This window comes from Duganella sp. LjRoot269, assembly GCF_964254095.1.
In the GTDB taxonomy this organism is placed as follows: domain Bacteria; phylum Pseudomonadota; class Gammaproteobacteria; order Burkholderiales; family Burkholderiaceae_D; genus Rugamonas; species Rugamonas hordei.
The window spans coordinates 3,872,351-4,099,609 of record NZ_CAXUSL020000001.1 but is presented as its reverse complement, the minus strand read 5'-3'; the positions used below and the strand labels follow the sequence as shown (position 1 = coordinate 4,099,609).

Annotated in this window: 198 protein-coding genes and 1 other RNA gene (2 of these 199 only partly in view); 81 read left to right on the top strand and 118 right to left on the bottom strand. The window is 65.0% G+C overall.

Annotation, left to right across the window (positions count from 1 at the left end; translation table 11 throughout):
* Nucleotides 1-406: the 3' portion of an asparagine synthetase B family protein gene (locus tag ACSQ3S_RS18315; protein WP_436143308.1), read on the top strand. Its footprint begins 1,436 nt before the window's first position; the window shows 406 of its 1,842 coding nt (coding positions 1,437-1,842); its start codon lies beyond the left edge, outside the window; it ends in the stop codon at nt 404-406.
* On the opposite strand, the gene ACSQ3S_RS18310 is transcribed toward ACSQ3S_RS18315, so the two are convergent.
* Entirely contained in the window at nt 377-1,267 is an 891-nt protein-coding gene (locus ACSQ3S_RS18310) for a polysaccharide deacetylase family protein (protein WP_436143307.1), read from the bottom strand. The genes ACSQ3S_RS18315 and ACSQ3S_RS18310 overlap by 30 nt on opposite strands.
* The gene (locus ACSQ3S_RS18305; protein WP_436143306.1) at nt 1,264-2,559 is read right to left on the bottom strand and encodes a putative O-glycosylation ligase, exosortase A system-associated; all 1,296 of its coding nucleotides are present in this window, start codon (nt 2,557-2,559) and stop codon (nt 1,264-1,266) included. Before ACSQ3S_RS18305 ends, ACSQ3S_RS18310 begins: the two co-directional genes overlap by 4 nt.
* 100 nt (nt 2,560-2,659) lie before the next feature.
* Between ACSQ3S_RS18305 and ACSQ3S_RS18300 the strand changes: the two genes are divergently transcribed.
* The 5 genes from ACSQ3S_RS18300 to ACSQ3S_RS18280 are packed head-to-tail and all read left to right on the top strand — an operon-like array spanning nt 2,660 to nt 9,940.
* Entirely contained in the window at nt 2,660-4,747 is a 2,088-nt protein-coding gene (locus ACSQ3S_RS18300; protein ID WP_436143305.1) for a glycosyltransferase, read from the top strand.
* Nucleotides 4,747-6,198: a lipopolysaccharide biosynthesis protein gene (locus ACSQ3S_RS18295; RefSeq protein WP_436143304.1), complete on the top strand. Its 1,452-nt coding sequence runs from the start codon at nt 4,747-4,749 to the stop codon at nt 6,196-6,198. The genes ACSQ3S_RS18300 and ACSQ3S_RS18295 overlap by 1 nt, the downstream gene beginning before the upstream one ends.
* A 10-nt stretch (nt 6,199-6,208) precedes the next feature.
* Entirely contained in the window at nt 6,209-7,267 is a 1,059-nt protein-coding gene (locus tag ACSQ3S_RS18290) for a glycosyltransferase (RefSeq protein ID WP_436143303.1), read from the top strand.
* Nucleotides 7,257-8,750: an MBOAT family O-acyltransferase gene (locus ACSQ3S_RS18285; protein ID WP_436143302.1), complete on the top strand. Its 1,494-nt coding sequence runs from the start codon at nt 7,257-7,259 to the stop codon at nt 8,748-8,750. Before ACSQ3S_RS18290 ends, ACSQ3S_RS18285 begins: the two co-directional genes overlap by 11 nt.
* A gap of 2 nt (nt 8,751-8,752) precedes the next feature.
* Nucleotides 8,753-9,940, top strand: a complete 1,188-nt coding sequence (locus ACSQ3S_RS18280) for a hypothetical protein (protein WP_436143301.1) — start codon at nt 8,753-8,755, stop codon at nt 9,938-9,940.
* Here ACSQ3S_RS18280 and ACSQ3S_RS18275 read toward each other — a convergent pair.
* From ACSQ3S_RS18275 to ACSQ3S_RS18215, 13 genes are read right to left on the bottom strand one after another with little or no spacing between them, the layout of a single operon-like run.
* Nucleotides 9,937-10,683, bottom strand: coding sequence for a class I SAM-dependent methyltransferase (locus ACSQ3S_RS18275; protein WP_176650843.1), 747 nt, complete (start codon nt 10,681-10,683; stop codon nt 9,937-9,939). The genes ACSQ3S_RS18280 and ACSQ3S_RS18275 overlap by 4 nt on opposite strands.
* 12 nt (nt 10,684-10,695) lie before the next feature.
* Nucleotides 10,696-13,161, bottom strand: coding sequence for a glycosyltransferase (locus tag ACSQ3S_RS18270; protein ID WP_436143300.1), 2,466 nt, complete (start codon nt 13,159-13,161; stop codon nt 10,696-10,698).
* Nucleotides 13,158-14,375 carry a TIGR04063 family PEP-CTERM/XrtA system glycosyltransferase gene (locus ACSQ3S_RS18265; protein WP_436143299.1) on the bottom strand — a complete coding sequence of 406 codons (1,218 nt, stop codon included), beginning with the start codon at nt 14,373-14,375 and terminating at the stop codon, nt 13,158-13,160. Before ACSQ3S_RS18265 ends, ACSQ3S_RS18270 begins: the two co-directional genes overlap by 4 nt.
* The gene (locus ACSQ3S_RS18260; RefSeq protein WP_436143298.1) at nt 14,372-16,297 is read right to left on the bottom strand and encodes an XrtA/PEP-CTERM system amidotransferase; all 1,926 of its coding nucleotides are present in this window, start codon (nt 16,295-16,297) and stop codon (nt 14,372-14,374) included. Before ACSQ3S_RS18260 ends, ACSQ3S_RS18265 begins: the two co-directional genes overlap by 4 nt.
* Before the next feature lie 10 nt (nt 16,298-16,307).
* Nucleotides 16,308-17,489, bottom strand: a complete 1,182-nt coding sequence (locus tag ACSQ3S_RS18255; RefSeq protein WP_436143297.1) for a TIGR03088 family PEP-CTERM/XrtA system glycosyltransferase — start codon at nt 17,487-17,489, stop codon at nt 16,308-16,310.
* Nucleotides 17,473-19,062 (bottom strand): exosortase A, encoded by a 1,590-nt coding sequence (gene xrtA, locus ACSQ3S_RS18250; protein WP_436143296.1) that lies wholly within the window; start codon nt 19,060-19,062, stop codon nt 17,473-17,475. Before xrtA ends, ACSQ3S_RS18255 begins: the two co-directional genes overlap by 17 nt.
* Nucleotides 19,059-20,306, bottom strand: coding sequence for a TIGR03087 family PEP-CTERM/XrtA system glycosyltransferase (locus ACSQ3S_RS18245; protein ID WP_436143295.1), 1,248 nt, complete (start codon nt 20,304-20,306; stop codon nt 19,059-19,061). Before ACSQ3S_RS18245 ends, xrtA begins: the two co-directional genes overlap by 4 nt.
* A gap of 4 nt (nt 20,307-20,310) precedes the next feature.
* Nucleotides 20,311-21,342: a FemAB family XrtA/PEP-CTERM system-associated protein gene (locus ACSQ3S_RS18240; protein ID WP_436143294.1), complete on the bottom strand. Its 1,032-nt coding sequence runs from the start codon at nt 21,340-21,342 to the stop codon at nt 20,311-20,313.
* Nucleotides 21,339-22,172 carry an XrtA system polysaccharide deacetylase gene (locus tag ACSQ3S_RS18235; RefSeq protein ID WP_436143293.1) on the bottom strand — a complete coding sequence of 278 codons (834 nt, stop codon included), beginning with the start codon at nt 22,170-22,172 and terminating at the stop codon, nt 21,339-21,341. Before ACSQ3S_RS18235 ends, ACSQ3S_RS18240 begins: the two co-directional genes overlap by 4 nt.
* The gene (wecB, locus tag ACSQ3S_RS18230) at nt 22,172-23,314 is read right to left on the bottom strand and encodes a non-hydrolyzing UDP-N-acetylglucosamine 2-epimerase (RefSeq protein WP_436143292.1); all 1,143 of its coding nucleotides are present in this window, start codon (nt 23,312-23,314) and stop codon (nt 22,172-22,174) included. The genes ACSQ3S_RS18235 and wecB overlap by 1 nt, the downstream gene beginning before the upstream one ends.
* A 12-nt stretch (nt 23,315-23,326) precedes the next feature.
* Nucleotides 23,327-24,856, bottom strand: a complete 1,530-nt coding sequence (locus ACSQ3S_RS18225) for a TIGR03016 family PEP-CTERM system-associated outer membrane protein (protein ID WP_353398811.1) — start codon at nt 24,854-24,856, stop codon at nt 23,327-23,329.
* Nucleotides 24,840-25,604 carry an XrtA-associated tyrosine autokinase gene (locus tag ACSQ3S_RS18220; RefSeq protein WP_176650853.1) on the bottom strand — a complete coding sequence of 255 codons (765 nt, stop codon included), beginning with the start codon at nt 25,602-25,604 and terminating at the stop codon, nt 24,840-24,842. Before ACSQ3S_RS18220 ends, ACSQ3S_RS18225 begins: the two co-directional genes overlap by 17 nt.
* A 9-nt stretch (nt 25,605-25,613) precedes the next feature.
* Entirely contained in the window at nt 25,614-27,140 is a 1,527-nt protein-coding gene (locus ACSQ3S_RS18215) for an XrtA system polysaccharide chain length determinant (protein ID WP_176650854.1), read from the bottom strand.
* Between the two features lie 154 nt (nt 27,141-27,294).
* Here ACSQ3S_RS18215 and ACSQ3S_RS18210 point away from each other — a divergent pair, with 154 nt between their 5' ends.
* Together ACSQ3S_RS18210 and ACSQ3S_RS18205 are read left to right on the top strand one after the other, a co-directional pair.
* Nucleotides 27,295-27,906: an XrtA/PEP-CTERM system exopolysaccharide export protein gene (locus tag ACSQ3S_RS18210; RefSeq protein WP_176650855.1), complete on the top strand. Its 612-nt coding sequence runs from the start codon at nt 27,295-27,297 to the stop codon at nt 27,904-27,906.
* Between the two features lie 245 nt (nt 27,907-28,151).
* Nucleotides 28,152-28,769, top strand: a complete 618-nt coding sequence (locus ACSQ3S_RS18205; protein ID WP_353398820.1) for an N-acyl amino acid synthase FeeM domain-containing protein — start codon at nt 28,152-28,154, stop codon at nt 28,767-28,769.
* 6 nt (nt 28,770-28,775) lie between these two features.
* Here ACSQ3S_RS18205 and ACSQ3S_RS18200 read toward each other — a convergent pair whose 3' ends face one another.
* Nucleotides 28,776-29,531 (bottom strand): S1 family peptidase, encoded by a 756-nt coding sequence (locus tag ACSQ3S_RS18200; RefSeq protein WP_436143291.1) that lies wholly within the window; start codon nt 29,529-29,531, stop codon nt 28,776-28,778.
* Nucleotides 29,528-31,915, bottom strand: a complete 2,388-nt coding sequence (locus ACSQ3S_RS18195; RefSeq protein WP_436143290.1) for a hypothetical protein — start codon at nt 31,913-31,915, stop codon at nt 29,528-29,530. Before ACSQ3S_RS18195 ends, ACSQ3S_RS18200 begins: the two co-directional genes overlap by 4 nt.
* A 234-nt stretch (nt 31,916-32,149) precedes the next feature.
* Here ACSQ3S_RS18195 and ACSQ3S_RS18190 point away from each other — a divergent pair, with 234 nt between their 5' ends.
* The gene (locus ACSQ3S_RS18190) at nt 32,150-33,430 is read left to right on the top strand and encodes a nucleotide sugar dehydrogenase (RefSeq protein ID WP_353398829.1); all 1,281 of its coding nucleotides are present in this window, start codon (nt 32,150-32,152) and stop codon (nt 33,428-33,430) included.
* The gene (locus ACSQ3S_RS18185) at nt 33,430-34,491 is read left to right on the top strand and encodes an SDR family oxidoreductase (protein ID WP_176650860.1); all 1,062 of its coding nucleotides are present in this window, start codon (nt 33,430-33,432) and stop codon (nt 34,489-34,491) included. Before ACSQ3S_RS18190 ends, ACSQ3S_RS18185 begins: the two co-directional genes overlap by 1 nt.
* On the opposite strand, the gene ACSQ3S_RS18180 is transcribed toward ACSQ3S_RS18185, so the two are convergent.
* From ACSQ3S_RS18180 to ACSQ3S_RS18160, 5 genes are all read right to left on the bottom strand, one after another.
* Nucleotides 34,448-35,842 (bottom strand): SpoVR family protein, encoded by a 1,395-nt coding sequence (locus tag ACSQ3S_RS18180; RefSeq protein ID WP_436143289.1) that lies wholly within the window; start codon nt 35,840-35,842, stop codon nt 34,448-34,450. The two genes, ACSQ3S_RS18185 and ACSQ3S_RS18180, sit on opposite strands and share 44 nt — an antisense overlap.
* Nucleotides 35,839-36,981 carry a DUF444 family protein gene (locus ACSQ3S_RS18175; protein ID WP_176650862.1) on the bottom strand — a complete coding sequence of 381 codons (1,143 nt, stop codon included), beginning with the start codon at nt 36,979-36,981 and terminating at the stop codon, nt 35,839-35,841. The genes ACSQ3S_RS18180 and ACSQ3S_RS18175 overlap by 4 nt, the downstream gene beginning before the upstream one ends.
* Nucleotides 36,982-36,990: 9 nt before the next feature.
* The gene (locus tag ACSQ3S_RS18170; protein WP_436145044.1) at nt 36,991-38,931 is read right to left on the bottom strand and encodes a serine protein kinase; all 1,941 of its coding nucleotides are present in this window, start codon (nt 38,929-38,931) and stop codon (nt 36,991-36,993) included.
* Between the two features lie 105 nt (nt 38,932-39,036).
* Complete coding sequence (locus ACSQ3S_RS18165) at nt 39,037-39,948, bottom strand: LysR family transcriptional regulator (protein WP_353398840.1); 912 nt, start codon at nt 39,946-39,948, stop codon at nt 39,037-39,039.
* A gap of 101 nt (nt 39,949-40,049) precedes the next feature.
* A complete protein-coding gene (locus tag ACSQ3S_RS18160; RefSeq protein WP_176650864.1) occupies nt 40,050-40,472 on the bottom strand; it encodes a hypothetical protein in 423 nt (140 codons plus the stop codon).
* A 534-nt stretch (nt 40,473-41,006) separates the two neighbouring features.
* On the opposite strand from ACSQ3S_RS18160, the gene ACSQ3S_RS18155 reads away from it, so the two are divergent.
* On the top strand, nt 41,007-41,756 hold the full coding sequence (locus tag ACSQ3S_RS18155) for an SDR family oxidoreductase (RefSeq protein WP_176650865.1): 750 nt from the start codon (nt 41,007-41,009) through the stop codon (nt 41,754-41,756).
* A gap of 16 nt (nt 41,757-41,772) precedes the next feature.
* Here the strand turns inward: ACSQ3S_RS18155 and ACSQ3S_RS18150 are convergent, their stop codons facing one another.
* The 10 genes from ACSQ3S_RS18150 to ACSQ3S_RS18105 all read right to left on the bottom strand — a co-directional run bounded on the left by ACSQ3S_RS18150 (nt 41,773) and on the right by ACSQ3S_RS18105 (nt 52,374).
* Nucleotides 41,773-42,183: an Hpt domain-containing protein gene (locus tag ACSQ3S_RS18150; protein ID WP_436143288.1), complete on the bottom strand. Its 411-nt coding sequence runs from the start codon at nt 42,181-42,183 to the stop codon at nt 41,773-41,775.
* 74 nt (nt 42,184-42,257) lie between these two features.
* Nucleotides 42,258-43,133: a proteasome-type protease gene (locus ACSQ3S_RS18145; protein WP_176650867.1), complete on the bottom strand. Its 876-nt coding sequence runs from the start codon at nt 43,131-43,133 to the stop codon at nt 42,258-42,260.
* A 44-nt stretch (nt 43,134-43,177) separates the two neighbouring features.
* Entirely contained in the window at nt 43,178-43,981 is an 804-nt protein-coding gene (locus ACSQ3S_RS18140) for a transglutaminase family protein (RefSeq protein ID WP_176650868.1), read from the bottom strand.
* 13 nt (nt 43,982-43,994) lie between these two features.
* Nucleotides 43,995-44,939 (bottom strand): alpha-E domain-containing protein, encoded by a 945-nt coding sequence (locus ACSQ3S_RS18135; protein ID WP_176650869.1) that lies wholly within the window; start codon nt 44,937-44,939, stop codon nt 43,995-43,997.
* Nucleotides 44,940-44,949: 10 nt separating this feature from the next.
* Nucleotides 44,950-46,380 (bottom strand): circularly permuted type 2 ATP-grasp protein, encoded by a 1,431-nt coding sequence (locus ACSQ3S_RS18130; protein WP_176650870.1) that lies wholly within the window; start codon nt 46,378-46,380, stop codon nt 44,950-44,952.
* Between the two features lie 80 nt (nt 46,381-46,460).
* Nucleotides 46,461-47,543, bottom strand: a complete 1,083-nt coding sequence (locus ACSQ3S_RS18125; RefSeq protein WP_436143287.1) for an ABC transporter substrate-binding protein — start codon at nt 47,541-47,543, stop codon at nt 46,461-46,463.
* A 107-nt stretch (nt 47,544-47,650) separates the two neighbouring features.
* Nucleotides 47,651-48,175, bottom strand: a complete 525-nt coding sequence (locus ACSQ3S_RS18120) for a PRC-barrel domain-containing protein (protein WP_413448290.1) — start codon at nt 48,173-48,175, stop codon at nt 47,651-47,653.
* A gap of 139 nt (nt 48,176-48,314) precedes the next feature.
* Entirely contained in the window at nt 48,315-49,784 is a 1,470-nt protein-coding gene (locus tag ACSQ3S_RS18115; RefSeq protein ID WP_436143286.1) for a diguanylate cyclase, read from the bottom strand.
* Nucleotides 49,785-49,840: 56 nt separating this feature from the next.
* Nucleotides 49,841-51,079 (bottom strand): D-amino acid dehydrogenase, encoded by a 1,239-nt coding sequence (locus ACSQ3S_RS18110; protein WP_436143285.1) that lies wholly within the window; start codon nt 51,077-51,079, stop codon nt 49,841-49,843.
* Between the two features lie 2 nt (nt 51,080-51,081).
* The gene (locus tag ACSQ3S_RS18105) at nt 51,082-52,374 is read right to left on the bottom strand and encodes a serine hydrolase domain-containing protein (protein WP_436143284.1); all 1,293 of its coding nucleotides are present in this window, start codon (nt 52,372-52,374) and stop codon (nt 51,082-51,084) included.
* Between the two features lie 148 nt (nt 52,375-52,522).
* On the opposite strand from ACSQ3S_RS18105, the gene ACSQ3S_RS18100 reads away from it, so the two are divergent.
* Nucleotides 52,523-53,407 carry an N-acetylmuramic acid 6-phosphate etherase gene (locus ACSQ3S_RS18100; RefSeq protein WP_436143283.1) on the top strand — a complete coding sequence of 295 codons (885 nt, stop codon included), beginning with the start codon at nt 52,523-52,525 and terminating at the stop codon, nt 53,405-53,407.
* Between the two features lie 10 nt (nt 53,408-53,417).
* On the opposite strand, the gene ACSQ3S_RS18095 is transcribed toward ACSQ3S_RS18100, so the two are convergent.
* On the bottom strand, nt 53,418-53,792 hold the full coding sequence (locus ACSQ3S_RS18095; RefSeq protein WP_436143282.1) for a GFA family protein: 375 nt from the start codon (nt 53,790-53,792) through the stop codon (nt 53,418-53,420).
* A 128-nt stretch (nt 53,793-53,920) separates the two neighbouring features.
* Here ACSQ3S_RS18095 and ACSQ3S_RS18090 point away from each other — a divergent pair, with 128 nt between their 5' ends.
* The 3 genes from ACSQ3S_RS18090 to ACSQ3S_RS18080 all read left to right on the top strand — a co-directional run bounded on the left by ACSQ3S_RS18090 (nt 53,921) and on the right by ACSQ3S_RS18080 (nt 58,895).
* Entirely contained in the window at nt 53,921-54,811 is an 891-nt protein-coding gene (locus tag ACSQ3S_RS18090) for a LysR family transcriptional regulator (RefSeq protein WP_413448295.1), read from the top strand.
* A gap of 263 nt (nt 54,812-55,074) precedes the next feature.
* The gene (locus ACSQ3S_RS18085; RefSeq protein ID WP_353398863.1) at nt 55,075-57,837 is read left to right on the top strand and encodes a TonB-dependent receptor; all 2,763 of its coding nucleotides are present in this window, start codon (nt 55,075-55,077) and stop codon (nt 57,835-57,837) included.
* Nucleotides 57,837-58,895, top strand: coding sequence for a S66 peptidase family protein (locus tag ACSQ3S_RS18080; protein WP_436143281.1), 1,059 nt, complete (start codon nt 57,837-57,839; stop codon nt 58,893-58,895). The genes ACSQ3S_RS18085 and ACSQ3S_RS18080 overlap by 1 nt, the downstream gene beginning before the upstream one ends.
* Here ACSQ3S_RS18080 and ACSQ3S_RS18075 read toward each other — a convergent pair.
* Both ACSQ3S_RS18075 and ACSQ3S_RS18070 read right to left on the bottom strand, forming a co-directional pair.
* Complete coding sequence (locus tag ACSQ3S_RS18075) at nt 58,888-59,535, bottom strand: dihydrofolate reductase family protein (RefSeq protein ID WP_436143280.1); 648 nt, start codon at nt 59,533-59,535, stop codon at nt 58,888-58,890. The genes ACSQ3S_RS18080 and ACSQ3S_RS18075 overlap by 8 nt on opposite strands.
* Nucleotides 59,536-59,548: 13 nt before the next feature.
* Nucleotides 59,549-60,187 carry a glutathione S-transferase family protein gene (locus ACSQ3S_RS18070; protein ID WP_436143279.1) on the bottom strand — a complete coding sequence of 213 codons (639 nt, stop codon included), beginning with the start codon at nt 60,185-60,187 and terminating at the stop codon, nt 59,549-59,551.
* Between the two features lie 133 nt (nt 60,188-60,320).
* Between ACSQ3S_RS18070 and ACSQ3S_RS18065 the strand changes: the two genes are divergently transcribed.
* The 4 genes from ACSQ3S_RS18065 (at nt 60,321) to paoC (ending at nt 65,016) form a co-directional block, all read left to right on the top strand.
* Complete coding sequence (locus tag ACSQ3S_RS18065; protein WP_436143278.1) at nt 60,321-61,121, top strand: ferritin-like domain-containing protein; 801 nt, start codon at nt 60,321-60,323, stop codon at nt 61,119-61,121.
* 91 nt (nt 61,122-61,212) lie between these two features.
* Complete coding sequence (gene paoA, locus ACSQ3S_RS18060) at nt 61,213-61,860, top strand: aldehyde dehydrogenase iron-sulfur subunit PaoA (RefSeq protein ID WP_436143277.1); 648 nt, start codon at nt 61,213-61,215, stop codon at nt 61,858-61,860.
* Nucleotides 61,857-62,810: an FAD binding domain-containing protein gene (locus tag ACSQ3S_RS18055; protein ID WP_436143276.1), complete on the top strand. Its 954-nt coding sequence runs from the start codon at nt 61,857-61,859 to the stop codon at nt 62,808-62,810. Before paoA ends, ACSQ3S_RS18055 begins: the two co-directional genes overlap by 4 nt.
* A 4-nt stretch (nt 62,811-62,814) precedes the next feature.
* On the top strand, nt 62,815-65,016 hold the full coding sequence (gene paoC / locus ACSQ3S_RS18050) for an aldehyde oxidoreductase molybdenum-binding subunit PaoC (RefSeq protein WP_436143275.1): 2,202 nt from the start codon (nt 62,815-62,817) through the stop codon (nt 65,014-65,016).
* A 10-nt stretch (nt 65,017-65,026) separates the two neighbouring features.
* Here paoC and ACSQ3S_RS18045 read toward each other — a convergent pair whose 3' ends face one another.
* The 4 genes from ACSQ3S_RS18045 to ACSQ3S_RS18030 are packed head-to-tail and all read right to left on the bottom strand — an operon-like array spanning nt 65,027 to nt 71,437.
* Complete coding sequence (locus ACSQ3S_RS18045; protein ID WP_436143274.1) at nt 65,027-66,163, bottom strand: ABC transporter permease; 1,137 nt, start codon at nt 66,161-66,163, stop codon at nt 65,027-65,029.
* Between the two features lie 2 nt (nt 66,164-66,165).
* On the bottom strand, nt 66,166-68,931 hold the full coding sequence (rbbA, locus tag ACSQ3S_RS18040) for a ribosome-associated ATPase/putative transporter RbbA (RefSeq protein ID WP_436143273.1): 2,766 nt from the start codon (nt 68,929-68,931) through the stop codon (nt 66,166-66,168).
* Nucleotides 68,928-70,001 carry an HlyD family secretion protein gene (locus tag ACSQ3S_RS18035; protein ID WP_353398898.1) on the bottom strand — a complete coding sequence of 358 codons (1,074 nt, stop codon included), beginning with the start codon at nt 69,999-70,001 and terminating at the stop codon, nt 68,928-68,930. Before ACSQ3S_RS18035 ends, rbbA begins: the two co-directional genes overlap by 4 nt.
* On the bottom strand, nt 69,998-71,437 hold the full coding sequence (locus ACSQ3S_RS18030; RefSeq protein WP_436143272.1) for an efflux transporter outer membrane subunit: 1,440 nt from the start codon (nt 71,435-71,437) through the stop codon (nt 69,998-70,000). Before ACSQ3S_RS18030 ends, ACSQ3S_RS18035 begins: the two co-directional genes overlap by 4 nt.
* Before the next feature lie 240 nt (nt 71,438-71,677).
* On the opposite strand from ACSQ3S_RS18030, the gene ACSQ3S_RS18025 reads away from it, so the two are divergent.
* From ACSQ3S_RS18025 to ACSQ3S_RS17995, 7 genes are all read left to right on the top strand, one after another.
* Nucleotides 71,678-73,543 carry an AMP-dependent synthetase/ligase gene (locus ACSQ3S_RS18025; protein WP_436143271.1) on the top strand — a complete coding sequence of 622 codons (1,866 nt, stop codon included), beginning with the start codon at nt 71,678-71,680 and terminating at the stop codon, nt 73,541-73,543.
* 41 nt (nt 73,544-73,584) lie between these two features.
* Entirely contained in the window at nt 73,585-74,946 is a 1,362-nt protein-coding gene (locus ACSQ3S_RS18020; RefSeq protein ID WP_436143270.1) for an MBL fold metallo-hydrolase RNA specificity domain-containing protein, read from the top strand.
* A gap of 8 nt (nt 74,947-74,954) precedes the next feature.
* Complete coding sequence (locus tag ACSQ3S_RS18015; protein ID WP_436145043.1) at nt 74,955-76,490, top strand: thymidine phosphorylase family protein; 1,536 nt, start codon at nt 74,955-74,957, stop codon at nt 76,488-76,490.
* Nucleotides 76,490-77,401, top strand: coding sequence for a ribose-phosphate pyrophosphokinase (locus ACSQ3S_RS18010; protein ID WP_436145042.1), 912 nt, complete (start codon nt 76,490-76,492; stop codon nt 77,399-77,401). Before ACSQ3S_RS18015 ends, ACSQ3S_RS18010 begins: the two co-directional genes overlap by 1 nt.
* Before the next feature lie 101 nt (nt 77,402-77,502).
* On the top strand, nt 77,503-77,913 hold the full coding sequence (locus tag ACSQ3S_RS18005; protein WP_436143269.1) for a carboxypeptidase regulatory-like domain-containing protein: 411 nt from the start codon (nt 77,503-77,505) through the stop codon (nt 77,911-77,913).
* 74 nt (nt 77,914-77,987) lie between these two features.
* Nucleotides 77,988-78,440 carry an Hsp20/alpha crystallin family protein gene (locus ACSQ3S_RS18000; protein ID WP_353398911.1) on the top strand — a complete coding sequence of 151 codons (453 nt, stop codon included), beginning with the start codon at nt 77,988-77,990 and terminating at the stop codon, nt 78,438-78,440.
* A gap of 61 nt (nt 78,441-78,501) precedes the next feature.
* Nucleotides 78,502-78,939, top strand: coding sequence for a universal stress protein (locus tag ACSQ3S_RS17995; RefSeq protein WP_353398914.1), 438 nt, complete (start codon nt 78,502-78,504; stop codon nt 78,937-78,939).
* Between the two features lie 10 nt (nt 78,940-78,949).
* Here ACSQ3S_RS17995 and ACSQ3S_RS17990 read toward each other — a convergent pair whose 3' ends face one another.
* On the bottom strand, nt 78,950-80,191 hold the full coding sequence (locus tag ACSQ3S_RS17990; protein WP_436143268.1) for an MgtC/SapB family protein: 1,242 nt from the start codon (nt 80,189-80,191) through the stop codon (nt 78,950-78,952).
* A gap of 13 nt (nt 80,192-80,204) precedes the next feature.
* Nucleotides 80,205-81,473 (bottom strand): universal stress protein, encoded by a 1,269-nt coding sequence (locus tag ACSQ3S_RS17985; protein WP_436143267.1) that lies wholly within the window; start codon nt 81,471-81,473, stop codon nt 80,205-80,207.
* Between the two features lie 206 nt (nt 81,474-81,679).
* Here ACSQ3S_RS17985 and ACSQ3S_RS17980 point away from each other — a divergent pair, with 206 nt between their 5' ends.
* The 5 genes from ACSQ3S_RS17980 (at nt 81,680) to fnr (ending at nt 86,705) form a co-directional block, all read left to right on the top strand.
* Nucleotides 81,680-83,197, top strand: coding sequence for a sensor histidine kinase (locus ACSQ3S_RS17980; RefSeq protein WP_353398923.1), 1,518 nt, complete (start codon nt 81,680-81,682; stop codon nt 83,195-83,197).
* Complete coding sequence (locus ACSQ3S_RS17975) at nt 83,184-83,597, top strand: response regulator (protein WP_176650890.1); 414 nt, start codon at nt 83,184-83,186, stop codon at nt 83,595-83,597. The genes ACSQ3S_RS17980 and ACSQ3S_RS17975 overlap by 14 nt, the downstream gene beginning before the upstream one ends.
* A complete protein-coding gene (locus tag ACSQ3S_RS17970) occupies nt 83,594-85,105 on the top strand; it encodes a response regulator (RefSeq protein WP_436143266.1) in 1,512 nt (503 codons plus the stop codon). The genes ACSQ3S_RS17975 and ACSQ3S_RS17970 overlap by 4 nt, the downstream gene beginning before the upstream one ends.
* Nucleotides 85,095-85,733, top strand: a complete 639-nt coding sequence (locus ACSQ3S_RS17965; protein ID WP_436143265.1) for a response regulator — start codon at nt 85,095-85,097, stop codon at nt 85,731-85,733. The genes ACSQ3S_RS17970 and ACSQ3S_RS17965 overlap by 11 nt, the downstream gene beginning before the upstream one ends.
* A 168-nt stretch (nt 85,734-85,901) precedes the next feature.
* Nucleotides 85,902-86,705, top strand: coding sequence for a fumarate/nitrate reduction transcriptional regulator Fnr (gene fnr, locus ACSQ3S_RS17960; RefSeq protein WP_436143264.1), 804 nt, complete (start codon nt 85,902-85,904; stop codon nt 86,703-86,705).
* A 21-nt stretch (nt 86,706-86,726) separates the two neighbouring features.
* Here the strand turns inward: fnr and ACSQ3S_RS17955 are convergent, their stop codons facing one another.
* Nucleotides 86,727-87,110, bottom strand: a complete 384-nt coding sequence (locus ACSQ3S_RS17955) for a TraR/DksA family transcriptional regulator (protein ID WP_176650893.1) — start codon at nt 87,108-87,110, stop codon at nt 86,727-86,729.
* 147 nt (nt 87,111-87,257) lie between these two features.
* On the opposite strand from ACSQ3S_RS17955, the gene yghU reads away from it, so the two are divergent.
* From yghU to ACSQ3S_RS17925, 6 genes are all read left to right on the top strand, one after another.
* Complete coding sequence (gene yghU / locus ACSQ3S_RS17950; RefSeq protein WP_436143263.1) at nt 87,258-88,100, top strand: glutathione-dependent disulfide-bond oxidoreductase; 843 nt, start codon at nt 87,258-87,260, stop codon at nt 88,098-88,100.
* Between the two features lie 134 nt (nt 88,101-88,234).
* Nucleotides 88,235-89,695, top strand: a complete 1,461-nt coding sequence (locus ACSQ3S_RS17945) for an efflux transporter outer membrane subunit (protein WP_436143262.1) — start codon at nt 88,235-88,237, stop codon at nt 89,693-89,695.
* Nucleotides 89,692-90,972, top strand: coding sequence for an efflux RND transporter periplasmic adaptor subunit (locus ACSQ3S_RS17940; protein ID WP_436143261.1), 1,281 nt, complete (start codon nt 89,692-89,694; stop codon nt 90,970-90,972). Before ACSQ3S_RS17945 ends, ACSQ3S_RS17940 begins: the two co-directional genes overlap by 4 nt.
* Nucleotides 90,969-91,724, top strand: a complete 756-nt coding sequence (locus tag ACSQ3S_RS17935; protein ID WP_436143260.1) for an ABC transporter ATP-binding protein — start codon at nt 90,969-90,971, stop codon at nt 91,722-91,724. The genes ACSQ3S_RS17940 and ACSQ3S_RS17935 overlap by 4 nt, the downstream gene beginning before the upstream one ends.
* The gene (locus ACSQ3S_RS17930; RefSeq protein WP_436143259.1) at nt 91,724-92,926 is read left to right on the top strand and encodes an ABC transporter permease; all 1,203 of its coding nucleotides are present in this window, start codon (nt 91,724-91,726) and stop codon (nt 92,924-92,926) included. The genes ACSQ3S_RS17935 and ACSQ3S_RS17930 overlap by 1 nt, the downstream gene beginning before the upstream one ends.
* A 105-nt stretch (nt 92,927-93,031) precedes the next feature.
* Nucleotides 93,032-93,412: a translational machinery protein gene (locus ACSQ3S_RS17925; protein WP_353398946.1), complete on the top strand. Its 381-nt coding sequence runs from the start codon at nt 93,032-93,034 to the stop codon at nt 93,410-93,412.
* A gap of 6 nt (nt 93,413-93,418) precedes the next feature.
* Here the strand turns inward: ACSQ3S_RS17925 and ACSQ3S_RS17920 are convergent, their stop codons facing one another.
* Nucleotides 93,419-94,396: a PEP-CTERM sorting domain-containing protein gene (locus ACSQ3S_RS17920; protein WP_436143258.1), complete on the bottom strand. Its 978-nt coding sequence runs from the start codon at nt 94,394-94,396 to the stop codon at nt 93,419-93,421.
* Between the two features lie 203 nt (nt 94,397-94,599).
* Here ACSQ3S_RS17920 and ACSQ3S_RS17915 point away from each other — a divergent pair, with 203 nt between their 5' ends.
* Complete coding sequence (locus ACSQ3S_RS17915; protein ID WP_436143257.1) at nt 94,600-94,746, top strand: hypothetical protein; 147 nt, start codon at nt 94,600-94,602, stop codon at nt 94,744-94,746.
* Nucleotides 94,747-94,806: 60 nt separating this feature from the next.
* Nucleotides 94,807-96,729: a glycoside hydrolase family 97 catalytic domain-containing protein gene (locus ACSQ3S_RS17910; protein ID WP_436143256.1), complete on the top strand. Its 1,923-nt coding sequence runs from the start codon at nt 94,807-94,809 to the stop codon at nt 96,727-96,729.
* Nucleotides 96,730-96,757: 28 nt separating this feature from the next.
* On the opposite strand, the gene ACSQ3S_RS17905 is transcribed toward ACSQ3S_RS17910, so the two are convergent.
* Both ACSQ3S_RS17905 and ACSQ3S_RS17900 read right to left on the bottom strand, forming a co-directional pair.
* Nucleotides 96,758-97,822 (bottom strand): ABC transporter substrate-binding protein, encoded by a 1,065-nt coding sequence (locus ACSQ3S_RS17905; RefSeq protein WP_436143255.1) that lies wholly within the window; start codon nt 97,820-97,822, stop codon nt 96,758-96,760.
* A gap of 123 nt (nt 97,823-97,945) precedes the next feature.
* Nucleotides 97,946-99,601: an alpha-L-fucosidase gene (locus ACSQ3S_RS17900; protein WP_436143254.1), complete on the bottom strand. Its 1,656-nt coding sequence runs from the start codon at nt 99,599-99,601 to the stop codon at nt 97,946-97,948.
* Between the two features lie 212 nt (nt 99,602-99,813).
* Between ACSQ3S_RS17900 and ACSQ3S_RS17895 the strand changes: the two genes are divergently transcribed.
* From ACSQ3S_RS17895 to ACSQ3S_RS17850, 10 genes are all read left to right on the top strand, one after another.
* The gene (locus ACSQ3S_RS17895; protein WP_436143253.1) at nt 99,814-101,160 is read left to right on the top strand and encodes an alpha-L-fucosidase; all 1,347 of its coding nucleotides are present in this window, start codon (nt 99,814-99,816) and stop codon (nt 101,158-101,160) included.
* Between the two features lie 203 nt (nt 101,161-101,363).
* On the top strand, nt 101,364-103,871 hold the full coding sequence (locus ACSQ3S_RS17890; protein WP_436143252.1) for a cellulose binding domain-containing protein: 2,508 nt from the start codon (nt 101,364-101,366) through the stop codon (nt 103,869-103,871).
* Between the two features lie 27 nt (nt 103,872-103,898).
* The gene (locus ACSQ3S_RS17885; RefSeq protein ID WP_436143251.1) at nt 103,899-104,492 is read left to right on the top strand and encodes a PEP-CTERM sorting domain-containing protein; all 594 of its coding nucleotides are present in this window, start codon (nt 103,899-103,901) and stop codon (nt 104,490-104,492) included.
* A 78-nt stretch (nt 104,493-104,570) separates the two neighbouring features.
* The gene (locus ACSQ3S_RS17880) at nt 104,571-106,832 is read left to right on the top strand and encodes a glycoside hydrolase family 3 C-terminal domain-containing protein (protein WP_436143250.1); all 2,262 of its coding nucleotides are present in this window, start codon (nt 104,571-104,573) and stop codon (nt 106,830-106,832) included.
* Between the two features lie 41 nt (nt 106,833-106,873).
* Nucleotides 106,874-108,379: a tryptophan halogenase family protein gene (locus tag ACSQ3S_RS17875; RefSeq protein ID WP_436143249.1), complete on the top strand. Its 1,506-nt coding sequence runs from the start codon at nt 106,874-106,876 to the stop codon at nt 108,377-108,379.
* A gap of 149 nt (nt 108,380-108,528) precedes the next feature.
* The gene (locus tag ACSQ3S_RS17870; protein ID WP_436143248.1) at nt 108,529-109,908 is read left to right on the top strand and encodes an ATP-binding protein; all 1,380 of its coding nucleotides are present in this window, start codon (nt 108,529-108,531) and stop codon (nt 109,906-109,908) included.
* A gap of 44 nt (nt 109,909-109,952) precedes the next feature.
* Nucleotides 109,953-111,398, top strand: a complete 1,446-nt coding sequence (locus ACSQ3S_RS17865) for a nucleoside hydrolase-like domain-containing protein (protein WP_436143247.1) — start codon at nt 109,953-109,955, stop codon at nt 111,396-111,398.
* Nucleotides 111,399-111,479: 81 nt separating this feature from the next.
* The gene (locus tag ACSQ3S_RS17860; protein ID WP_436143246.1) at nt 111,480-112,391 is read left to right on the top strand and encodes a LysR family transcriptional regulator; all 912 of its coding nucleotides are present in this window, start codon (nt 111,480-111,482) and stop codon (nt 112,389-112,391) included.
* Between the two features lie 103 nt (nt 112,392-112,494).
* Complete coding sequence (locus ACSQ3S_RS17855) at nt 112,495-113,283, top strand: substrate-binding domain-containing protein (protein ID WP_436143245.1); 789 nt, start codon at nt 112,495-112,497, stop codon at nt 113,281-113,283.
* Between the two features lie 33 nt (nt 113,284-113,316).
* Nucleotides 113,317-114,612: an MFS transporter gene (locus ACSQ3S_RS17850; protein ID WP_436143244.1), complete on the top strand. Its 1,296-nt coding sequence runs from the start codon at nt 113,317-113,319 to the stop codon at nt 114,610-114,612.
* A gap of 70 nt (nt 114,613-114,682) precedes the next feature.
* On the opposite strand, the gene ACSQ3S_RS17845 is transcribed toward ACSQ3S_RS17850, so the two are convergent.
* Together ACSQ3S_RS17845 and ACSQ3S_RS17840 are read right to left on the bottom strand one after the other, a co-directional pair.
* Nucleotides 114,683-115,885 carry a glycoside hydrolase family 27 protein gene (locus tag ACSQ3S_RS17845; protein ID WP_436143243.1) on the bottom strand — a complete coding sequence of 401 codons (1,203 nt, stop codon included), beginning with the start codon at nt 115,883-115,885 and terminating at the stop codon, nt 114,683-114,685.
* Between the two features lie 359 nt (nt 115,886-116,244).
* Nucleotides 116,245-117,444 (bottom strand): helix-turn-helix transcriptional regulator, encoded by a 1,200-nt coding sequence (locus ACSQ3S_RS17840; protein WP_436143242.1) that lies wholly within the window; start codon nt 117,442-117,444, stop codon nt 116,245-116,247.
* Between the two features lie 355 nt (nt 117,445-117,799).
* On the opposite strand from ACSQ3S_RS17840, the gene ACSQ3S_RS17835 reads away from it, so the two are divergent.
* The 5 genes from ACSQ3S_RS17835 (at nt 117,800) to ACSQ3S_RS17815 (ending at nt 125,622) form a co-directional block, all read left to right on the top strand.
* Entirely contained in the window at nt 117,800-120,163 is a 2,364-nt protein-coding gene (locus ACSQ3S_RS17835; RefSeq protein ID WP_436143241.1) for a dockerin, read from the top strand.
* Between the two features lie 348 nt (nt 120,164-120,511).
* On the top strand, nt 120,512-122,494 hold the full coding sequence (locus ACSQ3S_RS17830; RefSeq protein ID WP_436143240.1) for a hypothetical protein: 1,983 nt from the start codon (nt 120,512-120,514) through the stop codon (nt 122,492-122,494).
* 1 nt (nt 122,495) lies between these two features.
* Nucleotides 122,496-123,476 (top strand): ATP-binding protein, encoded by a 981-nt coding sequence (locus ACSQ3S_RS17825; RefSeq protein WP_436143239.1) that lies wholly within the window; start codon nt 122,496-122,498, stop codon nt 123,474-123,476.
* 2 nt (nt 123,477-123,478) lie between these two features.
* Nucleotides 123,479-124,939: a hypothetical protein gene (locus tag ACSQ3S_RS17820; RefSeq protein WP_436143238.1), complete on the top strand. Its 1,461-nt coding sequence runs from the start codon at nt 123,479-123,481 to the stop codon at nt 124,937-124,939.
* A 137-nt stretch (nt 124,940-125,076) separates the two neighbouring features.
* Nucleotides 125,077-125,622, top strand: a complete 546-nt coding sequence (locus tag ACSQ3S_RS17815) for an NUDIX hydrolase (RefSeq protein ID WP_436143237.1) — start codon at nt 125,077-125,079, stop codon at nt 125,620-125,622.
* A gap of 448 nt (nt 125,623-126,070) precedes the next feature.
* Here the strand turns inward: ACSQ3S_RS17815 and ACSQ3S_RS17810 are convergent, their stop codons facing one another.
* Nucleotides 126,071-126,703 (bottom strand): TetR/AcrR family transcriptional regulator, encoded by a 633-nt coding sequence (locus ACSQ3S_RS17810; protein WP_436143236.1) that lies wholly within the window; start codon nt 126,701-126,703, stop codon nt 126,071-126,073.
* A 313-nt stretch (nt 126,704-127,016) separates the two neighbouring features.
* Here ACSQ3S_RS17810 and ACSQ3S_RS17805 point away from each other — a divergent pair, with 313 nt between their 5' ends.
* From ACSQ3S_RS17805 to ACSQ3S_RS17795, 3 genes are all read left to right on the top strand, one after another.
* Nucleotides 127,017-127,475 carry a (2Fe-2S)-binding protein gene (locus ACSQ3S_RS17805; RefSeq protein ID WP_436143235.1) on the top strand — a complete coding sequence of 153 codons (459 nt, stop codon included), beginning with the start codon at nt 127,017-127,019 and terminating at the stop codon, nt 127,473-127,475.
* 3 nt (nt 127,476-127,478) lie between these two features.
* A complete protein-coding gene (locus ACSQ3S_RS17800) occupies nt 127,479-129,728 on the top strand; it encodes a molybdopterin cofactor-binding domain-containing protein (RefSeq protein ID WP_436143234.1) in 2,250 nt (749 codons plus the stop codon).
* Between the two features lie 202 nt (nt 129,729-129,930).
* Nucleotides 129,931-130,977: an MBL fold metallo-hydrolase gene (locus tag ACSQ3S_RS17795; RefSeq protein ID WP_436143233.1), complete on the top strand. Its 1,047-nt coding sequence runs from the start codon at nt 129,931-129,933 to the stop codon at nt 130,975-130,977.
* On the opposite strand, the gene ACSQ3S_RS17790 is transcribed toward ACSQ3S_RS17795, so the two are convergent.
* From ACSQ3S_RS17790 to ACSQ3S_RS17780, 3 genes are all read right to left on the bottom strand, one after another.
* Nucleotides 130,921-131,445: a patatin-like phospholipase family protein gene (locus tag ACSQ3S_RS17790; protein WP_436143232.1), complete on the bottom strand. Its 525-nt coding sequence runs from the start codon at nt 131,443-131,445 to the stop codon at nt 130,921-130,923. The two genes, ACSQ3S_RS17795 and ACSQ3S_RS17790, sit on opposite strands and share 57 nt — an antisense overlap.
* Before the next feature lie 131 nt (nt 131,446-131,576).
* The gene (locus tag ACSQ3S_RS17785) at nt 131,577-132,824 is read right to left on the bottom strand and encodes a tyrosine-type recombinase/integrase (RefSeq protein ID WP_436143231.1); all 1,248 of its coding nucleotides are present in this window, start codon (nt 132,822-132,824) and stop codon (nt 131,577-131,579) included.
* On the bottom strand, nt 132,821-133,618 hold the full coding sequence (locus tag ACSQ3S_RS17780) for a hypothetical protein (protein ID WP_436143230.1): 798 nt from the start codon (nt 133,616-133,618) through the stop codon (nt 132,821-132,823). The genes ACSQ3S_RS17785 and ACSQ3S_RS17780 overlap by 4 nt, the downstream gene beginning before the upstream one ends.
* 704 nt (nt 133,619-134,322) lie before the next feature.
* Here ACSQ3S_RS17780 and ACSQ3S_RS17775 point away from each other — a divergent pair.
* Nucleotides 134,323-134,862 (top strand): hypothetical protein, encoded by a 540-nt coding sequence (locus tag ACSQ3S_RS17775; RefSeq protein ID WP_436143229.1) that lies wholly within the window; start codon nt 134,323-134,325, stop codon nt 134,860-134,862.
* Between the two features lie 57 nt (nt 134,863-134,919).
* Here ACSQ3S_RS17775 and ACSQ3S_RS17770 read toward each other — a convergent pair whose 3' ends face one another.
* A complete protein-coding gene (locus tag ACSQ3S_RS17770) occupies nt 134,920-135,162 on the bottom strand; it encodes a hypothetical protein (protein WP_436143228.1) in 243 nt (80 codons plus the stop codon).
* Between the two features lie 338 nt (nt 135,163-135,500).
* Here ACSQ3S_RS17770 and ACSQ3S_RS17765 point away from each other — a divergent pair, with 338 nt between their 5' ends.
* The 3 genes from ACSQ3S_RS17765 (at nt 135,501) to ACSQ3S_RS17755 (ending at nt 140,937) form a co-directional block, all read left to right on the top strand.
* Nucleotides 135,501-137,384, top strand: a complete 1,884-nt coding sequence (locus tag ACSQ3S_RS17765) for an ATP-dependent nuclease (protein WP_436143227.1) — start codon at nt 135,501-135,503, stop codon at nt 137,382-137,384.
* An 8-nt stretch (nt 137,385-137,392) separates the two neighbouring features.
* On the top strand, nt 137,393-139,159 hold the full coding sequence (locus ACSQ3S_RS17760) for a UvrD-helicase domain-containing protein (protein ID WP_436143226.1): 1,767 nt from the start codon (nt 137,393-137,395) through the stop codon (nt 139,157-139,159).
* 422 nt (nt 139,160-139,581) lie between these two features.
* Nucleotides 139,582-140,937 (top strand): ISNCY family transposase, encoded by a 1,356-nt coding sequence (locus ACSQ3S_RS17755; RefSeq protein WP_436145041.1) that lies wholly within the window; start codon nt 139,582-139,584, stop codon nt 140,935-140,937.
* Here the strand turns inward: ACSQ3S_RS17755 and ACSQ3S_RS17750 are convergent.
* Nucleotides 140,918-141,106, bottom strand: coding sequence for a hypothetical protein (locus ACSQ3S_RS17750; RefSeq protein ID WP_436143225.1), 189 nt, complete (start codon nt 141,104-141,106; stop codon nt 140,918-140,920). The genes ACSQ3S_RS17755 and ACSQ3S_RS17750 overlap by 20 nt on opposite strands.
* A 204-nt stretch (nt 141,107-141,310) precedes the next feature.
* Between ACSQ3S_RS17750 and ACSQ3S_RS17745 the strand changes: the two genes are divergently transcribed.
* Together ACSQ3S_RS17745 and ACSQ3S_RS17740 are read left to right on the top strand one after the other, a co-directional pair.
* Nucleotides 141,311-141,838 carry a MarR family winged helix-turn-helix transcriptional regulator gene (locus ACSQ3S_RS17745; RefSeq protein WP_436143224.1) on the top strand — a complete coding sequence of 176 codons (528 nt, stop codon included), beginning with the start codon at nt 141,311-141,313 and terminating at the stop codon, nt 141,836-141,838.
* Nucleotides 141,835-143,853: a M13 family metallopeptidase gene (locus ACSQ3S_RS17740; RefSeq protein WP_436143223.1), complete on the top strand. Its 2,019-nt coding sequence runs from the start codon at nt 141,835-141,837 to the stop codon at nt 143,851-143,853. Before ACSQ3S_RS17745 ends, ACSQ3S_RS17740 begins: the two co-directional genes overlap by 4 nt.
* A 17-nt stretch (nt 143,854-143,870) precedes the next feature.
* On the opposite strand, the gene ACSQ3S_RS17735 is transcribed toward ACSQ3S_RS17740, so the two are convergent.
* Nucleotides 143,871-144,812 (bottom strand): LysR family transcriptional regulator, encoded by a 942-nt coding sequence (locus ACSQ3S_RS17735; protein WP_413449188.1) that lies wholly within the window; start codon nt 144,810-144,812, stop codon nt 143,871-143,873.
* A 117-nt stretch (nt 144,813-144,929) separates the two neighbouring features.
* On the opposite strand from ACSQ3S_RS17735, the gene ACSQ3S_RS17730 reads away from it, so the two are divergent.
* The 4 genes from ACSQ3S_RS17730 to ACSQ3S_RS17715 all read left to right on the top strand — a co-directional run bounded on the left by ACSQ3S_RS17730 (nt 144,930) and on the right by ACSQ3S_RS17715 (nt 152,295).
* Nucleotides 144,930-145,547, top strand: coding sequence for an FMN-dependent NADH-azoreductase (locus tag ACSQ3S_RS17730; RefSeq protein ID WP_436143222.1), 618 nt, complete (start codon nt 144,930-144,932; stop codon nt 145,545-145,547).
* Between the two features lie 151 nt (nt 145,548-145,698).
* Nucleotides 145,699-147,885, top strand: coding sequence for a glycoside hydrolase family 3 C-terminal domain-containing protein (locus ACSQ3S_RS17725; protein WP_436143221.1), 2,187 nt, complete (start codon nt 145,699-145,701; stop codon nt 147,883-147,885).
* A gap of 371 nt (nt 147,886-148,256) precedes the next feature.
* Nucleotides 148,257-149,873 carry a hypothetical protein gene (locus ACSQ3S_RS17720; protein ID WP_436143220.1) on the top strand — a complete coding sequence of 539 codons (1,617 nt, stop codon included), beginning with the start codon at nt 148,257-148,259 and terminating at the stop codon, nt 149,871-149,873.
* Nucleotides 149,874-150,081: 208 nt separating this feature from the next.
* A complete protein-coding gene (locus ACSQ3S_RS17715; RefSeq protein WP_436143219.1) occupies nt 150,082-152,295 on the top strand; it encodes an NEL-type E3 ubiquitin ligase domain-containing protein in 2,214 nt (737 codons plus the stop codon).
* A gap of 56 nt (nt 152,296-152,351) precedes the next feature.
* Here the strand turns inward: ACSQ3S_RS17715 and ACSQ3S_RS17710 are convergent, their stop codons facing one another.
* The 4 genes from ACSQ3S_RS17710 to ACSQ3S_RS17695 form a co-directional block, all read right to left on the bottom strand.
* A complete protein-coding gene (locus tag ACSQ3S_RS17710) occupies nt 152,352-153,710 on the bottom strand; it encodes a hypothetical protein (RefSeq protein ID WP_436143218.1) in 1,359 nt (452 codons plus the stop codon).
* A gap of 28 nt (nt 153,711-153,738) precedes the next feature.
* Nucleotides 153,739-154,146 carry a CesT family type III secretion system chaperone gene (locus tag ACSQ3S_RS17705; RefSeq protein WP_436143217.1) on the bottom strand — a complete coding sequence of 136 codons (408 nt, stop codon included), beginning with the start codon at nt 154,144-154,146 and terminating at the stop codon, nt 153,739-153,741.
* 90 nt (nt 154,147-154,236) lie between these two features.
* Entirely contained in the window at nt 154,237-155,214 is a 978-nt protein-coding gene (locus tag ACSQ3S_RS17700; protein WP_436143216.1) for a succinylglutamate desuccinylase, read from the bottom strand.
* A 95-nt stretch (nt 155,215-155,309) separates the two neighbouring features.
* Entirely contained in the window at nt 155,310-156,692 is a 1,383-nt protein-coding gene (locus tag ACSQ3S_RS17695; protein WP_436143215.1) for an MFS transporter, read from the bottom strand.
* A 366-nt stretch (nt 156,693-157,058) separates the two neighbouring features.
* On the opposite strand from ACSQ3S_RS17695, the gene ACSQ3S_RS17690 reads away from it, so the two are divergent.
* Entirely contained in the window at nt 157,059-159,617 is a 2,559-nt protein-coding gene (locus tag ACSQ3S_RS17690; RefSeq protein ID WP_436143214.1) for a hypothetical protein, read from the top strand.
* Between the two features lie 2 nt (nt 159,618-159,619).
* Nucleotides 159,620-160,156 (top strand): CesT family type III secretion system chaperone, encoded by a 537-nt coding sequence (locus ACSQ3S_RS17685; RefSeq protein ID WP_436143213.1) that lies wholly within the window; start codon nt 159,620-159,622, stop codon nt 160,154-160,156.
* A 30-nt stretch (nt 160,157-160,186) separates the two neighbouring features.
* Here ACSQ3S_RS17685 and ACSQ3S_RS17680 read toward each other — a convergent pair whose 3' ends face one another.
* From ACSQ3S_RS17680 to ACSQ3S_RS17670, 3 genes are all read right to left on the bottom strand, one after another.
* Nucleotides 160,187-161,053, bottom strand: a complete 867-nt coding sequence (locus ACSQ3S_RS17680; RefSeq protein ID WP_436143212.1) for a hypothetical protein — start codon at nt 161,051-161,053, stop codon at nt 160,187-160,189.
* 64 nt (nt 161,054-161,117) lie between these two features.
* The gene (locus ACSQ3S_RS17675) at nt 161,118-162,329 is read right to left on the bottom strand and encodes an MFS transporter (RefSeq protein ID WP_436143211.1); all 1,212 of its coding nucleotides are present in this window, start codon (nt 162,327-162,329) and stop codon (nt 161,118-161,120) included.
* 183 nt (nt 162,330-162,512) lie between these two features.
* Complete coding sequence (locus ACSQ3S_RS17670; RefSeq protein ID WP_436143210.1) at nt 162,513-164,651, bottom strand: hypothetical protein; 2,139 nt, start codon at nt 164,649-164,651, stop codon at nt 162,513-162,515.
* A gap of 375 nt (nt 164,652-165,026) precedes the next feature.
* Between ACSQ3S_RS17670 and ACSQ3S_RS17665 the strand changes: the two genes are divergently transcribed.
* Nucleotides 165,027-166,022, top strand: coding sequence for a porin (locus ACSQ3S_RS17665; protein WP_436143209.1), 996 nt, complete (start codon nt 165,027-165,029; stop codon nt 166,020-166,022).
* 200 nt (nt 166,023-166,222) lie between these two features.
* On the opposite strand, the gene ACSQ3S_RS17660 is transcribed toward ACSQ3S_RS17665, so the two are convergent.
* Nucleotides 166,223-167,311, bottom strand: a complete 1,089-nt coding sequence (locus ACSQ3S_RS17660) for a type IV pilus twitching motility protein PilT (protein WP_436143208.1) — start codon at nt 167,309-167,311, stop codon at nt 166,223-166,225.
* A 142-nt stretch (nt 167,312-167,453) separates the two neighbouring features.
* Here ACSQ3S_RS17660 and ACSQ3S_RS17655 point away from each other — a divergent pair, with 142 nt between their 5' ends.
* Complete coding sequence (locus tag ACSQ3S_RS17655) at nt 167,454-168,170, top strand: response regulator transcription factor (RefSeq protein ID WP_176650736.1); 717 nt, start codon at nt 167,454-167,456, stop codon at nt 168,168-168,170.
* On the opposite strand, the gene ACSQ3S_RS17650 is transcribed toward ACSQ3S_RS17655, so the two are convergent.
* The 13 genes from ACSQ3S_RS17650 to ACSQ3S_RS17590 all read right to left on the bottom strand — a co-directional run bounded on the left by ACSQ3S_RS17650 (nt 168,167) and on the right by ACSQ3S_RS17590 (nt 180,684).
* Nucleotides 168,167-168,634, bottom strand: coding sequence for a lytic transglycosylase domain-containing protein (locus tag ACSQ3S_RS17650; protein ID WP_353399129.1), 468 nt, complete (start codon nt 168,632-168,634; stop codon nt 168,167-168,169). The genes ACSQ3S_RS17655 and ACSQ3S_RS17650 overlap by 4 nt on opposite strands.
* Nucleotides 168,609-170,018, bottom strand: coding sequence for a shufflon system plasmid conjugative transfer pilus tip adhesin PilV (gene pilV / locus ACSQ3S_RS17645; RefSeq protein WP_436143207.1), 1,410 nt, complete (start codon nt 170,016-170,018; stop codon nt 168,609-168,611). The genes ACSQ3S_RS17650 and pilV overlap by 26 nt, the downstream gene beginning before the upstream one ends.
* On the bottom strand, nt 170,015-170,512 hold the full coding sequence (gene pilM, locus ACSQ3S_RS17640) for a type IV pilus biogenesis protein PilM (RefSeq protein WP_436143206.1): 498 nt from the start codon (nt 170,510-170,512) through the stop codon (nt 170,015-170,017). Before pilM ends, pilV begins: the two co-directional genes overlap by 4 nt.
* 30 nt (nt 170,513-170,542) lie before the next feature.
* Nucleotides 170,543-171,094 (bottom strand): type 4 pilus major pilin, encoded by a 552-nt coding sequence (locus ACSQ3S_RS17635; RefSeq protein ID WP_176650732.1) that lies wholly within the window; start codon nt 171,092-171,094, stop codon nt 170,543-170,545.
* 34 nt (nt 171,095-171,128) lie between these two features.
* Nucleotides 171,129-172,205: a type II secretion system F family protein gene (locus ACSQ3S_RS17630; RefSeq protein ID WP_353399138.1), complete on the bottom strand. Its 1,077-nt coding sequence runs from the start codon at nt 172,203-172,205 to the stop codon at nt 171,129-171,131.
* Nucleotides 172,195-173,814 (bottom strand): GspE/PulE family protein, encoded by a 1,620-nt coding sequence (locus ACSQ3S_RS17625; protein ID WP_436143205.1) that lies wholly within the window; start codon nt 173,812-173,814, stop codon nt 172,195-172,197. Before ACSQ3S_RS17625 ends, ACSQ3S_RS17630 begins: the two co-directional genes overlap by 11 nt.
* The gene (gene pilP / locus ACSQ3S_RS17620; RefSeq protein WP_436143204.1) at nt 173,811-174,314 is read right to left on the bottom strand and encodes a type IV pilus biogenesis protein PilP; all 504 of its coding nucleotides are present in this window, start codon (nt 174,312-174,314) and stop codon (nt 173,811-173,813) included. Before pilP ends, ACSQ3S_RS17625 begins: the two co-directional genes overlap by 4 nt.
* A complete protein-coding gene (gene pilO2, locus ACSQ3S_RS17615; protein WP_436143203.1) occupies nt 174,304-175,569 on the bottom strand; it encodes a type 4b pilus protein PilO2 in 1,266 nt (421 codons plus the stop codon). The genes pilP and pilO2 overlap by 11 nt, the downstream gene beginning before the upstream one ends.
* A 15-nt stretch (nt 175,570-175,584) precedes the next feature.
* Nucleotides 175,585-177,285, bottom strand: a complete 1,701-nt coding sequence (locus ACSQ3S_RS17610; protein ID WP_436143202.1) for a PilN family type IVB pilus formation outer membrane protein — start codon at nt 177,283-177,285, stop codon at nt 175,585-175,587.
* 17 nt (nt 177,286-177,302) lie between these two features.
* Nucleotides 177,303-177,902 (bottom strand): toxin co-regulated pilus biosynthesis Q family protein, encoded by a 600-nt coding sequence (locus tag ACSQ3S_RS17605; protein WP_353399152.1) that lies wholly within the window; start codon nt 177,900-177,902, stop codon nt 177,303-177,305.
* Between the two features lie 200 nt (nt 177,903-178,102).
* Nucleotides 178,103-180,040, bottom strand: a complete 1,938-nt coding sequence (gene sctC / locus ACSQ3S_RS17600; RefSeq protein ID WP_436143201.1) for a type III secretion system outer membrane ring subunit SctC — start codon at nt 180,038-180,040, stop codon at nt 178,103-178,105.
* A complete protein-coding gene (locus tag ACSQ3S_RS17595; RefSeq protein WP_436143200.1) occupies nt 180,037-180,447 on the bottom strand; it encodes a hypothetical protein in 411 nt (136 codons plus the stop codon). Before ACSQ3S_RS17595 ends, sctC begins: the two co-directional genes overlap by 4 nt.
* 3 nt (nt 180,448-180,450) lie before the next feature.
* The gene (locus tag ACSQ3S_RS17590; protein WP_176650724.1) at nt 180,451-180,684 is read right to left on the bottom strand and encodes a hypothetical protein; all 234 of its coding nucleotides are present in this window, start codon (nt 180,682-180,684) and stop codon (nt 180,451-180,453) included.
* A gap of 252 nt (nt 180,685-180,936) precedes the next feature.
* Between ACSQ3S_RS17590 and ACSQ3S_RS17585 the strand changes: the two genes are divergently transcribed.
* The gene (locus tag ACSQ3S_RS17585; protein ID WP_436143199.1) at nt 180,937-181,869 is read left to right on the top strand and encodes a LysR family transcriptional regulator; all 933 of its coding nucleotides are present in this window, start codon (nt 180,937-180,939) and stop codon (nt 181,867-181,869) included.
* Here the strand turns inward: ACSQ3S_RS17585 and ACSQ3S_RS17580 are convergent.
* From ACSQ3S_RS17580 to ACSQ3S_RS17475, 22 genes are all read right to left on the bottom strand, one after another.
* Nucleotides 181,866-182,477, bottom strand: coding sequence for an HrpE/YscL family type III secretion apparatus protein (locus ACSQ3S_RS17580; RefSeq protein ID WP_436143198.1), 612 nt, complete (start codon nt 182,475-182,477; stop codon nt 181,866-181,868). The genes ACSQ3S_RS17585 and ACSQ3S_RS17580 overlap by 4 nt on opposite strands.
* Before the next feature lie 12 nt (nt 182,478-182,489).
* Complete coding sequence (locus ACSQ3S_RS17575) at nt 182,490-183,056, bottom strand: hypothetical protein (protein WP_436143197.1); 567 nt, start codon at nt 183,054-183,056, stop codon at nt 182,490-182,492.
* Nucleotides 183,053-183,904 (bottom strand): type III secretion system inner membrane ring lipoprotein SctJ, encoded by an 852-nt coding sequence (gene sctJ / locus ACSQ3S_RS17570; protein WP_436143196.1) that lies wholly within the window; start codon nt 183,902-183,904, stop codon nt 183,053-183,055. The genes ACSQ3S_RS17575 and sctJ overlap by 4 nt, the downstream gene beginning before the upstream one ends.
* A 17-nt stretch (nt 183,905-183,921) precedes the next feature.
* Nucleotides 183,922-184,326, bottom strand: coding sequence for an EscI/YscI/HrpB family type III secretion system inner rod protein (locus ACSQ3S_RS17565; protein WP_436143195.1), 405 nt, complete (start codon nt 184,324-184,326; stop codon nt 183,922-183,924).
* A gap of 66 nt (nt 184,327-184,392) precedes the next feature.
* Nucleotides 184,393-184,908: a hypothetical protein gene (locus ACSQ3S_RS17560; protein WP_436143194.1), complete on the bottom strand. Its 516-nt coding sequence runs from the start codon at nt 184,906-184,908 to the stop codon at nt 184,393-184,395.
* Nucleotides 184,905-186,023 carry a type III secretion system export apparatus subunit SctU gene (gene sctU, locus ACSQ3S_RS17555; protein WP_436143193.1) on the bottom strand — a complete coding sequence of 373 codons (1,119 nt, stop codon included), beginning with the start codon at nt 186,021-186,023 and terminating at the stop codon, nt 184,905-184,907. The genes ACSQ3S_RS17560 and sctU overlap by 4 nt, the downstream gene beginning before the upstream one ends.
* Entirely contained in the window at nt 186,020-186,811 is a 792-nt protein-coding gene (locus ACSQ3S_RS17550; protein WP_436143192.1) for an EscT/YscT/HrcT family type III secretion system export apparatus protein, read from the bottom strand. The genes sctU and ACSQ3S_RS17550 overlap by 4 nt, the downstream gene beginning before the upstream one ends.
* A 27-nt stretch (nt 186,812-186,838) precedes the next feature.
* On the bottom strand, nt 186,839-187,102 hold the full coding sequence (sctS, locus tag ACSQ3S_RS17545; RefSeq protein ID WP_436143191.1) for a type III secretion system export apparatus subunit SctS: 264 nt from the start codon (nt 187,100-187,102) through the stop codon (nt 186,839-186,841).
* A 30-nt stretch (nt 187,103-187,132) separates the two neighbouring features.
* Complete coding sequence (gene sctR / locus ACSQ3S_RS17540) at nt 187,133-187,792, bottom strand: type III secretion system export apparatus subunit SctR (protein ID WP_176650715.1); 660 nt, start codon at nt 187,790-187,792, stop codon at nt 187,133-187,135.
* Nucleotides 187,786-188,904 carry a type III secretion system cytoplasmic ring protein SctQ gene (gene sctQ, locus ACSQ3S_RS17535; RefSeq protein WP_436143190.1) on the bottom strand — a complete coding sequence of 373 codons (1,119 nt, stop codon included), beginning with the start codon at nt 188,902-188,904 and terminating at the stop codon, nt 187,786-187,788. The genes sctR and sctQ overlap by 7 nt, the downstream gene beginning before the upstream one ends.
* Nucleotides 188,905-188,957: 53 nt before the next feature.
* Complete coding sequence (locus tag ACSQ3S_RS17530) at nt 188,958-189,563, bottom strand: hypothetical protein (protein ID WP_176650713.1); 606 nt, start codon at nt 189,561-189,563, stop codon at nt 188,958-188,960.
* A 1-nt stretch (nt 189,564) separates the two neighbouring features.
* A complete protein-coding gene (locus ACSQ3S_RS17525) occupies nt 189,565-190,065 on the bottom strand; it encodes a hypothetical protein (protein ID WP_436143189.1) in 501 nt (166 codons plus the stop codon).
* Nucleotides 190,065-191,438: a FliI/YscN family ATPase gene (locus ACSQ3S_RS17520; RefSeq protein WP_436143188.1), complete on the bottom strand. Its 1,374-nt coding sequence runs from the start codon at nt 191,436-191,438 to the stop codon at nt 190,065-190,067. The genes ACSQ3S_RS17525 and ACSQ3S_RS17520 overlap by 1 nt, the downstream gene beginning before the upstream one ends.
* Nucleotides 191,432-192,493, bottom strand: coding sequence for an FHA domain-containing protein (locus ACSQ3S_RS17515; protein ID WP_436143187.1), 1,062 nt, complete (start codon nt 192,491-192,493; stop codon nt 191,432-191,434). The genes ACSQ3S_RS17520 and ACSQ3S_RS17515 overlap by 7 nt, the downstream gene beginning before the upstream one ends.
* An 82-nt stretch (nt 192,494-192,575) precedes the next feature.
* Nucleotides 192,576-192,995 (bottom strand): hypothetical protein, encoded by a 420-nt coding sequence (locus ACSQ3S_RS17510; protein WP_436143186.1) that lies wholly within the window; start codon nt 192,993-192,995, stop codon nt 192,576-192,578.
* A 58-nt stretch (nt 192,996-193,053) separates the two neighbouring features.
* Nucleotides 193,054-193,737, bottom strand: a complete 684-nt coding sequence (locus ACSQ3S_RS17505; protein ID WP_436143185.1) for a hypothetical protein — start codon at nt 193,735-193,737, stop codon at nt 193,054-193,056.
* A 151-nt stretch (nt 193,738-193,888) separates the two neighbouring features.
* Entirely contained in the window at nt 193,889-195,979 is a 2,091-nt protein-coding gene (sctV, locus tag ACSQ3S_RS17500) for a type III secretion system export apparatus subunit SctV (protein ID WP_436143184.1), read from the bottom strand.
* Entirely contained in the window at nt 195,976-196,281 is a 306-nt protein-coding gene (locus tag ACSQ3S_RS17495) for a hypothetical protein (protein WP_353403672.1), read from the bottom strand. Before ACSQ3S_RS17495 ends, sctV begins: the two co-directional genes overlap by 4 nt.
* Entirely contained in the window at nt 196,259-196,711 is a 453-nt protein-coding gene (locus tag ACSQ3S_RS17490) for a hypothetical protein (RefSeq protein ID WP_436143183.1), read from the bottom strand. Before ACSQ3S_RS17490 ends, ACSQ3S_RS17495 begins: the two co-directional genes overlap by 23 nt.
* On the bottom strand, nt 196,708-197,034 hold the full coding sequence (locus ACSQ3S_RS17485; RefSeq protein ID WP_436143182.1) for a hypothetical protein: 327 nt from the start codon (nt 197,032-197,034) through the stop codon (nt 196,708-196,710). Before ACSQ3S_RS17485 ends, ACSQ3S_RS17490 begins: the two co-directional genes overlap by 4 nt.
* Before the next feature lie 37 nt (nt 197,035-197,071).
* On the bottom strand, nt 197,072-197,563 hold the full coding sequence (locus ACSQ3S_RS17480; RefSeq protein ID WP_436143181.1) for a hypothetical protein: 492 nt from the start codon (nt 197,561-197,563) through the stop codon (nt 197,072-197,074).
* A 34-nt stretch (nt 197,564-197,597) separates the two neighbouring features.
* A complete protein-coding gene (locus tag ACSQ3S_RS17475; protein WP_436143180.1) occupies nt 197,598-198,437 on the bottom strand; it encodes a hypothetical protein in 840 nt (279 codons plus the stop codon).
* A 244-nt stretch (nt 198,438-198,681) separates the two neighbouring features.
* Here ACSQ3S_RS17475 and ACSQ3S_RS17470 point away from each other — a divergent pair, with 244 nt between their 5' ends.
* Nucleotides 198,682-199,269, top strand: a complete 588-nt coding sequence (locus ACSQ3S_RS17470; RefSeq protein ID WP_436143179.1) for an RNA polymerase sigma factor — start codon at nt 198,682-198,684, stop codon at nt 199,267-199,269.
* 19 nt (nt 199,270-199,288) lie between these two features.
* Here ACSQ3S_RS17470 and ACSQ3S_RS17465 read toward each other — a convergent pair whose 3' ends face one another.
* From ACSQ3S_RS17465 to ACSQ3S_RS17430, 8 genes are all read right to left on the bottom strand, one after another.
* Nucleotides 199,289-199,723 (bottom strand): hypothetical protein, encoded by a 435-nt coding sequence (locus tag ACSQ3S_RS17465; RefSeq protein ID WP_436143178.1) that lies wholly within the window; start codon nt 199,721-199,723, stop codon nt 199,289-199,291.
* 147 nt (nt 199,724-199,870) lie between these two features.
* Nucleotides 199,871-201,412 carry a class I SAM-dependent methyltransferase gene (locus ACSQ3S_RS17460; protein ID WP_436143177.1) on the bottom strand — a complete coding sequence of 514 codons (1,542 nt, stop codon included), beginning with the start codon at nt 201,410-201,412 and terminating at the stop codon, nt 199,871-199,873.
* Nucleotides 201,409-203,010 carry a class I SAM-dependent methyltransferase gene (locus ACSQ3S_RS17455; RefSeq protein ID WP_436143176.1) on the bottom strand — a complete coding sequence of 534 codons (1,602 nt, stop codon included), beginning with the start codon at nt 203,008-203,010 and terminating at the stop codon, nt 201,409-201,411. The genes ACSQ3S_RS17460 and ACSQ3S_RS17455 overlap by 4 nt, the downstream gene beginning before the upstream one ends.
* Before the next feature lie 37 nt (nt 203,011-203,047).
* A complete protein-coding gene (locus ACSQ3S_RS17450; protein WP_353403661.1) occupies nt 203,048-203,176 on the bottom strand; it encodes a hypothetical protein in 129 nt (42 codons plus the stop codon).
* A 106-nt stretch (nt 203,177-203,282) separates the two neighbouring features.
* Nucleotides 203,283-205,304: a hypothetical protein gene (locus tag ACSQ3S_RS17445; RefSeq protein WP_436143175.1), complete on the bottom strand. Its 2,022-nt coding sequence runs from the start codon at nt 205,302-205,304 to the stop codon at nt 203,283-203,285.
* Between the two features lie 279 nt (nt 205,305-205,583).
* The gene (locus tag ACSQ3S_RS17440; protein ID WP_413449684.1) at nt 205,584-205,757 is read right to left on the bottom strand and encodes a hypothetical protein; all 174 of its coding nucleotides are present in this window, start codon (nt 205,755-205,757) and stop codon (nt 205,584-205,586) included.
* Between the two features lie 14 nt (nt 205,758-205,771).
* Nucleotides 205,772-205,984: a hypothetical protein gene (locus tag ACSQ3S_RS17435; RefSeq protein ID WP_436143174.1), complete on the bottom strand. Its 213-nt coding sequence runs from the start codon at nt 205,982-205,984 to the stop codon at nt 205,772-205,774.
* A 112-nt stretch (nt 205,985-206,096) separates the two neighbouring features.
* The gene (locus ACSQ3S_RS17430) at nt 206,097-206,252 is read right to left on the bottom strand and encodes a hypothetical protein (RefSeq protein WP_176650697.1); all 156 of its coding nucleotides are present in this window, start codon (nt 206,250-206,252) and stop codon (nt 206,097-206,099) included.
* Between the two features lie 287 nt (nt 206,253-206,539).
* On the opposite strand from ACSQ3S_RS17430, the gene ACSQ3S_RS17425 reads away from it, so the two are divergent.
* Complete coding sequence (locus ACSQ3S_RS17425) at nt 206,540-206,866, top strand: hypothetical protein (protein ID WP_176650696.1); 327 nt, start codon at nt 206,540-206,542, stop codon at nt 206,864-206,866.
* Nucleotides 206,867-206,967: 101 nt separating this feature from the next.
* On the opposite strand, the gene ACSQ3S_RS17420 is transcribed toward ACSQ3S_RS17425, so the two are convergent.
* A complete protein-coding gene (locus tag ACSQ3S_RS17420) occupies nt 206,968-207,399 on the bottom strand; it encodes a CesT family type III secretion system chaperone (protein WP_436143173.1) in 432 nt (143 codons plus the stop codon).
* Nucleotides 207,400-207,577: 178 nt separating this feature from the next.
* Here ACSQ3S_RS17420 and ACSQ3S_RS17415 point away from each other — a divergent pair, with 178 nt between their 5' ends.
* A complete protein-coding gene (locus tag ACSQ3S_RS17415; protein WP_436143172.1) occupies nt 207,578-208,963 on the top strand; it encodes an aminotransferase in 1,386 nt (461 codons plus the stop codon).
* Between the two features lie 35 nt (nt 208,964-208,998).
* Here the strand turns inward: ACSQ3S_RS17415 and ACSQ3S_RS17410 are convergent, their stop codons facing one another.
* Nucleotides 208,999-209,169 (bottom strand): hypothetical protein, encoded by a 171-nt coding sequence (locus ACSQ3S_RS17410; RefSeq protein WP_436143171.1) that lies wholly within the window; start codon nt 209,167-209,169, stop codon nt 208,999-209,001.
* A 21-nt stretch (nt 209,170-209,190) separates the two neighbouring features.
* Between ACSQ3S_RS17410 and ACSQ3S_RS17405 the strand changes: the two genes are divergently transcribed.
* Both ACSQ3S_RS17405 and ACSQ3S_RS17400 read left to right on the top strand, forming a co-directional pair.
* A complete protein-coding gene (locus tag ACSQ3S_RS17405; RefSeq protein ID WP_436143170.1) occupies nt 209,191-209,667 on the top strand; it encodes a hypothetical protein in 477 nt (158 codons plus the stop codon).
* 51 nt (nt 209,668-209,718) lie between these two features.
* Nucleotides 209,719-209,988, top strand: coding sequence for a XapX domain-containing protein (locus ACSQ3S_RS17400; RefSeq protein ID WP_436143169.1), 270 nt, complete (start codon nt 209,719-209,721; stop codon nt 209,986-209,988).
* Between the two features lie 225 nt (nt 209,989-210,213).
* On the opposite strand, the gene ssrA is transcribed toward ACSQ3S_RS17400, so the two are convergent.
* Nucleotides 210,214-210,541, bottom strand: a transfer-messenger RNA (tmRNA) gene (ssrA, locus tag ACSQ3S_RS17395).
* 113 nt (nt 210,542-210,654) lie between these two features.
* On the opposite strand from ssrA, the gene ACSQ3S_RS17390 reads away from it, so the two are divergent.
* Both ACSQ3S_RS17390 and ACSQ3S_RS17385 read left to right on the top strand, forming a co-directional pair.
* A complete protein-coding gene (locus tag ACSQ3S_RS17390; protein WP_436143168.1) occupies nt 210,655-211,434 on the top strand; it encodes a hypothetical protein in 780 nt (259 codons plus the stop codon).
* Between the two features lie 266 nt (nt 211,435-211,700).
* Complete coding sequence (locus ACSQ3S_RS17385) at nt 211,701-214,931, top strand: di-heme oxidoredictase family protein (RefSeq protein WP_436143167.1); 3,231 nt, start codon at nt 211,701-211,703, stop codon at nt 214,929-214,931.
* A 50-nt stretch (nt 214,932-214,981) separates the two neighbouring features.
* Here the strand turns inward: ACSQ3S_RS17385 and ACSQ3S_RS17380 are convergent, their stop codons facing one another.
* From ACSQ3S_RS17380 to ACSQ3S_RS17345, 8 genes are all read right to left on the bottom strand, one after another.
* Nucleotides 214,982-218,116 carry an efflux RND transporter permease subunit gene (locus ACSQ3S_RS17380; protein ID WP_436143166.1) on the bottom strand — a complete coding sequence of 1,045 codons (3,135 nt, stop codon included), beginning with the start codon at nt 218,114-218,116 and terminating at the stop codon, nt 214,982-214,984.
* The gene (locus ACSQ3S_RS17375) at nt 218,113-219,387 is read right to left on the bottom strand and encodes an efflux RND transporter periplasmic adaptor subunit (protein WP_436143165.1); all 1,275 of its coding nucleotides are present in this window, start codon (nt 219,385-219,387) and stop codon (nt 218,113-218,115) included. Before ACSQ3S_RS17375 ends, ACSQ3S_RS17380 begins: the two co-directional genes overlap by 4 nt.
* Nucleotides 219,384-220,670 (bottom strand): TolC family protein, encoded by a 1,287-nt coding sequence (locus tag ACSQ3S_RS17370; RefSeq protein ID WP_436143164.1) that lies wholly within the window; start codon nt 220,668-220,670, stop codon nt 219,384-219,386. Before ACSQ3S_RS17370 ends, ACSQ3S_RS17375 begins: the two co-directional genes overlap by 4 nt.
* A gap of 78 nt (nt 220,671-220,748) precedes the next feature.
* The gene (locus tag ACSQ3S_RS17365; protein WP_436143163.1) at nt 220,749-221,156 is read right to left on the bottom strand and encodes a hypothetical protein; all 408 of its coding nucleotides are present in this window, start codon (nt 221,154-221,156) and stop codon (nt 220,749-220,751) included.
* Nucleotides 221,157-221,195: 39 nt separating this feature from the next.
* On the bottom strand, nt 221,196-222,197 hold the full coding sequence (locus ACSQ3S_RS17360; protein WP_436143162.1) for a hypothetical protein: 1,002 nt from the start codon (nt 222,195-222,197) through the stop codon (nt 221,196-221,198).
* Between the two features lie 39 nt (nt 222,198-222,236).
* Complete coding sequence (locus ACSQ3S_RS17355) at nt 222,237-223,628, bottom strand: multicopper oxidase family protein (protein ID WP_353403642.1); 1,392 nt, start codon at nt 223,626-223,628, stop codon at nt 222,237-222,239.
* Complete coding sequence (locus ACSQ3S_RS17350; protein ID WP_436143161.1) at nt 223,625-224,983, bottom strand: TolC family protein; 1,359 nt, start codon at nt 224,981-224,983, stop codon at nt 223,625-223,627. The genes ACSQ3S_RS17355 and ACSQ3S_RS17350 overlap by 4 nt, the downstream gene beginning before the upstream one ends.
* A 53-nt stretch (nt 224,984-225,036) precedes the next feature.
* Nucleotides 225,037-225,405, bottom strand: coding sequence for a hypothetical protein (locus ACSQ3S_RS17345; RefSeq protein ID WP_436143160.1), 369 nt, complete (start codon nt 225,403-225,405; stop codon nt 225,037-225,039).
* A 136-nt stretch (nt 225,406-225,541) separates the two neighbouring features.
* Between ACSQ3S_RS17345 and ACSQ3S_RS17340 the strand changes: the two genes are divergently transcribed.
* Nucleotides 225,542-225,757 (top strand): hypothetical protein, encoded by a 216-nt coding sequence (locus ACSQ3S_RS17340; RefSeq protein ID WP_436143159.1) that lies wholly within the window; start codon nt 225,542-225,544, stop codon nt 225,755-225,757.
* On the opposite strand, the gene ACSQ3S_RS17335 is transcribed toward ACSQ3S_RS17340, so the two are convergent.
* Complete coding sequence (locus tag ACSQ3S_RS17335) at nt 225,735-225,914, bottom strand: hypothetical protein (protein WP_353403638.1); 180 nt, start codon at nt 225,912-225,914, stop codon at nt 225,735-225,737. The genes ACSQ3S_RS17340 and ACSQ3S_RS17335 overlap by 23 nt on opposite strands.
* Nucleotides 225,911-227,005, bottom strand: a complete 1,095-nt coding sequence (locus tag ACSQ3S_RS17330) for a PepSY-associated TM helix domain-containing protein (protein ID WP_436143158.1) — start codon at nt 227,003-227,005, stop codon at nt 225,911-225,913. The genes ACSQ3S_RS17335 and ACSQ3S_RS17330 overlap by 4 nt, the downstream gene beginning before the upstream one ends.
* Nucleotides 227,006-227,099: 94 nt before the next feature.
* On the opposite strand from ACSQ3S_RS17330, the gene ACSQ3S_RS17325 reads away from it, so the two are divergent.
* A protein-coding gene (locus ACSQ3S_RS17325) for a TonB-dependent receptor (protein ID WP_436143157.1) crosses the window boundary here: on the top strand, nt 227,100-227,259 show its 5' end (the start). The gene runs 2,012 nt beyond the window's last position; only the first 160 of its 2,172 coding nucleotides appear in the window; its start codon is at nt 227,100-227,102; the stop codon falls past the right edge of the window.

Sequence of the window (227,259 nt, the reverse complement as noted above, 5' to 3'; positions counted from 1 at the left end):
CGAGCTGGGCGGTGTCGAAGTGGCGTTTCCATTCCTTAGCGACGACATGCTGGCGTTTTCGTCGCGCCTGTCGCCGCGCGACAAGCTGAACGGCACGCGGTTGCGGTATTTCTTCAAGCGCGCGCTGCGCGGCTATCTGCCGCCGGCCATCCTGCGCAAGAAGAAACACGGCTTCGGCCTGCCGTTCGGCCACTGGCTGCAGCAGGATGCCGGCCTGCGCGGCCTGGTGTTCGACAGCCTCAACGATTTGAAGCGGCGCCGCATCGTCCGCGCGGACTTCATCGACCGCCTGATGCGGACCCTGGTCAGCGAGCATCCCGCCTATCACGGCACCATGGTGTGGGTGCTGATGATGCTTGAGCAATGGCTGGCCCGCTCAGGCCCGCCGGTTCGCCCACAGCCGTAGCAGGAAGCGCGCGCGGTCCTGTTCCCACGGCGTGTAGCGCGGCAGTTGCAGCGGATCGCTGCCGGCATGGGCGGCGCCGGGCGCCGTGGTGACGGCGGCGGTGAAGCCCAGCTTGCCGATCATGGCGACGTGGCGCCGGTCGTAGTCGGCGTCGGGCTTGCCGTTCGGATAGGCGAACAGCGTGACGGGCGACTGGGTGATGGCCTCCAGCTTGTCTTTCCCTGCGGCGATATCGGCGGCGGCCTCGGTGTCCGGCAGGCGGCACAGGATGGGGTGGGAACTGGTGTGGGCGCCGATCTCCATGCCGGCCGCCAGCAGCTGGCGGACCTGGTCGCTGCGCATCATCAACTGCCCGCCGCGCGGCGGCGCGATCTGCCTCGACAATGACAAGCGTTGCGCGTACGGCAGGTATTTCAGCGCCGCCAGCAGGCGCTCCATGGCCTGCTGCCTTTGCTGCATGGTGTGCACCGGCAGCAGGCCGCAGCCCAGGGCCGACATGTCCAGCATGCCCGGCGGCGCGTGGCGCACGCAGGCGATCACGTCGTCGTTCCACATCTGGCCGCCGTCGAGGTAGTCGCTGGCGATGAAGAAGGTGGCGCTCAGCTTGTGGCGCTGCAATACCGGCAGGGCGCATTCCGCGTTGTCGGCGTAACCGTCGTCGAAGGTGATGCAGGCCGCGCGCGGAGGCAGGTTCCCTTGCCGCAGCTGACGCACAGCCGCGCTCAGCGGCAGCACGTTGAAGCAGCGCCTGACCAGCGCCATGTGGCGGTCGAACAGCCGCACGTCGGGCAGCTCGGGCAGCAGGGGATCAGACTGCGCCAGCACACGGTGGTAGATCAGGATCGACAACCTCCGGTTCATGACGCCTCCGCCGTGGCGCTCCGCGCCGCCAGGGCCGGCATGCGCGCGGGCGCGGCGGTCGCTTGCTGCTGCGCCACCAGCAGCCGGGTGGCGACGATGGCGGCCATCAAATAGTAGGGCACATCGAAATACAGCAGGCTGAGGAAGGCGCCGCCGACGGCGAAGCCGATAAAGCTGGCCTGTATCATCGTCGCCAGCTGCTCGGCCCACTCCAGGTCGGGCTGTTGGCGGGCGTGGCGGATGATCCACGACGCCGAACGCCAGGTCGCGGCCAGCAGCAGCAGGTACAGCCCCAGTCCGATAAAGCCGTGCTCGCCCAGCGCCTGGAAATAGATGCTGTGGGCGGCGTGGATATCGGCAGGATTCGGCGCGTACAGGAAGAAGGTCAGGGGCTCGGCGATCTCGAAGCCGCCGCCGAAGAAGCGGTCCTTGGCCAGGTTCCACGCCATATGCCAGGCATTGATGCGGCCCAGCGCGGATTCGTCGGCCTGGTAGGTATTGATGCTGTCCATGCGCTCGCTCCAGCGATCCGGCATGAACAGGAAGGCCAGCGGAGTCAGCAGCGCGATCAGCAGTCCGCCCAGCATCTTGTGCCGGCCCTTCATCCACATGAACATCACCATGGCGCCGATGGCCAGCAGCGCGCCGCGCGAATACGAGCCCAGCGCGGCCAGCGCGCTGAGCAACATCATGGCGGTCATGCCGTGGCGCACCCAGCGCTGGGTGCTGCGCTGCTGCAGATAGCGCATCAGCGGTATGGTCATGATCAGCGCCAGGGCGATGGCGTTGTTGTCGGCGATGAAGGTGCTTTCCGGTCCCCACACGCGGTCGACGCCGCCGCTGCGGATGGTGAAGATGCCGCCCTTGACGCCGTAGTAGCCGAGCGACAGCGTCAGCACCCACATGAAGCGCTGGATATCCTCGCGGCTGCGGATCACCATCATGGTCACCACGCTCATCAGCATGATCTTCATCACCTTGCCCCACTGCGGGTAGGCCGACACCGGGAACATGGCGAACAGCGTGGTCACATTCATCCACAAAATCAGCCCGATCAGGGCGAAGGTGATGCCCGACACCGGCAGCGTCTTCGGCATGCGCGAGATGGCAAAACTGAACAGCGTGGCCACCGCGATGATGAAGGCGAACGGGAAGGTGGTGGCGAAACCCCAGCCTTGCGTGTGCGGATTCATCACGCTGATCCACACCCACATGAGGACGCCGTTGACGGGATTGCGCAAGATGAACGGGAGGCTGGAGAAAACAATCAGGGTAATCAGGATGTCGCGCATGGTTGAGGGCACTCGTTGATGTGGCTCAACGAACTATCTGAGCCTGTCATTACACTGGATTTTTGACCAGCTGCAATCATAGGACACAGGAGATGCGCCCTTGTTGACCGTTCTCATGGCCACCTGCAATGGCGCTTCGACATTGCCGAAAGTGTTGGATGCTTATTGTCGCCTGCAGGCACCCGCCGGCGGCTGGCGCGTGCTGGTGGTCGACAACGGCAGCAACGACGGCAGCGCCGCGCTGGTCAGCTCGTACGCGGAGTGCTTGCCGCTGCGCCTGCTGCACACGCCGATCGCCGGCAAGAATGCGGCACTGAACCTGGCGCTGGAATATCTGCTGCGCGAAGCCGGGCCGGCAGCCGACGAGCTGTTCGTGTTCAGCGACGACGACGCGACGCCGGCGTCCGATTGGCTGGTGCAGTGGCAGGGTTGCGCCAACGCCCATCCGGAGTACGCGGTGTTCGGCGGCGCCATCGAGCCGGACTGGGCGGAACCTCCGCCGGAGTGGCTGCCGCGCCTGGTGCCGACCGGCCTGACCTATGGCTTGACATCGGCCGCGTTGCCCGACGGTCCGGTATTCCCCGGCCTCGTGTGGGGTGCCAACATGGCGATCCGGCGCTCGGTGTTCGAAGCCGGCTACCGCTACGACACGTCGATCGGCCCCAACGGCGGCGCCTATGCGATGGGCAGCGAAACCGAGCTGACCCGCAGGCTGGGCCAGGCCGGCTACCGTTCGTGGTTTTGCAAGTCGGCCCGCGTTGCCCATCATATCCGCGCGCATCAGCTGAGCACCGAGTATGTGCTGGAAAAGGCGTGGCGTTTCGGCCGCGGCAAGTATCGCCAGGACAGTCCGGGCACCTTCCCCGAATGGCTGGGGGTGCCGCGCTGGATGCAGCTGCGCTACCTGAAGGAGTGCGCCGGATACCTGCGCGCCCGTGTGCTGGGCGATGCCGACCGGCTGTTCCAGCATCGCTGGGAGCTGGCCTATCTGCGCGGCTACTTTTTCGAATCGCGGCTGGGCCGGCGCCGGCCCGGCAAGCACGTCCTGATGACCAGCTATTCCGGCGAGTTGGGCGGCATGGAGCTGCGCATGGCGCAGGAAGTGCGCTATCTGCGATCGGCCGGCGTGAGCGGCAGCCTGGCGCTGCGGCGTTTTGTCGGCTTCGACGCCTGGACCGCGCAACTGGCCGGCGAGCAGATCCCGCTGGCGGAATTCGACCCGCCCGCGTTCTTCGAGCAGTGGCAATGGCGGCGCTGGAACCTGCTGCGTTCCCGGCTGTGGGCGGCGCACCGGTTGAAGGCGTTCCGGGCGGACCTGGTGCACGTGGCCCTGTGCTGGACCAATTACGGCGCGTCGGTGCTGTGGCTGGCCCGGCATTGCCGGCTGCCGGCGGTGCTCAGCGTGCACAACGCCTTCCCGCCGGCCGACATCAGCGCCTGGCACCAGCCGCTGCTGCGCCAGGCCTTTGCCGCCGTGCGCGGCGTGTACGCGGTGTCGCCGTCGGCGCTGGCGCATTTCATGGCGATCTATCGGCCCTACCTGCCGGAATCCGCGCGGCTGGCGGTGATACCGAACTCGGTCGACACCGAGCGGTTCCAGCCGTCGGCCGGGCTGCGCGACGCGGCCAGGCAGCGCCTGGGCCTGCCGCCGGACGCTCTGGTGATCGGCGCGGTCGGGCGCCTGTCGGTTCAAAAACGCCCCGCGCTGCTGCTGGAACTGTTCATCCTGCTGCGGCGCCAATATGCGCATCTATATCTGCTGATGGCCGGCAGCGGGCCGCTGGAAGCGATGTTGCGCGAGCAGGCCAGGCTGGCGGGCGTGGCGCCTTACGTGGTGTTCACCGGCTTTGTGCCGGCGGTTGAAACCTTGCTGCCGGCGCTGGACCTGCATGTCCTGATGAGCCGCAACGAGGGTTTCGGCATCGCCACCATCGAGGCCATGGCCTGCGGCGTGCCGGTGGTCGCCACGGACGTGCCCGGCAGCGCAGACATCCTGCGCGACAGCGGCGGCGGCCTGCTGGTGCCGGCGGACGACGTGCCGGTGGCGGCGGCCATCATCGCCCGGCTGCTGGCCGACCCGGAGCGCCGCGCGAGGCTGGGGCGGCAGGGCAGGTCCGAGGCGGTGGAGCGCTACAGCACCGCCGTGGTCGGCAAGCTGGTGCACGCGTTTTACGATGGTCTGATCTGATGCGCGCCCGTCTATCCTTCGCCGTCTCGTTTGCAGAGAAATACACGCTGCTGCTGCTCAATACGGTCGGCACGATGATACTGGCGCGACTGCTGACGCCGGCCGAGATCGGCGTCTATTCGGTCGGCGCCGTGCTGGCGGGCCTGGCGCAGGCGGTGCGTGATTTCGGCGTCGGCCCCTACGTGATCCAGGAGAAGAACCTGACCGAGGACAAGCTGCGCGCCGCGCTCGGCACCAGCATCTTCGTCGCCTGGCTGCTGGCCGCTGTGATCCTCGGCGGCAGCGGCGTGGCGGCGCGGTTCTACCACGACCCGCGCCTGAGCACGGTGTTGCAACTGCTGTCGATCAACTTCCTGCTGATACCGTTCAGTTCCGTGGCCTTGCCTTATCTGCGGCGGCAGATGCGCTTCTCGTCGATTTTCACGATCAACACTTGCAGCACTTTGGCCCAGCTGGCGTGCTCGGTGGGCATGGCGCTGGCCGGCTACAGCTATCTGAGCCTGGTGTGGGGCGCGGTGGCGGGAACCGCGGCGTCGCTGCTGGCCAGCATCTGCTGTCGGCCGCAGGGCTTGCCCTGGCTGCCGGCGCGGCGCGGCATGGGGCGCATCCTGTCGTTCGGCTCGATCACCACCGCCGGCAGCGTTGCCGACGAGCTGGGCGTGGCTGCGCCGGACCTGATCGTCGGCAAGATGATCGGCGTGGCGGAAGTCGGCATTTTCGGCAAGGCGCAGGGTGTGATCAATGTCTTCAACCAGCTGGTGACCAGCGCGATCTCGCCGGTGATCTTCCCGCTGTTTTCAGCGCAGGCGCGCTCCGGCCAGGACTTGCGGCAAGCCTACCTGACCACCATCAGCTACGTGACCGCGCTGGCCTGGCCGTTTTTCGGCTTCGTCGCGATCATGGCACCGGCCGTGGTGCGTGTGCTGTACGGCGACCAGTGGGATGCCTGCGTACCCTTGATACGCATCATCTGCGTATCGAGCGCCTTGTATAGCATGTTCAGCATGTCGCGCTACCTGTTCGTGGCGATGGGCGAGGTCGGCGCGCAAGCCAGGCTGGACGCCTTGTCGGTGCCGGTGCGCGTCGTGGCTGTGCTGCTGGCGGCGCCTTTCGGTTTGAAGTGGGTGGCGTTCGCGGTGGTGGTCGGTGCCGTCTTCCGCAGCGGCTGGACCTGGCTGACGCTGCATCGGCTGACCGGTCTGCAGTTCCCTGCATTGCTGAGCGCGGTGCGCCGCAGCGCGCTGGTCGCCGCCGTCAGCCTGGCGGGGCCGCTGGGCTTGATGGCCTGGCAGCCGTTTTCATTGACGCATCCGTTGCCGCAACTACTGGCCGCGGCGCTGTGCGCCTTGCTGCCGTGGCTGGCGGCGATCCTGTTCTTCCAACATGAGCTGGCCGCCGAATGCACGCTGGCCGGGCGCAAGGCGCTGGCCTTGCTCGGCAAACTACCGTAAAGGATCATTTATGCGCGTGGGCATCCTCTCCTATCCGATGCTGTTCCAGCGCGAGGGCGGCTTGCAGATACAGGTAAGTTCGACCATCGCGGCGTTGCAGCGGCTGTCGGTGCCCGGCTTGCGGGTGGAACTGGTCGATCCGAACCGGCAGCGGCTGGATCAGTTCGATCTGATCCATGTGTTCTCCGCCATCAACGGCAACCACCGACTGGTGGAGCTGGCGGCGGAGCTGGGCGTGCCGCTGGTCCTGTCGGCCGTGCTGTCTCCCGGCTGGAGCCGGCTGGACGGCATGCGCGCGCGCCTGGCCGATCGCCTGGCCGGCAGGATCACCGGCTGGAACGTGCAAACCAGCTACGCGCAGATCAAGCGCGCGCTGCAGCTGTCGCAGCTGGTGATCGCGCTGGGCGCGGCCGAGCGGGACGCCATCGTCCGCGCATTCCATACACCGAGGGAAAAAGTACGCGTGCTGCCAAATGGCATCAGCCCGCATTTCTTCGACGCCCAGCCGGACAAGTTTCGCCAGCATACCGGCCTGAGCGGCCCCTTCGTGCTGATGGTCGGGGCGATTTCCCCGTACAAGAATCAGCTGGGACTGCTGCAGGCCCTGGCCGGCACCGGCTTGCCGGTGGTGCTGATAGGGCGAGCCCAGCGCCAGCACCAGGGCTATCTGCAGCAGCTGCTGGCGACGCCGCGCGTGCGCTGGCTGGGACAGCTGGACCATGCCGATCCGCTGCTGGCCAGCGCCTATGCCGCCGCCTCGGTACTGGCGCTGCCCAGCCAGGGCGAGGTGTTTCCGCTATCGGTGCTGGAGGCGCTGGCGGCCGGCACGCCGGTCGTCATGACCGACGAAAGCGCGCTCAGCCTGCCCGACAGCGCTTTTGCACTGAAGCAGCTGCGCTGGAAGGACAGCGCCGGTATGCGGCTGGCGCTGACGCAGCTGGCCGAGCGTCCGCCCGAGCGCGCAGCCGTGCGGGCGCTGGTCGAGCGCTACAGTTGGCAACGGGTGGCCGAGCAGATCGTCGCCTGCTACACCGAGGTGCAACAGCAGGAGGCTTGCCGTGTTGTTTAATTCCTTCAGCTTCCTGTTCCTGTACCTGCCGCTGGTGCTGGCCGGGTATGCGGTGTTGGCGCGCTGGCGGCCGCGCTGGGCGACCGGCTGGCTGGCGCTGGCCTCGCTGTTCTTCTACGGCTATTGGGACGTGCGCTATCTGCCCTTGCTGATGGCGTCCATCGTCTTCAATTACCTGGCGGCGCGGCGCATCGTCGCGGCGACGCCCGCCAACCGCAAGCGCTGGCTGGTGCTTGCTCTGACGGCCAACCTGCTGCTGCTGGGCTACTACAAGTACGCCAATTTCTTCCTCGACAGCGTCAACGCGCTGGCGCACACGCATCTGCATGGCTGGGCGGTGGTGCTGCCGATCGGCATATCCTTCTTCACCTTCACGCAGATCGCATTCCTGGTCGATTGCTATCGCGGCCTGGCCGGCGAATACAGGTTTTGGCATTACACTTTGTTCGTCAGCTATTTCCCGCACCTGATCGCGGGGCCGGTGTTGCACCACAAGGAGATGATGCCACAATTCGAGCAGCGTCCCGGCCTGCATGCGGCAGACTTTGCCGTCGGCCTGTCGATTTTCGTCATGGGGCTGGCCAAGAAGGTGCTGTTGGCCGATCCGCTGTCGACGCTGGTCGCGCCGGTGTTCGCGGCGGGCGCGCATCCGCAGCTGGTGGAGGCGTGGATAGGCGCGCTGGCCTATGCGTTCCAGCTATATTTCGATTTTTCCGGCTATTCCGACATGGCGATCGGCCTGTCGCGGCTGTTCGGCGTGAAGCTGCCGCTGAACTTCAATTCGCCGTACCAGGCGGCCAACATCGCCGAGTTCTGGCGGCGCTGGCACATGACGCTGTCGCGTTTCCTGCGCGACTATTTATACGTGCCGCTGGGCGGCAACCGCCATGGCGCCGCGCGCCGCGTCCGCAACCTGATGCTGACCATGCTGCTGGGCGGCCTGTGGCACGGCGCCGGCTGGTCGTTCGTCGTCTGGGGCGGCTTGCACGGCCTGTATCTGGTCGCGCACCAGGGCTGGACCGCACTCGTCGGCCAGCGGGCGCCGCGCCTGTGGGGCAGGGCGCTGACCTTCCTGGCGGTGCTGGCCGCGTGGGTGGTGTTCCGCGCGCCCGACCTGGAAACGGCCGGCGGCGTCCTGAGCGGCATGGTGGGTGCCAACGGGCTGGCCTTGCCGCACGGCCTGACCGCCTACGCGGCGTATCTGCCGGCGCACGCCAGTTTCACCGGCATACGCTGGATCGATTTCAGCGGCGCCGGCATTCCGGTATTGCTGCTGGCGATGTTGCTGGCGTTCGTCGCGCCGAATACGCAAGAAATTTTCCGCCATTACGCGCCCTGCGTCGAACAGATCTTTCATCGCAAGGGCAGCCTGCTGTGGGCTTGGCGTCCGCGCATGGCGTGGAGCCTGGCGTTCTCGTTGCTGTTCCTGGGCTGCGTGTTCAGCATGAACCGGGTCAGCGAATTCCTATACTTTCAATTCTGATCATGAGCACACACTCGAACGCGGAATGGCGTAGCTACGTGACGATCCTGGTCGCCTGCAGCGCGGCGGTGATCGGCACGGTGGCGGCGCTCAACTATCAACTGGATCCCTATCTGATCCATCAATGGAACACGCCGGAGCTGCAGCGCATGCAGCCGGGCCGGGAGCGGCTCAGCGCCTGGGGCAAGACTTATGCGCTGGCGCGATTCAAGCCCGCGATCGTCTATGTCGGCAATTCTCGCACTGAGCTGGGCCTGCCGACCGGGATCGCCGCGTTTGCCGGACAGGAGGTGTTCAACGGCGCCCTGTCCGGCGCCTCCCTCAGCGACGCCATGGCGATGGTGCGCCATGCGGCGACCGTGGGCAACCTGAAAGCCGTGGCGTGGGGCATCGACGCACCGTCCTTCTCGATGGAGATCGGCAATACCGACTTCGACCGCGAGCTGGTGGCCAAGGGGCCGCTGTATCTGTGGCGGCGCGCCTTGCTCAACCTTAAACGGGCGGTCACGCTGGACATGACGGCCGATTCGATCCGTCTGCTGAAGGGCACGTTCAGCGGCAATTGCCGCTCCAGTCTTGCTCTGCAAGGCCAGCGCGACGACGTCTGCATGCGCGAACGTATCGATGGCTGGGGCGGGACCAAGACCGCCATCGTGCCGCGCGTGCGGGAATACATCCGCGGCACCGGCCCGACGGCCGAGGCCATGCAGGCGCTGGACGACAGCGTGGCCGGGCTATGCCGTGGAGGGACCAGCGTGCGGCTGTACGTCAACCCCACCCATGCGATGACCAGCGACGCCTTGTATTGGGCCGGCAAGTGGCCGGAACTGGAAAATTGGCAGACGCAACTGGCCGATCTCGGCGCCCGGCACCGCGCGCGCGGCTGCGACGTAAGGATTTACGATTTTTCAGGGTTCAACAGCGTGACCACGGAGTCGATACCGCAGGTTAGCAGCAGGCCGGACATGGTGTATTACTGGGAACCATCCCACTACCGCAAGAATGTCGGGCAGATGATATTGAGCCGCATGTTCGGAGACGGCGCCGGCGTGCCGGACGACTTTGGCGTGGAGCTGACGCCAGCGACCATCGCCGCCCACCTCGCGCAGGGACACATGGGACGCGACCGCTACCAGCTGCAACATCCGGAAGAAACCCGGATGGTGCGGGCGATCGTGGCGGAACACTAGGACTTGCGCAGCACCGCGCAGCCTTTCTCGCAGCTGCTGGCCGATTGCGCCAGCGCTGGGAATTCTTCTTGCCAGCGCCGCAAAATCGACTGTTCATCGCGACGTGCCGAGTCGTCCAGGTAGACGGCGGCGCCGGCGTTCAGCTTCGGGAACAGCAAGGGGCCGGCCGGATAGCGCGCCAGCGTGCGCGTGGCCAGCGGCGGGCCGTCGATGACCAGCAGGTCGATATTCAGCTGGGTAGGCAATCCGGACAGGTCATACCAGGGCCACGACTGCCCATCCAGATTGTAAGGCTGCAAGGGCGCGTCGACCACCTGCGCCCATTCCTGCAGGCCGAGCCGGCGCAACTGGGCGCGGGTTTGCGCGGCGAAATGAGCGTCGTGCTCCAGGCTGTAGACCTTGCCGGCGCCGTTCAGCTGCATGCACCGGGCCAGCACCAGCGTCGACGTGCCGCTGCTGCATTCAACCACGGTTGCGCCGGGCATGGTGCGCGCCTGGCGCGCCACTTCCAGCAGGAAGTCCGGCGACGCCGCCCAGCCGCGCGTCGGCGGCAGGCTTTTCTTCATGTCCAGCTCGATGTACAGGCCTTGCAGCGCCTCCAGTTGCCGGAACATGCCGACCTGGTCGTTGCGGCTTTGGTCGCGGAAATCGTGCAGCAGGATGTGCACGCGCCGCAGCTTGTGCAGCGTGTAGAGCGTGATCGCCAGCAACAAAGTCACGACGGCATAGGCAAGTATAGGCATGTTGGTATCTCTTTATTTGGCGGCGATTTTACTGACGACATAACGGTGTTTTCCGGACGCTTCCGCCGGAATCTCCGCTACTTCCTCGATCGATATGCTTACCGTCGCACCCAGGCGCGCGCGGAACTGGCTGACGATGCTCAGGTGCACGGCCTGCGGCAAGCCGTCCACGCTCACCAGCAGCACGCGGGTGAGTTCCAGGCTTTCCTGGATGATCTTGAAGGCGCGTACCTGCGGCAGGTCGCGCAGCACGTAGATCAGCGCCAGACCGTGCATGACGGTGCCGTCGAGCGCGACGACGAAATCGGTGACCCGGCCCTCGACCCGTTTCAGCAAGGGCAGGCCGCGTCCGCATGGGCACTGGCGGGTGTCAAGCGCGCCCACGTCGCCGGTGGCGTAGCGGATGAACGGGAAATCCGCGCTGGCCAGGTGGGTGACGACGATGGCGCCGCTGTCACCCGGCGCCACCGGCGCGCCCTGCGCATCGACGATTTCAATGATCACGTCTTCGGCCGTGATGTGCAGCCCGCCTTCCGGACACTCGTGGGCGAGAAAACCGGCGTCGCGGCCGCCGTAGCCGTTGGCGACCGGCGCGGCGAACGCATTCTCCAGCAGGCTGCGCTGCTCGTCGTACAGGCGCTCGGCGGTGACGAACACGACTTTGACGCCCAGTCCGTCCAGCTTGACGCCGCGCGTCTGCGCGTGCCGCACCAGCACGCACATGGCAGACGGATAGCCGAACAGCATCGCCGGACGCTGGCGCCGCAACTTGTCCAGATAGTCATCCAGCCGCGCGGCGGACAGATCGAACGCCGGCAACAGCAGGCTGCGCAGCAGCCGGTCGCGGCGGCTGCGCCAGCGGTCCTGCGCGTTGAGCTCGATCGGCGAGCCCCACATCAGGGCTTCGGGATCGCCGATGTCGACGCCCCACCAGCGCGTGGCACGCCACTTGGCGGCGACGTCATGGCTGACGCGCTCCTTGCCCTGGTAGAAGATCAGTGGCTCGCCGCTGGAGCCGCCCGTGTTGAAGCGCTGCAGCGGACCGGCGTTGTCGGCGATGAAGTCGTCGCGGCCGCCGTTGATGTCGGCCTTGTTCAGGATGGGCAGGCGGCGCAGCGCGCTCAAGTCCCTGACCTGGCTGGCGTCGAAATCGATGCGTGCATACAGCTGGCGGAAATACGGCACGTGCTCGGAGGCATGCAGCAGCAGGGCGCGCAGGCGCTGCAGCTGCAATTCTTGCAATTGCGCCTGCGGCCACCACTGGGTGTGCTCCATGCGCCGCCGCAGGGCGACGCTGCGGTGCCGCTTGAGCAGCTCATGCACGGGGAACAGCAGCGAGGACACCAGCGCCGTGTAGCCGAAGGCCGGCGGACGCTTCAGCACGCGGCGGTATTGCGCCATCAGCAAAGGCGCGACATTGTTCCATGTATAGCGGCGGGCTTCGTCGAGGCCGGCCGACGATAGTGCTTTGGCCAGCTCCCGGTCGCGCAGCACGGTCAGCATCGCCTGCGCCATGGCGGCATGGTCGCCGGGCGGCACCAGCAGGCCGGTGACCTGGTCGCTGATCAGATGCGGAATGCCGCCGACATTGGTGCTGACCACCGGCACGCCGCTGGCCCAGGCTTCCAGCACGGAATTGGGCATGTTGTCGGCCAGGCTGGGATTGAGCATCAGGTCGCTGCGCCGGTAGATCCCGGCCATCGCGGCGTGGCCGGTCTTGCCGGCGAAGTGCACGGCGTCGTCCAGCCGCAGTTCCCGCGACAGCTGTTTCAAGCGTTCAAGCTCGGGGCCTTCGCCGCAAATGGTCAGCCGGGATCGCGGCAGTTCGCGCCGCACCAGCGCGAAGGCGCGCAGCGCCGTGGCATGGTCGTACAGCGCTTCCAGATGACGGGCGATCAGGATTTCACCCCGCCCCGGCATATTTCGGGCCGGCCCAAAACGCTGCAGGTCGACGATGTTGGGCACGATTTGCGTGGCCATGTCGTGCCGCCCGAACACGCCGGACAGGAAGGCCGACGGCACGACGACCGCGTGCGCGCGGCGGATGCTGAAGCCGACCAGGCCGGCACTGCGGGCCAGGAAGGCCTCGGCCTCGCCGCCGCGATAGTTGACCACCACGCCTTTGCCACGCAGACGGCCGATCCAGATCGCCGGCGCCGCGTACAGATGCCACGACCAGCCGGAATTGGCCATCACGTGCAGCAGTTGCGCCTGTCCGGCGGCTTGCCAAAGCCGCCACAGGTAGGGCGGCAGGCGCAGTGCGGCGCGCAGGCCGCGGATGCCGGCAACCCAGTGCGGCGCCCACGGTGGATTGACGCGCACCAGCTCGACCTCGGCGCCGGCCGCGCGCAGCAGGGCGTGCAGCTGGACCGTCTGGTTGGCCATGCCGCCGGCCGGCGGCGGCAGCGGGCCGATCAGCGCGATGCGCAGCCCGGCCATGGCGACGGTGCTGCTGTCATTGCAAGGCGGACGGCTCATGACGCTTGCGCCGTGAGGCGCTGGTAGATCGGGCCATAGCGCGCGACGCTGGCGGCCCAGTTGCGCTCGCTCTCGACGTAGGCGCGCGCTTGCCGGCGCAGCAAGGGCCAGGTATCGGCCTGGCGCACCAGCTGTATCACTTGTTCCGCCAACGCTTCGGCGTCGCCGGCCTTGAACAGGATGCCGGTCTTGCCGTGCTGGACCAGTTCCCGGTGGCCGCCGACATCGGAGGCCACGACCAGCAACCCCTGCGCCATCGCTTCCAGCGGCTTGAGCGGCGTGACCAGTTCGGTGAGCCGCATCGGCAGGCGCGGATAGACCAGGATGTCGGTCAACCCATAATAATCGGCGACCTTGTCGTGCGCCACGCGGCCGCTGAAGATGACCTTGCCTTGCAGGCCCAGCTTGGCCACCAGCGCGCGCAGCGCCAGGTCCTGCGGGCCGCCGCCGACCAGCAGCAGTTGCAGTCCCGGCAGCACGGCCAGCATGCGCGGCATGGCGCCGATCAGCAACGCCAGGCCTTCGTAGGCGTAGAACGAGCCGAGAAAACCCAGCACCGGACCGCCGCCCAGGCCCAGCGAACGGGCCAACGCTCCGTCCGGTGGGCGGGCCTGCGGAAATAGCACGCTGTCGACAGAATTCGGAATGACGGTGACCTTGGTCGCCGCGATGCCGCGCGCGACGATGTCGGTGCGCAAGCCTTCGCAGATGGTGGTGACGGCGTCGGCGCGGCGCAGCACGTGGCTTTCCAGCGCGCGCGAGATGCGGTAGCGCAGGCCGCCAGCACGGCTGGTGCCGTGGTCGACGGCGGCGTCTTCCCAGAATGCGCGGATTTCGTAGACCACCGGGATGCCTAGTTTGCTGCCGACGCGCAACGCGGCCAGGGCGTTCAGCGCCGGCGAGTGGGCGTGCAGGATATGCGGCTTGGTCGTCGCCGCGACTTGCAGCAGGCGCCGGTACAGTCCGATGACCACGCCCAGCTGGCCCAGCACCGGCAGCGCCGTCCACCAGGCCCGCAGCGGCGGCGTGCGCAGGAAGTGCCAGCCATCGACTTCCTGCGCCGCCGCGTCGCCTTGCTTGGCGCTGGTCAGGTGAGTGGTGCGCCAGCCCAGCGCGCGCTGCTGGCGCAGGATCGCCAGCGTGCGGAAGGTGTAGCCGCTGTGCAGCGGCAGCGAGTGGTCGAGGATGTGCAGTACGTGTAGTGGCTGTTTCATGCGGCCTGCCTGATCAGGTTGCGCGGCGCCGCGGCGGGCAATTGGCGCAGGAACGATTCGAACATCAACAACGACCACAGCGCAGCGCTGTGATCGCGCCGGCCGGACAGGTGCTGCGCCACCAGCTCGCGCACGTAGCCGAGGTTGAACATGCCGCAGTCGGCCAGCACCGGGCTGCCGAGGCTGCTCTCCAGATGCGCCCGCAGCGGACCGCGGAACCATTCGGCCAGCGGCACCGAGAAGCCCATCTTGTTGCGGTACAGCAGTTCGCGCGGCAGCAATTGCTCGAGGCCGCGCTTGAACAGGTATTTGCCGACACCGCCGCGCAGCTTGAGCGTCGGCGGCAGGCTGGACATCCATTCGACCAGTTGATGATCGAGCAGCGGCACACGCACCTCCAGGCCGTGGGCCATGCTGGCGCGGTCGACCTTGGTCAGGATGTCGCCGGGCAGGTAGGTCTTCAGGTCCAGGTACTGCACGCGCGACAGCGGATGGTCGCTGGGGCAGTTGGCCGCGTGGCGGCGCAGCACCTCGACCGCCTGGTAGCCGCCCAGCTGCCGCTTCAGTTCCGGGCTGAACAGCGCGCCGCGCATGGTGTCGCTCATCAGCGAGATGCCGTGGAAATAGGCCGCCACCGAATCGCGCGCCAGCCCTTCGAAGGTGGTTTTGGCGCGCAGCGGACGCGGCGCCCAGTCGGCCTTGGGATAGAGCCGTCCCAGCGTGCCGAACAACGGCTTGCGCACGCCCAGCGGCAGCATGCTGCGCAAGCGCTCTTCGTGCACGTGGTAGCGATAGCGGCGGTAGCCGGCCAGGTTCTCGTCGCCGCCGTCGCCGGACAAGGCCACCGTCACCCGCTGGCGCGCCAGTCCGCACACGCGGTAGGTCGGCAGGGCCGAGCTGTCGGCATACGGCTCGTCGTACAGGCCGGCCAAGCGGTCGACCAGGCTGATCTCGTGCTGCTCCACGCGCTGGCTGTGGTGGCGGGTGCGGTAGCGCTCGGCCACCATGTTGGCGTACGGCGTTTCATCGTATTGCGGGTCGCCGAAGGAGATCGAGCAGGTGTTGACCGGCTCGGCCGACTCGCGCGCCATCATCGCCACGACGGCGCTGGAGTCGACGCCGCCGGAGAGGAAGGCGCCCAGCGGCACCTCGGCCACCAGCCGGATGCGCACGGCTTCGCGCAGGCGCTCCAGCATCTCGTCGGCGGCTTGCTCCTCGCTGGCCGGCTGCCGCACGGCGAAGGGAATGTCCCAGTAGCGGCGCGGCGCGGCCAGCGTGGCGCCCTTGCGCAGCAGCAGCGTGTGGCCGGGTTCCAGCTTGCGGATCTGGCGGAAGATCGTGCGCGGCTCGGGGATGTAGCCGTAGGCGAAATACTCTTCCACGGCCAGCGGGTCGAGCTCGCGGCGCAGCCCCGGATGCAGCAGCAGCGCCTTCATCTCGGAGGCGAACAGCAGTTGCCCGTCGTCCAGCAGCGCGTAGTGCAGCGGCTTGACGCCGAGCCGGTCGCGCGCGAGGAACAGCGCCTGTTGCCGGCGGTCCCACAGCGCAAAGGCAAACATGCCTCGGAAATGCTCGACGCAGCGCTCGCCCCATTGTTCCCACGCGTGCACGATGACCTCGGTGTCGCTGTGGGTGCGGAAGATGTGGCCGAACTGCTGCAGCTCGCGCGCCAGCGCCTGGAAGTTGTAGATCTCGCCGTTGTAGACCACCACCACGCTGTGGTCTTCGTTGAACAGCGGCTGCTGGCCGCCGCCCAGGTCGATGATGGACAAGCGCCGGTGGCCCAGGCCGATGCCGGCTTCGAGGTGCGTGCCGCCCTGGTCGGGGCCGCGATGGGTCTGGCTGTCGGTCATCGCCAGCAGCAGGCTGGCGTCGATATCCGGGTGGCGGAGGAGGTCATAAATTCCGGCGATGGCGCACATGGCTGTCCTTTCATCGATCAGGTGGCGGTGGAGCGGCGAGGGCGTCGTAGACGGCAAGATAAGCATCGACCATCGCCACCAGGCTGTATTCGGCCAGCACACGGCGTCGGCCGCGCTGGCCGTGGCTGGCGGCGAGGGCCGGCATATGGAAATAGTCGAGGATGGCGTCGGCCAGCAGCTCCGGCGATTGCGGCGGCACCAGCGAGCCGGTCCAGCCGCCATGGACCAGGTCGGAATTACCGCCGACCTCGGTGGCGACCACCGGCAAGCCGGTGGCCATCGCTTCCAGGATGGTGTTGGACATGCCCTCGGCCAGCGACGGCAGCACGAACACGTCCATGGCGCGCAGCATTTGCGGGATATCGTCGCGCGCGCCCGGCAGCCAGGCCAGCTCGCTCATGCCGGCCTGGCGCAGCAGATCCAGGCAGGCCTGGCGGCAGGGGCCGTCGCCGACGATCAGCAGCCGCAGCTGGTCGCGCGGCAACGCATGCTGGGCGATCAGCAGCACGAAGGCCTGCACCAGCGACAGGTGATCCTTGACCTCGACCATGCGGCCCACGCTGCCGATGACGAAGGCGTCCTCGCACAGGAAGCCCGGCGGGCCGATGGCGGCCGGCGGGCCCAGGCGCGGATGGAACTGCAGGCTGTCGACGCCGTTGCAGATATGGGTCACGCGCTGCGGCCGGGCGCCGATGGTGCCGATCAGCCATGCTTCCAGGTCCTTGCTGACGGCGATGAAGTGGCCGATCAGCGGGCGCAGCAGCTTGCGCAGCAAGCGGTATTTGCGGCTCAGGCCATGCAGGTCGTTCATGTCGCGTCCATGCTCGCCGTGCACGCGCAGCCGCACGCCGGCCGCCGCCGCCAGCAGCTGGCCTTCGATGCCGGACAGGTTGCGGGTATGTACCAGCAGTGGTCGCAAGCGCTTCAGGGTCTGGAACAGGCGCAGGTAATGGCCCCAGTCCTTGCCGTCGCGCTTGTTGATGCTGATGATTTCCACGCCCGGCCGCCGAATGCGCAGATGGTAGTCGGTGTAATCCTGCAGGCAGACGATGGCGTGGCGGTAGCGGTCGGGTGGCAGGTTGTTGATCAGGTTGATCAGGCCGTTTTCCAGGCCGCCCACGTCCAGCCTGTGGATCAGGTGGACGATCAGTGGCGCAACAGGTGGATTTTCGGTGTCAGCGGCCGGCGACATGGTCGAGTCCCTGGTCGATCGCGGGCAGCATGGCTGTCAGCAGGTTGTGCATGGCTGCGGCGGCCTGGGCCGGCTGTTCATCGTAGCTGGCTGCGAGGGCGATTTCGGCGGCGCCGTCGGCACTGCCCAGCAGCTTGCTGCGCGCCAGCAAGAGCTTGAGCAGCAAGGGGCTGTCGGTGTCGACGCCGGCCTGGCGATACCAGCGCCACACCAGCAGCTTGACAGCACCGGCCTGGACGATGGTTTGCTCCACCGTGAAGCTGCGGCTGCCGACGCGCACCGTGCGCGGTTCGCTGGCGAGTTCCTTCCATTGGGGGCCGTCGAGCGGCAGCGCGTTCCACACGCGGGCCAGCAATTCATCGCCCTTGGACTGGTGGCGATACCAGGTCAGCTGCAGCGATACCTTGCTGGCGCCATTGAGGTAGTTGGCCTGCCAGCGCTGCGGCTGGCCGCGGTGCAGCACATGCCAGTCGTTGGGCGCCATGTCGGCGGTGCGCCACGGCGGAGGCGGCGGCAGCAGCGACAAGCGGGCCTCCGGTGCATGGTCCGGTGGCGCCGCTTGCAAGGCGGTGCCGGCCAGCGGCGGCCAGACGGCGGCCACCAGCACTGCCGCCAGCGCCATCGCGGCGAAGGCGGCCGGCGTGGCCGAGGGCGCCGTCGCCGCGGGCGACTCGGCAGGCGGCGGCAGCGCGGCTTCGCGCCAGCGGGCGCCGGTCCAGAACATCAGCATCGACACCAGGCCGAAAAACACCCAGCCGTAGATCAGGTGGTCGATGCCGACCGCCAGCGTCATGTTGCTGAGGTGGCCGACCAGCACGATGGTGAAGGCGCGCACGCCGTTGGCCAGCACCGGCAACACCACGGCGACCACCATGAATGCCGCGCGCCGCACCGGGCTGCGGTAGGTCAGGTAGGCATACAGCGTGCCCAGCGCGACCGAGGCGATCAGGTAGCGCAGGCCGCTGCAGGCCTCGACCACCGACCAGTTGCCGCTGGGCAGAGCCAGATAATTGTTTTCCTGGAAAACGGGTATGCCCACCATCTGCAGCGCGCCCACCGTGAAGCGGGTGGTGAATTCGATCAGCGGCGGAATGAAGACCTCGCCGAACGGCACCGCCAGCAGCAGATAGGCTAGCGGAAAAGCGATCGCGGCGGCATAGCGCCACCCCAGCACGGCGGCGACCGTCACGGCAAGCATCGACACCAGCATATATTGCTGCAGCACCTGCACGTTGGCGACGGCGGCCAGCATCCACGTGGCGCCGAACGCGGCCAGCACCAGCAACATCGGCGGCGACGGCCGACAGGGGACGGCGGCCAGCCGGTCGCGCTGGCGCCAGACCAGCCACAGGCACACCGGCAGTATCAGAAAACCGTGGGCAAAGGTTTGCGAACGCCACCAGATCTCGGCCATGGCGGCCGCCGTCGGCAGATACATGCCCAACAGCGCACACAGCGCGACGATCAGCAGGCCGTAGCGCCAGCGCGTGGCCGAAGGTGGCGGCAGCGGCTGTTGAGCCGGCTCCGTCTGCTCCGGTTCAGCCGCCGGCAGCAATGTCGTGGCGACGCTCATGGTGCCGACTCCGCCGGGGAGGACGCCGGGGATGGCGAGGGCGATGGCATCTCCACGCCCAGCACCGCGCCCAGCCGTTGCAGATTGCGCTCCCATTGATAATCCAGCAGCACGCGCCGCCGCGCGGCCACGCCCAGCTCGTCGGGCGACAGCAGTTGCCGGCTGATGTGCCGGATGAATTCGCCTTCGCCGGAGGCGCTGATGACTTCGCTTCCCGGCGTCGCCGAAATGCCTTCCAGCGCCTGCGGCGTGGCGACCACGGTGCGTTCCATCGCCATGGCTTCCAGTATCTTGTTCTGCACGCCGCGCGCGATCTGCAGCGGCGCCACCGCCAGCGCCGCGTGCTGCAGGTAGGGCCGCACGTCCGGCACGGTGCCGCTGACGTGTATGCCGGGCCGCTTCGCCAGCGCCTGCACCGCGGCGGCCGGGCGCGAGCCGACGATATGGAATTGCAGCGCGGGAAACTGCAACCGCAGCGCGGGCATGATGCGCTCGGCCATCCAGCTGGCTGCTTCTATATTAGGCGGGTAGTCCATGGCGCCGGTGAACACCAGCGCCCGCGCGCCGCCGTACGGATCCGGCACCGACGGCTGAGGCGAGAAATACACACTGTCGACGCCATTGTTGAAGTGGCCAGTCTTGTGGGCGGACTCCGGCGCGCGCAGCCTGAACAGCGCGGCTTCGGCGCGCGACACCAGCAGCACCTGTTCCGCGCCGCGCGCCATTGCGCGTTCAAATTCCAGCAGACAGCGGCCTTCGCGCCGGTACAGCGACGACAACGGCCATTGCCGCTTGTCCGCGTAGTTCTGCCATTTTTCGGAGTCGACATCGACCAGGTCCAGCACCCGCGCCAGCGGCCCGTGCGCGGTGCGGACCGGCAGATACTGCGCCATCGGCCCGGAGAACGCCATCGCCGTGGCGATACGGTATTGCGACAGCGTCTGGCCGACCCAGCGCTGCAGGCCGGCATGGCGGTAATAAGGCAGGCTGAGCGCTTCGCCACGCCACAGCGCCGGCAGGCTGGCTAGCCGGGCCCTGCGCGGATGCAGGCGGATGAAGCAACTGCTGGCGCACTCGGCGGCCAGGCCTTCCACGTACGCGAGGTCGGCGGCGTCGTCGACGAAGCAGCCGAGGTGGACGCGGAAGTGCTGCCGCAGGTAACGCAGCGTGTGATAGGCGCGGATCTTGTCGCCCTTGTTCGGAGGAAAAGGGATGCGGTGGGCCAAAAACAGCAGGTCGCGCATGGCGCTATCCCAGCTGGCGCACGATGTGCGGACCAATGGCGTTGGCCAGCGACAAGGGCATCAAACGCCACGCCTTGATCAGCACTTGCAGGCGCGGATTGAGCGGCTGCACGTCCTTCAGCCGCTTGCCGCGGTGCAGCTGGTAGTCGTAGCGCAGGGGCTGCGGCTCGAAGCCCCAGTTCTTCTTGAAGGCGAAGGCGCCGGTGCCGTATTTGCTGCGGCCGAAGTCAAACAGCGTGCAGCCCCGTTCGGCGGCGCGGCGCATCACCTCCCAGTACATGAAGTCGTTGCCGGCCAGTACACGCGCGGCATCGCCGCCGCCGCCGTAGTAGGGCAGCACTTCTTCGCGGAAATGGAAGCTCAGCACCGAGCAGACGGGCTTGCCGGCATGGCGTACCGTCAGCACTTCGCAGTCCTGGCCGAACTGCTCTTGCAGCAGGCGGAAATAGCGGCGGCTGAAGACCGGCGTGCCCAGCCGGTGGACGCTGGTGGCGTAATTGTTGAAGAAGTCTTCGGTGCCGTTGTCGATCACGCTGGTGAGACCGGCGGCGATGCCTTTGCGCACCATCGCCCGCTGCTTGCGCGGGATGGCCAGCATGTTGCGTTCGTTGTCGGCCAGCAGCGGCTTGCGGAACGTGGCGTACAGGTCCTTGTGCAGCCAGTCGGCGTGCGTCGATTGCAGCTGGCGGTATTCGAGATGGTCCACCCGCAGCCGCGCCGCCAGCTGCTGGGCGGCCTGGTCCACCGCGGCGGCGGCGCCGTCGTCCAGCGCGGCGATTCCGCCGTAGACGCAGAACGGCAGCGAGCACAGGGTGTTGCCGAACAGGCGGCTGTTGACCTGCGCCAGCGGCAGGATCGCGCCGATCCGGCCTTCGGACTCGGCCATCAGATACCAGGTGGGATGGCCGAAGGCCTCCTCGATCACGCGCTGCCAGCCGGCGCGGTGGAAGAAGGTGGCGTTCGGGCAGCGCTGGACAAAGGCATCCCAACGCGCGCGATCCTGCGGCCCCATCGTGCCGACACTCCATTGCTTCATGCTGTCCCCAGAAAGATGTGATCGACGCGGCCCCAGTGGAAGTCGGTCAGCAGGCGGGCCACGCGTGCCTCCATTCGGTGCAGATTGAGGTAGTGGCGAAACCTGGTCTTGAGCGCGATGCCGCGCTGCCTGGGCTGTCCGGGATCGAGCTCCCACGGGTGAAAGTAAAATATGCCAGCTTGGCCGTCGGCCGAATTGATGCGCCGCAAGGCCCAGCGCGAGGCCGCGTACGGCAACAGCCGGAAGTAGCCGCCGCCGCCGGCCGGCCAGTTGCGGCCCAGCATGCGCACGGTGCTGACCGGCAGCTCCAGCACGCCCTGGTCGCCGCGCGGGCGCCAGGCGAAGCGGCTGCCGCCGGGCATGCCGTAGTGGTCGTGCTGGATCGGATAAATGCTGGAACTGTAGCGGTAGCCCGCCTCGCGCAGGCTGTCCAGCGCCCACAGGTTGTCTTCCATGATGGAGAAGCTGGGCGCGCGGTAGCCGAGCACGGCCAGGCCACACAGCTGCTCCAGCAAATGCTTGCTGCGGACGATGTCGTCGGCGAACTGGGCCGGCGTCTGCTCGCTGGCGCGCAGGTGGGCGTAGCCGTGGCTGGCCAGCTCGTGGCCGCCGGCGACGATGCGGCGCACCAGCGCCGGGTAGCGTTCGGCGATCCATCCCAGCGTGAAAAAAGTGGCGTGGGTGTGGTGCTGGTCCAGCAGGCCGAGGATGCGGTCGACGTTGCGCTCGACGCGGCACGGCAGCCGGTCCCAGTCGGCGCGGTCGATGTGGCCGGCAAAGGCGGAGACCTGGAAATAGTCTTCGACGTCGATGGACAGGGCGTTGCGCATCAGCCGCGCTCCCGCTCGTTTGCCAGCCAGCCGGCGATGTGGCCGGCGATGCGTTCGGCCGCATGGCCATCCCAGAATTGCGGAATGCGGCCGGCCTTGCCGCCGTAGCGCAGGATGTCGCGGCTCAGCGCCAGGATCACGGCCGGGTCGCGTCCGGCGATGGCGTTGCTGCCCTCGGTGACGGTGACCGGCCGTTCGGTGTTTTCGCGCAAGGTCAGGCAGGGCACGCCCAGCGCCGTGGTTTCCTCCTGCACGCCGCCGGAATCGGTGAGCACCACCCGCGCATGCTTCATCAGGCCCAGCATGTCCAGGTAGGATTGCGGCGGCAGGCAGGCGATGCGCGGCGTCTGCAGCAGGCCGGTCAGCTCGTGGCGCTTGAGCATGTCGCGCGTGCGCGGGTGCAGCGGGAACAGCACTGGCAGGTCGGCGCTGAGCCTGACCATGGTTTCCATCAGCGCGCGCAGGCGGCGCGGATCGTCGACGTTGGATGGCCGGTGCAGGGTCAGCAGCGCGTATTGTGCGTCGTCCTCCAGGAAACCGGCCAGGTGCGCCTGGCGCAGCACGTCGGCTACCGAGGTGGCGCGCGGCAGCTGTTGTTGCAGCGTGTCGATCATGACGTTGCCGACAAAATGGATGCGCGTCGGATCCACACCTTCGCGCAGCAGGTTGCTCATGCCGCTGGACTCGCTGGTGAACAGCAGCGTCGACAGCTGATCGGTCAGGATGCGGTTGATTTCCTCCGGCATCGCGCGGTCGTAGCTGCGCAGGCCGGCCTCCACGTGCAGTACCGGGATATTCATCTTGGCTGCCGTCAGCGCGCAGGCCAGCGTCGAGTTGACGTCGCCGACCACCAGCACTGCGGCCGGATCGGACTGTTCCAGCACCGGCTCGAAGCGGCGCATCACCTCGGCGGTCTGCACCGCGTGGCTGGCCGAGCCTACCTTGAGCTGGTAATCCGGCGCGGCCATGCCCAGCGCGGCAAAGAACTGGCCGTCCATGTCGCTGTCGTAGTGCTGGCCGGTGTGCACCAGCACCGCCTGCAGATGATGCTCGGGTTGCTTCAGCGCACGCAGGATGGGCGCCATCTTCATCAGGTTGGGGCGGGCGGCGACGACACAGACGATGCGGGCAGGGGCGGACATGGTGGACTCCATTTAAAACGCCATCGAGACGGAGGCGCCGATGCCGTTTTCACGGTAGTTGCCGCCGGTGTTGCTGGTATGGCGGATATGGCGCAGGTCGACGCTGGCGCTGACCTTGGACGCCAGTTGCTGGGTCAGTGCCACGGTCACGGCGGCGTTGCGGTCGGAGCGGCCGGTGCTCAGCGATTCCACGCGGCTCAGGCTGGCGCCCACGGTGACGTTGCTGCGCGGCGACATGCGCCAGTTCCAGCCGGCCTGGGCGGCGCTCTGGCGGGTGTGGTCTTCCAAGGCCAGTTCGTCCGGGCCCAGCAGAGGGCTGTCGATGGCGCTGCTGGTCTGGGCGGTGCGGCGGGTGTTCGACAACGTCAGCGCCAGCGCGCTGCGCGGCGTGCTGTAGACGGTGCCCAGCTTCAAGTCCTTCTGCAGATAGTAGCGATGGCTGAAGAAATTGACGTTGCCGTTCGGTCCCAGCATCTGCGAGACCAGCAGGAACAATTTGATGGTCTGCAGGCGCGTCTGTGGATCCGGGATGCGGGTGGCCCACAACTGGTACAGGAAATCGCTGAGCCCGGTTGGCGGGATGCTGAGGAACTCGCCGTGGGTGGTGGTGATGTCTTCGTTGTAGCTGACGGTCCAGTACATGCTGCGCATGCGGTAGTCGGCATCCAGGCTGTAGGTGTTGCCGAAGAAACGGCGGCCGACGCTGGCGGCGATCTTGGTGCGCGGCGACGGCGTCCAGTTGGCGCCGACCGACCAGTGGCGTCCCTCCGGTTGGGTGCCGTTGGTGTGGTAATCGTTTTTTTCGTAGCCGCCGGTGACGAAGCCGGACAGCCGGCTGTTGAACGGATAGCTCAGCGTCAGCGTGGTGTCGCTCATGGTGACCTTGGGCAGCGCCGCGTCGTCGATGTTCTGGCGGTCGGCCGACAGCGACCAGTTCCAGCCCTGGCCGCCGTTGTCGCCGGTCAGCTGCAGGTTGGTGCGGTCGCTGCGCACGCTGAGCAGCCTGCCGCTGGTCACGCGATCATAGTCGTAGCGCAGCCGGGCGGTGGCCAGGCCGTGAAAATAGTGCTGCAGATAAGGGCTGATATTGGTGGCGCGCACCGTGTTGCTGTTGCCGGTCACCTGCAGCGTATCGATCTGCTGCGGGCCGAAGGCCGAGATGTTCTGCTGGCTGATACTGGCGCGGGCGTCGAGATACAGCCAGTCCTGCAGCACCTGGGCGTGGCCGCCGGCATCGAGCTGCTGGGTGCGGCGGTCGGCCTCGCGCGTGTAGAACGCCTGGCGCAGCGAGTAGTCAAGCGCCAGGTTCAGCCGCGGGCCGTTGGTGCTGATCGCGATGCCGGGCGTGATTTCCGTGCTGAATTCGCTGCGCGCCTGGCCCGCTGGCGCCAGGTTCATATTGTCGCTGTAGGTTTCACGCAGGCGCAGCGATGGAATGACGGTCCACTCGGACGGAATCGCCGCTGCTGGCAAACTCAACAGTACTAATATGCTCAGCTGGTAAGGAGCGCCGCGCGGAGCCAGGTTAATCATAATAACCATAGTATTCGCCGCCCGGGAACGACTTGCTCTTGTTGTAGATCAGGCTGACGTTCGGACATTGCTCGATCTGCCGCAACGCTTCCTTGACCGCGTGCTGGGTGGTGGTCTCGGACTCGACCACCATGACGATCTGGCCCATCTGCGCGGCCAGCACGCTGGCCTCGGTGGTCATCAGCAGCGGCGGCGAATCGAAGATGACGATGCGGTCGGCGTAGCGCTCGGCGATCTCGGTCAGCAGCCGGCTCATGCTGCGGCTGGCCAGCAACTCGGTGGCGTGCTTGTTGGCGCGGCCGGCCGGCAGGATGCTCAGCGTGGCCACGTTGGTCTTCAGGATCACGTCCGACAGCTCGGTCTGCTCGCGCAGCAGGATGTCCATCAGGCCCGGCTCGGCGGGCAGGCCCAGCACCTTGAGCACCGACGGCCGGGCCACGTCGGCGTCGACCAGCAGCACGGTGATATCCATTTCCATCGCGATGCTCATCGCCAGGTTGACCGCGCAATACGTCTTGCCTTCGCCGGGCAGCGCGCTGGTGACGACGATCAGGTTGCCATGCCGCAGCGGCGCGACGTCGTGGTCGCCGCGCGCGTTGCGCAGTAGAGGCCGCTTGATGATGCGGAAGTCCTCGGCCACCGCCGTGCGGCCGCCATCGTGCGTCACCATGCCCAGCTTGTTGAGCCGCTCCAGGTTGATATCGACATAGCGCGCCGCGCCGTTGCGCAGCACTAACTGATCGTTGGCTTGATCCATCCGTTTCTCCTAGTATCGCAGCAAGGTCATCGCCAGCACGCCGCCGTAGGCCACGAACAGGCAGGACAGGGCACCGCCGAACAGGTACTGACCGCGCTTGCGCTTGATTTTCTCGGCCTCGGTCCAGTTCATCGAGACCGTGCCCAGCACCGGCAGGGCGGTGCGCTCGCGCAACTCGCTGGGGCTGAGGAAAGTCGGCCGGACCTGGCTGATCAGCAGGGCCGTGGCCACGCCGGTCAGCAGCGCGCCGCCCAGCACCAGGCTGTACAGCAGAGGCCGGTTGGGTCCGATCGGCGTCAGCGGCACGGTCGGCGGGTCGATGATCTTGAAGCTCATCATGTCGGTGGTCGAGCTGAGATCGCCCGACAGTTTGGCGGCCTCGCGCCGGCCGATCAGCTTTTCGTAGTTGTCCTTGTTGATCAGGTAGTCGCGGTTCAGCTGCGACAGCTCCGATTCGATCTCCGGCACCGCGTTGGCCTGGGCCAGCAGGCGCTGGTGGCGCGCCGCGTATTCCTGCACGCGGGCGCTGATCGCCGCCACCTTGGCGTCGGCCTCGGTCTGCGCCACCTTCAGCTGCTGCAGCATCGGGCTGTAGTTCTTGCCGGGATCGCCGGACGGCTTGAGCTTGCTCTCCTCGACCTTGCGCGCCTCCAGCTGGGCGATCAGGCGCTTGGCGGCGACGATGTCCGGATGCAGCTCGGTATATTGCATGCGCAGCGCGTCGAGGTTCTTGTTCAGCGCGGAAATGCGGCCGTCGATCTCGGGATTGTCGATGCTGGCCGGATTCAGGTCGGCGCCCAGCACCGGCTCGTCGCCGCTGATCTGGCTGCGGATGGCGTTGCGCGCCTGCTCGGCTTCCACCAGCTCCAGCCGCGCGGTGTTGAGCGTGTCCGACGACTGCATCAGCTGGTTGCTGTAGTCGACGCCCTGGCGCGGCAGCACGCCATTATTTTTAAGCTTGAATTCCTTGACCAGGTTTTCGGCGGTGATCAATTTATCCTCGTAGGCCTTGATCTGGTCGTCGATAAATTGGACGGCTTTTTTCTGCTCGCCGTTTTTTCCCTTGAAACTGCCCTCGACGAATATCGTCAGCAGCGACTGCACGACGTCGCGCACCAGCCTGGGATTACGGTTGTTATATGTGATGGTATAAATGTCGTAATTACCGGTGCCGCCGATTTTTATCTTGCTCATTAATTCGTCCAGTTGCTGTTCGTGATCGCGCGGGGTTTTGGCGTTAATATCCAGGTCCACCATGCGCATGACCCGTTCGACATTCGGCCGGCTCAGCAGCGTGCGGCTCATGATCGACACCTGCTGTTCGACGTTGGGCACACTGGTCATCCCCGACAGCAGCGGTTTTAATATGCTCTGGGTGTCGACAAATACCCGCGCCGAGGTTTGATAATCGTCGGGCAGCATCGCCACTTTGGCAAAGCCCAATATCGCCACCAGCCACATGACGGCGATCGCCTGCCAGCGATATTTCCATATCCCCTGCAAGCTGATTAACAGCTGGTTAATCATCTGTTCCATAGTCCGATTGCTCCAGTTGTAAGGCTGCGGAAGTCAAATTATATGACCGACAAAATTGGATTTTTTATTAACTGTGCAGTGCTTGAGCCAGATCAAGCAGAGGTGGGCGGGTTTTCTGAATCATGGAATCCTGCCTATTCCAGCGAGATCCCCCATGTATTCATTTAGCCGCCCATTCACTTCCTCCCTGCTGACGCTGCTGCTGTTGTGCGGCTGCGCGCACCAACCGCTACCGCCGCAAGACGAGCCGCCGCCCGTGCAGCGGGACTACCTGATCGGCGCCGGCGACGTCGTCAACATCAATGTCTGGCGCAATCCCGAGGTCTCGGTCAGCGTGCCGGTGCGGCCCGACGGCAAGATCACCACGCCGCTGGTGGAAGACCTGCAGGCTGCCGGCAAGACCTCGACCGAGCTGGCGCGCGACATCGAGAAGGCGCTGGAAAAATACATCCAGCAGCCGATGGCCACCGTCATCGTCACCAGCTTCGTCGGTCCGTACAACCAGCAGATCCGCGTCATCGGCCAGGCCGCCAAGCCGCAGGCGCTGGCCTACCGCCAGGGGATGTCGCTGATGGACGTGCTGATCGCCGTCGGCGGCATCACCGACTTCGCCGCCGGCAACAAAGCCAGCCTCATCCGTACGGTGAACGGGGCCCAGCAAAAGGTGCCGGTGCGCCTGCAGGACTTGCTGCGCGACGGCGATATTTCCGCCAACGTCAATGTGTTGCCCGGCGACGTGCTGGTGATCCCGGAGAGCTGGTTCTGACCGGCAAAAAAATATTTCAATTTTCGGGGAACTTTCTGTCTCAGCAGCAGGTCTGAAGAGCATGAGCCCAGTTTGTCCTTTGCCGACAGCTGGCCGACAGACCTGACAGGATGCCAATTGTGCAACATGACGACGCCATAGTTTCATTCGAAGCGAGTCCAGGCCTGCGCGACCTAGTGGTCGGCGAGGGCAAGAAAGAGGTGGAATTGGACCACACCATAGATCAGCAAATTTTTCATATTCGTATGGCCAACTCGCAGGGACGGCGCGAAGCCGCCAGCCTGCTACTGAAGAAAATGTACGGCTGGCGCGGCTATTCGGTCGATCCGAATGCCGTCCATGCCCTGAACAAGATCACGCTGTTTGCCGAAACCGGTGGACAGACCGTGGGCACCATGTCGTTGTGTCTGGACAACGAAGAAGTCGGCCTGCCGGCCGACGAAAATTTCCGCGACAAGCTCGACGAACTGCGAAGCCAGAACCGGCGCCTGTGCGAGCCTTCGCGGCTGGCCATCGACAAGGGCGTATCCAAGCGGGTGTTTGCCGCGCTGATACACATTTCCTACATCTACGCCCACAACATCCATGGTTATACCGATTATGTGATCGAGGTAAATCCCCGTCACGTGATGTTCTACAAGCGCATGCTTGGCTTCCGCGATTTTGGCGGCGAACGGCCTTGCACGCGGGTCGGCGCGCCGGCTGTGCTGCTGCGCCTGGAACTGGATTACATGGGTGAGCAGATCCGCAAGTTCGGCGGGCTGATGGAGCAGGACAGCACCGAGCGTTCGTTCTATCCGTATTTCTTCCCGACCTGGGACGAGCCGGGTATTACCGGCCGTCTGCTGGCGGGCAAGACTTGACATGGCTTACCGGCCCATCTCGCCGATGAACTGCGCGGGAATCGCATAGGTGATGCCGCTGGGCGCGGTGATCGCCGTCTCCTTGACACCCTTGACGAACACCATGTTGACGATGCCGATCACCTTGCCGTTGTCCGGGTCGAACAACGGGCTGCCGCTGCTGCCGGGATAAGCCGTGCCGTCGAGCTGGAAGACGGCGTAGGTCGGCTTGGCCAGCTGGCTCAGCTGTTTGACGTCCAGCTGGCGCGAGCTGAGCGCGGGCATCACCACCGGCGTAATGGCCGACACCGTCGCCCGATGGGTGACGTGGCGCAGGCCGAGTACCATGCCCAGCGGGAAGCCCATGAAGGCCAGCGATTTTCCTTCCTGCACCTTGGTGGAATCGCCCAGCTGCAGCGCGGGGATGGGCGTGCCGCGCACCTGCAGGCGCGCGAGATCGTGTTCCCTGTCGATCATGCTGACGGTGGCGGAGCGGAACTGCGCGCCATCGCCCTGGCGCAGCAGGATGCCCAGCGTATCGCCCTGGCCGGTTTGCAGCAGGTCGTTGACCACGTGGGCGGCGGTGATGACCGTCAACCCGTCGCCGATGACGAAGCCGGAGCCGACAAACGACAGCGCCGGGCTGCGGGTCTTGACGAAGCTGCCGATGCCGACCACCGAGGGCTTGACGACTTCGATGGTATGGCTGAGCTCGTCTGCATGGGCGGCAAGGGGCGCGCACAATCCCAACCACAACAACGGCAGCAAGGGCAAAAGTTTCATGATCGTACACTCCGTGGCGGCGTGGCGGGACTCAGGGCGGCGGCAAACAGCACCAGCATGAACAGCAGCGTGATGCGCGGCACGTCGAACAGGCTGTCGAACAGGCCGACCGCCTGGAACACCAGCAGCGAAGCCAGCCAGACCGCCGGCGGCACGCCGTGGCCGGCCGGCCGGCTACGGCGCAGCAGCGCGGCGCAGGCGCTGCCCAGCATGCCGGCGTAGGCCAGCAGTCCTGGCCAGCCCATTTCGAAATACAGGTTCAGGCCCAGGTTCTTGACGTGCCAGGGCAGGTGGTGGTGGTCGCTGCTGAAGAACCACCAGGTGTTCGCTTCGGAAAAGTCGCCGTTGCGGACCAGCTCACGATGGTCCACCGCGCTGCGCAAGCTGACGTTGTCGATATCCAGCGCCGCGTGCTCGCCTTCGGTGGAGATCTCCAACTGCACCGGCGCGCCATCGCGGCCGAGCTCGCTTGGCGGGATGGCGAATTGCAGGCGCTGCCAGGCCGGCGCGCCGCCGATCTGGCGCAGGGGCATGGCGACGCAGCCCTGCGGATACAGTAATTGGCGTTCGCACAGATTGACGTGCAGGAAAGCGGGCGCCCCGCCGTTGCGCACGTCCACGGCCAGCAGGTAGGGTGTGGCGGGCTGGACCTTGACGATCTGCAGCATGCGCAGCATCTCGCCGTAGCCGGCGGGATAGTCGGCGGTGGCCAGGCGCAGGTAGCGATTGCCGGCCTGATCCAGGTAGCGGTAGGCGGGCGGCACTTCGTGCACCGGATTGCGCCAGAAATACAGCGACGGAAATTTCCCCAGGCCGGCGCCCAGCAGGACGGTGGCCGGGTCGTCGTCCATGACGGCCAGCACGCTGTTCCAGTGCCGCACGCGGGTGGCCAGGTCGCCGCTGGTGGTGGCGAAGCGCTCGCCGACATAGTAGCCATTGACGATCGGCACCACCGCCGCCAGCACCAGCGCACCAGCCAGCGCGTGGGACAGCAGGCGTCGGGTCGGACGCCACAAGGGCTTGCGGCGGGCCAGATTCAAGGCCACCGGCGACACCGCCATCAGCAGCAAGCCCGCGCTCGGCATCAGCGTCGGTTCGCCGGCGTGGTGGTAGGCGATCCAGGCGGCGTTGAACAGCAGGCCGGCAAAGGCGATCGCCGCCAGCGGCAGCATGACGCGCGCGCGCAGCAGGGCGGCGGCAAACGCCAGCGCCGAGCAGATGAACAGCAGATAGGGCGGCTTCAGCAACGCCAGCGGCGGGTCGACCACGGGCAGCAGCCAGGCCAGCAAACCGGCCAGCGCCAGTCCGCAGACCAGGCCGCAGATCAGCACCGCCGGCCGCAACGCCTGTGCCGACAGCAGCAGCGTGGCGGCCAGCAGCGCCAGCGCGGCGCCGAAACCGCGGTAGCCGCTGCTACGGAACACCAGGTCCAGCATCCATCCAAGCAGCAGCACGACGAGCAGCAGCGCCAGCGCGGTCCGCCAGTAGCGGCGGGCGAAACGCACCGCGCCGACCTCGCGCAGCCTGGCGCTCAACGGCACGCCCAGCAGGATCGCGAAGGCCAGCGCGTAGGCCAGGTACAGGCCGCGCGAAAACGTGGCCAGACCCGCGTACAAGGCCAGCGGCAGCAGGACCATCGCCGCCATCTGGCGCGCGGGCGACTGCCGGCCCAGCAGCCAGGCGGCCAGCAGGGGAAAGCTGAGCGCCAGATAGCCGTCCAGCGCGGCGCCGCCCGTGTGCATGGCGGAGAAGGGCGCGGTGATGCGGTAGTCGCTGGCGAAATTGAGCAGGCCGGGGAACAGCATGCGTTCATGGATCGCGGCGCAGCTGACCAGCAGCAAGCCAGCCAGCATGCCGGGCACCAGCAGCCGCTGCAATCCTTCCAGGCCGGGGCCGGCGGCGCGCTTCAACGGCGGCAGCAATATCAGCGCCCACAGCCAGGCCTTGCCGACGCGCAGCGCATTGTAGGGACTGAGATAGTTGTTGAAGGCGTTGGCGTCGATGGCCGGCAGCGGTTGCAGCCCGCGCCACAAGCCGATGCCGCAGGCAGCCACCAGCAGCGCCAGGCTGACGGTGAACAGCGGTGGAAAGCGCGGCAGGCGCGCCGGCGCCGCGTGCCAATAGCAAAAGCCCGCCGTCAGCAACAGCAGCAGATCGATTTCCTCGAGAAAGAACCAGCCGGTATGCGGCGCCAGGTCGACCGCCGGCAACAATGCCGGCAAGGCCAGCAGCCACAGCGCAGGACGCCAGCACAGCAGCGCGCCATAAGCCAGCAATATCGCCGGCAGCCAGCTGTCCCGCAACGGGTACACGCCCGCCGCCAACACGAAGCCGGCGAAGAACACCAGCGACATCGTCCTGGTCAGTTGCAGACGCAAGGGCATAAGGCGGCTACCGCGCCGACCGCACTGCTACGAACAAGACACGCGACATGAAGCTCTCCCTGGCCTGTGGAATGCATAGAGTAGGAACTCTGACGCTCCACCTCGTTGATACGCCGCAAACGGCATCGCCTTGCCGCGCAATCGGTATGCGTTTGTGCCATCTCAACAGCCGCCTCCCGTGCGCTCCGTAGAATCGGCAAAGACTTAATTTAATGCTCACATGCGAGGTGTCAAATGGAAGTGGTTGCCGTGGTTGGATTGGGGTACGTCGGCTTGTCGCTGGCGGTGTCGTTTGGAACCCGGCGCCGCACCATCGGCGTGGACTTGTCGGCGCGCAAAGTAGCCAACTACCGGCGTGGTATCGATCCTAGCGGCGAGGTCGACGCCGCGCAGTTCGCCGCGTCGCGCTGGCTGGAAATGGGCTGCGACCCGGCCGCGCTCAGCGAGGCCGACTACATCATCGTCGCCGTGCCGACGCCGGTCGACAGCGCGCACAATCCGGATTTTTCGGCGCTGGTCAGCGCCAGCCAGTCGGTGGGACGGCATATGAAAGCAGGCGCCGTGGTCATCTACGAATCCACCGTGTATCCGGGCGCGACCGAGGAAATCTGCATCCCCGTGCTGGAGCAATGTTCCGGCCTGCAATGGCTGCGCGATTTCCACGTCGGCTTCTCGCCCGAGCGCATCAATCCCGGCGACAAGGAACACACGCTGGCGTCGATCCGCAAAATCGTTTCCGGCGACGATGCCGAGACGCTGGAGCGGGTGGCGGTGCTGTACGAGCAGGTGGTCGACGCCGGCGTGCACCGTGCCTCGAGCATCAAGGTGGCGGAGGCGGCCAAGGTCATTGAAAACACCCAGCGCGACCTGAACATCGCGCTGATGAACGAGTTGGCCATCATCTTCGACCGGCTCGACATCGACACGCTGGAAGTGCTGCAGGCGGCCGGCACCAAGTGGAACTTCCTGCCGTTCCGCCCCGGCCTGGTCGGCGGCCATTGCATCGGCGTCGATCCATATTATTTGACGCACAAGGCCGAGATGCTGGGCTACCATCCGCACGTGATCCTGGCGGGGCGCCGCATCAACGACGACATGGCCAAGTTCGTGGCGGAGAAAACCGTCAAGCAGATGGTGCGGGCGGGCTTCAAGCTCAAGGGCTGCCGCGTCAACGTGCTGGGCCTGACGTTCAAGGAAAACTGCCCGGACCTGCGCAACTCCAAGGTGGCCGACATGATACGCGAGCTGGAATCCTACGGCCTGCAGGTGCATGTGCACGATCCGGTGGCCGACGCCGACGAGGCCATGCACGAATACGGCGTCAAGCTGGAAAGCTGGGACGAGCTGCCGTGCGCCGAAGCGATGATCAGCGCCGTGGCGCACCGCGAACTGGCCGAACGGCCGCTGCAGCAGATGCAGGACAAGATCGTGGCGGCCGGCTGCTTCATCGATCTCAAATCGCAATTCGACGAGCGGGCGCTGCGCGAAAGCGGCCTCAGCGTATGGAGGCTGTGATGTCCGACTATGAAAACGGCACGCCGGCCGCCAGCAGCTACCAGACCGCGCGCGAACATCTGGAACAGGAGCAGTACCGCTGGGTGATCACCGGCGTGGCCGGCTTCATCGGCTCGAACCTGCTGCAAGCCTTGCTGGAACTGGGGCAGCGCGTGGTCGGGGTGGACAATTTCCTGACCGGCTACCGCCACAACCTGGACCAGGTCAGGGACGCCGTCGGCGTCGTCGCCTGGCGCCGCTTCGAGATGATCGAGGGCGACATCCGCGACCCGGCGGCCTGCCGCCAGGCCTGCGACGGCGCCCACTTCGTGCTGCACCAGGCCGCGCTGGGCTCGGTCGCGCGCTCGATCGACGATCCGCTGCTGAGCAACGACATCAACATCGGCGGCTACCTCAATGTGCTGGACGCGGCGCGGTTGGCCGGCGTGCGGCGCCTGGTGTACGCCGCCTCCAGCGCGGCCTACGGCGACCATCCGGCGCTGCCCAAGCAGGAGCAGCACGTCGGCAACGCGCTGTCGCCGTATGCGCTGACCAAATACGTCAACGAGCTGTACGCCGGCGTCTACGCGCGCTGCTACGGCACCGAGACGATAGGCCTGCGCTACTTCAATGTGTTCGGCCCGCGCCAGGATCCGGCCGGCGCCTATGCCGCCGTGATCCCGCAATGGATCGCGGCGATGATAGAGCGGCGTCCGCTGGTGATCAACGGCGACGGCGAAAGCAGCCGGGACTTTTGCTACGTCGCCAACGCGGTGCAGGCCAATCTGCTGGCGGCGCTGGCCGAGCACCCGGCCGCCGTCAACCAGGTCTACAACGTCGCGCTGAACGCGCGCACCAGCCTGAACGATCTGTATTTGATGCTGCAGGGTTTGCTGGTCGACGAGTATCCGCATCTGCGCGACTACCAGCCGCAGTACGGCGAGTTCCGCGCCGGCGACGTGCGCCATTCGCAGGCCGACATCTCGAAGGCCCGCGACCTGCTGGGCTACGCGCCCACCCACGACCTGCGCCGGGGCCTCAAGCAGGCTTTGCGCTGGTATGTTGAGCAGCTGGATGGGTGATCGTCAGCACCCGTCCCACGCCGCGAAAATCCACCGTGTGCAGGCTGACCGGCCTGCGCCAGATCCGCGCCACGTAGTCCAGCACCTGCTCGGCCTGCGCCAGGTCCAGGCCGCGGCCGTCGCTGGCATGGTCGTGGCGCAGGATCAGGCTGCTGTCGTCCTGCACCCGCTCGGCGGCGATGCGCGGCGCGCCGTAGTTGTACTTCGGCGCCAGGATCGCTTCCTTGACGTCATGCAGGTCGCGGCTTAGCACGCGGGTTTCGCCATCCTTGCGCACCTGGTAGGTGAACAGGTCCAGCTGCCCGGCCAGCTCGGCGTCCAGGTAGTTGCGGATGAAGCCGAAGTCGTCCTCCTCGGCGCAGATGCGGCGCGCCTCCTCCAGCCCCTGCTTTTCAACGATGCGGTCCCACATGCAAAAGCCCAGGTGATAGGGATTGACCGCCAACGCCAGCTGCTGCTCGCCGGCATACGGCCGCACCACGTCCGAATGGGCCGCCAGCGCCTGCAGGTACAGCGCGTGCGGCAGGAACTCCGCCTCGCGCAGCAGGCGCGCGTGCCAGTACGAGGCCCAGCCTTCGTTCATGATCTGGCAAGCGTGCACCGGGTAGAAGTAAAATGATTCCTCGCGCACGGCCAACAAGATGTCGCGCTCCCAGTCCTGCATCTCCGGCGCGTAGCGGGCGATGAACCACAGCAGGTCATGCTCGGGATGCGGCGGCAGGGTGGGGCGGCCGCCCGTTCTCGGCGGCGGCGGCGATTCGCCGGGCAGCGACTGATAGCGGCGCTGGAACGCGCCGGGCTCCGGCGGCGCCGGCGCCGCCGCGTCCGCATCGGGGTAGGGCGCGCGGTACAGTTCCTGGTTGATATCGATGTGCGGCTCCAGCGCCAGCGCCGCGTCCAGCACCGCCTCGACCTTGCGCTGGCCGTGCCGCGCCAGCGCCTCTTCCAGCCGGTGCGCGCGCGCCGCGCTTTGCTCCAGGATGTGTCCGCCCGCCATCTTCATGAAGCGCTCGAACAGCGCGTTTCTGCGCACGAAGTCGGCGTGGCCGATGACGTGGGCGGTGACCAGCGTATTTTCCGCCAGGCTGTTGTTGTTCATCAGGTAGGCGCGGCACGGGTCGCCGGGGAACATCACCTCGAAGATGCGCGAATGGCCCATGTTCTGGTGCAGCAGCTGGTGGATGTAGCGCAGGCCGAACGACCAGTGGTGCATGCGCACCGGCACGCCGTAGACGGCGATCTCCAGCATGAAATTCTGCGGCACCAGCTCGAAATCGACCGGGTAATATTCCAGGCCCAGCTCGCCGGCCAGCTGTTCGATCTGCGGCGCGTAGTCTTGCAGCGTGCTCATGCCTGAGCCTCGGCGCCGGCCTGCCGCGTCAGGAACTGCCGCAGCGCGGCGATCACGTCCTCGCCGCCGGTCAGCACCACGCTGGACAGCGGCAAGCCCTGGCGCTCGCGCTCCTTCCACATCCGTCCCATCTCGGTTTCCAGCATGCGCGGCATGCCGGGCAGCGTTTCGACATAGCCCATGTAGTTCATGCATTTCGCCAGCTGGCCGAGCAGCTGGCTGGCCGCCACGCGGTCCTCGGAAAAATTGTCGCCGTCGGACGCGTAGAACAGATAGCTGTTGTAGCTGGCCGTGTCATAGTGCGCCTGCAGCAGCGACTGCGCCAGCCGGAAGCCGGTCGACGCCATCGTCCCGCCCATGCCGCTGACCTCGAAGAAATCGCGCTCGTTGAATTCCCACGCGCGCGCCGCGTGCGCCAGGAAACGCAGTTCCACGTGGCGGTAGCGGCGCCGCAAGCCCTGCAGCGCGAGGAAGAAAAAGGTCTTGGCCAGCCGCCGTTCGGCCTGCGTCATGCTGGTCGACACGTCGAGCATGAAGAACACCACCGCGTTGCTCGACGGTCGCGGCAATTCCACCAGCTGGCGGAAGCGCAGGTCGTCGTTGGTGAACGGCGCCGGCGCCTGCTGTACGGCGCGCCGCTTGATCGCCTCCTTGACGGTGCGCCGCCGGTCCAGCCGCGAGCGGGCGCCGCGCTTGTCCCAGCCGCGGTGCCGCACCTCGGGCTGGTCCAGCGCCGCCGTGCTGCGCGGCTGCAGCTGCGGCAGCTGGAATTCCTCCCACAGCCAGTCCAGGATATCGTCGACGGCGAACTCCATCATCAGCGTCACCGCACCTTCGGCATTGCCGGCGCCGCCTTCGCCGAATTCGTCTTCCGGCGGCAGCAGCAGGTCGCCCGGCTGGCCCGGCCCCTGGCCGGCGGCGGTGCGGCTGTTGCCCTCGGACAGGCGGAAATGTGCGTGCTCAAGCAGACGCAGCGGTACCTGCACGCTGCGCGCGCCCGTACCGCTCATCAGGTCCGACGAGGAGACAATCTCCGGCAAGTGGCCGCGCACCGCCTCGCGCACCTTGTCGTTGTGCCGCAGCCAGTCGCGCGCGCCGCGTGAAAAGAGTTCGTACCAGTCGCCTTGGCCTTGCAGCATGGTCGGTCCTCATTCCTGCGCCAGCAGCGTGGTGACGTAGTTCAGCGCCTCGCGCGCGCAATGGCTGTCGTAACCGTATTCGTCGACCAGGCGCCGCTCCACCGCCGAGATCTTGGCCCGCACGTCGTCGTCGGGCCGCTTGGCCGAGCTGACCAGCCGCAGCACATCGCGCCGCTGCTCGAACAGGTATTGCTGCAGGGCGTCGCGCAGCTGCGCATGGCTGCCCAGGCCGAAACGCTGGCCGCGCTTGTACGCGCTCATCGCCTTGCGCACCACCTCCTGCCGGAACGACTGCTTGCCGGAATCGGAAATCCGGATTTTCTCCTCCACCGCGCGCAGGAAGCGCTCGTCCGGCCGCCGCTCCTCGCTGGTGATCGGGTCCTTGACCTGGCGGTTGTCCAGCATCGCCTCGACCTCGTCCAGGTACTTGCCCAGCAATTCCTCGACCTCCTGCTCGAACGACACGAACAAGGCCTTGTGCACGTCCTCCTTGACCCAGCGGTTGTAGAAATCCTTGCGCGTCAACACCAGATAGTCGACCCACTTGCGCTTGCGCGCCGGCTCGATGCGGGCGTCGCTTTCTATGCCGTCCTTCAAGGCCAGCAGCAGGTCCATCGTGGTCAGGCTGCTGCGCGGCGACTGGATGATGGCGTTCGACAGCGCGTTGATGACGAAGCGGGGCGAGACGCCGGACAAGCCCTCGTCGGGCGCTTTCTCCTTGCTGCGCACGCGCTGCGCCTCCGCCTGGTGCACGCCGTCCACATCCTCGCCGGCATGGATGCGCACCCGCCTGGCCAGCTCGCCGTCGCGGTCCTCTCCCTCGTGCAGCCGGCTGAGCACCGCGAACACGGCGGCCGAATGCAGCACATGCGGGTCCAGGTGCACGCTGCGGAAGGCCGGCGCCGCCGCCAGGATCAGCTTGTGATAGATGCGCGCCTCCTCGCGGTAATTCAGCGTGTAGGGCACCTGCACGATCACCATCCGGTCCAGCAGGCCCTCGTTCTCGCTTTCCTGCAAAAACTTGCGGAACTCGGCCAGGTTGGTGTGGGCCAGGATGGTCTCGTCCAGATAGATCAGCGGGAAGCGCGCGACCTTGACGTTCTTCTCCTGCGTCAAGGTCAGCAGCAGATAGAGGAACTCGCGCTTGACCTTGAGGATTTCGATCATCTCCAGCATGCCGCGGCTGGCCGCGTACACCGCGCCCGACCACGACCAGGCGCGCGGATCGCCCTCGTCGCCGTACTCGGCCACCTTGGACAGGTCGACCGAACCGACCAGGTCGGCGATGTCGGCCGTGTTCGGATCGTGCGGCGCGTAGGTGCCGATGCCGCTGCGGCCGGCCTCGGAAATGAAGATGCGCTCGACCGGCATGCGCAGGAAGTCGCCGCCGTATTCCTGCTCCAGCCGCACGCGGCAATGCGGACACAGCTCGCCCGACAGGTCGACGCCGTAGCCTTCGCGAAAGCCCGGGCGCATCGTGTGCGGCACCAGGTGCAGCGGCGACTCGTGCACCGGACAGCCGGCGATGCCGTACAAGGCGCCGGCGTCGGTGTAACTGTATTCCTCCAGCCCGCGCTTGAGCCGTATCACCAGCGTCGACTTGCCGCCCGACGGCGGCCCCAGCAGCAACAGCAGGCGCCGCCCGACCTCCGAGCCGGCCGCCGCCGCCTTGAAATAGTCGGCCACCCGCGCCAGCGCGTCGTCGATGCCGAACAGCTCGTCGGCGAACAGGCTGAAGCGCAGCTTGCCGTCCTCGCCTTGCTGGCCGCTCCAGCACAACATGTCCCACAGGTATTGGTGCGAACTGCGCGCGAACTGGCAGGGCGCCGCCGGCAGCAATTGCTCCATGAACTGGGCAAAGCTGCCGCTCCAGTGACCCGCCCGGTGCTGTCGTGTATAGGCCAGCAGTTGCTCCCTGTACTGCTCCCGGTATTGCTCGCCATCATCCATCTTCACAGTTCCTCCAGTGCGGTCAGCACTTTTGAGTATCTGCGTTACAGATGGCAGGTCGTCTGATCTGCGTCAATTGAAAAAACGGATTTATAAGTAGGGAAATCAGTCGACTCGGTCCCACGGCGGAATGCCGGAAAATTCTTCCACGAGGAAATCGATCATCACCCGCACCTTGGCGCTCAGGTGGCGGCGGCTGGGATAGACCGCCAGCACGTCGATATCGGGCATGTGGTAGTCGGGCAGGACGCGCACCAGGCGGCCGGCGCGCAGGTCGGCGCCGACCAGGAAGCTCGGCTGCCAGATCACGCCCAGCCCGCCGATCGCGGCCGCGCGCGCGGTGTCGCCGTTATTGCTGTGCATTACGCACTGCACCTTGACCGATTGCGGCTGGCCGTTCGCATCGAGGATCTGCCATTCGTCGGCCGTGGCCGAATAGCTGTAGCCGATGCAGGTGTGCTGCAGCAGGTCGGCCGGCTGCATCGGCATGCCGCAGCGCTGGACGTACTCCGGCGCCGCGCACAGGATGTTGTGCGACGTGGCCAGCTTGCGCGCCACATGGGAGGTCGAGCCGGCGCGCGAAATGCGGATCGCCATGTCGTAGCCTTCCTCGACGATGTCGACCACGCGGTCGATCAGCGCGACGTCGAGCTGCATGTCGGGATATTGCCGCATGAATTTGGCCCACAGCGGCGCCAGGTGCAGCACGCCGAAACTGAGCGGGGCGTTGATGCGCAGCAGGCCGTGCGGCTGCATGGTGGCCGAGGAAACGATGGCCTCGGCCTCGGCCACGTCGTCGAGGATGGACTTGGCGCGCTCGAACAGCGCCTCGCCGCTGGACGTCAGCGACATCTTGCGTGAGCTGCGGTTCAGCAGCCGTGTTTGCAGGTGCGCCTCCAGGTCGCTGATGTAGCGGGTAACGTTGGCCGGCGACGTGTCCAGCGCCTCCGCCGCGCGGGCGAAGCCATCCCTGCGTACCACTTCAACGAACACTTCCAGTGCACGCAACCTGTCCATTCCGGCCTCCCATTCAGTATTTGTAAATTATAAAGCAGGCGGGCAATAAAAAAGCCGCAATACCCGGAGGTATTACGGCTCTATGCTGGAGCTCGCTGAGCTTAATGCGGCGCGATGTAATTCACGTTGGCGGCTTCCTTGATCAAGCGGCTGGTGCTGATACTGCCGGCGGTGGTGTCCATGCCGGTGGCGCCACCGTGGTACATGCCGACCAGGCCGACAGCGGCCTGCGCATCGCCGGCGCTGGCGGCGCGTTCGAACAGCTGGCGCGCTTCGCTGCGCTTGGCGGGATTGGATAAGTAGCGCAGCGCCAGTTCGCGCTGGGCGACCGGCGAACCCTGGTCGGCCCATTCCTGCAAGCGGCGCTCGGCGGCCGCCTGGCCTTGCGGCCCCAGTTGCATCGCGGCGGCCTCGATCACCGTCGGCGAAGGGATCGCGTCTTCCTGTGCCTGGCAGGCGATCAACGCTCCGACCAGCACCAGGACAGACGATACCAGCACGCCAGACTTGTTGAATAATTCCATATGTTAGTTACCCTTGGTTAAATCAGTGCCACTACGGTAAGGAAAGTCTTCCTACAATTCACTCCAAGGAGACGCTTGTGGCCATCTTTCGCAGCACTTCAAGCTCGTAACGACAAAAATCCAGCGACGCATTGCAGCATTATACTTGCACACGGGCAAATTGTCTAATACGCAATACGCGAAACGTAGTAAATCGTTATTTCCATTCTACAAAATTGTCCAAAATCACGACGCACGCTTGATGCAGCCTCGCTTCCGCCTTGCTATCCAAGACCATACTGCAGAATGATGGCGATATTAACACGAACAATTTCCTACTCTTGTAGGCAGCGCGTTAATCAGGGTAACAATTGTAACCATTCGTTAGCACCCCTGGCGCAGTCTGCAGGTTGCAATGCAGCAGGCTCATCCATTCATAATTAATGAATGGAACATGCTTGTTTTGCCGATTGTTGATAGTACGACTGAATCATATAGTGGAGTCCATGGCAGCCAACCCGGCGCTGCAACTTAACCCAACTTCAGGAGTCCATCATGAATCGCTTCGCAAACAAAACTGTACTGGTGACCGGTGGTAACAGCGGTATTGGCCTGGCCACCGCCCAACAATTCGCCAGGGAAGGCGCCCGCGTGGTCATCACCGGCCGCGACCAGGCCAAGCTGGATGAAGCGCGCGAACAACTGGGCGGCGGCGCCATCGCCATCGTCAGCGATGCCGCCGACAGCCAATCCGCCGCCGCGCTGGGCGCCCGGCTCAGCGCGCTGGGCCTGACGCTGGATGCCGTGTTCATCAATGCAGGTGTGGCCAAGTTCTCGCCGCTGGGCAATGTTGACGACGCTTTCTGGGACCACATCTTCAATACCAACGTCAAGGGCGCCTATTTCACCATCCAGGCCGTCACGCCGCTGCTGAACCCGGGCGCCGCCGTGATCCTGAACGGTTCGATCAATGCCCACATCGGCATGGAAAATTCCAGCGTCTACGCCGCCAGTAAGGCGGCCCTGATTTCACTGGCCAAGACGCTGTCGGCCGAGCTGATCGGCCGTGGCGCCCGTGTCAACGTGGTCAGCCCCGGCCCGGTCGCCACGCCGCTGTACGGCAAGCTGGGCATGGAGGCGGAACAATTGAACGAAGTGGCGGCCGGCATCCAGGCCATGATCCCGCTGAAACGCTTCGGCACGCCGGATGAGGTGGCAAGTGCGGTGGTTTATCTGTCGAGCCCGGAAGCCGCGTTTATCGTCGGCACCGAGCTGATCGTTGATGGCGGCATGAGCCAGCTGTAAGCGCAACGGCCCGGGTTCAAGCCTGGGTCGTTTTTCCGTCTTGCGGGGCGTTGCGCTGCAGCCATTCGTTGGCCGATTGCAAAACCAGCACGTACTCGGCCTCGAGCGCGGCGAACAGGGGGGGGATCTGGTCGAGCTGACGCTCGGCGACCGCCTGTTCCACCTTCAGCGACGACGCCACCAGGCGCTTGGCGCCCAGCGTGCCGATCGAGCCGCGCAGGCTGTGCAGGAGCTTGCCGGCCTCGGGCAGGCGCTCTTCGCGCAGCGCGGCGCCGGCCTGCTGGATGGGCGCCAGGCCCGGCGCGCAGGCGTCGCGGACGATTTTCGACACGATGGCCAGCGCCTTGTCGTCGTTGCCCATGTATTTCAGTAAGGTATCGACCGAAAAAATCGTTTCCTCGCCCTTCGGCGGTGAGGCGTCAGACATGCGGCACTCCAAAGCAGTGAAAGTTGAATGTTGCTGCCATCATACCCTTTCCGGGCTGGAGGCCGCCTGCCGTTTTATTGTTGCCCGTCATGAAACTGTTGTGCCAGCGTCTGCAGCGGCGCGGTGGACATTGCCGGGGCGGCCACATTGGCCGGCGGCGCCACCCGCACCGGCTTGCCGCCGCTGCGCGTCGAATGCAACACATTGCTGGTGGCTTCGGGCGCGGCGTTCCAGACCGGGTTGTCCAGCCCCTCGAACACGCTCTTGAGCTGGTCGCCCCAGGTGCTGCGTATCATCTGGAAATACTGGTTGCGCTCGTCGATGGTGACGAAATGGGTCACGGCCAGCGCGCCGCTGTCGTAGACCAGCAGGTCCAGCGGCAGGCCGACCGAAACATTCGAGCGCAAGGTCGAATCCATCGAGATCAGCGCACACTTGGCGGCGTCGTCCAGGCTGGTGGCCGGCGTCACCACGCGGTCGATGATGGGCTTGCCGTACTTGGCCTCGCCGATCTGGAAATACGTGTTTTCGTCGTGCGACTCGATGAAGTTGCCGGCCGAGTATATCTGGAACAGGCGGCAGCGCTCGCCCTTGATCTGGCCGCCGAAGATGATGCTGACGTTGAACTCGATGCCGAACTCGGCCAGCGACTTGGCGTCGCGCTCGTGCACCTGGCGCACGGCGTCGCCGAGGATGCGGGCCGCCTCGTGCATGGTCGGCGCGTTCCAGATGCTGCGCCCGTCGGCGCCGACCTGCTCGGACACCAGCTGGCGTATCGACTGGGAAATCGAGAGGTTACCGGCGGTCATCATCACCATCATCCGCTCGCCGGGTATTTCAAACACGCTCATCTTGCGGAAAGTACCGACCTGGTCCACGCCCGCGTTGGTGCGCGAATCGGACAGGAACACCAGCCCTGCATTCAGGCGCATGCCTACACAATATGTCATCTTCGTAGCAAATTATTGATTTCTGGAACGATTATTGTACACCCTCACTGGGGCACGATCTGTACGTCCACGCTCATCGACTCCACGCCGCCGCCGCGCCGCACGCCGCGCACCGGCGCCGCCGCATCGTAATCGCGGCCGATGGCCAGGCGGCAATACGCGTCCGTCATCAGCCGCGCATGGGTGACGTCGATACTGACCCAGCCGCTGTAATCCTTGTCCTCGGCCCAGGCGTCGACCCAGGCGTGGCTGGCCGCATGGTCGCTGGTTTCCGGATCGATGTAGCCGGACACGTAGCGGGCCGGAATGCCGTGCGCATGGCAGCAGGCCAGGAACAGGTGCGCATGGTCCTGGCACACGCCCTGGCCCAGTTCCAGCGCGTCGCTGGCGCTGGTGGTGACGGCGGTCGCACCGCTTTGATACCGGACCGCACCAAAGATGTGCTCAGCCAGGCACATCAGATCCTTGGTCTGGGCCTTGCCGTCCGGCAGGCACGAGGCCGCCAGTTCCAGGATGCCCGGGGTCTGCTCGGTCAGCCTGGTGGAGACGGTGAAGATCAGCGGCGACACCGTGTCGCCGTTGGGAATCCGGCCGTTGACCGGGCTGGTGGTCTCCACCACGCCGGAGGCGACGATGGCCAGGCCCTGGTGCGGCACGTTCATCGTCATCATGTGCGACAGGTTGCCGTAGGCGTCCGTGTACGCGTGCACGTGGCCGGGCATGGCGATATTCCACGATAAAACGTGTTGCTGCGCCTCCGCGCGCGGCGTCAGGTGCAGCTGCTGGATGGTGTAGGCCAGCGGGGTGGTGTAGGTGTAGCGTGTCTCGTGTCGTATATTGAGTTGCATGGAATAGTCTCGGTCATGCCGCCAGCGGCACCAGGAAATCGCGGCTGACGCGGTTGCCCAACTGATAGATGTCCGCCAGGAAGCGCGTCAGCGTGTCGTGCAGGCCGTTGGCCAGGATGTCGTCGAGCTTGGCGAATCGCAGGTCGGCATGCAGCTTGCCGGCGAAGCGCTCGGTATCGGCCGACACGTCGTTGCGCACCTCGCGCAGGTTTTGCACCACCTCGTCCATGCAGGCCAGCAGCGAGCGCGGCATATCGCCGCGCAACATCAGCAGCTCGGCGATGCGGGCCGGGGTGATCACGTCGCGATACACCTTGCGGTAGATCTCGAAGCCGGAAACGGAGCGCAGCAGCGCGCCCCAGTAATAAAAGTCGCGCTGGCTCATGGTGCCGCTTTCGGCGCCGCCGCCGTGGAATTTGACGTCCAGGATGCGCGCCGTGTTGTCGGCCCGCTCGAGGAAGGTGCCCAGGCGGATGAAATGCACGGCCTCGTCGCGCAGCATGGTGCCGACCGTCACGCCGCGCGACAGGTGCGAGCGGAACTTGACCCACTCGAAAAACTTGCTCGGATCGTTTTCCAGCAAGTCGCTGTCCAGGCGTTTTTGCATGTCCAGCCAGGTCTGGTTCTGGATTTCCCACACTTCGGTGGTCAGCGTGCCGCGCACGGCGCGGGCGTTTTCGCGCGCCTCGGTCAGGCAGGCCACGATGGACGAGGGATTGTCCGGATCACGCACCATGAAATCGATGACGGCGCGCGCTTCCAGCGTATCGTACTTGAGGTCGAACGCCGATTGCAGCTCGGAAATGCCGAGCATGGCGCGCCAGCCGCGGGCGTTTTCCGCGTCGGACTGCGGCAGCATCGAGGTCTGCACATTCACATCCAGCATGCGCGCGGTGTTTTCGGCGCGCTCGGTGTAGCGGGCCATCCAGAACAGGTGATCTGCGGTGCGGCTTAACATTGTTGTCTCCTTAGCGTTCCAGTATCCAGGTATCCTTGGTGCCGCCGCCTTGCGACGAGTTCACCACCAGCGAGCCCTCCTGCAGGGCGACGCGGGTCAGGCCGCCGGGCACCATCGAAATGGTCTTGCCGGACAGCACAAACGGACGCAGATCGATGTGGCGCGGCGCGATGCCGTTTTCCACATAGGTCGGGCAGGCCGACAGGGCCAGCGTCGGCTGGGCGATGTAGCCGTCCGGCCGGGCCAGCAGGCGCTGGCGGAAATCCTCGATCTGCTGCTTGGTCGAGGCCGGACCGACCAGCATGCCGTAGCCGCCGGCGCCGTGCACTTCCTTGACCACCAGCTCCGGCAGGTTGGCCAGCGTGTACTGCAAATCCTCCTGCTTCCTGCACTGGTAGGTCGGCACGTTGTTCAGCACCGGTTCCTCCGACAGGTAGAACTTGATCATGTCGGGCACGAACGGGTAGATCGACTTGTCGTCGGCCACGCCGGTGCCGATGGCATTGGCCAGCGTCACGCGGCCGGCGCGGTAGACCGACAGCAGGCCCGGCACGCCCAGCGACGAATCCGGACGGAAGGCCAGCGGATCGAGAAAATCGTCGTCGAGCCGGCGGTAGATCACGTCCACTCGCTTCGGTCCGCGCGTGGTGCGCATGAACACGGTATTGTCGCTGACGAACAAATCCTTGCCCTCGACCAGCTCCACGCCCATCTGCTGGGCCAGGAAGGCGTGCTCGAAATAGGCCGAGTTGTACATGCCCGGCGTCATCACGACCACCGTCGGGTCGTTGACGCCCATGGGCGCGACCGAGCGCAGGTTGTCGAGCAGCAAGTCGGGATAGTGGTCGACCGGCGCGATCTTGTTGCGGGCGAACAGCTCCGGAAACAGCCGCATCATCATCTTGCGGTCTTCCAGCATGTAGGACACGCCGGACGGCACCCGCAGGTTGTCTTCCAGCACGTAGAACTCGCCCTGGCCGGCGCGCACGATGTCGACCCCGGCGATGTGGGCGTAGATGTCGGACACCACGTTGATGCCCTGCATCTCCGGCCGGTACTGCGCGTTCTTGTAGATCTGCTCGGCGGGGATGATGCCGGCCTTGATGATGTTCTGGTCGTGATAGATATCGTGTATGAACATGTTCAGCGCCTTGACGCGCTGGACCAGCCCGGTCTGCAGCTGCGTCCATTCGGCCGCCGGGATGATGCGCGGAATGGTGTCGAATGGAATCAGCCGTTCGGTGCCGGCATCGTCGCCGTAGACGGCGAAGGTAATGCCGACCCGGCGGAAGGTCAGGTCGGCCTCGGCGCGCTTGCGCTCGATGGTTTCGGCGGACTGGCGCTGCAGCCAGCCGCAGAACTCGCGGTAGTGTTCACGGACCTCGGAACTGGCGTGGTGCGCCAGGCCATCAGCGGTCATTTCGTTAAAGAATTTTGCCATATCGAACATTCCCTGGTGAGTACGTTTACCTTCTATCAAGAAGCGTGCCAGAGCAAATGCCCGGTTTTGGTGCAATTAAGTCATTTTGCCAGGTCGATCTGCCAGAAGCCGTTGCTGGCCTCGGTCTTGCGGTCCGCCAGCGCGGAGGGGAGGGTGATGTGCAGCGCCGCCATGCGCGCCGGATCGACCAGCACGGTCGGGTTTTGCTGGCGCAGGATGGGCAGCACGTCCGGCTTGGTGTGACGCTGCAGGATCTTGGCGGCCTGGTTGCCGGCCAGCCGGCCGACCTGCGTGAAGTCGGCGCCGATGTACAGCGCCGCGCCCGGCACGCGCACCATCGCCAGCGTCACCACCGGCACCTGGTTTTCCATGCCGAAATCGCCCAGGTCCATCGCCGCCTCGTAGCGATGCAGGCCGTAGTAGGTGTCCAGCGGCACGGCGAACATGTCGACGCCGCGCCCGCCGTTGTACAGTTCCTTGAGCGTGGGCGCGATGTGGTCGGTCTTGTTGACCAGCCGCGCGCTGACCTCCAGTCCCAGCGGCTTGCCGCTGCCGGTGGCGGCCGCCACGTTGGCGACGCCGTTTTCGTCGTCGGTATGGACCATGCCGATCCGATGCACATTGGGAAACACGTCCCTGACCAGCTTCAGCGAGTCGGACATGTCGGTGTACAGGGTGGAGCCGGTGGTGCCTTCGCCGCCGTCGACCAGCGACACGCAGCCGGCATCCTCGGGATTGGCCACGGCCGTGAACACCAGCGGGATGTGGGCCTCGGCCAGCATGCCGCGCGCGTACTTGGTGGCCGGCGTGCCGATGGTCAGCACCATGTCCGGCTTGGCGTTGACGATGCGGCCGGCCTCCTGGCGGATGCGCAGCAGCACGCCGAGCTTGCTCCAGAAGCCGCCTTTTTCCACGTCGAAGTCGATCGCCACGCGGTTGACGCTCAGGTTCTTGCCGGCCACCAGCCCGCTCGCCTGCAGCGACGCGATGAAGCCGTTGTAGGCTTCCTGGTAGGGTTCGATGTCGGTGACTTGCAGCACTTCCACCTTGAACACGCGGGTGTCGTCCATGGTTTCCGGCGGCAACGGTTCAAAGGCAAAGGCGGGGAGAAGGATGGCGCTCAGCGCCAGTACCAGAGGAAGGGTTGGAAGGGTTTTGCGCATGGGGCGGTCTAGTGGCTGTCGATGCAGCGATTAGACCAGAGAAGCCCGCCAGGCATGCGTGCTATCGCATGCCTTGACGAGCCAATGTGTGCGCCCTGTGGGCCAGATTACAGATCGCCGCTGCGGCTGCCAGGAGCGGTGGTGCCGCCGCTGTAGCCCGGATCGCTCTGCAGGCTGCCGCTGCTGCTGCCCATCACGCTGCCGCTGGCGGTGCGGGCGCCCGGCATATTCTGCTGGGTGCCGTAGAAATTGTGCATCTGGGTGCTGAATTCCGCGCTGGCCATGTCGGGCCAGTTGTCCTTGTCGAAGCCCGGCGCGTTTTTCAGGTGCTCCTTGGTCACGTCCAGCAGGAAGCGCTTGTTGACGGTGTCGAGCTGCAGTGCCTGCCAAGGCACGGCGAACAGCTTGTCGCCCATGCCCAGCCAGCCGCCGAAGGACAGCACGGCATAGGCCACCTGGCCCTGGCGCATGTCGAGCATGATTTCCTTGATGTCGCCCAGGTCTTCGTCCTGGCGGTTGTAGACGTCCTCGCCGATCAGCGTGTCGGCGCCCATCAGGCGTGGGCCGGGGCCGCTGTCGGTGTCGCTGTCGTTACTGTAGATGCCATATGTGTCGCGGTCTAGGTAGCTCATTTTGGTCTCCAGATGGTTGGTAAAGTCCCTGCGTCAGTGACGTGGTGACAATGCTCATCATGCTAGGACCGCGACAGTACAGGTATAGGTGCGCGTGTGGTGTCGGTGTAGGACAGGGATTAGTTCCTGGGGAACCAAGTCAGGCGGACCGCAGCACCACGCGGTTGCGGCCGTCGCGCTTGGCCTCGTACAGCGCATGGTCGCTGCGTTCGATCCACCGCTGATGGCTCTGCTCGGCCGCATCGAACAGGGCGATGCCGAGGCTGATGGTGATGTGCAGCGTGCCGCCTGCGCAGGCTACCGGCAGCTCGGCCACGCGCTGGCGCAGGCGTTCGGCAAACGCATGGGCGCCTTCGGCATCGACCTGCGGCAGGATGATCAGGAATTCCTCGCCGCCGTAGCGGCAGGCGCTGTCGATGTCGCGCGTCATGGCGCGGATTTCCGCCGCCAGCATGCGGATCGCCTCGTCGCCGACCGGATGGCCGTGGCCGTCGTTGATGCGCTTGAAATGATCGATGTCTATCATCAACAGCGCCGCGCCATGGCCCAGGCGACGCGCGCGCTGCCATTCGGCGGCGATGCGCTCGTCCGCCACGCGGCGGTTGTGCAGGCCGGTCAGGCTGTCGGTGCCGGCCAGCGTGTACAACCGCTGGTTGGCCACGCGCAGCTCGTCCAGTAGCTGGTTGGTCAGGCTCTGCCAGTGCACGAACATCTGGTAGCCGAAAAATGCGATGAAGGCGACGATCAACGCCATCACCCAGTAGAACGCCCAGGTGGTATCCCTGGCCACCGCCATCACCGCCGCCAGCCCCGGCGAGATGCCGCCCGACTGCGCCAGCAGCAGGCGGTCGGCCAGTTGCAGCGTGGCATAGCCGTACAGCAGCACGCCGCCGGACACGCAGCCCAGCAGCCGCAGCACCGAGCGGCGCGGATCGGCGCCCGGCTTGACCAGCAAGTATCGCCGCGCCGACTGCCATCGCTCGATACGCGGCCACAGCACCGCCAGCAGCGGCGCCACGATGACCACGCTTTGCAGGAAGGCGCCCAGCCACCAGCCCTGCCAGATCGGCAGCAGCGCGTTGCTGCCGATGCGGTTGGTGTAGCACCACACCAGCGCGCCGCTGGAACTGAAGATCGCGCCGACAAACGCCAGCTGCAAATAAAACAGCACCGAGCCCGGGTTGTGCAGGTGGCGGCTGATCGGGATGGCCCGGTAGCCCAGCGCGACGACGGCGAAGCCCAGCGGATTGGCGGCGCTGAACAGCAACGCCCAGCCCGGCGGCATGCCGCTGTAGAGGGCCAGCATCAGCGTCGCCAGGTAGCCGGGAACCGCGCCCCACCACCAGCCGCAGGTGAGCGTCCACAGCATGCATATCACCAGCGGCGGATAGACGGTGACGTACAGCTCGATCCCGCCCAGCCGGACCGGCAGTCCCGACCAATGCAAGATCACGGTCGCCAGGCCCAGCCCGATGCTGGCCGCCAGCGACAACAGCCACAAGCCGAACACCAGTTTGCGCTCATGCGGCGCGCCGTCGCGCAACAATCGGCGCATCGACAGGGCGCGGGCCGTATGGTGCGTTTGCGTATGCAGCAGTGAGTGTTTCATGACATTCCCAAGTTCGAATGCCAAATTGTAATGCAAAGTGACTGTCTGGCAACTGATCAGGGCGGCAAACGCAGGCCGTCGAGCGGGAATGGATCCTGTTGGCCGCGCAGCATGCCGGCCAGGATGCTGGCGGTGCCGCAGGCAAACGTGAAGCCGAGCGGACCGTGGCCGACGTTGAGCCACAGATTGTCGTGACGGGTGGCGCCGAGGATGGGCGCGCTGTTCGGCGTGGCCGGACGCAGGCCGGCCCAGGCCTGGGCGCCGGCATAGTCGGCCGCGCCCGGCATGGCTTCCCTGGCCAGCCGCACCAGGCCCTCGACGCGGCGGCGGTCGATGCGGCGGTCGGCGCCGACCAGGTCCACCATCGCTGCGATGCGCAATTGATCGCCGATGCGCGCGTACAGCACCTTGCGCTCGAAATCTGTGACGCTGATTTCCGGCGCCAGGTCCTGCGGGCGTATCGGCGCGCTCAGGCTGTAGCCCTTGAGCGGATAGATCGGCAGGTAGATGCCGGCGCCGGCCGCCAGGTCGCGGCTGTCGACGCCGGCCGCCAGCACGAAATGGTCGGCGCCCAGCCTGCCGATCGAAGTCTGCAGCCCGGCTATCCGGCCGCGCTCGGTCAACAGCGCCTGCACGTCGCAGCGCAGCACGCCGCTGAAGTTGCGGTGATTTGCCAGACGCTGGCGCAGCGCCACGCAAAACGCGTGACAGTCGGCCACCGCCTCGCCCGGATTGAAGATGCCGCCGGCCAGGTCGCCTTGCAGCGCCGCCAGCGCCGGCTCGTACGCCGCCGTGCCGGCCGGGTCCAGCACGCGGGCGTAGGCGGCCGCGTTGGCGGCGGCGCGATCGAACAAGCGCTTGCTGCGGTAGACCACCAGCTTGCCGGCGTCGCGCCAGGAAAACTCGGACAGCGGCAACTGCAGCGACAGCTCGGTCATCGCATTGCGGCTCAGCTCGCCTAATTGCAGCAAGGTGGCGGTGGTGCGGCGGTTGCTGTCGGCATTGCAGTTGCGCAGGAATTGCGCCAGCCAGCGCCATTGGCGCAGGTCGGCCTCCGGCTTGAAGCGCAGCGGGCCGTCGGGCTGGAACAGCCATTGCAGCGCCTTCAGCGGCACGCCGGCATCGGCCAGCGGCGCCACGTAGCGGTAGCTCAACTGGCCGCCGTTGCGGTAGCTGGCCATGCTGCCGACTTCGGCCTCGCGCTCCAGCAAGCTCACGCTGTAGCCGGCCTCGGCCAGCCACCAGGCCGATGTCAGCCCCACCACGCCACCGCCGATGACTATCACCTGGCTCATCATTATTGGCCGAGGATGGCGTGACGGTACAGCGCCGTCAGGATGCGCTCTTCGCTGCGCGTCATGGCCGAGTAGCGGCCGGGATTGCGCTCGGGATCGGCACCGGTGCCGCCGATCAGCGACACCATGCCGTTGCCGCGCTTGAGGTCGACGACGAAGGTGGAGATCAGCCCGTACGCATCGCCCAGGTGGCCGGCCGCGCTGAAGCCGCCGCCCTCGACCAGCCGGTTGCCGAAGGCGGGCAGGTCTTCGAAGCGCTGGCTGCCCAAGCCCCAGCTGTGGTACAGGCCGCGATAGGTGTCGCCGTTGCTGCCGTTGTCCTGCCATTGCTGGCTGAACATCAGCGTCACGGTCTCGGGCTTGAGGATCTGCCGGCCCTGATACTGTCCCTTGTTGATCAGCATTAGCATGATCTTGCCGAGGTCGTTGGCCGAGATGCGCATGCCGCCGGTGGGGCTGAACAGCGTGCCGTTGCCGCCGATGATGTAGTGGGCGATGTCCGCAGGCGCCGCCGGCGGCCGCGGGCCGTAATCGTCCACTTGCGCGATCCACGGGCCGGCGCTGTCCCACACCTCGGTATCGACGGTGCGCTTGCGGTACAGCGTGGCCACGTCCGCCAGTTCGGCTGCGGAGAATTCGGACGGATTATAGCCGCCGCGTATGCCCATCGGCTCCAGCAGCAGGCGTTTCATCAAGCGGTCGAAACGCTCGCCGGTGACTTTTTCCATGATGGTGCCGATCACGCCCCAGTTCAGGTTGGTGTACGTGAAATACGCGCCGGGCGCCGCGTTGGCGGCCGAGGCCCAGACGCCGGCAGCGCCGGTCAGCTTGTCGCGGATGGCGACGTCGGCGCCCCAGGAATAGCCGCCGTCATCGCGCAGCGACGAAGTATGCGTCAGCAACATGCGCAAGGTGATCGGCTGCCCCGGGAAATGAGGATTGCGCAGCGCGTAGCCGAGGTAGCTGCCGGCGTCGGCGTCCAGGTCCAGCAGATGCTGTTCCACCAGTTTCATCACGCCGAAGGTGGTCATCATCTTGGAGATGGAGGCGATGCGGAACATGCTGTCCGCATTGACCGGCGCGGCCGAGGCGCCGATGCGGCGCTGGCCGGTTTGATATTGATACTGCACTTTGCCGTTGCGCACCGCCAGCACCGACAGGCTGGCCAGCGGCATTGCCGGATCGGCGGCCACGGCGGCCAGCTCCTGGTCCAGCGTGGCGGCGGGGCCGGCGCTGACCGCCGTCACGCCGGACATCAACAACATGCCCATCAAGGCCTGCATTTCGCGTTTCATGTTGGCCCTTGGTTATTCGATAGGGCAAGAATACTGTGCCAATCCGACCCAGGCCAATGAAAACCGGCTCTCCTTGTATAACTTTTCGGAATGACCATCTGGCAAGCTTTCATAACCCGCAATCGGCATTCAAGCTTACACTTCTTGCATGCTAAAGACCGAACTCCCGAGTCAGGAACATACCGGCCTGGACCAGTATCCGGTAGCCGAGCTGGTTGGCACGCTGATCGCCGACCAGTTCAACGCGCTGGACGCCGTGCGTGGCGCCGCCGCCGTCATCGCCGCCGCGGTGGACGCGGCGGTGCCACGCATTGCCGCCGGTGGCAGGCTGATTTACGTCGGCGCCGGCACCTCGGGCCGGTTGGGCGTGCTGGACGGCGTCGAGCTGCATCCGACGTTTTCCTGGCCGCATGAACGGGCGCTGTCGCTGCTGGCTGGCGGCAAGGGCGCGATGTTCCAGGCGGTCGAAGGCGCCGAGGACAACCGGGAGCAGGGCGGACTCGACATGGCCGGGCTGCGGCCGCAAGCCAACGACGTCGTCCTGCTGCTGGCCGCCTCCGGCACCACGCCTTACGTGCTGGGCGCGCTGGACGTGGCGCGCGCCAGCGGTGCGCTGACCATCGGCATCGCCAACAACGGCGGCGCGCCGGTCGCCATCCGGGCCGAGTTCGGCATCACGCTCGATACGGGGCCGGAAGTCATCTCCGGCAGCACTCGGCTGAAGGCCGGCACCTCGCAGAAAATCGTCCTCAACACCATCTCCAGCGCCATCATGGTGCGGCTGAACAAGGTCTACGGCAACCTGATGGTCGACATGAAGGCCACCAACGCCAAGCTGGTGCGCCGCGCCGTCGCGCTGACCATGCATGTGACCGGCGCCGACGAGGACAGCGCCCGCGCGGTGCTGGAACAATGCGGCTTCCACGTCAAGGTCGCCATCGTCGCGCTGATGCGCAAGCGCACCGTGGCGGACGCGCAAGCCTTGCTCGAGCAAACTCATGGCAGCGTCCGGGCGGCGCTCCTGCTACAGTAGCAATTCACTTCTACCAAAGATTTTTGCCATCAATGACTTCGACGTGAGCGGCGGCCGCGTCGAAATTGTCGAAAAGACGCGCGTTGACGCCGATGCGACGGGTATGCTGATCCCAGCTGCCGTCCATCTCGAAGGCTGGACTGTCGGAGTAGGTCGCACATCCGCAGTTGGCGCAGAAATGATGCGCTACCAGGTTGGTGTTCCAGCGATAGATCGCGTCGTCGGGCGCCGCGGACGTCACGTGAAACTGGGCCGGGGTGTAATACGCCAGCAGCGCGCCTCGCTTGGCGCAGAACGAACACGTGCAGCGGGTCAGGGCATCGGGTATCCCGCCGTCGATTTGAAAAGTGGTTTTTGCGCAGTGACAGCTTCCTGTGATAGTCATGTCTCGCTCCTGTGCCGGGATTGAACTGGCTAGCGTAGCATTTTCGGAGCGAGAGGGGCGCCGTATGCGTTGCCGCTTACCGTGGCTTGTGTAGAATGCCCATTCATTGCGCTATTGAAAGAAAGACGATGCGGTTACGTCATATCGAAGTTTTCCACGCGATCATGCAGGTCGGCACCATCAGCGGCGCAGCGCAGGTGCTGCACATTTCGCAGCCGGCCGTCACCAAGGTGCTGCAGCATTGCGAGTTGCAACTGGGCATGCCGCTGTTCGAGCGCGTGCGCGGCAAGCTGTACCCGAAGCCGGAAGCGCACCGCCTGTTCGCCGAGACCGAAAAACTCAACCGCGACCTGCAGGGCATCCGCCGCCTGGCCGCCAGCCTCAAGGGCCGCACGGTGGAAACCATCCGCCTGGTGTCGACGCCGACCATCGCCGTCAGCGTGCTGCCGCAGGCGATGAGCGACTGGCGCCGCGCCTTCGCCGACACCCGCTGCGAACTGGCCACCCACCACACCAGCGAAATCGTCAACACGCTGCGCCTGGGCGAGGCCGACCTCGGCCTGTCGCTGCAGGACCCGCGCCATCCCGGCATCGTCGCCGAACCGATCGCGCAGGGCGTGATGACGGTGATCGCGCCGCTGGGCCGCTGGCCGGACCAGGAAAGCGCCACGCCGCTGACCGCGCCGCAGCTGGAAGGCGAGCTGATCGGCTACGCCGACAACGATCCGCTGGGCGAGATGGTGGTGGCCGCCTGCGAGGCGCAAGGCATCCAGCCGCGCTTCCACACCGTGGTGCAGACTTACCAGATCGCCCGTTCGCTGGTGGAGGCGGGCGGCGGCATGGCGGTGGTCGATCCGTTCACCGCCGCATCCGGCCGCGGACGCCTGCAAAGCCGGCCATGGGCGCCGGAAATTCCCATCCAGCTCTACCTGCTGACGCCGGCCCACGCGCCGCTGTCGCACGGCGCCGGCCAACTGGCCCGCAGCATCGCCGAAGCCGCCCGCGCCTTACTTAGCTGACCGCGCAGCTGCCCGTCGGCTGATGTTTATTAATAACAACGTGGCAAAAAAGATACAAATACCATTTCGCAAATCGCTCCCCACTGGCATGCTGCTGCGCAAAGCCCGGCTTCATTACTAAAAGTTATACGCACAGTAGCTATTTTCATTAGCTGGCATAGGAAGCATGGGACTAATCTGAGCGACGGCGGGATAACGTAATGCTATGACATTGCCACCGGCCGCACTCGATAGCTCGCAAAGTTCAATCAAAGGGAGAGGCCGTGAAGGTTAAGAAACTGGCGCAAATGATTGCGTTGATAGGTGTGGTGGCCCCGGTAGCGGGACCGGTGTTTGCGCAGGATGCCGGCGCCGCGATGCAGCGCGTCGAAATTACCGGCAGCAGCATCAAGCGGGTGGCCAAGGAGGGCGCCTTGCCGGTCCAGGTGATCAGCTACGACACCATCGAAAAATCCGGCATCACCAGCACCGAGCAACTGATCCGTAGCCTGTCCGCCAACGGCACCGGCGCCGACAACATGACCTCGGGTAACAACGTGTTCGGCGCCGACGCCGACCGCGTCAGCGGCGGCGCCTCGTACGCGTCGCTGCGCGGCCTCGGCCCCAACAGCACGCTGGTGCTGCTGAACGGCCGCCGCATCGCCAGTTTCGGCGCCAGCGCCAAGGCGGTCGACCTGAACGCGATCCCGCTGGGCGCGATCCAGCGCGTCGAGATCCTCAAGGACGGCGCCTCGGCCATCTACGGGACCGACGCCATCGGCGGCGTGATCAACTTCATCCTGCGCACCGACTACACCGGCCTCGAAGCCTCGCTCAGCGACAACTTCACCCAGCAGGGCGGCGGCGCCACCCGCCGGCTGTCGCTGCTGGGCGGCTTCGGCTCGCTGCAGAAGGAAGGCTACAACGTCATGGGCAGCGTGACCTATGACAACAACGAAAAGCTCAGCTCGCGCGACCGCTCGTTCGCCAACGGCTTCCAGCCGGCGCGCGGCCTGTCGCCGGACACCACCGGCACGCCGTACGCCAACCAGCTGACCGGCGCCGGCACCGCGCTGGGCACCGGTTTCAAGCGTCCGGGCGATCCGACCACCTACCTGCAAGCCAATCCGCTGAGCTTCCAGGGCAAGTGCGACAGCGTCCCCGGCATGTCGCAATACCAGACCGCGCTGTGGAAGGACGTCACCTCGCCAGCCCGCAGCACCTATTCCTGCGCCTACGACTACGGCGCCGACTACGTCATCAGCTTCCCGGTCGAGCGCCTGAACGCGGTCACCCGCGCCACGCTGCAGATCAGCCCGGACCACAAGCTGTTCGTCGAAGGCTTATTCGGCCACACCAAGGCCACGGCCGAGCTGACGCCGGTGCAGATCTCGACCTCGCTGGCGGCCGGCAATGCCTACCCGGTCGGCGGCGCCTACTACCAGGACCTGTCGGCCATCATCCCGACCTTCGACAAGACCAAGCCCATCATCTACAAGTGGCGCGCCTACCCGTGGGGCAACCGCACCCAGGAAAACGTCACCGACAATGCGCGCGTGCTGGTCGGCATGGAAGGCGTGCTCGGCAAGTGGGACTACCGCGCCGGCGTGTCGCACGCGGAAAGCACCACCAAGACCGCGCTGACCAACGGCTACGGCTACACCAGCAAGATCAACGCGGCGCTGGCTACCGGCATCATCAATCCGTGGGCCACCGACGGTCAGACCCAGACGCAGGCAGCCAAGGACCTGGTTGAATCCACCATGTTCCGCGGCGCCTTCCAGCACGGCAAGACCACGCTGACTTCGCTGGACGGCAACCTGTCCGGCGAGGTGTGGCAGCTGCCGGCCGGCGCCATGTCGATGGCGGTGGGCTTCGACCTGCGCCGCGAGGGCTATAACTTCGCGCAGGACGTCGACGCCACGCAGATCCTGCTGTCGCCGGGCAATGCCGCGCTGCCCGACGCCAGCCGCGACGTCAAGGCCGTCTACACCGAGCTGCTGGTGCCGATCACCAAGGAACTGGAAATGCAACTGGCGGTGCGCCGCGACCACTACAGCGTGTTCGGCGCCACCACCAATCCCAAGGTCTCGTTCCGCTACCAACCGACCAGTTCGTTGCTGTTCCGCGGTTCGGCCAACAAGGGCTTCCTGGCGCCGAGCTTCACGCAGCTGTATTCGGCCCAGCTGTCGCAGGAACTGCCGAACGGCATCATCGATCCCATCGGCTGCCCGGCCCACCCCGGCGACCCGGCCTATTGCGCGATTCCCCGCCTGCCTTACACCACCGGCGGCAATCCCAACCTGAAGCCGGAAACGTCGAAGCAGGGCAGCGTCGGCATGGTGATCGAGCCGGTCAAGGGCTATTCGGCCTCGCTCGACTACTGGGCGATCAACTCGATCAACCGCATCCTGAACCGCACGCCGCAAGTGGTGCTGGCCAACGCGGCCGCGCTGTCGGGGAACATCATCCGCAACGCGGACGGTACCATCGCCTACGTGACCGCCGGCTGGATCAACGCGGCCGGCGCCAAGACGCGCGGCGCCGACCTCAGCCTGCGTGGCGAAGGCAAGGTCAGCGACTACAAGTGGAACTTCAACCTGGACGGCACCTACACCCAGAGCTTCAAGTTCGCCGAGATCGAAGGCCAGCCGTACAAGGAATACGTCGGCAACTTCTACACCCGCGACCTGTACCTGCGCTGGAAGCACAACGCGACCATCAGCCTGGCCCGCGGCGACTGGAGCGCGATGCTGATCCAGAACTACAGCTCCGGCTACAAGGACCAGTTGCCGGACGGCGGCAAGGCTGCGCCGCCGCCGGGCTTCAACCCGGACGTGAAGGCCTACACCAAGTACGACCTGTCGGCCACCTACTCGGGCATCAAAAACACTACGATCACGATCGGCATACAAAATCTGCTCGATACGGATCCGCCGTTCACCGCGCACAACGTGGATGAAGTGGTTGGCGCAGGCTGGGATCCCCGGGTGGCAGATCCACGCGGACGTTCGCTGAGTATCCTGCTCAAGTACAAGTTCCTGTAATGACGGAGTCCTTCAGCCGGCGGCAGTTCGGCAATCTGCTGGCCGCCGCCGCGCTGGGGACTACCGGACTGCCGGCGGCAGCGGCCGCCCATCGAAAGAAATCCATGCACCTGATCAAGCCGCGACGCCTGCAGCCGGGCGACCTGGTCGGCATCATCGCGCCGGGCGGGCACACCAGCGACGGGGCGTTGGCCAAAGCTGTGGCCAATATCGAATCGCTGGGACTGCGAGTTCGACTGGGCGACAACATCAACTATGTCTACGGCAATTACGGCGGCACGGTGGCGCAGCGGCTGGAAGACTTGCACGGCATGTTCCTCGATCCCGAGATCAAGGCCGTGTGGGCGATACGCGGCGGCTCAGGCTGCATCTCGCTGCTGGAGCACATCGACTACCAGCTGATACGTGCCCATCCGAAGATCCTGATCGGCTATTCGGACATCACCGCGTTGCATCTGGCGCTGCTGCGGCTCTCGGGGCTGGTGACTTTCCACGGCCCGGTGGCGTCATCCACGTTCTCGGAATATTCAGTGGTGCAGCTGCAAAACGTGCTGATGACGCCGCATGACAACTACACCATTGCCATGTCGGCGGACAACGCGCAGAAGGCGCTGGAGCAGCCCAACTACGCGATCCGCACCGTGCACGAGGGCATCGCCACCGGCAGGCTCATCGGCGGCAACCTGTCGCTGGTGGCCGCGCTGGCCGGCACGCCGTACGCGGCCGATTTCCACGACGCCATCCTGTACCTGGAGGAAGTCAACGAGGAACCGTACCGCGTCGACCGCATGATGACGCAGTTGCAGCTGAGCCAGGGCTTCCGCCATGCGGCGGCCGTCATGCTGGGCATCTTCGAAAATTGCGAAGCCACCGACGGCGAAAGCGCGCTGACGCTGGACGAAACCGTCGACCAGCACCTGCTGCCGCTGACGCGTCCAGCCGTTGCCGGCTATTCCTTCGGCCATATCCGCAACCAGTTCACCATCCCGGTCGGCCTGCGCGCCAGGCTGGACAGCGGGCAACAAACCTTGACGCTGCTGGAGCCCGCTGTTATTTAAGCCGCAGGACGACGTGCGTGGCTTTCTCCGAGGCCACGGATCGCACGCATTCGTATCCCAGGGTCCGCAGGTCTATTCCCTGGAACAGCGACTCTCCCTGGCCGAGCAGGACCGGCGAGATAGCGATGTGCAATTCATCAATGAGGCGCTCACGGAGATACTGCTTGATGGTGTTCACTCCGCCGCCGATCCGTACGTCCTTTCCGGCAGCGGCCTCGCGTGCCCGGTCGAGCGCCTCGTGTATGCCTCCCGTGACGAAGTGGAACGTCGTGCCGCCCTCCATCTCGATGGAGGGACGGGCGTAGTGGGTCAGGACGAAAACCGGAACGTGATACGGCGGATTGTCTCCCCACCAGCCTTTCCAGTTCTTGTCCGGCCAGTCCCCGCGATCGGGGGAGAACATATTCCGTCCAAGAATCCAGGCCCCGACGTTCTGAAAGCTGCGGGCGGCGAAATCATCGTCAACCCCGGTCGTACCGCCGTCCTTGCCAAACAGGGCCTGCTGGAACGTGCGTGTCGGGATTAGCCACTGATGCAATTCCGTTCCGCCGACGCCCAGCGGATTGTCGATGCCCTGATTCGGACCCGCTCCATATCCGTCGAGCGAGACGGTAAAACCCTCAACGCGAACTCGTGTCATCTTTTTCCTCCGTTTATTTAGTGTTGAACGCCAATTGGGCGGCGAAAGCCCGTTTGTACGCAGGCCGCGCTTCGCCACGGGCAACATAGGCGGCAAGGCTTGCAAATTCATTCAGAATACCCGATGGCCTCAGCCTGAGCAGCACCGACACCATGATCAGGTCGCCCGCGCTGAACCCGCCGTCCAGCCATTCGGCATCGCCCAGGCGCGCCGAGAGTTGCTCCAGCCGGCTGCGGATGCGATCCGCAATCAGGGGCATGCGTTCCTTGCTCCAGGGCTTGTCGCCCTCCATAAATTTTGCGGTAACAATTTCAAGGATCGGCGGCTCCACCGTGTTGAGTGCGGCAAATATCCATGTGATCGCACGGGCCCGGGCGTTGGCATCGTCCGGCAACAAGCCCGGATAGTGCGAGGCGATATGGAAAATGATCGCGCCCGACTCGAACAACACAAGATCGCCGTCCTCGTAGGTTGGAATCTGGCCGAAGGGATGAATGGCCAAATGCGCCGGCTGCTTCATCGCGGAGAACGAAACCGGGCGCACGTCATAGGGCAGGCCGGCTTCTTCCAACGCCCAGCGTACGCGCGTATCGCGTGCCAGTCCCATGCCGCCGTCGGGCGAGCGTTCAAAGGCTGTAATAGTGATAGTCATCGGGATCTCCTAGGTGATTGGGGTGATTTCAATGACGACGAACGACCAGCCGCCAAATCGACACGCCCGCTTCGTGCAGTGCCAAATAAATTTGATACACTGCGCGCTTTCCATAGTTGCCAGAGTTTACACGATGCCCCCAAGCCCCCAGGAATTACGCGCCTACGCCTTGCATTGCCTGCTGGAAGCCGATCCGGCCGCCAAAGTCATGGCGGTGGCGGCGATGGACGCGGCCTGGTCCACCGGCGCTTGCGGACTGGCCGAGGGCGCCGCGCTGGAGCCGCAGGCCGCCATCCCTGGTCGTCCTGCGCGGCCGGAGCTGGTGCCGCCGCTGCAGGTAGGCCGCCGCTCGATGGCCACCGTCGAAGGCCGCGCCATGCTGATCCACGCGCTGGCCCACATCGAATTCAATGCCGTCAACCTGGCGCTGGACGCGCTGTGGCGCTTCCCGGACATGCCGTCCGAATACTACGTCGACTGGCTGCGCGTGTCGGCCGAGGAAGCCACGCATTTCGCCATGCTGTCCGCCCATTTGCAGACGCTAGGATATCAATACGGTGACTTCCCCGCGCACGACAGCCTGTGGGAAATGGTCGGCAAGACCACCGAGGACGTGCTGGCGCGCATGGCGTTGGTACCGCGCACGCTGGAGGCGCGCGGCCTCGACGCGATTCCACCGCTGCGCGCCAAGCTGGCCCAGGCCGGAGACCTTGAAGCGGCCGGGATCCTCGACATCATCCTGCGCGACGAGATCGGCCACGTGGAAATCGGCAACCGCTGGTACGGCCACCTGTGCCAGCAGCGCGGCCTGGAGCCGCGCGCCACCTACGCCGAGCTGGCCGTGCGCTACAAGGCGCCGACGCTGCGCGGCCCGTTCAACATCGAAGCGCGTCTCAAGGCCGGCTTCACGGAAGACGAGGTACGTGCGCTATAGCACGCTCGGTTGACAACCGTGCGTCGGCTTAACAGTTATCCGCTTACCATGTCCATCGCCAGCTGCCACTACACCAGAGGATGCGATCGACATGAACGATTTCAGCGATATTAACGTTGCCAGGCGCGAGTTGCTCATCGCCGGCGCACTTTCCGCAACGGCCGCCGCCGTGCCCGCCGTTGCAAGCGCACAAGCCACTACACCGGCAAGCAACAATCCGCCTCCCGTCCTGGCCAAGACCTCGCTGCAAGTCAACGGCCAGACCCACCAGCTCAATCTCGACACCCGCACCACGCTGCTCGACGCCCTGCGCGAACACCTGCACCTGACCGGCACCAAGAAAGGCTGCGACCACGGCCAGTGCGGCGCCTGCACGGTGATCGTCGACGGCCGTCGCATCAATTCCTGCCTGACGTTGGCGGTCATGCACGACGGCGCCAAGGTCACCACCATCGAAGGGCTGGGCAACAAGGACAAGCTGCACCCGATGCAGGCCGCCTTCATCAAGCACGACGGCTACCAGTGCGGCTACTGTACGCCGGGGCAGATCTGTTCCGCCGTGTCGGTGCTGGAGGAAATCAAGCAGGGCATACCGAGCCACGTCAGCGCCGACCTGAACGCCAAGCCGGTGCTCAGCGCGGCCGAACTGCGCGAGCGCATGAGCGGCAACATCTGCCGCTGCGGCGCCTACTCCAACATCATCGACGCCATCACCGAGGTGGCGGGGAGGGCGGCATGAAGGTGTTCACCTACCAGCGCGCGCAATCGCCGGCCGAAGCCGCCGCTGCCGCCGCGCGCACGCCCGGCGCCAAGTTCATCGCCGGCGGCACCAATCTGCTGGACCTGATGAAGCTGGAAATTGAAACGCCGCCGCACCTGATCGACGTCAACGGCCTGGGCCTGGACAAGATCGAGGCCATCTCGCAAGGCGGACTGCGGATCGGCGCGCTGGTGCGCAACACCGACCTGGCCGCCGACGAACGCGTGCGGCGCGACTACGGCGTGCTGTCGCGCGCCTTGCTGGCCGGCGCGTCGGCCCAGCTGCGCAACAAGGCCACCACCGCCGGCAACCTGCTGCAGCGCACCCGCTGTCCGTACTTCTACGACACCAACCAGGGCTGCAACAAGCGCCAGCCCGGCAGCGGCTGCTCGGCCATCGCCGGCTACAGCCGCAACCATGCGGTGGTCGGTGTCAGCGATGCGTGCATCGCCACCCATCCGAGCGACATGGCGGTGGCCATGCAGTTGCTGGACGCGAACGTCGAAACCGTGCGGCCGGACGGATCGGTGCGCACCATCCCGATCGCCGATTTTCACAAGCTGCCCGGCAGCACGCCGCAGATCGAACACGCCTTGCAACCCGGCGAGTTGATCACCGGCGTGACCCTGCCCAAGCCTTTGGGCGGCACCCACATCTACCGCAAGGTGCGCGACCGCTCGTCGTACGCGTTCGCGCTGGTGTCGGTGGCGGCCGTGGTGCAGGGCGACGGCAGCGGACGCGTGGCGCTGGGGGGCGTCGCACACAAGCCGTGGCGCTTGCCGGCGGCCGACGCCAGCCTGCCGCAAGGAGGCAAGGCGGTGGCCGAGCAACTGCTGGCCGGCGCCAAGACCACGCACGAAAATGCATACAAGATTCCCCTGGTCCAGCGCACGCTCAGTTCGGTGCTGGCGGAAGCGAAGAAAGGCTGACAGCATGAAATTCACCACGCCCGCCACCACCAATCCGATCGACCAGCTGAAGGTGGTCGGCCAGCCGGTCGACCGCATCGACGGCCCGTACAAGACCACCGGCACCGCGCCGTATGCGTATGAGCAGCACGTCGCTGCGCCCAACGCCGCCTACGGCTACGTGGTCGGATCGGCCATCGCCAAGGGCCGCATCGTCTCGATGTCGCTGGACGAGGCCAGGCGCGCCCCGGGCGTCATCGCCATCGTCACGGCGGACAGCGCCGGCAAGCTGGGCAAGGGTAAATTCAACACGGCCAAGTTGCTGGGCGGACCGGACATCCAGCATTACCACCAGGCCGTCGCGCTGGTGGTGGCGGAAACCTTCGAACAGGCGCGCGCCGCCGCGCAGCTGGTGCAGGTGAAATATGCGGCCGAAAAAGGCGCCTACGACCTGGCCAAGGCCAAGGACAAGGCGGCGCCGCATCCCGACAAGGAAAACAAGGACAGCAAGGTCGGCGATTTCGCCGGCGCCTTTGCCTCCGCCCCGGTCAAGCTGGACGCGACCTACACCACGCCCGACCAGTCCCACGCGATGATGGAACCGCACGCGTCGATCGCGGTCTGGAATGGCGACAAGCTGACGGTCTGGACCGCGAACCAGATGATAGATTGGAGCAAGGGCGACATGGCCAGGACGCTGGGCATCCCCAAGGAAAACGTGCGCCTGATCTCGCCCTACATCGGGGGCGGCTTCGGCGGCAAGCTGTTCCTGCGCGCGGAAGCCTTGCTGGCGGCGCTGGGGGCGAAGGCGGCCGGACGTCCGGTCAAGGTCGCGCTGCAGCGCCCGCTGATGTTCAACAACACCACGCACCGTCCAGCCACCATCCAGCGCATCCGCATCGGCGCCAGCCGCGAAGGCAAGATCAACGCCATCGGCCATGAAAGCTGGTCCGGCGATCTGCCCGACGGCAAGCCCGAGACGGCGGTGCAGCAAACCAAGCTGCTGTACGCCGGCGCCAACCGCATGACCAAAATGCGGCTGGCGGTGCTGGATCTGCCGGAGGGCAACGCCATGCGCGCGCCCGGCGAGGCACCGGGATTGATGGCGCTGGAAATCGCGATGGACGAGCTGGCCGAGAAGCTGAAGATGGATCCGGTCATGTTCCGCATCATCAACGACACGACCTCCGATCCGTCGAACAAGGACCGCAAGTTTTCGCAGCGCCGGCTGGTGGAATGCCTGCGCACCGGCGCGGACAAATTCGGCTGGAACCAGCGCAGCGCGCAGCCGGGCAAGACGCGCGACGGCCGCTGGCTGGTCGGCATGGGCGTGGCCGCAGCCTTCCGCAACAACCTGGTGCAGAAGTCGGCCGCGCGGGTGCGGCTGGACCGCAACGGCGTGGTCACGGTGGAAACCGACATGACCGACATCGGCACCGGCAGCTACACGGTGATCGCGCAAACGGCGGCCGAGATGATGGGTGTGCCGCTGGCCAAGGTCGTCGTCAAGCTGGGCGACTCGTCGTTCCCGGTCTCGGCCGGCTCGGGCGGGCAGTGGGGCGGCAACAGCTCGACGGCGGGCGTGTACGCGGCCTGCGTCAAGCTGCGCGAAACGGTGGCGCAAAAGCTGGGCCTCGATCCGGCCGGCGCGGCGTTTGCCGGCGGCACGGTGCAGGCGGGTGGACGCTCGATGCCGCTGGCGCAGGCGGCGGCCGATGGCGTTGTCGTGGCCGAGGACCTCATGGAATACGGCGACCTCGATAAAAAATACCAGCAGTCGACTTTTGGCGGACACTTCGCCGAGGTCGGCGTGGACATCTACACCGGCGAAATCCGCGTGCGGCGCATGCTGGCCGTGTGCGCGGCCGGCCGCATCCTCAATCCCAAGTCCGCGCGCAGCCAGGTCATCGGCGCGATGACGATGGGCGTCGGCGCGGCGCTGATGGAAGAGCTGGTCATCGACCAGCGCGGCGGCTTCTTCGTCAACCACGACCTGGCCGGCTACGAGGTGCCGGTGCACGCCGACATCCCGCACCAGGAAGTGATCTTCCTCGACGAGACCGATCCCATTTCATCGCCGATGAAAGCCAAGGGCGTGGGCGAGCTCGGCATCTGCGGCGTCGGCGCGGCGATCGCCAACGCCGTCTATAACGCCACCGGCGTGCGCGTGCGCGACTATCCGATCACGCTCGACAAGTTGATCGCCAAATTGCCTGCGACTGCGTAACGGCGCGCCGTCAAGCCATCTGCGCGATGGTGTTGCGGAAGCGGTGCAGCGAGCCGGCGAACAGCACCGCGCCGATCGCCGCGATGGCCAGCATTTGCGGCCAGATGACGTCGATGCCGGCGCCCCGGTACAGGATGGCCTGGCCGGCCGCGACGAAATGCGTGGTCGGCGCGGCCAGCATCAGGTATTGCACCAGTTCGGGCATGCTCTCGCGCGGCGTGGTGCCGCCCGACAGCATCTGCAAGGGCAGCAGCACCAGCACCATCAGCATGCCGAATTGCGGCATGCTGCGCGCCAAGGTGGCGAGGAAGATGCCCATCGAAGTCGTGGCGAACAGGTGCAGCGCGGCCACCAGCACAAACAGGGCCACCGAGCCGCGCACCGGCACCTGCAGCGCGCCCTGCACGATGAACAGCATCGCCGCCAGCGCCGCCAGCACGACCACCAGGCCCATGGCCCAGATCTTGGCCAGCATGATCTCCACCGGCGTCACCGGCATCACCAGCAAGTGCTCGATGGTGCCGTGCTCGCGCTCGCGTATCAGCGCCGCGCCGGTTAGTATCACCGACAGCATGGTGACGTTGTTGATGATTTCGGTCAGCGAGCCGAACCAGGACTGCTCAAGGTTGGGATTGAAGCGCATGCGCAGCGCGAGGTCGACCGGCGGCGCGGCGGCCTGGTGGCGGCGCGCGAAATCGCCGACCTCGGCGGCGACGATCTGCTGGATGTAGCCGTTGCCGGTGAAGGCCTGGCTCATGCGCGTGGCATCGACATTGAGCTGGATGTCCGGCGCCCGGCCGGCCAGAGTGTCGCGCTGGTAGTCCGGCGGGATCGCCAGCACAAAAGTGTAGTCGCCGTTGTCGAGGCCGGCGTCCGCCTGCGCCGCGCTGACCAGCACCGGCGAGCGGAAATGCGGCGGATAAAAGCTCGACGCGATGCGCGCCGACAGCGGCGAGCCGTCCAGGTCGACGATGGCGATGGCCGCGTTGTGCAGGCTTTCCGGCATCGCCGTGGCGGCCACGTAGATCGAGACGGTGAAGGTGTAGACAATCAGCACCAGCATGGCCGGATCGCGCAGCAGGCTCCACAGCTCCTTGACGCCGAGGCGGTAGATGTGGGCCAGCCGCGTGACCAGGGGAACGCGCATGGTCAGCCTTCCTGTTTCTTCAGCAGCAGCACCGACGCCGACAGGATCAGCGGCGCCGCCAGCAGCAGCGGCCACAGCGAACCGGCCAGGTCGCCCAGCCCCAGCGCCTTGTTGAACACGCCGCGGCTGATGGTGAGGAAATGGGTGGCCGGGTAGATGCGGCCGATCACGGCGCCGGCGCCGGTCAGCCCGGAGACCGGATTGAGCAGCCCGGCGAACTGCACGCAGGGGATGATGGTGCCTATCATGGTGACGAACAGCGCGGCGATCTGGCTGCGGGTAAACGTCGACACCAGCAGGCCCAGCCCGGTCGAGCACAGCACGTACACCAGCGCGGCCAGGGTCAGCGTGGCCAGGCTGCCCTTGACCGGCACGCCGAAGGCCGTCGCCGCCAGCAGCGTCAGCAGCGCGAAGTTGAGCATGCCCAGGCCGATGTACGGGATCTGTTTGCCGAGCAGGAACTCGACGCGCGTGACCGGCGTGACATACAGGTTCAGGATCGAGCCCAGCTCCTTTTCGCGCACCACCGACAGCGCGCTGAGCATGGCCGGTATCATCATCAGCAGCATCGGGATCACCGCCGGTATCATCGCCGGCAGGCTGCGCACGTCCGGATTGTAGCGGTAGCGCGTCTCCAGCGCGCCGGCGCCGGCCGTGGTCGAGCCCAGCCGGTGCAGCGCCAGGTCGGCCAGCCAGCCCTGATGCATGCCCTGCACGTAGCCGCGCGTGGTTTCGGCGCGCATCGGCATCGCGCCGTCGACCCAGGCGCCCACCGCCACCGGCACGCCGCGTTCGATGTCGCGGCCGAAACCGGGCGGCAGCTCGATCGCCAGCGCCAGTTCGCCGCTGCGCATGCGGCGGTCCAGGTCGTCGTAGTCGGCCAGCGGCGCATGCTCAATGAAGTAGCGCGAGCCGGACAGGTTCAGCGCATAGTTCTGGCTCAGGCCGCTCTGGTCGCGGTCCAGCACCGCGTAGGACAGGTTTTCCACGTCCATGTTGATGCCGTAGCCGATGATGAACATCAGGATCGCCGTGCCCAGCAGCGCAAGCGTGGCGCGCACCGGATCGCGCCGCAGCTCCAGCGTCTCGCGCAGCGTGTAGCTGTAGGCGCGCCCCAGGCTGCGGCGCCAGCGTGTTTGCGGGGTGGTCTCCGGCGCGGGCGGCAGGGCGGTCGTGGATGCCGGTGTGGCCGATGGCGCCGAGTCGTCCGCAGCCGCAGCCTCGCGCAGGTAGGAGATGAAGGCTTGCTCCAGCGTGGCGACGCCGCGTTCGGCCACCAGCGCGGCCGGCGCCGCGCTGACCAGCACCCGCCCCGCGTGCATTAGCGAGACGCGGTCGCAGCGCTCGGCCTCGTTCATGAAATGGGTGGAGATGAAGATCGTCACATGGTCGCGCCGCGCCAAGTCTATCATCAGGCGCCAGAACAGGTCGCGCGCGACCGGGTCGACGCCGGAGGTGGGCTCGTCCAGTATCAGCAGCTCGGGCCGGTGCACCATCGCCACCGCCAGCGACAGGCGCTGGCGCACGCCCAGCGGCAACCGCTCCGGCAGCGTGTCCATCACGCCGGCCAGGCCGAAGCGCGCCGCCATGTCGGCCACGCGCGCGGCGATGTCCGCCTCGGGCACGCTGAACAGGCGCGCGTGCAGCACCAGGTTCTGCGCCACCGTCAGTTCGCCATACAGCGAAAACGCCTGCGACATATAGCCGACCCGGCGCCGGGTCGCCATGTCGCCGGCATCGACCCGGGCACCGAACAGCAGGGCGCTGCCGGCGCTGGCCGGCAGCAGGCCGGTCAGCATTTTCATCGTGGTCGACTTGCCGCAGCCGTTGGAGCCGAGGAAGCCGAAGATCTCGCCGCGGCGGATGCGGAAGTCGACGTGGTCGACGGCGACAAAATCCCCGAAGCGCATGGTCAGCCCCTGCGCCTCGATGGCGATGCCGTCGCCGTCGGCCGGCGCCTGGAACGGCGGCACGGTGACGGCCTGGTGGCCGCCGCGCTTGTCGGCCGGCAGCAGCGCGATGAAGGCCGCCTCCAGCGTGGCCGTGCCGGTGCGCAGGCGTAGCGCCTGCGGCGCGCCGGTGGCCAGTACCTGGCCCGCATCCATCGCCACCAGCCAGTCGAAGCGCTCGGCTTCCTCCATGTAGGCGGTGGCCACCAGCACGCTCATGCCGGCGCGCTGGGCGCGGATGCCGTCGATCAGGTCCCAGAACTGGGCGCGCGACAGCGGATCGACGCCGGTGGTCGGTTCGTCGAGGATCAGCAGGTCGGGATCGTGGATCAGCGCGCAGCACAGGCCGAGCTTTTGCTTCATGCCGCCCGACAGCTTGCCGGCCGGCCGCTGCAGGAACGGCGCCAGCCCGGTGGCGGCCGTCAGCTGGTCGATGCGGCGCCGGCGCCCGGCCGCATCATGGCCGAACAGGCGGCCGAAGAACTGCAGGTTTTCCTCCACCGACAGCGTCGGATACAGGTTGCGGCCCAGTCCCTGCGGCATGTAGGCGATGCGCGGGCAGACGGCGTCGCGGTGGCGCCGGGCGCGCATGTCGCCGCCCAGCACCCGCACGTCGCCCTGCTGCACCATGCGCGCGCCGGCCAGCAGCGACAGCAGGCTGGACTTGCCGACCCCGTCCGGCCCGATCAGGCCGACCATGCAGCCGGCCGGCAGCGCCAGGTCGACGCCGGCCAGCGCCACCGCCTTGCCGTAGCGCAGCGCGACGCCGCGCAGCTCGGCCACGGGGGCGGGACTGGCGGCGGCCGCAGCACTGATCATTGCGGCACCCGCACTTCCAGCTCGGGCGGCCACGGCGTCTGGCTGTCCAGCCGCACCCAGGCGACGCCGGGCAGGCCGGTCTTGACCAGCCTGAAATGCTTGCGCAGCAGCGCCGGCTCGATCTGCGCCTTGACCCGGAACATCAGCTTCTGGCGCTCGCTGGCCGTCTCCACCGTCTTGGGCGTGAACTGCGCGGTGCTGGCGACGAACGACACCTGCGCCGGGATCACGTACTGCGGCGCGGCGTCCAGCACCACCCGCACCGGCGCGCCCAGGGCCAGCTTGCCGGCCGCCTGTTCGGGCACGAAAAAGGTCATGTAGACGTCGCTCAAGTCCACCAGGTTGAGCACCTTGCCGCCGCCGGCCAGCACTTCGCCGGCCTGGGCGATGCGGTACTGCACCCGGCCGGCGCGCGGCGCCGTCAGCGCGCTGTCGGCGATGTCGACGGCGATGCGCGCGACCGTGGCCTCGGCTGCCGTCACCGCCGAACGCGCGCCGGCGGCCTGGGTGCGGGCGGCGTCGATCGCGCCGCGGGCAGCGGCCGCCTGCGCCCGGGCCGCCCGGATCACCGCCCGCGTGGCGCGCACCCGGCTGGTGTCGTCGTCCAGTTCCTGCTCGGACGAGGCGCCCTCGAGCACCAGCGTCTCGGAACGGTTCAGGCGCCGCTGCGCCGCATCGAGTTCGCTTTCGCGCTGCACCACCAGCGCCTGCGCGGCCTGGTAGTCGCTCTGGCGCATCGCCACCAGCGCGTCGGCGCTGGCGACGCCGGCGATCGCCTGCTGGCGCATGGCCACCGCCTCGTCATGCTGGGCCTGCAGCGACAGCACCTGCATATGGCCCAGCACCTGGCCGGCGGCCACGAAGTCACCCTCGTTGACGGCGATGTCCTGCAGCCGCCCCGGCAGCTTGGCGGCGACGTCGATCTCGGTGGCCTCGATGCGGCCATTGCCGCTGATGAATTCCGGGCCGGGACCCGCGCGATGGAAGTGCAGCCAGGCATAGCTTGCGCCGCCGAGCACGGCGGCGGCGGCGACGGCGCCGGCGATTTTTCTGGTCAGGGTGATGGTCATGGGCTGGAAGGGGAAGGATGGGCGGCGGCGATCACGGGATCGCCGCCGAGCGCGGTGTACAGGGCGACGCCGGCGCTGAGCAGCGCGCGCCGCAGCTGCACCAGCTGTTGTTCGGCGCTGAGCAGGTCGCGCTGGGCGTCGAGCACGTCGAGGAAGGGCGCGGCGCCGGAGTCGTAGCGCAACTGCGACAGGCGCGCGCGTTCGCGCTGCACCCGCAGCGTGCGCCCGGCGATGGCGACCTGGTCGGTCAGCCAGGCGCGCGTGGACAGCGCGTCGCCGACGTCGCGGAACGCGCCCTGGATGGTTTTTTCGTAGTTGGCGACAGCGCTGTCGCGGCGCGCCTCGGCCAGGTCCAGGGCGGCGCGCCGGCGCCCCCCGTCGAACAGCGGCAGGGTGATGGCGGGGGCGAAGGTCCAGGCGCCGCTGCCGCCGGCGAACAGATGTTCCAGCTCGGCGCTGGCGCTGCCGAACGAGCCGGTCAGGCTCACCTGCGGAAAGAAGGCGGCGCGCGCCGCGCCGATATTGGCGTTGGCGGCCTTGAGCTGATGCTCGGCGGCGATGATGTCGGCGCGGCGTTCAAGCAGCGCCGACGGCAGGCCGGGCGCCAGCACGGGCAGGCTGTCTCCAGCGTCGTCCGGCGCCGGCCGTGCAGGGATCACTGGCGTGCCGACCAGCAGCTGCAGCGCGTGGCGCTTGAGGTCGCGCTCCTGCTGCAGCTGGGCGGACAGCGCCTGCGCCTGCAGCAGCAGGGTTTCCACCTGGGTCAGGTTCAGGCGCGAGGTGGCGCCGACGGCGGCGCGGCGGCCGAAAATGCGGTAGCTCTCCTGGCGCGTGGCCAGCGTGCGCTGGGCCAGCGCGATGCGCTGGTCCATCTCGCGGACTTCAAAATAGGCTTCGGCGACCTGGGCGATCAGCGCCACGGCGACGGCCCGGCGCGCGGCGTCGCTGGCCAGGTAGTCTTCCAGCGCGGCCTCGCGCAGGTTGGCCAGGCGCCCCCAGAAGTCGATCTCCCAGTCGCTGACGCCGACGCCGGCCTGGTACTGGCCGGCGACCATGGGCCGGCCGGTCAGGCTCAGGTCGGAGGGCAGGCGCTGGCGTTGTCCGGCCGCCTGCGCGGCCAGCAAGGGCAGCGCGGCGCCCCGCTCGATGCCGTAGGCGGCGCGCGCCTGCTCGACCCGCAGCGCGGCGATGCGCAGGTCGCGGTTATGTTCCAGCGCCTGCGCGATCAACGCCTGCAGCGCGGGGTCGGCGAAATAGGCGCGCCACTCGGGCGGCGCGGCGGCGCCGGCGGACGACGCCGGCATCGGATAGTGCGCGGCCACCGGCAGCGGCGGCCGGAAGTAGGGCGGCGCCAGCGATCCGCAGCCCGCCAGCAGCGCGCAGCCCAGTATCAGGCTGCGCCCTCCATTCAGGGAAAACGGCGTGGACGGCGACATGATGCGGCTCCTGGTAATGGGCGAATAGGCGCCGTGTCGAGCATCGGCGAACGCAGTGTAAGGGGGGCGCCGCCGCCATGTATTTGATGTAGGTCAAATATCCGCCGATGGGGCGGCGGCGGCGGCGCCGGCCGGAGAATGACTGAGCCATTTGATCTGCATCAATTTTCGGGGCTGACTTCAGCGGACGCAGCGGTTAGTGTGAAGCAAGCACTGCTTTGGTGCCGCAAGGAGAATCGAATGAATGCAAGCCCACAGATCGACCCGCCGGGCGCCGCGCTGCGCAGCATCGCCACGCTGGGCGAACTGTTTGCCTGGCGCGCCGGCCGCACGCCCCACGCCGTGGCCTACCGCCAGTACGACGCCGCCGCCGGCCAGTGGCGCAGCCATACCTGGAGCGAGGTGCAGCTGCGGGTCCAGCGCTGGCAACGGGCCATCGGCGCGCTGATGCTGGGCGCCGGCGCGCGCGTGGGGATCCTGCTGCCCAACGGCGTGGACGCGGTGTGCGCCGACCAGGCGGTGCTGTCGCTCGGCCTGGTGCCGGTGCCGATGCACGCGCTGGACAACCCCGCCAGCATCCGCTACATCCTCGACGATTGCCAGGTGGCGCTGCTGCTGACGGCGAACCAGCAGCAATGGCGCGCCATCGCCGCGGGCGGCGACGCGCCGGCGCACCTGCGGCTGGTGGTCACGCTGCAGGAGTGCGACGTGGCGCCGTTGGAAGAGCAGCCGCCGATGGTGTCGCTCAACGCCTGGCTCGACAGCCGGGGCGACCTGTGGAGCACGCCGCGCCGGGTGGCGGGCAGCGACCTGGCCGCCATCGTCTACACCTCCGGCACCACGGGCAAGCCCAAGGGCGTGATGCTCACCCATGCCAACGTGCTGGCCAACCTGCGGGCGGTGCTGGCGCGCGTGCCGGTGCGCCCCGACGACGTGTTCCTGTCGCTGCTGCCGCTGTCGCATACCTTCGAGCGCACCATCGGCTACTACCTGCCGCTGGCGGCCGGCGCCAGCGTGGCGTATGCGCGCTCGGCGGCGCAGCTGGCCGAGGACCTGCTCGCGGTGCGCCCGACCGTGCTGGTCGCGGTGCCGCGCGTCTACGAAAAATTCCACACGGCCGTCGAAGACCATCTGGCCGCCGCCGGGCGCGGCGCGCGCCTGCTCCATGGGCTGGCGCTGCGCGTGGGCTGGCGCCGCTTTTGCCGGCGCCAGGGGCTGCCCGGCGGCGCAGGGTCGGCGCTGGCCGATGCGCTGCTGTGGCCCGTGCTGGAGCGGCTGGTGGCGCGGACCGTCCGCGCCCGCTTCGGCGGCCGCCTGCGCGCGGCCATCAGCGGTGGCGCGCCGTTGCCGCCGGCCGTGGCGCAGGGGCTGCTGGCCATGCAACTGCCGCTGCTGCAAGGCTACGGCATGACCGAATGCGCGCCGGTGGTGGCCGCCAACGGCATCGACGACAACTGGCCGGCCAGCGTCGGCCGCCCGCTTGAGGGCACCGAAGTGCGCCTTGGCGAGCGTGACGAGCTGCAGGTGCGTTCGGCCAGCGTCATGCGCGGCTACTGGGGCCGACCGGAAGACACCCGGCGCGCCATCAGCGCCGACGGCTGGCTCAACACCGGCGACCAGGCCGCCATCGAGCAGGGGCGCATCCGCATCGTCGGCCGCCTCAAGGACATCCTCGTCACCTCGAACGGCGAGAAGATCGCGGCGGCCGACGTCGAGCAGGCCATGCTGGCCGATACCCTGTTTGCCCAGGTCATGGCGGTGGGCGACAACCGCCCGTACCTGAGCGCGGTCGTGGTGCTCAACCCGCGCCAGTGGCAAGCGCTGGCGCCGCAACTGGCGCTCGATCCCGGCCAGCCGGCCAGCCTGACCGCGCCTGCCGCGCAGGCCCTGCTGCTCAAGCGGGTGCGCGAAGCCTGCGCCGCGCTGCCGCGCCATGCGGTCCCCCGCGCGATCCACGCCGTGACCGAACCGTGGACGGTGGAGAACAGCCTGCTGACGCCGACGCTCAAGCTCAAACGCAACAACCTGATGGCGCGCTACGCGCCGCAGATCGACGCCCTGTACGCGGCCCGCGACAGCCGCCAGCCACAGGAGCTGGTGCCGTGACGGCACGGCGCCATCCATCCAATCCACACCAGGCAGCGACCATGAAAATACAATTCCTTGGAGCGACCGGCACCGTGACCGGCTCCCGTTATCTGCTCACCTCGGGCACCGCGCGCATGCTGCTCGACTGCGGCCTGTTCCAGGGCTACAAGCAGCTCAGGCTGCGCAACTGGGAAGACTTGCCGGTGGCCGCCGCCGAGATCGACGCGGTGGTGCTCACCCACGCCCACCTGGACCACAGCGGCTACCTGCCGTTGCTGGTCCGGAACGGCTTTCGCGGCAAGATCTACTGCAGCGAGGCGACCTACGACCTGTGCCGCATACTGCTGCCCGACAGCGGCCGCCTGCTCGAGGAGGAGGCCGGCCACGCCAACCGCCACAACTATTCCAAGCATGCGCCGGCCCTGCCGCTCTACACGGAAAAGGATGCGCTGCGGGCGCTGGAGTACTTCTCGCCGGTCGGCTTCGGCGAGCCGTTCCCCATCTGCGGCAAGCTGCAGGGCCGGCTGGCCCTGGGCGGCCACATCCTGGGCGCGGCCATCGTCACCATCAGCGACGGCCGGCGCAGCGTGACCTTTTCCGGCGACCTGGGCCGGCTGCGCGACGCCATCATGGTCGAGCCCAGCCATATCACCCGCAGCGACTACCTGGTGCTGGAGTCGACCTACGGCGACCGCCGCCACGACCCGGCCGATCCCGCCATCCTGCTGGGCCAGACCATCCGCGAGACCGCGGCGCGCGGCGGCGTCACCATCATTCCCGCGTTCGCCGTCGGCCGCGCGCAGTCCATCCTGTACGCCATCCACCAGCTCAAGCGGCAGGGCCAGCTGCCGTCGGCGCTGCCGGTCTACCTGAACAGCCCGATGGCCACCGACGCCACCGCGCTGTACCAGAAATACCTGCCGCTGCACCGGCTGGACCGCCGGGAGTGCGAAGCCATGTGCCATGCGGCGCACATCGTCAACAGCGTCGAGGAATCGATCGCGCTCAACCAGCGCCGGCTGCCGATGGTCATCGTCGCCGCCAGCGGCATGGCCACCGGCGGCCGCGTGCTGCACCACCTGAAGGCCTTCGCCGGCGACGCCCGCAACACCGTGCTGTTCGCCGGCTTCCAGGCCGGCGGCACGCGCGGCGCGGCGATGCTGGGCGGCGCCACCGAGATCAAGATCCATGGCGAGTATGTGCAGCTGCGCGCGGCCGTGCGCCAGATCGACAACCTGTCGGCGCACGCCGACGCCGGCGAGATCATGAGCTGGCTGGGCCACTTCCTGGAGCCGCCCAAGCGCACCTTCATCACCCACGGCGAGCCGGCCGCGGCCGACGCGCTGCGCCACCGCATCGAGGAGCAGCTGCACTGGGATTGCCGCGTGCCCGAGTACCTGGAACAGCAGGAGTTGCCGTGAACGGGCCGATGGCGGACGGCGTGCTGCTGCCTGGCCAGGACACGCCGCTGGCCAGCCTGTCGCTGCGCCGGCTCGGCATCGACACCTACCAGGAGCCGGTGGCCTACCTGCGCAGCGATTGCCCGGTGTGCAAGTCGGAAGGGTTCGAGGCCCGCTCGCGCATCGAGATCTGGCGCGGCGAGCAGCACATCGTCGCCACCCTCAATGTGGTGCACGACGACCTGGTCGACATGTGCCAGCTGGGTTTGTCGGAAGCGGCCTGGCGCGCGCTGGGTGGCATCGACGGCGAACCGCTGCGGGTGGCGCACGCGCGGCCGGTGCAATCGCTGTCGGCCGTGCGCGCCAAGATCTACGGCCGCCCGCTGGGCGCCGAGGCGGCGTCCGCCATCGTGCGCGACGTGGTCGACGGCCGCTACTCCGAAATCGAGCTGGCGGCCCTGATCACCGCCTGTTCCGGCGACCGCATGGACACGGCCGAGACCATCGCGCTGACGCGCGCCATGGTGGCGGTGGGCCAGCGCCTGCACTGGCCGGTCGAGACCGTGGTCGACAAGCACTGCGTGGGCGGCTTGCCGGGCAACCGCACCACCTTGCTGGTGGTCCCCATCGTCGCGGCCTGCGGCCTGACCATCCCCAAGACCTCGTCGCGCGCGATCACCTCGCCGGCCGGCACCGCCGACACCATGGAAACGCTGGCGCCGGTGGCGCTGGACCTGCCCGCCATGCGCCGCGTGGTCGAGCGGGAGGGCGGCTGCATCGCCTGGGGCGGCGCGGTCTCGCTCAGCCCGGCGGACGACTTGCTGATACGGGTCGAGCGGCCGCTGGGCCTGGACAGCGACGGCCTGATGGTGGCCTCGGTGCTGTCGAAGAAGATCGCCGCCGGCTCCACCCACGTGGTGATCGACATGCCGGTCGGCCGCACCGCCAAGGTCCGCTCGGCGCAGGCGGCGCGCACCCTGGCGCAGCGCTTCGACAGCGTCGGCCGCGCGCTCGGCATCAACGTCAGCGTGATGATCAGCGACGGCAGCCAGCCGGTCGGGCGCGGCATCGGTCCGGCGCTGGAGGCCTGGGATGTGCTGGCGGTGCTGCAGAACCAGGCCGGCGCGCCGGACGACCTGCGCCAGCGCGCGCTGCAGCTGGCGGCGCGGGTGCTTGAACTGGGCGGCAAGGCGGCGTCCGGCCACGGCCTGACGCTGGCCAGCGGCGCGCTCGAGAGCGGCGCCGCCTGGGCCAAGCTGCAGGCGATCTGCGCCGCGCAGGGCGGCATGCGCACGCCGCCGCGCGCGGCCTACACCCACGTGCTGCCCGCGCTGCACGACGGCCGCGTGGTCGCCATCGACAACCGCCGGCTGGCGCGCCTGGCCAAGCTGGCCGGCGCGCCCAAGGCGCCCGCCGCCGGCCTGGTGCTGCACGCGCGGCTGGGCAGCGTGCTCAGCGCCGGCCAGCCGCTGTTGACGCTGCACGCGGAATCGCCCGGCGAGCTGGCCTACGCGCTGGCCTACGCCGAGGCGCAGGACACGATTTTTTCCATCCAGGAGACATGATGAACGCGATCATGATGGCGCTGCCCGGCGCCGAAACGCTGGCCGCCGCCCTGCGCGGGCACCTTGGGTGCGAGGCGGGCGAGCTGCTGCTGCACCGTTTTCCCGACGGCGAAACCTGCCCGCGGCTGGCGCGCGCGGTGGACGGCCGCGACATGGTGCTGGTGGCCGCGCTGGATCAGCCGGACAGCAAGATCATGGCGCTGTACCTGAGCGCCTGCGTGGCGCGCGAGCTGGGCGCGCGCAGCGTCGGGCTGGTCGTGCCGTATCTGCCCTATATGCGCCAGGACGCCGTGTTCGCGCCGGGGCAGGGCGTGACGTCGCGCCATGTCGCGCGCCTGCTGTCGGGCTGCTGCGACTGGCTGGTGACGGTGGACCCGCATTTGCACCGCTATCACAACCTGTCCGAGCTGTACGAGATCGCCACCGAGGTGGTGCCGGCGGCGCCGCTGATCGCGCGCTGGATAGGCGCCAACGTGGCGCGGCCGGTGTTGGTCGGCCCCGACCAGGAGAGCGAACAGTGGGTGGCCCAGGTGGCGACCGGCGCCGGCTGCCCGTACACCGTGCTGAGCAAGGTGCGCAGCGGCGACCGCGAGGTGGCCGTGTCGCTGCCCGACGCGGCCCAACTGGCCGGCCGCACGCCGGTGCTGGTGGACGACATCGTGTCGACCGCGCGCACCATGATCGCCGCCGTGGAGCGGCTCAAGGCGGGCGGCTTCGCCGCGCCCGTCTGCATCGGCGTGCATGCGCTGTTTGCCGGCGCCGCCTACGCCGAACTGCAGGCGGCCGGCGCCGGCCGCATCGTCAGCTGCGACACGGTGGCCCATGCCAGCAACCAGATCGGCGTCGGTGCGCCGTTGGCGACGGCGGTGCGTCACATGCTCGGGCTATCCCGGGCGCTGCGCTCGGCGTGAACGGACAATTTGCCGGATTTTTGATTTGCATCAGGAATCGCTAGTGCGCCGATCGGCCAGCCGGATTACTGTGACCCTGCGATCATTTGAAAGGACATGACATGAAGACGATATCCACCATGGCGTTGACGATGGCCCTGGCGCTGGGCGCGCACTGGAGCGCGGCGGCGGACCTGCGGCCGACATCGCAGAACGGCGTGACCTACCTGTCCGGCGGCGTCGGCGAGGAAGAGCGGCAAGCGATGCTCGACGCGCGCGGCGACTACAAGCTGCTGCTGACCTTTTCCACCAAGGGCAGCGGCGAAATGCTGGCCGACGTGGCGGTGACCATACGCGACCACGCCGGCAAGGAGGTGGCGAGCCTGGTCTCGCCCGGTCCGATGTGCTACCTCGATCTCGCGCCCGGCAGCTATCGCATCCTGGCCTCCGCGCACGGCAAGGAGATCTCGCGCACGGCCGTGGTCAAGCCGCGAGGCAGGCGCGAGCTGTATTTCTACTGGGACCCCGTATGAACTGACAGGCAGCGCGAATGCCGGCGCGCTGCCGATCGACGATCCGGCAACACTTCAACAAAAAGGAGTAGCACATGGCTAACAATTTAATGCAGTTCGATCCCTTTGGCAGCCTGGCGCGGTTCGAGCCGTTGCGCGGCGTCGAGGATTTCTTCCGCGACTTCGGCCTGCGGCATGCGTTGCGCGACATGGAGGCCAAGCCCTTGATCAAGCTCGACGTCCACGAAACGGAACAGGCCTACAGCGTCAAGGCCGAGCTGCCCGGCATGAAGAAGGAAGACATCAAGGTCGACATCGACGGCAACCGCGTGTCGATCTCGGCCGAGACGCGGCGCGAGAGCGAGCAGAAGGACGGCGAGACGGTGGTGCGCAGCGAGCGCTATGTCGGCCAGCAGTACCGCAGCTTCACGCTGGAGCAGGAGGTCGACGACAGCCAGGCCGTGGCCAAGTACCAGGACGGCGTGCTGGAGCTGACGCTGCCAAAGAAACCCAGTAGCAACGGCGCCAAGAAATTGGTGATCAATTAAGTCAGACGGTCCGGGGTGCGGCCGCGGGCCGCGCTCCGCCGCATCCGCACAGGAACCCATCATGTTCAAGCATATCTTAGTGCCGACCGACGGCTCGGCAATTTCCAGCGCCGCCATCCGCAACAGCGTCACACTCGCCAAGGAGTGCGGCGCGATGGTCACCGGCCTGCATGTGACGCCGGAATTTCATGTCCTGACCCATCACAGCGAAATGCTGGAAGCGACACGCGCGGAGTACAAGCAGGACAGCGAAGCGCAGGCCCGCAAATATCTGGAGGAAATCGAGCAGGCCGCGCGCGAGCTGGGCGTTCAGTGCAAGACCATCACGGTCACGGACGACCAGCCGTACGAGGTCATCATCCGCACCGCCGAACAGCAGGGGTGCGATCTGATCTGCATGGCCTCGCACGGCCGGCGCGGCATCAAGGGCATGCTGCTGGGCAGCGAAACACAAAAGGTGCTGACCCACAGCCAGGTGCCGGTGCTGGTGTTCCGCTGACGACGGCGCCTCAGCGCCAGCTGTAGGCCAGCAGCGAAGGCAGGCTGGCCGCCAGCAGTATCAACACCAGCCCGCCGCCCACGCGCCGCAGGAAGGGCCGCCCGCCGGCCGCCGCGGCCACCAGCTTGCTGGAAGTGTTGGCCGCCAGCGCAAACAGCAGGATATGCCGGGTCGCGCCCGGCGTCAGCACGCCGCTGTCGGCCAGCGACAGGATGGAACTGGCCGCCGCGTGCACATCGACCAGGCCGACCAGCAGGGCGCCCAGCATGGCGGCCGGCGCGCCCAGATAGGTATTGGCATAGGCCAGCAGGGCCGTGGCTCCGCTCAAGATCAGCGCGAACAGCAGCGCCTGCCGGATGCTGAACACGCGGCCGCCGCGCGCCGGGCGTTGCACGGTGTCCGGCACCGTCCGCAAGGTCGCGGCCGACACCAGCAGGGTGGCCGTCATGGCGCAGCCCAGCGTGGGCGCCAGCGTCAGCAGCTGGGCCGGCGCGATGGTCAGCGCGACCACCAATAGCAGGATGTAGGTGGCCACGTTCGACAGCAGCGCCGCCGCCGCGCAGGCCGCCAGCAGGGCCGGATCGCGGCGGCAGCGCTGGCCCATGTCGGCGGTGGCGGCCACGCTGGAGACGAAGCCCGACGCCAGCCCCGTCAACGCCAGGCCCATGCGCGGACCGGCCATGCGCAGCGCGATATGCGCGCCGGCCTGCAAGCTCATCATCAACACCACCAGGCCCCACATGCGGCGCGGATTGGCGCCCAGCAGCCAGCCGTTGGCGGCGTCCGGCAGCAGCGGCCACACCACCAGCGCGGCGCCGGCCAGCATCAGGCCGTCGCGCAGCTCGCCGCTCTTGAGCGTGACGCGGACGAAATGGTGCAGCGGCGCGCGCAAATCCAGCATCGACGCCACCAGCACCGCGAGGCCGGCCGACACGGCCGGATGGGCGATCGCGTTGACGCCCAGCAGAAAACTGAGGAACAGCGCCAGCTCCGTGACCATGCCCGCTTCCTGCACGTTGCCGCGGGAATAGCTGATCAGGGCCAGCGCCACCACCAGCAGCGCTGTCGCCTGCACCAGCGCGCTGTCGATGGTCTGCGCCAGCGCGCCGGCCAGCGCCACCAGCGCAAAGCTGCGCACCCCGGCCAGCGCATGGGTGGGCGTGGCGCCCTTGCGCCGCTCGCGTTCGATGCCGATCAACATGCCGCTGCCGAGCGCCGCGCCCAGCCCGATCAAATCCGCGCCGATGTCCATGTGCGCGTCCGCGTCAGTGCGCCATCAGCACCGGCAAGCTCATCGCGCCGAGGATGGTCCGGGTGACGCCGCCCAGCGCCACCTCGCGGAAACGGGTATGGCCGTAGCCGCCCATGACCATCAGGTCGGCGTCGATGTCCGAGGCCAAGGTCAGCAGCTCGTTGCCGACGTCGAAAGGGGTGTCCCGCCGCTCGACCTCGACGGTGATGCCGTGCCGGGCCAGGTACAGCGCCAGGTCGGCGCCCGGCAACTCGCCGTGCGCCTGGTGGTGGGCGTAGGGATTGAAGATGGCCAGCGTGACCTTGGCCGCGCGCTGCAGCAGCGGTATGGCGGCGGTGACGGCGCGCGTGGCCTCGAGGCTGCCGTCCCAGGCCACCATGACCTTGTGGCCGATGCGCGCCATGCGGCCGGCGTGGGGCGTGACCAGCACCGGCCTGGGCGCGTGCAGCATCACTTGCTGGGCCAGTCCCGGCGCCGGGATGGCCGCCGCGTGATCCGGATCGGCCTGGCCAACCACCACCAGGTCGGCATAGCGGGCGTGCAGCGCCAGGCCCACATCGAGTTCGTCGTCGACGCAGCGCTTCTCGTGCGATTGCACGCCGAGCCGGCCGGCGGCGGCCGCGAAGTCGCCCAGCGCCAGGTCGGCCCGCTCGCGCAGGAAGCCGAGGTCGCCGACCTCGATCGGCATGCCCGGCGCGCCCGGCGGGAACAGGCTGGACTGCTGGATGAACCGGTTGATGCCGCTGCTGGCGACGCCGACCAGATGGGCTTCGAACGCGACCGCCAGCTGGGCCGCCATCTCGATGGCGCGCGCGGCGGGCTGGGATTTGTCGGCCTGCACGAGGATGGTTTTATAGGACATGGTCTGCTTCCTTCTTGTCATGGGTGGCTGTGGCAGGGGCAGGCGCCGGTGCGGATGCCGTTCGAAATCCTCCTGGCAGGCCAGGCAGGTCAGCGCGGCCGGCTGCACCCGCAGGCGTTCCGGCGCGACGGCGGCGCCGCAGCTGACACAGCGGCCGTAGGTGCCGGCGGCCAGGCGCGCGCAGGCGCCGTCGATGCGGCGCAAGGCGGTCAGTTCCTCGGCCAGCAGCACCATGTCGCAACCGCGCAACTGGCGGGCCACGCCGGAATCGTCCAGCATGGCCCGGTGCTCCAGCAGCGCCGCCGCCAGCCACGCCGGCGCCTGCGCCAGATGCCGGCGCAGCTGTCCGTCCAATGCGGCGCGCAGCCGGTGCAGACGGTCGGCGAGCTGGTCCAGCTCGGCTGAGGGTGGGGGATTCATGGCTACAATGTACGGGCGCGCGCAGGCCACGTCTGTAGCATCAATTGATCCAGATCAAAATCGCCGGGAATACAAGGCCGGTCGCTATGCGCATGCAAGCCGCCGCGCAACAGTTGCTTTCGAAATATTTTTTGGCATTCGGCGCGGTTCGATCGTATCATCTTGGGCATGAACGCCGGACCGGCGCAACTGTTCAGGATAGTCCGTTGAAAAATCTCCTTATCGAAGGCCAGAGCCTGGAGTGGCTGCTGGCGTCGGCCACCGACGCCATGCTGATTGTCGACCATGCCGGCGGCATCGTGCTGGGCAATCCCGCGCTGGAGCGGATGTTCGGCTACGGCCCCAACGAGTTGAGCGGCATGACGGTCGAGGCGCTGATACCGGCCCGCTTCCACCACGCCCACGTGGGCCAGCGCGGCGACTTTTTCCAGCAGCCGCGCTCGCGCGCGATGGGCGCCGGCGCCGAGCTGTTCGGGCAGCACCGCGACGGCCACGAGTTCGCCGTCGAGGTCAGCCTGTCGCCGCTGCACACCTCGCATGCGCTGCCGCTGGTGCTGGCCACCATCCACGACGTCACCGAACGCAAGAAGGCCGAGCAGGCACTGCAGGAAAGCGAGGCGCGCATGCGCGCCATCTTCGAGACCGCCGTCGACGCCATCATCACCATCGACGAGCAGGGCGTGATGGAGCGCCTGAACCCGGCCGCGCAGCGCCTGTTCGGCTACAGCGAGGCCGAGGCGGCCGGCCGCAACGTGTCGATGCTGATGCCGCAGCCGCACCGCGCGCTGCACGACGGCTACCTGGCGCACTACCGCGAGACGGGCGAACAGCGCATCATCGGCAAGGGCCGCGAAGTCGAGGGCTTGCGCAAGGATGGCAGCGTGTTCCCGATGGAGCTGTCGGTGGTCGAGATGCAGCTGGGCGCGCGGCGCATGTTCACCGGCATGGTGCGCGACATTTCCGAGCGCAAGCTGGCGGAGGAGCACAACCGCCGCCTGATGCAGGAGATCAGCAGCGCCAACGAGGAGCTGACCAACTTCGCCTACGTGGTGTCGCACGACCTGAAGGCGCCGCTGCGCGGCATCGGCTCGCTGGCCGACTGGCTGGCCACCGACTACGCCGAGCAGTTCAACGACGAAGGCAAGGAACACATGCGGCTGCTGATCAACCGGGTGCACCGCATGGGCAGCCTGATCGACGGCATCCTGCAGTATTCGCGCGTGGGCCGGGTCAAGGAAGCGCATACGCCGGTCGACCTGAACCGGCTGCTGGCCGACGTGGTGGACCTGCTGGCGCCGCCGCCGCGGTTCCGCATCACGGTCGCGCCGGGCCTGCCGACCGTGCTGATCGAGCCGACCCGCATCCAGCAGGTGTTCCACAACCTCATTTCCAACGCCATCAAATACATGGACAAGCCGGACGGACGGATCGACATCGATTGCGCCGACGACGGCAGCCACTGGCGCTTCAGCGTGCGCGACAACGGCCCCGGCATCGAGCAGCGCCATTTCGAGCGCATCTTCCAGCTGTTCCAGACGCTGGCCTCGCGCGACCGGGTCGAGAGCACCGGCGTGGGGCTGGCGCTGGCCAAGAAAATCGTAGAAATGTATCAGGGACGGATCTGGCTTGAATCGCAGACCGGGCAGGGCAGCACGTTCTGGTTCACGCTGCCCAAGTCCTCTCCGTCGCAACCCAGAACAGGACAAGCCCATGAAAGTGAGTAACAAACCCATCCTGCTGGTCGAAGACGACCACGTCGACATCATGACGATCAAGCGGGCATTGAAGGAAATCCATGTCGGCAACGCTGTGATCAGCATGGAAAACGGCGAGGCGGGCCTGGAGTATCTGCGCGACCCGGCGCAGGAACGGCCCTGCATCATCCTGCTGGACTTGAACATGCCGATCATGAACGGCATCGAGTTCCTGCAGCAGATCAAGCTCGACCCGTCGCTGCGGCGCATCCCGGTGGTGGTGCTGACCACGTCCGAGGAACAGCAGGACAAGGTGCGCAGCTTCGACCTGGGCGTGGCCGGCTACATGGCCAAGCCGGTCGACTACCGCCGCTTCGTCGAGATGATGCGCTCGATCGACCTGTACTGGACCATCAGCGAGATGCCGTGAACGCCGACCTTGCCGACAACGGCGCCGGCGCCCCAGCCGTATTGCGGGTGCTGATCGTCGAGGACGACGTGGTCGATCGCATGGCGTGCCGGCGCGCCTTCGCGGCCGATGCCACCGGCGGCTTTGCGCTGCTGGAGGCCGACAGCGGCGAGCGCGGGCTCGAGCTGGCGCGCGAGCAGCGGCCCGACTGCATCCTGCTCGACTACCATCTGCCGGACCTGACCGGCCTCGAATTCCTGGCCCACCTGAACGCCGACGGCGCCGGCCAGTCCATCCCGGTGATGATGCTGACCGGCGCCGACAGCGCCGCCGTGGCGGCCGAGGCGATGCGGCGCGGCGCGCGCGACTACCTGGTCAAGGACGTCGACGGCCGCTACCTGGAATTCCTGCCGGGGGCGATCCACCGCATGCTGCGCGAGCAGCGCCTGCTCAACGACAAGCGCCAGGCCGAGGCGCAGTTCCGCACACTGGTCGAGCAGATGCAGGCCATCACCTACATCGCCGAACTGGGCGAGGGCGGCGCGCTGCGCTACATCAGTCCGCAGATCGGCATGCTTGGCTTCACCCCGGCCGAGTGGCTGGCCGACCCCGGGCTGCACGGGCGGCAGATGGATCCGGCGCAGCGCGCGGCCACGCTGCGCGCGCTGGACGATTGCCGCCGCGACGGCAGCCCGCTGCGGCTGGAATACCGGCTGTCGGCGCGCGACGGCCAGGCGCTGTGGTTCCGCGACCAGGCCGAGCTGGTGCGCGACGACGAGGGACGGCCGCTGTTCATGCAGGGCATCATGATCGACATCACGCAGAACAAGCTGACCGAACAGGCCTTGCTGGCGTCGCAGCAGGCGCAGCGCGACCTGGCGGCGCACCAGGAAAGAATCAAGGAACACGAGCGCAAGCGCATCGCCCAGGAAATCCATGACGAGCTGGGCGGCCTGCTGACCGGCATCAAGGCCTATATTTCAGTCAGCATGGACCGCGGCGCGGCGGCCGGCGCGGCGCCCGAGCCCTTGCTGGCCGAGGCGGCAGGACTGGCCCAGGACGCGATCGAGACGGTGCGCCGGGTCATCACCGACCTGCGGCCCAGCGTGCTCGACCAGCTGGGCGTGTGGGCCGCGCTGGAATGGTATGCCGAGCAGATCGAACGCCGCTCCGGCCTGCACTGCGCCTGCGCCATCAGCCCGGCCGCGTCGGCGCTGGAGCTGGGTGCCGAGCGCAGCACGATGCTGTTCCGCATCGCGCAGGAAGCGCTGACCAATGTGGTGCGGCACGCCGAGGCCAGCGCGGTGCAGCTGCGGGTCGACTACGCCGACGGCGTGCTGCAGCTGCGCATCGACGACGACGGCAAGGGTATCGCGGCCGAGCGCTTGCTCAACCGCGAGTCCTGGGGCATCCTCGGCATGCACGAACGCAGCCGTCATTTCGACGGCGAATTGAAAATCACCGGCAGGCCGGGACAGGGCACGACCCTGCTGCTGCGCCTGCCATTGGACGCACACCATGAGCAATAATCCCATCCGCGTGCTGCTGGTCGACGACCACGCGATCGCCCGCAACGGCGTGCGCCTGATGCTGAGCACGGTCGACGACATCCGCGTCGACGGCGAAGCCTGCAACGCCAACGAGGCGCTGCAGCTGGCGCAGGCGCAGGAATTCGACGTGGCGCTGCTCGACATCACCATGCCCGGCAAGAACGGGCTGGAGCTGCTCAAGCAGTTGCGCGCCGAGCGGCCCAAGCTGGCGGTGCTGATGCTGAGCACCTACGCCGAAGACATCTACGCCGTGCGCGCGCTCAAGCTGGGTGCGGCCGGCTACCTGACCAAGGATGCGCCAACCACGGCGCTGGTGGCGGCGGTGCGCAAGGCCGCGTCCGGCGGCAAGCATGTCAGCCCGGCCCTGCTGGAAAAGCTGGCCAGCCTGATCGGCGGCGGCGAGGTGGGCAAGCTCGAGGCGCTGTCGAACCGCGAGTTGGAGGTGTTCAAGCTGATCTCGGCCGGCGAATCGCTGGTGCGCATCGGCGAGACGCTGCACCTGAGCCCCAACACGGTGACCACCTACCGCGCCCGCATCCTGGAGAAAATGGGCCTCGACAGCAATGCCGAGCTGACCCGGTATGCGTTGGAGCACGGCATCATCTAGTTTCATATTGCAAAGGTTGTAGGGGAAGCCCTACAGATTTCTGTCCGGACTCCCCTACGCGACACGGCAGCGAAGCCCGATAACCGCGCGGCCGCCGATCGCCGATACTGTCTCCATACCGCAGCCAACGCTCAGATGCTGCGAAAAACACAACAGGGAGCAGCGAACATGACGACCAACCTCCAACTGGCAACACACAATGGCGGCGCAGTGAGCAGCAGCCAGAACAAATGCGCGGTGTGCGGCTTGAAGAACCTGTGCCTGCCGGTGGGGCTGAACGACGCCGAGGTCAGCCGCCTCGACAAGATCATCGGCCGCCGCCGCCGTGTCGAACGCGACGAGAATCTATGCCGCATGGAACAGCCGTTCAACAACCTGTACGCCGTGCGCTTCGGCCATTTCAAGACCTCGCGCGTCAACCACCGCGGCGAGCAGCAGATCACCGGCTTCCAGATGGCCGGCGAGCTGCTGGGCATGGACGCCATCGGCACCGGCCAGCACGGTTGCGGCGTGGTGGCGCTGGAAGACAGCGAAGTGTGCGAGATCCCGTTCGCCCGCCTGCAGGAATTGTTCGCCGACGTGCCGCAGCTGCTGCAGCACTTCCACCGCATCATGAGCCAGGAAATCATGCGCGAGCAAAACGCGATGATGTTTCTCGCCAATATGCGGGCCGAGCAGCGCTTCGCCTTGTTCCTGCTGAATCTGTCGACGCGCTATGCGGCGCGCGGCTATTCCCCCAACAGCTACCAGCTGCGCATGTCGCGCGAGGACATCGGCGACTACCTGGGCCTGACCATCGAAAGCATCAGCCGGCTGCTGTCGCGCTTTCGCAGCAACGGCTGGATACGGGTCGACAAGCGCGACCTGACCATCGTCGACCGCGCCAGCCTCGAGGCGCTGGCGACCGGCGCCGACCAGGACGGCACCAAGGTGGCCGCCAAGGCGCTCGGCCGCACGCCGGCGGTGGCCTGAGGCAGTGAGCCTGCCTCAGGCTCAGCCCGGCGCGCGTCCCGACCGCTCGACCGCCGTCTGGCAATCCACGCACATCTGCGCGCTGGGCTCGGCCCGCAAACGGGCCGCCGCGATGGCCGCGCCGCACTGCACGCAGGTGCCGTAGCTGCCCGCGCGCACGCGCTCCAGCGCCTCGTCGACGGCGCGCAATTCCATCAATTCGTGATTGAGCAGCGCGATGTCGGTGTCGCTGAGCTGGCATGCCTCGGCCTGGTCGGCATCGATCGCGTAGCTGTTAAACAGGGCCATCTGCTGTTGTTCGTCGGCCTGGTGCAGGCGCTGGCGCAACTGCTGCGCCAGTTCGCGGCGCCGCAGCAGCAGACTGCTGTTGAGCTCGTCTATGACGTGGGCGCTGTCGGGACTCATGTCGATCTCCATTCACTTGTTCAATGCAGCCATCGTAGAGACTCGCCCGTGCAATTTGATTGATGCAAATCAAAAAGGGCCGGCTTCGGATAGAATGGTTTTTCGCGCGCAAGCAGCAGCTTGCACGCTCACTGTGAGGAGAGATGCATGACGGATCCATCGAAGTATGCACCGCCGGCGATCTGGGTCGCGCCGGCATCGTCGGGCGGCACGTTCGGCAATATCAACCGCCCGGTCGCCGGCGCCACCCACGAACAGGAACTGCCGGTCGGCAAGCATCCGCTGCAACTGTATTCGCTGGGCACGCCCAACGGCGTGAAGGTCACCATCATGCTGGAAGAGTTGCTGGCGCTCGGCCATGGCGGCGCCGAATACGACGCCTGGCTGATCCGCATCAACGAGGGCGCCCAGTTCTCCAGCGGCTTCGTGGCGGTCAATCCCAACTCCAAGATACCGGCGCTGGTCGACCGCAGCGGCGCGCAGCCGTTGCGCGTGTTCGAGTCAGGCTCCATCCTGATGTATCTGGCGGAAAAGTTCGGCGCCTTCCTGCCCACGGAAACGGCGGCGCGCACCGAAACCCTGAACTGGCTGTTCTGGCAGATGGGTTCGGCGCCGTTTGTCGGCGGCGGCTTCGGCCACTTTTACGCCTACGCGCCGGAAAAGCTGCAATATCCGATCGACCGCTACGCGATGGAAACCAAGCGCCAGCTCGACGTGCTGGACCGGCAGCTGGCCGAACACCGCTATGTCGCCGGCGACGAGTACACGATCGCCGACATGGCGGTCTGGCCGTGGTACGGCGGCATGGTGCTGGGGCAGTTGTACAGCGCCGCCGAATTCCTGTCGGTGCACGAGTACCGGCATGTGCGGCGTTGGGCCGACGAGATCGCCGCGCGTCCGGCCGTCATCCGCGGCCGCAAGGTGAACCGCACGTTCGGCAACCCCCAAGACCAGGTGCTGGAGCGGCACGACGCCGCGGATCTGGACTGACGCCGGCCGCTGGCATCGACGTCGGACCGAGGCACTGAAACACCGTGCCTGCGGTGCGTTTTGATCTGGATCATGGTTTTTTCACTCACTTGCTCTCATAGTAAAAGCCCGTTCGGCCCAAACGAGAGCATGTCATGTACCACACCAACGTCGCGCCGCCGACGGCGGCCATCCGGCTCGGAAGGGCGGGGGCGCCGCTGTTGTTGGCCTGTCTGACCGGCTGCAGCCTGCTGCGCCCGGTCGATCTGCCGCCGCCGGCGCCGGCGTTCCAGCCGCCGCCGGCCTGGTCTACCGGCCAGGCCGCCAGGTCCTCCGCGTCCGATGGCGCGGCGCTTGCCGGCTGGTGGCGCCGCTTCGACGATCCGCTGCTCGAGCAGCTGGTGACGCGCGCCCTGCAAGCGAACACCAGCATCGCGTCGGCGCGCGCTTCGCTGCAGCAGGCGCGCGCCACGCGCGATGCCGCAGCCGCAGCGCTGGCCACCGCCGTGGTCGGCAGCGCCCAGGCCCAGCGTAGCAAGCTCGACGGGGCGTCCACCACCAATAGCTACAACCTGGGCTTCGATGCCAGCTGGGAACCGGACCTGTTTGGCGCCAACCGTCATGCACTGGCGGCCGGTGCGGCCACGCTGCAGGCCAGCGCGGCCACGCTGGCGAACGTGCAGGTCTCGGTCGCCGCCGAGGTGGCGCGCAGTTATATCGAACTGCGCGGCATCCAGGCACGGCAAGTCATCGCCCGCGACAACCTGGCCAGCCAGCAGGCCACGCAGGAGATTACCGCATGGCGGGTCCAGGCCGGACTACTGACTTCGCTGGAGCAGCAGCAAGCGATCACCGCCACCGAGCAGGCCGCGGCCCAGTTGCCGGTGCTGGAAAGCAGCCGGGCGCTGCTGGCCCACAGCCTGGCCGTGCTGTGCGGGCAGGCGCCGGCCGCGCTCGACGACGCGCTGGCGCCGCCGCAGGCGATACCCGCCGGCGGCGCAGAGCTGGCGCTGAGCCTGCCGGCCGCAACACTGCGCCAGCGTCCCGACGTGCGCGCGGCCGAAGCCCAGCTCGAAGCGGCCCGCGCCAAAGTGGCCCAGGCCGACGCCGCGCGCTACCCGGTGCTGCGTCTCGAGGGATCGCTGGGATTGAGCGGACTTGGCGCGGGCGGCAGCGGCGCGGCGCTGCTGCGCACCTTGCTGGGCAGCGTGGCGGGCAATGTGTTTGACGGCGGCGCCAGCGCGGCCCAGCTGCGGCTGCAGCGCGGCGCGCTGGCGCAAGCGCAGGCCGGCTATCTGGCGACGCTGCTGACCGCGCTGCAGGAAGTGGAGGATGCGCTGGCCGCGCAGGCGGCCGACCGTCTGCGCCTCGATCATTTGCGGCTGGCCGCCGCGGCGGCCGACAGCGCCGCGCTGCTGGCGCGGCAACGCTACGCCAGCGGCCTGGTTGACTTTCAAACCGTACTGGAAACCCAGCGCGCGCTCTACACGTCGCAGGACGGCGTGGCAACCGCCAGCGCCAACGTCGGCACCGACCAGGTGCGCCTGTACAAGGCACTGGGCGGCGGCTGGCAACCCGACGGCGGTGCCGCGCCGATGAAAGGAAGCACACCATGAATCAACGTATGGCAGCACCGGCCGTCGTCATCGACGCGCCACCACGCCCCTGGTGGCGGCGCGCCGCCGTGTGGGGCGCCGCGCTGGCGCTGCTGGCGGCCGGCGCGGCGGCTTACGTGTGGCAGCAGCATGCCCAGACGGCGCGGGCTCCCGCCTATGTCACGGTGCGGGTCAAGCGCGGCACCGTCACGCTCAGCGTCACTGCCAACGGCACCTTGCAGCCTACCCGCGCGGTCAATATCGGCAGCGAGCTGTCGGGCACCGTGGGGCGCGTGCTGGTCGACGTCAACGACCAGGTACGCGCCGGCCAGGTGCTGGTCCAGCTCGACACGGCCAAGCTGCAGGACCAGATCGTGCGCTCGCGCGCCGCGCTGGCCGCCGCCAGGGCCGAGCTGGCGCAAAGCCAGGCTAGCCTGGCGGAGGCGCGCGCGGCACTGGGACGGCTGGAGGAGGTGGCCCGCCTGTCCGGCGGCAAGGTGCCCTCGCGCGCCGAACTCGACACCGGCCGGGCCACGCTGGCGCGGGCCCAGGCGGCCGAGCTGAGCGCCGCCGCCAACGTACAGAGCGCCCAGGCCACGCTGTCGACCGACAGCACCAACCTGGCGCGCGCCTCGATCCGCTCGCCGATCGACGGCGTGGTGCTGAGCCGCAGCGTCGATCCCGGCAACGCGGTGGCCGCCTCGCTGCAGGCGGTGACGCTATTTTCGCTGGCCGAGGACCTGCGCCATCTGCGCCTGCTGGTCAATGTCGACGAAGCCGACGTCGGCGCCGTGCGCGTGGGCCAGCCGGCTACCTTCAGCGTCAGCGCCTATGCGGACCGCAGCTATCCGGCGGTGGTCACCCGCGTGTCGTACGGCTCGACCATCACCGAGAACGTGGTCACCTACGTGGCCTACCTTGAAGTCGACAACGCCGACCTGAGCCTGCGGCCCGGCATGACGGCCACCGCCGTCATCCGCGCGGCGGTACACGACGACGTGCTGCTGATACCCAACAGCGCGCTGCGCTTCACGCCCAGCGACACCGCAGCGGCGGCAGCGCCGGCGGGCATGGTGTCGCGCCTGATGCCACGCCTGCCCGGACGCGCACCGCGCCAGGCCGGCGTCGCCGACGCCTCCGCCTCCGCGCGACGCACATTGTGGCTGCTGAGCGACGGCGTGCCGCGCGAGCAGGTGGTCACGCTCGGCATCAGCGACGGCCGCTACACGGAAGTGAGCGGCGCAGGGCTGCGGCCAGGCATGCTGGTGATCACCGACCAGCGCGCGGCGGCGCCATGAACGACGACGGCGACAGCGCCGCGCCGCTGATACGGCTGCGCGAAGTATGCAAGCGCTACGGTCACGGCGCAGCCGCGCTGACGGCGCTGGACCGGGTCAGCCTGGATATCGCGCAGGGTGAGTTTGTCGCCATCATGGGACCCAGCGGTTCGGGCAAGTCAACCGCGATGAATCTGCTGGGCTGCCTCGATACGCCCAGCAGCGGCCAATACCTGTTTCACCAGATCGACGTGGGCGCCGCCACCCGCGACCAGCGCGCCCGCTTGCGCCGCCGTTATCTGGGCTTCGTGTTCCAGGGATTCAATCTGCTGGCGCGCACCTCGGCCCAGGAAAACGTCGAACTGCCGCTGCTGTACCGGGGCGAGAACGCCGCGCGCCGCCACGCGCTGGCGGCGGCCGCGCTGGCCGCTGTCGGCCTGGCCGGCTGGGAGACGCATACGCCGTCCGAACTGTCGGGCGGACAGCAGCAGCGGGTGGCGATCGCGCGCGCCGTCGTCAGCGCGCCGTCGCTGCTGCTGGCGGACGAGCCGACCGGCAACCTTGACAGCCAGCGCAGCCGCGAGATCATGGAACTGCTGGTGCGCCTGAATCGCGAGCAAGGCATCACGGTGGTGATGGTGACGCACGAGCCGGACATGGCGCTGTACGCGCAGCGCATCGTGCGCTTCCTCGACGGCCGCATCGAGAGCGACGAAGCGAACTTGCAGCCAGTGCCCATGCCGGCTGCGTCGGGCGAGAAGGCGGTGAGCTGATGCTGTTCAATACCATTCTGCTGGCGTTGCGTTCGATCCGGCGCAACCTGTTGCGCTCCTTCCTGACCATGCTGGGCATCGTCATCGGCGTCGGCGCCGTCATCGCCATGGTCACGCTGGGCAACGGCGCCACCCGGGCGGTGCAGGACCAGATCTCCAGCCTGGGCAGCAATCTGCTGATGGTGCGGCCGGGCCAGCGCCTGGGCCAGGGCAGCGGCGGCGCGCCGGCGTTCAAGGAGGCCGATGCCGAGGCCATCGCGCTGCAGATCGGCGGCATCCGCGCCGTGGCGGCCGAGAGCCGCAGCGGCGCCACCGTGGTGGCCAACGGCCGCAACTGGAGCACCACCGTCACCGGCGGCAGCGCCGACTGGCCCACCGCCGCCAACTGGACGCTGGCCGCCGGTCGCCCGTTCGACGACGGCGAGCAGCGCGCCGGCGCCGCCGTGTGCGCGCTGGGCGCCACGGTGGCGCGCGCCTTGTTCGGCAACCGCGACGCGCTGGGCGAGCGGCTGCGCATCAAGCAGTTCTCGTGCGTGATCGTGGCGCTGCTGGCGGCCAAGGGGCAGGGCGCGATGGGCAACGACCAGGACGATCTCGTGCTGCTGCCGCTGCACACGCTGCAGCGCCGCGTGACCGGCAACCAGCGCGTGAACACCTTGCTCATTTCAATGGAGCAGGGCAGCGACAGCAGGGCGCTGCAGGCGCGCCTGGTGCAGCTGCTGCGCGAGCGGCGCAAGCTGGCCATCGGCGAGGAAGACAACTTCAACGTGCTCGACACGCGCCAGCTGGCCGACACCATGTCGGGCACGACGCGCGTGATGACCACGCTGCTGGCGGCGGTGGCGGCGGTCAGCCTGCTGGTGGGCGGCATCGGCATCATGAACATCATGCTGGTCAGCGTCACCGAGCGCACGCGCGAGATCGGCCTGCGGCTGGCCATCGGCGCGCTGGAACGCGACGTGCTGCTGCAGTTCCTGATCGAGGCCATGGTGCTGGCCGCGCTGGGCGGCCTGGCCGGGGTGCTGCTGGCGGCGGTGGCCACCGCCGTGCTGGCCCGCGCCATGCAGCTGCCCTACCTGTTCAATCCGGGCGTGAACCTGCTGTCCTTCGTGTTCTCGACCGGGATAGGGGTGGTGTTCGGCTACGTGCCGGCGCGGCGCGCGGCGCGGCTCGATCCGATTGAAGCGCTTCGCCATGAATAGAAGAGAAGGGAAAGAGCAGGGCGCCTCATGGCTAGTTTTGATGCAGGTCAAAGTTTTTTCACCTGCCGAACCGCATAGTGGCGTTTTCAACCAAGGAGTAGCGATATGTCATTCAACCATGTCGTTGCATGGATCGACCATGCACAGACCCATCTGATCCGCTTCAATGCCGATACCTCGTCCATCGAAGTGATCAAGACCGATTCCCACCATCCCCACCTGCACGTGAAGTCCGCCGGCGGCGCCGGTCATGCCGCCGAGAGCGCGCGCTACTTCGACGACGTGGCCAAGGCGCTGGCTCCGTCGCGTGAAATCCTGCTGGTGGGTCCCGGCATGGAAAAACTGGCGCTGATGAAGCACCTGCTCAAGCACCATCACGAGGTGGCCGAGCGAGTGATGAGCATAGAGACGGTGGACCACCCCAGCGACGGCGAGCTGCTCAAATATGCACGCAAATATTTCGTCAAGGCCGACATGATGCTGTGATCCGTATCAAACCTGCCCTGCCTTGATACGCTTCCTTGATCGCAGCAGTACTGGAGCTGCCGCAAGCAACACCAGGCTCAAGGTCGATGGTTCGGGGACCGATAAGGCATTTTGGATATCCACGAAGGCCGTTGGCGTTCCCCGCGATGCGTCCGGGATAGTCAGCTCCCACTGCCATGCCCACTCCAGGTTCGGCTTGCCGAGCACGGAATGGTTGTCGCTCGTTAGCCACGCCAGAGACGTGGGCAGGGAGTCGCGCAGTTGGCTGCCAACAGGCGAAAAGTAGCGAGTGGGCGGCGGAAAGAACTGGTAGTATCCAGCCCCCATCTCGTAGCGATCCGGCATTACTCCAGCGTCCGCAGTCGTGCTCACCACCGATCCGCGGGGTGATTTTTGTCTGATCACCTCGGGACTTACCCAGAGCAACGAGTCATAGTCACTGGGGCTCTCGATGGCTAAATTGATATCCAGGTCAGACTGATTGAAAAGAAACAGGTGAATGTCCAGCGGGTTGTCGGTGAAATTGTTAATGATCACTGATTCCTGGAGGAAGGAACGATCGCTGGCGTGCGTGACATTATATTGGGTGGCGAGCCGAAAGCGATTATCAGGGTCGCGGAATTCAAATCTCACACCGTGATTACCGAGGAAGATCGTGTCGGTCAAGCTAAGGCTGCTAACCGGCCGCTCCGGGCCTGAGTCCAGTCGGTACCACCATGACTGAGAGAAACTGTGGCTTCCCGTATAGCCGTTGGGATTTCTTGTCCAGGAGTTCGTGCTTGCCGGATCGAGCTCAACGCTTGAGGTCCCGTCGGTGATCGTTGCAATGGCAAATGCAGGGCAGGTACAAGCCAGCGCCAGCGCGGCAATGCCGAGCAGCGCCGCTGAGCGCCGCCGGCGTAAGCCTGGGGCGCGATGTGCAACGAACCACGACCTGGCCAGATTCCTTATTCGTTCCAAACCGCAAAACATAGTCTTAAACATTTGGGGCTCCTTTCCCTGAGACGACCGCAAATCCATCCGTGATCAGGTAAAAGCACATAGCAGGCCAGCATGCTTTGAGTTGAAAATATTTAAGCAAAAACAATGACTTATTCATTTCGATGGCAATAAAAAGGCGCATCGGGGCTGATTGCGGATTGACGTGTCAGAAATGCCGACACTGAAATAGAAGGGCGGCGCATGGTTTGGCACCGATGTTCGCCGCCGACGTCGGCGCGGTCGCGGTGAAAGGCAGCCCGGCCGTGGCGGGCCGGCGCATGAAAATCACCAGCATGGCAAAAATTTTGCGCAACCACCCGCTGGCGCGACTCGCGCCGAAACCCCGGTGCTAGCATGGCGGCCGAGATGACAGCAGCGCCGACCTGGCGATGTGCAAAAAAAAAGGAACCAGAATGAAACGACTTTCCCCTATCGCTGCGACGGTGTGCATGTTGGCTCCGCTTGCCGTAGTGGCCGCCCCGGGGCCGGCCGTGGTGGCCTCGCCGGACGGCAGCGCGGTGATGCGCATCGCGCGCGACGCCAGCCAGTTCTCCATTGTCCGCCGCGGCGAAACCGTGATCGCGGAGTCTCCGCTGGGGCTTGAACTGGACGGCGCTCCCGGCTTCGGCCCGCTGGAGCTGGAGCGGCGCGAGGACGTCAAGGTCAACCATGTCATACCGCTGATCGCCACCAAGGCCGCCAGCGCGCTCGATCGTTACAGCGGCACCACCCTGGTGTTCCGCGAACGGGCGCCGGCGGCACGGCGCCTGCTGCTCGACGTGCGCGCCTATGACGACGGCATCGCCTTCCGCTACCGCATCGAAGATACCGCGCCGGTGCGCCTGCGCGGCGAGCGTACCGCCTTCGTGCCGGCGGCCGATCCCGAGTGCATGGTGTCCGAGGCGGAGGGCGCGCACGAAAAGCCGTTCGCCAGCAGCAAGCTGTCGGCGCTGCGCGAAGGCGTCGCCTATGACGTGCCGGTGGTCTGCGCCACGCCGTCGGGACGCACCTCGTACGCCATCACCCAGGCCAACCTGGCGGGCTACACCGGCGCCTCGCTGTGGCGCGAGGGCGCCGCGTTGCGGCTGCGCTTGTCGGCGGTGCCGGATCGCACCGGGCCGGCCTATGTGTCGCAGGCCGGACTGACGACGGCCTGGCGCGTGGTGATGCTGGGCGACCGCGCCGGCGACATGATCCCTTCACACCTGATCGGCAACCTGAATCCGGAGCCGGCGGGCGACTTCCGCTGGGTGCAGCCGGGCAAGGCGGCCTGGGACTGGTGGTCGGGCCCGGTGGCGGGGATGAAGCCGGACATGGACAGCTACCGCCGCTTCATCGATTTCGCCGCCGCCTCCGGCCTGCGCTACTACCTGATCGACGCCGGCTGGGCCTGGGGTTCCGGCCCCGGCTGCTGCAACGCGCTGCCCGGCACCGACATCACCCGCGCCGCCGACGGCATCGACATGCCGGAGCTGGTGCGCTACGCCGCCTCCAGGGGCGTCGGACTGCTGCTGTGGGCCCACTGGGAGCATGTGGCGCCGCGCATGGAGCAGGTGCTCGATACCTACGCGCGCTGGGGCGTCAAGGGCATCAAGGTCGACTTCATGAACCGCGACGACCAGGACATGGTCGCGTTCTACCACCGCATCGCGGCCGCCACCGCCGAGCGCAAATTGCTGGTGGACCTGCACAGCGCCTACGTGCCGGCCGGCCTGCAGCGGACCTACCCGAACTTCATCACGCAGGAGGGCGTGCTGGGCGCCGAATGGAACAAGTTGAACGGCAGCGTCACGCCGCGCCACAACCTGATGCTGCCGTACACGCGCATGCTGGCCGGCCCGATGGACTACACGCCGGGCGGCTTCCGCAACGGCACCCCGGCCAGCTTCAAGGTGCAGGACGTGCTGCCGCTGACGCAGACCACGCGCGGCCAGGCGCTGGCCATGTACGTGGTCTACGACAGCCCGCTGCAGATGGTGTCCGACGCGCCCGAGGCCTACCAGGACGCGGCCGGTTTCGATTTCGTCAAGCGCGTGCCGGCGGCCTGGGACGAGACCCGTTTCCTGTCCGGCGAGCCGGGGCGCGACATCGTGATGGCGCGGCGCCAGGGCAGCAGCTGGTACGTCGGCGCGATGCGGGCCGAGGAGCCGGCCGGCGCCACCGAGCGCGTGTCGCTGCGCTTCCTGGCGCCCGGCAAATATCGCGCCACGATCTGGGAAGACGGCGCCACGCCCAATGAGCTGCGGCGGGTGGAGCGCGAGGTCGGTCCGGCCGACGTGCTGGAGTTGACGCTGGCCCCCGCCGGCGGCGCTGCGGTGATCCTGGAACGCCTGTAGCAGCGCTTGGGCCGGAACCTCCGCTGGCTCAGCGGGATGGATCGCTGGCCGGAGCGGAGGTTCTCGCGGCTGCGGCCAGATCGGCGGGAACGGTAATCCCGAAGCGCTTGATCAGCTTGAAGTCGAACGCCACGCCTATCTTTGCCGGAGTCTCTGACGGAATGGCGGCGATGGCCTCGCCGGCGAGCAGGCGCGCAACCATTTTTCCGGCTTGCTGCCCCATGCCCGGCAGCGATGGGTAGATGTTCATGGCCGCCCCCCAGCCATCGCGCGCGTCCGGTTCTATGATGCCAACCAGGGGTTTGTCCGCATATTTCGCCATCGTGCGCGCGAACTCCGGATTGATCCCCATTTGGTCGTTCGGCGCCAGAAACAGGTCGACCTTGGAATTCAGCTCCTCGATCAGCGGCACCGTTTGCATGGCCATGCGTTGGGTGCCGTTGTCGCCCCTGACGAATTTGACGCCGCGGTAAATGATCTTCAAGTCCTTGAACTCGGGGTCGCTGGCCAGCAGCTGTTCCAGCCAGGCGCGGTAGCTGAGCGATTGCGGCATGTCGCCGTAGATCAGGCCTATGGTCCGGGCGCGCGGCATGACGCGCCGGATGAATCGCAGACGCTGCTTGACCGGCACTGGAAAGGAAACGCCGGTGACGTTGCTGGCAGGCGCGGTGCCGAAGCCGCTGATCAGTCCCAGTCCCACCGGATCGGTGACCGACGCGAAGACAAACCGGCTGTTTGGCTGATCAGCCGCGATTTTTGCAAATGCCTTGGCCGCGATCGTGCCGGCGATGTAGACCACGTCGAAGCTCGCGCCATGCTTTAGTTCCCAGATGTGCGTGGCGGCGCCCTCGAATTGAGACAGCGAGTAGCGCTCGACCTCGAGGTTACGTCCCGGCACGAAGCCGTGGGCCGCGAGCGCATCGAGCATGGCGCCGGTGATGGTTATATACGGCTCGGTCTTTTGCGTGTCGATCACCAGCAATCGCTTGGCAGGCGCGGCTCCAGCAGCAACAGCGGGGGAGCCGCAAGGTGCCGATGAGCTCAGGAATGTCGATAGTAAAAGCAACGCAATGCTGCTGCGGCGATCGCTCATAATCTATCCTCATTGCAACCTTGGCTAACGAACGTATGTGCGGCTCTTTACGTTTTACACCTGGTAGTGATGCGGATCAAGTATTTAACGACATTCCTTCGACTTTTGACGCCTATGGAAGCGTCAATTGATCTTCAACGCGTTGGCGTAGGCCAGCGCCGGCGCGTCGGCCGGCAGGGTCACCTGCAAGCCGTCCGCGGTCTGCCGGAACGCCAGCTGGCGGCCGGAGCCGAGCAGTTCGACCCGCGTCACGCGCCGCTTCAAGTGCGGGCTGCCGCTGCGCATGGACGCGATCGACACCATGCCGGCCGCCGGCCAGCCCATGACGAAGGCATACACCTGCTCGCCCTTGGCGGTGAAGCGGATGTCCGCCGCCGAGAACGGTTTGCTCTTGCCCTCGTTGAAGCCCGGGCCCGACATTGCCGGGCTGTCCTGCATCACCGGCCCCTCGCCGAACACCGCCCACGGCCGGGTGTCGTAGATGCCTTCACCGTTGCGGGCGATCCAGCGGCCGATTTCCTCGACGATGGCGTGCTCCTGCTCGTCGATGGTCCCGTTGCCGCGCACCGGCACGCTCAGCAGCAGGTTGCCGTTCTTGCTGACCACGTCGATCAGCGTGTGCACCACCGTCTGCGCGCTCTTGTAGCCTTTGCGGTCATACAAGCCGCGGTCGTAGTGCCAGTTGCCGATGCAGGTGCAGGTCTGCCATGGCTGGGCCTCGATCTGGTTGCTTTGGCCGCGCTCGACGTCCCACACCATGGTGCGGCGCTGTTCGGCACTGAGGATCTTGCCGTTGACGACAGCCTCGTTCTTGCCCTTGGTGGCGATGCTGCGGTTGTACATGTGCGCCGCCAGCCGCAGGCCGACGTCGCTGACCGGATGCAGGGGCAGCACGGTATCGTCGTAGTACACCAGGTCCGGATCGTAGGAATCGATCAGGTCGCGGGTGCGGTTGTAGAACTTGTCGCAATAGGCCTGGTCGGGAATCGACGCGCCGCCGCCCCAGTGCCATTGCTGGTCCTGCACGCCGTCGCCGCCGCCGCGCTTGCTCAGGGCGTGGCCTTGCGCATACAAGGCCTGCGGGTCCATACCCTCCCACCACTTGCCCTTGCCGTCGGCCCGGGTCAGATTGCCGTCGTAGGGGATGCCGGCGTAGGGGCCGCTCTTGTCGGCGCCCTGGGAGGTCTCGTACCAGGTCCAGGCGTGCGCGGCGTGCACGCTGACGCCGAAGCGCAGGCCGTTGGCGCGCGCGGCCTTGGCCCAGCCGCCGATCAAGTCCTTGCCGGGACCGTTTGTGGTCGAATTCCATTCCGGCTGGTAGCGGCTGCGGTACAGGTCGAAGTTGTCATGGTGGTTGGCCAGCGCGACGAAGTACTTGGCGCCGGCCTTCTTGTAAAAGGCCACCAGGGCGTCAGGATCCCAGCGCTCCGCCTTCCACTGGTGAATGATGTCCTTGAAGCCGACCTGGGACGGGTGGCCGTACTTCTGCAAATGATGCTTGTAGGCGTCGCTGCCTTCCTCGTACATCAGGCGGCCATACCAGTCGCCAAACTCCGGCTCGCATTGCGGGCCCCAGTGCGCCCAGATGCCGAACTTGGCGTTGCGGAACCAGTCCGGGGTTTTGTAGTTCGCCAGCGAATCCCAGTTCGGCGCGAACGGGCCGGGGGCGATGCTCGCCGTCCCCGCCGGCGCGACCGCCTCGGCGGCGTAGGCCAGGCGGGACAGCGCGATGGCGGGAATGGCGGCGCCCATGTGTTTCAGTAATTGTCGTCTTTTCATTGTGTGGTCTCCAGGATGCGATAGTTGGATTATGTTGCCGAAGCGGTCCGCCGCAGTTACGAAATTGAATAACGTGTGGGGCAAAATTTCGTAAAACGGGAAATCCCGGGAAGCCCGGCTTGCATTTGTATTTCCTGCTATTTATATTGAGCCGGCAAACGACCCCAAGGTCTTGTATTGAACCAGGAGAGGAAAAGAATTTGAAGACGACGATGCAACGGACTGTGCGACGCGTCAGCGCCATGGTGGCGGGCTTGCTGTGCGCTGCGGCCATGGTGCCCGGCCAGGCCGCAGCGGGCGATGAATCGGCCGCCCGCGTCCAGTGGTGGCGCGAGGCCCGCTTCGGCATGTTCATCCACTGGGGACTGTACGCCATCCCCGGCCGCGGCGAGTGGGTGCAATGGGGCGAGCAGATCCCGGTCGATCAATACGCCAAGCTGGCCGACCAGTTCAAGCCGACCCGTTTCGATCCGCAGGCCTGGGCCGCGCTGGCCAAGGACGCCGGCATGAAGTACACCGTGCTCACGGCGCGGCATCACGATGGTTTCGCATTGTTCGACGACGGCGCCAACCCTTTCACCAGCGTGAACAGCGCCGCGCACCGCGATTTCGTGGCCGAGTATGTGAAGGCGGTGCGCCAGGCGGGATTGGGCGTGGGACTGTATTACTCGCCGCTGGATTGGCGTTTCCCCGGCTTTTTCTTCCCCGACCTGCAGCGCGAAAGCGCGGAAGCGATGCGCGCGCAATACCACCGCCAGGTGGAGAAGCTGCTGTCCAGTTACGGCAAGATCGACGTGCTGTGGTTCGATGGCGGCGAAACCGACTGGCTGAGCTTTAGCGGCGACTGGACCATCGCCGAATGGAAGAAGCGGCCCGACGGCAAGCACTACCAGGGTGGCTTCAGCTGGCAGCACGACCAGGTCTACTCCACGCTGCGCCGCCTGCAGCCGCAAGTGCTGATCAACGGCCGCGCCGACATGCCGCCGGACTTCCGTTCGCGCGAAGGCGACGCCGCGCTGGGCGATTTCGACAACGAGCACCCGTGGGAGCTGTGCACCACCATCGCCGGCGCGTGGGGCTACCAGCCCAATATGCAGCCCAAGCCGCTCAAGCACTACCTGCAGTTGCTGGCCAACGTGGCAGGGCGCGACGGCAACCTGCTGCTGAACGTGGGCCCGGATCCCGACGGCCAGATCGATGCCACGCAGGCGGCGCGCCTGCGCGAGATCGGCGCCTGGCTGGGACAATACGGCCAGAGCATCTACGCCACCCGCGGCGGCCCCTTCCTGCCGGGCGAGTACGGCGCCTCGACCCATCGCGACCGGACCATCTATGTCCACGTGCTGAAATGGCAGCAGGACAAGCTGGCCTTGCCGGCGATTCCGGCCAGGATCGTGCGCGCGTCGGTACTGACCGGCGGCGACGTGCGGTTCACGCAGACGGGGCAGGGCATCGAGCTGTCCGTGCCGCCGTCGGCGCGCAACGACATCGACACCATCATTGCCTTGCAACTGGATTCGCCGGCCGCCGCGATCCGGCCGCTGCCTGTGCCGAAGTAAGCGTCGGGCGGCCCGAGGCCCGGCGTCGCGTACCCGATTTGATCAATTTCATCTGTTGCGTTGAGCAATTTAGTATTGAAATCAGATCAGGAAGTATGGACCATGGCTTCAGCCTTGAAATCGACCTCGTCGCGGCGTAGACCGCGACGCACATGGCTGATTGCCGGGACGGCAATCCTGATAAATCACTGGGGGAACGCAAGATGCAGTTGAAGAAAAACATGACCTGCCTGATGGCCGGCTTGCTGATGGCGTTCGGCGCCACAGCAGAGACCTATCACTGGGACAACGTTGCCATGGGCAGCGGCGGCTTCGTCAGCGGCGTCGTACCCAGCAAGAGCGAGCGCGGCATTGTGTATGCTCGTACCGACGTGGGCGGCTCCTACCGCTGGGATGGCCAGACCGGCCGCTGGATAGCGCTGACGGACTGGCTGAGCGAGAGCGATACCGGCCTGATGGGCGTGGAGTCGCTGGCGGTCGACCCGCGCAACGCGGCCATCGTGTACATGCTGGCCGGCACCAGCTACTTCAGCGGCGGCAAGACCGTGATCATGCGCTCGACCGACTATGGCAAGCACTTCCAGGTGACCGACGTGACGGCCCAGTTCAAGGCGCACGGCAACGGCATGGGCCGCCAGAATGGCGAGCGGCTGCAGGTCGACCCGGGTTCCAGCAACGTGCTGTTCGTGGGCACCCGCAGCAACGGCCTGTTCAAGAGCGTCGATTCGGGCGCGACCTGGAGCCGGGTAAACGGGCTGAACGTGAATGACACGCCCAACGGCAACGGCATCGGCTTCGTGCTGCTCGATCCGGCCAGCGTCAGCCAGGGCACGGCCAAGCGCATCTTCGTCGGCGTGTCGCGTTACGGCTCGGTGGGACCGAACCTGTATTTCAGCAAGGACGGCGGCGCCACGTTCGCCCCGGTCGCGGGCGCGCCAAGCGGCCTGATGCCGCAGCGCGCGGCGATCACGTCCAAGGGCCGCCTGTACCTGACCTATGCCAACGGCGCGGGACCGCACGGCTCGTCCAGCGTGGCCAACGAACCGATGAGTACGGGCCAGGTCTGGGAGTACAATACCGTCGGCGGCGCCTGGACCAACGTCACGCCGGCCGGCATCAGCCAGCCGTTCGGCGGCATCAGCGTCGACCCAGGCAATCCCAAGCGCCTGGTCGCCTCGACCATCAACACCTACTGGCTGCAGCAGCGCGAGCCGGCCACCTACGGCGACCGCATCTTCACCTCGCTGGACGCCGGCCGCAGCTGGACCGACCTGATGGCGCGCGGCATGACGATCGACCCGAACGGCATCGACTGGGTCCGCACCTCGTCGATCCACTGGGCCGGCGCGATCGAGTTCGACCCGTTCGATACCAAGTCCGCGTGGGTGATATCCGGCAACGGCCTGTTCAAGACCAGCGACATCGACGCGCCCACCAGCAGCTGGAAGTTCGACGTGCATGGCATGGAAGAGACCGGCGTGTACGAAGCCGAGAGCATTCCGGGCGGCCCGCTGGTGACGGTGGTCGGCGACTACGACGGCTTCATCAGCACCGATCCGGCCCAGTACGGCCCGCGCCACACGCCGTCGATGGGTTCCACCACCGGCCTGGCCGTGGCCGCGCAGGCTACGCACGTGATGGCGCGGGTGGGCAATTTGCTGTACACCTCGACCAACATGGGGGTGAGCTGGGAGCAGGCGCCGTCCATGAATGGCTCGCGCGGCAACCTGGCGCTGTCGGCCGACGGTTTCGTGCTGCTGCACAGCCCGGAAAATTCGACCACCACCTACCGCTCCACCGATTTCGGCGCCAACTGGACGCCGGTGGCCGGCCTGGCCGTGAACAATGCGCGGCCGGTGGCCGACAAGGCCAACCCGGCCAAGTTCTATGTCTACGACCGCGTCAGCGGCAAACTGCTGGTGAGTACCGACGGCGGCAGCTCGTTCAATCCCCAAGCCCAGCTGCCCACCGGCGGATCGAGCCTGGTGCGTACCACGCCCGGCCTCGAGGGCGACCTGTGGGTGTGCCTGGACTCGAAGGGTCTGAGCCACTCGACCGATTCGGGCGCCACCTTCACCAGCGTGGGCGGCATCAATTCCTGCGGGTCCATGGGCCTGGGCAAGGCGGCGCCGGAGGCCAGCTATCCAACCCTCTACATGTGGGGTGCGGTAGGCGGCACGCGCGGCCTGTTGCGATCGACCGACCGGGGCGCCCATTGGGACCGCATCAACGACGATGCCCATCAATACGGCGGCTCGCTGAGTGGCTGGGTAACCGGCGACATGAACACCTACGGCACCGTCTACATGAGCACCAACGGCCGCGGCAGCGCCTACGGCAGGATCGACCCGGACGGCGACGTCCAGGTGGTGCCGCAGGTGTACGCGAAGCCGGCGCCCACCGCCGAGTGCAAGTACGTCGTGACCAGCGGCTGGTGGGGCGGCCACATCGCCGACGTGCGCATCACCAACACCGGGCCGGCCACCATACCCGGCTGGACGCTGAACTGGACCTACAGCGACAACTCGTCGGTGCAACAGTTCTGGAACGGGGCGGTGACGGGCAGCGCGCCGAACTACTCGGCCTCCGACGTGGGCTGGAACCACGACATCGCTCCGGGACAGACCGTCACGTTCGGCATAGTCGTCGGCGGCCAGGATGGGCCGGACTTCACCGCGATACCGGCCGTGACCGGCGACGTCTGCAAATAAACGCCTCTTATTCAACAAGGTAATCCCATGAAAAAAACTCTGTTCGCACTGATCGCCGGCGCCAGCCTGATGCTGGCCTCCCAGGCTCATGCCGGCGTCGCCAATTTCGATGACCTGGCCACCGCCGGCGACTTCGCCAGCCTGGGCGATATCAGCCCGTACGCCGGCCTGAACTGGAGCGCAGACTGGTACGCCGGCGACACCGGCATCGACGGCTACGCCAACGGCGCGCACTCCGGCACCAACTACGCCGTCAACGGCTTCGGCGCCGACGCGGTCGACATCAGCAGCGCCACCGCGTTCAAATTCACCGGCGCCTGGTTCGCCGCGCCGCAGGGCGTGGACGACAAGGCCAGCTGGGTCAACGTCACCGCCTACGACGCCTCCAACCACGTCATCGGCAGCACCGGCAACGTGGCCATCGGCGCCAGCTATGTGTGGGTGGCCGGCGGCTTCGACAACGTGTCGCGCCTGAGCGTCTCGCGCGACAGCGGCTGGTATGTGATGGACGACTTCAGCACCGCGGCCGCCGCGCCGGTGCCGGAGCCCGGCACGGCGCTGATGCTGGGGGCCGGCCTGCTGATGCTGGGCGCCGGCCGGCGCCGGTCGCGCCGCCGCTAAGCGGCCGGCAACCAAGGCTGTAGCGGGGGCCGCGCCACAGCGCGGCTCTTTTTTTAGAACCATTTGAACTAGACGACGATGCAATTTAAGAAAAAAATAAGCCTGATGGCCAGCGCCATCGCACTGTGCTGCGGCGGCATGGTGGCCGCCGCCGATACCGCCACGTTGGCGCAACCGGACCAACCGTGGATGAACCGCCAGCTTGGCGCGGACCAGCGCACCGAGCTGGTGTTGCAGGCCATGACGCTGGACGAGAAACTCAAGCTGGTGATGGGCTATCTGGGCGCGGACGACGAAGGCAAGCATTTCAAGCGTCCGCCAGCGTCGCACAAGCAATCGGCCGGCTTCATTTACGGCGTCGAGCGCCTGCAGATTCCGCCGCTGTGGCAGACCGACGCCGGCGTCGGCGTGGCAAGCCAGGCGGGGCCGGAAGCGCGGCCGGCGACGGCGCTGCCGTCGGGCTTGAACACGGCCGCCACCTGGGACTTGCAAACCGCCTTCGACGGCGGCGCCATGATCGGCGCCGAAGCGCGCTCCTACGGCTTCAACGTGCTGCTGGCGGGCGGCGTCAACCTGATGCGCGAACCGCGCAACGGCCGCAACTTCGAATACGCGGGTGAGGATCCTCTGCTGGCCGGCAAGATCGTCGGCGCGCAGATCAAGGGCATCCAGTCCAACCATATCATCTCGACCCTCAAGCATTACGCGCTGAACGACCAGGAGACCGGCCGCACCACGCTCAACGTCAAGATCGAGGAGCAGGCGGCGCGGATGTCGGACCTGCTGGCCATGCAGATCGCCAAGGAAGAGGGCAATCCCGGTTCGGTGATGTGTTCCTACAACCGCATCAACGGCGTCTACGCCTGCGAACACAATTACCTGCTGAACCAGGTGTTGAAGCAGGACTGGGGCTTCAAGGGCTGGGTGATGTCCGACTGGGGCGCGACCCACAGCACGGTGCCGGCCGCCAACGCGGGGCTGGACCAGCAGTCCGGCCTGCCGTTCGACGTGGCCGAGTATTTCGGCGCGGCGCTGAAGGAGGCGGTGCAGAACGGCTGGGTGCCGCAGGCGCGCCTGGACGACATGGCGCGGCGCGTGCTGCACAGCATGTTCGAGCACGGCGTGGTGGACCGGCCGGTGCCGGCCACGCCCGAGGCGATCGACTTCAAGGCCCATGCCGCGGTCACGCTGCGCGATGCGCAGGAGGGCATGGTGCTGCTGAAAAATGCCGGCCGCGTGCTGCCGCTCAGCGCCTCGGTCAAAAAGATCGCGGTCATCGGCGGTTACGCGGACAAGGGCGTGATGGCGGGCGGCGGCTCCTCGCTGGTGTATCCGGCCGGCGGCAACGCGGTCCCGGGGCTGGAGCCCAAGTTCTGGCCGGGCCCGGTCATGGTCTATCCGTCGTCGCCGCTGCGCGCGATCGAACGCCAGGCGCCGCAGGCCAAGGTCAGCTTCAACGACGGCAACGATCCGGCCGCCGCCGCCAAACTGGCCAAGGACGCCGACGTGGTGGTGGTGTTTGCCACCCAGTGGACCGGCGAAGCCTTCGACGTGCCCAATCTGTCCCTGCCCAACAAGCAGGACGCGCTGATCGCCGCCGTGGCGGCGGCCAATCCGAAGACCGTGGTGGTGCTGGAAACGGGCGGCCCGGTGACCATGCCGTGGCTGCCGAAGGCGGCTGCGGTGCTGGAGGCCTGGTACCCGGGCACCAGCGGCGGCGATGCGATCGCCGGCGTGCTGTTCGGCGCGGCCAATCCGTCCGGCCACCTGCCGGTGACGTTCCCCGCTTCCGAAGCGCAGCTGCCGCGCGTGGCGCTGGACGGCTATCCGGAACCCAAGGAGCCGCGCCGCTTCGACGTCGATTATCACGAAGGCGCGGCGGTCGGCTACAAATGGTTCGACCTGAAAGGCCATCAGCCCTTGTTCCCGTTCGGCCATGGCTTGTCCTACACCGAGTTCGCGCTGTCGGACCTGGACGCGCGGGTGGAGCAGGGCGTGCTGCAGGCCTCCTTCACGGTCAAGAACGTCGGCAAGGTCAGCGGCAAGCAGGTGGCGCAGGTGTATGCCGCGCCGCTCGACGTCCGCTGGGAAGCGCCCAAGCGCCTGGTTGGTTTCCGCAAGGTCGAGGTCAAGCCGGGCGCCGGCGTCAAGGCGTCGATCAGCGTGGATCCGCGCCTGCTGGCAATGTATGACACGTCCAGCAAGACCTGGAAGGTGGCGGCCGGCAATTACAAACTGACGCTGGCCAGCGACGCGATGGACCAGAAAGCCAGCAGCGTGGTGGTGCATCTGGACGCGGCCGTCTATGATGTCAACGGGCGGCCGGTAGCCGCGAAGTAACATCGGGCGCGGCCTGGCCGCGCCCATTTCCGGAGTCTTGCATGATGAATCCACAGAACGCAGCGTCTCATTTCAAACGCATCGTGGTGGTCGGCGGCGGCACGGCGGGGTGGATGACCGCGCTGGCGCTGGCCACCGGGCTGCGCGGCGGCACGGTGGAGCTGGTCGAATCCGAGGAGATCGGCATCGTCGGCGTGGGGGAGGCGACCTTTCCCTCGATCCGCGAGTACAACCGCCTGGTCGGCATCGACGAAGCGGAATTCCTGCGCGCCACCAACGGCACCTACAAGCTGGGGATCGAATTCCGCGACTGGCGCGTGCGCGGCGAAAGCTACTTCCACACCTTCGGCGACTTCGGCCAGTTGAGCGGCCCGGAAGCGCTGTGGGGCCACTACCGCCGGCTGCGCGAAGGCGCGCCCGGCTCTTTCGACGAGCAGTGCCTGCCCTCCGTGATGGCGCAGCAAGGGCGGTTCTGCGCGCCCTCAACCGCGCCCGGCGCGCCGGTCTACAAATACGCCTTCCACTTCGATGCCACGCTGTACGCCGATTTCCTGCGCAAGCTGGCGCTGACGCGCGGCGTGCGGCGCACCGAAGGGCGCATCGTCGACGTGGCGCGCCGCGCCGACGGCGGGGTGGCGAGCCTGCGGCTGGCCGACGGGCGCGAGGTGGCCGGCGACCTGTTCATCGACTGTTCCGGCTTCGCCTCGCTGCTGCTGGGGCGCACGCTGGCCGAACCCTTCGTCGACTTCGGTCACTGGCTGCCGGTGGACCGGGCATGGGCCTGTCCCTGCGAGCGCAGCGGCGCCGAGCTGACGCCGTACACCCGCGCCACCGCGCTGGAAGCCGGCTGGGCCTGGCGCATTCCGCTGCAGAACCGGACCGGCCATGGCCACGTGTTCGCCAGCCGTTTCATCGACGAGGAGCAGGCCCGCGAGCAGCTGCTGCAACAGCTGGACGGCGCGCCGCTGGCCGAGCCGCGGCTGCTGCGCTTTGCCACCGGCCACCGCGCGCGCTTCTGGGTCCACAACGTGGTCGCGCTGGGATTGTCCTCCGGCTTCCTGGAGCCGCTGGAATCGACCAGCATCTTCCTGATTCAGAGCGGCCTGGGGCGGCTGATGCCGCTGCTGATGTCCGGCGCCCCGGTCGGCGCCGCGGCGGTGGCCGACTACAACACCGGCTCGGTGCGCCAGTTCGCGCGCATCCGCGATTTCATCATCCTGCACTACCGCCTGACGGCACGCCGCGACAGCGAGCTGTGGCGCCACATGGCGGAGATGGAATTGCCGCCGACGCTGGCGTTCAAGCTGCTGGCCTGGCGCGAGACCGGTTCCTTGCATATGTACGACGAGGAGGGCTTCGACGCCACCAGCTGGCTGGCGATCCACGCCGGCATGGGCCACTGGCCGATGCGCGAGGATCCGGTGCTGCTGGAGCTGGGGCGCGACGACGCGCTGCAGGCGCTGCGCGATCGCCGCGACGCGATCGCCGCCACCGTGGCGCGCCTGCCCGGCCACGACGTATTCCTGAACCACGTGCTGGGACGCTGACGACATGATCCATACGATGTCCTTAATCGGCGTCGCCTCTCTGGCATCGCCCTGAAGGATGCCAACGACAATGGTTTTGCCCTGTCAAGGCCCGCCTGTGCCTTGAGTGCACGGTTGCGTTGCGTTCGTAATGTATCTAGAATGATTGTATGCAACACCTCACTGTCCATGATCTGATTTCGGAAAATAATCGCTTACGTGCCTTATTGCAGCAACAAGCCGAGGCGCAACGCAAGGTCGAACAAGCGGTGGGTATCGAACGCCTGCTGATCCGCACCCTGACAGACAATATGCCCGAATTGATCTACGCGAAAGACGCTCAAAGTCGTTTTTTGTTTGGCAATATGGCGGTGGCCGACATCATGGGTGCCAGCAGCCCCGCCGCGTTGATCGGCAAGTCCGACTACGATTTCTACGCGAAAGAATTGGCGGATCAATATTTCACCGACGAACAAGCGTTGTTGCGTTCGGGTGATTCTCTGATTGGGCACGAAGAGCCGGTCGCCGACGCCCATACCGGTGAGCAACGAACCCTGCTCACGACCAAGGTGCCGTTGCGCGACCACGACGGCGTAGTGATAGGCATTGTCGGTATTGGTCGCGATATCACCGATCGCAAGCTGGTCGAAGCAGAACTGTTGAACAGCAATAGCTTGTTGATCGAGCTAAACAAGAAACTGTCGCACGCGCAGGAGCAACTCGTTCAATCGGAGAAAATGGCGTCGATCGGTCAACTCGCCGCCGGCGTAGCCCACGAGATTAACAATCCGATCGGCTACGTATGTTCCAATATCAGCGCGCTCGATGGCTATATGGTGAAAATCCTTAACATCTTGGCGGTACACCTCGATGCGCAACAATTCATTACGGCGCCCGACGTGGTAGAGCGGCTGAACCGCTTGCGCATTGAAAACGATATTAACTACGTGATCACCGATTGCGGCGACTTGATGCGCGAAACCCGGGAAGGGATTTCTCGCGTCAGGCAAATCGTACAGGATCTAAAAGATTTCTCCCATGCCGACACCAATCTCGATTTCCATTGGGCCGATCTGCATCGGGGGATCGACTCGACGCTCAATATCATTTCCAACGAACTAAAGTACAAGGCCGATGTGGTCAAGGAATATGGCGACATTCCTCCGGTCGAATGTATCGGGTCGCAGATCAATCAAGTTATTATGAACCTGGCGGTCAACGCGGCCCACGCCATCGGTGCCGAGCGTGGCGTGATCACTCTGCGTACTGGGCTGGACAAGGTCCACGGTGACAAGGTGTGGATCGAGGTGGCCGACACTGGTTGTGGCATCGCACCCGAAAACGTGAAACGGATTTTCGAGCCATTTTATACGACCAAGCCGATCGGGCAGGGAACCGGTCTGGGGCTGGCGCTGTCCTATGGCATCGTACAGCGCCACCGGGGGCAGATCGAGGTTACCAGCGTCGTCGGCCAAGGCACGGTGTTTCGCGTGACGCTGCCGCTCAAGCACACGCCTGTTGATTTGCAAGAGATTTTGCCCCGCTCTTAGAGCTCGCCACGTACGGATCGAGACAACCCCAATTCAATACAGAGATGATGCGACTACTTCCAATCACGGCGATGCTGGCGGCGTTACTGGCTTGCGTGCCGGCCCTTGGCTTCGCCGAGCCCAAACAACGCTTGATTGTCCTCACCGATATCGAAGCCGATCCCGATGACAGCCAGTCGCTCGTGCGCTTGCTCCTGTACGCGAACCAGATCGATATCGAAGGCCTCGTCGCCACGACCTCTACGCATCAGAAGTCGCGTATCGCACCGGCGTCCATACATGCGATCATCGACGCCTACGGCCGAGTGCAACCCAATCTGTTGAAGCACGAACCGGGGTTTCCGAAAGCGGAGGCGCTGAAAGCGGTGGTGCGCTCCGGCTCGCAAGTCTACGGCATGCAAGGTGTCGGCGACGGCAAGGACTCGCCTGGATCGGACGCCATCATCAAGGCCCTGGAGAAAAACGATACGCGGCCCCTGTGGGTTTCGGTCTGGGGCGGCGCCAATACGCTTGCTCAAGCGTTGTATCGGATCGGCCACGACAGGACGCCGGAGCAGGCCGCCCGCCTGGTCAGCAAGTTGCGCGTCTACACGATCTCCGACCAGGACGATTCCGGTATCTGGATACGCACCCAGTTTCCCCACCTGTTTTACATCGTCAGCCCCGGTGGGTATGGCAATGGCACGTGGACTGGCATGCATTCGACCGAGCCGGGCTTCGACAGCACGGAAGTGAGCAACAGCTGGATCGCCACGCATATTCAACAAGGGCATGGACCGCTGGGCGCGATCTATCCGGATGTTTCCTTTGGCGTGGAGGGCGATACGCCATCCTTCCTGTCCTTGATACCCAACGGCCTGAACGCGCCCGAGCATCCGGACTGGGGCGGCTGGGGCGGGCGCTACGAGTTCTACACGCCAGCGTTGGAGACGACCAATCCGGAGGGCTTCACCGGCAACGTACCTGTATTGCAAGAGCCGCATGCCATCTGGACCAACGCCGTGGATAGTTACAGGCCGATGGTCCACAACGACTATGGCCGCACGGTGCGCGCCGACGACAAGGTCTCCACTGGGTACAGGACCACCATCTGGCGCTGGCGCAAAGACTTCCAGAACGATTTCGCCGCCCGAATGGAGTGGACCACCAAGCCCTACAAGGGGGCGAATCATCCACCAATAGTAAAGCTCGTACCCGGCGAACGGCTGACCGTCAAATCCGGCGAGGGCTTCATGCTGAGCGCGGCCGGCAGCTCCGACCCCGATGGAGATAGCTTGAGCTACCTGTGGTTTCAGTATCCCGAAGCTGGCAGCTACAAGGAGGAGATCAAGCTGGGGTACGCGGAAAATCATCATACCGTTTGGGGGCAGGCGCCAGTGGTAAGCAAGACGGAGACCGCCCACTTCATCGTAAAGGTTATCGACAAGGGCAGTCCGGCGCTGACGCGCTACCGACGCGTCATCGTCACAATCGTGCCGTCTGCGCCCTGAGCATGTAAATAATTTCAGTCGGCCGGTACAATGGGAGGGCCAGCCATCCGGCTGCGCGCTCTTTTCCTTTGATACGACACTATGAATCAACTGCGGTTTGATCTGAACGATTTGCAGGCCATGGTCGCGGTGGTCGAGCAGGGCGGCTTCCGCGCTGCGGCCACCACGCTGAACCTGTCCCAGCCGGCCCTGTCGCGCCGCATCAGCAAGCTGGAAGAGGCGCTCAACGTCAAGCTGTTCGAGCGCAGCACCCGGCGCGTGGCGCTAACCTTGATGGGCCGCGAATTCTTCACCAAGGCGGTCGAAATCCTGGATGGCGTGGAGCGCTCGCTGCACAAGATCAGCGATATCTCGCGCAGCCATTTTGGCCAGGTAACCGTCGCCTGCGTGCCGTCGGTCGCGCACAACTTCCTGCCGCCTATCCTGCAGCGCTTCTATACCGAGCTGCCCGGCATCCGCCTGCGGGTGGCCGACGAAGGGGCGCATGAGGTGCTGAACATCGTCGCCCGCGGCGACGCCGATTTCGGCATCAATTTCCTGGGCGACGGCGAGCAAGGCATCGACTTCGAACCGATACTGAAAGAACGTTTTGTGCTGGCCTGTCTTGCCACCCACCCGTTGGCGCGCAAGCGCAGCGTCAGCTGGGACGACATCGGCAAGCACCCCTACATGACCGTCGCCAAATCCAGCGGCAACCGCATGGTGCTGGACCAGGCGATGGCGCCGACGGAGCGGCGCCCCAGCTCCTTCATCGAGGCGCGCCACGTCTCCACCTTGCTGGAACTGGTGCGCTCGGGCCTGGGCATCGCGGTCGTGCCGCAGTTGTCGATGCCGGCCGGCGCCGCCGGCACCATGCTGCGTGCGGTTCCGCTGGCAGGCGAGGGCATCGAGCGCACGCTGGGGGTGATACGCCGTTCCGGCCGCATCTTCTCGCCTGCCGCGCAGCACCTGTATGAACTGCTGAAGGAGGAGCTGACAGGCAAACCCAATTGATGCATTTTACTGATCAATTGCAATGAATTTTGCAATATACATTATCGATGCAAGCTCGGATAATCGCCTGAAAATGGAGTTGAACAACAATCAGGAGACCAGCATGCATCGCCGTTTCATCCCTGCCACAGCTGTATCCATCGTGTTCGTGCTGGCCGCTTCGGCCGCCAGCGCGGAGCAAATCGATGTCATGAATTCGGGCGGCTTCACCGCCGCCTACAAGACGCTGCAACCACGCTACGAAGCCGCCAGCGGCGACACGCTGGCCACCGCCTGGGGGCCGTCGATGGGCAAGGCGCCGGAAGCGATTCCGAACCGCCTGGCGCGCGGCGAGCCGGCCGATGTGGTCATCATGGTCGGCTACGCGCTGGACCAGCTGATCGCCGAGGGCAAGGTCGAGCGCGCCAGCCGCACCGAACTGGCCGATTCGCGCATCGGACTGGTGGTGCGCAACGGCCATCCGCAGCCGGACATCTCCACCGTGGCGGCGCTGCGCCAGGCGATGCTGCAGGCCGAGTCGATCGCCTATTCCGATAGCGCCAGCGGGGTCTACATCGAGCGCGAGCTGCTGAAAAAACTCGACATCGAAGCGGCCGTCAAACCCAAGGCGCACATGGTGCAAAAAACCCCGGTCGCGGTCATGGTGGCCGAGGGGAAGTATGAGCTGGGCTTCCAGCAGGTGAGCGAAATCCTGCCGGTGCAAGGCGCGACCTTCGTGGCCCGCCTGCCGGAATCGGTGCAGAGCATCACCCGCTTCGCGGCCGGCATTCCGGTCGGCGCCCGCCATCCGCAGGCGGCGCGCCGCTTGCTGGACTTCCTGGCCTCGCCCCAGTCGCGCGATGCGGTCACCGCCAGCGGCCTCGATCCGGTGCCGGCCGCCGCCGCGCACTAAGCGCTTTCTTCCCTTCCAAGCAAAGATACTACGATGACTACCCAATCAACGGCGACGCTGTCCCGCGTCGGTATGGTGCTGCGTGTTACCAGCGGCAATTTCATGGAAATGTTCGATTTTTTCCTGTTCGGTTTTTACGCGACCGCCATCGCCAAGACCTTCTTCCCGGCCGATAACGAGGTGGCGTCGCTGATGATGACGCTGATGACCTTCGGCGCCGGTTTCCTGATGCGGCCCCTGGGCGCAATCGTGCTGGGCGCCTACGTCGACCGGGTCGGCCGACGCCAGGGCCTGATCGTCACGCTGGCCCTGATGGCGCTGGGGACCATCCTGATCGCCTGCGTTCCCGGCTACGCCAGCATAGGCGCGCTGGCGCCGGCGCTGGTGCTGGCCGGCCGCCTGCTGCAGGGTTTCTCCGCCGGCGCGGAACTGGGCGGCGTGTCGGTCTACCTGTCCGAGATGGCGACGCCGGGCAATAAAGGGTTTTACGTCAGCTGGCAATCGGCCAGCCAGCAGGTCGCCATTATCGTGGCGGCGGCGCTGGGCTATGGTTTGAACCTGTGGTTCACGCCGGCCGAAATGGGCGCCTGGGGCTGGCGCATTCCTTTCTTCATCGGCTGCCTGATCGTGCCGGTGCTGTTCGTGATCCGCCGCTCGCTGCAGGAGACCGAGGAATTCAAGCGCCGCACCCACCGGCCGGACCTGCGCGCCATCCTGCGCTCGATGCTGGACAACTGGGGCCTGGTGCTGGCCGGGATGATGCTGGTGGCGCTGACCACCGTGTCGTTCTACCTGATCACGATCTACACGCCGACCTTCGGCAAGACGGTGCTCAAGCTCAGCACCAGCGACAGCCTGATCGTCACGCTGTGCGTCGGCCTGTCCAACTTCATCTGGCTGCCGGTGATGGGCGCGCTGTCGGACCGCGTCGGCCGCCGTCCGTTGCTGATCGTGTTTGCCGCGCTGACCATGGCCAGCGCCTATCCGGCGATGCGCTGGCTGGTGGCCGATCCCAGCTTCGAGAGGATGCTGATGGTGGAGTTGTGGCTGTCCTTCCTGTACGGCAGCTACAACGGCGCGATGGTCGTCGCGCTCACCGAGGTGATGCCGGTGTCGGTGCGCACCGCCGGCTTCTCGCTGGCCTACAGCCTGGCCACCGCCGTCTTCGGCGGGTTCACGCCGGCCATCGCCACGGCCCTGATCGAAGCCAGCGGCGACAAGGCGGCGCCGGCATTGTGGATGAGTCTTGCCGCCGTCTGCAGCCTGGCGGCGACGCTGGTGCTGTATCGCCGCCACCATGCGAGCCCGGCCGGCTTGGCGGCACAATGAGCAAGTATGCTCGACCTGGGTCTGCGCCACACGCTCCAATAAAAGAAGGGCTCCCGCGCGGTCGGGCGCGCTACGGTTTCGCAGGGCCGGTCAGGCGCAGCATCAGCACGCTGTGCGGCGCCAGCCGCGCTTCCAGCTTGCCGCTGGTGTCGCCCGTCTTCTTGCTCCACAGGTCGGACCAGCGGTAGACGGTCTTCTTGAAATCGACCGACCGCTTGCTCAGGTCATCGTTCATCAGGTGCGCCTTCCAGTCATGGCGCAGGTCGAGAGCCTGGTTGGAGCGGTTCAGGAACATCAGCGCCCATTGGCCGCCTTCGAGCGGCTTGGCATAGACCTCCAGCGGACCGTCGGCCAGGATGCGCAGCGCCTGCACACCCAGCTTGTCCTGGTTCACCGCGATCACGCCGGGGTTGGTCAGGATGCGGCGGGTCGACTCGGTCATGGAACGCAGGTCGTTGCCCAGGATGAGGGGCGAGGCCATCATGGCCCAGATCGACAGGTGGGCGCGGTCTTCATCCTCGCTCATGCCGTTGCCCACTTCGAGCATGTCCATATCGTTCCAGCGGCCAGGCCCTGCGAACTTGCGCAGGTTTGCCTGCTTGTCGAGGATGCGCAGCACGCCCAGACCAACCGAGAAACCGGGGCTGTATTCGCAGTCGAAGCAGTTATAGATATCGGGCGTGGTGCGCCACATGTGTGCGACCTGGCCGCCCCAGTCCCACGGTTTGCTCATGCCCCATTCGCAAACGCTGAACACCATCGGACGGCCCGCCTTGGCGATCGCGTCGCGCATCGTGGTGTAGGCCGCTTCGGCGTTCAGGCCCGGAGTGTCGCACCAGTCGTACTTGACGTAATCGATGCCCCAGCGCGCATAGGTCAGCGCATCCTGGTACTCGTGGCCGCGGCTGCCGGGATGGCCGCCGCAGGTGGTCGCGCCGGCGTCCGAGTAGATGCCCAGCTTGAGTCCCTTGCCATGCACATAGTCGGCCAGCGCCTTGATGCCTGATGGGAAGCGCTTGGGGTCGGGCTGGATGTTGCCGTCGGCGTCGCGCTGACCGTGCCAGCAATCGTCAATGTTCACGTACTGGAAGCCGGCGTCCTTCAAGCCCTGCTTGACCATGGCATCGGCGGTCTCGCGGATCAAGCGCTCGTCGATATCGCAGGCGAATTTGTTCCAGCTGTTCCAGCCCATGGGCGGGGTGTCGGCCAGGCCTTCAGCTTTTTGAGCCCAGCTATTGCCGCAGGCGGCGGCACCCAGCAAGAGGCCTAACACGAGCTGCGCCGTGAGTTTGATTGTTTTCATTTCTTAATGTCTCCAAAAAAAGCGGTACCAATATATAAAACATCTATTAACGCGACAACTGAATGGGCCGCAGGCGCTGCGGTGGCGGAACCGGGCCCACGTCTGAAGCATGGGCCGTCCATCATGCTCGACGTTATCGCGGCGAATCGAATTTCTTGCAAACCGCAGAAATTGCAAGCAAAGTCAGTCACAGTGGAAGTCCGCCGTGGCAGATGGCGCAAGGTTGAATGGTCGCTGGCGGAGGAGGGGATGGCAGCGGTTCAGCCCAGGTGTTCGGGCTGAGCGGTGAGGACGAGCAAGATCAGGCCGCGTGGTTGGAACGAGTCGGCTCAGGCGAGTGGTTCTGGCGGCGCCCTGTCGGCGGGCTGCTCCTGCTGCTGGGCGGCGAGCATCCGGAATGACTTCGGCGTGCAGCCAAATTCTTCCTTGAACAGCTTATTAAAATAAGGAACATTCGCGTAGCCAACCGAATACGCGATTTCGGACACGGCGGCGTTGTTTTTCTCAGTCAGCAGCCTGGATGCTTCAGTCAGCCGCAGTTTATTCAGGTAACCGGTGAATGTCATGCCGAGCTCAGATTTCAGCACTTCATTGATTTTATAGCGGTTCGCGCCGGTCCCTTCCACCACGGATTCCAGGTCCAGTTTGGGATCGGTATATGAGCTGGCGATATACCGAAAGACCGACGCCTTCTCCTTGTCCTTGTACGGTTCCAGGGTTAGCTGGCGATAGGCCTCCAGTGGCAAATTTATTTTTATTTTTGAATCCACACTGGCCAACAGCGCGCGCGAGTGGGCCAGAAAAAACCACACACCAAATGCCACCCAGCCACTCAGGATAATGACCCCGAGAGCGGCCAAATAGCGGTAATCGCGACCATGCAAAGTTAGTTCGCTGATTTCAATATAGACATCGACATCGCGTGGCGTAGCAGCGGCGGTGCCAAACATGATTTTCCCGACCTGGTCCAGCTTAAAAACCTGGCGCCCCAAGTCCTGCCTCATCGAAAGATACCACCATTCGGGAATAAGCAGCCGGGCCAGATCGAGCGTCACCGGCGTGCTCTGTTCATAGCACGAAAAATACGTTCTAGGTGGAAGGTAAGTCTCGAACTTGCCTGGCTCGGAGAATTTTTCATCGAAGATGGACACCTCGAATGACATGGCAGTGGCAAGCGAACATTTGGCAACGAAGGAAACGCTATGGAACTTCGACCAATCCTCGTGGATAAACCGTCCTTTGTCGTCTTGGCGTTGCAGGTAGCCGGAGGCGGCAGGATACGCGACCACGTCCTTCAGCTTGAAGTCGAAGCGCAGCCGGTCACCCGACGTGTCGTGCAAGTGCGCTGACGGCACTGCGCCAGTTACCACATTGGAAAACGCTCCGTAATGCCAGCCGGCGCTATTTTTATTCGCCCCCCACAACGTCTGCGTCGGAAAGGCCAGGTAAACAAAAGAAACCACCAGCAGGGCGTCCACGACGAGCAGGGAAATCAGCGCCAGCAGCGCCTTTTTATAGAACTCTTGCATATAGGTAGGGTATTGAACTGTCTCGGCGCCGCGCGTTTTGACGGCTGCGGGTCCGGCATCATAGCAGGCGACTTATGGACGGTCCCAGGTATTTTTGGGGCAAATAGGGACAACGGAAAAAATTGGGCGCCAGGCGTAGCGACCTGCATTGGCGTGCGGCGCGCAACTGTGAAATTTCATTTCGGCATTTGAGAGTTTTCGTAAGTGAGACGGCCTCACCCACGGATAAGATGCATGCGGACCGGCAGCTTTTAGCCATCTCTGCATCCATAAATAACGCGTACGCCGGTCCAAGCACCGGTGCTGCAAAACCGGGCGCCGGCTCATTTAAATGGTTTTTTTGGAGGAGAACCACATGAATCGGAAGTACAATTTAGTCATCCCGGCCTTGCTGGCTGGCCTGCTTGCTGCCTGCGGCGGCAGCCAGTCTGACAGCACCACCGACAATCGTCCCAAGTTCCTTGCTGCCACAACCAGCGTGATGGCCGCCGCGTCGACCTCGACCGCCTTGCCCGCCAGTTGGACCAGCGTGAAGTGGGGCGGCGGCGGATATGTCACCGGTCTCATTTACCATCCGACCAGCGCGAACGTCATGTACGCGCGCACCGACATCGGCGGCGCCTACCGCTGGAACAATTCGAACGGATCGTGGACGCCCATCACCGACGGCGCCGGCTTCAACGCGGGCGAGGGTACCTTCCACGGCGTCGAAAGCATCGCCCTGGATCCGTCCAACGACAACAAGGTGTACCTGGCCACGGGCATGTACTCGCACAACTGGGACGGCACCCCGATCAACGGCCGCATTTACGTCTCGGGAGACCGCGGCGCCAGCTGGACGCACTACGACCTGCCGTTCCCGGTGGGCGGCAACGAGGACGCCCGCGCCATCGGCGAACGCATGAAGCTTGATCCCACCAATCCGTCGACGCTGTTCTACGCCTCGCGCACGGCCGGCCTGTGGAAGAGCACGAACTCGGGCCAAACCTGGACCCAGACCGGATTGTCGAGCAAGGTGCTGACGGCCGCCGAAATCCAGGGGCTGGGTACGGCTCCGGTGGGCGTCGAGCAGATCATCTTCGACAACTCGAACGTGGGTGGCGGCGCGACGACGTGGATCATGTACGCCGCCATCGCGCCGGAGTATGTGCAGAAGGCGGGCCTGACCTCGACCATGTACAAGTCCACCAACGGCGGCTTCTCGTGGACGCCGGTGTCGGTGCCGTCCAACGTGTCCGGCTTCTTCGTCCCGCACATGCTGCGCACCAACGACGGCAATTACTACGTGGTGTTCAACAAGAACGCCGGGCAGGGCGCCCAGGGCCCGGGCTACCTCTACAGGTTCGGCGGCGTGACCAACGGCGAGACCTGGACCCAGCTCGCCACCACCACACAGGGCGGCTACGGCGGCGTGTCCGTCTACGGCACCGGCGCGACGGCCCGCATCGCGCTGGCCGTGACCGGGACATGGAGCGCCGGCCAGCCGGTGGTCCAGCTGTCCGACAACGGCGGCGCCACCTGGCGTGAAATCGCGGACGGCATGCAGCATTGGGGCGGAGGGTACAGGGGCTGGGTGGACGACATCGAGATCGATCCGGCCAACAAGGATCACATCATGCACGTCCACGGCGGCGGCGTCTGGGAAACCTGGAACGCGTCGGCGGCCAGCCCGAGCTGGGATGTTCCGCTGAATAACTTCGAGGAAACCGCCACCCTGGCGCTGGTCACGCCGCCGGCCGGCGCGTCGTACAAGTTCGTCAACAGCGCGGGCGATATCGGCATCTGGGTCCAGACCGACCTCGCGGCGACGCCGACCAAGGCGCCCACGAGCGCATGGAGCAATGGCAACGCCGCCGACGTGTTGTGGTCCGATCCGACCTACATCGTCAGTGCCGGCGTCATCAACGGCTCGCCCGCGGTCGCGTTCGGCTCCTGGTCAGGCGACAGCGGCAACACGTGGTCGAACTTCGCGACCCTGCCCGCCGGCGCTTCCGCCAACACCGCCGAGTCGGCCAGCATCGTGACCGCGTTCCGCAACAACGCGATCTGGGCGCCCGCCAACTCGGTGCCGTCGTACACCACGAACAATGGCGCGAGCTGGACCTCGACCAACCTGCCGGCGCTGTCCGCCGTCGGTATCAATCGTGGCTACCGCCTGGTGGTCGACCGCAAGAATCCGAACAAGGTCTATGCCTACGATTCGGGCGGCGCTTCCTGGAGCAACCTGCCGGGCAAGGTCTACGTCTCTACCGATGGCGGCCACAACTTCACGCTGAGCCAGGGTTCCGTGTCGGCGAACCTGGCGCCGAACGGCTGGTATGCCACTTCGCTGGCGGTCAACCCGAACGTCGAGGGCGACCTCTGGCTGGCCGACGGCAATGCCGTGTACCACTCGACCAATTCGGGTGCCAGCTGGACCAAGCTGAACGGCTTCGCGACGATCGCGGCCAACGGTTCGACCGGACAGTTGCAGGGCGCCAGCGTCATCGCCCTGGGCAAGGCGCAGACCGGTTCGTCGTCCTCGGCCGCGGTCTACGTGGTGGGTGCGATGAATGGCGTGTGGGGCGTCTATCACTCCGACGATGGCGGTGCGACCTGGGCGCGCTTCAACGATGACGCGCATCAGTACGGCGGCATCGGCGTGATGGCGGCCGACTGGAACACCTACGGCCGCATCTACTTCAGCGGTACCGGCCGCGGTCTGGTGTACACCAACTAACTGGCGCGATCGTTAGCGTAACGTGGCTTGAAAAAAGGAGTCCCTCGGGACAAATGCCGTTCAGTTAAGGCTGAGCGGCATTTTTATTTTTTAGTGTTGCTGCTGCCGTTCGTTTTCATAACTTTGTTCCCAGGCCATCTCTGTCACCGCCCAGGTATCGAATCGGCGCAGGAACAATCAGAGGCTGGCGCCATTTTAACTAGTGTTGTTCCTCGGCTGACTATCCTAATAATGTTGTACTGGTCATGAGCACGCCGAAAAAACACATTGCTTCGGCGCGAGATCGACCTATAGTTAGTAGTGCTTTCGCTCGGCTGTAACAAGCGTCAGCTCCGACAAGGGGAATCAATGGCTAGTGGCAGCGTCCGGCAAGTAAACGGTCTGTACGTCGATGTGTCGTGCTGGCCATCGCCCGACGAAGGCGCGATGGGCGACGCCTACTTCAGCCGCAAGAAGGCCGTGATGCTGTATTTGGCCGGAGAAAGCTCGGCGAACATCAAGAAGCAAGCTGAAATTGGGGCGAAGCAAGCCTATCGGCTGATCCGCGAACGGTGCTTGCAACCGCATCCCGATGGACGTGAGTACGGCTGGCGCGGCCTTGTTCCATACCAGCAGATTTCGCCTTATCGCCGCAAGACCAAAATCCGAGTTGACCAATTCGGTCATGGCGCCGTCGGCGCAATGCGCGCTTTGCTCGATGCGGAGCCGCTCTTGTTGCGCGAATTCGAAGAGCGCGTCCTTCAGAGCCCGCCGATGGGCAAACTGGGTGAAGTAAAGCGGACCCGGTTGAATCACACTGCATGGTTCCTGGGTCAGCTGCGCGAGCGCGGTTATGAGCATCGACACGCATGGCCCTTCAACACCAAGACGTTGGGCTACAACTCGATCTGCCGCTTTATCGATGTAACGCTCGAGGCAAACCCGCGCGCCGCGGCCCGCCTGGCGGGCGGAAAAGATGTGGTTTCAAAGCTGTCCAGCGGTGACGGAGTCGACCGGCCAGTAAAGCGCTTCCTTCAACGCGTGGAGATGGACGCGCACAAGCTGGACGGTCGATTCAGCGTGGCGTTGCCGCTACCCGAAGGAGGGCACAGGGAACAAGTCATCCACCGCCTGTGGGTCATCGTCATCATCGACGTGTATTCAAGGTTGGTGCTGGGTTATCACCTGAGCCTGCGGCGCGAGGTGTCGAAGGACGATGTTCTGCGCGCGATTCAGTCGGCCCTGGCCGTGTGGAAGCCGAGGAAAATCTCGTATAGCGAGACGGCCTATGCGCAAGACGCAGGTTTCCTATCTGCGGACGGACCGGAATTCGCCGGTATTTGCTGGGATGAGATGAGCGTGGATGGGGCGCTGGCGGAGACCTGTAAGACGGTCAAAGTCGCACTTTCTGAGGTCGTCGGCTCAACCCTCGTCGAGCCGAAGACGGGATTTTCCAAGCGCCGAAACAAGGATGACCGGCCCTTCGTCGAAGTGTTCTTCAGGACGCTTTCCTCCGGCGGGTTTCAAAGATTATCGAACACGACTGGCGCAAAGCCGAAAGACAAAAAAGGTATCGATCCGGACAAGGTTGCGCTGGCCTCCAGTTTTCAATATGAATATGCTGAAGAACTGCTTGACGTGTTGATCGCCAATTACAACGGCCGTAGCCATTATTCGCTCAAACGCAGCCCACTCGCATTCGCTCGATTTTGCATGTCCCAAAATCGAAAGACATCCAGGAAGGCGGATCCCGAAGCGGTGGAGATGCTACTTAGCCAACGAAGAAAGTGCCGCGTGAAGGGCGGGGCCGATAAAGGTCGCACGCCCTTCGTGAACTGCTTTGGCGCGAGATATTCCGGTGCAGCCTTACAGAACAGGTATGACTTGGTAGGCCAGGAGATCTGGGTTGTCAACCACATCGCCGACGATGCGAGGGTTGCCAGGGCGTCAACCATGAACGGTGGCTCGCTCGGCATTCTGCGGGCTGCGCCGCCGTGGCACGCGTCACCACACAGCCTCGCTGTCAGGACCGCCATCAATTCCAGCGCATTGAAAGAAAAGCTCGACATCAAACAGGGCGATGATGCGATCGAGTCGTTGATCAACTTTGTTGAACAGCAGCCCAATTGCAAGTTGCCCGTGCATGTTGCTTACCTCGAAGCGCGGCGCATATTGACCGCGACAGCCGAGCTGGCGGTGGGAGAGAGCATGCTCGAGCAGGCGCAAAAGCGCGCCGAGAAAGAAAAGCAGGCTAAGCCGCGAGCTGCCGGCACGCGAGGCTCTGCAAAGCCAATGATCACGCCCGACGGCGCACGCCCGCTTCCCGCACGTCGCATGACTGCATCGAGCTGAAATGCAATATTCGACGCCTGCGCGGATTGACCGATTCCATCCGATCCTGACTGGCGAATACGCGGTCTACACGCCGCCAGTAGATGAAATGATCGCTAAACTTGGCGACTGGATTGATCAGCGAAAGTCAGGCGGCTATATCTATGGCGCATCGAGGTTTGGCAAATCGCGCGGCGTAAAGTGGCACGTCCGAATCGTTCTGCAGGAACGATTCGGTTCGGTGATTCCGCTCGTCATATGGAAGAGGCGCTCCGACATGCATACCAGCGAGTCCGCGTTTTGGCATGAGCTCTTGCTGACCAGTCATTTTCACTTCGAAAAAACAGACAAGGTACCGCGAAAAGGTCATGGCTTCTACTTGATCGCGCAGCGTCTAATGACAATTGCACAGGCCGCGGGGCATAACTACGTCGTGCTCCTGATTGACGAGGCGCAGGAAGTATCCTTTCGAGAATGGAAATGGCTCGTCGGACTGCAAAATCAACTGGACTGGGATGGCTTCAGATTGAGCGTGTTCTCCGTGGGAACCCATCAAATGGGCTATCAGCACGAGTTGATGGCCATATCGGGCAATGCGCATGTCGCAGCCAGATTCATGGCGGCACACTCGCGGTTTCACGGCCTGCGAAGCGAGGCTGAGATTGCCTATGTGCTCGATGGGTACGATACCGGATCTGAATGGCCGGCGGGCAGCGGCGTCTCGTTTCTTCAGTACTTTGCGCCCGCAGATTACGCCGCAGGGAAGCGTCTCGCGGATCACGCAGGCGTTCTTTGGAAAGTGATGGTCGAACTCACGCCGGGACAGGGAAAAAGGGCACCAGAATTCCCAATGCAGCATTTGGCCCATAGCGTCGAGCGAATTCTCGACCGGCTGGCAAACGATGAGGCATGGGATGAGGTGATGGAATACCAAAGCTTGTTGAGCATCTTCGCCGACACCGGGTTCTCGTCACACATGCGCATCGTCAACACTGCTGGCTGAGAATGAACAGTTTTGGCTACCCTTCCGTCAATTGGAGCCGTGGCTGCCTGGCGATGCACGAATCAGTTGAATCCTTTGCAGCTCGCTTTTGCGAGCTTAACAAGGTCTCAATGAAGCAATTCTTCGACTACGTCAGCTCGACGATAGGCCGCCAGTGGCGCCCAGGGTGGGAACTGTCGGAAGCGGATCGCATCGGGATATCGGAGGCGCTGCACGAGCCGCTTGCGATTGTAACTTCCGTCATGGCACCGTACGAAGGGAATGCCGATGCGCTGGGGAAGTTTTGCAATGATCCTCGGCACCCTGAGCGAATTCAGTACTGCCAAACTTGTGCCAATGCGGGGTATCACAGCCACTTCCATTCTTTTTCCTGGCTTGACCGATGCCCATTCGACGGCGCGGAACTGCTGGCGCACTCATACCACGCCGGTACCGATGGATTTACTAATCGCAGCGGGGCAGTGACGGAGATTTTCCGGACCCATTGGCCGGCGTGGCCCGGCGGTGCTCCTGGCAACGCTTCTAGGAAGCGGCACCTCTCGCCGTCGTTCCTGAGCTTTCAACGCTGGGTCTTAGACACGAATACAGTGGCGCAAAACCTCGCCGAAACGCACTTGGCGCCGCGCAGGAGCATCTATTGGATAGAGGGGCAATGCTGCGCACGACGGGTGAATCAGATCAGATCTTTGCTTTCGCCGCCAAACGACATCATCGGGTATTTCTCAACTGTGGCTGCTACCTCAGCGAATCTGTCGTGTCTGGATACACCGGCCACGTTAAAGGCGCGACAGCTGTTTGGTAAGTATGGTTTTCACGAACTGATGTGGTTTTACCGCATTTGTCGCAACAGTGACCCTGCAGGCTCGGCTTCACGAGACGCACTGGACTGCGATCTGGCCGCGCTCCGCGCGGGACACACATCTTGCCATTGCCGATGGGGTCACAGCATGACCGAGGGGTGGCGTGGCGTTCATCCCGATGAGTGGCCGCATTGGGATCTAAAGTGTCCCTACGAGGTGGCTTGCACTTTTCTAGAAGCCAATTACGGCGATTTCCGATGCGGGCAAAGTCCTCGCGCAGCCGATAAGGAATTTTTTCAGTACATTGAGTACGTGGGAAAATTTGAGAGCGCCGGCTTGGCCAAGCACCACGGTGCGCCTGAAGGTCTGCCGGAAGAAATCCAACGCTACGTCCGTACTTGGCAGCCATGGGTGGAATGGACAGGACCTTTGGCGGACATTTTCGACGCCGTGCTTAACGCTGGGCGAGTCTCGGACGTTTCGTGGCTTCAAAGCTGGCTGACTGCAGTAGATAGTGGTGCTGCCCCGGCATCCTCGCCATTTCCTTACCCTCCCGTTGGAATTGTAAATCTCGGTGGCGGGTCGGCGATCCTGTCGTGGCAAAACAAAATTTCAGATTCTGATCACCGCAAGACCGATGCTTCCAGTCTGGACCTGAAATAAGTATGGCTTAGCGTCGGGCAAGATCACGAATTAGGTGCGACAACGAGTATGTGATTTCTGCCAGGACCATTCTCCAAGGTAAAATATCAGCCCACAAGAGCGTCGCTCTCCAAATATGCATTCTTAAAAGTTGCGCGATGAATTTGCTCCAGGTCTTTCATCACCACGAGGTAGGATCTTCGGCAGGTCGTCTCCTCGAGCGGCATGCTGCTCGCGCTATCGTTCTTCATGGTCGCGAAATCCTGCTGTTGTACACGAAGCGTTACGATGACTACAGCCTGCCAGGCGGCGGGGTCGATGCTGGAGAATCGATGGTCGACGCGCTACATCGTGAATTGCAAGAAGAAACCGGAGCCGCCCAGGTGAGCGTAATCCGGCCGCTCGGGTATATCGATGAGTACCGTCCGCCGCGGAAAGAAGGCTACGACGTCATGTTCATGCGCTCCCATTTTTTTCTGTGCAAGGCTGACCGCGTCCTTGGCAATACACAGCCCGAACACTACGAGATCGCAAATGGGATGACCCCCATCTGGATCGACATTAATCAGGCGATCGCTCACAATGAGCAGGTTTTATCCCAGCAGCCTGGAACGATGGGGCTTTCGATCGAACGGGAGACATGGATGCTGCGCTATATCGTACACGAGCTGCTCGGCGATCCGGGAGCGCCATTTTCAAGCTGACGATTCCGGCATGGTTTTGCCAGTTTAGTCATAGGCTGTTATACTCAAGCGCTGCTTAGTAACGATTCGCCCGCAACTTAACGCCACCTACCAATGTAGTCTTCCCATGTCGCACGCGGAACCTTCCGCATTCCGGTAACCCATTGAATACCTTCCTTGCAAGGTATGGATTTCCGCAGGCAGCGACTTTTATTTCTAGTTCATTGTTTAATGCCGACACGGTTCGTGTAGCGGCACGGCGCCAGCGTGGTCACATCCATTTGCGTTCCGCATGGCCGCGGCGCTGCACGCGTCTGTCCGGTGCCTCCGTTGGCTCGTATTGGGGTTTGAGGTGCAGTGGCAGCGCATGCTGGCGCGACTCGGGGGTTGTCCTGAAGGCGTACGGCTGGCACACGCCTGGCGAACACGCGGCACGGAAGCGATGGCACATGTTCCAGGCGCTGCCGGCTCAGCCGAGGACGCCGTCGAGCAGCGTATCCAGCGCAGCTTGGACCGGTGCACTTCCAACCTTCTCGGGCATGAGAAGACCGTCGATGCTGAGCATGGTGAGGCCGTGCACTTGCGCCCAGCAGGCCGCGGCTTGACCCTGCAAAGGCCGTCGCCTGAAGGCGCCGGACTCCTGCCCGCGCGCCAGCACGTCCAGCAGCACCCCCAGCGCAGACAAGGCACTTTCGCTGATGTGCGCGACTTGGAGGTCACCCGCGTCGCTGCTGAACATGAGGCGGTACAGCGCAGGGTTGCTCATGCCGAAAGCGATGTACGCGCCGCCGACTGCCAGGAACTCTTTGCGAGCGGATCGCGGCCGAGGGACTATCGCCGCTTTCAACTCCTGGCCTAACTGATCGAAGCCGCGCAACGCCAGCTCTAGCAGCAGCGCGGCCTTGTCAGGAAAGTGCTTGTAGGGAGCGGCATGGCTGACGCCCGCCCGGCGCGCCACCTCACGCATCGTGAACTGCCAGCCCTTGTCCTCGCGCAGCATCGCAGAGGCGGTTTCGACGATCGCGCGTCGCAGGTCACCGTGGTGATAGGGCCTTTCGACGGCATCCAGCGTCGTGTTCAGTGTCTTTTTTGGTGGCGGCAAGTGGCGGCATCCCCAGTTTTCCCGGGGCTCATGAGTGGGGTGGGTGTCGCATTATAGCAAATGTAGACAGAGACCACATAGTTTACAGTGACAACATATCCGTGTATAGTCCGCACATGTTGTCATCGTCTACATAAAAATCAGAAGCGACAGGATCGCTGACCGCTGCGTTTGAAGTCACGGCACAGCCGGCCTTCACGTACCCCGTCAGGTCGGACCGCGCAGCTTCGTGATCTCCAGGTGATTCGACATGTCGTAGTTCCCTTCGCGGGGGGCTTGAGTTCCAAATTTCCGCCAACCGGAGAACACCAAAATGAAACTGATCGTCGATGGCAAGGACCATGTGGTCGATGTTGAACCAGAGATGCCGCTGCTGTGGGTGCTGCGCGATGAGCTCGGCATCACCGGCCCCAAGTACGGCTGCGGCGTGGGCCAGTGCGGCGCCTGCACCGTGCATGTCGACGGCACCGCGGTGCGTTCCTGCGTGATGCCCGTGGGCGCCGTGCAGGCGCCGGTGATCACCATCGCCGGGCTTGGCCAGCCGGGTGCGCTGCACGCGGTGCAGCAGGCCTGGATCGAGCACCAAGTCGCCCAATGCGGCTACTGCCAAGCGGGCCAGATGATGACGGCTGCGGCCTTCCTGGTCAGCGAGCCGAACCCGACTGACGAACAGATCGACCAAGCCATGTCGGGCAACCTGTGTCGCTGTGGCACCTATCCACGCATCCGCCAGGCGGTGAAGACCGCCGCTTCGCACATGAAAGCGGCTTGAACCATGGCCAACATTGCACGCATTACCCGACGCACTTTCCTGATCGGCACCGGGGCGATGGCCGCCGGCCTGGCGGTCGGTACGTATCTCTACAAGCGCGACCTTGTCAACCCGTTGCTCAAGGACTTGCCCGACGGCACTGCCACGCTCAACCCGTATGTCCGCATCGATGCGCGCGGCATCACCCTCATCACCCCGCGCGCCGATCTGGGACAGGGGGCGTACTCGGTGCAGGCAGCGCTGATCGCCGAGGAACTGGACGTGGCCTGGGGACAGTTCGAGGTCGAGCCCGGACCGCCGAGTCCGACGTATTACAACGGCACCGTGATGGCCGAGGCCTTTCCCATCGCCGCCACGAGCGACACCTTCATGGCGCGCAGCGGGCGCGGCGCGGCGGAGGCCATGGGCAAGCTGATGGGCATCCAGGTCACCGGGGGCTCGACCACCGTCCCCGATGCGTTCGACCGATTGCGCGTGGCGGGCGCCGTCGCGCGGCAGATGCTGCTGGCCGCGGCGGCGCAGCAGACCGGCGTGCCGCTCGCGGAACTGAAGACCGCTGAGGGTCATGTGATCACGCCCGACGGCAAGCGCCTGCCCTACACCTCGTTGGCCGCGGTTGCAGGCAAGCTCTCCCCGCCAGCGGACGTGGCCCTCAAGCCCGCCAGTCAATGGAGGCTGCTCGGCAAGCCGATGCAGCGACTCGACATCCCGGCCAAGTCCACCGGCACTGCGATATACGGTATCGATCTGCGCATGCCAGGCATGGTGTATGCCACGGTGCGCACAAACCCGCGCCGAGGCGGCGGCGTCAAGAGCTTCGATGCCAGAAAGGCCGAAACCGCCAAGGGCGTGCTGAAGATCGTGCCGATCGCCGAGGGTGTGGGCGTGATCGCCGACAACACCTGGCGCGCCTTCCAGGCCGCGAACCTGCTCGAGATCGAGTGGGGCGCCGCACCGTACCCTTCGACGACGGACGCCATGTTCCAGCAGGCGGCGGATTCGTTCACCGATGAACGCCGCGACAGCCGACAGAAGGACGAAGGCGATGTCGAGTCCGCCCTCAAGGCTGCGCAGGCAAACCAGGTGGTCCAAGCCGAGTATCGCGTGCCCTACCTGGCGCATGCGCCACTGGAGCCGATGAATGCCGTCGTGCTGCTCAAGGGCGGGCGACTGGACATCTGGACCGGCACGCAGATTCCCCGCTTCGTCGTGGCGGGTGCGGCGGCCGTGAGCGGACTCGCCGAAGAGAATGTCCACCTTCATGTGCAGATCATGGGCGGGAGCTTCGGTCGCCGACTGGAAGACGACTACGTGCGCCAGGCGGTGGAACTCGCCAAGGCGCATCCGGGCGTACCGATCAAGATGACCTGGAGCCGTGAGGAGGACATGACACACGACTTCCCGCGGCCACTCGCCATTGCCCGCGCGCGTGGCATAGCGGCGAAAGGTCGGGTGCATGCCTACGATCTGCGCATCGCCTCGCAGTCGGTCAACACATCGCAACTGGGGCGGCAAAACCTGCCGACGCCGGGCCCCGACATGGCCATCGTGGCCGGCGCTTGGGACCAACCCTTTGCCATCGCTCACTACCGGGTCACTGGCTACCGTGTGCCCGAGATGGTGCCGGTGAGTTCATGGCGATCGGTGGGGGCGTCGGGCAACGGCTTTCTGCACGAGTGCTTCCTGGACGAGTTGATCCTCGCCGCCGGCGCCGACCCGCTGGCCGAGCGCCTGCGTCTGTGCTCGCACGAGCCGTCCAAGCGTGTGCTCCTGGCAGTGGGAGAACTGGCAGGCTGGGGCACACCACTGCCCAAAGGACGTGGGCGCGGACTCGCCTTCACCCTGTCTTTCGGCGTACCGGTGGCCGAGGTGGTGGAGGTCACGGCAACCGCCAAGGGTATCCGTATCGACAAAGTCTTCGTGGTCGCCGAAGTGGGCCAGGTGCTGGACCCCGTGAACCTCGAAGCACAACTGACGGGCGGGGTGATCTGGGGTTTGGGTCATGCAATGACGGGCGAGTTGACTTACGCCGATGGCGCGCCGCAGCAGACCAACTTTGATGCCTATCAGAGCCTGCGCCTGTATCAGACGCCGCAGATCTTGGCGAAGGCATTGCAGACGACCGGCCGCATCAAAGGCATTGGTGAGCCTGGCGTGCCGCCTGCGGCTCCCGCTCTGGCCAATGCCATCTTTGCGGCCACGGGGCAACGCATCCGCGAGTTGCCGCTGCGCAAGCACGTCGAGTTCGTTTGAGCATGGCAGGAAGATTCATACCGCCTCGCCGTGCTTTCCCAGCGTGCATTGATTGGAGTGGCCATGCAGTTGATGCTCGCGGCCGCCAGCAAGATCAATGACACGCCCCTCCTTGCCGCTCGTAGGTGCCGTAGCTGCATTGCTATGCAGCGGTCTGCTCTTCGCCTATTCGACAGCTTTAAATGACACGGAGCAGCCGCCAATGCAGACCTTTACCAACCCTTATGTTCTGACCGAAGACACAGGCGCTCGGGTGTCCGCCACCTACTTCCTGCGCCGTGCCTGGGTGCAGATCACCCGCGATCTCAGCCGCACCGAGGTGCCGCCCACCGTGCCGCTTGATATCGAAGCCATGGCGCAGCGGCCCTTCGCAGTGGCTTGGCTGGGCCACTCAGCGATGCTGATGCGGGTAGGCGGTCTGTGGGTGCTGCTCGACCCGGTGCTCACCGACACTGCTGCTCCGGTAGCCGGCTTCGGGCCGGCGCGACTGACATCGCTGCCGTTGCCGCTTGACGGACTGCCGCACATCGACGTGGTGCTGACGTCGCACGACCATTACGACCATCTGGACCTGCCCACTGTGCGCCATCTGGCCCGACAACGCGGCGGGCCGCCACGCTTCTTTGTGGGTCGGGGCCTCGAGTCTTGGTTCGAAGACCACGTGCAGGCCCCGGCGAATTCCTTTGACTGGTGGCAGGCAGCGACGGTGGGGGCTGTGACATTCCGGTTCGTACCCGCACAGCACAGCAGCGGGCGAGGACCGCGGAAACACAACACCACGTTATGGGGGGGCTGGGTCGTGGAAAACGAGGTCGCGGGCTCACTTGGGCGGTTCTACTTCCCCGGCGACACGGCATACGTGCAGGCGATGTTCACGGACATCCGACAGCGCATCGGCCCGATCGACCTGGCGGCACTGCCGATCGGCGCCTACCAGCCGCGGGCGCTGATGCGTTTCGAGCACATGGACCCGGACGATGCCGTGCGAGCCCATGCGGACCTGGGCGCCGCGCGCTCCTTCGGTGTGCACTGGGGGACATTCCAGCTTGGCGACGAGGAGCCGTTCGAGCCGGCTCGCGACCTCTCGGCGGCCACGAAACGACGCGGTGGCGATAGGTTCGGCCTCATTCCTATCGGCGCGGTTCTCGACGTGGTTCCTGTGAGTGGTACGGGCTCTGTTCTTCTTGAGCCGTCAGATCTGGTTCCTGCAACTGCCAAGGGCGCCCAGGGCGCGACTGATTCGAAGTGAATGCCTCGATGTTGCTGACGAAGTATGAAACAACTGCGACCTTGAACGAATAAGCTGCGACCTGGACGAATAAGCCGCAAGCCGCGTGCCCTTCGGTATTATTGCCTCAACGGCGTCACGCAGCGGCGAACTTGAATAACGTGGTTTTCCGAGATGCGTAGCCAAGTCAATCTTTTTCGAAAGAGCACCTTGCGGTGTCCGCCGATCCGCAGGGAATATCAGTGGGCCCTGCGATTCGAAAACCTCCACAACCTTCGACATCGGTATCTCGAAGGCAGCCGCAATCGCCACGATTCCACCTATCGACGTGCCACAGATAAGATCAAAGCTTTGTCCTATGGGCTTTCGCGTGGCTTCTTCCATGCTAACCAGCGTCTGTGCGGAGAACAGCCCGCGGTAGCCGCCCCCAGTGAGTGCAAGCGCACGAAAGTGTTGCCCGTCCGGCCATTCATCGGAATCACCTGCCATCGGTCGCCTTTAGGAATGAATGCTCAAATATACACCACTATTTCTTGATGTACATCTTTGAGGTTTGGTACGCCTGAGCCGCATTGCGAGCGTCCGCGCTCGACTCCTGCACGGATCCTGGCGCGTATGAGCTAAGCCGTTATTGGTTGCTCGACGGCGATCGTCTCTGGAGACGTGCGCTCCAAAGCGCGCACCAAATCCAGTGCGTCTTGGTCTGTATAGATCATCGTGGTATCGACACTCGCGTGACCGAGCAGGCTGGCGACTTCCCGCATCGACTGCCCTTTCAGTAAGGCGGTTTTGGCGAAAGTATGGCGAAGCCAGTGCGGTGAAGCTCGTTCCAGTTCAGCGGCGAGGGCCGACTGGCCCGCAGTGCCCAAGAAGCTTTCTGCCAACGCGAGCCGTTCTTTGACGATCTTGTAGAGGCCCTGCCTGGTTCCGATCGCGTGCCATGCGCCGAAAAAGCGCCTATCGTTGACGTGCTTGATCTTCTTGTCCCCGATCCGCACCACCTGTGTGCGGGAGGACAGCAACAGCGGCGTATTGTCCCCGTGTGTTGGCAGTGCGGATAGACCAAACGCTTGGCGATAAACCATGAGGCTCGCAAGCAGCGCGCGCGTCACCGGTACGCGCCGCTCCTTGGCGCCTTTTCCGGTCTCGGCCGTCACCAGGAAAATCCAGTACCGGTTTCTCGTCGCCGGATCTATGAGCTGGTAGAAAGCGCCCATTTTTGCGCCGACCAGTTCGCTGGCGCGCAGGCCAAGCTCCTTGAACGCGGTCAGAATGAACACATCGCGCAGCTGACGCTGGCGCTCCGAAAAGGAGACGACCTCGCTACTTGCCAGGGTGCTCAGCACGATGTCGAAGACAGCCTCGCTGATTGACCTTTCAACGTTGATCTTGCGCGCGCTCATTGTTCCCGTCAACGCCATCGGATTGATGCGGATGTAGCCCATGCTGTGCCAAGCTTTTAGAAGGGCGTGCACGAAGCGCTGGATGTCTGCCTGACTGCTCTTTGCGGGACGCTTGCGAAACGGCGTATAACCGGCTTCGCCCGGTAAGGCGTAGCGGCCGTCGCCCATCGCGCACAAGCCGTCTTCTGGCAAGTCTTCAAGAAATTTATAGAAGTCTTCGACATCCTGCATGTTCCAGCGCGACGGAGTGACCCGGCCGACGTTCTCGCAGTACCAGCGCAGTTTGGCAAGGTGATAGCCGTACGTGTCGCGTGTAGCCGTCGAACGGTTGCCGGACTTGCGCGCGACCGCCGCCAACCAGACTTCGGCAGCCTCCCAGTCGTCGGCCACCGGCCCGAGCGCATGTCCCGGTTCAGGCTGGGAAAGCATAAGTTGGCCGTGCTGGTCGGCGGAAGAAACGTTCATATCGGTTTGCGTGCGAGGGCAGGGGGAATGTCGGCACCTTGGCGATAGGCCAGGCGCCGGAATGTTTCGGTCAGTGACACCTGTTCCTTGTACTGCGCTTCGGCCGCAGCGCAACGCTCTTTCCATGCGCGCGTTTCACCTCGAACTTCGTCGATGGCGAGCAGCGCGAACTGTCGCGCATCGTCGATTGTCGCGCTCATCTTGGCGAGTTGGGCGGTCATGGCCGTCCCGGCAGCGCGAAGACTGTCAATCTCTTCGTGGTCATGTCGCGCTTGGGCAGCAAGGACTTGGCGCTGCGTCTCGGCCTGATGGGCCCGCTCATTGGCACCTGCAAGCTGTTTTTCGCTGTGCGACAGGCGTTGCTGCAGGAACTCGCACTGGGCCCGCAGGTAGCTGTCCGCGTGCGATGGGCCGCCACTGGTACGCAAGCCCGCCAGGTCTTGGAGCGCCTGACGGATCTCGAATAGAAGGTTGGCGCCAGGGCCGCCGGGCACGGTCGCCGAATGCCGGTCGATTACGGTCGGCATCGCTTCAAGTTCCTTTACGAAGCGCTCTTTTTCGAGGGCGAGGGTAGCGGTCGACGGATTGCGCGCGGGGGCATATGCCGATAGTAGCCGGCGATAGATGGCTGGGCTGTAAGTCTTGCCAGTGATTTTATGGATGACACGAACGAATTCGCGAACGTATCGGCGATGGTCCCGTGGGTTCACCGGACAGCGCTCATCGATGCCAGCAAGTTCGCGAACCAGCTGGCGTGCTTCGTCATCAGAAAGGGAAAAGGTAGGCCGCGCCATGAGGTGATTTTTCGGTTATTCTCAGGTACATTAACACGTATAGTTATACCTGTCAAAACACGGTAGTTTACTTAGCCTGCATTAAGTAAACTAGATTTGCAGAGGGGCTAACTGTTCCACGTCGCATTTCTGTAATCTGGATGCATCAATTTCGACCCGATACTGGGCCATTTGCATTGATATTGAACAAACGCCTTGAATTTTGGAAAACACTAGCTATAGTGGTTTCTAGGTCGACTACATCAACCAATAGTGGCTGGTGGCTCGGCATTGAAATTTGGAGGTCCAAAATGGCTGGGAAATCAACGGGTGGCAAGGTAGCATCCTCGGCAGGACGCACGCTGGGCAGTTCCAACGCTTCGGCGTTACAAAAGAGTTTGGCCGGGAGTGCGCTTGCACAGTCCGGGACCAACAAGACGACAAGCAAACCAATGGAGGCGAAAGCCTCAGCTGCTCTGCAAAATGGTAATTCAGCCGCAGCGACGAAAGCGTTGGCCGGCTCGCTGGTTTCCCAGTCCAAAAAATAGCTCGATAGAAGCCTACGATTCGCCGCGTTCCGAAACCGCTCTGCTCACAGCGGTTTCACTCCTGTTACTCAATACGCGCATCACAATCGAAAGCGCTGGATAAATATACAGTTATAATTTACGGCAGCGCTGTTATACGCGTTGCCGAGTACTTGTTCCGAATTGGAGACCAGTTTCATGATGAGAGTGCCCGATCTTGAGTTGACTAAACAAGAGCAAGTCCTACTCGAAAAGATCCAGTTTGACTGGACCGATCACGATCAACTCAGATCATCACTCGCGCCGATGGCGGCATTGTCCGAATCGTTGCTGCAGCGCGCCGCGATACCTGAAGTTCGACTTCGATATTTCATCGATCCCGAATGTAACCCAGGAGGGCGCGGCAAATCGCGGCAGGCGATGTTCGAACGAAACGGAACCGGGGGCAACGATATCCTCGACCACCCACATTTTCTCCAGTACTTGGAATACTTTGTCTTTGGTCCCAAGCTACCTTCGGCGGCGATAAGCGAGTTCAAAGAAATGGCCGCATGTTCAGGGTACCTTACCGCTGGCGACGTTAATGACTTAGCGCCAGGTGCGAGGGCGGCTGTCCGATCTGGAAGACTTAATCCAGCCGAAGCGGCCGATGAATTTTTTAAGCTTGCGATTGAATGCGGGGCGGTGCCGTCCAGCGCCGAAATGATAAGAAATTCTATTCGGCAAGTTCGGCTTTGATGTCACAGTGATGGTGTTACTGTCGCGCGCGACAATGACACGCGTAGTCGAAGACACTCAGATAGATTTCTTCCGCCTGATGGCCGAAAATTCTGGGATATCGATGGACGCCGGTCCGAAGACTGCAGTCTGGCGCTCGGGGCGGATCGCCGTTCCGCTAAGCGAAATACGAATGCGCCCCATCGAAGGCGTGACGGCGTTAGCCAAGGGAGCAGCCGCCGCAATTTTTGCGCGACGCGCGGCGGCAGCAAGCTTGTAAGGGCTAAGTGTCTCAGGTGCTGGTTTCTTGGGCGCGTTCATTGCGAGTCTCCAACGAGTGGACCCAGTTTATCAGCATCCCGCGGCTGTCGACCCGCGAAATCTGACATGCGGCTAATTGCCGTGACCTCAAGACAGGTCACAGGTGAGCCGTTCCCGGTCAAATAGGCGAGTTCTCGAGATGATTTTTTTGCTTAAGGCGCATGGGCGGATAGTCCCCACTCCGCCACGCAGTTGGCTAGCTGCTGCGATCACGGACTCACTTGAGCTGACGCGCTCAACACAGACCAAAAAATTTGTTATGACGCTCGAACCGTTCTGTGGTGGACTGTTGCCGTTCGTGATAGTGTTGTTTCTTTTTTGCATCAAGGATGGGCAGGATGTATATCGACGAACTGACGGTGGAGGGGTTCCGGGCATTCAATCAGCCATTCAGGGTCAAATTAAACAAAGGGCTTACGGTAATAGTTGGGGGGAATGGTGCTGGCAAGACCGGCGTCATCGGCGCCCTGCGACAGTTGTTCATTGATTCGGAAGCTGGGCGCTACGCCGTGGACGATCAGGATTTTCACCTCGGCTTTGCCGTGGGCGACGTACGCGCGCCGGGCTTCAAGGTCTCTGCGACATTTTCCGACTTGGACATGGTTGAGAAACTTGCCTTCTTATCCTGGGAAGATGTCGATCACAATACGAAGCTGCATCTGCACGTCGAGAACCGTGAATACCGTGGCCGGCCCAAACGGTCGCTGTGGGCTGGCAAAGCCAAGTCCGCGGTGGAGCCGGATGTTCTTGACCTGATCCGCTGTATCTATCTGCCACCGCTACGTGATGCTGAAGACAAGCTGTCGAACGGTTCACGCTCGCGGCTGGCGAAACTGCTGAAGGTCATCTGCAAGCGGGATTTGCTGAAGCACGAGGATGACGGCACGGATCATCCTCTGGTCGCGAAGGTAAAGGAGTTCAACAAAGAGCTCGCGGAGAGCGACGATTACGAGATTAAGAAGGCCAATGCGCTGATTTCGGGCAGCCTGAAGGAGGCAATCGGGGAAAGTCTTGCGCAGGGTACGCGCATCCAATTTTCGGAGAGTGATTTCTCGCGGATTGTTGAGAGCTTGCGTTTGCTGTACTTCCCGGACTTGTCCGCAGTTGACGCGAGCCAGTTCCGCAGCCTGAATGAGAACAGCCTGGGCTACAACAATCTGATCTACATCGCTTCAATCCTGGCCGAGCTGCATCTCGAATCCAAGCTTCGCGGCCAGGATAATGGCCTCTTCCATCTCTTACTGATAGAAGAGCCAGAGGCGCATTTGCATCCACAGCTGCAAACGCGCCTTTTGAAGTATCTCTCGGAAACCGCGCAGAAAACTGGCGTTCAGGTCATCGTTACCACCCATTCGACCGTGCTCGCGTCGGCCGTGCCGATGAATGCCATCGTGCACATGACCGCTGGCACACAACCGGTCGTGACGCGCCTTGCCGAGTGCGGCCTGCCAAATAAGAGTGAACGCTTCGTGAACCGATGGTTGGATGTCACCAAATCCAACCTGCTTTTTGCGCGCGGTCTGGTGTTTGTGGAAGGTATCGCCGAAGCGATTTTACTACCGGAACTGGCGAAGATTGTCCTGAAAGCGCAGCCCGCAGGAAAGCAAACCCTGCATGACCTAGGGGTAAGTCCGATCAATCTCAATGGCATCTACTTCAAACACTTCATGCAACTGTTCTGCAATATTGACCCGGCTGCCGCTGGCGCCAATATACCGGTGCGTTGCGCTGGTCTGACGGATCTCGACCCGGCCAAGACGGAAACAGTGAACATTGGCGGCAAAGACGAAGTGGTGAATGTCAAACCGTATCCAGGCAACTTGCGCAAAGGTACCAACCACGCCTTGGAGTTGATCCCAGAAATCACCAAGTCTACACATGCGCGCCTTTTCGTTGGTCTCTATAAAACCTTCGAATACGACTTGGCGATGGAAGGAGGAAACATCACGCCGATGGCCAAGGTCATGCACGACGCGTGGGAAACGGACGGGAAGAATAAGCAGCGCTTGGCGGAGCTGTGCGACCCAAAGACCGATTGGGCGGCATCCAAGCTCGCCGAGAAGGCAGATGCCGCATTCGAACTGCTGGAACTGATTGAGAACGGCGACATGGGGAAGGGGCTGTTCGCGCAGCTGCTCGCTGACGCGGTCGCGGATGGAACTGCGGTGCTTGTAGTGCCGGGCTACATCACGGACGCGATCAAATGGAGCTGCAAGCTCTGAGGCCCGCAATGATCGATTTTTCCAAAGAACAGATTGCCTACATCGAAGAACCGCTGGCCCATAACGTTTACCTGCGCGCATGCCCAGGTAGCGGGAAGACCGAAGTTATTGCCGCGAAAGTGGCGACGGAAGTGCGCAAGTGGGCGCTTTTTCCGTCAGGGATCGCCGTGCTTTCATTCTCACGTAGCGCAACGGGCGAACTGATCGAGCGCATCGCATTGGCCAGTCGTGGCGGCCGCAGGCCCTTCCCGCATTTCGTAGGTACTGTGGACAGCTTCTTCCTGAAGCACATTGGCAACCCATTCGCCCATCGACTGACGGGATACAAGGGACGCGACGGGGATTTTTCTCTTCGTGTGGTGGACTCGCAAGCGGTATGCTTCAACCGAACAAAGTACAAGATCGGCCATGAGCACGTTCCGGCCAATCGTTTCGACTGGGACGCGACTGAGGGCCGGTTCGTGTTTCGGCATCCCGTGCTCGCTAAGCAGCGGGCGATGAACGCACTGAAATTGGAACAGTACCAGCTTGATGATCTAGCAGCAGCGAAAGCAGCTTTCAATGCAAATGGTTTCGCTACCTATAAGGATGTGGAGCGGTTGGCTTTGGAAATCCTGAATTGCGGCCAATTTAACGTTCATGTGGACCGCTTGGTAACGCGCTACCCGCATATCATTATCGACGAGTGCCAAGACCTGTCGGCGGATCAAATCGCGATCTTTGCGCAACTCGCGGACCGAGGGGTCACCTTTCACCTAATCGGCGACCTGGAGCAAGCGATCTATCTATTCAGGAATTGCAAGCCGGAAGACGTCTCGACATTCGTGCGTGCGCTAGGGTGCAAGGAAATGCTGTTGCGGCAGAATTTCCGCAGCGGGCAAGGCATCGTCAGTTTGCACGGCACGCTTGTGAAAGCCGACAAGATCAAAGGGCGAGCCAATTATGCGGAAACAACGTGCTACCTCGTGGAGTACCGGGATTGCCCAAGCGAGGCACTTGGGATATTTGACGAGCTCGCCGCAGGCCACGCGCGCTCGGTAATCGTGGCGCGCGGGCACAGTACGCTGCACAGGATGCGCGCGGGCGAGGCGGCACAGGGCGCAGTCCAGGCGCTTGCTGCAGCGATTGCAACTTTTGCGCGCAAGCGTCCCGGCGATTTACATGACGCCCTGTCCACGTTCGCAGGGTACTTGGCAGAGGATTGCATCAAACTGGACACCTTAGGCGAGGACGCTTTCTGCCGGCCAGCTGAGATGGAATCGGCCTTAAATTGGCATCATTTTCTCGCCGACTGCCTTTCGGCATTTGTCGCGGCTGATTTAGCGAAGCAATCCATTACCTGGTCCGCTTGGTGCGCGCTGCACAAGAGGGCGCTTGCTTCGTTGGTGACGGTCCCATGTCCGAATGTTGAGTGCGAAGTCATCCTCAAGGCGCTCATGACCCGGCAACATCGGGCGCCCTCGGGGTTAAGCACCACCGATGTGGCAGCGGTGATTGCGCCTGGCAGTCCGCGTTCCGCAAAACGCCGCCTGGCAACCATTCATGAAGTGAAAGGGGAGACCCACGACCTGACAATGCTCGTGTCGAGTAGCCGACAGGGGGAGCAAGCACACTGGAAGGAGTGGTTGGGCAATCACGCATCCGAGGCTGCTCGGTTCGCCTATGTCGCTTCTTCACGACCGCGTCACATCCTCATCTGGGCGGTCAAAACCTTAAAGAAGGATGAACGAGAGGCGTTGATGCTGTTGGGTTTCCATAAATCTCTGCAACTCTAGGACCATCCGTAGCTGCTCCAGCTGGACGCGGGCAAACAAATACCGAACAGTTATGTTCTGCCGAATGGTAGGAAATTGGTCGGCTTGTCTGGGTGGGTAATCCACTTGTCAAATACCGGTAACTTCGCTTGCCGGATGGCGCTTACGCGCAAGCTAACGTGCTGGGAACAATCTTAGTACGCACCTGGGAACAAAGTTCTGAAAACGAACGGACACTGTCCGACCTAAGCGGCGGCGGCGCTTACCATTTGACATAATATAAATTATGCGAAATTGGGGGTGTAGGAGCTAAGTAGAAATGTCCCAATCCAGCTAAACTAAAATGTCTCACTCGGGTCAAATGGTTGAGCAGCCATGCCGATCATACTGAAGCCTCCGATTGCAGTCTGGAGCTCGGTATGGCCAAACCCGAGACCATCACCATGTCCATGCAAGAGCTGGATCGACTCAAAACGATCCAAGCCGTCGTCGCTGGCCAGATCAAAGCCAGCGCAGCGGCCGCTCGACTGGATCTTACCAGGCGCCAGATTAACCGGCTCCTCCAACGTTACCTTGATGCCGGCGCCAGCGGCTTGGTCTCGCGCAAACGCGGCAAGCCAAGTAATTTCCAACTGGCGCCCGGCGTGGCCGTAAGCGCGCTGGCGATCATCCGCGAGCGCTATCAGGACTTCGGCCCAACGCTCGCCTGTGAGAAGCTCCGTGAGCTGCACGGCATCGTCCTGGCCAAGGAAACGGTCCGCAAGCTTATGCTCGATGCCGGCCTATGGATACCGCGTCGGCTGCGGTCCCCGTCGATCTATCAGCCACGCAACCGCCGGGATTGCATCGGCGAACTGATCCAGATCGATGGCAGCGACCACGACTGGTTCGAAGGCCGCGCGCCCGCATGCACCCTGCTGGTCTACATCGATGACGCCACGAGCCGGTTGATGCATCTGCACTTCACCTATTCCGAGTCTACCTTCAGCTACTTCGAAGCCACCAGGACCTATCTGGAGCGCTATGGCAAGCCGCTGGCGTTCTACAGCGACAAGGCCACAGTCTTCCGTTGCAACCGGAAGCAAGTCGCCGGCGGGGACGGCTACACGCAGTTCGGCCGCGCGCTGTTCGAACTCAACATCGAGAGTATTTGCGCCAATAGCAGCCAGGCCAAGGGGCGCGTAGAACGGGCCAACAAGACCCTGCAGGATCGGCTGGTCAAGGAACTGCGTCTGCAAGGCATATCCTCGCACGCGGACGCCAACGGCTACGCCACGGCCTTCATAAGGGACTACAACCAGCGCTTCGCCAAGCCTGCCCGCAACGACTTCGACGCCCACCGCCCGCTGCGTGAGGACGAACATCCCGAGTTGATATTCACCTGGCGCGAGGCACGCAAGGTCTCCAAAGCACTGACCGTCCAATACGACAAGACGATGTTCCTGCTGGCCGACACGCCGGAGATGCGCCGGCTGATCGGTCGCTACATCGAGGTCTACGAGTACCCGGATGGCCGGGTCGAGGTCCGGGCCGAGGGCGCAGCGCTGCCGTTCGTTCCCTACGACCGCCTGGCCGTGGTCGACCAAGGCGTTATCGTCGAAAACAAGCGGCTGGGCCACGTCCTCCAGATCGCCCAGCTGATGCAGGAACAGCGCGACAGCCGGCGCGGCCGGTCAGCACCGGCCAGGACCAACCAAGGACGGCCGCCGGTGGAAACCAAGGCTGCACCAGGTACAAAGGTTCAGCGGAAGCTAACGCTGGTCGACCTGGAGGACGCCATCAAGAAGGCGCGTCATTGACTGCAACGGCATGACATTTCAGCATCATATCGCTGATCGGCGTGAACACATTCAGCGCCTGTTCCATCCCGGGGCCGAGTTGTTCGTCAGCGCCGATCACCGCCAAGACAGTCCCGTCATCGCTCCTTGCGAGGATGCGGTCGACCTCGAAATACCAAGTTGTACTCATGTTTCCCTCCTATTGCCGGCGAGATTGCCTGCAATGGAAAGTCGCGTCACGACAAAATCCAGTCAAGACATTTCTACTTAGTCAGAGGCGGGACATCTGAACTTAGCCTTAACAATCCGCAATTCATATACCGCGCGTTATTTCCAGGTTGTCTTCTCTTGCTCTAGTCATTACAATAAATATACGTAGGCACCTACCAATAATATGAGCAAAATCGACAACCCGCTGACTACCGACTACAACCAGCAACAAGGCGGCGCCAGCATTGGTGCGCGCTTGCGTCGTTTGTCGGAACGCATCGATCGTGACGCTAACCGCGTGTATGCCAGTCTGGGGCTGGAGTTTGAGCAACGCTGGATGGGAACGCTGAATCAGTTGCATTTGAACGGCAACATGTCGGTCAATGAAGTTGCGGCGGCGCTTGGCATTAGCCATCCATCTGTGAGCCAGACTCGCCGCTCCCTGCTTGACGTTGGGCTGATTGCCGAGCATCCGGATCCGGACGACGGGCGTCGGCGCACGCTTGCGCTGACGGCGGCTGGAAAATCCCTGGTCGCGCGCTTGTTGCCAGTTTGGGCGGCGCTGGATGCGGCTGCGCTGGCGCTCAATGCGGAGGCCGGTGATCTGGTGTCTGGCCTGACCAAATTGGATCGGGCGCTGAACCAGCAATCCTTGTTTGAACGCGTCAGCGCGGCATTGGCTGCCGCTCCAACACGCCGAGGCCTGTCATGAAGCCCGCTGTACGCATGCTTGCGCTCGTTCTGTGCGCGTCGGCCGGCATGGCGCGCGGTCAAGCCATCATGCCATGGGGCGTTGATCTGGCGGGCATGGACCGGTCGATCAAGCCTGGTGATGATTTTTTCCACTACAGCGGCGGCAACTGGATGCGCACCACGCCGATCCCGCCTGATCGCACCAAGTGGAGCACGTTCTACCTATTGCGCGCTCAGGCCGAGGCCGAGGTCCAGTCAATTGTCGAGGCGCTGGCGGCCAAGCCACAGGCGCCCGGATCAACCGCCCGGAAAATCGTTGATTTTTACACCGCGTTTCTCGACACGGACGCCATCGAGCGAGCCGGTCTGGCGCCGGTGCGCGATGATTTGGCTGTCATCGCTGCGGCGCGTAGTCACGAGGAGATCGCACGCTTGATGGGACGTCCGGAGCTGCGTGCGGACGGCCCGATGTCGCTCACAGTTTGGCCGGACGCGAAGAATCCGGATCGCTATGGCATCAATATCGTCCAATCCGGCTTGAGTTTGCCGGGCCGCGACGTCTATCTGCAAAGCGATGCAAGGGCAACCGCCACGCGCGCGGCCTACCGTATCTACATCGCGCAGATGCTGAAACAGGTGAATTGGCCCGACGCCGACCGCGCCGCCGACGCGGTGCTGGCCCTGGAAACAGCAATGGCCACCTGCCACTGGACGGCTGAAAAACGCGCTGATCGCGACCAAACCTATCATCCGCAATCGCGGGCCGGGCTGATCGCCTTCGCGCCCTCCTTCCCTTGGGCCGACATGCTGGACGCGCAGGGCATCCCGCAGCAGAATTTTTTCGTCGTCAAGGAAGACACGGCGATCGCCGCCCTGGCCGAGCTGTTCCGCGCGACGCCCGTGGCCGACTGGCGCGCCTACCTCGCCTTCCACTACCTGCAAGGCATGGCCGACCTGCTGCCGCGCGCCATCGACGAACTGCATTTCGATTTCAATGGCCGCACGTTGTCTGGCCAACAGCAGCAAAGAGTACGCTGGAAACGCGCGACGGCCGCGCTGAATGCCGCGCTGGGCGAAGCCGTCGGCGAATTCTACGTGGCCCGCCATTTCACGCTGCAAGCCAGGGCGCAGGTGGCCGAGTTGGTGGAAAATCTGCGCGCGGCTTATCGCGAACGCATCAAGCAGTTGGATTGGATGACGCCGTCCACCAGGCTGGCGGCGCTCGACAAGCTGGATAAACTCCGCGTCAAGATCGGCTACCCGGAACAGTGGCGCGACTATGGCACTTTGGTTGTGCGCGCGGACGACCCTGTGGGCAATCAGAAACGCGCCCGCCTATGGGAATGGCGTCGTCTCACCGCACGCCTGAATCAGCGAGCCGATCGCGACGAATGGGGCATGACGCCGCAAACGGTGAACGCCTATTACAACGCATTCTTCAATGAGATCGTGTTCCCTGCCGCGATACTGCAACCGCCCTACTTCGATCCGAAGGCCGATACGGCCGTCAACTATGGCGGTGTGGGTGGCGTGATCGGCCACGAGATGAGTCACGTCTTCGACGATCAGGGCGCGAAGTCGGACGCCAGCGGCGCGCTGCGTCAATGGTGGCAGGAGGCTGACCTGGCCAACTTCCGCGCCCGCACGGCGCGTCTTGTGCGGCAGTTCGACCGGTATGAAGTGCTGCCTGGCTTGCGCGTGAACGGCCAGCTCACGTTGGGCGAAAACATCGGCGACAACGGAGGGCTGGCGATCGCCTTCGACGCCTATCAGCGCGCGCTGCATGGGCGCCCGGCGCCTGTGCTGGACGGTTTCAGCGGGCCGCAGCGCTTCTTTCTGTCGTGGGCGCAGACCTACCGCGAAAATATCCGGGAAGCGCAATTGCGGATCGACCTGCGCACCGATCCACACAGCCCCGCGCAGTATCGTGTCAACGGCGTGGTCCGCAATCTCGATGCCTGGTACGAGGCTTTTGGCATTGTGCCGGACCAGAAGCTTTATCTGGCGCCATCCGATCGTGTACGGATCTGGTAAGCCGGATAGTTATCGTTTCAAGATAGACGCCGCCTGAGGTCGTCCAGCAACCACCGCCCGGCGGGCCCGAGCGTGCGGCGACGCTGATGCGCCGCATAAATCGTTACTCCCTCGCGCGGCGTCGGATCGTGCTCGATACTGAGCGCAACCAGGCTCCCAGCAGCAATCAATCGAGACACCAGATGCTCGGGCATGCGGCACCATCCGAAACCGCCGAGCAGGAAGTCCAGGCGCCGGCCGAGATCCACGAAGCGCCAAAGTTTTACACTCGCAAGCCCAAAGTTTTCACCGCCGGGATTGACAGGGTCCGACAGCACAAGCTGGACATAAGGCTCCAGATCGGTCTGTGTCGCCGGACGTCCCAGCGAAGCAAGTGGATGCCCTGCCGCCACCACAGCCTGCATGCCGACATTCAGCAGCGGATAAGCGGCAATGTCATCTGGGATGGAAGGAAGCAGCAAGCAGATGCCGATGGCGGCCGGGTCACTTCGCAGGCGTCTCAATGAACCGCCCAGACCTTCTGTTGAAAAGCTGACTGGCAGATTTGGAAAAGTCCGGCTCAGCGCGGACAGGCTTTCGATTAATGGCGCCGTAGGCACCAGGGGATCGATCGCAATGACAAGCTCGGGTTCCAAGCCTGAGCGCGTCTCCATTGCCACTGCCTCGAATCGGGCAGCGCTCGCCAATACCAGTCGCGCATGCTCGACCAGAACCCTTCCTGTCTCGGTCAATCTCGGGCGATGGCCAGTGCGGTCAAACAGCAACAGGCCTTGCACATCCTCAAGCGTCCCTATGGCCTGGCTGATAGCCGATTGCACGCGACCAAGTTTTCGACCGGCAGCGGAAAAGCTCCCCGTATCGGCGATCGTTACCAGAACACGTAACTGATCAAGCGTCAGACTTCCAATCAAAATATTTTCTCCATGGCCTCTTCCATCACAACTACCGATGGGTTTCATCACATTTTAATCTCTATCGGGAATAAGTTCGCGGCGATATATTGTGGACCCACAAACAGCCTGATCGAAAACTTGCTTCAGGCGTTTCCCTCGGTGCTATTTTTAAGGATTATTGTCATGACCAAGCTATTGGTAGTAGAGACCAGCCCTCGCGGCAAACACTCCGTGTCGCGCAACATGACCCGGCGTTTCGTGCAGGACTGGCTTGCCACCCACCCGGATGGCGAAGTGATCGAGCGCGACCTCATGGATGCCGGACTTCAGTTTGTCAACGCTGCCTGGTTGCAGGCCTACTTCACCCCTGCGGAACAGCATTCTCCCGAGATGGCGAACGAGTTACAGCTCTCGAACGAACTCGTTGCAGAATTGCTGGCCGCCGATCACATTGTCATTGCAACCCCGGTCTACAACTACAATGTGCCGGCGGTGCTCAAGGCGTGGATCGACCATGTCGTTCGCAAGGGATTGACGCTGGGCTTCGATGGACGCGGCCTTGTGACTGGCAAGAAGGCAAGCGTATTGATCGCATCGGGTGGCATCTATACCGAGGGGTCGCCCATCCAGAATCGCGACATCGCAACCCAATATCTGCGCCTCGTACTTGGCGTGATCGGGATCAGCGACGTGACATTCGTTGCCGGTGGCGGGGCCAAGGCGGTTGATTTAGGCGAAGAAACCATGGAACGCTTTGTGGAAAAGCTCGGCGCGCATCTCGAACGGGCTGCGAGCGTTTGATGCTCGACGAGGCAGCCAGCCCATAGGCAGCTGAATTGGTGAAAAACGTAACGCGCTCTGGCCATTTTCTGTCTTGCCAGCCGTGCCGGGCCGTTGCACCATCTTCGCCCACCGGGCATCCGCCTGGAACGGATAAACGAGGATGAGCACCATGCATCAGCTGAATGCGGCCGCAAAATTGTTTCGTCTTGCTTCGCTGGCGTGCCTGCTCGCCAGCGCCCACGCCCGGGCCTACGATCATCCGTTTCAGGACCCCGCCCTGCCGACAGCGCAGCGAATCGACAACATTCTGTCGCTGATGACGGTGGAAGAAAAAATCGCCGCCCTGTCGACCGATTCCAGCGTCAAGCGCCTCGGCATTCCCAGCTTCGGCAGTTCCGAAGGCATCCACGGCGTGGTCAAGCGCGGCAACGCCGACAAAGGCCTGGCGGCGATTCCCACCACCCAGTTCCCGCAGCCGCCGGGCATGGGCGAGACCTGGAATCCGTCGCTGGTGCGCGCGGCCGGCGAAATCCAGGGTACCGAGGGCCGCTACATCACGCAGAATCCCAAGTACAACCAGCCGTCGATGATGCTGTGGGGCCCGCAGGCCGACCTGGCGCGCGATCCGCGCTGGGGCCGCACCGAGGAAGTCTATAGCGAAGATCCCTTCCTGGCCGGCACGATGGCCACCGCCTTCGTCAAAGGCCTGCAAGGAGACGATCCAAAATACTGGCGTTCGGCGGCCCTGCTCAAGCATTTCCTCGCCAACAGCAACGAGAATGGACGCGGTAATTCCTCTTCCGACTTCGACGAGCGGCTGTTCTGGGAATACTACGCCATGCCGTTTCGCATGGGCTTCGAGGACGGCGGCGCGCGGGCGCTGATGGCGTCGTACAACGCATGGAACGGCACGCCGATGGCGGTGCATCCGGTTCTCAACAGCCTGGTGATCGGCAAATGGAATGCCGAGGTGGTGTCCGGCGACGGCGGCGCGGTCGGCAACCTGGTCAAGCTGTACAAGCGCTATCCCGACCACAAGGCGGCGGTGGTGGCGGCGTTCAAGGCCGGCATCAATCAGTATCTCGACAAATTCAAGGACGAGATGCAGCAGGCGGTGACGGAGGGATTGGTCACCGAGGCTGAACTCGATACCGCGCTGCGGCGCAAATTCCAGGTCACCGTGCGGCTGGGCCTGATCGATCCGCCGGAAGGCAATCCGTACGCGGCCATCAAGGATGGGCCGGAACCGTGGCTGAGCGAGAAGCACCAGGCGCAATCGCTGCAGATCGCGCTGGAATCGGTGGTGCTGTTGAAGAACGCCGGCAACGCGCTGCCGCTGACGAAGGGCAAGCTGAAGTCGATCGCCGTCGTCGGCCCCCTGGCCGACAGCGTGCACTGGGACTGGTACGGCGGCCATCCGCCGCACGCGGTCTCGCCGCTGGACGGCATCAAGGCCGCCGCCGGCCCCGGCGTGACGATCAACTACGCGAGCGACAATACCGACGGCGCCGCCGTCAAGGCAGCGCGCGCATCGGACGTGGTGGTGGTCGTCGTCGGCAACGATCCGACCTGCGGACCGAACATGGCGCACGACTGGACCGATGCCGGCACCAAGCCCTGCGCCGATCCCGGCGATGGCCGCGAGGGACGCGACCGCGAAACCCTGGCGCTCCAGCAGGAGCAACTGGTCAAGCTGGTGCATGCGGCCAATCCCAACACTGTGATGGTGCTGGTGTCTAGCTTCCCGTACACGATCAACTGGTCGCAAAAGAACGTGCCGGCCATCGTGCATCTGGCGCATTCATCGCAGGACGAAGGGACCGCCCTCGCCCGCGTATTGTTTGGCGACTACAATCCGGGCGGCCACCTGGTCAGCACCTGGCCGGCCTCCATGCAGCAGTTGCCGCCGATGATGGACTACGACATTCGCCACGGGCGCACGTATATGTACTTCAAGGGGAAACCGCTGTATCCCTTCGGACATGGCCTGAGCTACACCAGCTTCAAGTACGGCAAGCTGCGCACCAGCAGCCCTTACCTGGATGCCCAGGGCGCTCTGACCGTCGACGTCGACGTCACCAACACCGGCAAGCGCACCGGCGACACGGTGATACAGCTGTACGTCAGCCATCCGAAGTCGAAGGTGGCGCGGCCGCTGCGCGCGCTGGCCGGCTTCGAGCGCGTCAGCCTGCTAGCGGGTGCCAGCAAGACCGTGCACATACCGCTCAAGGCCAGCCAGCTGGCTTACTGGGACGCCGGACGCGGTGCCGCCACCGTCGAGGCCGGACCGCTCAAGCTGATGATCGGTGAATCGTCGTCGAATATCAAGCTGAGCAAGGAGCTGCAGGTTCGATAATGTCTTACCGTTTGGCCCCGACCGGGCCGAGCGCCTTCGCCTTCCCTCATCGGCTGCGCGAGCATGACTGCTCGTCGCCGCCACTTCCGCATCAATCCAGCCGGGATTGATCGCACGCTTCTCTTACACACGAATCCGCAATCGAAAAGCCGCAGCCACGCCAAAAACACCGGCGGGAACCGTTTTGCAATTTCCGCTACCTATTGGATAGATGCCGCCGAGCCTCTCCGATGGGAAAGCGCCTTGTAGACGGATCCAGATTTCAATTCAACGTGATAGCACTCCTGCTCCCGACGCGCGGACGAGACAGCACGTTGCAAACTTTCGACTGACAACCCATAAGCTTAAATAGCTGTTCAAAGGATTTTAAAATGCCTAATTTTCCCGAACCATCTTACGGTGGCTCCTATTGGGGAGGTCAATCTTACGGGGTCTCGCGGCCCCGGAACGACCCAAACCATCATATTCAAAGCGTTCCCGCTCATGCAGGTACTTCAATTCGGCAGCATGATCAATACCCTCTTCAGGGAAGCAGATCTGCGCAACAAAGGCTGATCAACAACCTCGACGCGTCAGTCATACAGGATAATCTTGAACTACTACATAAATTCGAGCAATTTTCTGAACGGGCCGAGCCGGAATTTAATAATTTTGTTCGCTGGGCAAATGAGCGCGGCATAAACCTAAAACAAAATCTGGAAGGAGGCCAGCTGAATTTCTGGCGTTGGGGATTTGTTCCACAGCACGATCAGCGGCAAATAGGAAATTTCGTCGACCGACTTGGGTATTTGCGCTCAGTAGCGTCACGCTCCCGTGTCGAGAATGATAATCCGATACGGGACGTATTTTTACCATGTCGCCCCCCTCTACAAGGCCCGGGAGGAAGATCAATTTCAGCCCTCTCATACTATGAGAAAAGTGGGGTGCATTTTAGCAAGCGTGTGTTCAATAAATTTAAAGGGTTCGTGGAAAGTGGAGCTTGGCGGGCCTCGATGGAGCCGCAATCCACCACATCGTCTTCCACGTCGTCTCTGCCGCAGTCCGAAGTTGTTCCTGCCTTCTCAGTGAAGTCTGTTCGGGCCCAGGCCCAAAGCAGGAAAGAAAAAGGAATAACCCATGGAATGGCAGCAGCCGATAACAACAGTCTCCTCAAGGCATATACCAAATATTTTGGTCCAGCCAATGGAAAATACAACCGCCAAGCTGATGCCTTTTTGGCCTGGACTATGAGGGAGCGCCGTAATCTGGTGGTATCTGCCAATGAAATGGATGAAGAAGCGCAGGACACAGCTATTCGCAATCGAAATAACGCGATAACTGGCTATTACGCCACCCTCGCCCCGGATAATATTGATGCGAAAGACTTCATTGAGGATTTCGTGGGATTTTTAGAGGAAGTCCAGTGGACCAGACCATCGGTAGCGATAAACACCGAGCTGTTCAAAAGCCTGCAATGTCCAGTCACTCTATACGGAATTGAAAATCCGCAGGTACTTGTTTCTGGCCATAGTATCGGTGAAAAAGAGATGGAAGAACTGACAGATGCCGATGGAATGATAAGGTGTCCGATAACAAGAACTGTTCAACCAAGTTACCTGTGCGTACCCAACCATACCCTCGATGATCTGACTCACAATTATTGGCACTACCGATTTATGATGCAAAACGGAAAAATACCTGATGTTCTCAAAACTCCAGGCACGGATGAAATAATAGAGGATCCAGTTATTATTTTGCAGGAACACGAGGGCGATGGGGAAACGCTTGAGCCAGGAACAACTATCGGAGCCAGGGACGCAGCGCGATGGGGAATTCCAATTGATCAAGTTCATGCCGTGAGAAATCACGCGCTGAGGGAATATATTCAGGAGGAGATGCGCAACGATTACGTCGAAGCTGACACAGTGTCGGATGATGATGGTGATAGTACACCCTCCACAGCTCTCTCGAGCTTTTCACTACTGGCGCTGCCTTCCGAGTGGCGGTAGTTGTTGAACCTGAAACGCTTAAGCTCACATAATTGGAATCGTCATGCCCATCAGTCAAAAACCCTACGTCTCCGTGCACGCTCCTCCGTACGCGGCCCCTCCCCAACCGGTTGCCGTATCTTCGTCAGGTGCAACCACGCAACATCCGCAACGGACGCAACCTGGCGCGTCCTCTCGCCATACCCCGCGGCATCGCCAGGATCCCAAGATGGCCTACCTGGCGAAACTTGAAAGCTGGAAAAGAAGCGCGCCCCCTGAATGCAGGGAAGAGTGCTACCGAATAGCTGCCGAGTATGAAAATGCATGCAACTGTTCGGGAGGGGCGACGTTGGAAATAGAAAACGTCTCCTCTCTCGACAGCCTGCCTCCGATTCCTCCAACCGTGACGTCTTTGAAGGTGGTCAATTGCACGCACATGAACAGGTTTCCGGATTTGTCCGCGTGCAAAAATCTGGAGTATTTGATCGTCACCAACTGCCCTCGCCTGACGGCCTTTCCGGATTTGGCACGGTGCAAAGAGCTACAGCGATTGAAGTGCAGGGAATGCCCAGGCTTGACCGGGCGATTGGATTTATTGAAATTCACCCAGCTGACTCATGTGATCTGGGACTGTCCGGTCAAAATCAGGGTGCCGCCGAGCATGGTTTTGATCCCAAGCGCACCGCCACTCGCGAGGAGATCAACACAGTACGCTGCATCCGGTAGTGTGCCCAGCTCTCGCGCCGTGCCGGATTTTACGCTTGCGCCGGCAATGCCCAACCGCCGGCGGGAAGCCGTAACGCAACCACCCTCCTACACCCTGATTCCGCCGTCAGCGTTCAACCACGACTTACCCATCGCTAATTCAACCGGTGCTCCCGGGGTCCGCTCGGCGCCGGTGCTCGCGCCGACAACCACCGGTCGCCAGCGGGAAGCGGCATTGCGTCCACCTTCCGGCAAACCCATTGTGCCACCAGCGTCCAGCCACGATGACCATGACGCGGCGCTCACCGCAATAAATACCTGGGAAAGCATGGCGCCTGAGGAGTATCGCCAAGCATACCGGGATATCGCAAAAAGAATCACCGAGGTTTGGAACGACAAATCAAAAACATCATTGGCAATCTCCAATCCAAATATCACCAGCCTGCCGCCGTTGCCTTCGCATCTGACGGAGCTGAGCTTGCTCAATTGCGGCAGCTTGAACGAGTTGCCGGATCTGTCCGCCTGCAGGAAGCTAAAGACGTTGCAACTTGCTGGATGCGAGGCGCTTGCTGAATTGCCGGATTTGACCGCGCATAAAGGCCTGCGGCAAGTGAATTTGATGGGAGTCATTGTCGGTGGAGACGCACAGCGCATTCTTGGCCTTTCAGAGGAGTGCTCGGTGATGCTTGAAGCCAGCCGTGTCACCCACGAGGTGTACGTTCAATTAAACCAAGCTATTGCCGACCAGGGCTATCGGGGCCCGAAAATCCGTTTCATGAGAAGTTCTTTTGGAAGTGGGCGGCTATCTTCTCTTCGCACGCTGACGAACGAGGTCAAGTCGTGGATGCCGGATGCGGATGATAACGCGTGGAGAAATATCGAAAAAGAGATGAATGCCCACCTGTTCTCTCAATACCTGGGGAGCATTCGGGAAACCGCGGACTATAAAGAGTGGCAGCCTGTGACGACGAAACGTGTCACTGCATTACTGCGTCAACTTCAACGTCCTGAAAACCAGGCGCTGCGAGAAGCCTGCTTCAATATCGCGCTGGTCGTCACCGATACCTGCGGCGACGGAATTGCCATGGCACTGCTCAACATGAACCTGCTCTGCATGACCTACCAGGCCCAGGCCGATGTCAAAGCCGGCAAGTACGACAACAGGCTTGCCGGCTTGTTTGCGCTGAGCAAAGGTCTGCATCTTTATGAAAGCCTGAAGAAGATTGCGGACGACAAGGCACTCATCTTAAAGGCCGAGTCGAAGGAGAGCATCGACGAGACCGAAGTCACTTACGGATACCTGCTGCGTTTCAGTACCGCCTTCTCCAGATTTCTTGGGATCGAACTGAAAACCATGCTGTACGAGCGTGACAGCAAAATTACGCATGAAGATGTCAAGGCCGCTGCCGATGTCTTGAGGGGGCCAGGCCATCAGGATGAGTGGCTCGCATTTGTAGCAACCTGGTCCCCGATGGATTCGCTACTGACTCGATTGGGTCATAAACCCATTCTCGACAAGGTCTCCAGCAGGATCGAGGCGGAACAGGAGCGCATAGGCGTGGCGATGGATGAATTATTTGACTCGCGAGAAAAATTAACAAGCCAGGAATACAAGGAAAAGCTAAGGGAATTGACGCTTGAATATGGCAATCTCGAGAAAAAAATAAGCGTGGAGGAAAAGGGAGCCGTCATTACCGGATTGCTTAAGCAATATCGCGTCGATGCCAGGCTGTTGTAAGCCCCGGTTGCGATAGATGGGGCCGCCGGAATACGGCGGCCCCGCACTGCACGGCTCTATCGGCGGACGCTCTCTTGGTCGTCATCGTCCAAAAAGCCGTCCTCGCTGCCCGGCTCGAGGATAGAACTTTCATAGCTGCTAAAGCTGCGCATGCTGGACGCGTCATCATCGACGACCACCGGCTCCTTCGCTCCGAACTTGTCCATCAGCTCTGGATCATGCTTGGCGGTGACATCGGGCAGCCGGCCCTGAAGTGCCGCCTTCCTCGAATCGATTCCGTACTGCGCCTTGAAGCGCTTGGCATCGTGCCGGGCGACGGTACGTTGGGCCTCGTTCCGCGTCGCGGCATCGGCCGAGGCCAGCGCGGGTGCATGGATGCGCATCTTGTGCTCATGGTAGGACGCCTTGAGCGAAGGCACAACGTTGCGGATGCCAAAGACCATTTTGGTCAGCCCTCGGCGCTTGCCCATGATGTCCTCGTTGTCGGCAAAATAGTCGCTGGCCTTGCGCGCCGCCCAACCAGTCTTGGCCGGCGCCACCCCGGCCAGCTTCCCTGTCTGTCGGTAGCCCTGATCCGTCAATTTGCCAAAGACAGCATCCCCTCGTCGCATATCCACCTCGGCAAACTTGTTGCCCAAGGCGACGTTGCCGCGCAGGGCCGCGACATTGAGCGTGCGCATATCGCTGGCCTTGTCGGCGCGCCGCTGGAAGGTGGTATGCGCCTCGCCGCCACGCTGGCTGAAGCTGGCCGCCGCCTTGTAGATGCCTTGTTTGGCGTACAGCGTGGCATTGCGCACTCCCACCGCGCCATACTGCACCGTGCGCTGCAATGCCTTGTTCACGCCGGTCACGCCATGGTCCGATTGCAAACTGGTGGTCTGGGCGATGGTCCGCGCCAGCAGTGGCGGCTTGTCGTAGCCGGCGCGCACCCGATGGCCTTCCGGGCTGCTGAGATATACCGCGTCCGGCCGCGGAAGCGCCACCTTCGCCAGGCCGGACGATGGCTGATATCCGTCGTCCTGAAGATAGTCCTGCATTTTGCCATTCGCGTCCTTGATCCGCGCCTGCATCTGCCGGTGGCTGCCTGCGTCATTGATGCCTTGCTTCATCCGCAGCCGATCCTGCTTGAACTCCGCCTTGGACAAGGCAATATCGTTGCGCAGGCTGCTCTCGGTGGCGGACCTGCGTCGCGCCAGGCGGCTGTCGTTGATCTTCTGCCGCTGGTTCAGGTCGAACCGGCGCACGCTCTGGATGGTCTGGCCCATTCCCCGCACATACTTGTTGCTGCTCGATAGCATCCGACTCGACAGCTGGTTGCTCAGCGTCGGCGTGAACGTCGCGCGCTGCGCAGTCTTGGTTTGCGTCTCGTCCGAGGGATGGTGGTAATAACCCGGTCCTTGTACTCCGATTGCCATCTTGATTCTCCTTGCCCCGTTGCCGGCCTTATGCGGCGGCGTCCAGGAAATAGTGTGAGCGCCAGGCGCCGGCCTGGCCGGACAGATTGGCGAACAAGCCCATCAGCTGCTCCGGCACGACCTCGTCTATCCGGTATTGATACGCCAAGGTCACCTTCTTGCTGGGAGACAGCATGAAGGCCGGCGCGTTGCTGCCGTACACAATCATGTTGGCCTCCAGCAGCGCCTGGTAGGCGGCGAGCAGACGGTCCTGCGGCGGCGTGCCGAAATCGCAGTACACCATCACATGGTCGGGGCTGTTTTCTTCATCGTAGGCGAGATAGAAATCGACACCGTCGACCTCGACCGCGTGACCCTCGATGAGTTTTTCCGGTTGTGGCAATTGGGCCAGGCGGCAGAAACCGGTCGCCAGCTGGATATATCGTTCCTTGGACACGCGCATGCTCCTTCAATGGATGGTCGGGGTCTCCATGAGTAGCGGCCGGCGCCGCGCGGTTCCACCGCCATCGCATCAAAAGAGCCGGGCTCAGTCGCGCAGCCGTCCCAGCCGGGCCACCGTAATGCCGGGCGCCAGCTGGCGCAGCGACGGCTGCACGATCACGCAGCCGTCATAGGGCGTCACGAAGGGTTCGCCGTCGTCGTGCGCGATGACGGTGCCGGCATGCTCGATCACCTCCATGCCGGTGTAGTCCTCGGCAAAGGCGAAGTTGTGGCTGCGCGCCACCAGCTGGTGGGTGATCTCGATGATCTGCTGCGTCCGCGGCTCGTCCGGACTGAGCCAGCTCGCCACCTGCGCGCGCTCCACCACGCCGCTGTGCACCAGGAAGCGGCACGCGGTGTCGAGCGCCACCTGGCCGCTGCGGGCCGAGAAATGCTGGCCCGTTTCGATCAGCAAGGCGTTGGCCGGCTGCGCCGGATCGCCGAAGCGGCCATAGTCGCGCAGCCGCCTGCCGTTGGCGTGGCCGGCGTCCATCACCGCGTAGTCCGGCGTGCCCAGCGCCGCCGCCAGCGCCGCGCCTTTGGCCAGCGGGCCGCACATCATCAGCGGCGGCGCCTCTTCGTGCATCGAATGGATGTCGAGCAGCAGGTCGACGCTGTCGATCAGCGGCCGCAGCGCGCGCGCGCGGCGCAACTCGACGCTGTCGCGCGGGCCGTCGAGCACGTCGGTGCTCCACACCCGGTTCATGTCCTCGTCGATATAGCGATTGGCGTCGGGCCGGTGCGGATCGAAGGTGTGGTAGGCGGCGACGTTGGCAAAGCCCAGGGTAAGCCGTCCGGCCACGGGCCGCAGGCGCGCCGCCAACAGGCGGTCGAGCGCGATGGCGCCGCTGACCTCGTTGCCATGGACCAGCGCCAGCAGCATCACGTGCGGACCGGGCCGGCCGCTGTCGGCACTGTGGACATAGTCGATGGCGCCGCCGTGCTGCCAGCGGCGGATGTCGGGAAACTCAACTTCGATTGGATAGGCCGCCAACGGTGCGCGGCCGTGCTTCATGATGTTCATGCAAATACTCCGTCTGCGCGGCGCCTCCGGGCGCCGCCTGGTTACGATAATGGTGGTAAGGATGGTTGGCCGCAGTGGTTCCCGGCCGAGCCGGGTCAGCCCTTGATCGCGGCCTGGCCCGCCTGATGCTGCAGCTCGGACTGGGCCGGCTGCTCCGCTTGCTTGACCGGGCGCCGGGCCAGCAGCGTCAGCGCGAACAGGCTCAGCAACGTGGTGCCCATGACGTAGAAGCTGGGTGCGGTCTTGGTGTGGAAATAGTCGATCAGCACGCTCACGATCAGCGGCGCGAAGCCGCCGAACAGCGTGGCCGTGACGTTGTAGCTCAGCGCCAGTCCCGTACCGCGGGTGCTGGTCGGGAAGATGTCGGCCAGCAGCGCCGGAATCGGTCCGAGGCAGGCAGCCAGCAGCAGGCCGACCAGGCCTTGCACCATCAGCAAGGTGGTCAAGGTCGGCCACGTCGACAGGATGTAGAACAGCGGGTAGCTGGTGAGGCCGATCAGCAGCAGCGCCGCCTTCATCACGCGCAACCGGCCCAGCCGGTCGGACAAGTTGCCGACCACGGGCGCGACCACCATCAGCACCGCGCCGGTGATCACCGCGCCCAGGAACGAGGTGCTGGCCGGCATCTGCAGCTGCTTGATCGCGTAGGTCGGCATGTACACCTTGTGCACGTAGTTGAACGCGGTGGCCGCGGCGAACACGCCGCCGCCCAGCAGCATGTTGCGCCAGTTGTGGACGAACACCTCGCGCAGCGGCGAGCGCTCGCGCCGCTCCTTGACCACGCGCTTGAACTCGGCCGTCTCGTCGATGTGGCGGCGGATGTACAGGCCGACCGGGCCGATCGCCAGGCCGATGCCGAACGCCAGGCGCCAGCCCCACGCGCTCACCTGGGCGTCGGTCAGCGTGGCGCTCAGCAGCGCGCTGACGCCGGCCGCCAGCACGGTGGCCAGGCCCTGGGTCGACATCTGCCAGCTGGCAAAGAAGCCGCGCCGGCGCTCGTCCGCGTGCTCGATCATGAAGGCGGTGGCGGCGCCAAACTCGCCGCCGGTGGAAAATCCCTGCAGCATGCGCGCGACGACGATGATCACCGGTGCGGCAATGCCGATCTGGGCGTAGGTGGGGGCGACCACGATCATCGCCGTGCCCAGCATCATCAGCCCGATCGAGGCCGTCAGCGAAGCCTTGCGGCCGGCGCGGTCGGCATAGCTGCCCAGCACGATGGCGCCCAACGGCCGCGTGACAAAGGAGATGCCGAACGAGGCAACGCTCAGCAGCAGCGAGGTGGCCTCGTCCGCGGCGGGGAAGAACAGCTTGCCGATGACGATGGCGAAATAACCGTAGATCAGCAGGTCGTAGAATTCCAGTGCGTTGCCGATGCTGGCGGCGCAGATCTCGCGCCACGGCGAGCGCGGCGGCGCCGCGTTGAGCGAGATAGGCCGCAGATGCTGCGCCTCGGTATGGTGTTGCGGTTTGTCCATTGTAGGTCTCCTAATCTGGTATTTTTTTGTTGTCATGTGACGGCACGGGCGTCGGCAGGACAACGACGGAACTATTCCATCACGGGCAGAGTCAGTGTACTGGCGGCGCCGCCGGCGCCCTTGCCGTTTCGGCACGCACTCCTGCGGAATGCGGCGACAGCCCTCCGGCCAATGGAACCGCGACCTCCCCGCCCTACACCTATCAACATCGATATGGCTGATTTCTCGGCAGCGTACGCCCGATCCGGGCGAGGCCGGAAATTCGCGCTTTCCGCGCCCAACGTCGGCTGCCACTGCGACGCCGCGCACCCTTACCCACCAACGCATCGGGCCGACCAGGCCCGTGCAAGCACAGGAACCAACACCATGGCATACGCCGGTAACAACTCACTAGATCGCACCAAACCTATGGAACTGAACACATATTCCACCTCCGAACCCGGGCCGAGTACCGGCGTTAAAGGAGTACGTCCATCCACCGCATCGATCCTGCCGGTCACGCGGCAGGATGCGCAAGCATCGCCGCTCGCCCAGGCGCACGGACAGGAGATGAGCCGGGCCAGCGTATTCTCACACGTCAGGCTCCATCAGAGCGACGCGACCGGACGCATTCCGGACTTCCAGCTGACGCAGCTGGACGCCAAGAATCAGTTGGTGCAATCGCAGCGCAAGCTGCGCGAACATGTCCGTCGCGACTTCGATCCGCAACAGCTGCAACAATTCTATGCGGCGCGCGACGTGGCGATGCGCTCCATGACGGACGCCGACTTCGACAAGGCGATCGACGCCATGCTGCAGCTGTATGCCGCCCCGGGCGCGGATATCGATGCCCTGCGGGGCAAGCTGGAAGAATCCTGGAAACAAGGCGGCGTTCTCTATGGCATGCGTTCGATCAAGGGGCGCGCCATCAATCTGGTATTCCCGGTACTCATGCCGTACCTGATCAAGCACTGGAGTGGCGAGCCCGGCGGCATTGCCGCCGCCTCCATCAATTTCGCGGGCACGCTGGCCGCCGGCATCCTGGGCATGGAACGAGATGCCGATTTCCTGCTCCACGTCACCCCCGCCAAGGATCTGCAGTTCAGGCATGGCGCCCCCAATATCGCGACGGCGATGAAGGAGATGTCGCTGGAGGACGTAGCCACTCCGCAACAGGCCGCAAAGAAACTCGATGCGCTGATGAGCGTCGCGGAATACCAGCCGGCACACCTGCAGGAGCTGTACCGCCGTTCGGCCGAAAACCCGGACGATGCGGCGCTGCGGACACAGGCCGATACGGCCTATCGGACCGCGGAAACGGCCCTGCGCGACGGCATGCTCGACTACCAGTGCGCCAGCCTGTTCGGCAAGGTATGGGACAGCGGCGGCCTGCAAAGCCAGTGCTGGCTGCAGGCCACCCGCATGTATGCCAACATGGCGGCCACCTGGTCGGCATTCGAGTCCAAGCAGCCGATCAGCGGCTGGTTCGTGACCGGCACGACCCTGGCCCAGGCGGGGCTCCAGCCCGTTTTAGCGCGGGGCGACCAGGTCCGCGAGCAGTACGGCCAGATGCGGCTGAACATCGCCAAGTCGACGCCCGACAAGGGAGAGGAGTTCCTGCGCACCGCCTGGCGCACCTATGAACAGATCGGCCAGCAGCAATTTCTGGGCATCCTCAAGGAACAGTCGAGCAAGCACATTCCAAAGGCCGCGGCGACGCTGCTCCATGTGACCGAGGAGCAATGGGGCCAGCATCGCGAGCTGGAGCTGCGCCAGGAATTGGCAGGACGCTGGAACGCCCTTGAATCCCGATACCAGGCAGCGCTGGTCGGCAAGGAGTCCGACGAGGTCGCGAGCCTGCGCGGGCAGATGATGAGCGCCCGCGACGATCTGGATGCGCCTCGCGAGCGCGAGATGTCCGACGCGCTGGCCAAACATATCGGCATGGACCCCGACGACTGCTGGGAGCACCACAAGCTGACGCAGTGGAGCCAGCTGCGTAGTCCCTTGACCCCCGACGAGCAAGCCAGCTTCGACACCCTGCATGCGCTGATCCAACCGCGAGTGGACGCGCTGACCGGCGACAATGCCACGAAATACCACAAGCTGCACCAGCAGTACGAAGACACCGTCATCGACCAGCTATACACCCAGGAACTGAAGTTTGACGAGATCTCCCACCGCAGCGGCCACGCCCAGGCGGCGGCCGCGCTGATGGATCCCGAACTCAAGGAGAGCTTCAACAACTCCCCCGCCTTCCTGATGGGGTTCATGCTGGACGGCGACCGTCGAGCCAATGATTACGCGGAGTACGGTTCGGCGATCATCGCCGGCGTCGTGCGCACTTACCAGGCGGTGATCGCAAATCCCGGCGGCGCGGTGCTGGTGGGATCCCTGCTGACCCTGATCACGGAGATCAGCAAGAACAAGGATCACCACTACCATGAAACCCCGGCACACCGCTCGATCGGCACCGACATCATGGCGTGCCTGCATCTGCTCAACATCGCGGCGGTATCGATGATCGCGCTCGCTTGCAGCGTCAAGTTGGGCGCGCATGTCCTGCAATCGTCGGCAGGCCAGGTGTCGGAGCGCGTGGCGCAGAATTTCAAGCTGATTACGCGCGACCTGCTGCGCGCGCGCGGCTCCAACGATGCGCTGTTTACCATCAGCCGCTCGCTGCGTAACCTGGTCCTGCTGATCGAAACCGGCGTCATCAGCATCAGCACACCCTCCATCGTCAAACGGATGGAGGGTGTGCTTGCGCAGCTGGACGAGATTGACGCCCAACGCTCCCCGACCAACCAGGACGAGTCCAACATGGCAATGGAGCGCACATTGAAGACAGCGATGCCTCTGCTGAAGCAGGTGGGCGAGGAGATGCGGACTGGCGACGAGGATGCCGCCCTCGCGGACAGCGACGTGGCCGAGATCCGGAAAGATTAGCAATGGCAAGCGAGCAATACAAGAAACTGGTCGACGATCTCTGCAAGCTGGTCGACATGCCTGTCCAGCCCTCCCTCTACGAGCGGGTGGATCTGGAAATCGACAAGGTGTTCTTTTCGCTGGTGGAGGCGCAAGCCTCCACCAGCAAAAAAAGTGCAACGGCACCGGCCGCCCCGCCAAAAGCGGACGGCGGCAAGAGTCAGGATGGCATGGCCGCGGTCTTCTGCGATTTCGGCCCGCTGCCACGCCACCAGCGCCAGGCGGCCATGCAGCGGCTTCTGGAACTCAACCTGTCGTTGCAGGGGGAAGAGCTGCCGGTGATGTCGATGAACCATGAGAATGGGCATGTGCTGCTATCCCGCCGTTTGCCGTTGGCGGGCATGGCCGCCCTGGATCTGCTCAACAAGATGAAGGATCATGCCGGCCAAGCGAAGGAATGGCGCGACGGCGGATGTTTTCTGAAGGGTGACGGCAAACCGGCCGCTCACAAATCCGAAGGCGCCCGCCGACAATTGCTGCGTTTTGCCAACGCTGACTAACCAAGCGGCCAGGCGGCGCCGCGCGAACGCCTAGCGCGGCGCCACTTTCGGCAAGGGATTGTCGGGAATGGCCTGTCCGAATATTTCCAGTGCATGCAAGTAGTCCGGCGCCGTCGGCATGAAGCCGTATGGATAAAAGCCAAACGCGGGCCGGTCGCTTACCATCGCGGCAGCGCTGGCGCCCACCGCCACGCCCCAGGTCAGGCGCCACAGCCAGCCGTCCTCCCCTTGCCACACAAAGATGTGTCGCTCGTCGCGCATGGCCAACAGCCTGGGGACGACCGCTTCGTCCAGGCGGCAATACGGCGCCGCCACCGGCGTGCCCGGGCACACGCGCCAAGCCTGTTCGACGTGGCGATGCAGAAATTGCGCAATCCGCTCGAAATCCATCATCGACGTCACGACGAACACGAAGCGCCCGTGCGGCAGCAAGACCTTGTCCAGGGCGCCGAGTATCTCGAACAGCAGGTCGAAACCGCCGCTCCCGCCCTTCATCGCAGTCTGCCAAGCCGTCCCCAGCCGGCTGTCCACCAGCGCATCGGGCAGGCAAGGCGGATTGCAGGCCACCAGGTCGAGCCAGGGGCCGGTATTGATCCAGGGCTCCAGGCCGGAGCCCAGCGCCACGCGATCCAATGACATCCCGTTGATCGAGGCGTTGAGCCTGGTCTGCTGCAACGACACACCCTGTATATCGCTGGCGCCGACAAAACCGACGCCGCTGGCCTTCATCGCCAGCGCAGCGGGGCTGCCGCCGCAACATATCTCGACGGCGGACAGCGCGGCCATCGGCTTGCCGGCGCTGGCCGCCACCTGGACCGCTTCCTGGCAGGCCAGGTGCGCCAATACCAGCGACTGGTAACGGTTCACCGGATACAGATGGGCGGGGTTGTTGAACACCAGCGTACGCATCGTCGGAGTGACGTAGCTTACGTGGGAAGCAGGTCTGCAAGCGGCTGCAGTTTCAATTTCTGTCATGTCGATAGGCCCGTAGTGAATACACCATCAAACTCAAGGAAATGGCAGCCAGGCCGACCATGATCCAGCCCAGCGCCACGTATCCGGCCATGCCGGAAACCACAGCCGACGCCCCCAGCGGCGCCGCCGCCCGGAACAGCGAACCGGGCGTGGCGACCATGCCGGCGGCGCGCGCGTACAGCTCGCGCCGGAACAGCACAGCGATGAGCGTGCCGCGCAACGTGGTGATCATCCCGCTGCCGGCGCCGACACATAGCACCGCGCACCACAACAGCGCCTCGTCGGCGCGGCTGCACTGCAACACAAGCAGGCCCGCCAACAGTGCCGTGAACGCGGCATACGTCGCCGCGCGTTGCCCGAGCCGGCGCGCCAGCAACATCTGCGCCAGGCGGCCCAGTATCTGCGCCGGACCGATCGCCGCGGTGACGTACAGCGCCACCCGGTTGGCGACGCCGCGCTCGACGAGCAATCCGAACAGATGGATGACCAGCGCCGTCACCACGCAGGAGTTCACGGCAAAACCCAGCGCCAGCGCCCAGAACCGCGGTTCCCCTGGATCCGCGGCGGCCGTGCCCCGGGGTTCATCGAGCCTGGGCGCGTCCTGGAGCGGCGGGTGGCGCGCCTCGCGCCAGCACAGGCTCAGCGTCAAGGCAAGCGCGCCGGCCGCGCAGATGCAGAAGGCGAATACCCGCATCGCACTGCGCCATCCATATCCATCAATCAGCCAGTGGGTGATCGGCAGGAACACCGCGCCGGCCAGGCCGGACAACATCACCAGCAGCGCCACCGCCAGCTCGAACTGGCGCGGCGCCTGTTCCAGCAGCGCAGCGAACGCCGGCTCGAAGAAAGCCAGGGCCATGGTCGCGCCCAAGGCGGCCCAGCCAAGGTAATAGCCGGCCAGGCCGCCGGTGATCGATAGCCACGACATCGCCGCCGCGCCCAGCATGCAGCCGGCCCCGATGACCGTGGTCGGTCCCCAACGCTCGATCAGGCGGCCGATCCGGAGCTGGATCAGCGCCGCCACGGTGAGTCCCAGCGTCATGCCGGCGGCGATCTGGTTGCGCGAACAGCCAAGGTCGTTGCGTATAGGGTCGAGAAACAGCGGAAAAGAAAAATAGACGGTTCCCCAGGCCACGATCTGGATGAACGCCAGAGGCAGGACTGCCCCCAGCAGACTGTTTGGTGTAGTTGTTCTCATCTGCGTGCGGCTCGGCCACTTTCCTTCTCGCTGCCCTGAGTTCGAAGTATATGGATGGCAAGCGTGACACCGGTGCCGATTGGGCAACGGCAGGTGCCGTTACGGTTTGCACACAAGAAAACCCCGGGACTCGGCCCGGGGTTGTTGGCGAGCCGGCTGGCGGCTCAGTTGATGGTGTCAGTGTCAGATGTTACCGGTGGCGCCGTGCAGCGCCGGGTTGCTGGAGGCCGATGCCTCGAACGGATAGCGGGTGCTGGTAGGCAGGCCGGTTCTCTTGTCGAAATTCTGCTCCAGATTCAGCACCTCGTCGGCCTCGATGGACAGCACGCCGACGAATTCATACAGCTCGGTGTTGCGCAGATTGTCTTCGACCGATTGCGGCGACACGCCTTCCGGCTTGTTGTCCAGCAGGCCCTTGAAGTCTGCGTCCATGGCGCGCTGGCAGATCTCCTGCACCTTGGGCGGCATCTTCGAAGGGGTATTCATTTCCTCCCCGCTGGGCAAACCGTATTCCTTGGTCAACGCCTTGGCGATGTCCGCACCCGAGATGCCCGGGGTCTCCTTGCGCTTGCGCGCGGCGAAGGCTTCGAATTCCGCCATCACCGCTTCCTGCAGCTTGGCGGTCTGGTTGACGCGCACCAGGAAGGTGGAGCAGGTGTCGCCGCCGGCCCGATGCTTGCCGCGCACGCCGAGGTAGTGGGCATTCTCGGTGAAACCGTCTTCGGCGCGCCGTTGCGCCTCGGCCGCCGCCAACTTGATGCTAGCCGGCCACTTCGCCTCGTCTTTCTTCTGATCCGGCGACAGGGCTTTCCAATCCTTCTGCGCCTGCGCATAGGCGGGTTCCTTCAACAGCTTCAGGAACTCGCCGGTGCGGTCGATTTCCTGCGGAATCTTTTCCGGATCGGCGGCGACGTGCATCGCGTCGCGATCGCCGTCGGCGGTACGCTTGCGCAGCTCGCCGCCTGGCAGCATGGAACCGCCAAGGATCGCGGTGCTGTACTTCAGCGGCGCGCGCGTCGGCTTGCCGTCGTCGTCGAGCTGGTCGTTGGCGAAGATCTTGGCGACCAGCGCGGCGCTCTCGCCCTGGGGCAGGCCCAGGTTCGGCTTGGCGCGATAGAACCAGTAACCGCCCGACTGGAACGACTGGATCAGCGCGCGCATGGCATTGGTGGTGCCCAGGCCGCCGCGCATCTCGGCCAGCTGGCTGGTTGCTTCCAGCAGGTTGGCCACCGGTACGCCGGGCAACTTGCTCTTGCCGGTATCCACCGCGTGTTTGATGGCATCGACCAGCGTTTCGAAACCCTTGAGAGCATCGGCCAACTGGTTCGGGCTGCGTTGCCATACCGGCAGTTTCAGGGCCACCGCCAACTTGCTGAGCGCTTGTTTCACGATGGTCGTTTCCGGATCGATGCCGCTGTCGTGCGCGGCCTTCTTCATCAGTTCGCCGATCGCTTCGTTGATCGCCATGCCAGCATGGAATACGTTGATGTCGCCGCGGTTGCCTTCGATGCCGTTGAGGTCTTCCTGGCCCTGGCGCGGCAGCGTATTGGAGTGGGCGATCGATTCCGGCGGCGATTCCTTGCGCAGGTACGGGTCGCCCGGGCCGATGTCCAGGATCGAGATCTTGTGCATGACCTTCTCGTAGCGCTGCTGGTTCAGCTGTTCCAGCGACTTCAGGTTGCCTAGCCAGCCGTTCACGTTATTCACATACTGGCCTTTTTCCGCGTCATTCTTGCCCAGTTTATCGGCCCGCTCGTTCGTCCCGCTTTCCCATGGCGCGATCTTCGCCTTGAGCGCATCGAAACGGCTCTTGAACTCGGGTTGCTGCAGTACGCCATTGACGGCTCTGTTCAGCGCGGCGCCGCTCAGGCCCTGATTGTTTTCCTTGGCCTTGACTTCGGCGTCGCGGCGCAGCTTGGTCAGGCTGGCGCGGGTATCGGTGTAGGTGAAGCGCAGCTCGGCCAACTGCTTGAACTGGGCGGCCAACTCCGGGTCGCTCTTCAGCTTGGCCAGCGCGGCCTGGCGGCCGGACGGGGTGTCGACGGCGATATCGTGCTTGAGGCCGGCCTGCTGCACGAGCGTCCGCAGTGCAGGCGGGTTCTGCGCCAGGATTTCCTCGCCGGCGCGGTTGACCAGAGCCTCGTTGTTTTGCGCAAACTGCGACATCAGCCTCGAGCGCGAAGCGCTGTTGGTGGCGGGCGGGGTGGTGCCCGTACCGGGAGCGCTGACCACGGCGTCGGACGAAGGCGGGGCAAAGCTGGTGTCCAGCGCCGGTGTGGCAGCCGAGGTGCTGCCTGTTGCGTGAGTGTTTATGTATGCCATTTTTCTATTCCATATTTCTGAAACGGGTTGAGCGTAGGTAGTGTGGGACTACCGCTGGGCGCACGCTGCGGCGCGCCTTCATGGTTATGTGAGATTTGCGCCCTCGCCGGTTCCACAGGCAAACGGCACTGCCCTGTCGGCGCGCAAGAATCGGCACCAAGCTGTGCCGAATCGGCAATGGTGGCGCAAACCGCTCCCCTATACTCGCTTTCATCCGGTTCATAGATGTTCCAGTTTTCCCGGCGCGCGTCACGCCGCCAAGCCACTCCAAACCGCCTCTATCCCGACCTGATAGCGACACGGGCGAGGGACGGTTGCGCCTGTTTCTCCGACAGCTCGGCGGCTAATCCGGGCACATCAACCTGAAAGAGCGACATGAAAAAAACTATCTGCATGCTGGCCGTCTGCGCCGCCAGCTCCTGCATGGCACAAACCCAGTCCAACATTACGGTCTACGGCGTAATCGACCTCGACCTGGTGCGGGATGACAACGGCACCGCCCCTGTGACGCGCATGGACGCCGGCATTCTCAACGGCAGCCGGCTCGGCTTCAAGGGCGTGGAGGACTTGGGTGGCGGCCTGTCGGCCATCTTCCAGTTGGAGAACGGTTTCACCGGCGACACCGGCGCCCAGGCCGACGCCCAGCGCTTGTTCAACCGCCTCGCGTTTGTCGGCGTCAACGGCGCATGGGGCAGCGTCAAGCTGGGGCGGCAGAACAACCCGGTCTACACCACCCTCACCAGTTGGGATCCGTTCGCGATCGGCATGGCGGGCGATTCGTCGCGCCTGTTCAGCTACAACGGCAGCCGCGGCGACAACCTGGTGAGCTACTCGTTCAACACCGGACCATTTCGAGGCGAGCTGCAGTATGGGGTCGGCGAGGTAGCCGGCAACGCCGCAGCCAACCGCGTGCGCGCAGGCTGGGGCGGCTACAGCAAGGGGGCGCTGGATGTGGTGGCCACCTACCAGAATATCCGCAACGCGACCGACACCGCCGAGACCCGCATGGTTCTGCTGGGCGGCAATTACAACTTCGGCCTGCTGAAAGCCTTCCTCACCTACGCTGAAGAAAAAGGCGTGATCCTGGGCACCAGCAAGCCGCTGGACCAGCGCGACGCGCTGATCGGCGTGCGCATTCCGGTTAGCGCAGCCGGCACCGTGATCACCTCGTGGATACGCAAGACCGACCACGCGCTGCTCAACGGCGGCGCCAACCAGTACGCGATCGGCTACCGCCACGACCTGTCCAAGCGCACCACGCTGTACACCAGCATCGGCGCGCTGCGCAATGACGCGGCGGCCTTGTACAAGGTCGTCGCGGCGGGCAAGACCGACAAGCTGATCAACGCAGGCATCCGCCACATTTTCTGATGTTTCCGGCGCCGGCCACCAGCCGGCGCCCTTGTCGCGACGGCTCAGGACTATGGAAAGATATATTTATCGAATGGTATTGACATGATACTTCATAGATTTTATATTCCTCCATGGAACCGTTTCCACCAAGGACTAGAACCAACCGCCCCCCCAAGGGTCTACGCGGTGAAGGCCCGGAGCGGGCCATGCTGAACCGGCTATCGCTTGCTGTTCAGCATTTCATGCAATTCCATGCGGTTGTAAGCCACCCGCAGGGCATCGCGCACGCCCACGGTTTTTTTCTGTACCAGCTGCGCCAGGATCTCGTTGAGGTTCCTCGACATATTGTCTTCCTTGCGCTTCATGAAGTCGGCAATCATGTGCAGCTTGTCCGGATCGGCGATATAGGAGGCGATCTGCTGGTTGTTGTTGAACACCATCTCGCTGGCCATCACGTGGCTGCTGCCGTCCTCGGAGGGCAGCAGGCTTTGAAAAATCACGCCGACCAGCGAGTCGGCCAGCGCCGCGGCGCGCTGGTTGCGCTGGTCCTGGGGGAAAAAGCTGAGCAGCTTGGTGATCGCGCGCACCGCGCTGCTGGTATGCAGCGTGGCCAGCACCAGGTGGCCCGACTCGCCCGCGTGCAGCACCGTGTCGGCGGTATCGAAGTCGCGGATCTCCCCCACCATCAGCACGTCCGGCTTCTGGCGCAGGGCCTCGCGCAGGCCGCTGGAAAAGCTGGCGGTGTCGGTCGGGACTTCTTTTTGCGAAATGATCGACTGCTTGCGGTGCAGTTCATACTCGATCGGTTCTTCTATGGTGACGATATGGCCCTGACGCGTCGTGTTGATGTAATCAAGCATGGACGCGATGGTGGTGGTCTTGCCGGCCCCGGTCGGACCGGTCACCAGGATGATGCCCTTGGTCGCCTCCAGGATGGTCTTGACGTAGGACGGCAAGCCGGTCTGCTCCAGCGCGATCGGCTCCAGCGGAAAGCGCCGGATCGACACCGCCACCCGGTTGCCGCGCGACATGCGGTAGATATTGCAGCGCAAACGCCATTGTTCCAGCACATACGGATGATCGAGCGCCTTGTCGATGATCTTGTCTTCCCAATCCTCGTCGATGGCCCTCAGCAGCGGCGTCATCTCCGCCAGCGTCACCGGATTTTCATCGACGGCGAGCCAGCCGCGCGGGCCCTTCACCATGATCGGCTGATCCTGTTCGATGTGGATATCGGAAAAAATCCGTTTCGCGTTCACCAGTGCCAGCAGTTCCTGCTGAAGATTACGCGCCGTGTGATTGGACATGCTGTCACCTAAATATGAAGTCAGGCCAGTATACCGTGATCGGCATACACCAATGCTCAAGAATATTCACTTTCTTATATGATGCGCAACCGTCTTCGACAAAAACCGCTATCCTAACGCCATCCTGTTTGACATCGATAACATGAAAATAGCGTGCTACATCCGCAACCCGACCGTGTACGAGCAAGTGCGCGGCACTCTGGTCCGCGCCGGCTTCGAATCGATCCAGTTCGATTCCGAGAACGCGTTGTTGCGGACGCTTACGCGCCGCACCTTCGACCTGATCCTGATCGACGTCGCGCTGCCGCCGCGCGACGACGACAGCATTTTTTCCTGGCTGGGCTTCCGCAGCGGCGACAACACGCCGACGCTGATCCTGTCGCCGATCCGCAGCGCGGACCTGGTCGCGCTGGCCCTGAACAGCGGCGCCGACGACTTCCTGGTACGGCCATTCGAAACGGTGGAACTGACGGCGCGCATCAATGCGCTGATACGCCGCGCCGCGCCGCCCAGCCTGCGGCGCACGATCGAGTACTCCGGCTTTTTGCTGAACCGGGAATCGTCCAAGTTCAGCTACCTCGGCACGCCCATTTCGCTGACCTCGCGCGAATTCAGCATGGCCTGGCTGTTCTTTTCCTCCCCCGGCGTCTACATCTCGCGCGAGACCATCGGCACGGTGATCTGGCGCGCCGACAGCGAAGTGGCCGGCCGTACGATCGAACAGCACGTCTATAAACTGCGCAAGAAATTGCAGGTCGACGGCAAGCCGGTGGTCATGATACGCACCGCCTACAGCCAGGGCTACCGGCTCGAACTGTGCGAGGACGCCGGCGACGCGCCGCTGGAAGCGCAGGCCTAGCGCACATCCTGGTCGCGCGCCTCGGCCGGAATATTCTTGTACACCCGCTGCGCGTACTTGATGCGCAACTGCGGATTCCTGGCGTTGTAGGCGCCCACCGCCTCCCAGGTCGGCCCCATGCGCCGCATATTCTGCGACAGGATCCAGGCCCCGACCTGCAGGTTGGTGCAGGCATCCTTCAGCTGCCCCTCCTCCACCCCGTATTTCTTCAACACCGGCAGCCAGCTGCTGTTAATCTGCATCAGCCCGATGTCGTAGGAGCCGTTCTTGTTGCGGTTGATCGCCGCCGGATTCAGGTTCGATTCCGTCTTGGCGATGGCGTACAGCAGGTGCGCGTTGATGCCGTACGAATCGGCGATGTCCTGCCAGCACGCCTGCGCGCTGGAGGCGCAGGCGGCCAGCAGCGCGGCGGCCAGCAGCCGTCGTCGCCGCGCGCGGTCATGGGCGGTAGGTGCCGTTGGCATATCTGAAGGTCTCGTCTGCATAGCATGTCATCGAAAGTGAGTTCGCATCCAGCACAATGGTACCGATCGGGAAAGGGATGTAATACACGCCGTCCTCCACGTTGAACACCTGGAAATTGCAGGCGTCGCCGGGGTTGAAATGCTGGAACAGCGAGATATGGTTGCTATACATCCACAACTGGCCGCTGACGCCGCCGTCGGCGAACATATCGCGTCCGGCATAGACGTTGTGCGTGGCGCGCAGGTCGTGGCTGGCGTTGACATCGTGTTGTGCCGCGATGTCGTTACCTGAATTAATGTCCCCGTCGGCCCGGATGGTTCCCTTGGAATACACCGAATTGGCCGCGACCAGTTGCGCGGCGGTCGCCGTGCCGGGCACGTCGAGGTCGCCGTTCTGGTCCACCGCCAGCGCCGCCCACTTGGCGCCGTCCCAGGTGAAGGCGCGGCTCAGCGTGGTCACCATGCGCACGTCGCCGGTCGTGCTGCCGGCGGTAGGCAGGTCGGCGTAGGCGGCCACCGGATCCTTCCATTGCGACGGCAGGCTCCAGGTGCCGCCGGCGCCGCAGGTCAGCACCGCGCGGGTGGCGGCATCGATCGCCAGGCCGGCCTCGGCCACGCCGGCCGACGTCAGACAGGACGCGCCCGGCGCCACCAGCGCCGCATTGGCCAGCCGTAGCGGCGTGTTCATGCGGTTCAGCTCGGGATGGCCGGGCACCGCGCCGCGATACAGGAAGTCGGTCGACAGCTGGCCGGGGCCGCCGTAGAACAGGTTCGACGCCAGGTGGCCGCCGTCGGCCGCGCCGCCGGTCAGCGCGCCGGCGCCGGCGCAGGCCGTGCCCCGGTAAGGTGTGGTGTCGATGCTCCAGCTGGTGCCTCTGGCGATGGCCGGACTGGCCGCGCTGATGTAGCCGCCGCCGGTGCCGGCGCCCGCCGCCACCACGGCGATCTCGCGGTCGGCGATCTTGTCGCCGCCGACGGTCGTCACCAGCGTGTCGAACTGGCCCGGATGGCCGACCGGATCGGATTGCCGCACCAGCACGCACGGGCTCTGGCCGTAGGCGTTGACGGCGGCCAAGCCCGGCGGCACGAAGCGCCCCGCCTTCAGCTGCGCCAGCGTGACCGGCACGATGGTGGCGGCGGTCGGCGTGGCCAGCTGCAGCGCATCGGCGTTGGCGCTGATGTATTTGTCGGCGCCCGCCACCAGCTGCGACTGGTAATAGCCGGCCTGCTGGCCCTTCAGGTCCGCCAGCGAGGTGTCCATCGCGGTGGACAGGCCGAGCAGGACCAGGGCGCCGACCGCCAGCGCGCCCAGCAGCTCAAGCAGGGCGAAGCCGTGCTGGCGCGGGGCCGGGGTACGGGGCGTGTGGCGTGCGTGCTGTGTCATGGGCTGGTTCCTATCCAGACCGGGGCGCCGTCGGGAACGGCGAGGCCGGCCAGTGCCGTCAATGGAATATGCGTGTCGCCGAACACCGGCGACTGCAGGTTGGGCTGTTCGCGGCGATACACGCCGGCCAGGATCGAGTTCCGCGACAGCCTGGCGATGTCGGCCGAAATATCGCCGGCGGGCAGCCTGGTCGCGTAGATGTAGATCAGGCCGGCGCCGTCACGGTAGTTGCCCCAGGCCGGCGCGATGCCGCCCAGCCCGCTGGTCGACCAGGCGGGCAGCGCGTGCGCGGCCTTCAGCGCGGCCAGGGACACGCTGGTGTCGCGCAAGTCGTTGCTGCTGAAATAGTCGATCACCGCGCCACGGTAGACCGCCATGTCGTCGGCCACCGCCAGCGCGCCGTTGGCCTGGTTCTGGTCCTGCTGTTCCAGGTTATGCGTGGTGTAATACCCCGCCACCGAGAACAGCACCAGCATCACCGTGATATTCCACATCGTCGTCTCCCTTCAGCCGAGGTCGTTGGCTCAGGTGCCGGTGAAGGTCACGCTGTTGCCTGCCGCGTTGGCGCACACGGCCGCCGCCGCGGCGGCCGTGGCCGGGAAGGTCGTGATCGGGGCATTGCCGCCCTGGTCGATCTGGCTCCAGCCGTTGGCGCCGCTGACCATGCCCACGCAGACGTCCTGCGGCACGCCGTTGTAGGTCACCGTGAAGGTGCTGGTGTTGCCGGTCACCGTGACGGCGCCCGCCCAGCTGTTCGTCACCGCGTTGGCGGCGCCCCTGGTCAGCGTGGCCGGCACGGCGTTGGCAGTCAGCAGCGTCGGCAGCAGGTTGCCGGCCGGGTAGGTCTGCCCCAGGTACAGCTTGTGCACGGCGGTGCGCAGCGCCACCACCTCCTCGGAGCTCTGGTTCGACTTGGCGCTGCCGAAGGCGGACGTCAGCAGCGACACCGCGCCCAGCACCACCACCGCCGCGATGCCCAGGTAGGCCAGCGCCTCCAGCAAAGAAGCGCCGCGTTGACGCGCGGGACGGCCGGCGCCGCGCAGTGTTGTTTGATTCAGGTTGTCTTGATTCGCCATGATGCATTTCCTCAATTAAGCTTGATGTCAAAGTTCAATGGACGCCATGCGTCAGCGCCGCGATTTCCTGCTGGATGCCAAAGAAGCCCGTGACCAGCCAGCCGATCACCAGGGCCAGCACGACGATCGCCACGCCGTTCAGCACCCTCATCCGGAGCGTAATCACTTCCACGCCCTGCTCCAGCCACTCATCCGCCATCAGCTGCAAGGCTTCGGCGAATCCCTTGTATTTCGCGTACACGCAGAGGTCGTCGATCACCTCCGGCGACGGAAATCCATATCCCGCATTGCGCAGCGCCTCGCCGCAGTTGAGGCCGGAACGCACCCCCAGCAAAGCCCCGTCCAGGCGCTCGCGCAGCCAAGGCTGCGCCATGGCCGACAGCCGCGCCAGCGACTTTTCCACCGTCACGCCGGCCGCCTGCAGGGCCGCGAACGCCATCAGGAAGCCGCTGCCCGCCGTCAGGCGGTAGATCGAGTACGGCGGCAGCCGGTCGACATGCACCCGCAGCGTGCCGCGCCAGCGTGGCAGCGAGACAAACAGCAGCACCAGCAGCAGCGCCACGCCCCCCACCGCCTGCAGCATCCAGTGCTGCACCCACACCGACATCAGGTACAGCGAGCGCGCCGCGCCGTGCCAGCCGGCCGGATCGACGATGCGGCTGAACTCCGGGATCACCCGCGTGCCGAACAGGTACACATACACGCTCACCAGGAACAGGATCGACAGCGGATAGGCGATGCCGCCGAGGATGGCTCCATTGATTTTCTTGTTGGCCTGGACCACGGTCACCACCGACAGCAAGGTCGGCTCGAGCCGGCCGGCCTGCTCGCCGGCCATCAGTATCATCTGCTCGGTCTTCGGCACCCACCAGTCCAGCCCGTCCGACAGCAGGCGGCCGTTCTGCACCATGCGGCGGCAGTCGTCCAGCACCATCGCCAGCGGATCGTTAGGACGCCGCCCCTGCTGCGAGGCGCGGTCGCGCAGCTCCTCCAGGATCTTCAGCAGCGGCAGGCCGTTGGACAGCATCTTGGCCATCTTGCGGTACAGGCGCAGCCGCGCGGAATCGTTGAACTGGGTCCTGGCCCACCAGCGGTTGACGTCAATGCGCATGGCCGCCCTCCACCAGTTGCAACTGCAGCTGCGGCGACTGCGGCGGCTGGCGCGTGATGCCCAGCGTGAAGTGGCCGACCACGTGTTCCGCCATGCGAGGGTCGATCAGCCCGGCCGCGACCTTCTCGATCGCGTGGTCGAGCATGGTGCGCCCGCCCAGCTCCTTCAGCCAGTAGTTGACCGCCTCCATTTTCTCGCCCTGCCGCACATACTTGAAAAACTGGTCGTCGGGGATGATGATCTCGGCCACCACCGAGCGGCCGGTGGTGCCGTGCCCGCCGCAATGCTCGCAGCCCGGGCCGGCGACGTGGACGTTCTCCAGGTCCGCCGCCACCCGCTGGCGGATGCGCAGCAGCGCCGCCGGCGTCAGCCGGTCCTGGTGCGCCGCCAGCGGCAGCTTGCAGTGCGGGCACAGCGTCTTCACCAGGCGCTGGCTGATCAAGCCGGTGATCACCGTGTGGTCGGCGATCAGGCTGAGCGGCAGGCCCAGGTCGAGCAGGCGGTCGACGATGGCCAGCGCGCTGTTGGCGTGTACCGTGGTCCACACCTGGTGGCCGGTCATCGAGGCGCGCAAGGCGTTCTGCGCCGACGCGCGGTCGCGCACCTCGCCGATCATGATGGTGTCCGGATCGAGCCGCATGGCGTTGGAAATGGCGGCCGCGAACAGGCGTGAGCGCTCCTCCTCGTTGTGGGCGTTGGTGACGGCGGTCTGCACCGCACCCTCGATCGGATATTCGACCGGATCCTCGATGGTCAGCACGTGCACCTTGCCGCCGGCCTCGATCAGCTCGCCCGACAGCACGCGCTGCAAGGTGGTCGACTTGCCGGAGCCGGTCGGGCCGCTGATGATGTTCATGCCGACCGGCTGCTCCTTGAGCCGCTGCAGCATGTCCGCGTGGGCGTCGCTGAAGCCCAGCGGGCGCAGGTCGATATTGTCGCCGGCATCGTTGTACAGCAGGCGCAGCACCATCACGCTGCCGTCGCTGGTGGGCACGGTGGCGATGCGCACGCCGTACAGATCGGGCGGCAGCTTGTCGCGGTCGGCGATGCTGGCGTCCTGGCGTTCGGTCGGCTTGTACGAGCTGTCCGACACCGACGTCATCGCGCCGTACAGCGTCGCCAGCAGGCGCTCGCCGTATTCGCGGGTCTGGCCGCCGACGGGCACCAGGTCGTTATGGATGCGGAAATAAATCTCTGTGCAATTTTTTTTCACGCGCAAGTGGATGTCCGACGCCCTGGCGCGGCAGGCCTTGGTCAGCAGGTCCTTGGCCGTGACCTGCATCATCGAATGCTCCTGGTGGCGGTCGCCGCCCGGCAGCAGGTTCTGGTTGACGCGCCGTATCACCTCGATATTGGTGTACAGCGCGGTGTAGGCGCACCCCATCCGCTCCAGCCGCCCCTGATAGGACAGCACGTGCGAATTGAGCTGCTGCCCGGCCGCCACCAGCAGGCGGCCATCCGCCAGCAGGCATAACAGCTTCTTTTCCTCGGCGCTGGCCTCGTAGTTGCCCGCGTTGCTGAGGATGGCGACCCCGTCGATGTCGCGGATATCGTCGACGACGGTCCGCGGCGCCGGCTGGCCGTTGTGCCTGACCGGGCGCAGCGTCATCTTGCCGCTCCGCGCAGCTGGGGCGCCGGCAGCGACAGGCCCGTTCCCGGATAGTTGGGATTGAAACCGACCGGCTGCTGGCCATAGGTGCCGAGCCGCACCCTGCGCTTGTCCCTGGCGCGCGCCACCACCTCGCGCGGGCCGATGGAGACGATGGTCATGCCGTTGCCCAGCACGTCGCCCGGCTGCACGTCGATGATGCTGCCGTCGCCCATCTGCAGCGTGGCGAACAGCTTGCTGCCGATGCCTTCGATGCCACGCACCACGGGATCGTCCACCGCGGCGGGCTGGGTCACGATGGCGGCCTGGTTCTGGCGGCTGGCGATGTCGTTCTGCTTGGCCACGATGCTGGCCTGGACATCGAGCTGGCGCTCGCGCGCCTTCAGCACCAGGGTCTCGGCCTCGATGCGGGTCAGGCTCTCGGAGGTGCTCTGGGCGCGGACTGCCTGCCCCTGCAGGGCCAGCACTGCGAGCAGCGGAATGGCGAATTTATTTGGCATAGATCGTTCCCTCGATGAGCCATTCGGACGCGCGGTAGACCATCTTGTCCACCCGCACGCCGGGGCGGTTGAGTATCGTCGCAATTTCCATCGGCTCGACGCCGTGGGAATTCAACGCAAATGAAAAGGATTTCCACGCCGGCGGCGCCACGGCTTCGCCGGCCTGCGCCGGCCTGGCGTCGACCTGCGTCACGCGGAACGGCAGCCCCATGGCCTGGAAGCGCGTCAGCAACGGCTCGATCAGCTGGCGCTGCTCCAGCAGCCCGTCGTCGCTGCCGGCCTGGCCGTTCAGGGCGCTGGCGAAGGTGGCCTTGTCGCCGCCGATGTCCACCACCACGGCCGGAATCTGCTCGCGCAGCATGGCCACGGTGGAATCGGCGCGGCTCCAGACATAGCGCGCCTCGCCGGCGGTGCAGCCATAGGAGTCGAGCCGCCAGCCGCCGGCGGTCGGATGGGTGAACTGGCGCTGGCAGGCCGCCACCAGCACCCGCGGCGGCGCCTGGTGCGACCACGGATGCGAGACCGCCGAGTTGGCGCGCAGCAGGTTGGCGCGGGCGGCCTGGAACGCCAGCTCGTCCGCCTCGGCCTGCTTCTTGTGCTGGTAATAGCGCCAGCCAGCCACGCCGCCCAGCGCCACCGCCAGCGCCACGCCGGCGGCGGCCGCCATCGGCAGCCAGGTCCGGGCGCCGTCGATCTGGCGCAGGGCCCACCAGCGGTGGATGCGGACGCTGCCGTCTTTTCTCTTCGGGATGAAGCTGTCGATGTCGCGCGGATTGAAATTGTGAAAGCCGTGGCTGGCCAGTCCCGCATCGCCGATCACCACGTTCCAGCCGCCCAGCGCGTAGTCGCTGTGAAGGCGTTCGAGCACGTCCTCCCGGCTGCCGGCGAAATCGCCGTTGGGCAGGAAATTGGCGTCGCGCACCGCGAAGTACACCCACTGCCCGTCCGGCAAGGCGAACGCGCCCAGCCAGTTGTGCACCTGCTGCTGCTCGCCGTCGTAGAACGCGCCCTCCAGGGCCAGCGTCTTGGACACCACCGTGGCCAGCGAATACATGCCGCGGCGCGCGCCCTCCTTGCTGTGGCCGAAGCCGGCCTGGGTGGTGGAATGGTCGGTGCGGATGACCATCAGGTCCGCTTCGATCTTGCGGCCCAGGTCGGCCGCTTCCCTGGCCAGCTCGCGCGGCCGCGACAGCGACTGCCAGAACAGGCCGCAAACGAACTTGTGCTTGCCGATTTGCGTGATGTAGAGCGCCATGGCCGTCTCCGCCGATCAGGAAGAGATCGCCATCGACACCGGCGTGATCAGCACCACGATCACCTCCTTGGTCTTCTTGGCGTTGGCGCCGCCGCCCAGCAGCGGATTCTTGGCGCTGCCCACGCCGCGGTAGTCGAGGTTGTCGTCTGTCTGCTCGAAGCCGCTGATGATCAGCGTCTCGTTGGACTTCATCGACACCCGCTGCAGGAAGTTGCGGGTGTCCAGTTCGGGCGACTCGATCTTGGTGCCGTTGCTTTCGATCACGCGGATGGTGCGCAGGGTCGAGATATCGGTGGAGAACTGCAGCATCACGGTACCGTTGGTCAGCACGTGCGGCAGGATGCTCATGTTGAAGCCGGCCGTGACCACGCCCGGCACCAGCGTGGTGGTGGTGCCGACCTGCGCCACGATCGAAGTCTGCGACGACGCCAGGTAGGTGGTCTGGCGCGCCACCTGCACCGGCACCGGCTGGTTGTTCAGCGTGACCACCGAGGCGGTGGTCTGGCGCCGCACCTTGCCCTGTTCCGACAGCGCATTGATCATCGCCGTGGTGCCGGAAAAGCGCGACGAACCCAGGATGCTGGCGGTGAAGCCGACCGCGCCGGTGCTCGGCGTGAAGGTATTGTTGATCTGGAATTTGCGGTTCAGCGTGTTGTACACCGCGTTCCAGTTGATGCCGTACTCGTCGGAATCGGACAGGCTGACCGACAGCACCGTGACGTTGATCGCGATCTGCCGCGACAGCGCCTTGTTCTCACCCTCGATGTAGGCGGCCACGCGGTCGAGCGTGTCCGGCGTGTCGACCACGGTGATGGCGCCGGTGGCCGGCGACGCCAGCACCTTGCCGTAAGGCGACAGCATCACCTTGATCGCGCTTTCCATGCCGCTGTAGACCGACAGTTTCGAGGCCACGCCGATGTTTTGCGAATTGTTGGCCGAGACCGCGCTGCCGGAGCCACCGCCACTGCCGCCGCTGCCGCCACCGCTCCCCCCACCGCCGCCACCGCTGCCGCCCGACACGCCGCCGGACGAACTCGATCCGCTGGCGACGGTGGCGGTAAAGGTTGAATCGCCGGGGATGGCGTTGATCTGGAAATTACGCGCTTCGGTATGGAAGAACTGGATGGTGCCATCGACGAATTTCCACGACACGCCAAAGCGCGCCGCCGAGGTGTCGAGCAGGCCTTTCAACGGACCGTCGCCATAGGTGATGCGCACGCCGTGCGGCACGTCGGCAAACGAAGCCTGGCCGGAAGTGGGTGGACGCGGCAGCGCCGGCGGCGCGGCGTTGTCGCCCGGCAGGCCGGCCGGCAACGGCGGCATGCCGCCGTTACCGCCAGCGGGCAGGTTGACCCGCGAACGGAAGGCGCTGGCGGCCACGGCGATCGCGTCCGGCGTCACCTTGCTCGGCACGCCGGAGCGCAGCGTGATGCGCTCGGCCAATTCGCTCAGCGAGCTGATCGTGCGGTCGAAGGTGGTCGGCGCATAGAACACCGGCGGCAAGGCCGGCTGGCCCAGCTTGATGACATTCTTGCCCAGCCAGATGCCCTGCTCGTGCGTCACCAGCGGCACCGCCGGCAACACCGCGCCGGGCGCCGTGCGGCCCACTTCGGCCACCAGGCTGTGCGCCTTCTCGTCGGCCGTGCCGATCTCGCTGTCCAGCTTGCCGGCCATGCCGCTGCAACCGGCGACGAGCAGGACCGTCGGTGCCAGCATTGATAATTTCCAGGCCATTATTCGCTCCCTTTCACCATGATGCGCAGCACCTTGTTACCTTGGTAGAACACTGCCTTCATCGGTATCTCCGCCGACTCCATGCTCTTGACCACGGTATTGACCGCCTCGTCGAAATTGCCCGGGACCGTGGTCCTGGCCTCGACCGCGTAATCGACCGGCAGCTCCCACAACAGCTGCCAGCCGGCGGCGGCGGCCCAGCGCTGCAGCGCGGCGTTCAGCGTCTTGTCGGAGACCATGATTTCCCACACGGGCGCGGCCGGCGGCGCCGGCACCACCGGTTCCGCCGGCGCAGCGGCGCGCTCGACAGCCCTGGCTGCGGCGCGTGCCGGCTTGCGGACGGCCTTGTCCGTGTCCAGGCTGGCCAGCAACATGTCGCGGTTGTCCGCCAGCGCGTTGGCCAGGCCCTCGTCGAGCGGCGCCGGCTCGTCGCACTCGTCCTGCTGCCCGATGCCGGCGGCGAACAGGCCGGAAGCGAAGCTGCCGCCCAGCGAATAATTCAGCGCCGGCGCGGCGTCGGCGGCCATCGCAGTGGCGCCATGAGCGGCCGCCACCGTCAGCAGCAGCGAGGCCGTCAGCCTGCCGACGCCTGCGTGCATGGATCTTGTTGACATACGTGAGAAATACATGACCTTCCCTTCCCTGCCGTACATTGAGAATCAACCGGCGCCGCCCACAGGCACGCCGCTTCCTGGCGGTGCCGGCGTCGCCGCCGCACCGCAGACCTGATGACTTGACTGATGGTAACGAAGTTGGCGCGACACATTCTCAAAAAATATGACCGTGCGCGCCGTGCCGCTTACAACATGCCGACGCGGCGCGCCGGCGTGCACTTGAACTTGCGTGGCGGCAGACGCAGGCCGCTGCCGATCACCACCGAATCTTGCACCGTTGACTGCACCGTCGACGGCGCCGTCGACAACAGCGGCGCCGCGTCGACGGCCACGCTCTTCTCCAGCACGGTGACCGGCTTCTCCTTGACTGCCGCCGCCACGGGCCGGCCCGACATGGCCTTGTGCTCGATGCCGTCGCTGCCGGAGATGCGCGGCGTGATCAGGAACAGGCGTTCCTTGGTGCTGTCGGACTGGGTCTCGCTGCGGAACAATCCTCCCAGCAGCGGCAGGTCGCCCAGCAGCGGCACCTTCTGCTTGTCGCGCTTCAGCGATTCGGCGTGGTAGCCGCCTATCATCAGGGTTTGCTGCGCGTCGATGATGGCCTGGGTGCTGATGGTCGAACGGGTGACGGCGGCGGAGACGCTCCCGGCCTTGCCGTCCGCGCCGGACACGCTGTCGGGACTGTCCAGGGTGCCGTCCTCGATGTCGACTTCGAGCCGCACGCGGGTCTGCCCGCCGTCATGGATGATGCGGGGAATCACGCGCAGCATGGTGCCGGCGGTGACGTCGGCCAGGTCGGCCACCCGCTCGCCCACCAGCGACACGTAGGCGCTGCGGCTCAGGTCCAGCACCGCCGGCACATTATCCAGCGTCAGGATGGTCGGCGTGGCCAGCACGCGCGCCTCGCCGGTCGACTGCATCGCCTTCAGCCGCGCATAGAAACGGCCGGCGTCGCTGATCAGCAGCGTGGCGCCCGGCAGCGGCAGGCTGGTGCCCTGCGAAGACTGGGTGGTGCTGTTAAACACGCCGTTGACGACACCGGCCCGCACACCCCATTCCACGCCCATGTCGGCCAGCTTGGAGCGGTCGATGTCGACGATCATCGCCTCGATCTCGATCTGCTGCGGCTGCACGTCCAGTTCGGCGATCAGCGCCGCATACATTTCCTTCTTGTTGATGTTGTCGTAGATCATGATGGCGTTCAGCGTCGAATCGGCCTCGATGCGCGGCGGCGCTTCCTCCTCGCGCGGCTGTTGTTGCTGGCTGCGCGTAGACTGTGCGCCGCCGTCCTCGGCCATGACGCGGTTCTTGCCGGCGCTGTCGGGCGCCGTGAACAATGGCGCCAGGCCCTCGCCGCCGCTGTCGGCGGCCTCGCCCTTGCCCAGCTTCGGCAAGCGCGAACGCTTGCTGCTGTCGGCGTCGAAGCGGCGCTTGGGATCGGTCACCTTCTCGGCGCTGTGCGGGCCGAACAGCAGGTTGCTGAGGATGGTCTTGACGCCGGGGATGGTCTCGCTCTTGCCGCGCGAATTGATGGTGCGGTCCGTCGCGCTGGCATATTTAAGGCGGAACATCATGATCTGGCGGCCTTTGCGCGGCGCCTTCTTTTCCTTGGGCAGCAGGGTATCGCGCGCCAGTTCGACATAGCTGCGCGGGCCGCTGACGATCACCACGCCCTCGTCCGGCAACTCGCCCCAGCCGAAACGGTCGTCAAACAGGCCGAGGCCGATCAGCGCCGATTTGGCGTCCTGCACCGCGTCCTCGCCGACCTCGATGCGCAGCGAGGTGCTGGCGCCGGCCGGGGTGACATACAGCGTGTCGTTGTAGACGAACCAGCGGAAGCGATGGATGCCACCCAGCCGGTTCAGGAATTCGACGCCGTTGTCGGCCTTGATCCGGCCGCCCTTGACCAGGCGGTCGCCATCGATCTCCATCGACAGGCGCACGCCGTACGCGCGGCTGAATTCCTCGAACACGCTGCGCAAGGTCATGGCGCCGGCGTTGATCGCAAAGCCGCTGTCCTTCCACGAAGCCGGCGTGGCGGCCTGCGGCGCGGCGCACCAGAACAGCTGCAGCAACAGCAGACCAGCCATGACCCAGGTCCTGACGCAGGCGTGACGGCTCATCGTGTTTCTCCGGAAAACAGTTGACGGATGCGGTCGGCGTCGCGCCGCGATTCGGCAGCGGGCGTGGAAGCGCCCGGCGCCATCGCCGCGCGCCACATGGCGACCTGGTTCAGCAGGCCTTCCAGCGCGTCGCCGGCGTCGCGCCAGGATTCCGCCCCGGGCAGCCACTGGGTCAGCATCAACGAGCCGTCGTCGCCGAGCGAGAGGCCGGCCTCGAATTCCAGCGCGCTCTGGAAGCCGGTGCGCATCGCATCGGCCAGCTGCACCCCGGTGGCGGCGCGGGACAGGTGCGCGCCCAGTATGGCGCCGCCGGGCTGCAACGCCAGCAGGACCGTTTCGCCGTCCACGTCGACCGGCTCGTCCAGCGGCAAGGCGTCCAGCCATTGCTCGATTTGTTGGCTCTGCATGGCCTATTTGCTCTCGTTGAGCACGGTTTTCAGCGGCTTTTGCAGCAGGTTGAACTGCGCCATCATGGCAGTGTGGGTAACGGACTGCTTTTGCAGCAGATCCATGAAGCGGGCCGGGTCGGGCGTTTCGCCGTCGGCCTGCTGGCGGCTGAAGTCGTTGATCTGCTGGCCTATCCCCTCGAACTTCTGGTTCAGGTGGCGCAGGTTTTGCAAGACCGGGCTGCTATGCTCTGACATGGTTTTCTCTCCTCGATGGCGGTGGAACGTGGCGCTGGACCTTGACGCTCCAATGAGTGGCGGGAGGAAGAGAATTAGTTCGCCCTGGATTCCGTTTTATTTTGTTTTTGTCTGGTCAACTGTTTGGTTAATGCGACAAAACCGACAGAATCCCCCGCAGTCCACCGGATCACCCCGTCAAGATTTGCTAATGCGACAGAACTCTGTATTGTCATGACTTCGACGATGCAATTTTCTAGGGGGAGCGACAACATGCAGTTGGTTTGGCTGGAGGATTTTATCGAATTGGCGCATACGCGCAGCTTCGCGCGGGCGGCGGAAAACCGTTTTATCACTCACCCCGCTTTCGGCCGCCGCATCCGCGCGTTGGAGACATGGGTCGGCGCGCCCCTGCTGCAACGCAGCCAGCCGGTTTCGCTGACGCCGGCCGGTACGCAATTCCTTGAAACTTGCAACTATGTCATCGGTGCGCTGCACACCAGCCGCGCCCAACTGCAGGAAAACCTGTCCTCGTCCGGCCAGGTGCTGCGCATCGCCACCGGCCGCACGCTGTCCACCACGTTCTTCCCAGGTTGGTACGAGTCGCTGGCGCACCGCCTGGGTGCATTCTCGGTGCACCTGACCACCAGCGGTTCGCAGGAGGCCATCGCGCGGCTGGCCAACGGCGACGTCGAACTGCTGCTCACCTATTCCAGTCCGCTCACCCGGCTGCTGATCGATCCCAAGCGCTTCGAGGCGCAACCGCTGGCCAGCGAGGTGCTGCTGCCGGTCAGCGCGCCCGGTGTCCGCGGCCGGCTGCGCCATCCGATATCGTTCAACCCCGCCGCGCCCACGCCATGGCTGGCGTTCGCCAGCACGCTGACCCTGCGCGGCATCCTGGCCAACCACCTTGCCAAGCTTGACAAGATGCCGGCGCTGCATTCCATCTATCAATCGGACTCCTACGACTCGATCCTGGAAATGGCCAGACGCGGCATGGGCCTGGCGTGGTTGCCCGAACGCCTGGTCAGCGAAGACGTCCGCCAAGGCCGGCTGCTGGTGGCCGGCGACAGCAAGCTGCGCGTCAATTTCGAGATCTCGCTGTACCGCCTGCGCACCGAAAGCAACGAACAGGTGCGCCGCATCTGGGACGACTTGAGCGCCGGCGACAGTCAAACGACGGCTTCCGTCCACAAAACCGGCTAAAGTGTGCCGGGTTCCTCCGCGGCCGGCGGCCCGACCTGCGTGATGGCCGTTCGCAATTCGTCGCTGGCGAGCTGGAATTCGGCCCGCCATTCGCCGCTGGCTGCCTCCAGCCGGCACGTGCCGACCGTCAATCGCGCATCGGCCTTGCGCTCCCAGACGCTGTCCGGCGCCAGCGCCAGGTCGTCCGGATGCAGCCATACCACCGGTTCCACCAGTTTTCCCGGCGCCTCCTGCTGGACACGCCGGAACATGGCGGCGATGCGCTCGCGCGGCGTCAGCTCCAGCATCAAACGGTCGTAGACTTCCTGGGCCAGCTCCACCACCACGTGTTCCATGCGCGCCAGCATGTCCTGCTGCGCCTGGCGCAGCCCATCCAGCAGCTGCGTCGCCTGGCGCACCACGTCCTGGCGCTGCTGTTGCACGGCCTGGCCGGCCTCCTGCCGGGCCTCAGCCAGGATCAGGCCGGCCTGCTCGCGCGCCTGGTCGAGCAGACGCGCCGCAGCCTGGCCGGCGTCGGCGCTGACGCGCAGCGCCTGTGGCCGCAATACGCCGTGCTCGGCGCGCAGTATCGCCGGCACGCTGATACGTTCGACACAAAAATCGTTCATCGACATTCTTTCCTAGGTAGGGGCTTGTGCGCGCGCCAGGCAAAGGCTCCAGCACCGCTGCGCGCGCGACAGTGCCGCCGCCGAGGCTGCAGCACCGGACAATGGAGGCGATGGCGTGGCGGGCACGTCATGCAGCAGGCGCCGCAGGCGCTGCCACATGCCGGGGAATTGTGCGTCCAGGCGGCATGCCAGTTCCAGCATGCCGCGCTGCCCGGCGTCGCCGCCGGCATGGACGGCTCCGCCTTGCAGGGGCTGCGTCATCGCCACGCTCAGGCACCAGCGGCGATCGTCGGCGGGGAGCGAGCGCAGCACGGCGTGATCCTGTTCGCGGGCGGCGAACAGGCCGCCATACAGCGCGCAACAGCGGCGCAGCGCGGCGCCATCCTCCAGCGCGGCGGCTTGCCAGCCGGGATTGCCGGCAGCCGGCAAATCCGGCGGCACGCCGGCCTGCCGGCACCAGGCGCGGTAGGCGTCGCGCCGCGCCGGCGGCGCGTCGACACCGGCCAGGACCGGATCGCCGCCGCCGAGGCGCCACGGCGCGAACCACCAATCCAGGAAGGTCCCGGACAGCGTGCTCACGGCTGCGCTTCCGGCGCCGGCACCGGTGCCGCCTTGCGGCTGGCCCAGCGCATGGCCAGCCGCATCACCAGCGCGGCCACCCTGGGACTGCGCATGGCGTAGCGGAACAGCAGGTAACCCAGCCCGGCCGACGCCATCGCGCCCAGCACCGCCAACGTGAAGGTCAGCCAGCCGACCGAATCCTGCGCCACCACGAACGGTCCCAGCATCGTCCATTGAATGCCGACCGGCGGCGGCTCGCCCGGCATCAGCACCACCGACACCTTGCCGCGCCCGTCGTCGCCGCCGAGGCCGGGAATGCTGGAGGCCACCAGCTTGCGCATGCGCGGCAGCACCGCGTCCTCGTCCAGCGGCGGCCGGTATTTGACGAACACCGCCGCCGACGACGGCTGTATCGGCTCACCCGGCGCGATGCGTTCCGGCAGCACCACGTGCACACGTGCCGACACCACCCGGTCGAATTGCTGCAGCGTCGATTCCAGCTCCTCGGACAAGCCGTGGATGTAGCGGATGCGCTCTTCCATCGGGGTAGAAATCATGCCCTGCTTCTTGAACACCTCGCCCAGGTTGGACAGGCTGCGGCGCGGCAGGCCGGCGGCATTCATGGCCTCGGTGGCGCGCGACAGGTCGCCGTCCTTGGTGATCAGCGTCACGCCCTCCTTGGTTTTCTGCTTTTCGATCTCGATACCCTTGCGGTTGAGTACCAGGATGATGTCGTTGGCGTCGGCGTCGCTCAGGCCGGCCTGCAGCGTGACCATCTTGGTGCAGGCGGCCAGCACGACCGGCAAGGCCAGCATGCAGGCCAGGCGCAGGCAGCGCGATAACCGGTGTGGGTTCAGGATATCCATGGGCGGCCCGGAGGTGCTTACTGCAGTTTGGTCAGGGAGTCGACCGACGACGCGGCCTTCGACACGGTCTTGGAAACGGTCTGCACGCGCAGCTGGTAGTCGTTGAGCGCCATCATGGCTTTCATCAGCTGCATCGAATCGCCGGTGCGGGTCGATTGCTCCAGCAGCTTGGACACATACATCTGGTCCTGCTTGAGCTGGCCCGCCAGATTGGTGGCGCGGCTGGCGATGACATTGCCCAGCGAGGCATTGTCGGCGCCGGTCTTGCGCGCGCCGGCCTGCATGTGGTGTTCCAGCCGGGCGCGGAACTGCGCGCTGTCGGCCGCGTCGGCCGGTTGTATGTCGAGCGACAGGGAATTCTTTTGCTGCGTGCCGGGTGTCGAGGCCGACGGGAGGGTTGCCGCTTGGGTCGTTGGATTCATGTGTTCGGCTCCAGGATTGAGTTGATCCGCAGTAGTTAAGTGGCGCCGGCGGCGCCGAGGGTTCCCTCACAACGGCTCGTAGCGGCTGGCGCAGTATTCGCCGCCGCAGCCGAGATCCGACGACGGATCGCAGAATCCCGCCGTGCCGCAGCGGCGCTGGCAATCGGCGCGCGACGACGGCCGCAGGCGGGGCAGCGGCTGCGGCCGTCCCACCGGCGCCTGGCGCGGCGCCACCACCACATGGCTTACCTTCAGCGCCATGTGGTGCGCGCGGTCGCCGACGCCGGCGATGGTATGGTCGGCGGGTTCGCTGGCATCGTCGTGCAGCCAGTCGCCGAAGCCGGCATTGGCGATGGCGCCGGCGGCGCCGATGATGTCCGGCACCGGGGGCGCGGCGGCGCCGATCGCCAGTTCCGGCGCCACCGCGCAGTCGAGGCTGCCGCCGTCCTCCTGCGTCCTGGCCGCGGCCCGCTGGCGCCGGTCGGCCTCGGCCGCGGCCTGCAACCGGATCCGCACCCGCCGGGCACCGTCGGCGACGGCCTGCTCGCGCGCCGCGACGGCGTCGATGTCGGCGCTCTTCATCGGCTGCCTGGCGGCGCCATGCCGCTGGGCGGCTCGCCGAGCGATTCCAGCTCCACCTCCAGCCCGGCCTGCCCGCTTGCCGTCAACTCGTGGACCACGGCATACACCTGGGCCACCGCTTCATAGCTCGATGTCGGCACCGGCGTATCGTCCCGGCATGTGGCGTACAGCGTGCGCGCCAGCCAGACATGGCGGATCACCGGAATGCCGCATTCGCGGGCGCGCTGGATGATGGCCTGCGCCACCTCGTCCTTGCCCTTGGCCAGCACCTGCGGCACCATCACCTGTTCCGCGTCGTAGTACATGGCCACGGCGAAGTGGGTCGGATTGACCACCACCGCGTTGGCGCTCTCGGTCTTGGCGGCCGGGCTCTCATTGGCCCACTGCCGCGCCAGCTGCTTGCGCTTGCCCTTGATCATCGGGTCGCCTTCGGATTCCTTGTGCTCGCGCTTGATCTCCTCCTTGTCCATCATCAAGTCCTTTTTGTGGAAATACTTTTGGACCGCGAAGTCGATCATGCCCAGGCACAGGCAGACCACGACAATCACATGAAAAATCGAGCGCAGCAGTTCAACAAAGGTATGGAACACATCTTCCGGTTCGCCGCCGGACAGTGCGATCATTTCCGGCAGGTGGCTGCGGATCAGGTTGTAGACGATCCAACCGATCAGCGACGCCTTGCCCACGGTGACCAGCAGCTCGATCAGCTTCTTTTTCGAAAACAACTGGGTGACGCCGTTGACCGGATTGAGCTTGTCGAACTTGGGAACGATCGACTCGGTGGAGATCAGGATGCCGAACTGACCCCAATGGGCGGCCACGCCGACCACGATGCAGACGACAAAGAAACAGCAGAAAATCACCAGCAGGAACAAGCCGGCGGTGGTGGCGATCTGCCCCATCTCCAGCCGGAAGTTGTGACCGATGCCGAGGATGGAGGAATTCATCATATTGAAAATGGCGTCGCGCCACAGCGACTGGGTGGCGAAGGCCATCTCGGCCACCACTACCAGCGTGGCCAGCCGGGCCAGGTCGCGGCTGACCGCGACCTGGCCTTTCTCCTCGGCGTCGTCGATCTTCTTCTGTGTGGGTTCTTCGGTCTTGTCGTCGCTCACTTGGGCACCTGCATCAGGCTGGCGGCCAGGTCAAGCAGGTGGGAAAAATCACCGGTCACATAGTGCGAAAAAGTCGGCCAGTAGGCCAGCATCAGCAACAGCCCCACCAGGCCCTTGATCGGCGCCGAGGCAAACGACACCTGCAGATTGGAGGCGAACACGCCGACGATGGCAAAGCCGAACTCGATCAATATCAGCGGGATGATCACCGGCGCGCCATACACCACGGTGTACCACAGCAGCTCGCCGAAGCGCTTGATCAGCACGTCGAAATGCCCCGGTTCGAACGGCGGCAGCAGCGTGTATGCCGGCCACACGGCATAGCTTTCGATCAGGATGCGCGCCAGCGCCGAGAACAGGCCGGCCAGCACCATCACCAGCACCACGGCCTGGATCAGCATGCCGCCGATGGCGCTGGCGTCGCGGTCGACGCTGGCGTTGTTGGCCTGGATCTGGATCGGCGAACGCTGGGTGTCGAAGATCGAGCCGATCGACTGCGCCACCCACAACGGGATCGACATCATGACGCCGAACATCAGCCCAATGATCGCTTCCTTGAACGCCAGCATGCCCGACAGCAGGAAGTCCGGACCATTGTGCTGCACAAAATAAAACGTAGGCAAGGCCGCCGGCAGCGCGATCGCCATTGCCGCCGTGTTCCGGGCCATGCCGGTCAGCACGTTGAGGCCGAAGCCGGGCAGGATCGACAGGCACACCAGCACCCTGGGCGTAATCAGCGCCAGGGTCACCAGCAGCGCCTGCATGTCCAGCAACAGCGGGGCCGGCATCACGCCGCTCCCGGCCGCACCGGTACCTCAGCGGCCGACATCGGGCACCATGCGCATGGCCAGCTCGGTCAGTTGTATCAGTTCGACGCCGATCCAGCGCCCCATGCCGGCCAGGGTGACGGCAACCGCCACCAGCTTGACCACATACGGCAGGGTCTGGTCCTGAATCTGGGTCACCGCCTGCACCAGCGACACGGCGACGCCGCACAGCGTGGCGATGATCAGCGGCGGCGCCGACAGCATGACGGCCATCCACAGCCCCTGCTGGAAGAAGTTGAGCGTATCACCCATGGTCTGTTGCTCCGGTTTATAAATAGGGGTTTATAAATACGACATCGCAAGCGCGTTGAGCAGCTTGCCCCAGCCGCCGACCACGGTGAACAGCAGCAGCTTGAGCGGCGTCGTGATGGTCTGCGGGCTGACCTGCTGCATGCCCAACGCCATCAGCAGGTTGGAGATCAGCAGGTCGATCACGACGAACGGGATATAGATCAGGAAGCCGATCTCGTACCCGGTCTGCAGCTCCGACACCACAAAGGCGGGAATCAGGATCAGCGCGTCGCTGGGCTTGGCGTCGCGCGCGGCCTCCTTCGGCCACAGCTTTCTGGCCGATGCCAGGAACAGCTCGCGCTGGTCGGCATGGCTGACCTTCAGCATGAACTTGCGCAAGGGCTCGAACGATTCCTGTGCCTTGGCCAGCAGCGGCATGCTGCGCGAACTGGCGGTATTGGTCTCCAGGCTGAGCGCGGTCTTGCCGATCTCCTGCACCGTCGGCGCCATCACGAACACGCTCAGCGCCAGCGAGATGCCGTAGATGGCCAGCGTCGGCGGCACCTGCTGCACGCCCATGGCGCTGCGCAGCACCAGCAACACCAGCGAGATCTTCAGGAACGACGTGGTCGTCACCACGAACAGCGGCACCAGCGCCAGCATGGCCAGCAGCACCGAGAACGAGACGACATCATATTGTCCGTTCAGCATGCCCCGCCCCACTGCGTGATGCGGATGCCCAGCACGCCGTCGACATCGACCACCTCGCCACTGCCGACACTGCGGCCACCGCAGACGATGCCGATCGCGGCCGGATTGCCGCCGTCCAGCGTAAGCACCGTCTGCGGCCCCAGCGTGCGGACTTGCCCCAGCGGCAGGCTGACCCTGCCGAGCTCGAACACCAGCGTCACGGACACCTGGTCCAGCACGGCCTCGCCGGCGCCCTCCTGCGGCGCGACTTCCTGTCCATCTTCGGGTCCGTCGCCGGGAGCCGGGTCAAGCACCTGCTGGTCGTCGCCGTCGCCGGCCTCATACGTCTGTTCGAATTCCAATCTTTCCTCCTTGGCGATGAGTTGTAAGCTGCCGGGCGCGCGGTAGCACACCCGCCACGCCTGGCCGGCCAGGCGCAGCATGCCGCCGCCGTCGATGGCAAATGCCGCCTGCGCGGGCAGGATGATGTCGCCGGCTTCGATGCGGCGCAGCGCCGCCAGCGGCAGCCGGTGGCGCGCCAGCACCACGGTCGCCGTGGCCGGCCAGTCCAGGCTGGCGGCGAGCGGCGAGCGCAACGGCGTCCAGTCCGGCTGGCTCAACAGCTCCAGCCAGGTGGCGCCGGCCGCGCGCAGCGGCAGGTCGAATACATGGTGTTCGTGGCTGACCCGCAGGCGCATGGCATGCGGCGGCGTGGTGAAAGCGGATGCCGGTGCGATGTCTTGCGTGGCGCGCAGCGGCGTGCCCTGCAGGCGGCCAAGCACGGCAGCCACCAGCCAGTCGGGATAGCGGCCGGCCTCCATCTCGACCGATTCCAGGTCGATGCCGGTCAGCACGCGCAACAGGCGGGCGCCGTCGTCGACTTCCAGCGGCCCGGCAGGACCGGACAGCCACAGCGGCATGGACTGGCCGCCGGCGTAGCCGTTGCTGACGCCGCCGGGCCGCAGCGTCAGGCTGGCGCCCTGTTCTAGCGGGCTATGCAGGCCCAGCCCCAGCTTGCGGCTGAGCAGCGCGTCGTCGGCATGCAGGCGCGGCGCCCCTTGCAACAGGGAGCGCGCCGGCACATCGCCGGGATTGCGGCAAATACCGGGCACGGGAAAAACGGTGTCGGACATGGATGCTTGGTTCCTCTGCGGCGTTCATCGGGGGCAGCGGCATCCGTGCCCAACTACAACACGGCGAGCCTGACCGGTCTGCTCATACGTCGCATCAAGCCTGTTTGCAGTTCCATTTGTTTGCGCCGCAACCAGTCGCGCAGCTTGTCCCCACCGGCCGACAACAGAAACGAGGCCGAGTTGCGGCTGACGTCGGCCATTACGCCCAGTTTGTCGCCATTGGGCAGCAGGATCTCGAAGATGCCGCTGTCACCGTCCGTCGGCAGCAGATCCAGCAGCATGTCGCTATCGAATTGATCGCCGCCGGACGCTGCCGGCGGCGCCAGGCCGGTCTGCTGTCCGTCGTCGTGACCGTCGCCATGCCCGCCGCCACCGTCAAGTCCGGGCGGGATCGCGACGCTGATCGCCGCCCCGGCCGGCTGCTGCTGGGATGCATCCTGCCGTGCCGGCGTACCGGACGTGGCTGCGCCGGTCGTACCGCGCTGGGCGACCGGGCGCGTCGCTGGCGCGGTGGCGGGCCGCGCAGCGATGCCGGCGCCCTGCGCCGGAGCAACCGGCGGCGAGGCCGGCCTGGGCGGCAAGGATGGCGGGCGCGGACGGGGTGCGGGCGCCGGTTCCGGAGGATCCGGCAACGCGGCGCCTAGCGGTAATACGGCCATCTCAATCCTCCCCGGCGCGCGCCAGGGCGCGGATCTCGTCACGCATCACGGTCAGTTTTTCCTGCTGGCGGCTGGCCTCCAGCATCCGCCGGCAGGCCGTGAAAAACTCGCCGCCGGCCTGCCGGCTGCGCTGCAACTGCTCGCGGCAATCCAGATACAACTGGGCCGCCTCCTTTTTCATGCGTTCATAGGCCGCCTTGGCCCGGCGGAACTCGCCGCTGGTAATGACCATGGACAGGAACTGCTGGCGCGCTTCCATCCATTGCTGTTTTGCCTGGCGCAGGGCCTGCTGCCAGCTCTGCTTGATCTTCCGTAACGCCGCGCGGCTCCCCCGCCAGCGCTCGCGCGCCTCGTTGCGTTCGCGTTCGAAGCGGCCCAGCCGTTGCTTGCGCATATGCAGCAGCTGGTCCAGGCGCTTGTCGTCCGGCTTGCGCTCGGCCACGTCGACCGGTTCGCGCTTGCTGCGTTTGGGGCCGATGCCGGCTTGCTGGGCGGTGCTCATTACTGCAGCTCCATCATGGTCGACAGCGTCTGATCGTAGTCGTCGCTGCTGCTGGTGTCCTGACGCAGGAAGGCCAGTTGTTCCGGCCGCAGCCGCACGGCCTGGTCGGCCACCGGATCGCTGCCGGACTTGTATTCGCCCAGCCGTATCAGCAACTCCATCTCCTGGTAACGCGACATCAGCTCGCGGAACCTGGAGGCCGACTTGCGGTGCTCGCGCGTGGTGACGTTGCTCATGACGCGGCTGATGCTGGCGAGCACATCGATGGCGGGATAATGGCCCTGCTCGGCCAGCTTACGCGTGAGCAGGATGTGGCCGTCCAGCAGGGACTTGGCCTCGTCGCCGATCGGGTCGGACGACGACTCGCCGTCCACCAGCACCGTGTACATGGCGGTGATCGACCCCTGCGGCGTGGCGCCGGCCCGCTCGATCAGGCGCGGCAGCATGGTGTAGACCGACGGCGTGAAGCCGCCGCGCGCCGGCGGCTCGCCGGCCGCCAGGCCGATCTCGCGCTGGGCGCGGGCAAAGCGGGTCAGCGAATCGACCAGCAGCAGCACCTTCTTGCCGCGGTCGCGAAAGCCTTCGGCAATCGCGGTGGCGGTGAAGGCGGCGCGCGAGCGCTCCATCGAGGTGCGGTCCGAGGTGGCGCACACCACCACGGTCTTGCGTATCAGCTCGGCGTCCAGCTCGTGCTCGAGGAATTCATTGAGTTCCCGCCCGCGTTCGCCGATCAGGCCGAACACGATGGCTTCGGCCTGGCAGCCGCGCGCGATCGCCGCCATCAGCGTGGTCTTGCCGCAGCCGGGGCCGGCGAACACGCCGATGCGCTGGCCCACGCCCATGGTCAGCAGGCCGTCGATGGCGCGCACGCCGGTGGCCAGCGGCGTGGCGATGCGCGGCCGGTCGGTGGCCTTGGGCGCGTCGCGTATCACCGGCGCCATGGCGCGCCAGGTCGCGACATTGTCCACCGCCGCCGGGGCGCGGAACATCCATCGACCGAAACCGTCCAGCACGCAGCCGAACAGGTGGTCGCCCACCTCGATCGTATGGGCGCGCCGCAACGGCACGATGCGGGTGCGGTTGGACACGCCTTCCAGCGGACTGAGGGCAGAGAGGATGGCCGATTTCTCGGTGAAGCCTATCACCTCGGCCAGCATCGGCTGGCCCGGCAGGTCGGGGTTGACCAGGTCGCACAATTCGCCGATCCGCACCGGCGGCATGTGCGCTTCAATCAGGGTGCCCAGCACCTGCGAGACCTTGCCGTGGCTGATGAAGCCGGGCTTGGCGGGCAGCCCGTCGCGCCACGGCTGCAGCCGCGTGGCCAGATGCTCAAGCCGCTGGTCCACCATGTTGCCGAAGGCGGCCGTCACCATGTGACTTCAAGGTGATGTTTGCCGGTAAAGCTGAGCTGGTTGCCGCCGATGGCCGCCAGCCGCACGCCGCGGTATTCGTCGCCCACATACAGGCGCTTGCCGTCGTCGGTGACGATGCTGGCGTTGTTGCCGGTAATGACTTGCTGTATGCGGAAAGGCAGCATCGCCTCGGCCCCGCCGACCTTGACGTCGACCGGGAAACGGATGTCGTGCTGCTTGACGAACGCGGTCAGCATGCGCCGGAAGCGCTCGGCATCGTCGTCGTCAAGCACGGCGCGCATGGTCCAGTGGCCGTCGGCCAGCAGCAGGTCGAAGCGGTTGAGCAGATCCACTTCGGTCAGGCGCTTGCGCAGCGCGGCGCGCAACTGCTCCTGCGACAGGGCCTGTGCCGGTTTGGCGGCGTCCTGCAGCGAGGCCGGCATGACCTCGGCGCCGGCGTTCACGGCGGCGATACGCGCCATGGGATCGGGCTGGCCGGGATGACGGTTGGTGATCGCATAGGCGGCCGACACCACCGCCGCCAACGCCACCGGCGCCAGCAGCACGAGGCGGCTGCGGCGCGCGGCCCGGGGCGGCGGCACGGCGGCGGCATGCGCGGCGGCAGCGCCCTCGCCGGCGCCGTCCGCGCCATCGTCCATATAGTGCAGCGCGTCGGCCGGCGCGCCCTGCTCCGGGTCCGCCGCTGCGGCAGCCATGTCGGCTGCCGCTTCCTGCGGCGCCGGCACGTCCACCGGCGTGGGCGGCGGTTCCTGCCATGCGCTGTCCTGCATGGCCACCGTCAGCCAGATCTGGCCGACGCGGGCGGCGTCGCCGGGGTTCAGTTGCAGCTCTTCGCGGGTCTGGTTGTCCTGGGCACCGCGTATCTCGCCATCGAGCACACGCAGCGTCCAGCCCGAACCGGACAGCGCGATGCTGGCGTGGCGCTCGCGCACGCCGGGGTCGGCCAGCACCACGTCGGCGTCGTCGGCGCTGCCGACGACGTGTTCGCCTTCATCCAGCCGCAGCGGCAGCGTCGCCCCGCGGTGGTAGCCGTTTAAAATTCTTAATTCATACATGGTCGTGCTCCATCTGAATTCACTGGGAATATCGATGAGTGGGAGTTGGCCGGTGCCGGTTCCCCGACGCCGGCATGCCGCGTCACGGCAGCGCCGACCGCAGCAATGCCAGCAGCAGGCTGCCCCTGCTGCGGTCGGTGGCCGGGTCGAGCGGGTTCCAGTCCGGATTGTTGCTGTTGAGCAGAGCGCCGATGACCATCGCCTCGGCCAGCTCGCGCCGCTGCTGGGCCAGGCGTTCGCGCTCGCGCGCGGCGCCGCGCAGCGAGATGGCGGTGTCCTCCTTGCTGCGCAACAGCGCCGGCACCCGCTTGTCTTGCTGCGCCAGCGCCAGGTTCACTTCGCGCATGATGTCGTTGACGAACAGGCAGCATTTGTCGCGCAGCTGCTCGATGTCCTGGGCCAGGAACTGATCCTTGCTGGCGCGTTCGATGATGTACAGCGCCTGCTCTTCGCTCATCGGCAAGCTTTGGTTGCGCGGTATTTCTTTCAAAGGAAGGCTCATGGTGACACTCCGTGGTTAGTCGTCGGGCAGGGACAGGCGGTCAGGCGGGAAACCGGGATCAGCTGTGGGGGTCATCGTCATTCACGTCGCTGTCGCCCGCGCTGGAAGCGCCGTCGCCGGCGCTGGACGCATGGTCGTGGTCGCGCAAGTACGGCGGCCGCTTGTTGCCCCCGCTGCTGCCGATCAAGGCCAGCGAATTCTTGCTGCCGATATCGACGTAGTGGTCGCGGTCATGCATATATTTCAGATATTCTTCGTCCGACAAGCTGGCAAGCGCGGGATGGCGCGGTGCCGGCACTGGATGGCGCGGTGGTGGTGGCGGCTCATCCGGTTCGGACGCTGTGGACGTGCTGGACGTGCTGACCGCGCGGGATGGCGGCCTGCTCCCCGGCGGCGGTCCCGGATGGTCGGGATGGTGCTCATCGTCCCGCGATTCCGGCCCCGCCGGCTGGTGCTGCTCGGCGCGGCGCCCGATGGTGCCGAGGAAGTGACCGACCTGCTCCTCCATGATGCGGGTCGATTCCTGCGTCGCCACCGCGATGCTGGCGTCGTCCAGGCCGAATTTGCGCATCAAGTCGCCCAAGTGGTCAGGCGTGAAACTGTCGGCCGCGCGCGCTATCGTACGCAGCCCGAACGGCATGCCGCGCGCGGGCCGCGCCGCCTGGCCGGCCCCGGCCGCCGGAGCGGCGCCAGCGCCCAGCGCGGCAGCGAACGACGCCGCCATCAATTCTGATATTTTCATGATAATGTCCCAGCTAAAAGTAATGCCGTTCCCCCTTGGAGGAACCGTGGCGGCCGGCAGGGAATTCCCCAGGCGCCGGGATGGCGCGCGCGGCCGATGAATACAGGTATATGTCGGCGCCGCCGCCGAAGTTCCGCCGCCGCCGGACCGCTTAGAGCTCGATCATGCCGACCGGCTTGACCTTGGCATGCTGGGTCAGCTCGGAGAAGGCAAACACCGGCACCGGGAAGAATTCCTCTTCGATCAGCTTGCGCACCGAGCGGCGGATGTCGGCCGCCGTCACCAGCACCGGCGGCGTGATCGGAGTGCTGACGTTGGTGGAGAGCTGGTCCAGCCGGTCCAGCAGCATCTGCTCGAGCTCGGAATCGATGTCGAGGTAGCCGCCCTGGCTGGTCTGGCGCATGGAATTGCGCAGCTGGTCTTCCAGTTCCGGCGACAGCAGGATCACCTCGATCAGGCCGTCGCGCGCGACTTCGTGGCACAGCTGCCGCTTGTAGGCCAGCCGCACATAGTCGGCGATCACGTCCGGGTCACGCTCCTTGGGCGCCCAATCCAGCGTGGTCTCCAGCAGCAGGCGGGCGTTGCGCAGCGACACCCCTTCGCGCGTGAGGCGCTGCACCACTTCGGTCAGGCGCGGCAGCGTCACCGTCTTGATCACTTCCTTGCCCAGCTCGGGGTAACGGCGCTCGGCCCAGCGGGTGAACCGGATCACCTCGTTGACGCCGACGAACATCTGGCAATTGCGCAGCATTTCCACCTCGATGTCGGCGGCGAACACCTGCTCCCAGCGCTGGAACTGGATGCCGGCCAGGATCAGCTGTTCCTCGTCGTCGATGCGCAGCCAGACCCGGCGCCGGCGCGAACCGGCGATATTGCGTTCCATCGCGGTGAAGCCCAGCTCCTGCACCCGCTCCAGCGGCTCGCGGGTGGCGGCCCAGCCCAGCAGCACCTCGTCGTCGACCAGCGGCACCTCGGCCATCATGAACTGCACCCGCCCGGCCGGCGTGCTGTCGTTGAATTCGAATTCGATCGGCTTCAGATCGGGAATGCCGCGCCGTTCCAGCATGCCGTTGCGCATGATGCGCACGGCCGACCGGATAACCTCGGCCTGCGGCGTGCTGCGCAGCGCTTCGGGCATGCGCAGCAGGAAGGGCGTGGTGGCCGAGAAATTGGTGAGGTCGACGATGCCGGCGTTCTTGCGTTCCAGCTCGTCCGACTCGCGCTGCAGCTCGGCGTCGGCCAGCGGCTTGAGCAGGCCGATCACGCCGGCCAGGCACAGTCCGCACGCCAGGCCGATGAACACCAGCGTCGGCATGCCCGGGATCAGGCCGAACAGCAGCATGATGCCGGCCGCCGTCAGCAGCGCCTTCGGTTCGGCGAACAGTTCGCCGACGATGTCGCGGCCGATGTTGGTTTCGCCCTCCTCGCCGTCATCCTTGCTGACGCGGGTGGTGATGATGCCGGCGCCCAGCGAGATCAGCAGCGCAGGAATCTGGGCGATCAGGGCGTCGCCGATCGACAGAATGGAATACACGCGCATCGCCTCGGCCGCGTCCATATTGTGCTGGACGATGCCGATCGAGATGCCGCCGATCAGGTTGATGAACACGATGCACAGGCCGGCGATGGCGTCGCCCTTGACGAATTTCATGGCGCCGTCCATGGCGCCGTGCAGTTGGCTTTCCTGGCCCAGCGTGGCGCGCTTGCTCTTGGCCTCCTCCGCGGTCAGGATGCCGGCACGCAGGTCGCTGTCGATCGACATCTGCTTGCCCGGCATGGCGTCGAGCGAAAAGCGGGCCGACACTTCCGAGACCCGCTCCGAACCCTTGGTGATGACGATGAACTGCACCACGGTCAGGATCAGGAAGATCACCAGGCCGACTACCAGGTTGCCGCCGACGACGAAATTACCGAAGGTTTCAACGATATGGCCGGCGTCGCCTTCGAGCAGGATCAGGCGCGTGGTCGAGACCGATATGGCCAGGCGGAACAGTGTGGTCAGCAGCAACACCGCCGGAAAGGTCGAGAATGCGGTGGGACCTGCCATGTACATGGCCACCACCACGATCAGCCCGGAGGCGCACAGGCTCAGCGCGATCAGCATGTCGAGCAGCCATACCGGCATCGGCAGCACCAGCATGAAGACGATGCCGATCACCAGCCCGGCGGCCAGCAGTTCGGCGCGCTGTGCCAGCCGCGCCGAGAATTTGTTCAGCAGCAGCACCACGCCCATCGCCTTCATGCGTGCTCCCCGTGCGCCGCCGGCTCATGCCACTCCAGCCGCCGCAGCACCAGCGCGATCCAGGCCTGGTTCTGCGGCGTGCGCATGGCCAGCAAGCGTTCCCGGTCCACCGGCTCCAGCAATTCGGCCGCGGCGAAGGCGGCCATCATGAACAGCCGCGGCTCGTCCGGCCACAGTTGCAGGCAGCCGCTGGCCAGCTGATGCGCCTCCTCGTACTGGTAGGCGTTCAGATGGCCCCAGACCAGGCCGATGGCCAGCTGCAGCTCGTCCGCCATGGTCTCACGCGGGACTCGTTTCCTCATCGGACACCTCTTGTTGTGGGGTAAGGTTGACTTCGACGTCGCTGCGCCGCATCTGTTGCCAGCGCAAGCGCCACAGCACCGCCAGCTCGACCACGCGGATCGCCTGCAGGCAGGGACTGCGCCCGGCCGGCTCCTGCGCCAGCGCGTGGGCCAGCAGCAGCCGCTCCAGGCCGCGCAGGCCCGGCACCGGATCGCCGCGCCAGACGCGGTTGTCGGTGCTCAGTTGCGCACCCAGCGCGCCGGTCAGCAGCGCCATCGCCGGATCGGCCGGAAACGCCTCGGCCGGCAGCGACAGGTCTTCTTCGGCGGACAGCAGGTCGGCGCGCGCCCTGGGGACCGGTTCGGTTTCGGCGACGCGATGGATTTCGGCCAGTTCGCCGACGTCGAGATGCCTGGCCCGGTCGACGACACCGGATTGACGGCTGATCAACTGAGCAACTCCCCGGCAGCGTCCCATTGTTCGGCCGACAGCGAGGACATGTCGTCGCCGTGTTCGGTCATGCGGCGCAGCAGATACAGGCTGCCGTCGTTGAACATGGCCGGCAACCAGGCGCCGAAGCGCGGCAGGTCGTCGGCCCGCTTCTTCAGCACGGCCGCGGCCTGCAGCCCCATGTCCGGACTCGCGCCCAGCGCCACCAGCATGCCGCTGTCCAGCGGATAGACAAACACGTGCACGCCGTTCTCCAGCGTGTTCATGGCCACGGCCTGCTGCATGCGCGCTTCCGACGCCAGTACATTGAGCAATTCTTCCATTCTTCCATCCTCTCCCGGTTAAACTGCCGCGCCCGCCTTACGCGTGGCGCTGCGCTTCGCGGCGCAGGCCGGCGATCTGGTCGCGCCATTCCTGCTCGCGGATTTCGTCGCGCGTCGGCAAGGTCGGCACGTCGGCGTGCGCCAGGCTGACTTGCCTTGCCAACTCCTCGAGCAGCTCGCGGCGCGCCGGCAGTTTGTCCTGCGGCCACAAGGTCAGCGGCAGCTGGGCCAGCGTGTCGCGCAGGAACAGGCAGATGCCGCCCCGCTGCTCGGTGTCCGGCTTGTGGCTGCCGACGATCTGCGTGATCAACTGGTTGGCCTTGCCCTTGCCCCAGCCGGCTTCGGCGGCGGTCAGCAGCACGGTGGCGATTTCCACCGGACTCGGCTCGGCCACCACCTTGAGCTTTTCGGCCAGGTCGCGGCGCAAGGCCTCGGCCAGGGTCACGCTGGAACGCACCAGCGTGAACGCCGACGCATCGGACATGGTGAGCCAGTACCGTCCCATGCTGCGCTGGGGGTTTTTTCGCAAGTCGGATTTCACTATCGTCTCTCCTGGGGGCGCATCAAAAACCCGACATCATGCGCGAGCGCAGGCTGGTCATCGCATTCAGGCATTTGTCGGGACCGAAATTCTTGATCAGGGCTTTGAGCATCGTCAGCGGCGACAGCGGCGCGTCGAAGTTGCCCCGGGTTTTGGCGCCGATCAGGAAGCGCAGGTCACGCGTCGACGGCAGCTTGCGGGATTCGCCGTCCTGGCCGGCCATGGCCTCGAGCGAGTTCACCAGCTCATCCGATTCCTGCAGCGCGCGGCGCATCTCGTGCGGATGACGCTCCATCAGCTCGCTCATCATTTCATTGAGCGCGTTCCTGAGCGAATTTTTCTTCATCTTGCTGATGGGCTGGTCTTCCAGCTTTTCCAGCGCGTCGTGCAGGATGTTGTAGCGCTGCATGGGCTGGAAATATTCCGCCAGCATGGCCTCGACCTCTTCCTGGCGCGCGCGGCCGCTGTCCTCGCGCAGCATGTCCAGCGTGTCTTCCACCGGCGACATGTTGAGCAGATCGTCATCGTCGTCGCCTTCCTGGTAGCTGGCGTCGAGCCGCGACTTTTTCTGCGTCTCCTTCTTGCTCGGCTGCCGTGGCTGGCGCGTGGGCGTGGCGGCGCGCTGGCTCAGCGTGCGCCGCTTGAAGTGCACGCCTTCCCGCACCCCGGCCTGGCCGTTGATGGCGTCGAGCGGCGTCAGTTCGGTGGCCGTGGCGACGTTGGCGGACAACACTCCTTGCCGGCTCACGTGCCGGGCGTGGTGACGCGCCGGCGCCGGCGTTTCGGGCGCGTTGTTGTTGCTGAAGCGGTTGATTTGCATGTTCATGGCCATCAGTGGCGACTGGCCATGAGCCGGTTCCATCAGGGCGGCCATGCGCGGGCGGGCGCCGCGCTGAGTGGCAGAGACGGTGCTTGAGTTCCCTCATTGTCGCTGAAACAGCGCGCCGGTTTCTCAATTTTATTCAATGTCTCACGAATGTTCACCGAACCGATGCAGAGGCCGCTTGCGCTGCTATCGTCCATCCATACCCAGCCGCAACGGCGATCAGGCAGTGCTTGCGCCGGCAGGCTGTTTCCCCACCAACACATGCAGCAAGGAGAACATCATGACCCAGACAGTTTCCGCCGCCGGCGAATCAGCGTTGGCCGATGCCACCAACCCCGGCATCGACATCGTCAAGCTCTACACCACCCATCGCACCCACCTGCTGCGCTTTGTCCAGCGCTACGTCGGCAACCGCGAGGACGCCGAGGACGTGGTGCAAAACACCTTCATCGAGGTGTCCAAGTGCGCGCATCGTTTTTCCGGCCTGTCCAAGCCGTCGACCTGGCTGTTCGGCATCGCGCTGAACCTGGCGCGCAACCAGGTGCGCCGCAATGCGGCCGACCGCTACGACGCGGTCGACGACGATTTCATGGACCAGATCGCCGACGCGTATGCCGACCCCGCGCTGCTGTTCGAGTATCGCCAGATCGCGGAAAAGGTCGGCGCCATGCTGGACCAGCTGCCGGTCCGGATACGCTCGACCTTCGAGGCGGTGCTGGACGGCGACGCCACCTACGAGGAGGCGGCCGAACAGCTGCATATCCCGATCGGCACGGTGCGCTCGCGCGTGTCGCGGGTGCGGGCGGCGGTGCGTAGTGAATATGGCGCCGCCAGCGATGGCAATGGCGTGTCCCACGGCTTTCGCTGATGGCGCCGGCGCGCTCGTCTCAGGACGGGCTCTGGCCGGCGCAGGCCGCCGCGAAATATCCCCTGGCCATGTCTGCCGTGGCCAGGATGGCATCCATCACGTCGCGCTCGTCGCGCAACTCCTGCAGCGGCACCTTGCGCACCACGATGTAGCGCCCTTCATCGGCATGCCACAGAAAATCGATCGACATCAGGCGCTGGTCGGCGCCAGGCGCCGGCGGATGCGGGCTGTAGCCCGGCTGTTCCGCCGTCTGCAGCAGCGCCGTGATGGACAGCCAGTGTTCCGCGCCGCCCGAGGCCAGCGCGGTGCGGGTCAGGATGTCGCCGATCAGCAGTTCGATCACCGGCGGTCCCGCCGTCTGTTGGTCGGACAACTCCACCATCTCCAGCAACAGGCGCTGTACGGCTGCCAAGGAAAAGTCGTCGTCGGGGTGCTTGTCTTCGTCGCGTCGCAAGATGATGGCCTTGTAAAATCGGCGCCGGAGTGCCACGGCCGATGGGTGTCGATCTGATTATTTTATCCCAGGCGAGCCGCGGCAGGCCGCATTTTCGCGGACCGTACCGGGCAAAGCCCCTGAGGCGGGGCTCGGAGATGGGCTGCGCTACAGCATGTGCAGCGCGCGCCAGACCGGCGCCCGCTGTCGTACGATGGCCTCGGTCAGGTAGCACAGCTCGGCGTGCAGGTCGTCCTCGTCCACCAAAGCCTTGCCGTCCTTGTTCAGGTGCAATCCCTGGCTGCGCAGGATGGCGCCGATCCGGCGGGCCCAGTTGACCGTGTCCGCCGGTTCCGCTTCCTGTTGCAGCAGGCCGTACACCAGGCGCTGCACCAGCCCGGACTTGAGTCCGTTGCCCAGCAGCGGCGACGCCAGGGCCTGGTACTGGTCGCCAAACAGCGACGCCTGCGCCACGGCGGCGTTCATCTTGCGCGCCGCGTCGGGCGCGGTGGCGGCGGCGCCGGTGAAGTAGGCCGAGGCCTGGTCCGAGGCGGTCAGCAAGGCCGCCATCTCGCCGATTTGCAGCAGGCTGCAGCCGGCCAGCGCGGGCAGCGCCGCCAGTTCGTCCAGGGTGTGCGGCCGCAGCGCCAGCGCGTCGAGCACCGGTTGGTAGGTGGCGGCGTCGACGTCGATGTTGCCGATGGGGAGCTTCAGCGCCAGCGTGGCCTGGCCGGGCAAGGCGGTCAACGCCAGGCCGACCTGGCGCAGCCAGTGTTCCTGGCGCGCCGGCGTCATGCGGCGCGCGCCGCGCACGAAGATGTCCTCGCGAAAACTGGTATTGGTCAGGTAATCCTTGATCGTCTCGCGCAGCGCCAGGTCCGGCACGGTCTGCAGCAGGTCCAGCTGCTCGGGGGTCAGGAACAGCTGCGGGAAGCTGCGCGACAGCTCGCCGGAGCCGATGTAGTCGAGCTTGGCGGAGGCCATGTCGCGCACCACATCGGCGTGGTACAGCGGCCGCCAGCCGGTGCTCATGTATTCGTGCGCCAGGTAGTGGGCCTTGTCGCGCATCAGCGAGTCGATGCGGTATTGCAGGTCCGGATTGCCCTTGAAAAAATCGGCGCCGCTGTCGACCAGGCCGCCGACCAGCGCGCGCACATGCTCGACCTGTTGCGGACGCGGATGGCTGTCGCGCTGCGCATATTCCAGAATAAGACGCTGCAACGGCAGCGCCGCGGTCCAGCCCGGCATGGCGTTGTAGTTGAGATAGACGATGCCGCCCGGCTTCAGGTAGCGGTTGATGAAGTCGGCGATGTGCCGGCGGTTGTCGGCGTCGACCCAGCTGTAGACGCCATACATGGTGATGAAGTCCAGCTGCGGCAGCGCCACCTTGCCGGCGGCCAGTTCGGCAAAGCTGTTTTCCAGCAGCGTCAGGTTGTGCAGTTGCGCCGCCGACGACAGCTGGCGCGACGCGGCCACCTGCGACGGACTGAAGTCGACCGCGTAAAACTCGCCCCGAGGATGGCTGGCGGCCAGGATGTTGGCCGTCAGGCCCTGGCCGGCGCCCAGTTCCATGTAAGTGAAATGGCCGTCCAGCGGCACCGGCTCGTAGCCGTTGAGCACGCAGGCAAAACTCAGGTGGGTAGGACTCTGTTCGCGGAAAAACGCGGCCGGGTAGTCGATATTGGATACGTAACCGTCATTCCAGTTCATCGCTCGCACTCCTCTGTATGCAATGGCGGCGGCAGCATCAGCAGGCCGCGCCATAGCGGACTGCGCCGTTCAAGTATGGCTTGCACCGTGGCCCAGATGCCGCTGATGATCTCGTCCTCCGAATCGAGTTCGAGCTCGTCGCGCACCACCGCCCGGCCCTGTTCGACCACCTGCCGCCAGACCTGGGTGGCGATCGCGTCCACGTTGAGCGGCAGCGCCTGCGCCGCCACGGCCGGCAGCACGGCGCGGTAGACCAGGCGCTGGAACAGCGGCGCCTTGATGCCGCTGCCCAGCAGCGGCGCGGCAAACACGCGGTAGGCCGCCTCGCCGCCGCGCGCCTGCCCGGCGATGGCCAGGTTGAGCCGGCGCGCGGGCGACGTGTCGGCGCCGGCGGCGCCGAGGAAGTACGGGGCGGCTTGGCCGGTGTCGGCCAGCAGCGCCGCCGCTTCGGCGATCTCGGCCAGCGTATGCGGCGCCATGGCCGGCAGCCGCGCCAGCTCCAGCAAGGTGCGCGGCCCCTGCCCCAGCGCCGCCAGCAACGGCGCGTAGGCGGCCGGCGGATTGGCGCCCTGGGCCGGGAACTTCAGGCCGGCATGGAGCTGCTCGGGCAGCACCGTCAAGGCGATGCCGCTCTGTTCCAGCCATTGCCGCTGGCGCTCCGGGCCCATGCGGCGCGCTCCGCGCACGAACACGTCCTTGCGGAAGCAGGTGTTCTTCATGTAGTCCTTGATGGTCTCGCGCAGCGCAGGGTCGGCGATGGTGTCGAGCAGCGCGCTTTGCGCCGGCGTCAGGTACAGCGCCGGCAGCGCCCACGACAGGCCAGCCGAACCGACATAATCGAGTTTGGCGGCGGCCACGTCGCGCACCACGTCGGCGTGGTACAGGGGCTCCCAGCCACGGTTCATGTATTCATGCGCCAGGTAGCTGGACCAGTCGGCGTCGCCGGTCATGGCGGCGTCGAGGTAGGTGCGCAGGCCGGCGCCGGCATTGTTGGCGAAGTAGGCGGCGTTGTTTCGCACCAGCCCGCCCACCAGCTTGCGCATGTGTTCGATCTGCTGGTGGCGGCTGCCGGGATACAGGTCGACATGCTCGAGGATCAGGCGCTGCAGTGGCAAGGTGGTGCTCCAGCCCGGCATCGCGTTGTAGCTGATGTAGGCGATGCCGCCCGGCTTCAGGTAGCGCGCGAGGAAGCGCACGATATGGCGCCGGTTCTCGGCGTTGACCCAGCTGTAGACGCCGTGCAGCGTGACGAAATCAAACTGCGGCAGGCTTACGGCGCCATCGGCCAGGTCGGCGAAGCTGCTTTCCAGGAATTCCACATTGGCCAGTTCGGCGCTTTCCGCCAGCTGGCGGCTGGCGGCGATGTGGGCCGGATTGAAGTCCGCCGCATAGAAGCGCCCCAGCGGATTGGCGGCGGCCAGCACGTTGGCGGTCAGGCCCTGGCCAGAACCCAGTTCGAAGTAAGTGAACGGCCGGTCCAGCGCGACCGGCTCCACGCCGTTGAGGATGCAGGCAAAACTGAGCAGCGACGGACTCTGCTCGGGGAAAAACTCCGCGACGTAGTCGATATCGGAAACGTAACCTTCATGCCAATCCATGGAGATTCCTTCAAGAGATGGGAAAAAGCGCGGACGCCTATTTGCGGTGCAGCCGGCGGATGCGGTGCCAGGGGAAGCCGTCATCCAGGTGGCCGGTGGCGAAATCGATCATCGGCGGTGCGCCGGGATCGCGGTCCTGATCAATGACAAGAAAATGCTCGCTCATGAAACTCCTCCATCAATATGTGGGTACACCAGACGAGAGCCGGAACCCGTGCGGGTTCCGGTGTTGCGACATCAAGGCGCGGCTGCCGCACCGCGCCTTTTCAGACTCAGGCGGAAACGGTGCCGTCCTTGCGGGCGGCGTCGGCATCCCAGGTGGCCAGCAGGCCGTCGTGCTGGCCGTTGGTGGCCGACTCGATTTTCTTGAACAGCTCGGCGTCGTTGGCCATGTAGGCCTTGGCGGCTTGCTGCACTTCCGGCGGTACCTGGATGGTCTTGCCGTCCTTGCCCGTCAGGTAGCCGGTGTCGGCCATCTGCTTCATCTGGGTATCGGACAGCATGCCGGTGGCCTTGTCGTTCTGGAAGTTCTTGATGGTGCCGACCGCGCTCGAATCGGATGGCAGGTTGGTGTTGCCAGTGCCGGTGGTGACCGGCGGCTGGCCGCCCGGCGTCGGCGTGCCGTTGGGGCCACCGTTGGCCGAGACGCTGCCGTCCTTGACGGCGGCATCGGCATCCCAGGTCGCCAGCAGGCCGTCGTGCTTGCCGTTGGTGGCCGACTCGATTTTCTTGAACAGCTCGCCGTCGTTGGCCATATAGGTCTTGGCGGCCTGCTGCACTTCCGGCGGTACCTGGATGGTCTTGCCATCCTTGCCCGTCAGGTAGCCGGTGTCGGCCATCTGCTTCATCTGGGTGTCGGACAGCATGCCGGTGTTCTTGTCGTTCTGGAAGTTCTTGATGGTGTTGACCGCGCTTGAATCGGACGGCAGGTTGGTGTTGCCGCTGCCGGTAGTGGCGACCGGCGGCTGGCCGCCCGGCGTCGGCGTGCCATTGGGGCCGCCGTTGGCCGAGACGCTGCCGTCCTTGACCGCGGCGTCGGCGTCCCAGGTCGCCAGCAGCCCGTCGTGCTGGCCGTTGGTGGCCGACTCGATTTTCTTGAACAGCTCGCCGTCGTTGGCCATATAGGTCTTGGCCGCTTGCTGCACTTCCGGCGGCACCTGGATGGTCTTGCCGTCCTTGCCCGTCAGGTAGCCGGTGTCGGCCATCTGCTTCATCTGGGTGTCGGACAGCATGCCGGTGTTCTTGTCGTTCTGGAAGTTCTTGATGGTGTTGACCGCGCTCGAATCGGACGGCAGATTGGTGTTGCCGGTATTGCCGCTGCCGGTGACCGGCGGCTGGCCGCCCGGCGTCGGCGTGCCGTTGGTGCCGTAGTTGGGCGCAATGCGGCCGTCGCTGACCGCGTGGTTGAAATCGCCCTGCCCCAACTGGCCGTCGTGCTTGCCGTCGGTGGCCGATTCCAGTTTCTTGAACAGCGCCGCGTCGTTGGCCATGTAGGTCTTGGCGGCGTCCTGCACTTCGGGCGGCACCTGGATGGTCTTGCCGTCCTTGCCGGTCAGGTAGCCGGTGTCGGCCATCTGCTTCATCTGGGTATCGGACAGCAGGCCGATATTGTGTTCTTTCTGGAAGTCGTTGATGGTCTTGGCGGCGCCGTATTCGGACGGACGGTTGGGCGACACGTGGCCGTTCATGACCGCGCTCATGAAGCTGTCCTTTGGAATGCCGGTCGGGCCGTTGTTGCCGTTGCTGCCGCCATTGGCCTGGATGGTGCCGTCCTTGACCGCGTTGCCGTAGTCGCCCTGGCCCAGCTGGCCGTCGTGCTTGCCGTTGGTGGCCGATTCCATTTTCTTGAAGAAGGCGGCGTCGTTGGCCATGAAGACCTTGGCGGCGGCCTGCACGTCGGGCGGCACCTGGACGGTCTTGCCGTCCTTGCCGGTCAGGTAGCCGGTGTCGGCCATCTGCTTCATCTGCGAGCTCGACAGCAGACCGATGTTGTTATTTTTCTGGAAGTCGTTGATGGTCTTGGCCGCGCCGGACTCGGATGGCTGGTTGCCGCCGCCGGTCAATCCCATGTTGGTGCGGATCATGTCCTTGACGCTGTCGGGGATGGGCAGGCTGTTCAGCCAGTTGTTGACCTCCTGCTTGTAGTTCTTGTCGTTGCCTGGGTCGTGCAGTGCGATGTCCACTTCTTCCGGGTTGGAGGGCGCGCCGGTCAGCTTGAGGGTGCCGACGAAGCCGGAAGGATCCTCCGTGGTATAGGTAGTGCTGGTGGTGGTAGTGGTGACTGTTGACGACATGCTTTTCTCCGAAAATGGTGGGGGTCTGAAACATTCTTGAACACGTCTCGCTATCCGGCCTGCCCGACTCATCTGAAATTGCATGGCCCGTCAGGGAGCTGGTCCGCGCGGACTCGCAAATAAGTCGCGGTGCATTTGCAATAGTTCCGGCGGCGTCACGCTATCTGCATGGGTAACGCGGCCGCCGCGCGCCCACGACGGACGCGCCGGACCGCGCAGCGGCGATCCGGCGACAAGCAACAGGGGAAGCCGGCGCACGCCGGTATGTGGCGCCGCGGCCTACAAGGCGGACTGCGCGGCCTCTTCGGCCTTCTTGATGAATTTGGTGAACACGTTGACGTTGTCGACGTTGGCGGCGGCGGCGCTGACCCCCGCCATATTGGCCCGGGCCTCACTGCCGCCGGCGCGCGCGCCAGCGCTGATGGAACCGGTGCTGCTGGTGGATACACTCATGTCGACCTCCTCGGCTATTGCTGGTCGTTGACGCTTTTTGCCATGGTGCTGAAAATCTTCAGCTTGGCCAGCGAGGTTGCCTGCTGCGATACCCACAGCTGGAATTCCATCGCCTGCGCCGATCCCTGCTGGGCCGCGCTGACCATGGAGTTGGGTGTGCCCTGCTTCAAGCCGGGATTGTCCTGCGATGCGTATCCACTACTGAGTTGGCTTTGGAAGGTGGCCATGGTGTGCCTTTCAAAAGAATGATATGCCGCCGCCGGCGGAAACAGGATGGGCAACACCAGGCATGCGCGCCGCCCATCCCGAGGAAGCACTATCTCATGCGATGGTGCCCGATCAGATCAGCGCCAGCGAGTTATCGCGGCCCTTTTTCTGGAACTTCACTTTGGCGTTGTCGCCATCGACCATTTCGCCTTCTGCGTTGGTGGCTTCTTGAGCCGCGACCGCCATACCGGCACCTACCGCTCCACCTGCTGGGACTCCCATTGCCATAATTAACTCCTCAGTTGTTTAAAAAATGCCGCCTGTACTGCAGTCAAGAAGCAAGACGGTCTTCCATGGGTCGCAACGCAAGGCGCGCCGGTTCCCGCGGCCGGCATTTATTTGCGGATTATTTTTCATCGGCATCTTCCTCACGGCAACCATGGGAACTTTAGTAAAAAATCCGACCACCCATTTTTGCAGTAAAAATTCCCTCAACTTCCAAAGGACATACCATGGGCTTAAATGTTACTTTTACAGGCAGCAGCGGCGCGAGCGGCATCCCATCCGCAGGTGAAATGGATTCGTTCGCTTCCGGCTTGAAGAACGCTTCGTCGGGCGATCTGCTGAGCGCACTCGGCAAACCCGGCATGGAACCGTGGCAGAAAGACGCCATCAACAAGGAACTGACCAACCGCGCCGCCCAGTCGGAACCGGCCAAGAGCGGTGGCGAAAGCGAAGACGACATCAAGAAGCTGCTGAAGAAGCTGCAGGACGGCACCATCTCGCCGGAGGAACTGCAGAAACTGGCCGGCATGCTGGGCGTCGATCCGGAGAAGCTGGAAGCGGTCAAAGGTAAAGGCGCCGGTCCCGACGGCACCAATATCGAGATCCAGGGCGGCTAAGCGTCTGTTCGGGCCCGGACGCCGTCCGGGCCCCACGCCGGCGCTGCGGCAAGGGCCGCCCGTCCTCTTGTCCGGCGCCGGCGCCGCCTGCCGGCCCTCCCTCAATAGATAGCGAACAGAAAATGATCCTCGCGCCAGCGCCTCGCCATGCCGGCAAAGAATTCCAATAATTCCACCGTCGACTCCAGCGTCGCCTCCTCCAGGTCGAAACAGCACATCAGCCCGATCATGTTGCGGTCCGCCTGGTAGGTGAAGGCCGGGCTGTTGACGCCGAATAAATACGCATTGGTTTCCAACAGGCGCAACAGCATGCGCTCGCGCGACTGCGGCGGCAGCACGCCGAATTCGCAGTACACCAGCACGCTGTCGGGCACCATCAGCCCGCCGTGGAACAGCGTAAAATTCACATCCCCGACCGGCAGCTGCGCCGCCTGATACATGATCCCCGGTTCGGGGATATCAAACTTCCTGCATAACTGCCCGATCAGGGCACGGTAGCGTTCTAGCACATCCGATCCTTTATTTATTTTCATTTTTTGTACCCAAGTCGATTCAGATGGGTCAACGCCGATGCCGTTGCAGTTCCCCCGCTGCAATAAGAAGAAATCCCGTCGGCAGGGAACCGATGGAACCCGGCGCCTGCCCCTGTCCACCCAAGTCCATGCGCCGTTCCGGCTCCGGAGCGGTCCCTCCCCTCTACCGGAAAACGCCATGAACAAACGCCCGGCCTTACCCCATCGCACCGAGGAATACCGATCCATCCACGGCGCCGTGCATCTGCTGCCCTTCGAAGACAACAACACCGTCGATACCGGCGCCACCAGGATCATGGTGCGTGGCGAAGGCGTCCACCTGTGGGACAGCGAAGGCAACCGCTTCCTGGACGGCATGTCCGGCCTGTGGTGCACCGCCGTCGGCTACGCCAGGCCGGAACTGATCGCCGCCGCCACCCAGCAGCTGCAGCAGCTGTCCTTCTGCAGCCAGTACTTCAATACCACCCACCCCGCCGTGGTGCGCCTGTCGGCCAAGCTGCTGCAGCTGCTGCCCGGGGACTTCAGCAAGATCCTGTACACCAACTCGGGTTCGGAAGCCAACGAAACGCTGATCCGGGTGGTGCGGCGCTATTGGGACGTGGCCGGCAAGCCCGACAAGAAGCAGTTCATCAGCCTGCGCAACGGCTACCACGGCTCGACCGTCGGCAGCGCCTCGCTGGGCGGCATGAAGCTGATGCATGAGATGGGCGACCTGCCCATTCCCGGCGTGCACCATATCGACGAGCCGTACTGGTATGGCGACGGCGGCGCGCTGACCGAGCACGAGTTCGGCCTGCAGGCCGCAGACAAGCTGGAACAGGCCATACTGCGGCTGGGCAGCGAACGGGTGGCGGCCTTCGTGGCCGAGCCCTTCCTGGGCGCCGGCGGCATGATCTTCCCGCCGGCCAGCTATTGGCCCGAGATCCAGCGCATCTGCCGCAAGCATGACGTGCTGCTGTGCGCCGACGAGGTGATCGGCGGCTTCGGCCGCACCGGGCAATGGTTCGCCCATCAGCACTTCGATTTTCGGCCGGACACGCTCACCATCGCCAAGGGGCTGACGTCGGGCTATATCCCGATGGGCGGGCTGGTGCTGTCGACGCGGATCGCCAGCGCGCTGGCGGAAAAAGGCGGGATCTTTGCCCACGGCCTGACCTACCAGGGCCATCCGGCGGCGGCGGCGGTGGCGCTGGCCAATCTGCAGTTGCTGGACGAGGGCGGCATCGTCGAGCAGGTGCGCCAGCACACCGGCCCCTACTTCCAGCGCCGGCTGCGCGAAGTGTTCGGCGAGCACGTGATGGTCGGCGAGATCCAGGGCGCCGGCATGGTGGCGGCGCTGCAGCTGGTGGCCGCCAGGGACGGCAGGCGCCGCTTCATGAACGAGGGCGGCGTCGGCGCCTATTGCACGCGCAAGGCGCTCGAACAGGGCCTGATCGTGCGGCCCCAGTCCGCCCGCATCATCATGGCGCCGCCGCTGGTGAGCTCGCGCGACGACATCGAGCAGCTGCTGGGCAAGCTGAAAGCGGCGGTCGACCAGACCGCGCGCGCGCTCGAGATGTTGTAAGGCGCGGGCCGGCACGGGGCCGGCCTGCGGCGCCGCTATTCCGACCGTGGCTGCGGGGCGCCGAGCCAGCCGCGCAGCCAGGCGCCGCGCGGCGCGCGCCGCTGCTGCTTGAGCAGCTTGATCCGTTGTGTCACCCGTTGCCGGGCGTGGTACAGGGCTTCGCTGTCGCGGCCGGCGGCCGCTGGAGAGAACCAGATACGCATCATGCACATCCTTTCTGAGTGGGTATGACCATGGGTGGCGGACGCGCGGCGTTCGTTCCATGGACACCGCGCAAGGCACGGAACTCGCTGCCGGATGGCGCCACTTATGAATTCCTCAACCACACCGATAGGCAAACCATGACCATCGCACTGAACGGCAACGGGCAGATCAACCCGTTTGAATTGAACAAGAACGACGTCCACGATATGAAGGAATTTCACAAGGAGAACGAGAACAAATCGGCCGGCGACCTGCTGAACCTGGCCGAAAACGGTCATCTGGAAAGGTGGCAGAAGGCCGCCATCGGCCAGGAGCTGCAGCACCGCCTGGACCACGGCGAGATCGGCAAGGACTGCACGCCCGAGGAAAAGAAGGAACTCCAGGGCCTGCTCGACAACATGAAAAAAGGCAATCTGTCGCCGGACGGCGCCGAACGCCTGGAAACCCTGCTGCACGCCAGCCCCACCGCCGGCCATGATCCCCACGGCGGCATCAACTAACGACGCGATGCGCGGGACGCTCCGTCCTGGCCTTCCCGCGCCCCACTCATCATGAAAAATTATGCTATTTCCCTGCTGACCGGCATCTTGGTCGGTCTGATTTATGCGGTGTTCCGCATCCCCTCGGCGCTGCCGCCGGCGGTGGTCTTCATCGGCTTCCTTGGCATGTTCCTGGGCGAAAAATTCGCCGAGACCATCCTGCGGCGGCATGCCGCCGTCCCCGAGATCCAGGCCGAAACGGTGACCGCGGTCGCCGACGCGACGCCGTCGCCGCCGCGCCAGGCGCCTTCGCCGGCTTCCCCGGGCGCGCCGCTCCACTGATCCAGGTACCTGTTTAAATCACATCGGCCTGCCCGCACTTGCGAAAGTGCGGGCAGGCCACGGCCGGACGGGCGGCGAGTCAATGTATCGGCATGGAGGCGCCGCAGCGGCTGGCGCGGCGCGGAAGGAAGATAGTGTACCCAGTGTACAGGGTGCGCCCTCTACGGTTGCCAACTATGGGAATGTCCGAAATTCCCGCTTGCGCACGGCATCTCTCGCTGCAAACGACAGAGTTGGTCCGGCCATTCTGTTCCCAAGCCTTCTTGCGAAGGGGCCGGTGTCTCGGCTTAACGGTGTTTAGGTGCCGTAAGCAAGAAATTGCGATTCATTTGCAATTATCGATTTGCGCTATTTACGTCAGACGCCTGACGTGATGTATCGCCGATTACTGGCCGCCCTGTCGAAACCTGTACACCCCCGTCAGATGCCGGCGCCTTCCGCCACGCGGAAGATCACCGGCATTTGGTGGAGGTGGGGGGAATCGAACCCCCGTCCAGCACGGTTTTAGCCTTTGAGTACGCGTTGTTCCGCACACACCAATACTGGTATGTGTAGGCTGCCGGTACCCAAGTTCCATGATTCGCAAGGCAGTCGTGGCGTGGAACCGTCGTCGATCCCGGGGTTACTCAAGGACACGTATGACGTCGTCTTCACGGGGAAGGATGCATGGGAATATTTGCGCGATTTGGCGTCTCCACGGATGCGTATATCGCACCTGACCCGCTGTCCCCTGCTGCGCCGTCCAGATCAGCCGCGGCGCCCGCTGTCGTGCCGCCCTTGTCCGGGCACGTCTATGCGCAGGCATCCGCTCCCCCCAAAAAGAACGCCTTGCAAATCAAGCTGCTGGCAACGCTCAATCACACATCCTCGGCAGGCATTCGAAATCTTGATGCGGCAAGCGCCGCGAAGACGATGGTTCGCGAGGACTTTTACACGAAAGAAGGCAACTTCAAATCCGCCAACAAATACAGCGCGAAGAAGGCATGGAGCGAAGAGAAGCCCCGGCTGCTCGCATCCAATAGCGCAGTCAAGCAAATCAGGGCGGTCAAGGGCGACCGGCCAGCGATGGTGCGGGCCGCGCTGGCATCGAAGGGGCACAATTGCTTTGATCTGTCGCTCATTGCACAAGACTATTTGCGCAGCTCGGGCAAGCAGGCAATACTCGGCGGCACGCCCGATCACGTCTTTGTCGTGGTCGGCGCGATTGAGCCAGGCCCCATGCCGAAAGACATGACGAAATGGCCCCAAGACCTGGCCATTTGCGACCCCTGGGCCAATATTGCCTGCCTGGCCAAGGACTATCCGGAGAAATTTACCGAGAAGATGGGGAAATGGGACTCGAAAGAAAAGTTCATCCTGGATAAGGACGTTCAACATCTCAGTCCAACCTCCGATCAGTGGTTAAAGCGCCAGCTTGAAGGCGACAAAGACGTCGGTGATGCCTAGCCGATGCCGATGTGCGGGCGCCGGCGGATACGATATTTCACCATATCAAAAAATAAAATGTGCTGTTCTCCCGGCAAAATTCCGTAACATCGTGCTATTTGACGCTTACAAAGTTTCTTGGCGCGCACGCTTGACATGCGCGATAACGCAAGATATCTTCATCGCCATTGCCTCATTGAAAGTTTTCTAAAACCTCAAGTCCGGGATGGAAACGTTTCCTATTATCGGAATGCTGCCGTAACAAACCACGTATAGGGTATAAAAAAATGAATACACCTCCGTATCGACAGCGCTTGCAGCTGCACCAGCTACGCAAGCTTCCCATCCAGGGCTTGCCACTGGCCCTGACCTTGCTGCTGGCCGCTTGCGGCGGCGGCAGCGCCGATTCCACCGCCAACGCGCCGCGCACCTTGAGCGCAATGAAAGTCCAGGGTGGCGCCGTGGCGACGGCCGAGACCGCGTTGACGCCGGTCAGCGCCATCGCCAGTTCGTCCGAGCGCGGCGACCTGTCCGGTGCGGCCGCCATCGACCACAACGAAGGCACCCGCTGGAGCAGCGGCTTTAGCGACGACCAGTACCTGACGCTGGACTTCGGCAGCACGCAGACCATCACCCGCGTGCGCATCGATTGGGAAAACGCCCACGCCACCCAGTACTTGCTGCAAGTGTCCGACGACAATTCGACCTGGACCACCATCAAGACTGTCGACAACAGCCAGGGCGGCACCGAGGACTTGACCGGACTGAACGGCCGGGGCCGCTACCTGCGCATGAAGGGCGTCAAGCGCTCGACCAATTATGGCTATTCGATCTTCGAGATCCAGGCCTTCACCGGCAGCCCTGCCACCACGCCGCCGCAGGACCCGATACCCGATCCGCCGCCCACGGTGCCGGTCGACGTGAGCAAGCCCGGCGTGGCCATCAAGCCGGTGGCGGCGACCTCGTCGGCCACGGAAAACGGCGGCCTGTCCGCCGCCATGGCGATCGACGGCAAGACCACCACCCGCTGGGCCAGCGCCTCCGAGGACGGCGCCTGGATACAGTTCGACTTCGGCGCCAAGGCCCAGGTCGGCTACATGAAGCTGCTGTGGGAAAATGCCTACGGCAAGCAATACAACCTGCTGGTGTCGGACGACGGCCAGAAGTTTACGACCATCCGCACGGTGACCGCCGGCCAGGGAGGCACCGAGGAGTTCTTCAACCTCGGCGTCAACTCGCGCTACATCCGCCTGCAGGGCGTGGCCCGCGCGACGCAATACGGCTACTCGCTGTTCGAGGTCGAGTTCAAGACGCCGGGCAGCGACAACACCCTGTCCAGCGCCACCACCTCGGCCTTCAAGTTCCCGGCCAGCGGCGCCGGCCTGGCGCCGTTGCCCGCTGCCGAAGCACTGGAGTCGCTGCAGTTCACGCTGCCCGACGGCACGCTGGTGACCCGCTTCGGCGCGCGCGGCCTGGCCCGCCACGGCCGCGAGCGCGGCGAGGAATGGAATGAAATCGGCTACGGCCCGAACGAGACCGTCGATCCGGTCACCGGCCTGCCGGTCGACAAGGGCCCGGGCAACTACCTGACCTTCGTGCCGCAGTACTTCAAGAACCGCAGCTGGGGCGTCGAGGTCATCGACAACAGCCGCGTGGCCGGCGTCACCAAGCCCACGCTGACCGTCAACCAGTACACTACGGTCGACTTCCTCAAGGGCGGCGTGGCGTTCTTCCGCGCCATCGACCGGCCCGGCGTGACCGGCTACGGCTGGATGGCGCCGGGCCAGCTGGTCGACGACAACATCGCGATCTGCAAGCCGACCGCCTACCCGGCCAACAACCGCCTGACCAATGCCAACGGCATCAACGGCGGCTGCACCATCCAGGTCAGCAACTATCCCGGCATGACCGCGCTGGACGCCAACGGCTTCCCGAACGGCAAGGACATCCCTGCCCGGCCGCTGGTCGTCGGCGACGTGATCGAGGTGTCGCCGTCGATGTTCAGCACCACCGCGTCGATGACGGCCAAGGGCGACACCGGCGGCATCCGCTACTACTCGCAGGAATGGGTGTACGTGGTCGGCTCCGGCCTGAAGCCGTGGTACGGCGTGCAGCCGCGCCTGAACTCGGTGCCGCTGCCGGATGAAACCCTGTCCGGCGGCCAGGGCTCGGTGTCCTACAACTACTCGGACAACGCGTTGTTCATGTTCCAGCAGCCGCACAACAACATCGGCATGCAGAACATGCAGCGCTTCGTCGAGGGACGCCGCCTGTTCCACACCAACTTCACCACCGGCGACCACAACGAGCCGGGCAACGACCGCTACGACGGCGCCGTCGGCCTGCAGGGACAACGCTACAACCAGTCCTCGTGCTTCGCCTGCCACGTCAACAACGGCCGCAGCCCGGCGCCGACCGCGCTGAACCAGAAGCTCGACAGCATGTCGGTGCGGGTGGCGTCCATCGACGCCAGCGGCAACCAGCTGGCGCATCCGCAGTACGGCGCGACCGTGCAGATGAACGCGGTGTCGCCGACCGGCGCGGCGCAGAACTGGGGCACCAACGTCAAGGTGGCCGCGTTTGAAACCAGCACCGTGACGCTGGCCGACGGCACCAAGGCCGAGCTGCGCAAGCCGACCTTGGCGTTCGAAGGCCCGGTGCCGGATGCGTATTCGCTGCGCGCCGCCCAGCCCATCATCGGCGCCGGCCTGCTGGAGGCGGTGCCGGAAGCCGACATCCTGGCGCGCGTGCGCAGCACGCCGGACGCCGACGGCGTCAAGGGCACGGCCAACTTCGTCTACGATCCGGAAAGTTCGGCGGTGCGTCTCGGCCGCTTCGGCTGGAAGGCGTCCAAGGCGACCTTGCGTCAACAGGCGTCCGCCGCGCTGCTGCAGGACATGTCGGTGACCTCGCCGGTGTACCGCAACCGCAGCTGCGGCACCGATCCGGCCGGCTGCTCGAGCGCCGTCGCGCAGAAGGGTATTTCGGAAGCGGACCTGCAATCGATCTCGCGCTACCTGGCGCTGGTGGCCGTGCCTGCGCAACGCAGCCTGGCCAGCGGCTTCCCGAAAGGCGTGGCGCCTATCGACGAGCTGAACGTCAATCCGGCGCTGGTGTCGGCCGGCGCCAAGGTGTTCCAGGGCATGCGCTGCGTGGCCTGCCACACGGCGGAGATGAAGACCGGATCGGGCCACCTGTTTGCCGAGCTGCGCAACCAGACCATCCGTCCGTACAGCGACCTGCTGCTGCACGACATGGGCACCGGCCTGGCCGACAAGCTGGTCGAAGGCCAGGCCAAGGGCGGCATGTGGCGCACCGCGCCGCTGTGGGGCATCGGCTACACCGACAAGGTGATGGGCAACAGCGCCAAGGTCGGCTACCTGCACGACGGCCGCGCCCGCAACCTGACGGAAGCCATCCTGTGGCACGGCGGCGAGGCGGACGTAGCCCGCCAGCGCTTCGAGAAACTGTCGAAGGCCGACCGCGACAGCCTGCTGGCGTTCCTGAAGTCGCTGTAACGTAGCATTCGCCAGCCGCCGGACAGTCCAGCTGTCCGGCGGCTTTTTATTTACGCAACCGCACGGATGGACCTGCGCCGCAACAACAGGAACACCGCCGGCACCACGAACATCGACAGCAAGGGCGCGGTGATCATGCCGCCCACCATCGGTGCCGCGATGCGCTGCATGACCTCCGCCCCCGTGCCCGACCCGATCATGACCGGCACCAGGCCGGCGATGATGACGGCGACCGTCATCGCCTTCGGCCTGACGCGCAGCACGGCACCTTCGCGTATGGCGTCAAGCAGGTCCGCCTCGCCCGGAACGCCTTGCGCCAGCCGGGCTTCCCACGCGTGCTTCAGGTACAACAGCATGATGACGCCGAACTCGGCCGACACGCCCGCCAAGGCGATGAAGCCGACGTCGCTGGCGACCGAAAGGTTATGGCCCAGCGCCCACAGCAGCCAGATGCCCCCGGCCAGCGCGAACGGCAACGTCGCCATGATCAGCACCGCCTCGTCGACGCGCTTGAAGGTCAGGTACAGCAGCACGAAGATGATCAGCAAGGTCATGGGCACGACGATCTTGAGCTTGGCCGTCGCGCGCTCCAGGTATTCGAATTGTCCGGACCAGGACACGGAATAGCCGGCCGGCAGCACCACCTCCCTGGCGACGAGTTGCTGCATCTCATGCACCGCCGAGCTGAGATCCCGGCCCCGGATATCGACATACACCCAGCCCGACAGGCGCGCGTTCTCGCTCTTGAGCATGGGCGGACCGTCGTCGATGTGGATGGTGGCGACGTCGCCTAGCCGTATCTGCGCGCCGCGCTCCGTCTGCATCGGCAGCTCGCGCAATTTCTCGACCGAGTCGCGCACCTCGCGCGGATAGCGCACATTGATCGGAAAGCGCTGCAAGCCCTCGACCGTCTCGCCGATGTTGTCGCCGCCGATGGCGCTCGACACGACGCTCTGCACGTCGGCGATGTTCAGGCCATAGCGCGCCGCCGCGTCGCGGTCGATATGGATATCGACGTAGCGCCCGCCGTTGAGCCGCTCGGCAAGCGCCGACGACACGCCCGGCACGCGCTTGACGACCCGCTCGATCTCGCCGGTGATGCGGTCGATCTCCCGCAGGCTCGCGCCGGCCACCTTGACCCCGACCGGGCTCTTGATGCCGGTGGCCAGCATGTCGATGCGGTTGCGGATCGGCGGCACCCAGATATTGGACAGCCCCGGCACCTTGACGATGCGGTCGAGCTCGTCGACCAGCTTGTCGGTGGTCATGCCGGGCCGCCACTGATCGCGCGGCTTGAACTGTATCGTCGTCTCGAACATTTCCAGCGGCGCCGGATCGGTGGCGGACTCCGCCCGGCCGGCCTTGCCGAACACGGACTGCACTTCCGGCACGGTCTTGATCAGCCGATCGGTCTGCTGCAGCAGCTGCGCCACCTTGCCGGCGCCGATGCCGGGCAAGGCGGACGGCATGTACAGCAAGTCGCCCTCGTCCAGCGGCGGCATGAATTCACCACCCAGGCGCGACATCGGCCAGATCGTCAGCAGCGCGATCACGCCGGCCGCCACCAGCGTGGCTTTGGGACGGCGCAGCACCACTTCCAGCAGGGGCCGATAGAGCGCGATCAGCCACCGGTTCAGCGGATTTTTTTGCTCGTCAGGAATGCGTCCGCGGATCAAATAACCCATCAGGACCGGGATCAAGGTCACCGCCAGGCCGGCAGCCGCCGCCATCGCGTAGGTCTTGGTGAAGGCCAGCGGCGCGAACAAGCGTCCTTCCTGTGCCTCCAGCGTGAACACCGGAATGAAGGACAGCACGATGATCAGCAGCGAGAAGAACAGTGCCGGGCCGACCTCGGCTGCGGCGTCGCCGATCACGGTCCACTGGGCCTCGCCTGCCAGCCGCTGGCCGGGGTGGACGTGATTCCATGCCTCGATATGCTTGTGGGCGTTCTCTATCATCACGACCGCCGCGTCGACCATGGCGCCGATGGCGATCGCGATGCCGCCCAACGACATGATGTTGGCATTCACGCCCTGGTAGGACATGACGATGTAGGCGATCAGTATGCCCAGCGGCAGCGACACGATGGCCACCAGCGCCGAGCGGATGTGAAACAGGAAAATCGCGCAGACCAGCGCGACGACGATGAATTCCTCGATCAGCTTGTGCTCCAGATTGTCGACCGCGCGCTTGATCAGGTTGGAGCGGTCGTACACCGGAACGATTTCGACCCCGGGCGGCAGGCTGGCTTTCAGTTTGCCGAGTTTGGCCTTGACGGCCTCGATGGTTTCCAGCGCGTTCTTCCCGGAGCGCATGACGATCACGCCGCCGGCGACTTCGCCCTCGCCGTCGAGGTCGGCGATGCCGCGCCGCATCTCCGGCCCCAGCCCGACGCGCGCCACGTCGCCCAAGCGCACGGCCACGCCCGCGTCGGTGGCCGCCAGCGGAATTTTCCGGAAGTCGTCGAGCGACTGCAAATAGCCGGACGCCCGCACCATGTATTCGGCCTCGCCCAGCTCCATCACCGAGCCGCCGCTTTCCTGATTGGCGCGCTGCACGGCCTCGATCACCTTGCCGTGCGGGATGGCATAGGCGCGCAGCTTGTCGGGATCGAGCACGATCTGGTACTGGCGCACCATGCCGCCGACGCTGGCCACTTCCGACACGTTCGGCACCGCCTTGAGCTCGAATTTCAGGAACCAGTCCTGCAGCGAGCGCAGCTGCGACAAGTCGAGTTTGCCGCTGCGGTCGACCAGCGCGTACTCGTAGATCCAGCCCACGCCTGTCGCATCCGGACCGAGCGCCGCCCTGGCCTGCGCGGGCAGACGGGATTGCACCTGGTTCAGGTATTCCAGCACGCGCGACCTGGCCCAGTAGGGATCGGTGCCGTCCTCGAACAAGACATAAACGAAGGAATCGCCGAAGAAGGAATAGCCGCGCACGGTCTTCGCCCCCGGCACCGACAGCATGGTGGTGGTCAGCGGATAGGTCACCTGGTTTTCGACGATTTGCGGCGCCTGTCCCGGATAGGTCGTGCGGATGATCACCTGCACGTCGGACAAATCCGGAATCGCGTCAAGCGGCGTGCGCGCCAGCGACCATACGCCCCAGGCGGCGATGAACACGGTCGCCAGCAGCACCAGGAAGCGGTTGACGATAGACCAGCGTATCAGTCTGGCGATCATTTGCTCGCTCCCGCCGGCGCCATGGGCATCGTCGCGTCGTCCATGCGGCTCGTCGTTCCCTTCAGGCTGGCCTCGGAATCGAGCAGGAACTGGCCCGACAGGACAATTTTCTGCCCTGCGGCCAAGCCCTTGCGGACCTCGGTCAAGCCACCGCCCTCGCCGCCCAGTTCCACATCCACCGGCTGGAACTTGCCGCCGTCCCGGGCCAGCACCACCACGCTGCGCGTGCCGGTCTGGATCACTGCCTCCGACGGTACCAGCAAGACATCGGCAGCGCGGTTGGACGCGAACGTGATCGTGGCGAACATGCCGGGAACCAGTTGTCCGCCGGTGTTGGCCAGTTCGATACGTGCCTTGAGCGTGCGCGTCGTGGTGCTCACTTCCGGCAGAACCGCGCCTACCCTGCCCTTGAACATGCTCCCCGGAAGCGCCGGCGCGCGCGCCTCGACGGTGTCGCCGGTTCGCACTCTGGCCGCCATGTTTTCGGGTACGTCCGCGTTCACCCAGACGGTGGAAAGGCCGTTGATGCGAAACAGCTGCGTCCCCGGCGCCACGGTCATGCCTTCGCGCGCGCCAAGCTCCGTGACCACGCCGCCGGTGGGCGCGTAAATGGTGGTGCGCGGCTGAACCTTGCCACTCGATTCGACCAGCCGGATCTGCCCGTCGGACATGCCGGCAAGCCGCATGCGCTGGCGCGCACCGTCGACCAGCGAGGCAGTATCGCCGCCTTGCATGCGGCGCGCCGCCAGGTATTCCTCCTGCGCCGCGATCCAGTCGGGCACGTACAATTCGGCCAGCGGCTGCCCCTGCCGGACCGGGTCGAGCGGAGCGCGCACATACAGGCGCTCGACAAAACCGTTGCTGCGGGCCTGGACCAAGGCCACGTCGCGCTCGTTGTACGCGACGCTGCCGACCGCGACCACACCGGAGGGCAGCTTGCCGGCAGTGACTATCGCCGTCCGCACGCCCAGGTTTTGCTGGACCCGGGGGCTGATGGCGACGCCACCATCGTCGCTGTCGGCGCCGGCATAGACCGGCACCAGTTGCATGTCCATGAACGGCGACTTGCCCGGCTTGTCGAACTTTTGGCCGGGCACCATCGGGTCATGCCAGTAGAGCGGCTTCTTGCCGGCGGGGCCAGTGGCCGCCGTCGCTTCGTCATGTTTCGGCATGGCTTGCATGCCCTGATGCACGCCAAATTGATAGATGGCGTAACCGCCGGCGGCGACGGCGATCGCGATCAACAGCGCGAGCGTTTTCTTGTTCTTCATTTGGATTCCTGAGGAAAGAGGAAATTCAGTTGTGCCCACAGCCGCGCGGTATCGAGCTCAAGCTGCAGCGCCTGCATGCGGGTTTCCGATTCGTTGCGTCTTGCGGCCAGCACCTCGGCCAGCGTCGCCTTGCCGCCACGGTAGGCGGCCAGCACCGCCTGGCTGCGTTCGCCGGCCAGCGGCAGCACTTCGCGCGCATACCGGGCAACCCGCTCCTTGCCGCTCTGCCACTCGACGATCATGGCGCGGGTCGCGGCGACATGGTCGCGCAGCATCTCGTCGCGCTCGGCTTTGGCCTGCTCGGCCATGGCGAGCTTGGCGGCCAGGTCGCGGTCCTGCCGGTTCTTCCTGTCCCATTGCAGCGGCACCGAAATGCCGACCGACACCATGTTCGAATAGGCAGGGCCGCGCTGTTGGAACGCGACCTCCACGCTCCAGTCGGCGCGCCGGTTGGCCTGCGCCAGCTTGACGTCCGCTTGTGCGATGTCCTCCTGCCGGTTCAGCACCGCGATCTGCGAATGGTGAGCGAGGTCGCCGTCGAGCGAGGCCGGATCCAGACGGATGTTGTCGATGTCGGGCGCCCCGGCCACAGTGGTCTCACCGCCGGTCCACCGGGCCAGCATGGTGCGCGCGACGCGAAGGCGGCGTCCAATTTCGCTGCCGCGGTCGTCGAGTATGAGCAAGGCGGAACGGGCCGCGAGGATGTCGGCCTGACTGCCGCGCCCGCCACGGTGGGCGGCCTCGGCGGCCTCGATCTCCTGGCGCGACAGGGCCGTCTGCTTGATAACGGCCTCGGCCATCTGTTCGGTGTAGAACACCTCCAGCCAGGAGATCGCGGTGTCGCGTTGAACGGCGGCCGTTGCGGCCTCTTTTTCGGCCTGCGCCTTGTCCGCTTCACGTTCAAGGCGCGCGGAACGCCAGTGCAATTTGTCGGCGCTCGTCAATTCCTGCGATACACCGACGCGCCGCATGGTCATGAAGTCATTGCCCAGACTGAACCGGTCGGCACCGCTGACCGGCAGATTATCGACGCCCAGCTTGAGCACGGGATCGGGCAGTTGGCCGGCCGCGACCGCCATCTCGTGTGCGGCGGCCGCCGCCTGATCCTGCGCGCTCAGCTGGCGCGAGCGGGCGACTGCTTGTTGTTGGGCCTGGGCCAGCGTCAATGGCTGGGGCGCCGCCTGCGCAGCGTGGGCGGCGGCGAGGAATACGAGCGCGATCGTCGACGACAAGCGAAGACGACCGGCGCGCGCATAAAAATGCACGAATAACAGGGATGACATGGTAGCTCCAGAATGCGATGGACAACATCGCGCTCGCCGGTCCTGGCGACGCGATGACGAACTAGGCGGTCTGGAGTTTTAAATGCGGAAACAGCAGTTGCGGATGGCGACGGGCGGCGCCGTGCTTCGCGTCAGCGCGACCGGCGGATAGGGCTTTGCTTCAGGAATCGAGACAGCAGCGAAAAACTGCAAATCCAGCACGAGCGCAGCCGGCACGAACGGCGGCACGTCGGCCGTTGGTGTTTTATCGAGCGACTGTTTGGACGGCTCGCCATGCGCGTACAGGTGGCAAAGCGCCGGCCGCGCAGCATCCATGCCTTGGCAGTTTGGCATGTCGACCATGACGGCCTGCGCCGATGCCGCACTACCATTGCTTCCCGCCGGCATTCCCGGACACACGTACGACGCCACAGCAAACTGCATATACAGCATGCTGAGCATCGCGACGATGGCCGTCAGAAAGCGCGAGAAACGGGAAGTCTTCATTGATGAGAAGGCACTATTCGGATAATTATTTCAAGCCTATCATAGTTCGGGGCGGGGGCCATCAGGCCGCCTGCCCGCACGCTTATCGACCGGCCTCTCCAGCCAGGACTCGCGCCAATAAAGATCGCTCGAGCGAGGACAATTTGCCACGCACGGACCGCCGCACTGGATGCCTTTAAGGACCACGGTATTTGCGAGGGGGATCATCTTGCCCGTCTTTTCAAGTATCATTTTCCGGATCGGGAAGGCCACTTCGTACTGTTTGCCGATGGCAGGCAACATGGTCGGCACGAAGCCCAGGCCCTTGTTCTTACCTTGGGGATCGAGTTGCCGGGCGATCTCCGGAGCGGACTTGACGCGTACGATATCGCCGGCCGCCAGGGCGAGGTCGCCCCTGGTGGGATGGGCGTTCTCGCCCAGGATGGCGTTGGGCTCCTCCCCATCCGACAAGCGTCGCCGCAGCGTTAGCCACACCAGAGTCAGGAAGTCCCTCAGCCGGACCTCACCGGTCCACACGTCGCAGGCGAAGGCAGCGACTGCCCAGCGCGACAAGGGTTTGGTGGCCGCGAGCAGCTCGGTGGATTGGCAAATATAGCGCTCGCCGTCACGGGTGACGAAACGTTGGGCCGGGACGGCGGGCGGAGCATGGGCGGCTGCCGGCTTGGCCCCGGGAGCGGGTACCAGCCACCGTTCGTGCCAGAAAAGCAGGCAACGCCGTTCGCAGCCGTCGTGAAACTCGCCGCCGCAACGGGACGCCTCCAGGAAGACGGCTTTGCCCAAGCGGCGCATGCCGTAGCCCTCCACACAGGTTTTGTCCGCGCGCCGATGCACATTCAGGACGGCGCCGCAGAAGCGGGCCATCTCCGGCATGAACAGGATGCCATCGCATTTACCCTTCCCGTCGAGCGTTGCCAATATCTCTTCGAGAGAACGTACTTGCACCGGCATACCATGCACCAACCGCTTCATGTTGCCTCCCCAGGCAAAGGTCCACTGACAATTTTCTGACCTTTCCCCGACAGAGGCTTTGACCTTGCGCATGCGACGCGACATCCATGCCGGCATTCCCGGGCACACACATCAGTGGCCGCTATGTCCGGTCGGCTTACGCACGGTCATTTCGACATCCGGCTGATTCACGGCCGGCATCGACTGCCCGCCCGCGCTGTAGTTGCGCGCCGGTTCGGGCAGCGCGCCAGTCCATTCACGGGCCACCGTGCCGGGCGGATGCTTGTACCAGCCCGGATCGGTGTAGTCGCCCCGCTTCTGGTCCTCGCGCACCTTGACCACCGTGAACATGCCGCCCATCTCGACGCCGCCGAACGGTCCCTCGCCCATCATCATCGGCAGTGTGTTTTCCGGCAGCGGCATTTCCATGCCGCCCATCGAACCACCCTTGTCGCCCATGGTCATGTAGGACGGGACGATCTTGTTGATCTTCTCGGCAATGCCGCTGTGGTCCACGCCTATCATGTTCGGCACGTTGTGGCCCATCGCGTTCATCGTGTGGTGCGACTTGTGGCAGTGGAACGACCAGTCGCCCGGCTCGCTGGCGACGAACTCGATCGCGCGCATCTGGCCGACCGCGACGTCGGTGGTCACCTCGGGCCAGCGCGCTGCCGGCGGAATCCAGCCGCCGTCGGTGCCGGTTACCACGAACTCGTGGCCGTGCAGGTGGATCGGATGGTTCGTCATCGTCAGGTTGCCGACACGGATGCGCACCTTGTCGCCCTGCCGCACCGGCATCGAGGCGATGCCGGGGAACACGCGGCTGTTGAAGGTCCACAGGTTGAAGTCCAGCATCGTATTGGTCTTGGGCGTGTAGCTGCCCGGATCGATATCGTAGGCGTTGAGCAGGAACACGAAGTCCCGGTCCACCGCGTGCTGCGTGTGGTCCTTCGGATGCGTGACCCAGAAGCCCATCATGCCCATCGCCATCTGCGTCATTTCGTCGGCGTGCGGGTGGTACATGAAGGTGCCTGGCCGCCTGGCGACGAACTCGTAGACAAAGGTCTTGCCCGGCGCGATGCCCGGCTGGGTCAGGCCGGTCACGCCGTCCATGCCGTTCGGCAAGCGCTGGCCGTGCCAGTGCACGCTGGTGTGCTCGGGCAGCTTGTTGGTGACGAAGATGCGCACGCGGTCGCCCTCCACCACCTCGATCGTCGGTCCCGGCGACTGGCCGTTGTAGCCCCACAGATTGGCCTTCATGCCCGGGCCCATCTCGCGCACCACCGGTTCGGCGATCAGGTGGAATTCCTTGACGCCGTTATTCATGCGCCACGGCAGCGACCAGCCGTTGAGCGTGACCACCGGATTGAACGGACGGCCGTTCGGCGGCAGCGGCGGCACATGGGTGTCGGCGTTGTTCATCGTCACCGCCTCCGGCAAGGTGGCCGCGCCGGCCTTGCTGACGGCGGCCGCGCTGACGGCCACGGCGCCCGCGCCCTTAAAGAAATCTCTGCGTGAAATCATTGTGGGTTCCTTGTGTCGTTGTTGCCGCCGCCGTTGATGGCGCCTTGCAGTTGCGTTTCGGCGATCCAGAAATCGCGCTGGGTGTCGATGGCGGTGTTGACGCTGGCGAGCTGCTCACGCGCATCGGTCAGCAGTTCGAACACGCTGGCCAGCATGCCGTTGTAGCGCAGCAGAACCTCATCCGATATCTGTTTGCGCAGCGGCACCACTTCATCCCGGTAGTGGCGCGCGATGTCGTAGGTGGTGCGGTAGGCGGAATACGCCACCCGCACGTCGGAGCGGGCGCGCAATGCCGTGTCGGCGGTGCGGTGCACGGCCTGCATGTACTGCGCCTGGGCGCGGGCGACCTTGGCGCCGCCCCAATCGAACAGCGGCAGTTCCAGCGAGACCTGATAGCCGTTCTCGCGCGGCTTGCCGCTGGTGCTCTTGTTGGCGTAGCCGGCGTCGAACACGTTGATGAAGCCGGTGGCCCTGGTCAGGCCGAGGGCGTCGGCGGTGGCTTCGGTATCGCGCCGCGCGGCCAGCACATCAAGGCGCTGCGCCAAGGCCTGGGCTTCCGCGTTATTCATTTCCTGCAGCTGCGGCGGCAAATCCGGCAAGCGATCGGGCAGCGTGAAGCTCTGCTGCTCGCTAGACAGGCCCAGCAGGCGGACCAGCTGTTCGCGCGAGGCCAGCGCTTCATGGCGCGCGCGGGCCAGCTGGGTCACCGCCTCCTGATGGAAGGCGCGCTCCCGGGCCTGATCGAGCTTGCTCCAGTTGCCGGCCTTGGCCATCTGGGCCGCCAGCTCGGACGATGCTTCGGCGGCAACCTGCACCTGCTCGGCAAACGCCGCCGATTGCGCGGCCGCCACCGCCGTGAACCAGGCGCGGCGCGTGTCGCCGGCCAGTTGCACCGCTTGCGCGGCGGCCTGCAGCTTGGCCTGCTCGAAGCGGCCGGCCTCGATGCGCGAGCGTGCCGGCAGCGTCAGCAGGCCGGCGATGTCGAACATGATGCCGCGGTCGATTTCGGTTTCGCCGCCGCCGCGTATGCGGCCAAAGCTCAGGCTGGGATTGCGCAGGCGGCCCGCCTGCACCAGGTCGGCCTCCGACGCGCCCAGCTCGGCAAACGAGGCTTTCAACGCCGGGCTGTTCATCAGCGCGATGCGCACGGCGCTGTCGGCCGTCAGCGGCTGGGCCAGCAGGAGTTGGACTTGTTGATCGTTGTTGGCGCCATCCCTGGCGAGGGCGGCGGGCTGCCCGATGCGCTCGGCCGTCAGGCGTGAAACGTCGTTCATGCCGCCGTCGGCGGACAAGCTGGCGCAGCCGCCAAGCAGCAAGGCGCCGGCCGCCAGCAGCGGTAATCGAAAATGAGTCATGTTGATTCCTGGAAAATGTCGAACAAACGGGCTAACCCGTGGCTACGGCAAGCTCAGGACAGGCGAGGAGGACGCTCGAGCGTAGCGGGAATGTAGGCGGTCATGGCCGGTTCTCCGGCGCTGATGCCGCTGCCGGAATATACGGCCGGCAAGGTGACGGCCGGCACGCCCGGCGGCGCCGACGCACCGGCGCAGCAGCCGGCGCAATGATTGCATTTGCCATGCTCGCCGGCGCTTGCCTTGCTCTTGCCGGCCTCGGCGGACGCGCAATGGCCGGCATGCGCCGCCGGCTGCGCCGCCACCGGCGCCGGCATCGTCAGCGCGGCGATGGGCATGACGGCGGCCGCCACGGCCTGCAAAGGCAAGGCGGCGATCAACATCCACAACAGGAACCGAACGAGTGTGCGCATAGTGGTCAGCATGGTACCGCAGTCACTCCGACCACGGCAAGTATGCAACAATACACCTTCCTATTGCGGGAAGGTCAAGCGAAAGCGAGGAAATTATGAAACGCATATGGACTATCATCGGCGTTGCCAATGTCGCGCTGAGCTTCAGATGGTACCAGTCGCTGTTCGGCTGCGGCTGTTCTTCCGCGTGGATGACTTCGATGAAGCCCTGCTGCGCGCAAGCACGCTGGCCCCAACACTGGAAGAAGAACCTCATCTAAACCCCGCCACGGGTACCCGGGAATTCGCACTCAGCGATCCCGGCGGCTACTACGTCATGGTCAGCGCGCTCACCGCCTTCGTCACTTCGAGCGGCGGGTTCTGAGGCCGTACCAGGCGCCCGCCAGCACCGGTATGCCCAGGGCGACGGCGGACAGGTAGTCCCACACGCCGTCGCCGACCAGCGCCGAAATCAGGCCGATGATGGTGAGGACAGCCAGCACAATCGGCGCGCCCCACAGCCGCATGAAGGCGCCGTTCATCGCCCGCCTCCCTTTCTCTTCAACCACAGATACAGGCCGCTGCCCAGCACGATGATGGTGGCGATATCCAGCATCGCCCACAGGAACTGCATCCATCCGCCACCGTAGTCGCCGAAGTGCAGCGGCTGCGAGATCAGCATGGCGGTCAGATACCACGGCAGCGCGCGGCGGTCGGTGACCTGGGTGGTTTGCGCGTCGATCAGCACCGGCTTGTACAGGCGCGAAGTCAGCGCCTCGTCGCCGCGCATGAAGACGCCGTAGTGATGCGGACTGGCGAACGGCGTGCCGGGGAAGGCGACGAAGCCTATCTTCATGCCCGGTTCGGCCGCGCGCGCGTTGACCAGGGACTTCTGCATCGAGCCCAGCTTGGCCGGCGGCGGCTGGCCTTTGTACGGCGCGATCATCTCGGCCATCTCGGTGAACTGCCAGTACTTCAGCAGCAGGTCGGCCCAGGTATTGATCATGCCGGTGGCGCCGACCACCAGCGCCCAGGTCAGCGTGACCACGCCCAGCAGGTTGTGCAGGTCCAGCCACTTCAGGCGCGAGCCGCGCTCGCGCCGCACCTCGCCGAAATCCAGCTTGCGCATGAACGGCGCATACAACACCACGCCGGTGACGATCGCGACCACCAGCAGCAATCCCATCAAGCCGAGGAACAGCTTGCCCCACAAGCCGGCGTACAAATCCACGTGCAGGTGGAACATCACGCCGATGAAGCTCCCCTCAAGACTGGGCTGCGCCAGCACCCTGGCGGTGCGTGCGTCGACCGCGATGGACTTGTAGCCTTCGTCGGTGGGATGGTCGCCCAGGGTCAGGTTCCAGATGTTCGGCTCGTCCGCTTCCTGCGAGATGTACATCATGATCTTGCCGGGATACATGGCCTTGCCGGCGGCGATGATGGTGTCGAGGTCCGCCTTTGGCGCGTCGGGTGCCATCTCGGGTGCCTGCACGCCGTTGCCCAGCAGATGGTCGATTTCGTGATGGTAGATCAGCGGCAGGCCGGTCAGGCACAGCAGCAGCATGAAAACGGTGCAAACCAGGCTGCTCCATTTGTGTATCCATGCCCAGCGGCGTACGGTATTGGTGTTCATTCCGCAATGATAATGCAAATCACTCTCATTCAGTGGCGAAAATCGCCCATCGCCGATATAATGAGAATCAATCGCATTTAAATGAAGAATAAATATGCCCACGTCCGCTCTGAAACTGTCCCCGTTCGCCCTTGCCGCCGCCCTGCTGATGCATGCCGCGGCGCAGGCTCAATCCGCATCCGCCGCATCCATTCCGACCGTCGTCATCAGCGCTTCGGCCGATGCATCGGCCGATGGCCTGTCCAAGGACTACG

What these genes read in the sequence shown, in the direction of transcription:
- ACSQ3S_RS18070 (WP_436143279.1), bottom strand. Translation starts at nt 60,187, where the DNA reads ATGACTATCACTATTACAGCCTTTGAACGCTCGCCCGACGGCGGCATG.
- ACSQ3S_RS18005 (WP_436143269.1), top strand. Translation starts at nt 77,503, where the DNA reads ATGAAGACGATATCCACCATGGCGTTGACGATGGCCCTGGCGCTGGGC.
- ACSQ3S_RS17735 (WP_413449188.1), bottom strand. Translation starts at nt 144,812, where the DNA reads ATGAAACCCATCGGTAGTTGTGATGGAAGAGGCCATGGAGAAAATATT.
- ACSQ3S_RS17750 (WP_436143225.1), bottom strand. Translation starts at nt 141,106, where the DNA reads ATGAGTACAACTTGGTATTTCGAGGTCGACCGCATCCTCGCAAGGAGC.
- ACSQ3S_RS17630 (WP_353399138.1), bottom strand. Translation starts at nt 172,205, where the DNA reads ATGCGCATTGACGTCAACCGCTGGTGGGCCAGGACCCAGTTCAACGAT.
- ACSQ3S_RS17775 (WP_436143229.1), top strand. Translation starts at nt 134,323, where the DNA reads ATGATGAGAGTGCCCGATCTTGAGTTGACTAAACAAGAGCAAGTCCTA.
- ACSQ3S_RS17610 (WP_436143202.1), bottom strand. Translation starts at nt 177,285, where the DNA reads ATGCTGGCACCGACGGTCCTGCTCGTCGCCGGTTGCAGCGGCATGGCC.
- ACSQ3S_RS17905 (WP_436143255.1), bottom strand. Translation starts at nt 97,822, where the DNA reads ATGAGCGATCGCCGCAGCAGCATTGCGTTGCTTTTACTATCGACATTC.
- sctS (WP_436143191.1), bottom strand. Translation starts at nt 187,102, where the DNA reads ATGGGTGATACGCTCAACTTCTTCCAGCAGGGGCTGTGGATGGCCGTC.
- ACSQ3S_RS17650 (WP_353399129.1), bottom strand. Translation starts at nt 168,634, where the DNA reads ATGCCAACGGCACCTACCGCCCATGACCGCGCGCGGCGACGACGGCTG.
- ACSQ3S_RS17475 (WP_436143180.1), bottom strand. Translation starts at nt 198,437, where the DNA reads ATGGAACCGGCTCATGGCCAGTCGCCACTGATGGCCATGAACATGCAA.
- ACSQ3S_RS18015 (WP_436145043.1), top strand. Translation starts at nt 74,955, where the DNA reads ATGGCGGACGGCGTGCTGCTGCCTGGCCAGGACACGCCGCTGGCCAGC.
- paoA (WP_436143277.1), top strand. Translation starts at nt 61,213, where the DNA reads ATGAACGATTTCAGCGATATTAACGTTGCCAGGCGCGAGTTGCTCATC.
- ACSQ3S_RS17945 (WP_436143262.1), top strand. Translation starts at nt 88,235, where the DNA reads ATGTACCACACCAACGTCGCGCCGCCGACGGCGGCCATCCGGCTCGGA.
- ACSQ3S_RS17760 (WP_436143226.1), top strand. Translation starts at nt 137,393, where the DNA reads ATGATCGATTTTTCCAAAGAACAGATTGCCTACATCGAAGAACCGCTG.
- ACSQ3S_RS18225 (WP_353398811.1), bottom strand. Translation starts at nt 24,856, where the DNA reads ATGGTTATTATGATTAACCTGGCTCCGCGCGGCGCTCCTTACCAGCTG.
- ACSQ3S_RS17585 (WP_436143199.1), top strand. Translation starts at nt 180,937, where the DNA reads ATGCAGTTGGTTTGGCTGGAGGATTTTATCGAATTGGCGCATACGCGC.
- ACSQ3S_RS18305 (WP_436143306.1), bottom strand. Translation starts at nt 2,559, where the DNA reads ATGCGCGACATCCTGATTACCCTGATTGTTTTCTCCAGCCTCCCGTTC.
- ACSQ3S_RS17910 (WP_436143256.1), top strand. Translation starts at nt 94,807, where the DNA reads ATGAAACGACTTTCCCCTATCGCTGCGACGGTGTGCATGTTGGCTCCG.
- ACSQ3S_RS18310 (WP_436143307.1), bottom strand. Translation starts at nt 1,267, where the DNA reads ATGAACCGGAGGTTGTCGATCCTGATCTACCACCGTGTGCTGGCGCAG.
- ACSQ3S_RS17790 (WP_436143232.1), bottom strand. Translation starts at nt 131,445, where the DNA reads ATGGCAGGTGATTCCGATGAATGGCCGGACGGGCAACACTTTCGTGCG.
- ACSQ3S_RS18270 (WP_436143300.1), bottom strand. Translation starts at nt 13,161, where the DNA reads ATGAGCCGTCCGCCTTGCAATGACAGCAGCACCGTCGCCATGGCCGGG.
- ACSQ3S_RS17560 (WP_436143194.1), bottom strand. Translation starts at nt 184,908, where the DNA reads ATGAAGAGCGCCGACATCGACGCCGTCGCGGCGCGCGAGCAGGCCGTC.
- ACSQ3S_RS17690 (WP_436143214.1), top strand. Translation starts at nt 157,059, where the DNA reads ATGGCATACGCCGGTAACAACTCACTAGATCGCACCAAACCTATGGAA.
- ACSQ3S_RS18055 (WP_436143276.1), top strand. Translation starts at nt 61,857, where the DNA reads ATGAAGGTGTTCACCTACCAGCGCGCGCAATCGCCGGCCGAAGCCGCC.
- ACSQ3S_RS18045 (WP_436143274.1), bottom strand. Translation starts at nt 66,163, where the DNA reads ATGCGCGTTCCCCTGGTCACGCGGCTGGCCCACATCTACCGCCTCGGC.
- pilO2 (WP_436143203.1), bottom strand. Translation starts at nt 175,569, where the DNA reads ATGGCGCTCTACATCACGCAAATCGGCAAGCACAAGTTCGTTTGCGGC.
- ACSQ3S_RS17825 (WP_436143239.1), top strand. Translation starts at nt 122,496, where the DNA reads ATGCAATATTCGACGCCTGCGCGGATTGACCGATTCCATCCGATCCTG.
- ACSQ3S_RS17860 (WP_436143246.1), top strand. Translation starts at nt 111,480, where the DNA reads ATGAATCAACTGCGGTTTGATCTGAACGATTTGCAGGCCATGGTCGCG.
- ACSQ3S_RS18295 (WP_436143304.1), top strand. Translation starts at nt 4,747, where the DNA reads ATGCGCGCCCGTCTATCCTTCGCCGTCTCGTTTGCAGAGAAATACACG.
- ACSQ3S_RS18095 (WP_436143282.1), bottom strand. Translation starts at nt 53,792, where the DNA reads ATGACTATCACAGGAAGCTGTCACTGCGCAAAAACCACTTTTCAAATC.
- ACSQ3S_RS17900 (WP_436143254.1), bottom strand. Translation starts at nt 99,601, where the DNA reads ATGAAAAGACGACAATTACTGAAACACATGGGCGCCGCCATTCCCGCC.
- ACSQ3S_RS17975 (WP_176650890.1), top strand. Translation starts at nt 83,184, where the DNA reads ATGAAAGTGAGTAACAAACCCATCCTGCTGGTCGAAGACGACCACGTC.
- ACSQ3S_RS17485 (WP_436143182.1), bottom strand. Translation starts at nt 197,034, where the DNA reads ATGGAAGAATTGCTCAATGTACTGGCGTCGGAAGCGCGCATGCAGCAG.
- ACSQ3S_RS18035 (WP_353398898.1), bottom strand. Translation starts at nt 70,001, where the DNA reads ATGACCATCACCCTGACCAGAAAAATCGCCGGCGCCGTCGCCGCCGCC.
- ACSQ3S_RS18125 (WP_436143287.1), bottom strand. Translation starts at nt 47,543, where the DNA reads ATGCGCAAAACCCTTCCAACCCTTCCTCTGGTACTGGCGCTGAGCGCC.
- ACSQ3S_RS18100 (WP_436143283.1), top strand. Translation starts at nt 52,523, where the DNA reads ATGCTAAAGACCGAACTCCCGAGTCAGGAACATACCGGCCTGGACCAG.
- ACSQ3S_RS17985 (WP_436143267.1), bottom strand. Translation starts at nt 81,473, where the DNA reads ATGAATCCCCCACCCTCAGCCGAGCTGGACCAGCTCGCCGACCGTCTG.
- ACSQ3S_RS17785 (WP_436143231.1), bottom strand. Translation starts at nt 132,824, where the DNA reads ATGAACGTTTCTTCCGCCGACCAGCACGGCCAACTTATGCTTTCCCAG.
- ACSQ3S_RS17440 (WP_413449684.1), bottom strand. Translation starts at nt 205,757, where the DNA reads ATGAGTGTATCCACCAGCAGCACCGGTTCCATCAGCGCTGGCGCGCGC.
- ACSQ3S_RS17330 (WP_436143158.1), bottom strand. Translation starts at nt 227,005, where the DNA reads ATGAACACCAATACCGTACGCCGCTGGGCATGGATACACAAATGGAGC.
- ACSQ3S_RS18190 (WP_353398829.1), top strand. Translation starts at nt 32,150, where the DNA reads ATGGAAGTGGTTGCCGTGGTTGGATTGGGGTACGTCGGCTTGTCGCTG.
- ACSQ3S_RS17865 (WP_436143247.1), top strand. Translation starts at nt 109,953, where the DNA reads ATGATGCGACTACTTCCAATCACGGCGATGCTGGCGGCGTTACTGGCT.
- fnr (WP_436143264.1), top strand. Translation starts at nt 85,902, where the DNA reads ATGACGACCAACCTCCAACTGGCAACACACAATGGCGGCGCAGTGAGC.
- wecB (WP_436143292.1), bottom strand. Translation starts at nt 23,314, where the DNA reads ATGTCCGCCCCTGCCCGCATCGTCTGTGTCGTCGCCGCCCGCCCCAAC.
- ACSQ3S_RS17895 (WP_436143253.1), top strand. Translation starts at nt 99,814, where the DNA reads ATGCAACGGACTGTGCGACGCGTCAGCGCCATGGTGGCGGGCTTGCTG.
- ACSQ3S_RS18240 (WP_436143294.1), bottom strand. Translation starts at nt 21,342, where the DNA reads ATGAAGCAATGGAGTGTCGGCACGATGGGGCCGCAGGATCGCGCGCGT.
- ACSQ3S_RS18280 (WP_436143301.1), top strand. Translation starts at nt 8,753, where the DNA reads ATGAGCACACACTCGAACGCGGAATGGCGTAGCTACGTGACGATCCTG.
- ACSQ3S_RS18160 (WP_176650864.1), bottom strand. Translation starts at nt 40,472, where the DNA reads ATGGAATTATTCAACAAGTCTGGCGTGCTGGTATCGTCTGTCCTGGTG.
- ACSQ3S_RS17345 (WP_436143160.1), bottom strand. Translation starts at nt 225,405, where the DNA reads ATGCTGACCACTATGCGCACACTCGTTCGGTTCCTGTTGTGGATGTTG.
- ACSQ3S_RS17450 (WP_353403661.1), bottom strand. Translation starts at nt 203,176, where the DNA reads ATGAGCGAGCATTTTCTTGTCATTGATCAGGACCGCGATCCCGGCGCA.
- ACSQ3S_RS17745 (WP_436143224.1), top strand. Translation starts at nt 141,311, where the DNA reads ATGAGCAAAATCGACAACCCGCTGACTACCGACTACAACCAGCAACAA.
- ACSQ3S_RS17920 (WP_436143258.1), bottom strand. Translation starts at nt 94,396, where the DNA reads ATGTTTAAGACTATGTTTTGCGGTTTGGAACGAATAAGGAATCTGGCC.
- ACSQ3S_RS17695 (WP_436143215.1), bottom strand. Translation starts at nt 156,692, where the DNA reads ATGGACAAACCGCAACACCATACCGAGGCGCAGCATCTGCGGCCTATC.
- ACSQ3S_RS18120 (WP_413448290.1), bottom strand. Translation starts at nt 48,175, where the DNA reads ATGAGCTACCTAGACCGCGACACATATGGCATCTACAGTAACGACAGC.
- ACSQ3S_RS17780 (WP_436143230.1), bottom strand. Translation starts at nt 133,618, where the DNA reads ATGGCGCGGCCTACCTTTTCCCTTTCTGATGACGAAGCACGCCAGCTG.
- ACSQ3S_RS18105 (WP_436143284.1), bottom strand. Translation starts at nt 52,374, where the DNA reads ATGAAACGCGAAATGCAGGCCTTGATGGGCATGTTGTTGATGTCCGGC.
- ACSQ3S_RS17800 (WP_436143234.1), top strand. Translation starts at nt 127,479, where the DNA reads ATGGCCAACATTGCACGCATTACCCGACGCACTTTCCTGATCGGCACC.
- ACSQ3S_RS17505 (WP_436143185.1), bottom strand. Translation starts at nt 193,737, where the DNA reads ATGAAAATATCAGAATTGATGGCGGCGTCGTTCGCTGCCGCGCTGGGC.
- pilV (WP_436143207.1), bottom strand. Translation starts at nt 170,018, where the DNA reads ATGACACAGCACGCACGCCACACGCCCCGTACCCCGGCCCCGCGCCAG.
- ACSQ3S_RS17605 (WP_353399152.1), bottom strand. Translation starts at nt 177,902, where the DNA reads ATGCACGCAGGCGTCGGCAGGCTGACGGCCTCGCTGCTGCTGACGGTG.
- ACSQ3S_RS17815 (WP_436143237.1), top strand. Translation starts at nt 125,077, where the DNA reads ATGAATTTGCTCCAGGTCTTTCATCACCACGAGGTAGGATCTTCGGCA.
- ACSQ3S_RS18030 (WP_436143272.1), bottom strand. Translation starts at nt 71,437, where the DNA reads ATGTCGCCGTCCACGCCGTTTTCCCTGAATGGAGGGCGCAGCCTGATA.
- ACSQ3S_RS17595 (WP_436143200.1), bottom strand. Translation starts at nt 180,447, where the DNA reads ATGCAGAGCCAACAAATCGAGCAATGGCTGGACGCCTTGCCGCTGGAC.
- ACSQ3S_RS17415 (WP_436143172.1), top strand. Translation starts at nt 207,578, where the DNA reads ATGAACAAACGCCCGGCCTTACCCCATCGCACCGAGGAATACCGATCC.
- ACSQ3S_RS17710 (WP_436143218.1), bottom strand. Translation starts at nt 153,710, where the DNA reads ATGGCAATCGGAGTACAAGGACCGGGTTATTACCACCATCCCTCGGAC.
- ACSQ3S_RS17635 (WP_176650732.1), bottom strand. Translation starts at nt 171,094, where the DNA reads ATGGCGAATCAAGACAACCTGAATCAAACAACACTGCGCGGCGCCGGC.
- sctR (WP_176650715.1), bottom strand. Translation starts at nt 187,792, where the DNA reads ATGCTGAACGGACAATATGATGTCGTCTCGTTCTCGGTGCTGCTGGCC.
- ACSQ3S_RS17665 (WP_436143209.1), top strand. Translation starts at nt 165,027, where the DNA reads ATGAAAAAAACTATCTGCATGCTGGCCGTCTGCGCCGCCAGCTCCTGC.
- sctJ (WP_436143196.1), bottom strand. Translation starts at nt 183,904, where the DNA reads ATGGATATCCTGAACCCACACCGGTTATCGCGCTGCCTGCGCCTGGCC.
- ACSQ3S_RS17495 (WP_353403672.1), bottom strand. Translation starts at nt 196,281, where the DNA reads ATGAGGAAACGAGTCCCGCGTGAGACCATGGCGGACGAGCTGCAGCTG.
- ACSQ3S_RS17670 (WP_436143210.1), bottom strand. Translation starts at nt 164,651, where the DNA reads ATGGCATACATAAACACTCACGCAACAGGCAGCACCTCGGCTGCCACA.
- yghU (WP_436143263.1), top strand. Translation starts at nt 87,258, where the DNA reads ATGACGGATCCATCGAAGTATGCACCGCCGGCGATCTGGGTCGCGCCG.
- ACSQ3S_RS18290 (WP_436143303.1), top strand. Translation starts at nt 6,209, where the DNA reads ATGCGCGTGGGCATCCTCTCCTATCCGATGCTGTTCCAGCGCGAGGGC.
- ACSQ3S_RS18150 (WP_436143288.1), bottom strand. Translation starts at nt 42,183, where the DNA reads ATGTCTGACGCCTCACCGCCGAAGGGCGAGGAAACGATTTTTTCGGTC.
- ACSQ3S_RS17770 (WP_436143228.1), bottom strand. Translation starts at nt 135,162, where the DNA reads ATGAACGCGCCCAAGAAACCAGCACCTGAGACACTTAGCCCTTACAAG.
- ACSQ3S_RS17420 (WP_436143173.1), bottom strand. Translation starts at nt 207,399, where the DNA reads ATGAAAATAAATAAAGGATCGGATGTGCTAGAACGCTACCGTGCCCTG.
- ACSQ3S_RS17720 (WP_436143220.1), top strand. Translation starts at nt 148,257, where the DNA reads ATGCCTAATTTTCCCGAACCATCTTACGGTGGCTCCTATTGGGGAGGT.
- ACSQ3S_RS18115 (WP_436143286.1), bottom strand. Translation starts at nt 49,784, where the DNA reads ATGAAACACTCACTGCTGCATACGCAAACGCACCATACGGCCCGCGCC.
- ACSQ3S_RS18145 (WP_176650867.1), bottom strand. Translation starts at nt 43,133, where the DNA reads ATGACATATTGTGTAGGCATGCGCCTGAATGCAGGGCTGGTGTTCCTG.
- ACSQ3S_RS17365 (WP_436143163.1), bottom strand. Translation starts at nt 221,156, where the DNA reads ATGAAGACTTCCCGTTTCTCGCGCTTTCTGACGGCCATCGTCGCGATG.
- ACSQ3S_RS17850 (WP_436143244.1), top strand. Translation starts at nt 113,317, where the DNA reads ATGACTACCCAATCAACGGCGACGCTGTCCCGCGTCGGTATGGTGCTG.
- ACSQ3S_RS17510 (WP_436143186.1), bottom strand. Translation starts at nt 192,995, where the DNA reads ATGAGCCTTCCTTTGAAAGAAATACCGCGCAACCAAAGCTTGCCGATG.
- ACSQ3S_RS18080 (WP_436143281.1), top strand. Translation starts at nt 57,837, where the DNA reads ATGACGGAGTCCTTCAGCCGGCGGCAGTTCGGCAATCTGCTGGCCGCC.
- ACSQ3S_RS17925 (WP_353398946.1), top strand. Translation starts at nt 93,032, where the DNA reads ATGTCATTCAACCATGTCGTTGCATGGATCGACCATGCACAGACCCAT.
- ACSQ3S_RS18140 (WP_176650868.1), bottom strand. Translation starts at nt 43,981, where the DNA reads ATGCAACTCAATATACGACACGAGACACGCTACACCTACACCACCCCG.
- ACSQ3S_RS17795 (WP_436143233.1), top strand. Translation starts at nt 129,931, where the DNA reads ATGCAGACCTTTACCAACCCTTATGTTCTGACCGAAGACACAGGCGCT.
- ACSQ3S_RS17890 (WP_436143252.1), top strand. Translation starts at nt 101,364, where the DNA reads ATGCAGTTGAAGAAAAACATGACCTGCCTGATGGCCGGCTTGCTGATG.
- ACSQ3S_RS17350 (WP_436143161.1), bottom strand. Translation starts at nt 224,983, where the DNA reads ATGACTCATTTTCGATTACCGCTGCTGGCGGCCGGCGCCTTGCTGCTT.
- ACSQ3S_RS17590 (WP_176650724.1), bottom strand. Translation starts at nt 180,684, where the DNA reads ATGTCAGAGCATAGCAGCCCGGTCTTGCAAAACCTGCGCCACCTGAAC.
- ACSQ3S_RS17995 (WP_353398914.1), top strand. Translation starts at nt 78,502, where the DNA reads ATGTTCAAGCATATCTTAGTGCCGACCGACGGCTCGGCAATTTCCAGC.
- ACSQ3S_RS18025 (WP_436143271.1), top strand. Translation starts at nt 71,678, where the DNA reads ATGAATGCAAGCCCACAGATCGACCCGCCGGGCGCCGCGCTGCGCAGC.
- ACSQ3S_RS17805 (WP_436143235.1), top strand. Translation starts at nt 127,017, where the DNA reads ATGAAACTGATCGTCGATGGCAAGGACCATGTGGTCGATGTTGAACCA.
- ACSQ3S_RS17700 (WP_436143216.1), bottom strand. Translation starts at nt 155,214, where the DNA reads ATGAACATCATGAAGCACGGCCGCGCACCGTTGGCGGCCTATCCAATC.
- ACSQ3S_RS17385 (WP_436143167.1), top strand. Translation starts at nt 211,701, where the DNA reads ATGAATACACCTCCGTATCGACAGCGCTTGCAGCTGCACCAGCTACGC.
- ACSQ3S_RS17730 (WP_436143222.1), top strand. Translation starts at nt 144,930, where the DNA reads ATGACCAAGCTATTGGTAGTAGAGACCAGCCCTCGCGGCAAACACTCC.
- ACSQ3S_RS17390 (WP_436143168.1), top strand. Translation starts at nt 210,655, where the DNA reads ATGGGAATATTTGCGCGATTTGGCGTCTCCACGGATGCGTATATCGCA.
- ACSQ3S_RS18010 (WP_436145042.1), top strand. Translation starts at nt 76,490, where the DNA reads ATGAACGCGATCATGATGGCGCTGCCCGGCGCCGAAACGCTGGCCGCC.
- ACSQ3S_RS18180 (WP_436143289.1), bottom strand. Translation starts at nt 35,842, where the DNA reads ATGAGCACGCTGCAAGACTACGCGCCGCAGATCGAACAGCTGGCCGGC.
- ACSQ3S_RS17830 (WP_436143240.1), top strand. Translation starts at nt 120,512, where the DNA reads ATGGCTAGTGGCAGCGTCCGGCAAGTAAACGGTCTGTACGTCGATGTG.
- ACSQ3S_RS17410 (WP_436143171.1), bottom strand. Translation starts at nt 209,169, where the DNA reads ATGATGCGTATCTGGTTCTCTCCAGCGGCCGCCGGCCGCGACAGCGAA.
- pilP (WP_436143204.1), bottom strand. Translation starts at nt 174,314, where the DNA reads ATGCCAAATAAATTCGCCATTCCGCTGCTCGCAGTGCTGGCCCTGCAG.
- ACSQ3S_RS17525 (WP_436143189.1), bottom strand. Translation starts at nt 190,065, where the DNA reads ATGAGCACCGCCCAGCAAGCCGGCATCGGCCCCAAACGCAGCAAGCGC.
- sctC (WP_436143201.1), bottom strand. Translation starts at nt 180,040, where the DNA reads ATGAGCCGTCACGCCTGCGTCAGGACCTGGGTCATGGCTGGTCTGCTG.
- ACSQ3S_RS18175 (WP_176650862.1), bottom strand. Translation starts at nt 36,981, where the DNA reads ATGCTGCAAGGCCAAGGCGACTGGTACGAACTCTTTTCACGCGGCGCG.
- ACSQ3S_RS17355 (WP_353403642.1), bottom strand. Translation starts at nt 223,628, where the DNA reads ATGATTTCACGCAGAGATTTCTTTAAGGGCGCGGGCGCCGTGGCCGTC.
- ACSQ3S_RS17375 (WP_436143165.1), bottom strand. Translation starts at nt 219,387, where the DNA reads ATGAAGAACAAGAAAACGCTCGCGCTGTTGATCGCGATCGCCGTCGCC.
- ACSQ3S_RS18220 (WP_176650853.1), bottom strand. Translation starts at nt 25,604, where the DNA reads ATGGATCAAGCCAACGATCAGTTAGTGCTGCGCAACGGCGCGGCGCGC.
- ACSQ3S_RS18130 (WP_176650870.1), bottom strand. Translation starts at nt 46,380, where the DNA reads ATGGCAAAATTCTTTAACGAAATGACCGCTGATGGCCTGGCGCACCAC.
- ACSQ3S_RS17740 (WP_436143223.1), top strand. Translation starts at nt 141,835, where the DNA reads ATGAAGCCCGCTGTACGCATGCTTGCGCTCGTTCTGTGCGCGTCGGCC.
- ACSQ3S_RS18205 (WP_353398820.1), top strand. Translation starts at nt 28,152, where the DNA reads ATGGCCAACTCGCAGGGACGGCGCGAAGCCGCCAGCCTGCTACTGAAG.
- ACSQ3S_RS17930 (WP_436143259.1), top strand. Translation starts at nt 91,724, where the DNA reads ATGCTGTTCAATACCATTCTGCTGGCGTTGCGTTCGATCCGGCGCAAC.
- ACSQ3S_RS17855 (WP_436143245.1), top strand. Translation starts at nt 112,495, where the DNA reads ATGCATCGCCGTTTCATCCCTGCCACAGCTGTATCCATCGTGTTCGTG.
- ACSQ3S_RS17335 (WP_353403638.1), bottom strand. Translation starts at nt 225,914, where the DNA reads ATGAACGGCGCCTTCATGCGGCTGTGGGGCGCGCCGATTGTGCTGGCT.
- ACSQ3S_RS18090 (WP_413448295.1), top strand. Translation starts at nt 53,921, where the DNA reads ATGCGGTTACGTCATATCGAAGTTTTCCACGCGATCATGCAGGTCGGC.
- ACSQ3S_RS17550 (WP_436143192.1), bottom strand. Translation starts at nt 186,811, where the DNA reads ATGCCGGCCCCGCTGTTGCTGGACATGCAGGCGCTGCTGGTGACCCTG.
- ACSQ3S_RS17565 (WP_436143195.1), bottom strand. Translation starts at nt 184,326, where the DNA reads ATGAATCCAACGACCCAAGCGGCAACCCTCCCGTCGGCCTCGACACCC.
- ACSQ3S_RS17660 (WP_436143208.1), bottom strand. Translation starts at nt 167,311, where the DNA reads ATGTCCAATCACACGGCGCGTAATCTTCAGCAGGAACTGCTGGCACTG.
- ACSQ3S_RS18110 (WP_436143285.1), bottom strand. Translation starts at nt 51,079, where the DNA reads ATGAGCCAGGTGATAGTCATCGGCGGTGGCGTGGTGGGGCTGACATCG.
- ACSQ3S_RS17875 (WP_436143249.1), top strand. Translation starts at nt 106,874, where the DNA reads ATGATGAATCCACAGAACGCAGCGTCTCATTTCAAACGCATCGTGGTG.
- ACSQ3S_RS17445 (WP_436143175.1), bottom strand. Translation starts at nt 205,304, where the DNA reads ATGTCGTCAACAGTCACCACTACCACCACCAGCACTACCTATACCACG.
- ACSQ3S_RS18195 (WP_436143290.1), bottom strand. Translation starts at nt 31,915, where the DNA reads ATGCCCTTGCGTCTGCAACTGACCAGGACGATGTCGCTGGTGTTCTTC.
- ACSQ3S_RS18265 (WP_436143299.1), bottom strand. Translation starts at nt 14,375, where the DNA reads ATGAAACAGCCACTACACGTACTGCACATCCTCGACCACTCGCTGCCG.
- ACSQ3S_RS17940 (WP_436143261.1), top strand. Translation starts at nt 89,692, where the DNA reads ATGAATCAACGTATGGCAGCACCGGCCGTCGTCATCGACGCGCCACCA.
- ACSQ3S_RS17685 (WP_436143213.1), top strand. Translation starts at nt 159,620, where the DNA reads ATGGCAAGCGAGCAATACAAGAAACTGGTCGACGATCTCTGCAAGCTG.
- ACSQ3S_RS17430 (WP_176650697.1), bottom strand. Translation starts at nt 206,252, where the DNA reads ATGGCAATGGGAGTCCCAGCAGGTGGAGCGGTAGGTGCCGGTATGGCG.
- ACSQ3S_RS17675 (WP_436143211.1), bottom strand. Translation starts at nt 162,329, where the DNA reads ATGAGAACAACTACACCAAACAGTCTGCTGGGGGCAGTCCTGCCTCTG.
- ACSQ3S_RS18185 (WP_176650860.1), top strand. Translation starts at nt 33,430, where the DNA reads ATGTCCGACTATGAAAACGGCACGCCGGCCGCCAGCAGCTACCAGACC.
- ACSQ3S_RS17880 (WP_436143250.1), top strand. Translation starts at nt 104,571, where the DNA reads ATGCAATTTAAGAAAAAAATAAGCCTGATGGCCAGCGCCATCGCACTG.
- paoC (WP_436143275.1), top strand. Translation starts at nt 62,815, where the DNA reads ATGAAATTCACCACGCCCGCCACCACCAATCCGATCGACCAGCTGAAG.
- ACSQ3S_RS17455 (WP_436143176.1), bottom strand. Translation starts at nt 203,010, where the DNA reads ATGGATTGGCATGAAGGTTACGTTTCCGATATCGACTACGTCGCGGAG.
- ACSQ3S_RS17835 (WP_436143241.1), top strand. Translation starts at nt 117,800, where the DNA reads ATGAATCGGAAGTACAATTTAGTCATCCCGGCCTTGCTGGCTGGCCTG.
- ACSQ3S_RS17435 (WP_436143174.1), bottom strand. Translation starts at nt 205,984, where the DNA reads ATGGCCACCTTCCAAAGCCAACTCAGTAGTGGATACGCATCGCAGGAC.
- ACSQ3S_RS18260 (WP_436143298.1), bottom strand. Translation starts at nt 16,297, where the DNA reads ATGTGCGCCATCGCCGGAATTTATGACCTCCTCCGCCACCCGGATATC.
- pilM (WP_436143206.1), bottom strand. Translation starts at nt 170,512, where the DNA reads ATGTGGAATATCACGGTGATGCTGGTGCTGTTCTCGGTGGCGGGGTAT.
- ACSQ3S_RS17370 (WP_436143164.1), bottom strand. Translation starts at nt 220,670, where the DNA reads ATGTCATCCCTGTTATTCGTGCATTTTTATGCGCGCGCCGGTCGTCTT.
- ACSQ3S_RS17580 (WP_436143198.1), bottom strand. Translation starts at nt 182,477, where the DNA reads ATGAACGATTTTTGTGTCGAACGTATCAGCGTGCCGGCGATACTGCGC.
- rbbA (WP_436143273.1), bottom strand. Translation starts at nt 68,931, where the DNA reads ATGATCAGTGCTGCGGCCGCCGCCAGTCCCGCCCCCGTGGCCGAGCTG.
- ACSQ3S_RS18135 (WP_176650869.1), bottom strand. Translation starts at nt 44,939, where the DNA reads ATGTTAAGCCGCACCGCAGATCACCTGTTCTGGATGGCCCGCTACACC.
- ACSQ3S_RS18155 (WP_176650865.1), top strand. Translation starts at nt 41,007, where the DNA reads ATGAATCGCTTCGCAAACAAAACTGTACTGGTGACCGGTGGTAACAGC.
- ACSQ3S_RS17715 (WP_436143219.1), top strand. Translation starts at nt 150,082, where the DNA reads ATGGCCTACCTGGCGAAACTTGAAAGCTGGAAAAGAAGCGCGCCCCCT.
- ACSQ3S_RS17470 (WP_436143179.1), top strand. Translation starts at nt 198,682, where the DNA reads ATGACCCAGACAGTTTCCGCCGCCGGCGAATCAGCGTTGGCCGATGCC.
- ACSQ3S_RS18165 (WP_353398840.1), bottom strand. Translation starts at nt 39,948, where the DNA reads ATGGACAGGTTGCGTGCACTGGAAGTGTTCGTTGAAGTGGTACGCAGG.
- ACSQ3S_RS17885 (WP_436143251.1), top strand. Translation starts at nt 103,899, where the DNA reads ATGAAAAAAACTCTGTTCGCACTGATCGCCGGCGCCAGCCTGATGCTG.
- ACSQ3S_RS18210 (WP_176650855.1), top strand. Translation starts at nt 27,295, where the DNA reads ATGTATTCATTTAGCCGCCCATTCACTTCCTCCCTGCTGACGCTGCTG.
- ACSQ3S_RS18075 (WP_436143280.1), bottom strand. Translation starts at nt 59,535, where the DNA reads ATGACACGAGTTCGCGTTGAGGGTTTTACCGTCTCGCTCGACGGATAT.
- ACSQ3S_RS17755 (WP_436145041.1), top strand. Translation starts at nt 139,582, where the DNA reads ATGTCCATGCAAGAGCTGGATCGACTCAAAACGATCCAAGCCGTCGTC.
- ACSQ3S_RS17520 (WP_436143188.1), bottom strand. Translation starts at nt 191,438, where the DNA reads ATGGTGACGGCCGCCTTCGGCAACATGGTGGACCAGCGGCTTGAGCAT.
- ACSQ3S_RS17820 (WP_436143238.1), top strand. Translation starts at nt 123,479, where the DNA reads ATGAACAGTTTTGGCTACCCTTCCGTCAATTGGAGCCGTGGCTGCCTG.
- ACSQ3S_RS18000 (WP_353398911.1), top strand. Translation starts at nt 77,988, where the DNA reads ATGGCTAACAATTTAATGCAGTTCGATCCCTTTGGCAGCCTGGCGCGG.
- ACSQ3S_RS17725 (WP_436143221.1), top strand. Translation starts at nt 145,699, where the DNA reads ATGCATCAGCTGAATGCGGCCGCAAAATTGTTTCGTCTTGCTTCGCTG.
- ACSQ3S_RS17380 (WP_436143166.1), bottom strand. Translation starts at nt 218,116, where the DNA reads ATGATCGCCAGACTGATACGCTGGTCTATCGTCAACCGCTTCCTGGTG.
- ACSQ3S_RS17870 (WP_436143248.1), top strand. Translation starts at nt 108,529, where the DNA reads ATGCAACACCTCACTGTCCATGATCTGATTTCGGAAAATAATCGCTTA.
- ACSQ3S_RS17460 (WP_436143177.1), bottom strand. Translation starts at nt 201,412, where the DNA reads ATGAACTGGAATGACGGTTACGTATCCAATATCGACTACCCGGCCGCG.
- ACSQ3S_RS17400 (WP_436143169.1), top strand. Translation starts at nt 209,719, where the DNA reads ATGAAAAATTATGCTATTTCCCTGCTGACCGGCATCTTGGTCGGTCTG.
- ACSQ3S_RS17405 (WP_436143170.1), top strand. Translation starts at nt 209,191, where the DNA reads ATGACCATGGGTGGCGGACGCGCGGCGTTCGTTCCATGGACACCGCGC.
- ACSQ3S_RS18235 (WP_436143293.1), bottom strand. Translation starts at nt 22,172, where the DNA reads ATGCGCAACGCCCTGTCCATCGACGTCGAAGACTATTTCCAGGTCTCC.
- ACSQ3S_RS17965 (WP_436143265.1), top strand. Translation starts at nt 85,095, where the DNA reads ATGAGCAATAATCCCATCCGCGTGCTGCTGGTCGACGACCACGCGATC.
- ACSQ3S_RS17425 (WP_176650696.1), top strand. Translation starts at nt 206,540, where the DNA reads ATGGATTCGTTCGCTTCCGGCTTGAAGAACGCTTCGTCGGGCGATCTG.
- ACSQ3S_RS17655 (WP_176650736.1), top strand. Translation starts at nt 167,454, where the DNA reads ATGAAAATAGCGTGCTACATCCGCAACCCGACCGTGTACGAGCAAGTG.
- ACSQ3S_RS17990 (WP_436143268.1), bottom strand. Translation starts at nt 80,191, where the DNA reads ATGGACATCGGCGCGGATTTGATCGGGCTGGGCGCGGCGCTCGGCAGC.
- ACSQ3S_RS17515 (WP_436143187.1), bottom strand. Translation starts at nt 192,493, where the DNA reads ATGTATGAATTAAGAATTTTAAACGGCTACCACCGCGGGGCGACGCTG.
- ACSQ3S_RS18065 (WP_436143278.1), top strand. Translation starts at nt 60,321, where the DNA reads ATGCCCCCAAGCCCCCAGGAATTACGCGCCTACGCCTTGCATTGCCTG.
- ACSQ3S_RS18200 (WP_436143291.1), bottom strand. Translation starts at nt 29,531, where the DNA reads ATGAAACTTTTGCCCTTGCTGCCGTTGTTGTGGTTGGGATTGTGCGCG.
- ACSQ3S_RS18255 (WP_436143297.1), bottom strand. Translation starts at nt 17,489, where the DNA reads ATGTCGCCGGCCGCTGACACCGAAAATCCACCTGTTGCGCCACTGATC.
- ACSQ3S_RS17625 (WP_436143205.1), bottom strand. Translation starts at nt 173,814, where the DNA reads ATGACGCTGCGCCCGGTCAGGCACAACGGCCAGCCGGCGCCGCGGACC.
- sctQ (WP_436143190.1), bottom strand. Translation starts at nt 188,904, where the DNA reads ATGTCCGACACCGTTTTTCCCGTGCCCGGTATTTGCCGCAATCCCGGC.
- ACSQ3S_RS18215 (WP_176650854.1), bottom strand. Translation starts at nt 27,140, where the DNA reads ATGGAACAGATGATTAACCAGCTGTTAATCAGCTTGCAGGGGATATGG.
- sctV (WP_436143184.1), bottom strand. Translation starts at nt 195,979, where the DNA reads ATGAAGGCGATGGGCGTGGTGCTGCTGCTGAACAAATTCTCGGCGCGG.
- ACSQ3S_RS17935 (WP_436143260.1), top strand. Translation starts at nt 90,969, where the DNA reads ATGAACGACGACGGCGACAGCGCCGCGCCGCTGATACGGCTGCGCGAA.
- ACSQ3S_RS17765 (WP_436143227.1), top strand. Translation starts at nt 135,501, where the DNA reads ATGTATATCGACGAACTGACGGTGGAGGGGTTCCGGGCATTCAATCAG.
- ACSQ3S_RS18275 (WP_176650843.1), bottom strand. Translation starts at nt 10,683, where the DNA reads ATGCCTATACTTGCCTATGCCGTCGTGACTTTGTTGCTGGCGATCACG.
- ACSQ3S_RS17360 (WP_436143162.1), bottom strand. Translation starts at nt 222,197, where the DNA reads ATGCGCAAGGTCAAAGCCTCTGTCGGGGAAAGGTCAGAAAATTGTCAG.
- ACSQ3S_RS18245 (WP_436143295.1), bottom strand. Translation starts at nt 20,306, where the DNA reads ATGCGCGACCTGCTGTTTTTGGCCCACCGCATCCCTTTTCCTCCGAAC.
- ACSQ3S_RS17840 (WP_436143242.1), bottom strand. Translation starts at nt 117,444, where the DNA reads ATGCAAGAGTTCTATAAAAAGGCGCTGCTGGCGCTGATTTCCCTGCTC.
- xrtA (WP_436143296.1), bottom strand. Translation starts at nt 19,062, where the DNA reads ATGAGCGTCGCCACGACATTGCTGCCGGCGGCTGAACCGGAGCAGACG.
- ACSQ3S_RS17530 (WP_176650713.1), bottom strand. Translation starts at nt 189,563, where the DNA reads ATGGCCGTATTACCGCTAGGCGCCGCGTTGCCGGATCCTCCGGAACCG.
- ACSQ3S_RS17955 (WP_176650893.1), bottom strand. Translation starts at nt 87,110, where the DNA reads ATGAGTCCCGACAGCGCCCACGTCATAGACGAGCTCAACAGCAGTCTG.
- ACSQ3S_RS18020 (WP_436143270.1), top strand. Translation starts at nt 73,585, where the DNA reads ATGAAAATACAATTCCTTGGAGCGACCGGCACCGTGACCGGCTCCCGT.
- ACSQ3S_RS18170 (WP_436145044.1), bottom strand. Translation starts at nt 38,931, where the DNA reads ATGGATGATGGCGAGCAATACCGGGAGCAGTACAGGGAGCAACTGCTG.
- ACSQ3S_RS17340 (WP_436143159.1), top strand. Translation starts at nt 225,542, where the DNA reads ATGGTACCAGTCGCTGTTCGGCTGCGGCTGTTCTTCCGCGTGGATGAC.